Source organism: Glutamicibacter sp. NPDC088483 (genome assembly GCF_044753145.1).
Lineage (GTDB): Bacteria > Actinomycetota > Actinomycetes > Actinomycetales > Micrococcaceae > Glutamicibacter.
The window spans coordinates 1-223895 of the sequence record NZ_JBIVMP010000003.1; the positions used below are offsets into that span (position 1 = coordinate 1).

Genomic DNA, 223895 nt, shown 5'->3' on the forward strand with positions numbered 1-223895 from the left:
CGAGGCCCGGAAAGGGCCCGTCGCGCTATGCCGCTGCGGGGGCTCTGCCATCAAGCCTTTTTGCGATGGCACGCACAAGCTCATGAAGTTCGAGCGCCCGAAGTAGGGCACTGGATCCTGAAATGGGCTATTGCGCATCCGGGACCTGCAGCGTTTGATGCCGTTCGCCGAGCTGCCTGCGCGGACGCGGGAATGCGGCTAGTTGGTGGATCCCGGGTGGCGTGATCCCAGCCGCCTGGAATGCAGTTGCGGCAAGCCTGTCTAGGGTTTGGCCGCCAAGCTGGCGCCCAGGGATTCCAAAGCGCCAGGGACGACGGAGTAGTACGCCCACACCCCGCGCTTTTCGCGGTGCAGGATTCCGGCCTCCACCAGGATTTTCAGGTGGTGCGAGACCGTCGGCTGCTTGAGGCCCAATGGTTCGGGCAGGTCGCAGACGCACGTCTCGGCCGATTCGCTGGCGGAGACGATGGACAGGATGCGCAGGCGGTTGGGATCGCCCAGGGCCTTGAAGCGCAGTGCCAGCGCTTCGGCCTGCCCGGCGTTGAGGATTGCCTCGCCTTGGGATGGCGTGCAGCAGGCGTCGGCTGCCGGTGCTGGGGAAGTTCCTCCGGCAGGATTCACGGTGGCTGTGCTCACGGACCTTGGCTCTTTTCTTGGCTGGCGCCAGAGATTGACAAACGTCGATATGTTTCATCATACTCAAAACATCGACAATCGTCGATGCCTATTCTTGGAGTGATGAATCAGTGGCACCCGCGCCTGCGCTAGACGCTGCCCCCGTGGCGGCAAAACTTTCCTTCCTGGACCGCTACCTGGCCCTGTGGATCCTGCTGGCCATGGGCGTCGGCTTGGGTCTGGGCCGCATCTTCCCTCAGCTGGGCGAGCTGCTGGACCGCTTCACCGTGGCCGGGGTCTCGGTACCCATCGCCATCGGCCTGCTGGTCATGATGTATCCGGTGCTGGCCAAGGTCCGCTACAACGAAACCGGCCGCGTGCTGGCCGACAAGAAGCTGATGATCACCTCGCTGGCGATCAATTGGGTCCTGGCCCCGGCGTTCATGTTCGTCCTGGCCTGGGTATTCCTGGCAGACCTGCCCGAATACCGCACCGGCCTGATCATTGTGGGCCTGGCCCGCTGCATCGCCATGGTGTTCATCTGGAATGATCTGGCCTGCGGGGACCGGGAAGCGGCCGCGGTGCTGGTAGCTATCAACTCCGTCTTCCAGGTCATCGCCTTCGGTGCTCTGGGCTGGTTCTACCTGCAGCTGCTGCCATCGTGGCTGGGGCTGGAAACCACCAGCGCCGAGTTCTCCATTGCCGCCATCACCGCCTCGGTGCTGGTCTTCCTGGGCATCCCGCTGGTGGCCGGCTACCTGACCCGTACCCTGGGCGAAAAGGCCAAGGGCCGCGACTGGTACGAGGGAAAATTCCTGCCGAGAATCGGGCCGTGGGCACTGTACGGGCTGCTGTTCACCATCGTGCTGCTCTTCGCATTGCAGGGCGATAACATCATCTCCAGGCCCCTGGATGTGCTGCGCATGGCGATCCCGCTGCTGACCTACTTCGTGGTGGTCTTCGGTGCCGGAATGCTCATCGGCCACTGGCTGAAGCTGGGCTACCCGCGCACCACCACCTTGGCGTTCACCGCCGCCGGCAACAACTTCGAGCTGGCCATCGCGGTAGCCATCGCCACCTTCGGCGCCACCAGCGGCCAGGCCCTGGCCGGCGTGGTCGGCCCGCTGATCGAGGTGCCGATCCTGGTTGCCCTGGTCTACGTGGCCCTGTGGTCCCGGAAATTCTTCCCAGCTGCCAAGGCTCCCGCTACTTCTGCCTAAGGAAAAAACTCATGACTGCTATCGAAAAGCCTTCGGTTCTCTTTGTCTGCGTGCACAACGCAGGGCGTTCCCAGATGGCCGCCGCCTTCCTCGCCCACCTCTCCGGAGGGCGCATTGAGGTCCGCTCGGCCGGTTCCGCCCCAGCCGATTCGGTCAACCCGGCCGCCGTTGAAGCCATGAAAGAAGTCGGCATCGACATGTCCGCGGAAATCCCCAAGGTGCTGACCACCGAAGCCGTGCAGGACTCCGATGTGGTGATCACTATGGGCTGCGGAGATGCCTGCCCATTCTTCCCGGGCAAGCGCTACGAAGACTGGAAGCTGGAAGACCCCGCAGGCCAGGGCGTGCACGGCGTGCGCCCAATCCGCGATGAAATCCGTGCCCGGATCGAGAACCTCATCGCAGAATTGCTGCCAGCCAGCTAGGCGCAGACCGTCTCCAGAATTCCAGCAGCCAAGGAGAAGCCCATGAGTGAGCACCTTCCAGTCATCGTCATCGGCGCCGGCCCCATCGGCCTAGCCACCGCCGCCCACCTGCGCGAACGTGGGCAGGAGGTGCTCGTCCTGGAAGCAGGAGCCAGCGCAGGCGCCGCGATTTCGCGATGGGCCCACATCAAGCTCTTCTCCCCATGGCGCTTCAATATCGATGCCGCCGCCCGCCGGCTGCTGGAAACCCCCAGCGAGGGATACGCCGGAGGCTGGGAAGCGCCGCGGATCACCAAGCTTCCCACCGGCGCGGAGTTGGTCAGCGAATATCTCCAGCCGCTGGCTGCCCACCCGGACCTGTCACCGCGCATCCGCTACGGCCACCGCGTGGCGAAGATCAGCCGTGTGCTGGCCGACGGCCGCGGTGCCGACAAGGCACGCACCGCGCACCGCGATGAAGCCCCGTTCCTGGTGCGCACCGAGACTCCTGGCGGCCCGGTGGATCTTCTCGGCCGTGCCGTGGTTGATGCCAGTGGCACCTGGAACCAGCCAAGCCCGGTAGGCCGGGCCGGAATCGAAGCCATCGGTGAAGCGCAGGCGCGCGAGCGCGGCTTCATCATCTGCGGGCTTCCTGATCCGCTGGGCGCCGATGAGCAGGAGCTCGCGGGCAAGAAATTGCTGGTGCTTGGCGCCGGGCATTCGGCGGCGAATACCGTCATTGCCCTGGGCCGGTTGCAGAAGAAGTTCCCGGACACCCGGATCCTCTGGGGCCTGCGCGGGGCGGCCAACCCGATCCGGCTCTACGGCGGCGGAGCTGCTGACCAGCTCCCAGCCCGGGGCCAGCTGGGCACGTCGCTGCGCCGGCTGGTGGAGAACGGCAACGTGGAGCTGCTGGAAAATGTCTCCGTCGCTTCGATGAGCGCCGGCGAGCAGCTATCCGTGTCACTGGCTGACGGGCGCGAGCTGGCCGTTGACCGCATTATCGCTGCCACTGGTTTCCGCCCGGATCTGCAGATGCTCTCCGAACTGCGTCTGGACCTGGATGAATGCGTTGAAGCCCCGCGCCAGCTCGGGCCATTGATCGACCCGGAATTCCACAGCTGCGGAACGGTCAGTGCACATGGCGAAAAGCAGTTGGCGCACCCGGAAAAGAACTTCTACATCGTTGGAATGAAGAGCTATGGACGGGCTCCGACGTTCCTGATGGCTACCGGCTACGAGCAGGTGCGCTCCATTGCCGCTGCCTTGTCCGGCGATGCCGACGGGGCGGTCCGGGTTGAACTGGATCTGCCGGAAACCGGGGTCTGCTCCACGGATCTGGGCGGTCCCTGCGATGCCCCCGCGGCCAGCGACACCGCCTGCGGAACCGAGCCCGCCGAAGCTGCCAGCTGCTGCACCTCTCCGCAGCCGGGGAGCCTGGGATTGGCCACGGGAACACTGCACGGCAACAGCGAAGTGGCCGCCCAGTAAGCCAGCTTGGGCAAGGGGCGATCGCCACGGAAACTCGATGGAGCCAAGGGGCAACGCGGCATAAGTCGCGCTGCCCCTTGGCTCCATTTTCCCTCCAGGTCCGGGATAGGACCGCGTATCAGCTCACCGGGACCGGTGTGTTCCTGGCCGCCGGATCCTGCTGGGCTGCCGTGCCTCGGGTACCGGCACGCTGCGGGGCCGGGATTCCGGCGAGCGCCACCGCGCACACGGAAGTGAGCACCAGTGCGGTAGCTGAGGCGATGGCAGTCCACGGAGCCCGCTCGACGTAGCCGATGCCTTCGGCCAGCAGCAGGCCCCACTCCGGGGTGGGCGGCTGCGCGCCGAGCCCGAGGAAGCCGAGGGCGGCCAAGGCCAGTGCCACCCCGGGCAGCCGCAGCATCCCGTGCCTCAGCAGGGCCGGAAGCACCGCGGGCAGCAGATGCTGGACCCAGATCCGGCCGCGCGGCACCCCGGAGAGCGGAAGCCAGCGGATATGCGGCATGGCCCGGGCTTCGTCGAGCAGCGAGGCAGCATGCGTGGCCAGCGGAGGCCAGCTCACCCAGAGCACGGCCAGCGCCGCACCGCCGACCGAGGGGCCCAGCAGGGCCGCGATGACCACCCCGGCCAGAATCGGCGGAGTCGCGTTGGCGATTACCGCCGGCCCGCGCGAGATCTCGCCTGCTGCCGCTAGCAGCAGGCCGATCAGGATTGCGCAGGCCACGATTCCCAGCGCCGGGCCTACCGTGCCCAGGGTTCCGTGGGCCACGCGGGCCAGCAGATCCCGTCCGCTGGAATCGGCGCCGAATGGCAAACCGGCCCCCGGGGCTTGCAGCCTCTGGAAGGCAAGGGTGTAGGGGTCGCGCGGCAGTCCGAAAGCCAAGATGGCCAGCAGCGCGGTGCAGGTGATCGCCGCAGTCCAGCGCTGGATCCTGCCGTTGCCGCGCGCCTCGGGCGGGGCCGGCAGCGACCCGGCGGGCAGGGCGCCGCCGCGCAGCGCGCGCCGGGCCGCTGCGGTGAGCATTCCGATCAGCAGCGCCGATCCCGCCATCAGCAGCAGCCCGGCCTGCAAGGCGGGAATATCCTGCGCATTGGCCGCCCCGAGCAGGTAGCGGCCAAGTCCGGGCACCGCGAAGACCTGCTCCACGGCCACCGCGCCGCCGAGCAAGCCGATGAACACCAGGCCGAGCTGGTCGATGACTGCCGCGGCGGCCCGGCGCAGCACCCCGGAGAGGATGGCAGGGGCCGGAGCTCCGGCCAGGTGCCAGATCCCGGCCCAGCGTTCGGCGGCCACCGAGGCGATGGCATCGGCCAGCAGCCGGCCCAGCAATCCGCCGGCCGGGATGCCCAGGGCCAGCGCGGGCAGGATCGCGGTGTCCAGCCCGGTCCACCCGTAGGGCGGAAGCCATTGCAGCTGCACCGCCACCAGTACCAGCAGCAAGCTGGCCAGCAGGAATTCGGGCAAGGCGGTCAGCGCCACGCCCAGCGGCCCGGAACCTGAATGCTGCCGGTTGCGCAGCACGCGCAGCGCGGCGGGCAGCACCAGGGCGAAGGCCACGGCGAGCGCGATGATGGTGGCGAAGGCGGTGAGCGTGGCGGAGACCGACAGGGCCCGCCAGGCGCCGGGAGCGATTTCTGCCCCGCTGACCCAGGAGTTGCCCAGATCCCCGTGCAGCACCCCGGACCACCAGTGCAGGCTGGTGGCCAGCGGGCCCTGGTCCAGGCCCAGCTGCGCGCGCACGGAGGCCAACGCCTGCTCGGTGGGTTCCAGTTCGGCATAGCGTGCGCGCAGCACCGCGGCGGCCGGGTCCGTGCGCGAAAGCCAGGGCAGCGCGCCGGCTACCAGCAGCAGGGCCAGCGCGCTGAGCAGGCAGGATGCGAAGGACGGCCAGGAGAGGCGCCGCGCCTTCAGGGCGAACCAGTTCATCAGCGTTGCGGCTCCTGCTCGCTGTCCAGGCGGGTCTGCGCAGTGATCAGCTCGCGTTCGCGCGGATCCTGCGCGGCGTCGCGCACGGCGGGGCCCTCGCCCTGGATCACGCGTTCGTGCAGCAGCGCGATGGCCGCGTCGGTGCCCAGGATCCGGGCTTCGGCCAGCATGATCTGCTGCTGGCGCTGCTCCCCGGCTTCGGTTTCCGAGGCCCGGGCGATCGCCTGGTCCACGTCCTTGTCGCAGAGCTGGGCGATGGCGAAGCCTCCTTCGCAGGTGAAGTCGGAGGCGAAGTACGCAACCGGGTCCCCGGAATCAAGCACGGTGGCGCGCGAGAGGATGAAGGCATCGAAGGCGCCTTCCAGTGCGTCGGCCTCGATGTACTGGTATTCGCGCACATCCTGCTTCACGATGAATCCGGCCGCTTCCAGCTGCTGCTCCAGGATCACCGCGACTTCTGGCAGTTCGGCGCGGTCGGTGAAGGTGCCCAGGGTGATTTCCACGTCCTTGACCTTGGCTGGTTCGGCACGCTGGGCCAGCAGCTGCCGGTATTCTCCAGAATCGCGCAGTCCGGCGGCGTAGGGCAGGGCCGGGCCGAGCAGGCCCTCGGCTATATCGGCGCGGTTCTCATACACCGACTCCACGATGGCCGCCCGGTCGATGGCTTCGCGGGCCGCGGCGCGCACCGCCGGGTCGGCGAACGGGCCCTTCTCGGTGTTCAGGTACAGCGTGTTGGTGCGCGGCATCGGCACTTCGGTGAGCAGCTCCTGGTCCACCGTAGCGGCCTGCCCGGCGGGGATCGCCTCGATGACATCTGCTTCCGAGGTGCGCAGCGCGGCGGCGCGGGCGGTGCCATCGGGCACGAACTTCACGTCGATGCCCGAGGCTGCGGCCTTTTCGCCCCAGTAGCCCTCGTACCGGTCCAGGGTGGCCCCGGAAATCCCGTCTACGTCCACGATCTGGAAGGGGCCGGTGCCGTGGCCGGCCGGATCCACCCCGTTGGCGGTGTAGGCTTCGGCGGCGAAGATGGCCAGCTGCGGGCTGGAGAGCCGCTGGGGCAGCAGCGGGTCGGGGTCCGCGGTGGTGATCCGCAGTCCGTGCTCCCCGCGCACCGCGACCTTCAATGCGGTTCCGTTCAGGATGCGCGGCACCGGGGTGGAGTCGATGGCCCGCTGCAAGGAGTTCGCCACCGTTTGGGCGGTCAGTGGCTGCCCGTTGTGGAAGCTGACGCCTTCGCGGATCTCGAAGTCCCAGGCAAGCTCGCCGCTGCGTTCCCAGCTGGTAGCCAATGCCGGCTGGGCGTCCCCGGACGCATCGAGATTGACCAGGGTTTCGGCGGCGGACCAGCGCGAGAGCTTGAACGCGTCGTCGCTGAGCGGGCTGAGCCCGGAGCGGGGCGGCTGCATGTGGGCTACGGAGATGCGATCGGTGCTGCCGGCCTGCTCGGCGGCCGCGGAGAAGCAGCCGCTGAGGGCAAGTGCTCCGGCCAGCGGGATGGTGAGCAAGGCCAGGGTCTTGGGGCGGGGTCGATTCATGGGTGCGAGGTCCTTGGATGATGGGTGATGGGTGATCAGTTGGAGGGCGGGTTATCGGGACGGTGGGCGGATGGCGATGGTGCGCGAGCATTGCGCGGCCAGTTGCGGGTCGTGGGTGATCAGCAGCAAGGCAATGCCCGAGTTGGCGGCGGTGGAGAGCAGCTGGCCGGCGACTGCCTGGGCGGTGTCCGGATCCAGGGCGCTGGTCGGCTCGTCCGCCACCAGCACCGAGGGGTTCACTGCCACGGCGCGGGCCAGCGCGGCCCGCTGCAACTGTCCTCCGGAGAGCTGGTGCGGGCGCCGATCCAGCAGTGCCGTGTCGAATTGCGCCAGCTCGGCAGCCCGGTCGATGCCCGTTCCGGGGCCGGCTGGGGGAGCCAGCCGGTGGATGGCCTGCTGCAGCGAGGTGCGGATGCTCCAGCGCGGCACGAAGGCGGCGGCAGGATCCTGGGGCACGCCCTGGACCAGCCGGCGGCGTGCTGGCGCGTGGCTGCGCTTCGGTGCGCTCCAGTGCTGGCCCAGCACGCGGATTTCTCCGGAGTCCGGCAGTTCCAGGCCCAGCACGATGTCGGCCAGGGTGGATTTGCCGGCGCCGGATGGCCCGGTGACGGCCACCGATTCGCCCGGGGCCAGCGTGAAGCCAAGGGGCTCCAGGACCAGGCGGCGGGCTGCGCCGTGCCCGCGCAGTGCGCTGAGCGCGGATACTTCCAACGCGGGGATGCTCAAGCCGGTACCCGTTCCAGCCGGGGTGCGGTGGTGCTGGCGATCTTCCCGGAGTCCAGGACCAGGTGCCGGGTGGCCAGCGCTTTGGCGACTGCCGCATCGTGGGTGACCAGCACCAGGGCCTGCTGCTGGCCCAGCAGGGTGCCCAGCAGTTCCAGGATGAGATCCCGGGCGGTGTGGTCCAGGGCGCTGGTCGGTTCATCGGCAAGGATCACCGGGGCCTGGCTGAGCACGGCCAGGGCTATGGCGGCGCGCTGTGCTTGCCCTCCGGAGAGCTCTGCGGGACGTCGTGCGAGCAGCTGCGGATCGCCCAGCCCAGCGCCTTGCAGAATGCCGCGGACTTGCTGCGCGCTGGCGCCGGTGGCCTTGCGCAGTTGCCGTCCCAGCGGCAGCAGCGGATGCAGGGCGTCCTGGCCGCGCTGCGGGATGTAGCCGATGCGCGTTGAGCCGGGAGTGCGGGTTCCGGTGAATTCCAGTCCGGGCGCCCAGTTCCCGGTGATCATCGACAGCAGCAGCGACTTTCCTGCGCCGGACGGGCCGGTGATGACCACGCGCTCGCCGGGAAGAAGCGTGAACTCCTCAACGTCGAGCAGCGGGCTGGTGGCACTGGGCAGTCCCAGGCGTGCATTGCGCAGGAACAAGGCCGGGCTGGGCGGCAGCGGGGCGCGGGGCTGGCGGGCGAGCCCGGGCTCTTCAAGAGTCATAATGAGAATCATTATCACTTAAGTTTTCTCGGCAGCGCAAATCAGCCTCCGGGATCGGCAAGGCGGCCGCGGCGGGCCGCGGCCGCTGGCCAAGCTGGGTGAATTCGCCTAATTTTCCGTTGCCGTACCGAACCTCGGTGCTTGTGCATACCGTGGAATCAGGGTGCGGCAGCACACGGAGCAAGAGGAGAAAGCGATGATGGAGTCGTTATGGCAGGCGAAGCGTCCTTCCGGTGGCGCCGACCCATTCCAGCCGGGCGCAACCTATGACGCCATCGTCGTGGGCGCGGGGCTGACCGGGCTGGCCACCGCCGTGCTGCTGAGCCGGGCCGGATTGAGCGTCACGGTGCTCGAAGCCAGGTTCGCCGGGGCCGGAACAACAGGAGCGAGCACCGCGAAGCTCAGCTTGCTGCAGGGCACGGTGCTCTCCGGGATCCGGGAGCATTGTTCCCAGGAGGTCGTGGACGCCTATGTCCAGGGGAATCTCGAAGGGCAGTCGTGGTTGCTGCGCTATCTGGAGGAGCGGGATGTCCCCGTGCAGCGGCGGGATGCCTACACGTACACCGAAGCCGAATCCGGACGTGCCAGGCTGGAGAAGGAAGCCGAGGCAGCCCGCAGCGCCGGGGTGGAGGCCAGCTGGTGCGGCCCGGACATCGGATTGCCGTTTCCCGTCGCCGCGGCGCTGGCCTTGCCTGGCCAGGCGCAATTCAACCCCATGGAGGTTATCGAGGCCTTGGCCAGCGACCTGCGCTCGCGCGGGGGCAGGATCGTCGAGGGCGTCAGAGTGCGCGATGCCAGTGCCGGGGCCTTGGCCACGGTGCATACCAGCCAAGGCGAGAACCGTGCCCAGCAGGTCATCCTGGCCACGGGAATCCCCATCCTGGATCGGGGACTGTATTTCGCCAAAGTCGAACCATCGCGCTCCTACGTGGTTGCGCATCGCATTGATGCAGGCACAGGTGCGCTGCCCCAGGGAATGTACCTGTCCATCGACCAGCCAGCACGTTCGCTGCGGACGGTTCCTCTCGACGGGCAGGAGCTGCTGCTGGTGGGCGGCAACGGCCATCCGGTGGGCCAGCAGCTCTCCGAGCTCGGCCAGCTCAAGGACCTGGATATCTGGACCAGAAGGCATTTCCCCGGGGCCGAACTCGCCGGGCAATGGTCGGCGCAGGACTACAGATCGGCCAATATGGTTCCGTTCGTTGGCCAATTGCCCCGCGGGGGAGGGAACATCCATGTGGCCACGGGCTACAACAAGTGGGGGATGGCCAATGCAATTGCCGCCGCCCTCCAGCTCAGCGCGAACATCCTCGGCGGAAATATCGCCTGGACGCAGGCGTTGTCGCAGCGCGCGACCACCCCGGCCGACCTGGTCGCCGGGGCGAAGATCAACTCCCGGGTTGCTGGAAAACTCGTAGAGGGATGGAAACGCTCGCTGCTTGGCGAAGCAGGCAAGGGCGCCGCGCAGGATGCAGGCGGCGTGTTTGGCGAGGAGCGGACTCCGCCCGCCGAGGGCCAAGGTCTGGTGCTGCGCGAGGGCCTGCGCCCGGTCGCCGTGTCCACAATCGGCGGGGCCACCTGCCGGGTGTCCGGGATCTGCACTCATCTAGGTGGCGTGCTGTCGTGGAATGACGCGGAGAAATCCTGGGATTGCCCGCTGCACGGGTCCAGGTTCAGTCCGGCCGGGGAAGTATTGGAGGGGCCGGCGACGCAGGACCTCGCTGCTATCGACTCGGCAACTGGCACCGGCGGGGATTAGGAGACTGGGAAACACAGTTCAACGCCCGCGGGCCCGCCGAGTATTCATCTGCTGTGGCCAGGGAATGATTTCGGAAAGTGCAGGGATGATGATTCACTGGAATTTCAAGTACACCCGCCGTTCACCTTGGACCCCAGGAGAAGTTTTGCGAACCACCGGACCTGCCCGGCCACCTCTGCCTCGAACCGCCGCTTTCACCGCGATTGCCAGCATGGGCCTGGTCCTGCTGCTTTCGGGCTGCGGGTCGGACTACCCGCTGGGAGAAGAGCAGCGCAAGGCCGCTGAATCGAATAGCTCTAGCCTTCAAGGCACGCTGACCGGCGGCGGATCCACCGCGCAGAATTCCGCCATGAACGCCTGGACCACCGAATTCTCCACCATGCACCCCCAGGTCCAGGTGCAGTACGCCTCGGTGGGCTCCGGCGCCGGACGCGCCGGGCTCCTGGCAGGCGGCACCGAATTCGCCGGATCCGACGCTTACCTGAAGGAAGAGGAAGTCCAGCGCTCCATCGAGACCTGCGGCCCGCAGGGCGCGATCAATATCCCGGCGTATATTTCCCCGATCAGCATTGCCTTCAACCTGCCGGGCATCAAGGAATTGAACATGGATGCCCCAACGATCGCCAGGATCTTCTCCGGTGAGATCCGCTCCTGGCAGGACCCGGCCATCGCCCAGCTGAACCCGCAGGTCCAGCTGCCCGACCTGCCGATCACCGGGGTGGCGCGCGCCGACGATTCGGGCACGACCGAGAACTTCACCGAGTACCTGCATGCGGTTGCTCCCGAAGCTTGGCCGCACGAGCCGGATGGCGGCTGGCCGGATGCCACCGGCCTGGAGAAGGCCCAGGGCAATGCCGGTGTGGTGACCACCGTGACCCGCGCCGTGGGCGCGGTTACCTATGCCGATGATTCCCTGGTGGATAAGTCGCTGGGCAAGGTGAAGCTGAAGGTCGGCGAGGAATTCGTGGCAGTCAGCGGGGAATCAGCGGCCAAGGCCGTGGCCGAATCAGAACGGGTCCACGGCCGCGGTGAGCACGATATCGCCCTGGAGCTGGACCGCAAGACCACCGCCGCCGGCGCGTACCCGATGGTGCTGGTCTCCTACCTGCTGTTCTGCAGCGGCTACGAGGATCCGCAGACCGTGGAACTGGCCAAGACCTTCGGGCAGTACGTCGTCAGCGACCAGGGGCAGAAGACCGCAGCCGACTCGGCCAAGAGCGCGCCGATGCCGCAGCAGCTGGCCGAAGATGCCCGCGAAGCCATCGATTCGATCACCGCGCGTTCCTGATTCGGGCGAACAGCCCTGCTGCATCCATCCGCAGGAAGGATGCAGCAGGGCTAGCTATGCAGCAGTCTTGGCCGCCGCGCGGTACGCGCGATTTCGCGACCCGAGCAGCGCCGCGCCGATGACCGCGGCCAGCAGCGAACCGCACAGCACCCCGACCTTCACGTACTGCGCTTCCTCGCCGCCCTGGCCGAAGGCCAGCTCGCCGACCAGCAGGGAGACGGTGAAGCCGATGCCTGCCACGAAGGACAGCCCCAGCACATCAGGCCATTTGATGCTGCCATCCAGCTTGATTCCCGGAAGCCTGGTGACCAGGAAGGTGGCGGCGGTGATGCCCATCGACTTGCCCAGCACCAGGCCGGCAATGATGCCCAGTGCCACCGGGCTGGCCAGCGCTTCGCCCAGTCCGGACAGGCCGCCGACCGGAACACCGGCAGCGAAGAAGGCGAACACCGGAATGGCGATGATGGATGAGGGAATGGACCACCGGTCCGCGAAGTGGGCGGCCAGGCCTTCGTGGATCGCTTCGCCCTGCTCGGTGCTCCCGGTGCGCACATGCGCCCGCTGGGTGGCAATCACCGGAACCATGAAGCCCAGCAGCACGCCGGCCACCGTGGCGTGGATCCCCGAGGCATGCACCAATGCCCAGACGGTGGCGCCGAGCGGGATCAGGACCCACCAGGCGCGGACCCCGCGCTGCACTGCCAGCGCGAATGCCGCCAGCGGCAGCAGCGCGAGGAGCAGCGGCAGCCAGGCCAGGTCATCGGTGTAAAAAATGGCGATGATGGAAATGGCCAGCAGGTCATCGACCACCGCCAGCGTGAGCAGGAAGGTGCGCAGGGCAGGGGGCAGGAACTTGCCCACTACTGCGATCACGGCGATCGCGAAGGCGATATCAGTGGCTGCGGGGATTGCCCAGCCGTTGATGGCGGAGCTTCCCGATGCGGAGATGACAAGGACGTAGAACAGTGCCGGCAGCGCCACGCCGCCCACGGCTGCGGCCACCGGAACGATCGCCGTGCGCGGATTGCGCAATTTGCCGACAACGAATTCTTCCTTGAGTTCCAAGCCGACAACGAAGAAGAAGATGGCGAGCAGGCCGTCAGCGGCCCAGGCTCCGACCGAGAGATTCAAGTGCAGGGACTCGGGGCCGAAACGGAAGTCGCGCAACCCCTCGTACCATGGGGCTGCAAGGGAATTGGCCAGGACCAAGGCGGCGAGGGTGGCGCAGAGAAGCAGCAGCCCGCCCATCGAGTCCTGCTTGAGGGTTTGGCGGATTCCACGCCACATGGCGTGGGGTGCTTGGCGTGATACGCCAGTTGAGGGGTATGGCAAAGTAACGGGTCTTTCTGGGATCCGGGAAAAGGGCACGAGGGTGCGCGGAATCCACCGGAGAAAAACCAGGAGTCGGGACCGCGCAACTAGTGGCGCGGTGGCGGGCAGCCGGCGATCTCGCCGTGGGCGTTGGTTCCCCAGGAACTCAACCACCCGTTGGTGCCGCTGGCTAGCTTGGTCAGCAGTTTCCCCTTGGGGAAAACGGCAGCGAGAAGCCGCTGCGCATGCGTTGAGACGACCAGAGCCATGCTTCCAGCGTACAGACCAGTGAGGCATTGGCCTAACCCGTGACGGCCCTGCCGCCTTGGGCCTGCCGCTAGTGCATCAGGCTGGCGAACATCTTCAAGCGCAGCGCCTTGGCGGTGGCCATATGGGCCTGGATGAGTCCGCAGGCCTTGGCGCTGTCGCGCTCGCGGATGTTCTCCACGATGCGCTGGTGCTCCTCCAGCGCTTCGGTCCACCGCGAGCCGACCGAGAGCGTGGATGTCGGGGCATGGATCTGGTGGGTGGCCAGGCGCTCCAGCAGATCTTCCAGCACCGGGTTATGCGCAGCGCGCCAGAGCGCGCGGTGGAACTCGATGTTGGTGGCCAAGCGGGTGGCGTCATCTGGTTCGGACAGTGCCCGGTCCCGGTCAACCAGGGCCTGCAGCCGCATCAGGTCCACTTCGGTGCGCACCGAAGCGGCTTCCTGGGCGGCCTGGCCTTCGAGCAGGATGCGCAGGTCGTAGACCTGCATGATCTGCTCGGGGTCGATTTCCTTGACGAAAAGACCGCGGGCGCGGCGCTCCAGCAACCCTTCATGCAGCAGGCGGGTCAGGGCTTCGCGTACCGGGGTGCGGGAAACTCCAAAGCGTTCTGCCAGGGCGACCTCGCGCAGGGCATCCCCGGGCTGGAATGCGCCTTGCAGCAAGTCGTCCTTGAGCTGGGCATGGATTGAATCCGAATCGAGCTTGGCCATGATCCCCATTCTCGTCTAAGGCTGGATGGCGGGTAAAACCATTGTTCCGCCAGTACAGGCGTACTGGCGGAACAATGGGATTTAGTACTTAGGCAAGGTTACCGGCACGCCGGCCGAAGACCACACCGGCTGCCAGGCCGGAACCGCCCGGGTAGTTGGCCGAGAACAGGCCGCCGAGCATTTCGCCGCAGACGTACAGGCCTTCGATGATCTCGCCGTTCTCGTCCAGCACCTGGCCGTCGGTGTTGCCCTTCAGGCCGCCGAAGGTGAAGGTGATGCCACAGGTGACCGGGTAGGCGTAGAACGGGCCGGTCTGAAGCGGGTTGGCCCAGTTGCTCTTAGGGGGAGTTACCTTCGCGGCGCGCCCATCGAGCACGTTCGGGTCGTAGGCGATGGAGGTGTCGATGGAAGCATTGAATTCCGAGACGGTCTTGGACAGCGCCGCTGGATCCACGCCGATCTTCTGCGCCAATTCCTCAACGGTGTCGGCGATGACCTCGGAGATCTCCGGCATCTCGTACTCTTCGGCGCGCAGCATCGGACGCAGCGACGCGTCGAAGACCTGGTAGGCGATGGAGTCCGGCTGCTGCAAGATGACCTTGCCGTACTTGGCGTAGGTCAGGTTGCGGAAGTCCGCGCCCTCATCCAGGAAGCGCTCGCCGCGGTTGTTCACAATGATTCCCAGCGGGTAGGACTGGCGGGTCAGGCGATTGGTCAGCTCGCGGTTGGATTCGTTCTTCGGGGTCAGCGCGTCCCATTGGACCGAGTGGCAGGTGCTCCAGTCCCCGCCCTTGGCGGCGCCGATTTCCAGGCCGGCGGCCAGCATCTCGCCATTGTTGAAGGGGGTGCCGCGGACCTTGGCGTTCTGCCAGCCTTCGCCCAGGTGCTCCTGGCGCCATTGCGGGCTGGATTCGAAGCCGCCGGCGCCGAGGATGACCGACTCGGCGCGCAATTCCTGCTCTTCGCCGTTGGCGCGGACCTTGACGCCCACCACCTTGCCCTCTTCCACGATCAGGCCGTAGACGTCCTGCTCGAAACGGACTTCGGTGCCCAGCTTCCGGGCTACTTCCAGGTGGTCCTTCATCAGGCCTTCGCCGCCGTCGACGTTGCCCACGTGCAGGCCGCCCCAGAACAGGTAGCCGCCCTCCGGGGTCTTGTAGGCCTGGCGTTCGTACATCAAGCGGTACTTCAGGCCCAGGGACTTGAGCCAGCGCAGGCCGGGAGCTGCTTCCTTGACCAGGACCTCGGTCATTTCCTTGTCGTTGCGGCCCTCGGTCACCTTGGCGATGTCGCCGGCGTAGTCGGCCTCGGAGTAGGGCGGGACTTCGGAGACCGGGTGGCGCTCATCGAATTCCACCAGATCCTGCAGGTCTTCCAGGCCGTTGTGCGCAATGCGGGTAGCGCCTGCGGTGTAGTAGCTGTTGCCGCCGAACTGGTCGCGCGGAGCCTTTTCCAGGAGCAGAACCTTGCGGCCGCGGGTCACTGCCGCGTGCGCTGCGGTGAAGGCCGCGTTGCCGCCGCCGACCACAATGACGTCTGCGGCGTTGGCAGCGGTTTCCTGAGCATGGGTTGTCATGAGATGGCCTTTCGGAAATGAAGACGTGGGAAAACGTGGATCCGAAATTAGTGTATACACTAATGTGCATTAAAAGCCAGTGTGATGCAGGAAATTCAGCTGACCCACGAATACCGGTGCTCGGGACGGCCTGCCGAACCGTAGCGCGGACGCAGCTGGGCCTTGCCCGCCGTGACCAAAAAGTCCAGGTAGCGCCGGGCACTGACCCGGGAGATCCCGCAAATTTCGGCAACCTCCAAGGAAGACAGGGTGCCATCCGGATGGCCCGGTGCGCTGCGCAAGGCTTCTCCGACCAGTGCCATGGTGGGCGCGGTGAAGCCCTTGGGCAGCCGCTCGGTCTGCGCGCCGGTAACGGCCCCGGGTGCCAGTTCGAGGACTTCGGGGATCCGGGCATCCCCTCGTCCACTGGCGGCCTGGAGCAGCTGGTCGATCTCGGCCTGGCCCAGCTCGTCGATCTGCTCCTCTGGCTGCGCCACCGCTCCGGGCTGCTCCGAAACGCGCTGGGCATAGAGCGCCAGGCGCTGCTTGAACTCGTCCACGGTGAAGGGCTTGACCAGGTAATCTTCGACGCCGTGGCCCACTGCTTGGCGCACCGCATCGCGTTCATTGTTGGCGGTAATCATGATGACGTGCGCGTCGGATCCAGCTGCGCGCAGCTGGGCCAAGACTTCCAGCCCGGTCAGATCCGGCAGGTGCACATCGAGCAAGACCAGATCCACCTGCCCGGATTGCACAAAGGGAACCACGCCTGAACCGCGCTCCAGCACGCCGACCACTTCAAAATGCTCCATGCCCTGCAGGTAGCGGCGGTGCAGCCCGGCCACTGCGAAGTCGTCATCGACCACGAGTGTCTTAATCATTGAAGTAATCTCCTTGCACGGGAATGGGAATGCTCTGCTTAACCATAGGTGGCTTCGACGGAGGCCAGGCGGCGATGACCTCGGCGCCGCCCAGATCACTGGAACCGAACTTCAGCACGCCACCGCGCCGGGTCCGGATGCGGTCAACCAGGGCCAGGCCGATGCCCCGTCCGTGGACTGCTCCCGGCGCCCCGGTTTTGCTGCTGTAGCCAAGCTGCACCAGGCGGGCCGCGTCGCCTTCCTTGATGCCCGGGCCGGAATCGCTGACCGCGATGCGCATGCCGGTGGGCCCGGCGTTCAAGTGCAATGACACCACGCCGCCATCGCCGGCGGCCTCGATGGCGTTGGCCAGCAGGTTCGAGGCGACGGTGATGGCATCGTCGTCAATCGCGGTTCCGGGCACCACCGCGGAGTAGGGATGCAGTTCCAGCCGGACCCCGGCTTCGCTGGCCACGGCCTGCTTGGCAACGAAGAGCGCTGACAGGGTGGGGTCGCCCAGGTGCGTTTCCGGATGCTCGCCGCGGGCGCCGGAGAAGCGCTGTATATGCTCCTTGGCTTCTTCGTATTCGCCGATGGACATCAGCCCCGAGAGCAGGTGCAAGCGGTTGGTGAATTCGTGGGCCTGGGCACGCAGCGTATCGGCCAAGGACCTCTGGCCGCGCAACTCGCGCAAGGTCTCTTCCAGCTCGGTGTGGTCGGTCAAGGTCAGGGTGCGTCCATAGTGCTTGGGTCCCAGCATCGCCTCGCGGCGGGTGGCGATCAGCACGCGCTCTCCGGAAAGCACGTTCTGCACCGATTCGGCCTCGGGGGAGTCGCTGCGCAGCAGGTCCACCAGGCTCTGGTCCAGGACCTCTTCGGCTTGCTGGCCCACAGTGTCTTCGGGGAGATCCAGCAGCCGGCGCGCTTCGCCATTGACCAGGGTGAGCCGGCCATTGCCGTCCACGCCCAGTACGCCATCGCTGACTCCGTAGAGCACCGCCTGCTGCGCCTGCTTCAGCGAATCCACTTCTTCGGGGTCAACCCGGTAGATCCTGCGAATGGCCCGTTCCACCAGCGCGGCCGCCAGGGAGCCGATGGCCACGGCCAGGATAATCCACGGCGCGAATGCCCAGACGATATCAACCAGGCTGGCGCGCACCTTGCTTTGCAGGATGCCCACGGAGATGGTGCCAACGATCTTCCCCTCATTGAAGACCGGTTGCTTCACGCGCAGGGTGATGCCCAGGGGTCCTTCCTCCACGCCCCTGAAGGTTTCGCCGTTGCGGATGGATTCATGATCCGAGGAAACCGGCTGGCCGATGGACCCGGGATCGGGGTGGGCCACGCGGATGCCGTTCAAATCGGCAATGGCCACATAGTCCACTCCGGATGCCGATTCGGCCAGGTGGGCCAGCGGGGCGACGACTTCGGCTGCGTTTTCGGGATCCTCGGCCAGCGCGTGGCCAATCGGGGCCAGCTGGGCCGTTTCCTCGGCCACCAGGGCGACGCGGCTGAAAGCGCTGTCCTCCACCCGGTTGATCTCGAAGCGCATTACGATCACCGAAACTGCCAGCAGCGTGATCAGCACGGTGGCTAATTGCAGGAACAGGATGCGAACCCGGAAGCGCTGGCTGTTCTTTATCCATTGCATGGTGGACCGCTTGCTCCCGTTGTTTTTATTTTCTTAATTGCCCGTTATGACCAGAACCGCATTCCCGGTGTGTTTCGGCTCACTTTGACTGCACACTGGGAAAGGCCGCACCGGGAATCGGTGAGGTGAATCACTAACAATGAGGTTACGGAAAATGGTGAGCAAACGCATCTTGAGCCGGTCCCTGTACGGCGTTGTCGTCGTGGCGGTAGCGGGACTCGCATTCACCAACGCGGCAGCGTCGGGCGGAGAGTCCTCGGCGCGGAACAAGTTGGTCATCATGGCCCCTGCCTCGCCCGGCGGCGGCTGGGACGGCTTCGCCCGTGAAGCCCAGCAGGCACTGAAGTCCATCGGCGCAGTGAACAACGTGCAGGTCACGAACATCCCGGGAGCTGGCGGCACCATCGGCTTGAGCCAATTCGTGCAGATGACCGGGCGCCACGACATGCTCATGGCCACCGGCGGGGTGATGATCGGCGCAATCGAGCTGGCCGATTCCGAGGCCACCATGAAGGACGTGGAGCTGGTCGCGCGCATGTCTGATGACTACGCGGTGCTGGTAGTACCGGCCAAGTCCGAGATCAAGACCCTGGACGAGTTCATCGCGGCCTGGAAGAAGGACCCGGGGAAAACCTCGATTGCCGGCGGTTCGCTGGGTTCGATCGACCACCTGCTCACCGGTGCGGTGGCCCAGGAGGTGGGCATCGACCCGTCCAAGGCCAACTACATCGCGTACTCCGGCGGCGGCGAGGCACTGACCTCGATGCTGGCAGGCACCACCGTTGGCGGCATGTCCGGCTACAACGAAGTAGCTGACCAGATCGAAGCCGGAAACCTGCGGGCGCTGGCCATCTCCTCGGAAGAACGGCTGCCGGGGGTCGACGTCCCGACTTTCAAGGAACAGGGAGTTGACGCGGTCATGGCCAACTGGCGCGGCTTCGTCGGTGCCCCAGGCATCACCGAAGAGGACAAGCAGGTCTTCGTGGACATGGTCCACGAAATCCATGAATCCGAGCAGTGGAAAGATGCGCTGGAGCGCAACAACTGGACCGACAGCTTCATGATCGGCAAGGAATTCGAAGAGTACGTGGACAGCGAAATCGAAGTCACGGAACAAATCGTCAAGGGACTGGGACTATGAGCATTCAAGCACCCCAAGCAACAGAGGGCAACGGCACCGGCACCCGCCGCAACGCCGCCCCTGCCCAGAGCTTCTTCAGCGGGCGCAGCGAACTGGTCGTCCCGGCTCTGATGCTGGCCCTGGCGCTCTTCCTGACTTGGCAGACCGCCACCATGGAAGTACTGGGCAAGTCGGTCCCCGGCCCGCAGTTCTTCCCGACCATCGTGTGCGTGCTGCTCTACGGCGTGGTCATCGCCCACACCATCCAGATTTTCCGCTCCCCGCGCGGCGGCGCAGCCGCGCCGGCCGCGGAAGAAAAGCAGTACAAGACCCAGTCGGACTGGAAGACCATGGGCATGGTGGTGGCCGGCGTCATCGGCTTCATCCTGATCCTGCCCTACGCCGGCTGGATCCTCAGCGCGGCAGGCCTGTTCTGGGTCGTTGCCCGCGCACTGGGCAGCAAGAAGGCGTTATTCGACGTGAGCATTGCACTGCTCTTCTCCTGCGTGATCCAGTTGGCTTTCAACGCCGGACTGGGATTGAACCTGCCTGCGGGATTCCTGGAAGGACTGCTCTAGATGGAACAGCTCAATCTGCTGCTTGAGGGATTCTCAAACGCACTGACCCCAATGAACTTGCTGTGGGTGCTGCTTGGTGCCCTGCTGGGCACCGCCGTAGGCGTGCTGCCCGGCCTGGGCTCGGCGATGGCCGTGGCGCTGCTGCTGCCTATTACCTTCTCGCTGGATCCCACCGCCGCGTTCATCATGTTCGCCGGCGTCTACTACGGCGGGCTGTTCGGCGACTCCACCTCCGGCATCCTGCTCAATACGCCGGGCAATTCCTCGGCGATCGCCTCGACCTTCGAAGGCCACCGGATGGCCCGCAACGGCCTGGCCGCCAAGGCCCTGGCAACTGCGGCCATGGGCGCCTTCATAGGCGGCCTGCTGGCCACCACCGTCGTGGTGTTCTTCGCCCCGACCCTGGTCAAGCTGGCCACCGCTTTCGGTCCGGCTGAATACTTCGCGCTGGCAGTCTTCGCCTTCCTTGCAATCTCCTCGGTGGTTTCCGACTCGATCGTCAAGGGCCTGGTGGCCCTGGGCATCGGATTGGTCTTGGCCATGGTCGGGGTGGATGGGCCTTCGGGAACCATCCGCTACACCCTGGGCCTGCCACAGCTCTTTGACGGCATCTCCATTGTGGTGATCACCGTGGGCCTGCTGGCCCTGGGCGAAGTGCTGCATATTGCCTCGCGCATCCACCGCGACCCGGAAGCCGTGAAGATCAAGCCGAGCGGCCGTCCGCGCCTGCACCGCCACGACATCAAGAAGGCCCTGCCGGCATGGCTGCGCGGTACCGCTTTCGGCCTGCCTTTCGGCATCATCCCTGCTGGCGGTTCCGAGGTGCCGACCTTCCTGGCCTACGGCACCGAAAAGCGCCTGGCCAAGCGCCGCGGCGATATCGAATTCGGCCAGATCGGTTCCATCCGAGGCGTGGCTGCTCCGGAAGCCGCTGGCAATGCCACCGCCGGCACCGCCATGGGAGCCTTGCTGGCCCTGGGCCTGCCCACCAGCGCTACCGCGGCCATCATGATCGCCGCCTTCCAGCAGTACGGCATGCAACCAGGCCCGCTGCTGTTCGAACGCAGCGGCCCCATGGTGTGGACCCTGCTGGCCTCGCTGTTCATTGGACTGGTGATCCTGCTGGTCATGAACATGCAGTTCGCGGTGCTGTGGGCCAAGCTGCTGCTGGTCCCGCGCCACTACCTGTACGCAGGCATTACCGTGCTCTCGGTCCTCGGCGTCTACGCCATCAGCGCCGCGCTGCTGGATCTGTGGATCCTGCTGGGTGTGGGACTGGTTGGATTCGTGATGCGTCGCTACGAGATCCCCTTGGCTCCGGTACTGATTGCAGTGATCCTCGGCCCGCTGGCCGAAACCGAGCTGCGCCGTGCACTGACCGTCTCGGAAGGCGATGCGAGCATCCTGGTTTCCAGCGGAATCACGATTACCTTGTACTCGATCCTCGCATTGACGCTGGCATTCACCGCCTACAAGCACGTGCGTGCTAGCAAGAAGGCCAAGGAAGATGCCCAGCTGATCAACGCCTGATCATCTCCTTTACAGCAAAGCACAGCACAGCACAGCAGGCCTTGCCGCTTCTACCGCGGCAAGGCCTGCCGTGCGCGTTCAAGGCGCATGGCAGCACGGCGAAAGCCCGGTCCGAAGCCGGCGGCTGGATGCTTCCTGACTGCGGCTTGCCTGCGGTAGCTGCCCAGAGCACAGTGGGCTGTGGACGATGAAAGGAGCATGAATATGCCAGACGTAGCAGGCAAGAAAGTTCTTGCCGCAGTTTCCAACCGCGGAGTCGAGCAGGATGAGCTGAAGAAGCCAGTGGAGCACTTGCGCCAAGCCGGTGCGGAAGTGGTGATCGCGGCCCCGGAGGCCGGCCAGGTCAAGTCGCTGGTCGGCGATTGGGATCTGGGGGAGGTCTTCGAAGCCAGCGAAACGCTGGCGGCAGTGAACGAACAGGATTTCGACCTGCTGCTGATCCCCGGCGGGACACTGAATGCCGACAATCTCCGCTTGGATGCCGATGCCCAGCGCATTGCCAAGTCCTTTGCAGGTTCGGGCCGGCCGATCGCTTCCATCTGCCATGGGCCATGGCTGCTGGTGGAAACCGGATTGGCCAAGGGCAAGACCTTGACCTCATACACCTCGATCAGGACCGATGTCGTCAATGCCGGCGGCACCTGGAAGGACGAACGGGTTTTCCGCTGCCCGGCAAACGGCTTCGTGCTGATTACCTCGCGCAATCCAGGTGACCTCGATGCGTTCAACAGCGCCATTGCCGCGGAGCTCGGCTCCTAGCAATTGGCGGCCAGCCGGCCAAGCCGCCGTCGAAGCCAGCCTTCTGGACGGCGGCTTCGCTGCGCTGGGACCAAAGCACGCCATCCAGGGCTTTGGCGATCGAAGCGCACGCCACCACGCTGTGGTTGTCGCGTATTTTCCCACCTGTGGAGGCAGGAACATGGCTGCAGATTATGACGAGGTTCGTCCGGATTTCGCCGCGGCGTCCGAGAAGACGCTCAAGGACGTGCAACAAGCCGATGCCCCCGACGCGAAGAGCGTTGTGGCCGAGCTTGAAGAAACCGACCTTTCCGATGGCGTGGAGCTCCCTGGCGCCATCGTCGAGGAAGAGCTGAGCGTTGAAGTCCTCCCGCAAGCAGCGGACGAGTTCCACTGCGCCAGTTGCTTCACTATCCGCCATCGCAGCCAAGCCGTGCAGAAGACTGGCCTAGGCGTCATCTGCCGCGACTGCGCCAGCGAACTCGCCTAGATTCCTGGGATTCCCAGAATCCCGGCGTTCGGCGTTCGTCGTTCCAAGGCGTTGGGTATGGCGATGACGCTGAGGACTTTGCCATGGCTGCATGGAAAAGCGGGCACCCCGTCATGCCGGGGTGCCCGCTTCAGCAATTCAGCATCTGGTCAAGCCGTGTGCGGGTCCCGATGCTGTCCGGTCGCCTTGCGGGAGAGGAGCAATCCCAAGACGATCATGAGCGCACCGAGCCCCAGATGCAGCCAGTTATCGGCATCGTTCAGCGGGATGAAGTTGGCGGCGCTGTCGAAATCAATGACCAGCCCGTAGACCCACAGGGCCAGGTAGATGATTCCGCCGCCAATGAGGTAGCTGCGGGCAGCAGGCACGGTTCGCGCCATCAGGTAGCCGGCAACACCGAAGAGCAGATGCACGGCATTGTGCAGGTACGAGACCTGGAAAATTCCCAGCAGCTTGGCTTCAGAGTGGTGGCCGGCACCAGAGAGCGATTCGTAGTTGGTGGTGATTCCCGGAATGAATCCGAGGACGCCGACCAGGAAGAACACGATGCCGACCGCTAATGCGGCCTTTTGCACCAGCGGACGTGTTGCTATGACAGGATCTTTTGGATGTTCCATGATCTTGCTCCTTCATTCTGGCTGTTGCGATCGGAAGGAAACGTTGGCCAGGCATGCTGGCCGCCGTCATGCAAGCCACGCTAGGGGATTGCCGACTGGATGGCACGGGAATCTTCCAGTACCTAGGGAACGTCCAGAATCGGTGGTGCGCAGATCACTGGTGCCGCGGTGCGTGATCCATGCGCTTCGCTTCGTCTTGCGTCTGGAGGAAGAACGCGCCGAGTGAGCCTGCCAAGGTAGCGAACACCACCACGGAGTAGCTCGCCAAGATCAGCTGCAGGGCTTTGGAGAACGTATCCGTGCTGGTGATCCCGGAGCCGGTAATCGTTGCCATGGCGGTCTCGTACAGTGCCGAAGAATAGTCGCTGGTCGATTCCATCGCGTAGAGCAGTTGGCTGGAGGCGAGGATGACCACGGCGGTCACCGCAGCCAGCCAGCCGATGCGGCCGCTGAGCAACCTGCCTGCGGAGCGCGAACCGCGGACCCCTGCCGAGAGGATGCCGCTCACCCGGGCGACACGGCCAACCCGCAGCAGGCGGGAGGCCTGGAAAGCGCGCAGAAAACGCAAGAAAGGGAACAGCAGAAACAGCACCTGCCACCAGTTGCGGCGCCAGAAATCAGCTTGGGACCTGGCGATGATCGCCCGCAAGGAGAATTCTGCGGCGAAGATTGCCCAGAAAATCCATCCTGCGATGGCCAGCGTCCGGGTCCAGAACGGGTCGGTCACCAGCAACTGCCCGAGAACCACAAAGAGGAAGATCACGCCGAGCATCCCCATGGGACGGTCCAGGCGCGTGGCTAGCAGCTCGGCCTGTTCCCACCGGTAGATCCGGTGTCCTTTTTGCTTCGCCATGGTGCTTGCCTCCTTGGATCCCGAATCTAACCGGGTGCGGCAAGGGATTCGAGGGCAACGGCGGATACCCAGCATGCTTCCGGAAAACGGATCGGGGCGGAACCCGGCACCCGCCTGATTCCACCCCGATCACCGCTGCGTGCAGGTTCAGCTCCTGCGCTAAGCCAGCGCGCAGGCGCTAGCGGGTTTGCCGGCCGCCTTCCCAGCCCTCGGCCTGCACCTGTTCCTTGCGCAACTGCGCTTCGAGGCGCTCTTCCTCGATGACTGTTTCCTTTTCCAGGCTGACCCGCTCAACTGGCTCAACAGTCTTCTCCACGACGGGACGCTCCTCATGCAAGGTCACCTCCTGCTCATCTTCAGCCAGTTCTCCGCTGGTGCCAGCGGCTTCGGCATCCGTGATGGGCTCGCGCTCAAGCCGCACTTCCTCATGGCTCACCGGCACCGTGGTGGCCACATCCTCGGTGACCACGTGCTTGCGCAGGCGCACCTTGCCGGTTTCCACGCTTTCGGTTCCCACATGCAGCCGCTCCTCGGAACGGATGGCAGATGCCGGGGAGGTGCCGTCCACCGGATCACGCACGTCTTCCCGCGAATACTCGGCGCGGGCATCGGTCTCCGGGATGCCGGGCTGCACGGCGGCCTGGTCAGCTTCCTGGTAGGACAGGCTGTAGTAGTGGTAGAGCTCCTGCTCCTGCTCTGGGGCGAGCTGGCCCTCCGGATCGATGTTCGGGGCGTCCTTGACGGTCTGCTTGTCATAGGGCACCGAGAGCGTATCGCCGGCGACCGTTGCCTGGCTGAGCGGAACGAAGCTCTCGGAGAGGCCGAAGAGGCCCGTGCGGACGGTCGCCCATTCCGGCTGCCCGCTGCGGTCGTCAAGGAAAATCTGGCCGAATTTGCCGATCTTCTGGCCGTCGGGGCCAATGACGGTGCCGCCAATTGCGCTGAGTTCCTGAAGCTGTTCTGTGCTGATCATGGGTCTGTCCTCCTGCTGCGTTCGACTTCGGATCAATCCGGTAATTCCAGTCCGGCTGGCCAGTGGCCGGCCGGCTGAAGCTGCGCCTCCAAGTGGGCGTGACGGCCCGCAGCTTGGCTTCTTGCGGTGCTTTGCCGAGCCGCGGTGATTAGAGCGTGGCACACTTTGCAAGCCCTTGCGCCGGGGCTTGTGCTTGCATGGCCGCAAGCTCAGTAGCAGCTGTGAAAAGCGATCAGCAGGTGCCCGGGGCAGCTAGCGGGCGTAGGGCGAGGCGGGTGCACGGGTGGCTGCGGACAGCCGCGTCCGCAACTGCGGCGAAGCTGGAAAATCGCTGGGTTTCCTGCCGGGAACGGCCGTCGGGGCCAGGCGCCGTCTAATGTTCAGTTCGTATTGCTGCCCAGGGAAGGCGAACCAGCATCCATGACCAGGACCTTTGGGATCGAAGAGGAATTCTTCCTCGTGGATCCGGAAACTGCCGCCCCGGTGCCGATGGCCGATGAGCTCAGCGCCCAGCTGCTTGGCCTCGAACTGCCGGGCACCACGGTCCACCGCGAACTTCTGGCCAGCCAGCTGGAAATCGTCACCGGAATCTGCACCTCGGCGCAAGAAGCCGTGGAAGCGCTGGTGCGGCGGCGCGCCGCCATTGAGCGGATATGCCGCGAATACCAGGTGCTCCCCTTTGCTTCGGGAACGGCGCTGGGGCTTCCGAGCACTACGGAGTTCACCAAGGGCCAGCGCTACGCAACCATCCACGAGTTCGTCCCGGGGATCGCCCGCGAGCATTTCATCAACGGACTGCACATCCACGTGCATGTCCCGGATGCCGCCGCCGGAGTCCGGGCGCTGAATGCCTTGCGCGGCTGGCTGCCGCTGATTGCGGGAATGGGCGCGAACTCTCCCATCTGGAACGGGGAGCCAACCGGCTTCGCCTCGTGGCGGACGGTGCACTACCGCAGATGGTCTGCGGCAGGCATCCCGCCGGCTTTTGCGACAGCGCAGGAATACCAGCAGCGCATTGAGGACATGATTGCCTCCGGGGCGCTGCTTGATCCGGGGCATATCGGCTGGTTCGCCCGCTTGTCGGTGAACCATCCGACCATTGAAGTCCGGGCGGCGGACACGCAGATGGCAGCCGGCGAATCCGTGGCCTTGGCTTTGCTCATCCGGGCCATTGTGGATACCGCTTCGGAAACGGACAGCCCTGCCACCACGGCAGCGTCCGAAGTTCTCGACCTGGGCCTGTGGCAAGCGGCGAAGTCGGGAGTGGAAGGCACCTATTTCGATAGCGAATCCAGGACTCCCGTGCCTGCCAAGGCCATGATCCAGCGGGTGCTCGATTACGCGGGCCGTCAATTGCAGTGCAATGGCGATGAACAATTCGTGGCCGATTACCTGGACTCGCTCGCGAATTTCGGCAATGGTGCCACGCGCCAACTTGAGAGCTGGAACCAGGGCGGAGCGAAGCAGGTCGTGGCTGATGCCGCCAAGCTGTTCGCGCAAGCCTGACAGGTTTTTGCAGGAGCAGCGCGAACAACCAGGGGAGCGGCGCGCATGGAGAAATACCGCGGGTTCGGCAGAGGCCTACTATCAAGGCAGGGAGTCGATCCTGCATGAACGGCCAGCACTGGGGTGCTGGGGCGGAGGAAAGTGATTCCTGCATACTCGCAACATCGAGGGGGAATCATGAGCACTCCAGCTGCAGTACCCGAGCGCATGACCAAGGAGCAGAAACGCGTCGCGGGAGCGACCATGGTGGGCACCACCGTGGAGTGGTACGACTACTTCATCTACGCCAATGCAGCGGCCCTGGTCCTGGCCCCGCAATTCTTCACTCCCGCCGAAGCGTCGCTGGGCTCCATCATCGCTTTCGCCACCGTCGGCATCAGCTTCCTCTTCCGCCCGTTGGGCGCGATCGTGATGGGCCGGGTGGGCGACAAATACGGCCGCCGAGCGGTGCTGATCATCACCCTGGTCCTGATGGGCGTCGGCACCACATTGGTGGGCTTGCTGCCCACTTATGCGAGCATCGGCATCTGGGCTCCGATTCTCCTGATCTTCCTGCGCATCGTCCAGGGCTTCTCCGCCGGTGGCGAGTGGGGAGGCGCGGCACTGATGGCAGTGGAGCACGCACCGGATCATGCCCGCGGCAAATTCGGCGCCTTCCCGCAGCTCGGCGTCCCGGCGGGCATGCTGCTGGCTTCCGCGGTCAGCGCCATCATCGCCGCCGTTCTCTCCCCGGAGCAGTTCATGGCCTGGGGCTGGCGCATCCCATTCCTGCTCAGCTTCGTGCTGATCCTCATCGGCTACTACATCCGCCAGCGCGTGGAGGAATCCCCGGTCTTCGAGGAAATGGCCCGGACCAAGCAGACCGAGTCGGCCCCGCTGTCCACGCTATTCAGCAAGCATCCCAAGAAAGTCATCCAGGCGACGCTGGTATTCATGGGCAACAACACTGCCGGGTACATGCTCACCGGCGGCTTCATCCTGGGCTATGCAACGAACAAGCTGGAACTGCAGGCTGGCGACATCCTGAACATCATCACCATCGGCTCGCTGGCCTGGCTGATCTCCACCTGGATCGGCGGCGTGGTCTCGGACCGCATTGGCCGCAAGAAGATGTTCATCATCGGCTGGGTGCTGCTGCTGGCCTGGCTCTTCCCGCTGTTCCTGCTGATCGAAACCCGGAATCTGGCCTGGGTCACCGTGTCCCTGGTGGTCTTCGGCGCTTTCATGGGCTTCTCCTACGGTCCGTTGCCGGCGCTGTATGCCGAGCTGTTCCCGGGCCGCATCCGCCTGAGCGGTTCCTCGATCAGCTACGCCCTGGGCTCGGTGATCGGTGGCGCGTTCGCCCCGACCATTGCCGCGGCGCTGGTGGGCCAGTTCAATACCACTGTGGCGGTCTCGACCTATCTGTTCATCTGGGTGGGCGCTTCGCTGATCGCAACGCTGACCTTGAAGGATCGCACCGGAGCTGATCTATATCCGCAGGAGGGCGCAACCGGGGAATTGGGAGGCCACACAGAAGAAGCGGGCCCCGAGCATTTGTGAGCAGTGGCGGCGAGCGGGCAACTAGCTGCCCGTAACATTTGCGATACAAACTGCTGATAACTTGTCGCTCATGACGTTGTCCATCGAACCCGCAAACTTCGAGGATCCCTCCCTGCGAGCTTTCCTTGAAGCCCACCTTGCTGACATGGCGCCGCAGTCGCCGCTGGAGTCCCAGCATGCATTGGACTTGGCTGCGCTACGCCAGCCAACCGTCCGGCTCTGGACAGCGCAGAAGGATCATCGCATAGTGGGAACTTGCGCGTTGGCGGTACTGGAGCCGGGCCACGAGGAGCTCAAGAGCATGCGGACGGACCCGGACTTCCGCGGGCAAGGCGTCGCTTCCCGGTTGCTGTTCCATGCTCTGGAGGATGCCGCGCAGCGCAAGCTATCGCGCATATCCCTTGAAACGGGAGCTATGGAGTTCTTTGCACCTGCACGCTCGCTGTACCGAAAGCACGGCTTCAAGCAGTGCCATTCTTTCGGTTCCTATCAGGAGGACCCCAACAGCATCTACATGACCCGGATCCTTGAACTGAACTAGCTCTTGGGCATGGCGATGCCAGGAATTCTTGCGCCCATCGCGGCAAAGGCCATGAAGGACACCAAATTCGGTCGTTTCCGGGCAAGGCTGGAGCGCTGGCGAGGACTGGCTGAATCTAACTTGCTTGCCGACCCGCCAAGAGCCCGCCACTGGCCGATAGCTCTTGGCCATGGCGGGCTGATTGGCTGATTGATAATTCGCACCGGAGCGGAGTTGTATCCGCATGACCGGGCAGGCATCGGCGAGTCGGGCGAGGAAGCAGAGCCGAAGCACCTGTGACTTTTCTGGTGGTACAAGTCAAACCCGAGTGGCACAACTGAATCGTTGAGGAGAGGCCCGGCTGCCGGGCTCAGGACCAGATGCGGAATAGGATGGGCTGATGAATCCATCCCCGTATCTGCAAACCCGCCGCCGCCTCGTTGCCGCCGCGCCTTCAGAGATCTTCGAACTGCTCAGGGATCCGGCCATGCACCCGGTCATCGACGGCTCAGGAACGGTGCGGGCCTCGAATGCGCAGGGCAGCAAGCTCAGCCTGGGCAGCGAGTTCGGCATGCAGATGCGTCTGGGTGTCCCGTACCGGATCAGCAATACCGTGGTGGAATTCGAGCAGGACCGGCAGATCGCTTGGCGGCACTTCAGCGGGCATCGGTGGCGCTACGAGCTGGAAGCTATAGGGTCCGGGACCATGGTCAGCGAAACCTGGGATGCGAGCCGGTTACGGCACAAGTGGGTGTTACGGATCCTAGGATTCACTCGGAGTACCGGGCCCAATATGGAACGCACCCTGGAACGGCTGGCCGCGCAGTTCCCCGGCGCCACCGAGTGAGGGACTTTGCTCTGAGCAGCTCGTCGAAGACGAGGTAAAACACCGCGCCCAGCCGCAGCGACGCATGCTTGCGCAAGTTCATCGAGCTCATCGGCGATCTGATGCGAATACACAGCAATTCAGGGCGGATCGACCCGGGCTTCCTCACCATCGAGCGAGTGTTGATGCTCCTCAACGTGGTGGTAGCACTGGTGGCCGTCGCTTTCAAGAACGCCTACACATGAACCTTGCTGTTCGGACTGGACCGCGCTCTTCGACGCTTGCAGGTTCGCCGAGAACGCGTCCGCCACCAAGGGAAGCGAATTCGACTGGGCGCTGGCATTCTTCGATCTGAACTTCTTGTAGGTGGCGGTCCGGATCGTTGGGTGCAGGCTCTGAGATGCGGCGATGGTGGTGCTAACCCCCGGGATCATCCAGGCGGCGACGAATAACTGGTACATGAGCGAGGTGGCGTTCCTGGCCGGGGTGCTTGTCGGCCGGACGCCACAAGAAAGGTCTTCACGGGCTCTTAACAGTTAAGCGTGGTGCAGAGTGCTCGGCAGGGCCGCAACCCTGCCGTGTATAACAATATCCGAAGCCGATAATGCCCATGATTCCTATAACCCCGACCAATCCGTTTCAGGTTCTTCGCTGTCAGATTCGCTTCCTCTTTCCTGGCGTTCGTCAGCCTCGTTCGGCTGAACACCAAAAACTCACTCCTCCACGCAGCGAATGTGCGGTACATCGACTTCACCTCAACCATTTTGTTGTTATCAGGGATTTCTCCTGCACCGCCCATCTGGATTGGAATTCATGGGTATCCGCGGCTTTCAACAGTTGCCACACGCGCTCCTTGTTCGCATGAATCACCCCGAATTCCGCGTCAGTTCCATGATCACCTTCAACCGTTCAACCTGCTCGATCGACAGGTTCTCCTAGTTGCAGCTCAGCAGCTGCCGGTACTTGTAAGGCCGGATCAGCCGCCCGGCCGCGACGCTCGTGCACTTCGTGGGAGCTGCGCCGGCGGACCTGCATGATCATCAGAATTGCCCGCTGAATCACGTGGAAATGATCCACGCTGACCTTAGCCTTCGGCAGATTATCTCGCACCGCCTTGCAGAATTCCGATGACTTGTAGATTGCGACGTACTGCACACTTTGATACCAATTCCGTTGCCGGGATTTCTACCATCGTTTCACTGCGGTGCCACGGCGACCGTCCATGGTATCCAAGTTCTTTCCGTTATCCAGATCAGTAACCACGATCGACCAGGGCTCAATCCGCACGACTTTCCTAGTCCTGTCCCAAGCGTGGCGTACTTCGCGGAATCGGTGCTTGTCGATGTCGAATAGGCGGAGGGACATCCGGTCCACATCTAGGTATGGACTGCCGTTTCGCGCTCTAAATGCGAAGCGTCCTAGAAGGTCTTGCCCGAGTAGCCCAACTTGCGCGAAATTTGCGTGGCGGTAGATCCCATCACGGACTTGAGCGCTTTCATCCGCTCGTCAGGCATGTAGGGATTAGTGGCAGACATGCTGATGGCGGCGATGATCTGGCCACTGCCGTCGCGGATCGGTGCGGCGACGCATCGGATGCCAGGCTCATTGTCTTCCAGATCCAAGGCGATGCCTTCTTTTGCGTAGGCTTTCATCCTGGACAGGAACGCCTCCTTGGTTTGATGCGAGGCCTGTTCTACAGGCGACTCGGAATCAAAGGTGGATTCCCAGCGCAGGGGAGTATCAAGCAGGAGCGCTTTGCCGATGCCGGTGCGGCTTAGAGGCATGCGTTGTCCGACTCGTGAGCGCATTTGTGCGCCGCGAGTTCCAGGGACTTTGTCGACATAAAGCACCTGCGCTTCGTCTTCCACCGCTAGATGCACCGTGTCCTGGTACTTGCGGGCGAGCTCTTCCAAAATGGGTTTCGCAATAACAGGGACCGGGCTTTGATAGAGGGCATGGAAACCCAGCTCGATCAGTGCCGGGCCCAGGCTGAAATCGGTGCCATGGGTGCTGCGCAGGAATCCGCGCTGCACCAGGAGCTTCACCATGCGTTGCGCAGCGCTCTTTCCGATATTGGCTGCGGCTGCCACTTCATTCAGATTCGTCGCACCGCGGCCAACAGCGCGCAGAATCTCCAGTCCGCGAGCAAGTGTGAGCGTGCCCGGAGGAGGAGCGTCAATTGAATCGTCTGTGGTGGGTTCGGGATTCATGGCCATGACGTGTTCCTTGGTATGAAAAGATCAAAGTATTTCATCCCACTATATACAACACCTTTTGAACTATTGGGATACCTCCGACACTATTCAGATGTGAAGGGGAGCACAGCTGAACGATCTTGTGCAGTCCATGAAATGAAAACAGGAGTTATGACAAACATCGCCGAACCCCAGTTGATCGCCTTGGACTGGGGAACTACGTCCGCACGCGCCTACCTCATGGGCGCCGATGGCCACATCGTGGCGGAACGCAGTGCAGCTCTTGGCATCATGCAAGTGGCCTCGAAGGCGCAAGCCGAGACCCAGTCCCTCGATGAGGCCTTCAAGGCGACGCTGACCGAACTGTGCGGCGATTGGCTGGATAACTTCGAGAATGTCCCCGTGATCGCCTGCGGAATGGTTGGCAGCCAGCAGGGCTGGACCGAAGCGGCCTACCGACCAGTTCCAGCCAATTTGGCTGATCCAGAATTCGAGTTGGCATCAGTGGAGATCGCTCCGGGCCGAACGATGCAGATCATCCCCGGCGTCTTGGACCTCAAAGAACTTCCAGACGTCATGCGCGGTGAAGAAACTCAAATCCTCGGTGCCATTGATCTTGCCGCCCTGAACGCAGATGACTCCGAAGAGCAACTGTTCCTGCTCCCGGGGACGCACTCCAAATGGGTCAAGGTCTCCGGACGCACGATTACCGAATTCTGCACTTCCATGACAGGTGAAACGTTTGCACTGCTCAGCACCCGGTCCATCCTCTCCAAGCTCATCGAGCCAGCATCATCGGCGAATTGGTCGGCCTTTGATCGAGGCGTGAAGGTATCGCAATCGGGCGAGGGCGCTGCGGATCTGATGCTCACGGCCTTCTCCGCGAGAACCTTGGTTCTGACCGAGCGTTTGGAAAAAAACGAAGTCAGTAACTATCTCTCTGGGCTGATGATCGGTGCTGAAATCCGTTCCGTTCTTGGCAAGCAAGCCACCAACGACGCCCTGTCGCTGACCATCTGCGGCAATAAGGAACTCAGCTCCAGGTACACCAGGGCGCTGAATATTTTCGGAATTGATCAGGTGCGCGAACTGCAAGGCACAGCCCCTCGGGGAATCTGGGCCGTTGCAAGCGCACAAGGCCTCCTGCAGACCCCCTCGGTCTGAGCCACCAACTTGCCACACGATTTATCAAGAAAGGTTTTGCCGTGAATGAACTGACGACAACTTTGAAGGCTGCCGGACTCGTAGCCATTTTGCGAGGTCTTCATCCTTCGGAAGCTCAAGGCGTTGGCGAAGCGCTCTATGCCAGCGGTTTTCGGTCTTTGGAGGTACCGCTGAATTCCCCGGAGCCATTGAAGAGCATCGAAATTTTACGCGGTGCGCTACCTGAAGACGCAGTAGTTGGTGCAGGAACTGTGCTCACCGTAGACCAAGTTCGCTCGTGCCACGAGGCGGGCTCCCAAATCATCGTTTCGCCAAACACCAACGTGCGGGTTATCCAAGAAACGGTGGCGCTGGGCATGGATTCGTTCCCAGGTGCTGCTACTCCGAGCAACGCCTTTGATGCCATTGAAGCCGGAGCGAAGAACGTCAAGATTTTCCCTGCCGAGCAAGTAGGCCTGGCGGGATTCAAGGCGTGGACCGCTGTGATTCCCTCCGGCATTGGCCTGATCCCTGTCGGGGGCATCAACGAGGAGAACATGGCGCAATGGCTGGAAGCCGGAGCCACAGGTTTTGGCATTGGCTCCTCCCTTTACAAGTCCGGACGAAGCCTTGAAGACCTGAAAACGAGGGCAGGCAATCTTGTCTCTGCCTACCAAACGATTCATGAGATGAGGAAGTCTGCATGAAAATTACAAAACTGACCACGTACATGGTGCCACCTCGCTGGTTGTTCCTGAAGATCGAAACCGACGAGGGAATTGTCGGTTGGGGCGAGCCAGTACTCGAAGGCCGCGCATCTACTGTTGCCGCAGCAGTTGAGGAACTTTCGGATTACCTCATCGGCCAGGATCCGCGAAACATCGAGGACCTGTGGACGGTAATGTACCGCGGCGGCTTCTACCGCGGTGGCGGCATCATGATGAGCGCCCTGGCCGGCATCGACCAGGCGCTGTGGGACATCAAGGGCAAAGCCCTTGGGGTTCCTGCCTACGAGCTACTCGGTGGCAAGGTGCGCGACAAGATCCGCGTGTACTCATGGATTGGCGGCGACCGCCCGTCGGATACCGCAGCCGCCGCGAAGGCCGCTGTTGAACGTGGCTTCACTGCAGTGAAAATGAACGGCACCGAAGAACTCCAGTACATCGATACCTGGGACAAGGTTCAGGGGTGCTTGGAGAACGTTCAGGCTGTCCGCGACGCAGTAGGCGAGAACGTAGGCATCGGCGTTGACTTCCATGGTCGAGTGCACAAGCCAATGGCCAAAGTCCTGCTCAAGGAACTAGAGCCCTTCAAGTTGATGTTCATTGAAGAACCGGTACTCAGTGAAAACGTGAACTCCATGCTGGAGCCATTGCGCAATTCCAGTACTCCGATTGCCTTGGGCGAGCGGCTGTTCTCCCGTTGGGACTTCAAGGATGTCTTGGCCAGCGGAGCGGTGGACATCATTCAGCCGGATCCCTCGCACTGTGGCGGCATCACCGAAGCCCGCAAGATTGCGGCGATGGCTGAAGCCTATGACGTTGCAGTCGCCTTGCACTGCCCACTGGGCCCAATCGCTCTAGCCGCGAACCTGCAGATCGATGCCGGTGCATACAACGCCTTTATCCAGGAGCAATCCCTGGGAATCCACTACAACAAATCCAACGATCTCCTTGACTACGTCAATGATCCGTCGGTCTTCGCCTACGAGGATGGCATGGTTGCCATCCCTGAAGGTCCGGGTCTGGGCATTGATGTAAATGAAGAGTACGTCATTGAACGCGCAGCTGAAGGTCATCGCTGGCGCAACCCAATTTGGCGTCACAAGGACGGATCCTTCGCAGAATGGTAAATCGTATGTCTCAGTCGACACTGTCGTCAGCTGCAACACTCAAGAGCGCTGGCAAAGCTACAAAGACGCGCTACGCCGTAGCCTTCATGTTGTTCCTCACCGTAGTAATCAACTACATGGATCGTTCAAACCTCTCGGTTGCAGCGCCGTTGATCTCCGAGGAATTCGGCCTGGACACAGCGCAGCAAGGCCTGTTGCTCTCTGCCTTTGGCTGGACCTACGCGGCCATGCAGCTACCGGGCGGTTGGTTGGTAGACCGAGTTCAGCCTCGTCTGCTGTACCCAATTTGCCTGGTGCTGTGGTCGGTGGCCACAATCTTCATGGGCATGGCCGGAAGCTTTATTGCTTTGATCGTGTTGCGAATGGCTGTCGGTGGCTTCGAAGCCCCTGCGTACCCAATCAACAACAAGGTGGTCACTGCCTGGTTCCCTGAACGTGAGCGCGCCACCGCTATTGGCTTCTACACCTCTGGCCAGTTCATAGGTCTCGCGCTGCTGACCCCCGTCCTGCTGTGGCTTCAGCATGCATTGACCTGGCACTGGGTCTTCGTGGTCACCGGTGCGGTAGGCGTCGTATGGGGCCTGATCTGGTTCATCATGTACCGGAATCCGGTGGATTCCAAGAGAGCCAATGCCGCTGAAATCGAGTACATCCGCGAGGGTGGCGGACTTGTTGACCTTGGCAGCAAGAAGGCCAAGACGGTTGCACCGAAGCTGAGCAAGGCTGACTTTGCCTTGGTTTTGGGACGCAAGAAGCTGTGGGGAATCTATATTGGCCAGTTCTGCCTGACCTCCACGCTGTGGTTCTTCCTGACCTGGTTCCCAACCTACTTGGTGACCTACCGCCAGATGGACTACATCAAGACGGGATTTCTGACGTCGCTTCCATTCATCGCGGCGTTGGCCGGTGTATTGATCAGTGGTGTTCTCTCTGACCTCATGCTCAAGCGTGGGGTGAGCCTGGGTACTTCCCGGAAGCTGCCAATCATCACCGGGCTGTTGCTCTCCATGAGCATGATTGGTGCAATCTTCACGGACAGCACCGCACTGGTCATCACCTTCATGTCTATTGCCTTCTTCGGCAATGGCCTGGCTTCGATTACCTGGTCCTTGGTATCTGCACTGGCACCGTCTCGCCTGATTGGTTTGACCGGTGGCATGTTCAACTTCATCGGCAACCTGTCCTCGATTGCCACTCCAATCGTGATTGGCTTGCTGGTCTCGGCGACCGATTTCGGCCCAGCCTTCATTTACATGACGGTCATTGCCGCGGTTGGCATCCTCTCCTACGTGTTCCTGGTCGGCAAGGTTAAACGCGTCGAGGGCTAATCAACGCGAACTACAGATAAGGGGCCAGTTTCAGAACTCAGAATTGAAACGGGCCCCTTATTTCGCATTTCGAGGACTAATCTCGGCTAAGCGAATGCTTAGTGGGCTGATCATTACGTGCGTTGATTGCCTAATCGCCCACACTCAATGGTGGGTAGGCAGTAAAATCTGCTTTGCTCTCCACCTACTGAGAATCTCCCGGAACAGCAACAAATCCGGGTATTTTCCGGGCTGTGAGACCTCAATTGCTTGCCTACCCAAGATGAGTCGAACATTGCCGCAGGGATTCGGAACTGCAAAGAGGTCCGCTACTTGTTGTGCTGGTCGGATGTAGGTCGGTTCGCATCAGCGAAATAATGTCTGACCTGCGGATTGATCTTGTTTTCATCTGGCTTGCGACGAAGTTACAGCGGGTCCTGGCAAAGCCGACCTCGACTACGGCTACCAGAGGCGCAAGCGTTGGTGTTAATCGCCGTATGAGCGCGACCAGCCTATCGCCGCAGTTGCAGTTGTGTCCGGTGCAGCCACTCATGAAATTTGCCGTGAGCGTGGACTATGTACCGGGTGCTAGGCCGTTTGAGCTAGGAGAAACTTGTCGTAGGTGACTTTGAGTAGCTCTCGGTCTGGCCGCTCTTTGGCAGTGCGAGGAAGCATCATCAGCTTTTGCTTGTGTCGTTGTTTTAGTCCGTGTTCGAGCATGGGTCCGTCGACTTCGTCGAGCAGATCGGGTCGAATCTCGACAGTGTAGTCCGGGGTGATGCCCAGGATATGCGAATCGAAAGCTGCATGATGGATTTTGCAAAGTGTGAGGCCGTTAGTTACAGCTGCGATACCGTCTTCGTCCGCATCGGGAATGATATGTGCGGCGTCAAGGAGCTGTGCGTGCCCCAGGTTGCAAACGGCGCAACGCACTTGGTAAGCGCGGATCACCGAAGCTCTGAACACTGGCTGGTGAAGTCGGGCTTTAGTCTCACGGACTAAATACTTTTTGACGATCGTGTCTGGACCGTCGGGTGCTGTGAGTTCAGCAAGGGACAAGCCCTTTTCGGCAGCGATGCTCAGAACGAACTGCTCTTGATCGGCTTCTTCGCCCACGATCTTGACAGGACAGAGAACATGGAACCGCATTGGTGAGCCGCCTACTCCGATAAACCAAATAAGCGGTAGATCCCGCTCTTTAGCAAGACGAAGACCAGCGTTCGTGTTCTTGTGGGGATCGCTGCCCTCCCATTTATATCTCGGCATACCATCAGGTCCGACTTCGTCGGCGTACGGGCGTTCTTCGCCAGGTTTCCGGAAGGAGGTCATGATGCTCAGTGCGGTGTCGAGCACCTGAGGCTTTCTGATCCCCTTCATGGGATCGATAAGTTTGAACGGTTCACCGTCGAAGAAAAAGTCGTTGATCTCTTCACGAGTGAGTGAGTATTTACCGTCATCTGTGCGTACACGAAGCCATTCGATCGCTTCAAGGCGCAATCGCAAATCGTCAAGTTGAGACCATTTGCGTGGCATTGAGTGATTCTCCTTCAGTGACAATATGATTGAACAATAGCAGCATGAGTAGGCAAATTACGAGTAAATGCATCCGATTTATGCTCGTGATTAATTGAGATCCACTGTCAAAAGCGCCGCGTTGACGCCGAGTCAATTGAGACACGTCCAAGAAGCGAAGCGATGCGCTCACAGGACATATGATGCATTCTAAAAGTAATCAAAATATGGGGTAATCCAAAATGGAAACTGCAATGAATGGGACCTTGTCCAGATCGGAAATTTTCAAGTCAAGTGAGACCAATGAGTGTTAACCAGCTTGCATTTCTTGTCCTTCCAACCGCTTCACCGGCTCATTGATCCACGCCGCTTCGGGCATCTGAAGCTTCTTCGGCAACCTGCGCCGCCCAAAACGCTCAGGATGCTCATCCCAAGCCTTCTGCAATGCAGCCAACCTCTGGTCATCAACATGCCCAGTCATCCCGAAATGAACATCAGCAGGCGTATGGAACCCAATCCCCGAATGGCGATGGTGCCCGTTATACGACTGAACAAACCGGTCCATGAAAGCCCGGGCATCAACAAGTGATCCAAACCGCTGCGGGAATGTCGGAAGATACTTCAAGGTCTTGAACCACGCCTCACTGAACGGGTTGTCATTGCTGACCTTCGGCCGCGAATGCGATTTGAGCACGTCCAAGTCCGCCAACAAAGCCGCCACGGGTTTCGAGGTCATCGAGGTGACGCGGGCGGCATGCACAACTTTCGGCACCTGGTCTTTGGCGAACACCCCGGCAATGAAATCACGCGCCAGCTCCCCGGATTCACGAGTATGTACCTGGCAACCGACGATATAGCGCGAATAGATGTCAATCATCACGTACGCGTCGAAATACACGCCCTTCGTCGGGCCGGCCAGCTTAGTGATATCCCAAGTGAACACCTCTCCAGGCTGATCCGCGACCAGCTCGGGGACCTTTCGTGCTGGATGACGGGCCTGTCGACGGCGTTCAGCCACTTGCTTCGCCCTCCGCAGCAACCGATACATGCTCGATACCGAGCACAGATGTGTCCCTTCAGGCAGCAGCGTGGCGTGGATCTGCTCTGGGGCTTGGTCCACGAACCGTTCGGTGTTCAGCGTTGCCAGAATCGTGGTTTCTTCCTGCGCGGTGAGCTTGTTCGCTGGTGCCGGGCGAGGAGCGGTAGCCCGCAGTGCTCGCCCTGCGCGGGCAGCGTTTTGGCGGCGGTTCATCGTCGCCCTACTGACCCCGGCCAGCGAGCTGGCCTGACGTGTTGATACCCCGCCGGTGACCAGTTGTTCATAAACGTGGGACAGGAGGTCCTGGGCTGCTATTTGGAATCCGCGCTCTTCGAGATTTGTTCCAAGAGCGCGTGTGCTTTTCCCATGATCTCTAACGCGGTTTGGGTGGTTGCAAGCTTCTGCTCGTTGGCAGCTAGCTGCTTTTTCAGTCGGGCGATTTCCGCTTGTTCCTTGCTCAGCCGGCTACTGGACCGGGCCGGGAAGCTGTTGCTGGTTGAATCTCCGAGGACTCCGGCGTCGCGTAGCCTGCGCCATTCAACGATCTGCGAGGAATACAAGGCGTTGGCGCGCAGGTAGCCTCGGCCCTCGCCGGTTTGGATCGCTTGTTCGCAGCCGTCGAGGTAAGCCAGTTTCTGGGCTGGGCTGATGCTCCTGCGGCGGGGCTGTTCTGGGCGCGAATCGATGGAGTCAATAGTTCCATTCTCCGGCATGTTCCCCGGGGTGGGGTGGATGGAATCGATGCTCATGATGGCGGTTGTACCTGTTCTCGCCCTGTCTGAGGGGAGGTTTACTTGCTATGAATCAGTGGTCTCACTCCAGCCTGACAGACAGGGGACGACGTTCGGCTCAGATTCAAAGGCATGGGTTGCCCCTTGGCTACCCCAACGAGAGTTATCCACGTAGCCCCCTAACTCTAGAATTCTGATACTGCTATCTAAGCACGTCAGACCTACAGAATGGAGCTCTTGGTAAGTGTGCGAAGCAGCCGAACACTATTGGGTTTTTGGTACATGAAATCGGCGGTAGATGAGGGTCGTGGTGGACATGCCCATATTATCGTTGGCGGCTTGGTTCTTTGGATCTTCAGCTTGAATCAGACCGGCTGCAGATCGGGGATGTAGAATCCGGCGGAGGTGGGGGCTGCGGCCTCCGGAGTCGCCGCTGGCAGTGCTGCGTATGGCCACGGAGTTATTAGTTCTTTCCCGCTCGGTTTTGAGTTTCGTTTGGGCGAGGTCTGTCACGATGGCGAAGGCCAGGGCCGTTGTGTTTCGGTGTCCGCAATGCCGTCGAGATCCAGGACCCGAAACTCGATATCGCGTTCGAGTAGGTTCTCGGTGAGTTCGAGCATTTTCTGGTTGGAGCGCCGGCGCCCGTCCAGGGCGGAAATCATGAGGATTCGTAACCAGGATCGTTGAGCTAACTATAGATAGCATTCGTCCGAAGTAAAATGAATTGTTTCTTGTTCAGGTTCAAGCGCTCTAATGAATATTATTTCTGGTCGAATAGATTTTCGAGGCGGCAACTGATGCGATAGAAAAGCAATCAAGTTAGGATCCGGCTTACTGCCTGTCTTTGAGGTCAGTCGAGAGGTATCTCGGGGCACAATGAAATATGGCAAGTTTCAGGAGGTAGTTCATGAATCGCATACGTCTACTGGCCGACTGCGACACTGGTATCGACGATGCCCTGGCCTTGGTGTATCTGTGCTCGCTCGATCACGTGCAGATCGAGGCAGCCACCAGCACCCCGGGCAACGTCGATGTCGAGCAAGTCGCCGCGAATAACCGCGCTCTGCTCAAGTTCTGCGGAAAGCAAGACGTCCCGGTGCTCGTCGGTGCGCGGGAGCCACTTGAAATTCAGCTCGTGACCACTCCGGAGACCCACGGGCCTCAGGGGGTTGGCTACGCAACGCTTCCCGATCCTGGCTCAGGCTCAGCTACAGACAATGACGCCGTTGACTATTGGATTCATGCAGCACGCGCCAACCCAGGAGAGCTTACAGTGCTCCTGACTGCGCCGCTGACAAACTTCGCTCTGGCACTTCGACGCGAACCACGTCTTCCTTGGTTGCTGCGCAAGGTAGTGATCATGGGCGGCGCCTTCTACTACCAAGGCAACACCACGCCTACCGCTGAGTGGAACACTCACGTGGACCCGCATGCGGCAAAGGAAGTTTTTGCTGCCTACACTGCTGCCGTGGAACAAGGATTGGATTCCTCGAAGTTGCCGATTATCTGCTCTCTGGACACCACGGAGCGCTTCGAAATGCAGCCCGACTTCCTGGCGAAGCTTTCCATTGAAGCCGGATGCGCTGAATCAGAAATCGTTCAGGCTAGCGGCCCGGAGGGGACCCTGAGCAAGTCATCTAATCCACTGGTGCGCTATCTCTCCGACGCCCTGCGGTTCTACTTCGAATTCCACAGGCACTACGACCAGGGCTACATCGCCCACGTGCACGACTACTTTGCCGCTGGCGTTGCCGCGGGAACCCTCGATTATGAAACACGTCCAGCAACAATTGACGTTGAGACAGAATCGCAATTGCTCTTCGGTACCACGGTGGCCGATTTCCGCGGGCTGTGGGGCAAGCCGGCGAACGCCCAGGTGGTTGTGGCAAACGACCCTGAGGCAGGGTTTGCCGAGCTGGTCCAGCGTGTCGGTGCGCTGGCAAGGAAACTCAACGAAAATTCCTGAGCGCAGGCAGGTGGGCTAGAATCGTCTACCGGGTCGAGGTGACATAGACTCGCCATTCGCGCGTTGCGGGAGCAATCCTGCGCGCAGCCAAACTCGTATCCCCAGGATTGCCTCATCATGTCACCGAACCTTCTTTTGCCCGAAGCATCAGCGACCCAGCTCCTGCGCCGCAGGGTGCTCGGCGCAGCTGGAACCCTGTTGCTCGTTGGAACCTACCTGTTCCTGGTCATCACCCAACCCGCGGGAATCGTCGAGGGCTTGGGCCAAGGAGTTGCCTTGGCAACTTTCGCCGCCTACCTGATTGCAGCCGTCCTGCTGCTGCTCGCTGTGCTGCCGGATCTGCCGGTCTCCGCCCTAACGCTGATCCCGGTCGCGCTGGCACTGAACATCATCCTGGGCCAATTCGTCGGGTCCGTCATGGTCCCGCTCTACCTGGATTCCATCGGTACTGTTCTCGTGGGCTTCTTGGCCGGCCGCCGTGCCGGTGCCGCTACTGGTGTGCTCAGCACGCTGATCTGGTCACTGTTTGCCCCCACCGTCTTGCCGTTCGCTGCAGGAGCCGCACTGGTCGGTTTCCTTGCGGGAACCGCCGCCCGCTACGGCGCCCTGCGCCGGCCATACCTTGCCCCAATCGCAGGCCTGGTTTCCGGTGTACTGGTTGGCGTAGTCTCATCCCCGGTGGCTGCCTTCGTCTATGGCGGCACCTCGGGTGTCGGCACCGGCGCAGTAGTTGCGGCCTTCCGCTCCATGGGGGATTCGCTGCTCTCCGCCGTCACCAAGCAGGCCCTGATCTCTGACCCGGGAGACAAGGCAATTGTCTTCCTCATCGCGGCGTTGCTGGTCTTCGCCTTGCCGAAGCGCTTGAGCGGTTCTTTTGAATTCATCCGCCGCTACAAGGTGCTGGGCAAGAGCGGAAACAAGTAGGCAACCTATGAAGCGCCGCATCGCTGAGTTGCATCCTTTTACCGTGCTTTGCCTAGCCGTGCTCACCGTTTCGGTGGCCACGGCTGCCAGCCGCTGGTGGCTGAGCTGTGCGGTAATAGTGCTTTGCCTGGCTATTGGCGCAGTTGCGGGCAAGGCCCGCAAACTCGCGGCGCTCAGCGGTGCCATCATGCTCCCGACCCTCCTGTCCTTGCTGATGATCCATGGGCTGGCTTCACAGGATTCTTCGGCGGTGATCGCGGCATGGGGGCCAGCCAGCCTGACGCTTGGGGGAGTGGAGATCGCCATGACCCTGGCCTTGCGCACCGCCGTGCTGGTGGTGGCTGGTTTGCTTTGCGGTTTGCTGATCGACAAGCACCAGCTGGTGGCAGCTATCGACTTGTCTCCGGCTCCGCCGCAGGCGGGATACCTGTTGGCATCCACGCTGTTCCTTCTTCCGCAGATGATGGAAAGGCAGCATGCCATTGGCCAAGCCCAGGCCTTGCGGAAAGCAGGAACCGGCCGGGGCTTGGCCGGCTGGCTGCAGCGCCTGAGACTGCGAGCAGTACCCCTGGTGCTCTCCTCGGTGCAAGATGCCCATGACCGTTCGGTGCATCTGGCCGCGCGCGGTTTCCCCGCCCGCGGTGAGCACAGCAGGTTGCGCCACGTCGCAGACTCGCAGATCCAAAGGGGCGTCCGCTGGGTTGCCCTGCTTTGTTCGGTACTGGCGCCGGTAGCGATTCTGGTGCCACTCGGGGGAGCCTCATGATGGACATGGATCACCGTGCACCTGCAGGAACCACGGCGGCGCTGCACCTCAGGCTGGGAAGCTTCCGCTACTCCGAGGCGCAGTCCGAGACCTTGCGCGAGATCGAGATGGAATTCTCCCCGGGTTCCCTGACTGTCATTGCCGGCGACTCTGGATCCGGGAAGTCCACGCTGGGCGGAGTACTAGCTGGCATGCTCCCGCGGCCAGGAGCGGACCAGTGCGAGGGAACGGTCACCCTGGCGGGGCAACGGATCGATTTTTCTCCGGAGCATTCGCCGCGAATCGACGTCGCAGGCTGGGCCAGGCACGTAGGACTGCTGCCCCAGGATGCCGGGCTCTACCTCTCGGGGATCCGCCAGACGGTTGCAGAAGAGCTGGTCTTCGCGCGGGAGAACGAGGGAATGCCCCGTGAAGAGATGGCGGGGCTCATCGCCGAGCTATCCACGCGGCTGTCCCTGGAACCTCTGCTGGAACGCGATCCCGCCAAGCTTTCAGGAGGCCAAGAACGCCTGGTCGCACTGGCCGCGTTGTCCGCAGCCAAACCGTCCATCATTGTGCTCGATGAACCGTTGGCCGGTTTGGATTCCAAGGCAACTCAGGCAGTGACCTCGATGATCACCAGGTTGCGTGCCGAAGGCACTGCACTTGTGGTGCTGAGCCGGACGGCAGAAGCATGGGAAGCCGAAGCGGATTCACTGTGGAACATCGCGGACGGAGCTTTGCAGCGGGCAACTGCAGGCGCTGCAGCCGCTGCGTTGCCTTCCAAATCAAAAAGATCATCTGTCCCCGCCGCATCCGCAAAGCCTTTGCTGGACTTTGCCGGCGTGCAACTCGGTTACAAAGACGGCAGCGCACCGGTCCTCTCCAATCTTGACCTGGAAGTCCGTGCCGGAGAATGCGTGGGGCTGGCCGGCGCCAACGGAACGGGCAAGACGACACTGCTCAAAGCCGCCGCAGGGCTAATCAAGCCAACTGCAGGAAAAATGCGGGTGGCAGGTGATGCGGGGATGCTCCTGCAGAACCCTTCGGACCAGCTCTTCGAGCGTACCGTAGCCCGGGAGGTCGCCTTTGGCCTTCCCAAGAAGAGCAGCCAACGTGCCCGCGTGCCGCTGGTGCTTGAACAGCTGGGCTTGGAATCCTATGCGCAGACCCATCCTTATGAGCTGCCGGCTTCGGCCCGCCGGCTCGTTGCCCTGGCCACCGTGCTGGTGCGCGAACCGCAGTTGCTCCTCCTTGACGAACCAACCGAGGCGTTGGACTCGGCTGGGCTTCATTGCCTGCACGGGGCCATCGATTCGATTCTCGAACGCGGGGGAGCGGTGCTGTTCTCCTCCCACGATGAGCGATTCATGTCGTCCACCGCGCACAGGGTGCACCGCATGCGGAGCAGTGACTGAGCTCACCGACCTTTGATTGACACGTCATCGACTTTCGGGATGGTTCGGAGTAGCGTCCAAGGTATGAGGCCAACGGAAATCCCGTGACCATCTTGAAACGGAAAGTGGGTCCATCATGGCTCAGTATGATGTAGCAGATCGTTCGGCAGTAGTCACCGGCGCCGGTTCGGGCATTGGACAGGCTATCGCCATCCTCTTAGCCGCTAATGGAACCAAGGTGGTGGTCCAGGACCTCAATGCGCAGGCCGCTGGCGCTACCGTGGAAACCATCAAGGCCGCAGGCGGAGAAGCCGTAGCTGTTGCAGGAGATGCCAGCTCTTCGGCTGTCATAGACGAAACCATCAAGGCGGCCAACGCCATGGCTCCATTGAAGATCGGCGTCAACAACGCAGGCATCGGCGGCCGCGCCGCCAAGGTGGGCGAGCTGACCGACGAGGACTGGGACAAGGTCATCTCGGTGAACCTCAACGCCGTCTTCCGCGGAACCCGTGCCCAGGCGAACGCCATGAGCGAGAACGGGGGAGGGTCCATCGTGAACATGGCCTCGATCCTCGGCTCGGTGGGCTTCGCCGGCAGCTCCGCCTACGTTTCCACGAAGCATGCCGTGGTGGGTCTGAGCAAGACCGCCGCCGTCGAATATGCCACCTCAGGGGTACGCGTGAACAGCGTAGCCCCGGGCTTCATCGAAACCCCGTTGCTGCAGCAAATGCCCAAGAAGGCCTATGATGCGCTGGTCGACAAGCACCCGATTGCCCGCTTGGGCAAGCCGGAAGAAGTGGCGGCGCTCGTGGCCTTCCTGGCCAGCGATGCCGCGTCCTTCGTGACCGGCAGCTACCATCTGGTTGACGGCGGCTACACCGCCGTATAGCCCATCGGATCAAGCGGATGCGGTGCGGAGTTGTGCCGCATCCGCTGGTTTATTGCTCCTGGCGAACCCTCGAATCCAAGCAATGAGCGTCAGGCGATTCCAATGCTCTGGAGCCGTTAGCCAGCTCATGTTCTTAGCCGAAGCGGAATAAGTTGCTTGCGGCGATAGTTACGCTGTGCAACTACAATTTCCAATTCAGGAGTCCCGCCCCATGGATCTGTTTTCCCCTCTCGCCCTCGGCGACCTCAAGCTGTCCAACCGCCTGGTCATGGCACCGCTCACCCGCTCGCGTTCGGGCAAGGACGGCGTGCCCAACGCAGACGTAGTCGAGTACTACCGCCAGCGCGCGTCCCTGGGCCTGATCGTCAGCGAGGGCACCTACCCGAGCTTTGCCGGCCAGGGCTTCGTCCGCCAGCCGGGCCTGGTCACCGAGGAGCAGATTGCCGGCTGGAAGAAGGTCACCGACGCGGTGCACGCCGAAGGCGGCCTCATCGTGGCCCAGGTCATGCACGCCGGCCGGGTCACCCACCCGGAAACCACCGGTGCAAACTACGTCGAGGCACCAAGCGCCATCGCGGTTGAAGGCGAGTCGCGCACCTACACCGGAAAGCACGCGTACCCGGTTCCGCATGCTCTGGGCACCGAAGAACTCCCAAGGATCATCGAGGAATTCGTTGCCGCTTCGCGCAATGCCATCGCCGCCGGATTCGACGGCGTGGAGCTTCACGGGGCCAACGGCTACCTGCTGCACGAGTTCCTGGCGCCTTCGGCCAACACCCGCACCGACAACTACGGTGGCTCCCCGGAGAACCGGGCCCGCTTCGTCATCGAGGTAGTTACCGCTGTCGCTGAAGCAATTGGCGCCGGCAAGACCGGCCTGCGCATTTCGCCGGAACACAATGTCCAGGGCGCGGTAGAAAATGATCGTGCGGATGTGCTGGCTACCTACACCGCGCTGGTCCAGGGCATCGCGCCGCTGGAGCTGGCCAACCTGAGCATCCTGCACCATGACCCAGCCGGCGAGCTGGTCCAGTCGCTGCGCAAGGCCTTTGGCGGACCGGTGCTGCTGAACACCGGCTTCGCGGAGATCACCACCTATGAGGAAGCCGCACGCGTGGCTGCCGAAGGCTGGGGAGAAGCCGTAGTCGTGGGCCGCCCTGCGATAGCCAACCCGGATCTGGTGCGCCGCTGGAAGGAACAGCTACCGCTGAACGAACCAGATTTCGCGACCTTCTACACCGAAGGCCCCAAGGGCTACATCGACTACCCCTTCTGGGAGAACTGATAGCGCCAACCGAATAGCGATGCCAGCGGCCTCGTCCAATCAGCATTGGGCGGGGCCGCTGGCCTATTGTCATGTTCTGGCGGCGGTCATCCGAACCAGGGCTTCTCGGCAGCCGCCAACGTCCCGTCATTCTTGGCCATGTTCAGCCACTGGTTCACGTACTCCTGGAACTCGTCATCGCCCAGCGGCAGCAGGTACGCCTTCTGGGAGAAATTGAATGGCTGATCCGGGTGCACCGCGCACAGCTCGGGGTGCTCGTTGGCCACCCACCGGGTTTCGGAGGCATCGGTGGTCATCACATCGGCACGCCCGGCAATGATCTCATCGAAGATCTTGTTGTTGTCCTCGAAACGGATGATTTCCCCTTCGGGGTAATTCGCGTCGGCGAACTTCTCGTTGGTCCCGCCAATCGGGGTGATGGAACGGACCCCGGGCTGGTTGATTTCCTTGACCGTGTCGTACTTCTCCACGTTCTCGCACAAGGTGATGGGCGTCTTGCCCTCGTCCAGGGTGGCTTCGCTGTAGTAGGCCTGCTGGGCGCGTTCCATGGAAATGGATACCCCGCCCACGGCGATATCGCATTCGGAGAGGAAGTCCGGCATCAAGTCCTTCCAGGAGGTCTGGATGAACTCGGGCTCTGCGCCCATCGACTCGGCAAGATTCTTGGCCATCGTGATGTCGATTCCCGACCATTCCCCGGTGTCCGGGTCAAGATAGGTGAACGGCCGGTAGTCCCCGGTGGTGCAGACCTTCAGCGTTCCGGCTTCAGCTACGCTGGCCAGCCGAGTGCTCTCGGAAACTGGCTCCTGGGCGTCGCCGGAATCCGGGGCTGGAGCCGAACAGCCTGCAAGGAACAAGGCTGCGCATAAGGCCAGCAATGGCAACCGGCGGGTAATGGACGGATTCTTCTGCGAACTGTCGGTCATAGTCCATCAATCTATAAGCGCTCCAAGTCAGGGCACAAGAGTTCCGGGTTTTCTTACGCGAGCAGAAATCAGCCGGCAGCAGGAACCGCTGCGGTGAGGTCCAGCGCGGCCACGAGATCCTTGCTGTGCTGATGTTCCGCATTGCCCAGGAAATCGTTGAGCGGCCGATGCTCCACCAGCTCGCCCTCGTAGAACACGGCTACGTCGTCACTCACATAGCGGATCACGTCCATGTCGTGGGAGATGACCACCAGGCTCAGCCCCATGTGCTCGCGCAATTCAAGCAGCAGGTCGAGGATATGGCGCTGGGCTACCGAATCCAGTGCCGAGGTGGACTCATCGCAAATCAATACCTGGGGGTCGGTCAGCAGCGCCCGCGCGATGGCCAGGCGCTGGAGCTGGCCGCCGGAGCACTGGCCGGGCCTGCGATCGAGCAATTGCTCGGCCAATCCCACCTGGGCCATGGCTTGCGCCATGCGCTCGCCGGCCTGGATTGCCGGCAGCCGGTGCACCGCCGCGCTCATCGACGTGCGGAGGGAAAGCCGGGGATCGAAGGACGAGTACGGTTCCTGGGCAATGACCTGCACTCGCGTTGCTTCGCCGTTGCGGCGCGTATCGATGATCCGTCCGGTCGTTGGCTCTTCCAACCCGGCCAGCAGCCGGGCGAAGGTGCTCTTGCCCGAACCGGAGCGGCCCACCACTCCCAGGACCTGGCCGCCGTGCAGGCGCAAGCTTGTGGGCTTCAATGCTGCCGGTCCCTTCGCGCGGCGCGTGTAGTTCTTGCTCGCATCCACCGCTTCCAGCAAGCATGCGGAATCCATAACGCGTGGCGTGCGCAGGGGAGGCATGCTGGCTTCCACCAGCTCGCGTGTCTTGGCGTGACGGTCCCTGGAAAAAATCTGCGCGGTGGGGCACTGGTCCACAATTTGCCCGTCGCTGACTACTACGACGCGGTCTGCGATGTGCTGGATGCTGGCGATGTCGTGGGTGATGAACAGGACACCCACGCCACGTTCCTGCTGCTTGCGGCGCAACAATTGCAGCACTTCGGCCTTGAGAATCGAGTCCAAGGATGACGTTGGTTCATCAGCCAAAATGAACTCCGGGTCAGCGGCCAAGGCGATGGCCAGCATGGCGCGTTGGGCCATCCCGCCGGAAAGCTGGTCCGGGCGCTGGCCGGCAATCTGCTGGGCAGGGGACAGGCCTACTTCTTCGAGCAAGGACAGCACCTGCTGCTCGTGCTGGCGGGCTTTGCCCCAGCCGTGGGCTCCCAGGGCTTCAAGCAGATGCGCGCGGATGGTCAGCCGCGGGTTCATCACGCGCTTGGGCTGCTGGAACAGCATGCTGATACGCCGTCCGCGCACCGAGTCCATGGCCTTCTCGCCCAGCTGGTCAAGGCGCTGGCCGTCAAGCAGGATCTGCCCCTCGGCACGCAGCTGCTGGGGCAGCAGGCCGATGATCGCCTTGGTGAGCAGCGTCTTGCCGGAACCGGAACGCCCGACAACCGCCACCAATTCGCCGGCTCGCAGGGCGCCGCGTGCCTCGGAAAGCAATCGCTGATCGCCGGAGCTGACCGAAAGGTCAATGAATTCAAGTTCTCTAGTCATGGGCTTCCGCCTTGGCCTCGGTGGCAAGCACGTCCTGCCCGCCCAGCACGTGGGTGATGCGATTGCCCAGCAGGGTGACGCAGAAGCTGACCAGGAAGATGGCTGCGCCCGGCGCGATCAGGCCCCAAGGGGAGCGGATGGCATGGGGCTGGGCTTCGGCGAGCATTGAACCCCAGTCGGACTGCGGCGGCTGGACGCCGATGCCCAGATAGGACAAGGAGCCGAGCAATACCAGCAGCAGCCCGAAGCGCAATGCCGACTGGGCCAGCACCGGACCAGCCACGAAGGGCAGGACATGGTGGCGCAGGATGAACCAGCGCGAAGCGCCGACATGCCTGGAGGCTTCGACGTGGTGGGTGGATAAGGCCTGGGCCGCCATGGAACGCACCAACCGTGCGGTGGGGGTCCATGCCACGACGCCCACGGAAAGCACCATGGTGAAGAATCCGGGACCCATGACCGCGATGATCAGCAGTGCAATCACGATTTCGGGCAGTGCGAGCAGCAAGTCGTTCACGCGCAGGAAGAGCTCGTCCAGCCATCCGCCGCGCACCGCGCTGAGCAGGCCCAGTGCGGTGCCAACCAGCAGCGCGAACAGCGTGGTGATCAGTGCTACCGATAGCGAGAACCGGCCACCGTGCAGCACCCTGCTCAAGGTGTCGCGGCCCAGGGCATCGGTGCCCAGCAGATGGGACAGGCTGGGACCTTGCAACCGGTCCGCCAGGTTCTGGGCGTCGGGGTTGTAGGGGGAAATCCACGGGGCGGCGATGGTCAGGATGACCACCGCCAGCACGATGAACGCGGGAGGGGAAAACAGGATTTCCCTGGAATGATTCCTAGCCATGTCGTACACCAATCCTCACATTGGGATCGCTGATCCTGTGCACCAGGTCAACGATTCCGGTCACCAGTACGGCACAGGTGACGACCACCACCACGCCACCCTGGGCGACCGGGATATCGGCATCGACGATGGAGTCGAAGATCAGCCGGCCCATTCCGGGAATGGCAAAGATGACTTCCACGATGACCGACCCGCCCAGCAGCCCGGCAAACCAGACACCCACCATGGTCCACAAAGGCAGCAAGCCGTGGGGAACCACATGGCGAACCAGCCCCTGGGTGCTGCTCAGCCCGCGGGCGCGGGCGGCCAGCACATGCTCGGAGTCCAATGCCTGGCGCACCCCCGAGCGCACCGCGACGGTGAAGAAGCTGATGGGGCGCAAGGCCAGAATGAAGACCGGCAGCACCATCGAGGCCGGGGAATCGAAACCGGCCGAGGGAAGCAGCGAGAAGCGCACCGCGAAGAGCAGGACCAGCAGCGGAGCCAGCGCGTATTCGGGGATGGCAATCAGCGCGTGGGTCGCGGAGGTGATCAGCTTATCGGGCCATTTCCCGGCACGGGTGGCCGCCAGCACTCCCAGCACAATGGACACGGCGATGGCCACCACCAGCGCACTGCCGGCCAAGGACAGGGTGACGCCGATGGCCGGCAGCACCTGGTCGGCTACCGGGGTGCCGCTGATATGCGAGATGCCCATGTCTCCAGTGGCGAATCGGCCCAGCCACCGTCCGAACTGCACCAGCATCGGGTCGTGCAGGCCGAATTGCTGTGCGTAGGCCTGCACCGTTGCCTCGTCGGCGGCCCCGATGTCCATGCGGGCGCGCAGCAAGGACCGCACGGGGTCCCCGGGGGAAACGAAGGGGACCAGGAATACCGCGAAGGATGAAAGCAGAACTGCTGCGCCGAGTCCAATAGCCCGGCGCAGCATGGTGGCTAGAGGTGACACGCTAGCTGGTCTTCGCCAGATCCTTGGTCAGCACGTAGCGGGTCAGCGGGTCCTGGACGTAGCCCTGGACCTTGGCTCCCACGCCGTCGATAGCCTGCTCGTTGACCAGCCAGACGTTCGCGGCGTCGTCGGCGAGCAGATCCCCTGCCTGGCGGTACAGGTCGTGGCGCTGGGCCTCGTCCTTCTCTGCCAGTGCCTGGCCGATCAGCTGGTCGTAGTCCTTGTTGCAGTAGTGGCTCAGGTTGTAGCCGCCCTCGCAGGTGTAGTCGGACTGCAGGAAGCCGATCGGATCGGCAATGTCGATCATCCGGTTGCGCTGGCTGAGGATCATGTCGTAGTTGCCGGCCAGCACATCGGGTTCTGCGGCGCCGTAGGATTTGGTCACCACGTTTGCCTGCAAGCCGATCTGCTTGAACTGCTCCTGGATGATGGCGCCTACCCCGGCGAACTCCGCGCGTTCGGTGATCGCAATGATTTCCAGCGGCTTGTCCTGCTGGTATCCGGAAGCTTCCACCAGCTTCTTGGCTTCTTCGATATTCACCTGCGGCACGGCCAGATCCGGGTTGGCCCAAGGCTCGCTCGGGGCGAAAGGACCGGTGGCAGGCTGCGCGGCGCCTTCGTAGATGCTGGCGGCCATGGCCGGCAGATCCAGGGCCATGGTGGCGGCCTTGCGCAGCTCCCGGTTCTCGAATGGAGCGCGCGAGTTGTTCAGGTACAGGGTCGAGGTGCGAGGCGAGTCGGCCTTGAGCACGCTGATCTTGCTATCGGCTTCCAGAGCCGCCAGGCTGGTGGCCGGGATGGACATGGAAATGTCCGCTTCTCCGGTCTGGACCTGGGTGGCGCGGGTGGCGCCTTCGGTGATGTAGCGGATTTCGCCGCCGGCCAGCTTCACCTCTCCGTCCCAGTAATTCGCGTTGCGGTCCAAGGTCAGGGACTGCCCGGCTTTTTCGGAGACCGGGGCGAAAGGTCCGGTGCAGTGATTCATCGGATCGATGCCCTTGCCGGTGTACGCTGCAGGCGAGAGCACGCCGGCGTTCACGCTGGCCATGCGGTAGGGCAGCAGCGGATCCGCGGCGGGGGTGGTGACGCGCACGGTATCAGCGTCCAGGGCCTGGACTTTCTTGATGGTCTTGGGGTTCACCGCACGCGCTGGGGCGGTGGCCTTGAGCACGTGGTTCAGCGAGCCGGCAACGGCCTTGGCATCCATGGCGGTGCCATCCTGGAACAGTACGTTCTTGCGCAGCTCGAAATCCCATTCGGTATCCGAGGATTGCTTCCAGGAAGCAGCGAGCATCGGTTCAACGGTTTTGGTGCTCTGGTTGTATTTGGCCAGGGTTTCCAGGCAACCGGCGATGGAGAGCACATAGGCGTCGTCGCTTTCCAGCGCCCAGTTGGATACCGGGGCGCGGAAATTGGCCACGACCACGCGGGCTTCCGAGTCCGCGGCTTGTTCCGGGGCGGAGCTCGCAGGGGTGGAGCTGCAGGCGGTCAGCGCCAGGGCAATGGCCGCAAAACCTGCGGCAGCGCTCAATCGTCCAAGTTTCATGGAAATCCTTCGGTATTACGTGATGGATTGGCATCTAATGCAATAGAGCCTCGGTAAGCGTACCCTAATTAGTTGCCTCGTTTTGATGATTATGGCCCGGCAGGGAAAGCGGAGGAAAAGCCCCCGCAGAGAGCCTGGGAAGAGTGGAAGCTGAGTAGTGCAAACTTGGGATGCCCCGTGGAAATTCTGCGAGGGCAGCGCGTCATGTGTCGCAGTTCACGCACCCGGGGTCTGCAGGCCTGAACGCCTCACGAGCGATGCGCCAAGCCAAGAAGCAACGACCAGCGGAATGATGAGAACCAGCCACGGCAGGAATCCGGGGACGTGGCCCTGGCCGGCCTGGGACAAGAGCCAGCCCACCAGCAAATTCCCCAGTAGCACCGCCAGGCCGCCGCAACTGGACAGCAAGCCGAAGTAGGATCCGGTACCCCGGTGCCCGGCGAATCCGGGAACCAGCGAAAGAGCTGCAGGGTGCACGCTCATATGCCCCAAGGCCAGCAGGGTGACCGCGCACAAGATGCGTACCGCCGCGGTATTCTCGCCAAATGCCGTGGCGGGGAGAAAGGCGAGTACGCCGAACCCCAAGGCGCTGGAGAAATATCCGCAACGCAGGGTCGCCGCCAAGCCGATCCGTGCGGCGAGCCATGCGATGGGCAATTGCAAGCCCAGAGTTAGCACGGAGATCCACGCGAAAACCAGTCCCAGCCACTGGGTGGGCAGGCCCGTGCGTTCCAATTCCAGGGGAATGGCCAAATAGAGCTGGTTGTATGCCAGCAGGTCCGAGGCATGCAAGGCGCAGAAGGCCACGAATTTCCGGTCCGCCAGGCAACGGCGCAGGCTGCCAGGCTGGGCCGGCCGCTTGGCCCGGGATCCAGCATGATCCAGCGAAGTGACTTCCGGAGCGTAGCGGCGCAATGCCGCAGCCAGGAACAGTCCGATGGCGATGAAGAAGATTGCCCCGAAACCTGCAACGGCCGCGAACCCCCAGTCCCACAGTGCCGCTCCCACCAACGGTCCGGTCACCGCGCCGATTTCTCCGGTGACGCTCAGCCAGGCAAAGAGCGTGGCCCGCTTGGCTCCCGTGGGTTGGCCCCTGTCGCGCGCGCTCTGGGCAGCGCCCACCAGAATGCTCAGGCCCGGAGAGAAAAGCGCCCCGCCGAATCCGGTGAGCAATGTACCAAGGATGAACAACCAGAGCTTCGGGTCGCCCAAGGACAGCGAGGCGGCCAGCGTGAGGAACCCGGCGGCGCGCACTGCGCAGCCAATAAGGATCATGCGCCGGGCACCGAAGCGATCGGCCAGGCTGCCTCCGGCAAGGAAGAGGCCCTGCTGGGCGAAGGTCCGGATGCCCAGGATCAGGCCCACCGCGGCGCCTGCCAGCAGGAAGTCGTTGGCCAGCACTACGGCAAGAAAGGGGACCACGGCGTAGAAGCCGATATTGAACAGCGTCTGGGTTCCCAGCAGTACCGGGACTTCGAAGCGGGACGTGCTGGTTTTCATGGACCTCGGGGAACGGGTAGGCGCTGCGGGCAGATCGGGCGGACTCTTTGATCTTAGCCAACCCCGGTGCTCTGGGACTGGTCCTGCCCGGTGGAGCCGCGCGGCAGGACCCGTGCCGGTCCGAGGAAACTTGCCGCCCTGTCCAAGACTCCATCCATCGCCTTCAGCTCGCATTCCCAGAGCGTCAGCGATTCCCAGCCAAGGGCCGCCAGGCTATCGCGATTGCGCTGGTCCCGGGCGATGTTGGCATCCAGCTTGGGGTTCCAGTACCCGGTATTGGATGCGGGGCGCCGCTGGCCCACCGGGCAGTCGTGGCCGTGCCAGAAGCAGCCGTTGACGAAGATGGCCTTGCGCCGGGCGCTGAAGACCAGATCCGGGGATCCGGGAAGCTTTCCGCCTCGCAGCGGGATGCCGGGATGCGCAGAACGCAGCTGAGCAACTTGCCGTGCGGGCAGGACGCCGTGCACGCCGTAGCGGTACCCGGCGGCATGCAGCAACCGGCGCAGGACCAGTTCCGGTCCGGTGTTCTTGCTGGAAATGCGAGACATGAGCGCCGAACGCTGCGCCGCCGACATGATGTCCATAGTCCATTGTGCGCCGCGAACAGGCCGCGCACTGCTGGCTGGGTTTTGGCTGGATGGCTTGCTGGAGCCATCGGATGAAACCTCTTGCAACGGTTCCCAAACCTTGGCTGCCGCAGTAGCTTGGAGCTGAAATGGCCGGCCGGGATCGGGCCGGTCACCGACAGGCAGAAGAATCGAGGGGGAGCCATGCGCGCAGCACGGTATTACGACCAGAAGGACATCCGGATCGAGGACATCGATGAGCCGCAGCTGAAACCGGGAACAGTGGCCATCGACGTGGCCTGGTGCGGCATTTGCGGCACCGATCTGCACGAATACCTGGAGGGCCCGATCTTCATCCCGCCGGCCGGGCATCCGCACCCGATCTCCGGGGAGAGCGCTCCGGTGACCATGGGCCACGAATTCTCCGGAACCATTACCGCCCTGGGCGAAGGCGTCACCGGCCTTGAAATCGGCGAGAACGTCGTGGTGGAACCGTACATCATCCATGAGGATGTGGACACCGGCGAAGGCCAGCAGTACCAGCTCTCCCAGGACATGAACTTCATCGGCCTGGGCGGCCGCGGCGGAGGGCTATCGGAGAAAATCGTCGTGGAACGCCGCTGGGTGCATCCCATCGGCAAGATCCCCCTGGATGAGGCCGCGCTGATCGAGCCGCTGTCGGTGGCCCACCACGCCTTCGTCCGCTCCGGGGCGAAGGCCGGGCAGGTGGCGATCGTGGGAGGTGCCGGCCCGATCGGCCTGCTGACCGCAGCGGTGCTCAAGGCCAAGGGGCTGACGGTCTACATCTCGGAACTCTCCGAGGCCCGCAAGGCCAAGGCGCGAGAAACCGGAATTGCCGACGGGATTTTCGATCCCAGGGAAGGGGACGTGGCCGAACGGGTGCGCGAAGCGACCGGCGGCCGGGGTGCGGATACCGGATTCGAGTGTTCCTCGGTCCCGGTGGTGCTGGATATGCTCCTGGACGCGGTGGCTCCCGGCGGGGTGATCGTCAACGTTTCGATTTGGGGGCATAAGCCGCAAGTGGACATGCCCAAGCTGGTCTTGAAGGAAATCGACCTGCGCGGCACCATCGGCTACGCCAATGACCATCCGGACACCATTGCCCTGGTGCAAAGCGGCAAACTGGACCTGGCCCCGTTCATCACCGGGCGCATCGGGCTCGACGAGCTGGTTTCCGAAGGGTTCGACCAGCTGATCAACAACAATGAGGAACACGTGAAGATCATTGTTGATCCGCGGGCCTAGCCTGCAGCTATCGGGGCCAGTTGGATCACTGGCACTGGCCCCCTGGCTGCGGCTAGTGGTGGTGTTCTGCCTGTTTCATCTTGCCAATGATTCCCGGGTCGATGTCTCCCGAACGATGAGCGCCGTGCTCGGAATGCGGTACCGCGAGTTCTCCAGCGGACGAAGCTGCCAACCCCAAACTGGCAACCGCCGCAACCGCAACCGAACCGGCAAACATGCTCCCGAGGACAACTAGGCTGCTGGAACGCACTGCCTGGTGCGGATAGTTCTTCCGCCGCTTGCGCTGCCACAGGAATACCGCCAGCACCGACAGCTCAAGCAGCAGCAAGGAAGCAATCGTGAGATCCAGATTCTTCGTTCCCTCCGGGAACCCCCAAAGGCCGGCAACAATGCTGGCTAAATGCACGGAGGAGACGAGCGCCAGGCAGGGGACCGCAAGCTTCACGGCAGGGGCCGCTGCCTTCAGCAGGCTGGCAACGGCGTACACCAGCGCCACCCCAGCCCAGGCTGCGGATGCTATCGCGCCGAGCCACGCCCACCACGGTGCCGGGGCGGACCCGACCCCGAATGCCGATGCCAAGCTGGCGGAGGAGGCCGCGGCCAGCGCCGCAACTCCCAGACCAGCGATCCCGGCATATAGGCCGCCGAAGGCGACGGATCCCGCAACTGCACCTCGCCCTTGAGTGGCAGGTTCGGTGGCAGCCGCCGTCGCCTCATGGGAATTCATGACCGTGCAGTATGGGCTGCTGGCGTCCGGTCCTGGGACAGGCCTACCGACAGCAGGACAAGCGCGCTGGCTAGGTGCAGGACGTTATCCGCACCATTCAGGGCAATGATGTTCAGCGCTGTTGAGGCCAAGAAGAGGCCGAGGATGCCAACCAGGAGGTAGACGGCGCCCACTGTGGTGTTGGCGAGCTTGGAAGCACGCACGGATCCGAGCCCAGCGATGAGCAGTGCTGCGCCGATGGCCAGGTGGATGACGTTGTGAAGTGGATTGACCTCGAAAATGATCAGCTTCCCGCCCTCTGTTGCGAAGAAGTCCACGCCGGCAGTGACAAGGAACCCGAGCAGGCCGACAAGGAGGTACACGGCCCCGAAAATCGTTGCGAGCAAGCGGTTAGGCGATGTGCGCATGGCAATCAGTCCTTCCTGGGACACGGATTCTAGTCCGTGTCGAGTTTTGCGGGCTCCGGAAGGAACCCTGTAGAGGTTCTTCGGAGAAGGGCGGAAGGCGGATTGGTCTTGATTGGACTTATTTGCGGTTATCGGGCGTACCCAAGGATGCGGGTATGCGTATAAGCTCCGGCACTCGGTGGAGAATGCTCTGGACCCTCCGGCAAGGAAGCTGATGCACTGAGACAGGGAGCCGAAGAGGCATCGGGCTGAAACAGCGAAGAGCATGTGAAGATCTTCGTGGATCCGCGGCTTCATTTTCCCGCTGCCCGATGCTTCGCGACTATGAGATGAGCTTCATCTGCTCATAGGCATCCAATGCAGCCCGCCGCGATTGCTTCAGATCCACAATGGGTTCGGTAGCCAGCGGGGCGTACTGTGCGACGTAGCTTCCCTGAGGGTCGAATTTCTTGGCCTGCAATTCCGGGTTGAAGACCCGGAAATATGGGGAAGCGTCGGCTCCGCTGCCGGCGACCCATTGCCAATTGGCAGTATTGCTGGCGAGATCCGCATCAACCAAGGTGTCCCAGAACCAGCGCTCGCCGGCTTTCCAATGCACTTGCAGGTTCTTGACCAGCAGGCTGGCTGCCACCATGCGCACCCGGTTGTGCATCCATCCGGTCTGCCAGAGCTGCTGCATGCCGGCGTCCACTAGACCGAAACCGGTGCGTCCTTGTTGCCAACAGCTCATATATTCCGCGGCCTGCGGGTCTGCCTCAGGCCAGGCCCAGTCGAAATGATCGAACTGCGCACGCAGATTCCGCTCCGGAAGCTGCGGGTGATGGTAGTACAGGTGCCAGCAGAAATCCCGCCAGACGAGCTGGCGGCGCATCGCGGTGGCACCGTCGGAAGCCTCGGGATTTACGGCGGCCAGACGGCCCAGCGCCTCCCACATCTGGCTTGCGCTGACATGCCCCCAGCGCAAGGCGGGGGAGAGGGCAGACGTTCCGTCCAGATCGGGGCGGTCATGGTGCTCCGGGTAGTCTTCGGCGATCGATTCCAGCACCTGCTCCAGGCGCTGGCGCGCAGGCGCTTCTCCGGGTTCCCATTGCGCGGCGAGCCCGTCAATCCAGTCCAAAGCCGGCAATAATCCCAAGCTCTCCAACTCGTCGCTGGCGGGAAGATTAGTGTCCGGGAGGGGTTCTTGTGCCTGTGGCGCGGGCAACGGAGGCCGGATCTCGCTGTCGCGCAACGCGTTGTAGAAGGGCGTGAAGACCTTGTAGCAGGTGTTGTTCTTGGTCAGCAGCTCCCAGGGCTCATGCAAGAGCGTCCCGCTGTAGCTGCGGGCATGGACGCCTCGCGCGTCGAGGTCCTGCTTGATCTGCATGTCGACGGCGCGTTCAGCGTGGCCGTAGCGGCGGTTCCAGTGCACGGTCTGCACGTTGCCTTCGTGCACGAGTTCGCTGATGATCCCGGCGGCCGGGCCTTGGCGCAGGATGAGCGGGATTTCCAGTTTTTCCAGCGATCGGCGAAGGTCCTCCAGCGCCTGATGCAGCCACCATTTGGCCGCGCCACCCAGCGGGCGGATGCCGGCAGATGCCTGGTCCAGGACATATACCGCGATCACCGGACCGGAAGAAAGCGCGGCATCCAACGCTGGGTGATCGCTGGTGCGCAGATCATCGCGGAACCATACCAGCTGGGTAAGCAAAGCAGGCTGAGTCATTTGGAGTTCTCCATGGACTCATCCTAGTGGTTATTTAGCTTAGCTAGCTAAATTCTGGTGGATGCCCCGCCTAGCTCGGCGGCTACCGGGCATAGCAAGAGGCTGGTGGTTCCAATCAGTGATTGCACGCACCAGCCTCTTGCCGCGCCTAGGGATCAGGAGCCGTTACCCATATCCTTGGCCGTGTCCTTTGCTTCGCTGTGCAGATGCTCGGCTTCGGAGTTGGCTTCGGATTTGACGGTTTGCACGGATTCCTGGGCGGAATCCCGCAGGTCCTCTGCGGCCTGCCGCGCAGGCTCCCGCAGGTCCTCTGCGGCCTGCCGCGCAGGCTCCCGCAGGTCTTCGGCAATCTGTTTCGCCGCATCTTTGGCCTCTTCGGCCAGCGGTTCTGCCTTGTCCTTGACCCGCTGGACCAGCTCGGCTTCTTTCTGGGTCCCCGGAAGCAGCGACGAGGCCAGCAGTCCTGCCCCGAAGGCGATGATTCCGGCGGCCAGCGGATTGCCCTTGGTCTGCTCCACCACCCTGTGCGGTGCGTCCCTGACGGCTTCCGCGGCGTCTTCACCGTAGTGGTGCAGCTGGTCACTCGTTGATTCACCGGTTCCCATGACGGAGTCCTTCACCTTCCTGAATGAGTCCTTGACCTTTTCGGATTGTCGGTGGGCAATATGGCTGGGACTGACCCTGTCGGCAATCGCATCCACATCCTGTTGCATGTCGCCTCGTGTCTGGGCGATTTCCGCGCGGAGTTCTTCTGAATTCTTGCTCATGGTGCATCATCCTTCGGAGTAAAAGCTGATGGAATCCTCTTGACTGTCTCGGCCGTATTAGGCAGTCCCTTGATCTCTTGCATCTTCTTCTTGGCTGCGCTTGCCAAGACCAGACCGATCACCGCCCAGAGGGCGGCGACCACCAAGGCCGAGAAGCCGTAGCCAATCCAGAGCGACAATCCGAAGAAAGCCGCAACGGAAAGGAACAGCAAGACGAAGTGGCCGGCTACACCGGCACCGGCGTACATGCCCGCACCCTTGCCGGCGGAGCTGGCCGACTCCTTCAACTCCGTCTTTGCCAGCTCGATCTCTTGGCGAACCAGCAGCGATACATTCTGGGTCAGGTCATTGAACAGGGCGCCGAGGGAACTGCGTTCATGTTCTGCAGAATCGGGATCTGGCGTCGTGTGAGTCATCGAATGCTCCTAGCGGTAGTCGGTGCTGCGCGGATCCCCAGGAGGGTAGGAGCGCAGCGGGTCAACGTCCACCGAATCGGCATGCAGCGGGTTGCCTGCCGAATCCACGCGGGTGGTTCCTTGGAAAGACGGGTCAACCCGCACCGGACCTGGCCCGTCAACGGCCGCGGCGTTCGGTGCGCTGGTGGTGCCGGGGCGCGGTTCCTGGTCGCGGTGCCCTGTGCCTTCCTTCGGCTCGCTGGCATTTCGGGTCATGCGTCCTGCCAGCAGGCCGGCGCCCAGCGCCAGCCCCAAGAAGGCCGCAGGGCGTTTGCGTGCAAAGCTCTTGACCTCATCCAGCAAGTCGTGCGGCTCGCGCTGTTCGAGCCAATCGGCGGCCTGGCCGCTGTGATGCGAAGCCTGGTCGACCAGCATGGAGGCGGTCCCGCTCGCACTGGACTGGTCGAGCATGGCGCGGAACTCATCGCTGATGTCGCGCAGGTTGGCCGCGACCTTCCGTTGCTGCGCGGAGGTCTGCTCCTTCAGGTCGGAGCCGAGTTCATCCCATAGGTGGGTGGCCTGGTCCTTGGCCTGCTCAGCGAGCATCGAGGCTTCCTGCTTGGCGCTGTCAAGCACGTGGGTGGCGGATTCCTGGCCCTCGCGCGCCAGATCCTGGGCTGCCTGCGCTTTACCCGAGGTATTGCCGCTTCCTGCGGACTGCAGGTCATCGGAATCATGCGTGTCGGCCGGTACCGGTTCGACAGTGCCCGACGGGAACAGGTCGGTTTGCGGCTCGGTCAACGGATCCGGATCGTTCAGGCCGTGGCGGACGGTTCCGGGTTGCGGGGTGCTGCGCGGGTCATCGGGGAATGGATTCGAACTGGTGTGATCGTTGGTGCTCATGTCTTCCCTTCCTCTGCTGCTGTCGTCAGCTGCGGGTGGCGCGGCAGGTGGCCGCGCATCCGGCTCCGCAGTCCGTGCGGAGCGCTGCTGGTTGCCTACGACGCTAGGCAAGAGCGCGCCGCAGGTCACGGATCGCGGCCAATCCGCAGGAAGCATTCAGGTTCGATGGCGACAGCTCGGAGCTTCCAGGAAAACAGGAGGCAAGCGAGTAGGATCGAGCCGGATCCCGAGCGTCCAGCGCACCACCCGGCGCAGCAGCGAGGAGTCCAGCAGCACTGCAATCCCTGCTGCGGCCCAGTCCGTGGCTTTGGAGGAACAGCGGCAGTTTCCGTGGCGAACACGCCAATACCCGAACAGTCCGGGGCATTGGCGACGAGAGCTGGAAGACTGGGCGCTAAGTGTCCAACAAGCGAATCTTCGAAGGAGCACCATGTCCACTTATGCCGTGACCAATCCCGCCACCGGCGTAGTCGAAGCAACCTACCCGACTGCCACCGATGCGCAGATCCAGGATGCCATCGCCGAGGCGCACAACGCCTACACCCAGTGGTCGGTCTCCGCGCTTCAGGAACGCGTCGCCCTGCTGGAGCGCGTGGCAGACATCTACGAGGCACGCGCCGAAGAGCTGGCCGCGATCATCACCCGCGAAATGGGCAAACCCATCAAGCAATCTCTGGGGGAAATCGGCATCGTGGCGGCGATCTACCGCTACTACGCCAAGAACGGCCCGAAGTACCTGGAAGACGAAGAGCTGGAAATCGCTTCGGGCGGCAAGGCGCTGGTGCGCAAGGAAGCGGTCGGCGCGCTGCTGGGCATCATGCCGTGGAATTTCCCGTACTACCAGGTGGCACGCTTCGCCGGGCCGAACCTGATGAACGGCAACACCATCCTGCTCAAGCACGCGCCGCAGTGCCCGGAATCGGCGCTGGCCATGGAAGAGATCTTCAAGGAAGCAGGAGCCCCGCAGGGCGCGTATGTGAACATCTTCGCCACCAATGACCAGGTCGCGGACATCATCGCCGACCGCCGGGTGCAGGGAGTATCCCTGACCGGTTCCGAGCGCGCCGGAGCGGCCGTGGCAGAAATTGCCGGGCGCAACTTGAAGAAGGTGGTGCTGGAGCTGGGCGGCTCGGATCCATTCGTGGTCTTCGACGACGCGGACGTGGCGCGCACCGCCAAGCTGGGCATGCGCGCCCGCTTCGGGAACACCGGCCAGGCCTGCAACGCGGCCAAGCGCTTCATTATCGATTCCTCGGTTTACGAGGACTTCTCCCAGGCGCTGGTGGAGCAGGTGGCCGGAATCAAGGTGGGCGACCCGGCCCAGCCGGAGAACTTCCTCGGCCCGCTGTCTTCGGCCGCTGCCCGCGACGGCTTGGCCGCACAGGTGCAGGATGCCATCGATAAGGGTGCCCAGGTCTTGGCCGGCGGCAAGCCGATCCAGGGCGAGGGCGCATTCTACGAGCCGACGATCCTTGCCGGGGTGACCCCCGAGATGCGCGCCTTCTCCGAGGAGCTCTTCGGCCCGGTCGCCGTGCTCTACAAGGTGGATGGCGAAGAAGAAGCAGTGGCCCTGGCCAACAACACCGAGTACGGGCTGGGAGCTTCCATCCACACTCGGGACATGGAACGCGCAGAGCGCGTTTCCGTGCAGCTGCAAAGCGGCATGGTCGCCGTCAACGAGCCTTCGGCTTCCTACCCTGAGCTGCCCTTTGGCGGCGTGAAGCGCTCGGGCATCGGCCGCGAGCTGGGTAAGTACGGCATGGACGAATTCATCAACCACAAGTTGGTGAAGATCGCCGGGCGCTGAGCCAGGGGATTGCGGCAACGGTCCTGGCTTTCCCGGAAAATTCCGGGAAAGCCAGGACCGTCAGTCGAAAATGGCCTATATGCGGTTAGCAACGAGTCGTTGAATCAGCAGCACCTGGGCGGGAACCTCCAGCCACCCGGCAGCTAGACGCGCGTCATTGCCATCGGCCGCTGTTCTTCCGGAGTGAAGACCGGCAGGGCGTTGGCAATTGCCGTGTGGGTCCAGTACCGAACCCGGAAGGCCAGCATTCCTTTTTCCTCCGCCTGCTCGAAGAGAGTGCAGATCCGGGTTTTCGCAGGAGTCTCATCGACGATCTGAAGAGCACCGTTGGGAGGCGAGACATGGATGAAACGAAGCTGCTCGCTCTGGTTGTCCAGTATCGCCACGAGTACAGCGCAATTGTGAACGGAAGCGAGGCCCATGACGTCGTCTACCGGCTCGTTGAGTTGTGCAATGATCACGGGCATTCCTTGGATCCACCCGTACTCGCTCAGATGGGAGCGACCTTCGCGCGATCCCAGGAGTTCGGCGACGCGTTCAGCAGTCTTGGACCTGACTATACGTCCTGGCATTAGTACTACCTCCACTTTGTTCGTAACTCTCGAGTGCACCCCATAAGTCACGCCACTTCGCAGATTGCCGACGAGCCTGCCAGTGGGCAAGGATCGCCGTCGTTGGGAAGCGGAGTGTGTTTCAAACCTATGCCACTTCGTCTGCGACCGGGAGGGGTGGCCTGGGGCTCACAGCTTATTGACAGGCTCAGAGGAGAGCTTTTTGAACTTATTTCCTGGCCTAGTCAGTAGTTTGTTTGGCCTGCCGCGGACTGTCCGCCGCTAGGCTCCGTATGTACGCCCGAACAGACCGCATTTCCAAGCTCCACAGCCTGACCCGAGCTTGCTGTTGCCCGCAGCTGCGGGCAGATTGTTGCCGCTTCCAGAGCTAGTTCGGATTTCATGTCCGATTCATTCTGAGTTGATGGGAAAACCATGAGAATCCATCGGGCAAGCAGATGCAGCCAGGCTACGGGATCTACTGTTTCAGAATCCGCTTTCGCGGAACGCAAGCCGCCGAGGCGGATGAAGCTGCGGCCATCCGGAAATTCGCAGCCTAGCTGAAGGGGAATTGATCATGCGGTATTCAGTTCCGCGCAAGAAGAATGTTGAGCAGTTCCCCGCTAGTTCGCATCAGGCAGACCAGGTTAGCCAGCAGTAAGTCCACACAGACCGGTTGCTGGTCCGACGCCCTAGCAACCATATTCCGGGAGGCACGAAATGAGCACCTTTGGCATTGAAGAAGAATTCTTCATGTTCGACGCAGAAACAGGGTTGCCGGCCAGCACGGATAAAGAAGCGTTACGGCAAGCGCTGGATTCGCAACGCGATGGCGAAGTGCAGAACGAACTGCTTGCTTGCCAAATAGAACATGCCAGTGCCATCTGCGAAGACCGGGATCAGGCCCTGCATGAGCTGGGAAGTTTCCGCAGGGCTCTGGCAGGCGAAGCGGCCTCCCGCGGTCTGCTGGTCGCGGGTTTGGGGGCGGCGCCGATGATTGCCCAGCAGGCTCCGGAGCTGACCGATAATGCAAGGTACCGGGAAATCGGCAATTTCGTTTCCGGAATAGCGACAGAGCATTACATGTGCGGTTTGCATGTCCATGTGTCCATCCCTGATTCCGAAGCGGGAATTCGTGCGCTCAACTTCTTGCGCGGATGGCTGCCATTTCTTTGCGCCCTGGGCGCCAATTCTCCGTATTGGAGAGGGGTCGACAGCAACTTTTCATCGTGGAGAACCATTCATTACCGAAAGTGGTCCGTCCAGGGAATTCCGCCGTACTTCAAGGATTCGAAAGACTATGGGATTCGGCTTGCGCGAATCAATGGAACCGATGCGGTTCCCGACCCTGGCCACATCGGATGGTCCGCCCGGTTGTCGGAGAAGTACCCGACACTCGAAATTCGGGTCGCGGACTCGCAGTTGAGAGCGCAGGATTCGGTATTGCTGGCCGTGCTCATGCGAGGGTTGGTCGAGACTGCGGTGGCCGGCGAATTCGATGCGCTCGAGTATCTGCCCGAAGTCCTGGACCTGTCCCTGTGGCAAGCGGCCAAGAACGGAATCACCGGAGTGCACGTGGACACGCGAACCGGAGAGCCGGTCGCTGTGGAGGAGCTGGCCCGCAGAATGCTCCGACTCATTGAGGGCGCACTGAAGGATCATGGAGATTACGACTATGCCGTGATTTCACTCAGGAACATGCTGGAGACAGGCAACGGCGCGGTCCGCCAGCGGGCTGCATTCGAGCGCGGTGCTTTCACGCATCTGTTGGCCAATGCCCATTCCGAGATGCAGATGTAGCTTGCCGTCCAGGATCCTCAACGCAGACTGCAGGGTGTGGCCGGGGCCGGTGAAAGCTGGCCCCGGCTCGAAGCATCCGGGCTGGCACCGGAAAGATCCGGGTGCGGAATCCTCTAGGCTCCGAGGGAATCGCGAAGTCGCGCCACATGCCCCTGGGCATCCACGGAATATTCAATTTGGCGGATGCTGCCGTCTTCATCGATGACTGCGGTGGAGCGCAGGGTGCCCACGACGGTTTTCCCGCCGATGTTCTTTTCACCGTAGGAGCCGTAGGCTTTGGCAACTTCGTTGCCCGGGTCGGAAAGCAGCGGGAAATTCAGCGATTCATCGCTAGCGAAGGCAGCCAGCTCTTCCGGAGCGTCCGGGGAAATGCCCAGAACGGAGAATCCTGCCGTCTGCAGCGAATTGAGGTTGTCGCGGAAATCGCAGGCCTCGGTGGTGCAACCGGGAGTCGCGGCCTTGGGGTAGAAATACACGATCACTTTCTGCCCTGAATAATCCGAAAGCGAGATGGTCTCTCCCTTGGCATCTTGCAGGGAGAAGGCTGGCGCTGGCTGGCCGGCGGTGAGCGGAGAAGAATGGGCAGTCATCGATTCAACTTTCATATAGTGATATTTTATTTTCATTCTAATTCAGTGGATGCACTCAATGCCAGAGACTTCTGGGATATATTTCCAACGACTTCTGGAAGGCAATAACCTCGCCATGGACCATGATGCGCGCTTCCAAGGCATCAAGGAAGACTCGGTTGCTGCAAAAGCCTGCGATCCCGTTGGCAGTTCTGCCTGCTGGAGAAGCTGTCGACCGGCCAAATAATCGCCATGCGATTCCCGCAGGCCTTCAGCCACCGCGATGCACCAGGTCAATGGACACCGGGCAGAAAGCTGCCCGGCACCAACGAAAACACCGAGCCGTGCAACTGGGCAACAGCTGCGCGACCCGGTGCATCCGGGTAGCGGCCAGAACGCGGCCTGCTAGCGGTTGGCGGCCTTGGCTTCGAGGGAACGCGTCCACCGTTTGGCCATAGCCTGGATGGCAGAAGCGCTTGCCCCCGAAATCACGGCGAACGCCAGCACCTTGCCTACGGCGGCTTGTTGCTGCTTTTCGGGGTTGGCCAGCGATGGCGGTTCTTCCCCCATGGCTTTATGCCAGACCCCGGAGACGAGCTTGGCTCCGAGCCAGCCTGCACCGAGCGAAATCAGGGTTCCGAAGATCTTTATCAGCAATTTCATGTTCTGCTCCTCTGTTAGCGGTTAGTTGGAGTTTGGATCCCGGCCGGATCCGCCGGTTCCCAGCGGACCTCATCCGGTTGCTTCTCATCGCGCCAGCCGCGCCACACCGGGTGGCGCAGAAGGCGGTCCGAGGTCAGTTCGCTGTATCGGACTTCTGCCACGTATTTCGGGCTCACCCAGTGCGCATCGCTTTGATGCGCTGCCGGGATGTTCTTGGCCGGGGGAGTCTTGCGTTCGATCTTTTCAAGCCGCTCGCGGATTTCGGCCAGTTGCGCGTCGCTGAATCCGGTGCCCACCCGGCCGGCGTATTCCAAGCCGCCATTTCCCGGAATGGCCAGCAGCAGCGAGGCCAGGCTGCGGCTGCGCGACCCCTGTCCAGACCGCCAGCCAATCACCACAGCTTCCTGGTGCCGCTGGTGCTTGAGCTTCACCCAGCTGGTGCTGCGCCGGCCCAGCTCGTAGACGGAGTCGCGTTCCTTGGCCACCACGCCTTCCAGGCTCAGCGCACGGCTGGTCTCGATGGCCTGCTCCAAGGTCCCGGTGTGGGCCGGCGGCACCTGCACGTACTGGTGGTCGAGATCCAGGCCCGCAAGCCGCTGGCGGCGTTGCTCGTAGGGCAGGGCAGTCAGATCCACCAGTCCTGCATCCTTGTCATATGGCAATTGCAGCACGTCGAAGACCATGTACTGGATCCTGATGGCCGAGGCCTGCTTCGTGCGTTTCTTCCGCTGGTGGGACACCCGTTGCTGGAGCAGCGAGAAGTCAGGGCGGCCCGAAGAATCCAGGGCGACGATTTCCCCGTCCACCACGGCGCGCTCCGGCAGCAGCGAACCGAGGATTTCGAGTTCCGGGAAGTCTCCGGTCAGGTCGTGGCCGTTGCGGCTGATCAGCTTGGTTTTGGCGCCATCGACTACTGCCAACGCGCGGTAGCCGTCCCATTTCATTTCAAAGCTCCAACCCGGCTCGCCGGAGATCTCCCGAGCAGTGCCGGCAGTGGCCAGCATGGGGCGCAACGCTTGGCCCGACAGATCAGCCACGGCCTGCTTGGCGCTAGGCTCGCGAGCAGCCTCCGGTTCTCCGTCACCGGAATCAGCGGACGTTCCCGCATCGGCTCCTACCGGCTGTTCCTTGGCCAGCTGCAGCAACCAATTGTCCTTGCCGCCCATCCCTGCGGCCTGGATCAGCACGAACCGCCGGTCCACTCCGCCCAGCCCGCCCTCGCGGGAGCCGGTGAGCACTGCGATGACTTCTTTGCCTTCGCGCCACTTCTCGATGGTGCAACTGCCCGAATCCCAGATCGATACTTCCCCGGCACCGTATTGGCCCTTGGGGATGCTGCCTTCGAAGCTTGCGTAGGAGAGCGGATGGTCTTCGGTCATGACCGCCAAGCGCTGGATTCCTGGTTCCAGGGGTGGGCCTTTGGGCACCGCCCAGGAGACCAGCACTCCGTCGTGCTCCAGGCGGAAATCCCAATGCAGCGCGCGGGCGTGGTGTTCCTGGATAACAAAGGAGAAGCCGGTGCCGTCCTTTCCGCCCGGCTGCACGGACTGGGAATTCCCGGATTGCTCCGGCACCGGTTCAGGTGTCAGCGCCGCATCGCGCTTGGAGCGATAGACCGCTAGGCGATCGGGGTCCTGCTGTTGTCCCGAGGTCAGCTGCGCCAGCGGATCGATTCCATCAGCAATGCGGTCCAGCACCTCGTGGAAGTCCAGCTGCTCCAAACCCGGCGCTTCGATTTCTTCCCAGGTCCGCGGGGCCGCGACAGTGGGCCGTGCCCGGCCGCGCAGCGAATACGGACAGACGGTAGTCTTCGAGGCGTTATTCTGGCTCCAGTCCACGAACACCTTGTTCTCGCGCAGCGAGCGCTTCATGCTGGCGAGAACCAGTTGCGGATGCTCCTTCTGCAAGGTGGAGGCCAATTCCTTGGCCACCTCGTTGACTTGCTCCGAGGTGTATTTGCCATCCAGTCCGGCATAGAGGTGGATGCCCTTGGAACCCGAGGTCACTGGAAAGCTGGGCAGGTCCATGCCGTCGAGAATCTCCCGGCAGATCAAGGCGACTTCAGCGCACTGCTCCAAGCCGGCGCCCGGACCGGGATCCAGATCCAGCACCAGCCGGTCCGGATTGGCAGGTTCCAGCGAGGAATCGAAGCGCCACTGGGGAACATGGATTTCCAGCGCAGCCACCTGGGCCATCCAGGCCAGCACCGCCTCGTTGTTGACCAGCGGATAGATATTGGAGTGGGTCTTGTGCTGCAACTTGGCCGAGGGAATCCAGCCTGGGGCAGAGTCCTCGAGATCCTTGCGGAAAAACACCTTGCCCGGTTCTTCGGGGGTCCCCACGCCGTCCACCCAGCGCTTGCGGGTGGCCGGGCGCCACGCGGCATGCGGAATCAGCACCGGGGCCACCTGCTGGAAGTAGTCCATGACTTCGCCCTTGGTGGTCCCGGTCTGCGGGTACAGGACCTTATCCAGATTGCTGACCTTCAGCGTGTGCCCCGCGACGGTGACGGTTTGCTCCCTGCGTGCCATGCGCTGTCCTTTGCTTTACCTTGTGGGGACCAATCTTCCCGAGCGGCGCCGGGGAATCCAGCGTTCCAAGCAAGCTTTGCGTTTCGCGCTGCCGAACCTCAGCGCTGCCTGCCAGAATCACTAGGGCAGTGACACACTGGCTAGAAAGATGCTTCACTATGCCCATGCGAGCTATCTGGACTGGATCAATTGCCTTCGGCCTGGTGAACGTGCCGGTCAAGGCCTACGGCGCCACCGAGGACCACGACATCGACCTGCACCAGGTCCATGACAAGGACGGCGGACGGATCCGCTACGAGCGCCGATGCGAAGTGTGCGGGAAGAAAATCGCCTACAAGGATCTGGACAAGGCCTATGAGGACGGAGAACGGACCATTGTGCTCACCGATGAGGACATGGACGCGTTGCCTGCGGAGAAGAGCCGCGAAATCGAGGTGGTCCAGTTCGTCCCGGCCAGCCAAGTAGATCCCCTGATGCTGGAGAAGAGCTACTATCTCCAGGCGGACTCCAAATCGCCCAAGGCCTACGAGCTATTGCGCCGAACGCTTCAGGACACCGAGAAGCTGGCAGTGGTGCGCTTCGCCCTGCGCCAGAAGACCCGGCTGGGCATCTTGCGTGTCCGATCCAAGGTGATGGTGCTGCAAGCGGTCATGTGGGCGGACGAGCTGCGCGATGCCGAGGCAGTGGCACCGGAGAAATCACCGCGGATCAGCGAGCAGGAACTGAAGATGTCTGCCGCCCTGGTAGACCAGTACAGCAGTGATTTCACCCCGGACGAGTTCCAGGATGACTACCAGGTCCAGCTGCAGGCGCTGATCGAAGCGAAAATCGAGCAGGGCGAGGACCTGGATACCGAGGCGACCTTCGGTTCCCCGGACCAGGGCAGCGAGTCCGGGGAGGTCATCGATCTGATGGAGGCGCTCAAGCGCAGCATCGACGGGCGCAATGCCAAGGCCCCGGCCAAGGCAGCCAAGGATGGGAAGGCCTCTGCGGCGAAGAAGCCAGCGGCGAAGAAACCTGCGAAGAAAGCGGCGGCAGCCAAGAAACCAGCCACGAAGAAGGCAACGGCAAAGGAGGCCTCCTCCTCGCCACACAAGAAGAAGGCCTCCGGTTCCGGGAAGAAAAGCGCCTAGCCGCTAGGGCTTGAGCACCACCTTGATGCACGCATCCTGCTTCTTCTGGAAGGTCTCGTACATCTGCGGGCCGTTCGAGAGCGGCTGCTCGTGCGTGACCAAGTCGTCCAGGCCCAGCGGGTCGGCTGCATCCTCGGCCAGCGGCAGCAGCTTCTGGGTCCATGAGCGCACATTGCATTGGCCCTGGCGGATCTGGATCTGCTTGTCGAACAGCTTCACCATCGGCATCGGGGTGGCGGCCCCGGCATAGACGCCGCTGATCGACAGGGTGCCGCCGCGGCGCACGGCATCGATGGCCGAATCCAGCACGCTGGTGCGGTCCGCGGAGACGTTCTCCATGGCCAGCTGCGCGGCCTTGTCCGGCAGCAACCCGGTGGCTTGCTGGAACATCGAGGAGACCGGGGAACCATGGGCTTCCATGCCCACCGCATCGAGCACGGCATCGGGGCCGCGACCGGTGCGCCCGCGCAATTCGCCCACGGTGTCCTTGGTGAAGTCCAGGGTCTGGATGCCGTGGCGCTCGGCCATGGCGCGGCGTTCTGCCACCGGGTCGATGCCCAGCACCTCATAGCCCAGGTGCCGGCCGATGCGCGCGGCGAGCTGGCCCACCGGCCCGAGGCCGTAGACCGCGAGGGTTCCGCCGTCGGGGACATTGGCGTAGTGCACGCCCTGCCACGCAGTGGGCAGGATATCGGAGAGGAAAAGGTAGCGGTGGTCGGGCAGCTGGTCGCCTACTTTCACCGCACCGTAATCGGCATGGGGCACGCGCAGGTATTCGGCCTGGCCGCCGGGCACCTGTCCGTAGAGTTCGGAGTACCCGAAGAATTGGGCGCCCTTGCCGTGCTTGCGCACCTGGGTGGTCTCGCACTGCGACTGCAGGTCGTGCTGGCACATCCAGCAGTGGCCGCAGGAGATGTTGAACGGGATGACCACCCGGTCGCCTACCGACAGCTTGGTAATGCCGCTGCCAACTTCCTGGACGATGCCCATGGTTTCGTGGCCGAGTACGTCGCCCGCATGCATGTAGGGGCCCAGCAACTCATAGAGATGCAAGTCCGAACCGCAGATCGCGGTGGAAGTGACCTTGATGATGACGTCTCCGGGGTCCTGGATCACCGGATCCGGGACATCGCTGAAACCGATCTTTCGCTTACCTTGCCATGTCAATGCTTTCAAGAGGTTATCTCCTAGTCATATCGTCGCCGGGGGAACACAAGCGCGGATCAGTCGGTATTGAACTGGTCGGTATCCACCTGGTCCGGGTCCTGCTCCTCGGCTGGCTGCTCGAACGCGTCTTCGTGGTCCCCGACAGAATTCTGTTTTTCCTCCGCGGGCTCATCGGGAGTTGGAGTGGTCCCCGGGTGCCGCTCTTCTTCTGGCTGGTTGGATTCCATGGACTGTCCTTTCTTCATCAGAGGGGCGATGGCACCGACCATTCCACACCGGGCAGCAGGGAACAAGGCAAGTTTGATGGGCATTGCCTGTGAGTCGGGGATCCCCGGAATTCCGGGGATCAAGCGTGCACTGCCGGTGCCGGTTCCTGCAAGGTTGCTGAACGGCACTGCAGGCCCGGGCGCGACTTCCTAGTGTGTGCTGTGGGAGCGGGCCAAGCTGCTGCCCTGAGAGCTGCGAGGTGCTGATGAGCGTGCAAGAGCCCGAGAAGCGCACGGTGGGATTAATTGCCGACCCTGGCATAGCCGACGCGATGGCCAATCGGATCGCTGCCCGGCTGGAAGGGGTCATGGAGAAGCTGCAGGAGCACGAGCAGCAATGGGACGTGCAGGTAGCTCCCTTTTCCCTGCCCTTGGGGGAGAGCGGACGGGTCGCGCTGAGCGACAAGGTGCCCAGGCTGCGGGAGAAGCATGGCTGGGACTTCATCATCTACCTGACCGATGCACCGCACTATGTGCAGAACCGGCCGGTGCGTTCGGTGATTTCCGTCGAGGATGCCTCGGCCGTGCTTTCCATGCCCAGCCTCGGGTTGGCCCGGCCGCGCACCGTGGCACGGGAACTGGCCGAACTGGTCAGGGAATTGGCTACCGGCAAGCAGCCGGCTCCGCCTCCGACCCCGCTGGGACGGGCGATGAGCGTGCACGCCAGCCGGCAGGACGGGCAGAACGAGCAGAACCGCATCTCGAGCATCGAGGGTTTGCGTGGGCGGTTGCTGCTGATTGCCGGGATGGTGCGCAGCAACCAGCCGTGGAAACTGGTGCCGCGGCTTTCCTCCGCGATGGCAGGTGCGGTGGCCACCGGTGCCTTCGGCGTGTTCTACACGAGCATTTGGTCCATGGCCGACTACCTGCCTGTCGGGCGGCTTTCGCTGATCACGGTCTCAAGCATCCTGATCCTCACGCTCTGGCTGCTGCTGCACAACCGGTTGTGGGAGAGGCCCAAGGGCAACCGCCGCCGTGAGCGGATGGTCGTCTACAACGCGGCCACCGTGCTGACGGTCGGGTTTGCCGCGACGGCCATGTACTTGCTCTTGTTCCTTGCCCTGCTGGCAGGCTCGCTGATTGTCATTGACCAGGAATACCTCGCCTACCAGCTGCGCCATGATGTCACGATGGCCGAATACATCAATCTTGCATGGCTGGCATCCTCGCTGGGAACCATGGGCGGGGCCATCGGCTCCAGCTTTGACGAGGTCAAGGAAGTCCAGCGCGCTACCTTCAGCCAGCGCGAATACGAGCGGAGGAACATGGAATTCACCATCAGCAAGGATGACGTGGATTGATCCCCGGGCGCTATCGCCCGGGGACCGGTTCACGGCCCTACGGCTGATTCTTGCCGCCGTTCACATGCACCGTGGAACCGACCACGTATGAAGCTTCATCGCTGGCCAGGAACACATAGGCCGGGGCCACTTCCACCGGCTGGCCGGCCCGGCCAAGCCAGGTATCGTGGCCGAACTCAGGCAGCGCCTCGATCGGCTGGCCATCCGAAGGCTGCAACGGAGTCCAGATAGGGCCGGGAGCCACGGCATTGACCCTGATGCCCTTCTTCGCGGCCTGGGAAGCCAGCGACTTGGTGAAGTTGCTGATCGCGCCCTTGGTGGCGGCATAGTCCATCAGGTGATCCGAGGGATCGAAGGCCTGGATGGAGGTGGTGTTGATGATGGAGCCGCCTTCGGGAAGCACCTGCAGGGCTGCGCGGCTCAAGGCGAACATCGCGAAAATGTTCACATCGAAGGTGGCTTCGACCTGCTCGTCGCTCAGCTCTTCCAGGGACTCGACGCTGATCTGCTTGCCGGCGTTGTTCACCAGGATGTCCAAGCCATCCAGCGCGGTCACCGCCTCGTCGATCAATGAATCGCGGTAATTGCGGTCCCGCAGGTCCCCGGGCAGCAGGTGGACTTCGACTCCCGCATCTTCCAGGACCCCGGCGATGGCGTCGGCGTCAGGCTGTTCGGCGGGCAGATAGGCCAAGGCGACCTTGGCCCCCTCGCGGGCAAAGGCGATGGCCACCGCCGCGCCGATGCCGGAGTCGCCGCCGGTGATCAAAGCGCGCTTTCCAGACAGCCGGTCCCGGCCCTTGTAGCTGCGCTCGCCGTGATCCGCCTTGGGCTTCAGATCCCGGTCCAGGCCGGGTTCCTCCTGGCGCTGTTCGGGCGGGCTGATCTTTTCCTTGCCGGCGCGGTCTTCGCTTTCGGTACTAAGCGGCTCAGAGCGGTTCTGGGGATTCTTCTCGGGCATGGGATTTCCTCCTGCTGTTGCGGCAGGACGCCGGCGCGGTGCGCTCAGCGGCGTCCGGGTTCACATCCAGTGTGCTCCGGGCCTTCCGCTGCGCCAGGATCACCTCCACCTTCGGCGGCAACAGCCAGACTTTTTTCTGCGAAGATCCAGTTTCGCACCCCGCTGCATGAATTGTGCTACCGCTGAAGTCTGGGATTCAGCGCAAAGTCCGGCAGGGGCACTGTCCCCTGATCAGCGAAGTGGCTAGCGTGGAACGCACAGTGCTGGCACTGCAAAAGGGCCAGCTGGCGAAGCGTACGAGGGAGGAAACCCATGGCAGGCAAGAGCCGGATCAAGGATGAAGAACTCTACGAGGAGCTGCGCGAGGAGGGGAACTCCAAGCAGAAGTCGGCGCGCATCGCCAATGCCGCCGCCCGCGACGGCCGGTCAGCAGTCGGCAAGCGCGGAGGCAAAGCCGGGGACTACGAGGACTGGACGGTCGGGGAGCTGCAGGACCGGGCCAAGGAAATCGGCATTGATGGCCGTTCGAAAATGCGCAAGGCCGAACTCATCGAAGCCCTGCGCAATTCATAGCAGACCGCCACGGAAGGAGACACAATGAGTGAACGCGAGAAGCCCGAGAATCCGGCTCGCACCACCCAACCGGATGAGGATGCCCAGCCAGGGGACGAGCGCGTGGTTCGCCGCGGCAGCATCAACGAGAACACCGAAGATGAATCCGAGGAAAGGGAAGAACGCTATGACGCGGGCTGAACTTTCCCTCCAGCGAAGGGAAAAGCCATGACGGGCAAAGCAGCGGACAGCCCCCGCAAACATCGCGCTGGCCTGTGGCTGGCGATAGTCGGCGGGCTCGTGGCCGTAGGATTCGCCATCTATGCGCTGCTCGCAGCGCCTGACAGCACCTCAGGGCCGCTATGGATCGTGGCCGGCTGGGGCGCATTGGTCTTCATCTACGGCCTGTACCGCGTGATCCGGGGACCGAGCTCCTTGGACGATCCGCGGGGAGGCACAGACGCCAACGGACGGTGACGGCGTTCCCGCCAGGAGAATCGCATGAGAACAAGGGCAGAGCGTCCGGGAAAACCATGGTTTTCCCGGACGCTCTGCGTTGCGGTCCGGCTGGGCTGGGAGATCCTAGTCCTGGGAAATCCCTTCGACCAGGTTGCCGGTGCTCTGCTCGTCGTAGTAGCGGGCGACGTCTGCTTGGGCGAGCATGCCGACTAGCGAATGCCCGTCGATGACCGGAAGCCTGCGCACCTGGTGTTCCTGCATGGTGCGGATGGCTTCTTCGACCGAGTCGTCTGCTCCGATGGTGACCGGCTTGCCCTGGGCGTAATCGGCCACCTTGGTGCTGGAAGTCACGACGCCGTCAGCAACGCAGTTGATGACAATGTCGCGGTCGGTGATCGTGCCGGCCAGGCGGTTGTCTTTGCCGCAGATCGGCAGCATGCCGACCCCGAGGTCCTTCATCATCTGGGCGGCGACTTGAATCGAGTCCTGCTCCTTGACGCATTTGGCAGGCGAGGTCATTAGTTCCTTGACTGCAACCATGATCGTGCTCCTTTCGCGTATTCCTGTGGGACACCCTCCACGCTCCAGCACAACAAGCAGGTCTTCAACCATTGCCAGCGAGCTTGCAGATGTGCCCCTCGACTCTGGCAACAGCCGATTAATCATGTACTTATGCCGCCAATAGCTGGTAGTTGGTAGAGAACCGGGAAACGCAACGTGAGGAGAATGACCATGGGATTCATCGACAAAGCCAAAGATGCCATTTCGCATGCTGCCGACAGATTCAAGGATCCCGACAAGGACCTGGTTGAGAATCTCTGGCCGCTGGGGCAACCCGACGACGAACACCTGCCAGCCGACTCCGGGCAACCATCAGAAGAGGACCTGGAGCAGCCCGGGAATCACCTGCCTCCTGTCCAAGGAGCTGACCCCGACCTCGACGATTCCCCGGAAGACCAGTATTCCGAAGGCGAAGGGGACCGCTAGCTGTTCCATGGCCAATCCGAGTTCAGGAGGCAATCCATGCAGACCTGCGATATCTGCGGCAATGCAAGCGAAATGGTGTTCATGCTCAGCCGGAACGGGCGCTCTGGCCGCTTCGACAGTTTCGAATGCGCCATCCACGCCATGGCCGAAAGGTGTGCGCACTGCGGTTGCGCCATTCTGGGCCACGCCGTCCACCACGGCCCGAAGGCGTACTGCTGCCAGCACTGCGCCGAACATGCTGAGCCATGAGCGCGACAAGCGACTTCAGCCACCCCGCGCTGCTGCTCATTGACCTGCAAGAAGGATTCTTCGAGGATCCGGCTCTGGCACTGGCCCGCCAGGATCTGGCAGCCCGCTGCAACCAGTTGGCCGTAGCGGCGAGGGCCTGCGGATACCCGGTGATCAGCGTGCGCACCGTGCACAAGGAAGACAAATCCACCTGGACGCTGAAGATGCTCGAAGACGACCAGGGCTACCTGTTCGAAGGAACGGGGCAGGCCGCGTACCTGGCGGAGTTGGAACTGGACGGGGCCATCGAGGTGGTCAAGCGCAGGGACAGCGCTTTCTGGAATACGGCGCTCAAGGACCTGCTGCTGCAGCGCCGCGCCAGTTCGCTGGTGCTCGCCGGGGTCTCCTCCGAGACGTGCATCTCCGCCACCGCGGCCGATGCCTTCGCTGCGAACTTGCCGGTGGCGGTGGCCACCGATGCCACCGCATCGGCCGACCCGGATTTCGAAGGGACTACCTTGGAATTCATGCGCAAGCAGCATCGGCAGAAGCTGAAGACCACCTTGGAAATCATTACCGATTGGAAACACGAGAAGGAGCTGGAATGTCATTGAATAATTCTGAATTCGACGACGTGCGCAAGGACTCGGACACGGACGAGCCGTTGGATGGGCGCGATAGCCAGCCGGCGGCTGGGTCATCGGATGCACCCCAGGCCCAGGACGCCGAGGATCCATTGCGCGGAGCAGACCGGGTGCTGGAGGAAAACGACGGCGATCCCTTGGCGCTCAATCCCGAAACGCTGCTACCCGAACCGATTGACGGGCAGCGTCCGGTCGACGATACGCTGCTGGACTACCCCGACCAGGATGACGAGCAAGGCCTGGACGCCGAGCGGACCGCCAACCTGCCGGACCAGCGCGAAACACCCGATCAGCAGTAGCGCACCGGCGGGCTGAGAACCGCAGAAGGGGCATCCCGTGCAGGGATGCCCCTTCTTCCAATTGCATTATATGGTCACGGACGGGATTCGGCTTCCTGGGTGAAGAAGGAAATCTTGCCGCTGGCTTCCAGAATCGCCAGCCGGATGCTGCTGTAGTTCTCGATGCCAGCCTGGCGGGCGAGCATGCTCAATTCGTCCAGCCCAATGCGCTCGTTGTGCAGGGCCTTGCGGTCCAGGACCCCGTCGCGGACCAGCACAATCGGGCGGCCCTGCATCAGCTTGCCCAGCTTGGGCCAGCGCATATTGGCGAAGTTCAGCGCAGCGGCCAGGACCACCATGGTGAATACTGCCAGCAGGCTTCCGGTGAGCGAACGGTCCTCCATGGTGATGCCCTGCTGCACCAGGTCGCCCAGGACGACGAACAGCACCAGCTCGAAGGAACTGAGCTCGCCCAGGGTCGATCTGCCGGCGGCGCGCGTGACCAGCCACAGGATGATGAAGGCGGTGGCTGCGCGGATGACTATTTCCATCAGGGGATCCTCCAAGTTCTGATCTTCAGGTCGGTGCTTTCGCCGTTGGCAGTAATTCCGAGCACGCCCTTGGCGCTCGGCGACCATTCGTCCGAAGCCCGACCCGTGAGGGTGGCAACCATGTGCCGCGACCCCGGTGCCGGGGCCACCTCGAATTCAATGGTTCCGTCAGCTCGGCTCGACTCGGACTCCGGTTCGGGAAAGGCCGAGAAGTCCTCGAAGAGCATGAGATAGTCCTCGCTCAGGTCCAGCGTGATGGTCTCGGGCAAAGGGTCGGCAGAGCTGATCCCAACCCTCAGCTGGATTTCATTGCCGGCACGGACCACCGCGGGAAACTGCAGCTGGACCGCGAAGCCGTCGGCCTGTTGTTCGATGTTCTTCTTCTGGTCGAATGCGCCGAGCAGAGCCGCCAGCACGACGGCTGCAATCACGAGCAGGGCGTCGAGGCTCAGCAGCCGGCGCCTGCGATTGCTGTCCTCCGAGGTGATGTCATCCAGCGTCGAGTCGCTGATCTTGGCCTGGAAGATATTCAGCATGGGATGGGGCCCTCCTTGCGCTCTTGCTATCGAGGCTAAGCCGATTCGCCTGCGCCAGGACCAGCCGAGTTCCGGTTCACAGGCGGCATCCAGTTCGCAGCAGCTGGCGCTGGCGCCAACCTGTGCGTTGCGGCCGACCGCTTGAGCCGGCCCGGAAGTGGTGCCACAGTTGCACCAGGAGGAGGAGATCATGACCGTAAACGACCGCATTGAAAGCACCGAATTGGCCTCTCGGCTGGAGGCTCTGCCGTAGTGGCGCAAGCTGGCCGGGAAGCTCTGCACCGTGTACGAGACCAAGAGCTCGGCAGAAGCCATCGAATTGTTCAGCGACATCGCTGCCGCAGCGCAGATGGCCAACCACCATCCTGATGTGGACTGGCGCTACAACCTCTTGTTCGTTTCGACCGTGTCCCACGACGCCGGTGGCGACATCACCGAAAGGGACCTCGCGCTGGCCTCGGAAATCACGCAGCGGGCCGCCGCCTTGCATGCCAAAGCGCGCCTGGATTTGATCAAGGTGGTGGAAATCGGCATCGACACCGACGACGCCCAAGCCATAACCGGGGATTGGGCCGCCGGCCTGGGCTACCGCGAGCAACCCGACGGCAGCCTCGCCGATCCAGCGGGCAGGTTGCCGGCCATCTGGTTCCAGCACACCCCGACGCCTCATCCCTCACGGCTGCATCTGGATGTGTGGGTTCCCCACACCGAAAGCGCAGCCGTGCTTTCGCAGCTGGAAAGCCAGGGTGCGGTGCTCGATGAGCGCAGCGCTCCGGGTTTCACCATAGCCAGCGACCACCAGGGCAACCGCTTCTGCATCTGCACCGAGCAGGACCGCTAGCGGCCTTGGCCTGAGCCGGCCATTGCTCCCGGTGCAATCGGCCGGATTCTGGACTGTCCTGCCGGCCAGGGGATAGATTGACAGCGGATAAGCCAGCGGGGCCTCTGGGGCTCAGATGCTGGGCGCGATGGAAGGAAGCCAATGAGCAGCACCGCACAGGAAATCACCGCCTCGATCTCGCAGCAGCTGCCCTGGCAGGCCGAGCTCTATAAGCATTTCCACCGGCATCCGGAACTGGGCCTGGCCGAGCACGAGACCTCGGCGCGAATCTGCGAGGAACTGGAGGATCTGGGCTATGAAACCTGCCTGATCGGCGGTACCGGAATCGTCGGAATCCTGCGCAATGGCGAGGGGCCGGTGGTACTGGCCCGGGCCGACATGGATGCCCTGCCGGTCGCCGAGAACACCGGGCTGGAATATTCCTCCACGGTCCCCGGGGCCATGCACGCCTGCGGCCATGACATGCACATGGCCACCTTGCTGGGAGCGGCCAGGTTCCTGGCCGGGAACCGCGAGCGCTGGTCCGGCACCTATCTGGCGTTGTTCCAGCCAGCCGAGGAAACCGCCGCAGGGGCCAAGGCCATGGTGGCCGACGGGCTGGTGGAGAGGATCCCGAAGCCCGATGTGGCGCTGGCCCAGCACGTGATGCCCGTCGAAGCGGGGAGGATCGGCACCACCGCGGGACCGATCCTTTCCGCCGGCGACAGCCTGCGCATCACCGTCTACGGGCGCGGTGCGCACGGCTCGATGCCGCATAATTCGGTGGACCCGGTAGTCCTGGCCTCGTCCATCGTGCTCAAGCTGCAGACCATTGTTTCGCGTGAAACCCGACCCGGGCAGTTCGCAGTATTGACCGTCGGCGCGTTGAATGCCGGCAGCGCCGCGAACATCATCCCGGACCGGGCCCAGCTGCTGCTGAACATTCGCACCTATGATCTCCAGCTGCGCCAGCGCGTCATCGACTCCATCGAACGCATCGTTCGCGGCGAATGCGCCGCGGCCGGCTCGCCCAAGGAACCGGACTTCGCGTTCTACGACCAGTTCCCGCTGACCAGCAACGACGCGGTGGCCAACGACCGGATCACCAAGGCCTTCGAAGCCCACTTCGACCGGGGCCAGGTCTACCAGGCCGAACCGGCCACCGCCTCGGAGGATTTCAGCATCATCCCCGAGGCTTTCGGCATCCCGTACGCCTACTGGACGGTGGGCTGCACGGAACCGGACACCTACCGGGCGGCGGTCGCCGAGGGCACCGTTGCCTCGAAGATCCCGGCGAACCACTCGCCATTCTTCGCGCCGGTGATCCATCCGACCCTGGAAACCGGAACCCGCGCCCAGGTGGTGGCCGCCTTGGCCTATCTGGGCCACGGGGCACAGGACTCGGCAGAACGATGATGTCCACCGCAAGAGGAGCTGGTGGCAAGTAACCGGCACCTGTCCTGCCGGTAAATACACGGTTTATGATTAACGCCACCATGCCCGGGATCCTGCGGGAATGCGGATGCCTGACAGTGATTGATAAAAATCAATCGCAAGGATGATTCAAAGTGTCCAAGGCGAGCGCTAGACTGGCAATCGCTCTTCAATCACGCTGCCCTTAATCCGAAGGTCCAGCATGCCGGAGAGCTTGATGCCAGCGAGGATTTTCCACATGCTTCTCAAGCTCATCTTAAAACACTCCAAGCCGTATACGGGGTGGATCATTGCTGTAGTCATTTTGCAGCTGGCCACCACCGTGGCCACTCTTTATCTCCCTAGCCTGAACGCCAGGATCATCGACGTCGGCGTGGTCGAAGCCGATATCGACTACATCTGGCGCACCGGCGGACTGATGCTGGTGGTGGCCCTCATCCAGGTAGCCACCGCGGTGGCAGCCGTCTATTTCGGGGCCAAGACCTCCATGAGCGTGGGCCGCGACATCCGCCAGTCGGTCTTCGAGAAGGTCTCGACCTTCTCGGCCCAGGACGTCAACAAATTCGGCGCCGCCACCTTGATCACGCGCGGCACCAACGACGTGCAGCAGATCCAGATGCTCACCTTGATGGCGTTGAACTTCATGATCACCGCGCCGATCATGTCCATCGGCGGCGTGATCATGGCGATCCGCGAAGATCCCGGACTGTCCTGGCTCGTTTGGGTTTCGGTACCGCTGGTGCTCATTGTCGTGGGCCTGCTGGTCATCAAGCTCATGCCGCTGTTCCGCGATATGCAGACCCGCATCGACGGGATCAACGGCGTGCTGCGCGAGCAGATCACCGGCATCCGCGTGGTGCGCGCCTTCGTGCGCGAAGAGCATGAGACGCAGCGCTATGCCGATGCCAACCAGAAGCTGACCGACCTCGGTGTCAAGGTCGGCAACCTGTTCGTGCTGATGTTCCCGGCGATCACCATGATCCTGCACCTGTCCACCGCCGCCGTGCTGTGGTTCGGCGGGCACCGGGTGGATAACAACCAGGTGGAGGTCGGCGCGCTGACCGCCTTCCTGCAGTACCTGCTGCAGATCCTGATGGCGGTCATGATGGGTACCTTCATGGCCATGATGATTCCCCGTGCCATGGTCTCGGCCGACCGCATCTCCGAGGTGCTCGACAGCGAGCCGAGCATGCTCGACGCCGCCGAACGGCAGGTCGCGCTGCCCACCCCGGGCACCGTGGAATTCAAGAACGTCAGCTTCGGATACCCCGGCGCCGAGGCGCCGGTGCTCAACGATATCTCCTTCACCGCCAAGCCGGGGCAGACCACTGCCATCATCGGCTCCACCGGTGCCGGCAAGACCACTTTGCTGAACCTGATCCCGCGGCTCTACGACGCCACCGAAGGCGAAATCCTGATCGGCGGGGTGCCGCTGAGGGAACTGGGACGCGACACCATTTCGCGGAACATCTCCGCGGTGCCGCAGCGCCCCTACCTGTTCTCCGGGACCATCGCCAGCAACCTGCGCTTCGGCGCCCAGGACGCTACCGAGGATGACCTGTGGGATGCGCTGAAGGTGGCCCAGGCCGACGGCTTCGTCGCCGAACGCGAAGGCCAGCTGGATTCGAAGATCTCCCAGGGCGGCACCAACGTGTCCGGCGGCCAGCGCCAGCGCCTGTGCATTGCCAGGGCCCTGGCCGCGAAGCCGAACACTTACCTGTTCGATGATTCGTTCTCGGCACTGGATGTGAACACCGATGCCAGGCTGCGTGCGGCCCTGGCCGAACCGACCAAGGACGCCGCGGTGATCATCGTGGCCCAGCGCGTATCGACCATTACCGGTGCGGACCAGATCCTGGTCCTGGACCATGGCGAAATCGTGGCCCGGGGTACCCACGAGCAACTGCTCGAAACCTCGGAAACCTATCAGGAAATCGTGGCATCCCAGCTGAGCGTGGAGGAGGTGGCCTAAATGGCGAAGAAGCAGAAGAATATCGATCCGGAACAGCTCGAAAGCGAGCTTGCGGACGTCAATGAATTCGATGCCGCGGCGGGAGCCGACGACTGGAGCGGTGGCGCCCCGGTACGCAAGGCCGAGCATTTCTGGCCATCGGCCAAGCGCCTGGTCGGGCTGATGTCCCCGTACAAGCTGGGCATGGTCCTGGTGTTCGCGCTGATCACCGTGTACGTGGTGCTCTCGGTGATCGCACCGCGGATCCTGGGCAAGGCCATGGACGTGATCTTCGCCGGGCTGATCGGCAAGAACATCCCGGCCGGCACGCCCGCGGAGCTGGTGATCCAGCAGCTGCGCGACTCCGGGCAGGGCACCCAGGCCGACATGCTCTCCAAGGTGGACTTCGTCCCCGGGCAGGGCATCGACTTCACCCAGCTTTCGCAGTACATCCTGATCGTGCTCTCCATGTACTTCGTCGCCTCGCTCTTCTCGTGGGCCTCGGGCTGGCTGCTGAACAAGCTGGTCATGCGCGTGGTCTACAACCTGCGCAAGGACGTCGAGGACAAGATCAACAAGCTGCCGCTGAACTACTTCGACACGCGCCAGCGCGGCGATCTGCTCTCGCGCGTGACCAACGACGTGGACAACATCCAGAATGCGCTGCAGCAGGCGCTGAGCCAGCTGGTCTCCTCGGCCATGACCGTTATCGGCATCGTGATCATGATGTTCGTGGTCTCCTGGCAGATGGCGCTGATCGCGCTGGTGGCCCTGCCGCTTTCGGCAGCTGCCGCGGGCATTATCGGCACCCGGGCGCAGAAGCTGTTCACCGCGCAGTGGAAGAACACCGGGGCGCTGAACGGGCAGATCGAGGAATCCTTCTCCGGCCACGAGCTGATGAAGGTCTTCGGCCGCGAAGCGGACATGGTGGACCGCTTCACCGCGCGCAACGAGGAACTGTACAAGGCCAGCTTCGGCGCCCAGTTCGTCTCGGGCATGATCATGCCGGTGATGAACTTCGTGTCCTATCTGGCCTACGTGGGCATCGCCGTGGTGGGCGGGCTGCGCGTGGCTTCGGGCACGATGAGCCTGGGCGACGCGACCGCGTTCATCCAGTACAGCCGCGAGTTCACCCAGCCGCTGGGCCAGATTGCCGGCGTGGCGAACATGCTGCAGTCCGGCGTGGCTTCGGCTGAACGCACCTTCGAGCTGCTGGACGCGGAGGAACAGGAACCGGACGACGCGCAGGACAGCCTTCCTGCCCGCGCCGACGGGCATGTCTCCTTCAAGAATGTGTCCTTCTCCTACTCCCCGGACAAGCCGCTGATTGAGGACCTGTCCTTCGATGCGGATCCGGGGCACACGGTGGCGATTGTCGGGCCGACCGGCGCGGGCAAGACCACGCTGGTGAACCTGGTGATGCGCTTCTACGAGCTGAACTCCGGGAAGATCATGCTCGATAACCGCGATATCACCGATCTTTCCCGCGCCGACCTGCGCTCGAAGGTTGGCATGGTGCTGCAGGACGCATGGCTCTTCGGCGGAAGCATCATGGAGAACATCCGCTACGGCCGGCTGGATGCGACCGATGAGGAAGTGATCGCGGCCGCGAAGGCGACCTTCGTGGACCGTTTCGTGCGCGCGCTGCCCGATGGCTACGACACCATCATCGACGAGGAAGGCACCAACGTGTCGGCCGGCGAGAAGCAGCTGATCACCATTGCCCGCGCGTTCGTGGCCAACCCGTCGCTGCTGATCCTGGACGAGGCGACCAGCTCGGTGGATACCCGTACCGAATTGCTGGTGCAGCAGGCGATGGCCGCGCTGCGCAGCGACCGCACCAGCTTCGTGATTGCCCACCGGCTGTCCACGATCCGCGACGCGGACACCATCTTGGTGATGGAGTCCGGCCGGATCGTGGAGCAGGGCAACCACGAGCACCTGCTGGGGACCCAGGGAGCCTACTACCGGCTGTACCAGTCGCAGTTCGCTGGCCCGGCCGAGGACGTGGATGCGAATCCGGATACGGCTGCGGTGCCCGCGGTAACCGGCGGAATTCCGCTGGCTGAGACGCCGGTTCCCGGATCGGAGCCGAACCTCGATTCCTAGGAACTAGGGATACCTGGTAAGCAGTGATGCGACAGCCGTGGCTGGGATGGGCACAACCCGTCCCAGCCACGGCTTTTCCATGCCCGTTTTCCATGCCGGGGCGAATGAAGCTGGAAGGTTGCACGCTCGCATAGGGGAAACCAGCAACCCCAGCGATTTCGGTAAGCTTTGGAGCGATGATTCCTGCGAAACCCGCCGGAGCGCACAGCCCGTTTTCGCGTACCTTCACGTCGAGCGGTCCACGGAAAATCGACCTTGCCGCGGCCCCTTGAATTCTCGCGAATGTCAAGCAGTTTTTCTTCCGAAAAGGTGTTGCCTAGGTAACAAACTTAAACTAGAGTCTAGTTTCAGTTATTGAATATAAGTAACCCCGGTCACATTCTGGACGGGGAGCGAAGTTCCCTGATTGGAGCACTGGACATGGCATTGTCGTTGACCGAGGAACAAAATGATCTCGCGTCGGCCGTGGTCGATTTCACCCGCCGAAGCGTAGACACGTTGATCACTCGGGACGAGCACGAGCAGCTGGCCACCGGTGCACTTCCAAGCTTCTGGAACGAACTGCTGGAGACCGGCCTGCATGCCCTGCACATCCCGGAGCAGCTCGGCGGCCAAGGCGGAACGCTGGTGGAGACCGCCATCGTCATCGAGGAATTCGGCCATCGCTACGTCGGAGGCCCCTTCCTGCCGACCGTGCTGGCCAGCGCAGCGGTCACCCTGGCCGAACCGAACGCCTACAACCAGCCGATCGTCGCGGACTTCGCCGAAGGCGCCACCGGAGCCCTGGTACTGGCCACCGGCCAGCTCAAGGTCGTGCAGATCTCCGAAGGCTGGGCCGTTGCCGGCCAGCTGCAGGTCATCGGCGCACTGGCCGCCAAGTACCTGGTGCTGGGCTTCACCGTTGCGGATACCGTCCGCTACGCGGTCATCGAAGCGCAGGCCGCCGGGGTCTCAATGGTCCCGGCCGAAGGCACCGACCTGGGCCGCGACGCGGCCACCCTGGTCCTGGACAATGTCGTCATTCTCGCCGACGCGGTGCTGGGCAACGCCACTGCCAGCAAGATCGCCGCGCTGCACGCAGGATTCACCGGTTCGGAAGCCGCCGGCATCATGCGTTGGGCCAGCGAGGAAAGCACCGGCTACGCCAAGATCCGCGAACAGTTCAACACCCCGATCGGCTCCTTCCAGGCCATCAAGCACAAATGCGCCAACCTGGCGATCGCGGCCGAAATGGCCACCTCCGCAGCCTGGTCCGCCGTCGTCTCCGTCGGCCAGGACGAAGCCCAGCAGCACCTGGCCGCCGCCGGCGCGCTTGAAGCAGCGATTGTCCCATCCATTGAAGCAGTCACCGAAGCGATCACCATCCTCGGCGGCATCGGCTTCACCTGGGAGCACGACGCCCACCTGTACTGGCGCCGGGCCATCAGCCTGAACGCGCTGAACGCCGCCCTGAGCGGCGAACTGGAGGCAGCCGGCGAAGCCGCACTGCACACCGAACGCAAGATCGAGGTAGAGCTGGACGAGCAGGACTCCGCGTTCCGCAGCCGCATCGCCGCGCTGCTGGACACCGCAGCCGAACTGCGCAACGAGCACGAAGCCGGACGCTGGTACTCGCGCGGCTCGCGCCGCAGCTTCCTCGCCGAAAACGGCCTGGCCGCCCCGCACTGGCCAGCCCCCTACGGGCTGGGCGCCAGCCCGGCCGAACAAGTCATCATCTCCCAGGAATACGCCCGCCGCGACATGCTGCAGCCATCCTCGGTCATCGGGGAGTGGGCCATGCCGACGATCCTCGCTTTCGGTTCCGAAGCGGTTAAGGAACAGTTCGCGCTGCCCACGCTGAAGGGCGAACTGATCTGGTGCCAGCTGTTCTCCGAGCCCGGAGCCGGCAGCGACCTGGCAGGCCTGTCCACCCGAGCCGTCAAGGTGGACGGCGGCTGGAAACTGAGCGGCCAGAAGGTCTGGACCTCCGGGGCCCACGAAGCGCACTGGGGCATCTGCCTGGCCCGCACCGATGCCGAGGTCGCCAAGCACAAGGGCCTGAGCTACTTCCTCGTGGACATGTCGGCTCCCGGACTGGACGTGCGCCCGCTGCGCCAGTCCACCGGCGAAGCCGAATTCAACGAGGTCTTCCTGGATGACGTGTTCGTCGCGGACGACTACCTGCTGGGCGAGCCGGGCCAGGGCTGGCGGATTACCGCCACCACCTTGCAGAACGAGCGCACCCAGATTTCCTCCGGTGTCTCCATGGGCACCGAGGACGGATTGCGCGAATTGATCTTGGGGGAGAACTTCGCCGGAACCCGGCGGAACGCGCTGGAGGTGCTGGGCCGCGCCGCCGCGATCAGCACCGCCATCGGGGCGATGAACCTGCGCGAAACCCTGCGCCAGGTCAACGGCCTGCAGCCGGGCACCGGCTCCTCGCTGGCCAAGGTGGCCCACGGCCGCCTGGCCCGGCAGGCGGCCGGGGACCTGCTGAAGCTTGCCGGACCCGCAGCGCTCTTCGCCCACGCACCGGCCGACGCCGTCAACTCCCAGCTCTCGGTTCCATCGGCGCTGATCGGCGGAGGCACCATCGAAATCCAGCTCAACGTGATTGCCGAGCGGATCCTGGGGCTGCCGCGCAGCTAGGCGCAGCCCACCCGCACCCCTGAACCGCAAGCCCGAGACTCCAGTAATCCCCAGCATTCTTTCGGGCCGTAGCCCGAAATGCGCCCGCCGACGACGACGGAGCGCGCCGTGAAAGGACACCCAAGGCATGACCGCTGCGACCAATGAACTCCGCACCAACGAAACCCTCTCGCCCCAGCGCCTGCGCGAGCTGCTTGAACCGCGTTCCATAGCGATTATCGGTGCGAACACCAACTCCACCTGGTCCCACTTCGCCCACTCCAATCTCCGGGCCGCCGGATTCACCGGGGATTTGTACCTGGTCAACCGCCGCGGGGAACAATGCCACGGGCAGGGGTCCTACGCCAGCATTGCGCAGCTTCCCGAAGCCCCTGAACTGGCCATCGTGCTCACCGGCACGAACTCGCTGCCCGAGATCCAGGAACAGTGCATCGACCGCGGCATCCGCAACCTGATCGTGCTGGCCTCCGGCCTGGGCGAAGCGGGGCCGGAAGGGCAGGCGCTGCAGCAGCAGCTGGTGGACCGCGCCCGCGAAGCCGACCAGCTGATCCTGGGCCCGAACAACCTGGGCTTCATCAATGCGCATGCCAAGGTAGCAGCCTTCGCCCACATGACGGAGCTGCCGCTGGTGGCCGGCGGAGTCGGCGTGGCCAGCCAGTCCGGCGCGCTGGCCATCTACCTGCTGCCGTATATGGCAAGCCGCGGGGTTGGCACCTCGATTTCCGTGACCGTGGGCAACGAGGCCATGATTTCGGCCATCGACGTCATGTCGATGCTCGTGGATGACGAGAACACCAAGGTCATCGCCTCCTACCTGGAGCAGGTCACCGACACCGCACAGTTCCTGGACGTGGCCCGCCGCGCCCGCGAAGCCGGCAAGCCGATCGTGATCTTCAAAGCTGGCGCCTCCGAGGCTTCGGCCAAGGCCGCCGCCGCCCACACCGGGTCGCTGGCCGGGGATGACAAGATCTTCGACGCGGTGTGCAAGCAGTTCGGCGTGATCCGCGTGGCGAACATCGAGAACCTGGTCGCCACCGCCGGGATCCTTGAATCCTACGGCGCGCTGCCCGGCCCGCGCTTCGGCGTGGTCACCGGCTCCGGCGCAATGTGCGCGCTGGTCGCCGACAAGGCCGAGGCATCCGGCCTGCAGCTGCCCACCCCGGCCGAATCCACGGTGCGCCAGCTGCGCGCGGACGGCCTGCCGGAATTCGCCGCGGTGAACAACCCGATGGACACCACCGGCTACATCTCGGTGGATCCTTCGATCCTCACCAAGGCCGGCGACGCATTCATCAATGATGAGAACTTCGACTTCGTCGTGCTGAACACCTCCTGGCCGAACAACCAGTTCATGGTGGATTTGGGCAAGCCCACCCAGGAAGGATTGCACCGCCAGCTCAAGAATTCGGCCAAGCCGGTTGTGGCCATGAGTTTCCTGCCCACCGAGGTCAACGAATTCGCGCGCGGCTTCGCCGCCGAGCACGGCCTGCCGCACGCCTCGGACTCCTTTGACCGCGGCATCGAAGCCGCCGGGCACAGCGTCTGGTGGGGACAGCGCACCGCGCAGCTGGCCGCCGAACCGCAGCTGGAGGCTCCGGCCGCTATTGCCAAGCCCGAAGGCGCCGAGCAGTGGAGCGAAATCCAGACCGGCGACTTCCTGCGCGCGCACGGCGTGCCCTATGTGCCGGGCCGTGTGGTCAATAGCGCTGCGGAAGCAGTCGCAACGGCCGAGGAGATCGGCTACCCGGTTGTGCTGAAGGTCGCCAGCGAAGACATCGCCCACAAAACCGAGGTCGGGGGCGTACGCCTGATGCTGAAAGACGCCGCAGAGGTGACCGAGGCCTATGGCTTCATCGTCACTTCGGTGGCCAGGCTGGCTCCGGACGCGAAAATCCAAGGTGTGACGGTCTCCCCGATGCGCCCTGCCGGCAACGAGCTGCTGGTCGGCATCATCACCGATCCGCAGTGGGGCAAGGTGCTGGCAGTCGGTTTCGGCGGCGTTTTGGTGGAGATCCTCAAGGACACCGCGCTGCGCCTGCTGCCGGTCAGCCTGGCGGAGATCCGCCGCATGCTCGAATCGCTGCGCGGCATCGAGCTGCTCAAGGGCTTCCGCGGCAGCGAGGCCACCGATCTGGACGAGCTCGCGCGGGTGATCTTCCAGATCACCCAGGTTGCGCAGTCGCTGGGCGAGGACTTGGAAGAACTTGAAATCAATCCGCTACGGGTTGCCGGTCAGCAGATCGAGGCGCTGGACGCCCTGATCCGCTGGAAGGACCGGTAATGATTACTGGTGGCAGGCAATTCGCCCAAAACTTGGTGATACCGTTGGAATCCACGGCACACACCACTTACGAGGCACATCATGGCGGGAACAATTTCCATGGAGCAGGCAGAGCTTCCGGCCTACCAGGTCGTCAGGCGCCAGCGCATCATCGACGCGGGCAAGGACCTGTTGCGGGCGCAGGACTACGACTCGATCCAGATCCGCGACGTGGCCTCCGCGGCGAACGTCGCGCTGGGGACTCTGTACCGGTACTTCAATTCCAAGGAGCACCTGTACGCGAACGTGGTCTACGACTGGGCGTTGCCCTTCGCCCAGCGGTCGGGGGCTTCGGAGACCGGGCTGTCCACCACGGAAGCGATCTCGCTGCGGCTGCGCAATGCCTTGAGCAGCTTCGAGAAGCACCCGTACTTCTACAAGGCGATCCTGCAGCTGCGCAGCAGCACCGCGGCGGACGTCGTCCCGGTCATGGCTCGCCTCGGAGAGGCGCTGGAAGCGCCGATCCGCGCGGAAATGAGCGTGCTGGACGATGCCGAAGCCGCGGACATCACCGTGATGGTGTGGGCGGTGCTGCTGGACGTGGTCTCGCGGGTGCTGCTGCAGGACAAGAACATGGAACAGGCCTATGGGGTGCTCGACCGCTTCGTGGCGCTGATCCAGCACCGGCTGGAGCAAACCGAAGCCTAGGGCCTGGCCCTTTCCCCTCAATTCCTGTCTCCCGGTCCGGGGGTGCCTCATGAGCGCCCATGAACTGGACCATGTTGCTTTCGCCGTGCCTTCCTGGCAGTCCGCCGGGCCCAGCGTGCACCGCACGCTCGGCGCCCGCTGGGTCTCCGGCTTCCACCAGGGCTCCTTCAGCCCCTGCCAGCTGGAACTGGCCGAGGGCATGCGCCTGGAACTGCTGCAACCGCCTGCTGGCGGCGGCGGGTTCGTTGCCGAGCACCTGGCCCGTACCGGGGGCGCAGCCAACCCGCACCACATCACCTTCAAGGTCTCGGACATCCATGCCTCCATGGAGCTCGCCCGCGCCGCCGGGGTGCGAACCATCCTGCAAAACCTTGACAACCAATGGTGGAAGGAACTGTTCCTGCATCCCAAGGACACCGGACTGGGATTCCTGGTGCAACTGGTGCAGACCGAGCTGGCTCTGGACGGCAACGACGGCATCACCGCACCCGGTGCAGCCCCTTGCCCCTGGGAAGAGCAGCCCTCGGCGCAGAATCCTCCGGAGCGGCTGGACTTCATTGCCGGCAGCATCCGCGACGCGGCCCAGGCCCGGCTGGTGCTGGGCGCGGTGCTCGGGGCCCGGGTCACGAGCCTGGAATTCGACCCGGCCTCCCAGCTGTTCTCCTGGCCGCAGGGCTCCAGACTGGTGCTGCGGGTTGACGAGAATGCCCCACCGGGGCTGCAGTCGCTGTCCTTCACCGACTCATCAGCACCCGCACCGGACCTGGATGCAGGGCTGCTGCAGGCGCTGCGCGGTGCCGGAAGCAGATTCCAGGCCCTGGGCCTGGACATCCTCACCGGCCAGCGTGCGCACGCCGCCTGAGACACGAACTTCACTATCAAAGAATTAGCACTAAGGAGACACCTCATGGGACTGAGAGGCGAAGCAGCCATCCTCGGCTATTGCGAACTTCCACCGCAGCGAAAGCTCACCCGCGAACCCTCGTTCAACCTGGAACAGTGGGCCCGGCTGTCCAAGGCCGCGCTGGACGACGCAGGACTGTCCGCCACGGATGTGAACGGCGTAGTCACCCCGATGATCGGCGAAGCGGACATGTTCGTGCCGTCCACTGTCACCGAATACCTCGGCATCGACGCGAACTTCGCGGAGATCGTGGACCTGGGCGGCGCGGGATCCGCCGCCGGCATCTGGCGCGCCGCGGCCGCCGTGGAGCTGGGCTTGTGCGACGCGGTGCTGGTGACCTTCCCGGGCACCCACCACTTCCCGATGGACGACCGCAAGCCGTTCGTGATGGATGACAAGATGCACTTCGGCGCATCCTCCAACGCCTTCGGCTCCCCGCAGGCAGAATTCGAAATCCCCTACGGCAACCTCGGGCAGAACGGCCCCTACGGGCAGATCGCCAAGCGCTACGGCTACGAGTTCGGCTACGACGAGCGGGCCATGGCCAAGATCGCCGTGGACCAGCGCACCAACGCCTGCGCCACCCCGGAGGCGGTCTTCCACGGCCAGCCGATCACCGTGGCTGATGTGCTGAACTCTCCGATGATTGCCGACCCGCTGCACATGCTTGAAATCGTCATGCCGTGCCAGGGCGGCGCAGCCGTGGTGGTGGGCAACGCGGATTTGGCCAAGAAGTCCAAGAACCGTCCGGTATGGATTACCGGCTTCGGCGAACGCGTGCCGTACAAGACCCCCACCTACGCCCGCGACTTGATGACCTCCCCGATGGTGCACGCCGCCGAGCAAGCCTTCTCCATGGCAGGCATCACCCGCTCGGAGGTGGACATGGTCTCCATCTACGACTGCTACTCCATCACGGTGCTGATGAGCCTGGAAGACGCGGGCTTCGCGCCCAAGGGCAAGGGCATGGATTTCGTATCCAACCACGACTTGACCTTCCGCGGGGACTTCCCGATGAACACCGCCGGCGGGCAGCTGTCCTTCGGCCAGGCCGGCGTGGCCGGCGGCATGCACCACGTCATCGACGGGGCACGCCAGATCATGGGCCGCGCCAACGCCGCCCAGGTGTCCGACTGCAACCGCGCGTTCGTCAGCGGCAACGGCGGCATCATGAGCGAGCAGACCGCGCTGATCCTGCAGGGCGACTAGAAAGGCAAGACACAGAAAATGACCACCTACACCCCGGAAACCCTGTCCCGGCCGCTGCCGGTTCCGACCCCGCTGACCCGGCCATTCTGGGATGCACTTGCCGAGCGCAAGATCCGCATCCAGTACTCGCCGTCGCTGGACGAATACATCTTCTACCCGCGTCCGCTGGCCCCACGCACCCTGGCCGATGACCTCGAATGGCGCGAAATTTCCGGCGCCGGAACGCTGTACTCCTACACTGTGGCCACCCGTCCGCCGGCGGCGCACTTCGCCTCGGCAAAGGAAATGATACTGGCCATCGTCCAGTGGGACGAGGGACCAAAGTTCTCCACCGAAATCATCAACGCCGACCCGGAACAGCTCGAGATCGGCATGCAGGTCCGCCCAGTCTTCTGCGACCACCCCGAGGGAGACATCACCATGCTGCGCTACGAACCGGAGACTGGATCATGAGCATCGAGACCGGCATCCAGCTGCCAGCCCCTTCCCTGCGCATCGGCGCGCAGGTGATCATGGAAAGCGAAACCACCCACGAGCACATCGATCCGGCCACCGGAAAGGTCAACGGCCTGGTGCCCATGGCCTCAACCGGGCAGATCGACCAAGCCGTGCAGGCCGCCCATGCAGCGTTCCTCGAATGGCGTGCCCTGCCTGCCGGGCAGCGTTCGCGCAAGCTGATGAAGCTCGCCGAGCTCATGGAGGAGAACACCGAGCTGCTGGCCGCCGCCGGCATGGCCGATAACGGGGCCCCGCGCATCACCGCCCGGAACATGGTTGCCGCCGCAGTGGAGTGGACCCGCTACTACGCAGGCTGGGCGGACAAGCTGCCGCTGGGCCGGATCACCAGCAATGGCGGAGCTGGCGGCTCCTTCGGCCACACCTTGCGTCAGCCCTACGGCGTCATCGGCGCCATCATCACCTGGAACGCGCCGCTGATGTCGCTGGCCATGAAGGTCCCGGCCGCGCTGGCCGCGGGCAACACCATAGTCATCAAGCCCAGCGAGCTGACACCGTTCACCCCGACTGCCTTCGCGGACCTGGCCCGCGAGGCGGGGATCCCGGACGGAGCGATCAACATCGTTCCCGGCGGCCCCTCCGCCGGCGCCGCGCTGGTCGAGCACCGCCTGGTCAAGAAGATCACCTTCACCGGCGGACCGGCGACCGCACAGGCGATCGCCGCCTCCTGCGCCAAGACCTTCAAGCCGATGATCCTGGAGCTGGGCGGCAAGTCGGCCAACCTGGTCTTCGAGGACGCGGACCTGGACAAGGCCGCCGGGCACGCCGCGTTCTTCGCTTTCGGCATGATGAGCGGCCAGGCCTGCGCGCTGCCGACCCGCCTGCTGGTGCAGGAATCGGTGTACGAGCAATTCATCGGCAAGGTCGTGCAGGCGGCGGAGCAGTTCCCCATCGGGGATCCCGCCGGCGAATACACCATGTGCGGACCGGTCATCAACCAGGACGCCATCGACCGCATGGACTCGATGCTCGGCCAGGCACTGGAAGAAGGCGGCCGCCTGGTCACCGGCGGGCAACGCCTGGGCGGGGAACTCGCCCAGGGCTTCTACTACCCGCCAACCATCGTGGCTGACGTGGACCCTGACGGGTCGCTGGCGCAGAATGAGGTGTTCGGGCCGGTGCTGGCGGTGATCCCGTTCCGCGACGAGGAGCACGCGCTCCAGATCGCCAACGGCACGGATTACGGGCTTTCGGGGTACATCTGGACCGCCGATCTGGGAAGGGGGCTGCGCCTGGCCGAGTCGATGGAGACCGGCGAGATCGCAGTCAACGGCGCCTTCAACGCCACGGCCGAACGCCCCTTCGGCGGCATCGGCCACTCCGGCATCGGAAACGAAGGCGGACTTGAAGGTCTGGAAGAGTTCTTCTGGACCAAGTCAGTGGGTATCGCAACCCGCTAAGCAGCTGCCCGCTCGGGCAAGAACATCACCGCATGGCCTTGCCCGGGCGTCCTGTCCGGAGGGTGCCTAGGTGACCCCTCAAAGCGCCGTTCCGGCGCGGATAAGGCAGGACAAAGATGTCTCAAGCTAGGCCCCCAAAGCTGAGTGCGACGCGTGCATCGGCTCCGGGATTCGTGGCGGTAGTCGCGGTCTTGGTGCTGACCGAGATTGTTTCAGCGTTCGAGCTCTCAATGATGTACGTAACCCTCCCGACGCTCATGGCCGACTTCCACGTGGATGCGAATGCCGTAGCCTGGGTCGTGACCATCTACCTTCTGGTGTCCGCATCGGCGGCGCTGCTCGGCGGGCGCTTCGGCGACCTGTACGGCCGGCGCCGGGTGATGGTGGTGGTGCTGGCTCTGGCCGCCATCGGCTCGCTGATCTCGCTGGTCGGCAGCAGCCTTGAAATGATCATCCTCGGCCGCGGCATCCAGGGTGCGGCCGGTGCCGTCATGGGGCTGGCCTTCGGCCTGGCTCGCGAGCACCTCCAAGAGAAGAAACTGCCCGTGGGCGTGTCCATGATCGGCGCCTCCGCGCTGATCGCCGGCGCCGGCGGGGCGCTGATTGCCGGCCTGATGATCGACACCTTCTCCTGGCACGGAATCTTCCTGTTCGCCGGCCTGCTGGCGGTGCTGGCGGTCATCGCGGTGCTCGTGGTGCTCCCGAAGGACAAGCCGCGCGAAACCACCTCGGGCCGGCTGGATATCGCCGGGGCGCTGCTGCTGCCGGTGGGTGCTTCGGGCATCCTGCTTGGCCTGTCCAACAGTTCCAAGGCCGGATGGGCCTCGCTTGGCGGCGGCGGGCTGTTGCTCGCTGGCCTGGCGGTCGTCGCAATGTGGGTCTGGTGGGAACTGCGTTGCCAGCGCCCGATCGTGAACCTGCAGATGTTCAAAAACCGCCAGATCGCCCTGGCCATGGCTGCCACCTTCCTGGCAGCGGTTGGACCGATCGGCGGCATGGCGGTGCCGAGCCAGTACGTGCTGCAGTACCCCGCGGAAATGGGCTTCGGCCTGGGCTTCTCCGCCACCACAGCGGGCCTGTTCAGCGGCGGCACCGCATTGCTGGGCTACTTCTTCTCCCCGCTGGGCGGCAAGCTCGCCCAGGCGTTCAACGCCCGCTTCGTGTTCATCACCGGCCTGCTGCTGATGCTGGCCGCTGTCACCGCGATCATGTTCACCCTGGGCAGCCTGCTGGCGTTCCTGGTGGCCATGTCCGTCAACTCGGTGGGCATCGCCCTGACCTTTGGTGCCCTGCCCAACGTGCTGATCGAGGCGGTTCCAGAGACGCATACCTCGGAGAGCGCCGGAACCAACACCATGGTGCGCAACATTGGCCAGTCCGTGGCTACCGCCGTCGGCGCCTACCTGCTGGCCCGCCACCAGGATCCGGTTACCACCGCGGTGGGGGAGCAAGGGGTCTTCCAGGCCTTCGGCTTCGTGGCAGTTTTCGGGCTCGCGGCGCTGTTGATCGCGTTCATGCTCAGCCGCACTCCGAAAGTCTGGGTGCCTCAAGATGCCGCCATGCAGCTGCCGAAGCAGGCGCAACCAGCTGATGATCTGGTCTAGCCGCCGGTAGCACCGCCCCAACGCCGAACAAGACCGGCCCAGCTCTGTTTCGCAACGGAGCTGGGCCGGTCTTCGCTGTGCGCGCAGGCAACCGGGGTTGGCGGGGCGCGGACTGGTGCTGCCCTACCGAACTCCCGGCCTCGGCGCGATCCTACTTAAGTATGAGGGTGTAGAAGAAAATACGGTTGAAATGCTCTGGATTAAGCTAAATAAGTTAGATACGTTGGAAATGCGGGCGCATCCAGGAATGGAGCAGGACCTCGATGGTTGCCCCGCAGGCTCAAAGTGATCGGTTGTGCAGGAGGAGGAACGATGGGTATGTCGGTGATGATGAGGATCGCGATGGCGGCGGTCTTGGCCGTCGGTGCGGTGGCACTGGGCGCCTTCGGGGCAGGTGTCGCATCATGGATAGCTGCCGGCGCTGCGGTAGCTATCGGTACCGTGGCGACCGCGCGGGTGAGCCGTGGGCCGAACTCAGCTGGGTTCTTCGTGGGTATCGTGGCCTGCACTGCGACCTTGATCGCGGTGCTGGCCGTGTCTACCGCGGCCATGCCAGTTCCGGCGCTCGTTGCGGCGCAATTTGCAGCGCTCCTCGTGGTGTTGTGGGTGGCGTTGGCGATCGTGCATAGCAGGAACCGCCGAACCGACGCGCTAGGCTGAGGCCTATGCTCGCGGCGCCCAGGCCGCGGCTTCTGCTCGATGTCCTAGTTGCGCGACGGCAGGCGGAGTCCTGGGGATTGGCTTCGTCGGTTCGTGCGCGGCCAAGGCCCGAATTCCCTTCAAGCCATAGACGAAAACTAGAATCCAGTTATAGTCTTGATGGAATGAGTGACTCGCGTCATAGATGAACGGGCTGGAGAGGCAAGAGCATGGCAATTTTTACAGAGAATATCGGCAAGGTCAGCGTAGGGGAAACCGTCACCTGGGACCGCGATTCGGCGCTGCTATATGCGTTAAGTATCGGAGCCGGGCGTCCCGACGCAACCAAGGAAATCGAATACACGACGGAGAACTCCTTCGGCGTCCAGCAGAAGGTCTTCCCGACCTTCGCTGTCGTCCTCGGCGGCAGCGGCGGTTCGATGGACCATCTCGGGGACTTCAAGCTGCAACAGATCCTGCATGGCGGGCAGTCGCTGGTCCTGCATCGAGAACTACCTTCGGAGGGTAGCGTTACCCCGCGCAGTTTCATGAGTGCCGTATATGACCAGGGCAAAAACGCCATCATCGAATTGACCACCGAACTGTTGGACCACGAGGGGCAACTGGTTGCCACCACCGTAACCTCCATGGTCATCCGCGGCGAAACCGGCTACGGCCCGCGCCCGGAAGGCACCGGCGGCTGGGCAGAGCCGGGGACCGAACCCGACGAGGTTATCGAGCAGGCGACCAGCGTGGACCAGGCCCTGCTCTACCGCCTGAACGGCGACCGCAACCCGCTGCACTCCGATCCGGTGTTGGCAAGCAGGGTAGGCTTCCCCCGGCCGGTGTTGCATGGCCTGTGCACCTACGGCGTGGCGGCCCTCGCGCTGGTGCGCAACTCGACGCTGCTGGCCGAGCGCGGCCTGGGCTCGATCACTGCACGCTTCGCCGCCCCGGTCTTCCCGGGGCAGAAGCTGGAAACGCTCATATGGAACACCCCTGACGGCGCGTTGTTCCAGGTGCTCGCCGACGGGAAGATCGTACTGGACCGTGGAGTCGCCACCGCTGCCGCCGCGATAGCGCAGGATGCCGTCGAACTCCAGGATGCCGCCGCGAACTAACCGGCAGTTCCTGGATCTTCAGCCGCCCCCGGCCGCCGATGACGGCCGGCCGGGGGCGGTGAATTATTCCGCAGGAAATCGACGGCTCAGTAGCACTGCGCGTACCCGATATGATCGGGTGGAGAATCCATAGCATAGGAACCAAGAACGTGAAGACTGAGCAACGCACCACGAAGCCGTCTGGCGAAAAGCAGGGCAGTCGCGAAAAGATCCTGGCAATAGCCACCGACTTGTTTCTCGAGCATGGCTATGCGGGAACCCCGCTCAGCGCCATCGCAGCGCAACTGGATTTCACCAAAGCCGCACTGTACTACCACTTCAAGAGCAAGGCCGATATCCTCTCCGGGATCCTCTCTCCACTGCTGGACGCCATTGACGACCTGCTGGAGCAGGCGCCCGAGCAGTTCCCCGATGCGCAGCGGCGCTGGGAATTCCTCTACAGCTATTCGCAGGTTCTGCTCTCGCATTCCCGCGCCGTAGCGGTGCTGGCCAGCAGCAGCAACAACACCTGGCTGCCCGACGAGATCAAGGAGCGGATTGAGTACCATCGCCTCCGCACCATGGAGCTGGCCATGCTCCCGGACATGAGCGACGAAGACCAGGTGAAGGCCATCCTGGTCATGGACATGCTGCATCGGGAGATGGTCTTCACAGATGACCGCATGGTGGTCCCCGGGATGAAGTCCGCGCGGCGACGCGAGATCGTCTACGGCTTCATCCGCGAAGCACTCGACTCCACTACCACCCACTGACTCTTCGGCCAGACAAGCTGGCACGCTGGGGTGCCTGGTGAAATGAGACTGCCGAACCGCTAGCCGGCGTTCGTCAGAGGACCAATGCCGACCACCTTCCGAAGGCCCGAACTAGCGGGTTTATTACGAGCAAATCCCTCGTTGATCGCGTAGCTTCGGCAGTTTTATGCCACCGATCTTCCCCCGGAAAAATTTCCGGGGGATTTTTCGTCTCAATAACCGGGACTGCAGGATTCCCATGGGATCCGTTTGCCATATTCCGCCGAGTTTTCGGGCAGTCTCGGCGCTGGAAGATTCTCGATTCTTCAGCTTCGGCAACGCTTTCCGCCCGCGGTCTCCAGCGCGGCCCGCAGCGGTCCAAGTCCTGACTCAAGGGTCGCCGCAAGGGGCGCCGCCCATGGCCGATCAGGACTGGGGATGCCGACCAAATGGCAACTGAACTGCAATAAGGTTCTAGTTTCTATTCTGCAGATGCTCCGCTGCTCCTTCGCGACTGGCTGCATCTGCCGTGGATCCGGCTTGCGGGATCAATATCGCAGGGCTTGGGCCTGCAGAAAGAATCGCCGTTCTTCTCATCTGCCGTCCGGATTCCCCACGGCAAAGCCGCTGCGGAAAGAAATATTTTCCCTCTGGGATTCCTCCGGGACTAGCTCAAGAATCTGCTGTGCGCAAGATATTGATTACTTGTCGGCCGGTAAGTAATCTGGATCACATTCCACCGTTACTTACGGTAATCGCCTAGTCAAAGACGAAAGGCAACGTAATGCATTTACGTTCTTCCACGGAGATACGGTCACTCCGCGAGGAGCTTCGCTCCTATTTCGCCGCGCTCCTCACCGACGAGGTGCGCGCGGGCTTGAAGCAAGAAGGTGAGGCCGGGGGACCGGTCCACTCCGCAGTGCAACGGCAGATGGGCCAGGACGGATGGCTTGGCATCGGATGGCCCGTCGAGTATGGAGGCCAGGGCCGCGGCCCGGCCGCGCAGTTCGTCTTCTATGACGAGGCCTACCGCGCCGACGCCCCGATCCCGATGATCACCATGACTACCGTGGGCCCGACCCTGATGAGCCATGGCAGCCAAGAGCAGAAGGACTATTTCCTGCCCAAGATCCTCGCCGGCGAGCTGGTGGTGTCCATCGGCTACACCGAACCGGAGGCTGGCACCGATCTGGCCTCGCTCACCACCCGCGCCGTGCGCGACGGCGACGAGTACGTCATCAACGGCTCCAAGGTCTTCACTTCCGGCGGCGACGGCGCCGACTGGATCTGGCTGGCCGCCCGCACCGATCCCGATGCCCCGAAGCACAAGGGCATCTCGCTGATCCTGGTGCCGACCAGCGACCCGGGCTTCTCCGCCACCCCGATCCATACCGTGGGCGGCTTCAGCACCACCGCCACCTACTACGACAACATCCGGGTTCCGCTCACCAACGTCGTGGGCAAGGAAAACGAAGGCTGGAAACTGATCACCACCCAGCTGAACCACGAGCGCGTGGGCCTGGCCGCCTTCAGCGGCATCTGCGAAGGACAGCTGGACGAGGTTCGCACATGGCTCAAGGACCAGGTCACCGCCGACGGCACCCCGCTGGGCGATGAGCCCTGGGTCCGCTCGCTGCTGGCCACCTCAACCGCCCGGCTGCGCGCCATGCGCTTGATGAACTGGAAACTCGTGGAGACCACCGCGCAGGGATCGCTGGATCCGGGCTCGGCCTCCGCGGCCAAGGTCTTCGCCACCGAAACCGTGATCGACGTGTACCGGTCGTTGCTGGAGATCGTGGGTGGCACCGCCACCCGCATCTCCGATGCCCCGTGGAACTTCGACACCGGACGCCTGGCACTGATGAACCTCGGCGCGCAGATCAATACCTTCGGCGGGGGAGTCGCCGAAATCCAGCGCGAAATCGTCGCCTGGACCACCCTCGGCATGGCAAGGAGCGCACGTTGAGCACCGCGAGCATGAACAACACCATTGAGGCCCCGAGCATGGAGTTCGCCCTGGACGAGGACCAGCAGGGCCTGGCCGACCTCGCCGCGCAGATCTTCTCCTCGCTGGGCACCGACGAACTCAACGCCGCCGGCGAAAAGGCAAGAGCCGCCTACGATGCGGCCCTGTGGAGCCAAATCGCCGAGTCCGGGCTGATCGACGCGCTGCTGCCCATGGGCGAGGACGAACCGGGACTGGGTATGGCCGGGCTGGCGCTCGTCGCCCGCGAACAGGGACGCACCCTGGGCCGCGTCCCCTTCATCACCACCGCCGTCGCGGCCCTGGCCATCGCCGAATTCGGAGGCCACGAGCAGCTGCTCGAAGGCATTGGCGCCGGCTCGGTGCGCATCGCCGCGCTGCAACCCGAGGTGCGCCGCCGTGTCAACGGCACCGCTTCCGGCGAGGGCTGGGTGCTGGACGGGGCCATCGAGCTGGGATACCTGGTTCCGTCGGCCACCCACCTAATGGTGCAGTTCCACACCGAGGCCGGTGAGCTGACCGCGCTGATCGAGGCGAACCGCGCGGGCATCACCCTGGACGAGTACCACGGGCTGTCCCGCCAGCAGCACGCCGAGCTGGCCTTTGCCGGCGTCCAGGTGCAGGCCTCGGACCTGATCGGGGCCAACCGCGGCACCGGGCAGGCGGCCGCGTGGATCCGTTTGCGCCTGCTCACCGCGGCGGCCGCACTCATGTCCGGCGTGGGCGCCGAGGCACTGCGCCGCACCGCCGCGTACACCAACGAGCGCAAGCAGTTCGGGCGCGCCATCGCCACCAACCAGGGGGTGGCCCTGCGTGCGGCGGACGCGTTCATCGACACCGAAACCACCTGGCTGTCCACCATCGACGCCGCCTGGCAGCTGGACCACGATGGCGACGGGGCCGAAGCCGCCCTGGGCGCATCCTGGCTGGCCCGCGAGGCCGGATTCCGCGTGGTGCACACCACCCAGCACCTGCACGGCGGCATGGGCGCCGACCTGGACAACCACATCCACCGCTTCTTCCTGTGGATGCGCGAACTGGACGTGCTCTGGGGCACCGCAGGACAGGTCAGCGAAGAACTCGCAGCAGTCATCCTGGACGGAGGGAAAGCATGAGTGCGCCGGGGACCGCGGGCAAGGCCCGCACCCACGCCGGGCAGAGCGTGGCCGCAGTGCTGGCGATCCTGGTGATCGCCGAGGTCGTCGCGGCCTTCGAGACGTCCATGGCGGTGCAGCTGCTGTACACCCCGGGCGAGTTCTTCACCGCAGACCTCTCCCAGCTGGTCTGGGTGGTCACCTCCTACTCGCTGGTCGCGGCGCTGGCCACCAGCTTCGTCGGACGCCTCGGCGACCAGTTCGGCCGGCACAAGATCCTGGTCTGGGTGCTGCTGCTCTCCGCCCTGGGCTCGATCATCAGCGCCATCGCCCCCACCTTCGGCGTCCTCGTCGCCGGCCGCGCCTTGCAGGGCGTCTCCGGCGCAGTGCTGCCGCTGGCCATCGGCATGGTCCGCTCCACCTTCCCGGAGCACAAGATCGGCACCGGCATCGCGGTGGTCTCCACCTCCGCGCTAATCGCCGGAGCCGGCGGCATGCTCGGCGGAGGGTTGTTCCTGGACTACGCCACCTGGCACTGGATCTTCTGGACCGCGGCAATCTTCGCCTGCGTGGCAGCCGTGCTGGTGCACTTCGGCATCACCCGCGAACCGAAGTCATCGCTGGCCTCCGCGGTGCAAGTGGACTGGGCGGGCGGGCTGACGTTCGGCATCGGCATCGCCGGCGCGCTGTACGCCCTGACCCTGAGCAAGGAACTGGGCTTCGCCAACCCGCAGGTGCTGCTCTTCTTGATCGGCGGCCTAGTGCTGCTGGCGCTGTGGGTCCGCTGGGAGCTGCGCACCCGCGAACCGATGATCGACGTGCGGATGTTCACCCAGCGCAAGTTCGCCCTGGGCATGCTGGCCACCGCGCTGATCGCCGTCGGCCCGATCGGCACCACGAATATCCTCACCGTCACCCTGTACCGCAACCCGAACAGCATCCCGCTGGCGGACGGCAGCGTCATGGAACTGCCGGTGGGCCTGGGGCTGAGCGCCACCATGACCGGCCTGCTCGGCTTCATCACCGCCGCCGCGGCCTTCGCGATCTCGCCGCTGATCGGCCGGATCTCCAGCCGCTTCGGCGCGCGCATGGGCCTGATGATCGGCTCGCTGCTGACCATCATCGGCCTGCTGATCGTGTGCATCGACCCAACCAGCATCGCGGTGGTCGTCACCGGCATGGTCGTGGTGATCTTCGGAACCGGCTTCCTCTACTCGGGCATGCCGACCGTGATCGTCGAATGCGTGCTGCCCGAGCAGACCAGTACCGCCACGGGCGTGAATGCAGTGACCCGTACGGCCTTCCAGGCCGTGGCCGCCTCGGTCGTGGGCCTGTTGCTCGTGTTCTCGCCTGTTGCAGCAGGCGAGAACACGTTCGTCTCGATGACCGGCTTCCTGCTGGTCGTGGGCGTACTCATCGCCACCTGCCTGCTGACCATCGTCGTGGTCCTTTTCATTCCAGCGACGAAGCAGCCGGGCGCGGACGGCGGCAAGCCTCAGGTCTCCAACCTCACCCTTAAGGATTAGCAATGAACACCGTTCTCGAAACGAAGCTTCAAACTACCAGAGATCTGCTTGACCTGCGAGCCGAGGACCACCACCCCGGCCTGCTCTTCGAAGGCCGCATCTGGACCTGGGCCGAAGTCGTGGCCGAATGCAAGCTGCGCGCCCACCTGATGCTCTCGCTGCACGACGAAGGCAAGCCCTTCCACGTGGGCGTGATGCTGGAAAACGACCCGGAATACCTCTTCGCCATCGGCGGCGCGGCCTACGCCGGCGCCACCGTGGTGGGCATCAACCTCACCCGCCGCGGCGAGGAACTGGCCCGCGACATCGCCTACACCGACGTGGAGATCCTGCTGACCACCCGCGAGCTGGAAGGCTACTTCAACTCGGTGGATTCCGGAGTGCCCGCCGCCCGGACCCGCTATGTCGATTCCGCCGGCTACGCCCGCGAACTCGATGCCCTGCGCCACCTGCCAAGCCCTGACGCTCCGGCCGCCGCGGACCCGGACACCACGCTGCTGCTGCTGTTCACCTCCGGCTCCACTGGGGATCCGAAGGCGGTCATCTGCAGCACCGGGCGGCTGTTCCGCACCGCGGAATTCCAGCACATGGGCCTGGGCCGGCAGGATGTCAGCTACAACTCCATGCCGCTGTTCCACGGCAACGGCATCTTCGCCTGCTGGGCCAACCCGCTGTACACCGGCGGCACCTTCGCCTTGGCCCGCAAGTTTTCCGCCTCCGGGTTCCTGCCGGACTTGATGCGCTACAAAGCCACCTACTTCAACTACGTGGGACGCTCGCTGTCCTACCTGCTGGCCCAGCCGGAAAAGGCCGCCGAAGCCGAGACCTACCTGCGCTCCTGCTTCGGCACCGAAGCCAGCGAATTCGACCTGGCCGAATTCCACCGCCGCTTCGGCGTCTGGCCGACCGAAAGCTACGGCGCCTCTGAGGGCGGGCTGACCATGAAGCGCACCGACGACTGCCCGGCCGGCGCGCTGGGCGTCGCCCCGGAAGGCATGGACGCCGCGGTGGTCAACCCGGACACCATGGTACCGTGCCCGCCGGCGATCTTCTCCGAGAACGGACGCATTCTGAACGCGGAACAGGCCATCGGCGAACTGGTGAACCTCACCGGCGCTGCCCTGTTCGAGGGCTACTACAAGAACCCCGAAGCCGTGGCCGAACGCGTGCGCGGCACCGCGTTCCTCACCGGGGATCTGGCCTACCGCGACGAGGCAGGCTACTTCTATTTCGCCGGACGCACCTCGGACCGGCTGCGCGTGGACAGCGAGAACTTCTCCGCCGCCCCGGTGGAACGCGTGCTCTCGCGCTACCCGGGCGTCACGCTGGCCGCCGTCTACCCGGTGCCCGACGCCCGCACCGGCGACCAGGTGATGGCCACGCTGCAGGTCGAGGACCCGGAATCCTTCGACCCGGCGGACTTCGCCGCCTTCCTGGAAGCCCAGCCGGATCTGGGTACCAAGTGGGCCCCGCGCTTCCTGTCGGTGGTCCGTGATGTGCCGGTGACCGCCACCCAGAAGATCAACAAGCCCAGCCTGCGCCGCGACGCCTGGCTGGTGAATGAGAACGTCTTCCACCGCCCCGGAAGGGACATCGCCTTCGAGGTGCTGGATGAGAACGCCCTGGCGCAGCTGGAGGCCCTGTTCGAGGAGAACGGCCGCGCCCACCTGCTGCCGCTGAAACCAGCCGAAACCACCATTAAGGAGAGAGTATGAGCCAGGATCCCAATGTCCTGATCGGTGAGATGATCGCCGCCGGCAACGAGAGGATCAGTGTCGCCCGCGACGAGGTCAACCGGCCCATGATCCACCACCTGTGCGACGCAATGGAGGAAACCAACCCGATCTACCTGGACCCGGAAGCCGCCCGCGCCGCCGGGCACCCGGACGTGGTGGCCCCGCCCTCGGCGCTGCAGGTCTGGAACATGATCAATCCCTCGGACCCGGAGATCGAATCCGACGTGGACCGCGCCTATGCCCACCTGGCCGACTGCGGCTACCCGAAGGTCGTGGCGGTGAACTGCGACCAGGAATACGACCGCTATCTGGTCCCCGGCGACCTGCTGACCGCCAGCGAGAAGGTCGAGTCCTTCGCGGGCCCCAAGCAGACCGGCCTGGGCGAGGGCTACTTCATCACCACCCTGACCACCTACACCGACCAGCAAGGCGAACGCGTGGGCACCATGCGTTTCCGCACCCTGTGGTACAACCCTGAAAAGAGGAACTCGTAATGAGCGAAACGCTGACCGAGACCGTCGCCACGGCCAAGAGCCAGGCCCTGCGTCCCCGCCCGGCCATCAACCTGGACAACGCCTTCTTCTTCGAGTCCCTGAACGAGCGCGGCGAACTGTCCATCCAGCATTGCGACGACTGCAACGAGCTGCGCCACCCGCCGGTACCGATGTGCCCTCAGTGCAACTCGCTGCACTGGTCCCCGAAGACCATGTCCGGCCGCGGCATCCTGCACAGCTACGTGGTCATGTACCACCCGATCGTCCCGCCGTTCGAGCCGGGCTACATCGTGGCAGTGGTGGAACTGGAAGAGGGCGTCCGCGTGGTGATGAACCTGGAGGGTGTGGCCCGCGAGGACGTGCAGATCGGCATGCCGGTGCACATCACCGCCGAGCGCATGGACGCCGACCTGGTCCTTCCGGTCGCCCGTCCGGCAGGAGGAGCGGCATGAGCACCGTAGATACCGCCGCCCGCACCGGCATCGAAGCCGGCACCCAGCTTCCCGAGCTGCGCATCCCGATCACCGCCACGCTGATCGTCACCGGGGCGATTGCCACCCGCGACTTCCAGAAGGTGCACCACGACAAGGATGTCGCCGAAGCGGCCGGCACCCCGAATGTCTTCATGAACATCTTGACCACCAACGCGCTGGTCAACCGCTACGTGGGCGAATGGGCCGGACCGGCCGCCCGCGTCGGCCGGATCAACATCCGCCTGGGCGCTACCAACTTCCCGGGCGACGAAATGCTCTTCACCGGCACCGTCGAGTCCGTTGACGGCGAAAACGTCGTGGTGAAGGTCATCGGCACCAACTCCCTGGGCCCGCATGTGACGGGCACCGTCAACCTCGTGATCCCATCGAAAGGGGAATCGGCATGAGCAACCTGCTGAACAAGGCAGTGATCGTAGGCATTGGCGCCACCGAGTTCTCCAAGAACTCCGGCCGCTCCGAGCTGCAGCTGGCCCAGGAGGCCGCACTGGCCGCCTGCCGCGACGCCGGGGTGAACCCGCAGGACGTGGATGGCATGGTCACCTACTCCATGGACACCAACCCGGCCATCGAGGTGGCCCGCGGCCTGGGCTGCAAGGAGCTGAACTTCTTCAGCCACGTGGACTACGGGGGAGGCGCCGCCGCCGGCACCATCCTGCACGCGGCGATGGCGGTGGCCACCGGCGTAGCCAAGACCGTGGTCTGCTACCGCGCGTTCAATGAGCGCTCCGGCGCCCGCTTCGGCGCGGCCATGAGCACCGAGGGCATGGCCCCGGATGCCCGCGCCGCCGCCTACGCCTGGACCCTGCCCTTCGGGCTGATGACGCCGGCCTCCTGGGTGGGCATGTTCGCCCAGCGCTACATGCACCTGTCCGGCGCCACCTCCGAGGACTTCGGCCGGGTGGCCGTGGCTGACCGCAAGCACGCGGCCACCAACCCGAAGGCCTGGTTCTACGAGAAGCCGATCACCCTGGAAGACCACCAGAACTCGCGCTGGATCGCCGACCCGCTGCACCTGCTGGACTGCTGCCAGGAATCCGACGGCGGCCAGGCCTTCGTCATCACCACCCCGGAACGGGCCAAGGACCTGCCGGGCAAGGCAGTGACCATCCGCGCCGCCGCCCAGGGCGCGGCCTACGACCAGCACACCATGGTCAGCTACTACCGCAAGGACGGCGACCGCGCACTGCCGGAAATGGGCAACGTGGCACGCCAGCTGTGGAACGACACCGGGCTGCGCCCGGAGGACATCGACACCGCGGTGCTCTACGACCACTTCACCCCGTTCGTGCTGGCGCAGCTGGAGGAATTCGGCTTCTGCGGCCGCGGCGAGGCGAAGGACTTCATCAAGAACGGTGCCATCGAGCTGGGTGGGCGGCTGCCGATCAACACCAACGGCGGCCAGCTGGGCGAAGCCTACATCCACGGCATGAACGGCATCGCCGAGGGCGTTCGCCAGTTGCGCGGCACCGCGGTGAACCAGGTGGACAACGTCCGCAACGTGCTGGTCACCGCCGGCACCGGCGTGCCGACGAGCGCATTGATCCTGGGCAATGACTAGGCAGGTGGCCCTGCCGGACGGCGGAAGGCAGGTTCGGGCCGCTGGCGGGGAGAAGCTGCTGGACGCCGCCGGGCAGGTGCGCGAGCTGCTCGATGCGATGGTCCGGCTTCCGGTGGGCACCGAGGTGGCCCAGGAGCTGGGCGAACGACTGGAGGGCGTTCTTGAACTGCTGCGTGGCGCCGTCGCCGAGGAGCAGGAGATGGTCGTGGACCCGTTTGGCGAGCGCGGTAGCGAATACATGGACCGCTCGCCGGTGTCCGGGGTGCTGAACCCGATGGCCCCGCCGGTGTCGATGCGCATGGACGGGCAGAGCGGCGTGCGCACCACCACCCGGCTGGGCCTGCCCTACCAGGGCCCTCCGGGCCGGGTGCACGGCGGATGGGTGGCCACGCTGCTTGACCACCTGATGGGCTTCGCCGCCGGCACCGTGGCCCAGTGGATCTTCACGCGTTCGCTGACCGTGGACTACGACCACGCGGTGCCGCTGTTCGAAGAGCTGGAGCTTTCTGCGTGGGTGGAGGAAATCGATGGCCGCAAGATTTGGGTCAGGGGCCAGATCGAGGCCGGCGGCCAGGTGGTGGCCCAGGCCCGCGGGCTGTGGGTGCCGCCGCGCGAGAGCCAGCCGGAGCAAAGCTGAGCAAGCCGACCAGGGCTGGGCAAGCCCGTCGGGGCGGGGTGCTCAGGCGGCGTCAACGCGGTCCGTGCCCCGCCCTAGACAAAAACTAGAATCTAGTTATAGTATTTCAGAAACGTGACCCGCGCCACGCGGCTGCGCCGGGTGTGGAATCGAACCGAGAAAAGAGCAAACCATGAAGATTGCAGTGCTGATCAAGCAGGTGCCGGACACCGAAGAAGGCCGCCACCTCACCTCCGATGGTTGGGCAGACCGTGCCGCCAGCGACCGCGTGATCGATGAGATCACCGAACGCGCGCTGGAAGCCGCGCTGAAGCAGAAGGACGCGGACAAGTCGGTGGAAATCACCGTGGTGACCATGGGCCCGGCCGCCGCCAACGAAGCGCTGCGCAAGGCCCTGAGCATGGGTGCCGACAAGGCGGTGCACGTGCAGGACGACGCACTGGCAGGCTCCGATGCGCTGGCCACCGCCCGGGCCCTGGCCCAGGCGCTCTCCGCGCTCGATGCCGATTTGATCGTGGCCGGCAACGAGTCCACGGACGGCCGTGGCGGCGTGGTCCCGGCGATGATCGCCGAACTGCTCAACCTTCCGTTCCTCGGCCCGCTGGGCACCCTGGAGATCTCCGGCGGCACCGTGCGCGGCACCCGCTCCGATGCTTCGGGCACCACCGCGCTGCGCGCGGCCACCCCGGCGGTCATCTCCGTGGCCGAGGGCATGGGCGAGGCCCGCTTCCCGAAGTTCAAGGGCATCCTGGCCGCCAAGCGCAAGCCGGTCACCGTGCAGGGCACCGCCGAGCTGGGCCTGAGCGCGCCGGAGCATGCAGCAGGCAACCTGATGCTCTCCTCCGCCGCCCGCCCGGCGCGCACCGCCGGCGTGAAAATCATCGACGAGGGACAGGGCGCGCAGGAACTTGCCGCCTACCTGGCCGCCGAGAAGCTGATCTAAGGAACCAACGACATGACGAACATCCTGGTACACATCGAACTGGCCGAGAACGGCACCCCGACCGCCAGCGGCGCGCACCTGCTGGCCCTGGCATCCCAGCTGGGCACCCCGGTGGCCGTGGCCGCCTCCGCTGACCGCGACGGCACCGCCGCCGCCCTCGCCGCGCAGGGCGCCGCGCAGGTCTTCATCGGCGAAACCCAGCAGGCTGCTGACCACCCGGCAGCCAGCGCCGTCGCCGCCCTGCAGGCTGCCATCGAGGCCTACGCCCCGGCCGCCGTGCTCGCCTCGACCAGCGCCGTGGCCCGCGAGGTCATCGGCCGGCTCTCGGTGCGCACCGGCAACCCGGTAGTGCTCGAAGCGGTCGAGCTGGCGCAGCGCGATGGCCGCATCGCCGCCACGCACTCGGTCTTCGGCGGCACCTACGTCACCGAATCCACTGCAGGTTCCGGCATCCCGCTGATCACCGTGGCTTCCAGCGGCGCCGAGCCGCTGCCGGCCGCCACCGCCCAGGTGGATTCCGCCGCCATCGAGGTGGCCACCGCCGCCTCGGCAGAAATCGAATCCGTGACCCCGCTGGCCGCCGCCTCTTCCCGCCCGGAGCTGCGCGCCGCCAAGATCGTGGTCTCCGGTGGCCGCGGCGTGGCCTCGAAGGAGAACTTCGCGCTCATCGAAGCGCTCGCCGACTCGCTGGGTGCAGGACTGGGCGCATCGCGTGCCGCCGTGGACTCCGGCTACATCCCGCAGAGCCACCAGGTCGGGCAGACCGGTGTCAGCGTCTCGCCGGACCTCTACGTGGCAGTGGGCATCTCCGGGGCCATCCAGCATCTGGCCGGCATGCAGACCGCCAAGCGCATCGTGGCCATCAACAAGGACGAGGACGCACCGATCTTCGACATTGCCGATTTAGGCATCGTGGGCGACCTCTTCGAGATCCTCCCGCAGCTCACCGCGCTGCTGGAGTCCAAGCAGCCGGCCAACGCCGGCTAGACCAAGGAGAATCGTTTCCATGTCGCTGACAACCAAGGAGGGCGCCCGCACCGCCACGACGGCGGGCAACCCGGCGCTGAAGAAGATCTGGATCGCCGCCGCAGTGGTGGTTGTCCTGGCCCTGCTGGTGCTGGCCGCCCGCTGGTGGCGTGGAACCGGAGCAGGGGAGCAATTTATTGCCGCCTATCCGGGGCATTCGGCGCTGCCGGAGAACGCCCCCACCGGCATCCCCGCCTGGCTGGGCTGGCAGCATTTCCTGAATGCTTTCTTCCTGGTGCTGATCATCCGCTCCGGCTGGCTGATCCGCACCACGGCTAGGCCGAAGGCCTACTGGACCCGGAATAACACCGGCCTGTTCAAGACCAAAACCAAGCCTAAGAAGATCAGCCTGGAAATCTGGCTGCACCTGAGCCTGGATGTGCTGTGGATCGTCAATGGCGTGGTGTTCATTGTGCTGCTGTTCGCCACCGGCGCGTGGATGCGCATCGTGCCGACCAGCTGGGACATCTTCCCGAATGCGATCAGCGCCGGCGTGCAGTATCTGTCGCTGGACTGGCCAAGCGAAAACGGCTGGCTGAACTACAACGCGCTGCAGGTCTTGGCCTACTTCTCGATCGTGTTCCTGGCCGCCCCGGTCTCCGCCATCACCGGGCTGCGCATGTCCCCGGCCTGGCCGGCCAAACTGGATAAGGCATTCCCCATGGAAGCCGCCCGCAAGGTGCACTTCCCGGCCATGCTGTTCTTCGTCGGCTTCCTGGTGATGCATGTGCTGCTGGTGCTGCTCACTGGTGCGCGGGCGAACCTGAACCACATGTTCGCCGCCCGCAGCGACGACGGCTGGATGGGTGTCATCATGTTCCTGCTGGCCGTTGCAGTGACCGCCGGAGCCTGGTTCGCCTGCAAGCCGGTGGTCATCCGGGCCCTGGCCGGGATGTCGGGCAAGATCTCCAAGTAGCGGCTCGCCCGCGGGCAACGCACTGAAACGCCGAAACCGGCGCTGGGCAGGAAAAAATCCTGCACAGCGCCGGTTTTTGCCTGCCCGTGACCGGTGGCCTGTGGCGGTGTTCCCGATTCGCTGTGGCTGTTGCATTATTAATGATGTCTGGCGCCGAATCGGCAACCTCGCTCGCACCGAGAACGGCTTTGCGCAGGACACCAGCCAAGCCCGCGCCTTTCGGAAGACTCCACCGCCGTGAAAACACTCTTCAGTTCCCCTCGACAATTCGCCGTGTCCACCGCTGGCGTGTTGCTGGCCGGTGCGCTGGCCTTCGGCGGCCTGATGCCAGCCAGTGCCGCGCAGGCAATCCCAGCCGCCCAGCCATCCACGCAACTTGCAGCGCCAGCAACCCTGCAGGTGCACGCCGCCAAACGGGTGGTGCAGGTCAAGACCACGAGCAATCTGAATATGCGCTCCGGTTCCAGCACCAAGTACCGCGTTGTCCTGACCATCCCGAAGAACAAGACCGTCACCGTCAAGTCCCAAGCGTCCAACGGCTGGTACCAAGTCACCTACAACAAGAAGACCGGGTGGATCTCCAACAAATACACCAAGGTCACCAAGACCTCCGGCACCGGCAAAACCTCGCCGCGGGCGAAAAGCGTGAAGCTGTGGATCACGCCGAAATCGACGATGAATATCCGCAAGGGGGCGGGAACCGGACACTCAGTCGTCGGCAAGATCAGCAAGGGACAGCCCGCCTACGCGACGTCCAAGGCAACCAACGGCTGGTACAAGATTTCCACCCAGGGCAAGAACGGATGGATCTCCGGTGCCTACGTCACCACCTGCTCCCAGGGCTGCGCCATCGACGCCGGCCCGTACACCACCAACCGGGCTGGGCTGTCGGACCGCTACTTCACCAAGTCTTCCGGCGCAGACCTGTTCGCTTCGGTCAAGGGCAAGAAGCGCATCGGTGATATCCCGAAGAACTCGATCGTCTATCGGGATAAGGTCTGGGAAAGGAAAGCTGGCCAGGTCTCCGGCTGGTACTACGTGCGCACCCAGGGGGCCGATGGCTGGATGAAAGTTTCAGCGCTGAAGCCCAGCACCAACGCCAAAACCAGCAACACCTCAAAAATCACTCGCGCCATGGTACTGAAGCAAGCCAACGGGAAGCTGCCCGCGTCGATGCTGGTGGCCCTGCACTGGGACAAGGAGAAAACGCTCGTCGCCGCCCCGGCCGCTGCGGACCTGGGCCGGCTGAACTCGGCCTTCAAGAAGAAATTCGGGAAGAATCTGGATATTGATCTGGCCTACCGCACCCTGGATACGCAGAAATTCCTTTACCAGGAGCTCGGCCACTACATCGCGGCCAAACCGGGCACCTCGAACCATGGTTGGGGACTGGCCATCGACGTCCCGGAGACCTACAGCTATTCGTTCAAGGGCAAGTACTACAAGTGGCTGAAAGCCAACACCAAGAAATACAACTGGATCCACCGGAAAAATCTGGAAGAATTCCGCGCTAACGGAAGCAGGAATCCATACGCCGAAGCATGGCACTTCGAATATGTCGGCAAATAATTCCCATGTCATGGCCGGCCACAAACCATTGTCGAAAATGAACGTCGCAGATCCTCCAATAGAGAATTCTTCCAGTAGCCTTAGGTTACAGCTCTTGCTGTCATGGAACTCGCGTCACCTTTTGAGGAACGGAACAAGACATGTCAGATACATCCGCGCCGACGACCGGCGCAAAACTTTCGGCCGAGTTCTTGGGCACATTCGTGCTGGTCTTCGGCGGCTGTGGTTCAGCGATCTTCGCGGCCAAGGTCATTGCAGATGAAACCGTGAACATGGGCATCGGATTCCTGGGCGTAGCTCTGGCTTTCGGTTTCACTGTGCTGATCATGGCGTACGCAGTAGGGCATATCTCCGGCGGCCATTTCAACCCTGCCGTCACCCTGGGCACGGCCTTTGCCGGGCGCACCCCGTGGAAGGATGTCCTCCCGTACATCGTCACGCAGATCGTCGCTGCTTCGGTGGCGGGTGCCGTGCTGTTCTGGATCGCTTCGGGCAAGGACGGATTCAACGCAGTCGAATCCGGTTTCGCTTCCAATGGCTATGGGGAGCGATCACCAGATGGCTATTCGCTGGTTGCGGCACTGGTCGCAGAGATCGTTTTGACTGCGATCTTCCTGTACGTGATCCTCGGCTCCACCGACAAGCGCGCGCCGCAGGGTTTCGCGCCGATCGCTATCGGCCTGTCATTGACCCTGATCCACCTGGTGTCCATTCCCATCACCAATACCTCGGTCAACCCGGCACGTTCCCTGGGCGTCGCATGGTTCGCCGGCCCGGAAGCCTTGGGCCAGGTATGGCTGTTTATCCTGGCGCCGGTTATCGGTGCGGCCATTGCCGGTGTCAGCTACAAGGTGCTCTTCCCGGCCTTCGTGGACAAGGGTCGCGAAGGTTTCGACAAGAACTAGCAGATGATGGGAGCTCGCGGTTACCGCAGCTCGCTGAACCCAGTCCAGCAGACTTCGACGTCGGCTGGACTGGGTTCGTCCTTTCACGTGGAACGATGAACTTGGGAAATCCACATGGAAGGCGATTAGGCTTGTCATATGCAACAACGGCCAGAGTACATGAACCCCTATTCGGCTCCGCGGCCCAAGCAACGCGTCTTCAACGCCGGGCAATTCACCAAGGGCGACTTCTGGACAGTTCTTGCCTACCTCGTCTTCTTTGTCTGGGGCGCAGCAGGCCTCATCGGCTTGATCCCTGGCTACATGGGCGCCTTCTCCACCCAGGAACAGGCGCTGTTCGGGATCAACCTGATCCTGTATGTCACCTTCTTCATTCTCGCGATGATCCAGTGCGGTCCGCAGTTCTTCGAGTCGTTCAAGACCATGCGCTACCACCCCTGGGCCAAATGGCTGATGCTGCCCGGTGGCTGGTTCCTGACCATCATGGCCAACGGAATCATCGCCGCATTGACGGGCCAAGCGGCCACCAGCGAGAACCAGGCGGCCCTGGAATCCATGGCCGGAACGGTGCCGCTGCCGGTCATGCTGGTCGTCACTGCGCTCTTCGGCCCATTCGTCGAGGAATACCTGTTCCGCCATCTGCTCATTGGCAAGCTTTCACGCAAGCTCAACGTCTGGATTTGCGCACTGATCTCCACGGTGCTGTTCGCCAGCATCCACTTCATTGGCGCGGGCATCGGCTCTTGGCTGGAAGTCGTGCCGTACTTCATGCTGGGCGTCATGATGGGTGTTGCCTACATCCTCAGCGGCAAGTCGCTGGCCTACTCCTACATGCTGCATGTCATTAACAATGCAGTAGCGTTGCTGGTGGTGTACCTGATCTACCCGCTGCTTCCTGTGGGAGCCTAGGCAGTGGCATTTACCGGACTCGAACCGAACACCCCCGCCTATCGGGGCATGCTGCTGGCGCTTTTTGCCGGCGGCGTTGCCACGTTCTCCCAGCTCTATGCGGTGCAGGGGCTGCTGCCGGTGATCGCCGGCTATTTCCACATCACCTCTTCGCACACGGCACTTGCCGTTTCATCAGCGACCCTGGGGCTGGCGTTGGCCGTGACTCCATGGGCCATCATTTCCGACCGCGTCGGGCGCCGCAAGGTCATCAGCATCGCCCTGATCTCTTCGGTCGCCCTGGGACTGCTCAGCTGCCTGTCGCCAAGCTTCGAGTTCCTGGTGGCGATCCGGTTCTTCGAGGGAATTGCCTTGGCAGGTGTTCCCGGCTCTGCACTGGCCTTCCTCGTTGACGAGGTCAATCCGCGAGCCGTTGCCGTGGCCAGCGGCACCTATATCTCCGGCACCACCCTTGGCGGGCTGGCCGGACGCTTGGTCGCCAGCTTTGTCGCAGACCCCGCCGGCTGGCGCTGGGGGGTCGCGGCAGTGAGCATCATGGCCGGCCTGGCGACGCTCTTCTTCCTGTTCAAGGCGCCCAGCGCCCAGGGCTTCGACCCCATCCACGGCCAGAACCTGCGCAGCATCGCCAAGAAGTTCGCACATGCATTGCACGGCAAAATGGCACTGGTCTATGCCCAGGGATTCTTGCTCATGGGCGGATTCGTGGCCGTCTACAACTACCTGGCTTTCCGGCTGGAAGCACCGCCCTACCTGATTCCGGCTTCGTGGGCGGCACTGGTCTTCTTGGCCTACCTTTCTGGAACCTACACCTCGGTGGCCAGCAGCAAACTCGTCGCCAAGGCTGGACGGCGAAATACCCTGCGCATCAGCATTCTCACCAGCGCCCTGGGCTTGCTGCTGACCCTGGCCGGGAACCTGGTCGTGATCATCAGCGGGTTGCTGATCTTCACCGCTGGCTTCTTCGCGGCCCACGCGGTCGCCAGCGGGTGGGTGCCGGTGCTGGCCACCGAAGCCAGGGCACAGGCCTCCAGCCTGTACAACTTGTTCTACTACGTGGGCTCGTCACTGCTTGGCTGGCTCATCGGCATCCCCTTCATGCACTACGGCTGGGCCAGCGTCGTGCTCTGTGTTGGCGCGTTGCAGGTGGTTGCCCTGATCATGGCTTCCTTGCTCTCCAAAAGGGACCCATCCCTTCGCGGATAATTCATATTCCGCATTCGGAATACTCAACTTTGCGCGAAATATCAGGTCAGATCGTCGAATTCTCCTGATACCCACCTGGCATAGCGTTCCGCAGAGAACTGGACCACCCGGTGGGCATCGGCCTGGATGCAGGCGGCGAAGTTGTTGTAGAGGCGGTCGAACTTCACCGGCTCCAGATCCTTGGCCATGCGCCGCACCACGGCAGCCGAGAGCGGGATGCGGTTGGGGTAGCTGCGCAAGAAGGTCGCATTGCCATCGGCCACGGGGAAAATCGCGTCGCCAGCCAGCAGGACTCCGCGGCCATCGGCCCCTGCTTCCCAAACAGCCGCAGTGCTGCCCGGGAAGTGGCCGCCGAGCTGCATCAGCCTGATCCCGGGCAGCACCTCAAAAGGCTGGGACCAGGTCCTGACGGCGGCTGAGGAATACTGGACCCACTGCGCATCTTTCTCGGCGACGAGGATCGGCGCATCACCCAGCGCCTGGCTGTATTGCTGCTGCACCCCGTACATGTGCGGATGGCTCGCCACAATGGCCGCCAGCTTTCCGCGGCTATCCAGCCAATCAATGATTTCTCCTGTAATCAGCCCGGGCACGTCGAAGAGCAGGTTGCCCGCGGTGGTCTCCACGAGCAAGGAGCTTTGGCCTATGCCGATTTCGGGAGAAGCAATCGCATTCAGTCCCGGCTCCAGCGAAGTGATCGTCAGCTGGTGGCCGGCTGCTGCCAGGTCTTCGGTGCGCACCCAACGCTGGATTCCGCCCGGAATGTACTGGCGTTCATCGGCGCAGATGGGGCAGGTGCCGGTGGGTTGCGGGCCCGGCGGGAACTCCACGGCGCAACCCGCGCATTGCCAATGGCCAATCTGTTCTTGTCCCATGGGAAACCTGTTTTCTGGTGGCGGTGCTGGCTGTGCCCTGCTTGCTTCCAAACCTAGTACTCGCTCCGGACGCAGGAAAGAGGACTGCACCGGGAATCCTCCTGCGCGCAAGCAAATGGTGAAAGTCCACTCTGCTTCGTAGAGTTGAGGTTGTGAATCCTTCAACCCCCACCGAATCCCCGCGGAGCTTGGCCCGGCAGATCCTTGCCTTGGCAGTTCCCGCCTTGGGTGCTTTGATCGCCGAGCCGCTGTTCTTGATGGCCGATTCGGCCATCGTGGGCCACCTTGGTGTGGCCGAGCTGGCCGGCGCCGCACTGGGCACCACGGTGCTGCACACTGCGGTGGGGTTGATGATCTTCTTGGCCTATGCCACCACGCCAGCTGTAGCCAGGGCCCTGGGCGCAGGCAACCCCGGCAAGGCCATGGCGGCGGGGCGTGATGGCATGTGGTTTGCCATAGTCCTCGGGGTGGTGCTGTCGCTGCTCGGATACTTCAGTGCCGATCGGCTTGTGGGCTTGATGGGCGGCGAAGGGGAAACCGCTGGATTCGCCGTCGATTACATCCGCTACTCGATGCCTGGCCTGACCGCGATGCTGCTGGTCCTGGCAGCCACCGGCGTGCTGCGTGGCATGCAGGACACGAAAACACCGTTGATCGTGGCCACCGCTGGCTTCGGATTGAATATCGTCCTGAACTTCGTGCTGGTCTACTGGGCCGATATGTCCGTAGCCGGTGCCGCGCTTGGCACATCGATCGCCCAGTGGATGATGGCGGTGGTGTATTTGTGGATGATCTTGCCAAGAATCCGCAAGCAAGGAATTTCCATGGCGCCGAGCTGGTCCGGGTTCATTTCCACCGGGCAAGTCGGTTCCTGGTTGATGCTGCGCAACCTGAGCATGCGCGCGGCGTTGCTCCTCACGGTTCTTGTCGCCACCAACGCCGGCACCCAGACACTGGCAGCGCACCAGCTGGTCTTCACGATCTTCAGTTTCCTGGCCTTTGCACTGGATGCGTTGGCTATTGCGGCCCAGGCCATGATTGGCCAGGAGCTGGGCCGCGGGGATGCAGAGCAGGTCCGCAAGCTCACCGGGATCATGAGCCGCTGGGGCATCTGCTTCGGCGTGGTAACCGGGATCCTGCTGCTTGCCACCTCGCGGGTATTCCCGATGATCTTCACCCCGGATGAGCAGATCCGCCAGCTGACCACCGTTGGGCTATGGGTGCTGGCATTGTCCCAGCCGTTGTGCGGTTTGGTGTTCGTGCTGGACGGCGTGCTCATCGGTGCGGGGGATGCCCGCTATCTCGGGTTGGTAGGTGTAGCGAACCTTGTTCTCTACGTGCCGATGCTCTGGGCGGTTCAGGTCTTTGCCAAGGATTCCACGTCAGCGATTTTGTGGATCTGGGTTGCTTTCGCCATCGGCTACATGGCAGCTCGCGGCGTGAGCCTGTCCCTGCGTGCCAGGAACAGCGCTTGGATGCGGTTGGGCAGCTGAACCCAGGCCACCGGGCCGCTCGCCACCGATTACTCCTGGAGCTCCATTGCCTGGGCGGCAATCTCATGGGTGACCGCATGGTCCAGTGAGCTGGTGGTGCCCTGGCACCCGGATCCGGGCTGGGCAACGAGCTGTTGCGCTGGGCTGGTCAGGTGCTTGGCGCTACCGGTTTGCGCGAGCTCCAATGCGTATTCGAGGGCGTGGCCGATACCGGTACAGGACGCTACCGTTTTCCGGATGACGGCGTTCGATGCCTTCGAAGATGTTCTCGCGGACCACGAAGAAGTCCACGTCCCCTGGCTGGCGGAATTGCAGCAGGCTGCCCACGGCGCAGGAGAAGAGCGAGTCATGCACGCCAAGCCGCTCAATCCGGTTATCGGGCATCATCTGCCTGTGCTTGGCGTTGGATCCAGCTTGAACCAGAAAATCGTCAGCGGACTCGTTCAGTGAGCGCAGGCCTTCTGGCATGGCATCGGTGCTGACGCCAGCGCCGGCAAGCACGGCGATGCTGCGTGCCTTGCCCATGATGCACCAGTGGTTGGCCGCTAGTGATGTCCCAGCATGGCTCGGCGGATGGATTCCAGATGCAGCGTCATGGCCTCGGCGGCCGCTGAAGGATCTGAATTCTGTATGGCGGCAAAGATCGACTGGTGCTCGGCCAGCTCGTCCGATTGGGACATGTATGGCTGCATGGAAGGCAAGACGTAGTGGGCTCGGGCGGTTTGCGTGAAGCAGTTCTCCAGGCTGTCCACAATGCGGGAGTTGCGCGATGCCGCGGCCAGTTCGCTATGGAAGCACTGGGCGGCATGCATGGAGGCAATGGGGTCGGAGACCGCCAGCTTTTGCTGGGCTTCAAGGTGCCCGGCCAGGGAAACTACAAGCGCTGCCGAATGCATGCTGGCTACCTGCCCCGCCACATGCGATTCGAGCAAGCTGCGCAGTTCCAGGACTTCATAGACATCATTCATCGAGATGGCGCGAACCAGATAGCCCTTCTTGGGCAGCACCTGCAGCAGGCCCTCGCTGGTGAGCTGGCGCAGGGACTCGCGCACCGGGGTCTTGGAGACCTCGAACTCCTGGGCCAGTGCGGGTTCGATGATCAGGCTTCCCGGGGCAAGTTCCCCGCGGTTGATGCGTTCGCGCAAGGTGAGCGTGAGCTGTTCGGAGAGCGAGCTGGCCATGGTTTTCCGATTCCTAAGGGGCGTAACTTGGCGACCTGATCTAGCTATCGCTCTGGGCAACACTCTAGTCTGGGATGAAATATATTTCAGGTATCTTACGGAACACCACTTTATCGCAAGGACTACGACTGTGCCGATCACCCAGAACTCTGCCAGCACGCAGCAAGCGCGCAACCGGCGCCGGGCCCTGTTCGCCTCTGTCTTCGGCACGGCCATTGAATGGTACGACTACGCGCTGTATGGCGCGGCCGCATCGGTGGTGATCGGTCCGCTGTTCTTCGCCGGGGCTGGAGAATCGGCGGCCTCGATCGCGTCCTTTGCGACCTTCGCGGTGGGCTTCGTGGCCCGCCCGCTGGGCGGTGTGCTCATCGGCCACCTGGGGGACCGGTTCGGGCGCCGCCCGGCCATGCTGCTCTCGGTCATCCTGATGGGCATCGCCACCGTGGGCATCGGCCTGCTGCCGACCGCGCAGACCTGGGGCGTGTGGTCCGTGGGCCTGCTGGTGCTGCTGCGCCTGATCCAGGGATTCGGCGCTGGCGCGGAACTGACCGGTGCCATGACGCTGGTGGCCGAATACGTGGAGCCGAGAAAACGCGGGTTCTACACCTCGCTGGTGCTCTCCACCCCGCCGCTGGGCATCGCCCTGGCCACCGTGTGCTTCTTCCTGGTCTCGCTGGCCGGTGACGAGGTACTGCTCGGGTGGGCCTGGCGCATCCCATTCCTGGTCTCGGCACTGCTGTTCGTCGTGGCCATCTACATCCGCAACAAGCTGGAAGAGACCCCTGACTATGCCGCCGCCATGGCCTCGGCCCGTGCCGAGCAGCAGCAGGCCAAGCTCCCCATCGTGCAGGTTCTCGCCGCGCACTGGCGCCGCGTCGCCCTGGGCTTCCTGGCCATCACCGGGCACAACGCGGTGAACTACATCCTTGCGGTCTTCGCGCTGAGCCTGATGGTCACCAGCGGCATGGAACGCAGCCATGCGTTGCTGGCGGTCACCCTGGGCTCCTTGGTCTCCGTACTGCTCACGCCGGTGGGCGGCTGGCTGGCCGATCGGTTCGGCGCTTCCAAGGTGCTGGCGGCAGGAAATATCTCAGGCTTGGTCCTGGCTTTCCCGATCTTCGCCCTGATCTCCACCGGCGAGTTCACCTTCGGATTCCTGGGCATCGCCGCCGGCTACGCGCTGGTGATCCCGTGCACTTCCGGTGCCCAAGGGGCCTTCCTCACCGAGCTGTTCCCCGTCTCGGTGCGCTTCTCCGGGATTGCCATCGCGCGCGAACTGAACGGCGCCATCGTCGCTGGGCTCTCGCCGCTGATTGCCGCCGCGCTCTTGCAAGCGGGCAACGGTTCCATCGCGATGCCAGCGGGATACCTGGCGCTGTGCTGCCTGTCCTCGGCCATTGCAATCTTCATCGGCACCCGCGCAAGCTCGCGCACCCTGTACTAGACCGGCAATTTCTACCGAAGTAAAGGAACAATCCATGGGTAATCTCAATCGCCAACTGCCCGACGTGGCCGAACTGGTCAGCCTGATGAAGTTCAAGCTCCCCTCCACTAGCCCTCGCGCCGCCCGCCTGGCCGGTGCCGCCGACATCTGGGATCTGCGCAAGATCGCCAAGCGTCGCACGCCCGCCGCGGCCTTCGACTATGTAGATGGCGCTGCCGGGCGAGAAATCACCGCGACCCGCGCCCGAGCGGTGTTCGACAACGTTGAGCTGTTGCCGCGAATCCTGCACGGAACCGCGCAGTCGGATCTTTCCACCACCATTGCCGGTGCCCCATCGGCATTGCCCTTCGGCATCGCCCCCACCGGTTTCACCCGCTTCATGCACTCCGAGGGCGAAATCGGCGGCTCGCGGGCTGCCCAGAAAGCAGGGATTCCCTTCAGCCTGTCCACCATGGGCACCCGATCCATCGAGGAGGTCGCCGAGGCGGCACCCGAGGGCCGCAAATGGTTCCAGCTCTATCTGTGGAAGGACCGGGAAAAGTCCAGGGCGCTGGTGGAACGTGCTGCTGCAGCGGGCTATGACACCTTGCTGGTCACCGTGGACACCCCGGTAGCCGGCCAGCGCCACCGCGATACCCGCAACGGCATGAAGATCCCGCCGGAATTGACCGTGAAGACCGTGCTCGATGCGTCGTACCGACCCGAATGGTGGTACAACTTCCTGACCACCGATTCGCTGAAGTTCGCATCGCTGTCGGATACGTCGGCAGACCTGCCAACGATCATCAACTCCATGTTCGATTCCTCCTTGGACTTCGAGGATCTGAAATGGATCCGCGAGCTGTGGAAGGGCCAGCTTTTCGTCAAGGGCGTGCTCACCAGCGAAGACGCTGCCAAGGCACAGGCCGCCGGTGCTGACGGACTGGTGGTCTCCAATCACGGCGGACGGCAGCTGGACCGCGCGCCGATCGCCTTCGAGGCCTTGGGCGAAGTGCGTGCCGAAGTCGGTGAGGACATGGAAATCATCATGGATTCGGGCATCATGTCCGGCGCGGACATTGTCGCCGCGCTGTGTGCCGGAGCGGACTTCGTGCTGATTGGCCGCGCCTACCTCTACGGCCTGATGGCTGGGGGAGAGGAAGGCGTCAGCCGTGCCATCGAATTGCTGGCCAAGGAAGTGGAAGTGACTATGCAGCTGATGGGCGCGGCGAGCATCGGGGATCTGGACCAGTCGCTGATTCGCCGCCGTGGCTGATGTGATTAACCCCGGGCGAAGTGGCGGTTAGTTCTATGAGCGGTAGAATAGAAATTGTGCCTGCACCAAAAACCACCCCAGTTCAAGCTTCAGATGTTTTCCGCCCGGTCTTCCTGCGCGGCCTGACGGCCCTGGCCTATGCCCTGATGTCGATTTTCTGGATCGGCGCAGATGACAAGGTTGTCACCTACTCGACGGCAGCGTTCCTCGTTGTCACTGGCGTGTTCATGTGGCAGTACGTATCTGTGGAAAGCGCGCCGGAGAAGTCGCGCGCCCCCTACGCGCTGGGTGCGGGACTGATGCTTCTGGCTGGTATTGCCACCATCTTCGTCAGCTCGATTGCCTGGGTCGGCTATGTGGGTGCCTTTGCATTCCTGGCCGGAGGCATTGCCGAGCTCATCGTCTTTGCCAAGCATCGCGAGGCCTTCCCGCCGTTCAGGAACCAGCTGGTTACCGGCGCGGTGGGCGTGATCTTGGCCATTTCGCTGTGCTTCAGCGGTGGCATGGATGCGCACGCATTGTTCGGCCTGATTGGCGGCGGAACTATCGTTCTGGCCGTTTTCGCGCTGATTGCCGCCTTCGGCCATCGCCATGAAATGAAGGCAGCCGCCCCGACCACGATCAATTCGCCGGACCAGGAAAGCAACTAGTCTTTAGGTCTGCAGTAAAAGTAGAAACGGAGTTCCTGGTGGGAAACAACAAGAAGAAGCAACCGTGGAGCCAGTCAATCAAGGGCCCACTGAGCTTCTCGCTGATCCTGGCCATCGTCGCCGGCGTGGTCGGCCTGGTTAGCTCCACCGGCGGATCGCAGAATCCCTTGCGCTTCGATATCGGTTTGGCCTGTTTCGGCATCGCCTTTGTCGCAAGCCTGCTGGTCATCTCGGTGATGACCATGGCCGCCAAGGACAATGATCCTGACCTGGGAAAGGGGACCGGGGTAAACCGATCCTCATCCAACCCGGACAAGAAGTTTGAAGACTGATAATAAAGCTTAGCCACGCGGCATGACGCGCTGGGACTGTCCATCCACAGATAGTCCCAGCGCGTTGTCGTTTGCCGGGCCAATTGATCGAGGCAGGACGCCTCAAGCACGCACCAAGGATTTCAAGTGAGTAGCACGAGTATCTCTGAGCAGCATGGCCGCACCCCACTGGGCAAGCAGCTGCGACGGCGCAAGTCCATCCAGGCGATGGCCAACGACGCCGCGAACAACGCCGGGCTCGGGACGCTCAAGCGCTCGCTGGGCGTCACCCAGCTGGTCATGATCTCCGTCGGAGCCACCCTGGGTACCGGCATCCTGGTGATCCTCGGATCTGCCGTTCCGGTCGCCGGCCCGGCGATCTGGATCGCCTTCGTGCTGGCCGGCATCACCGCGCTGCTTTCGGCGGTCTCCTATGCCGAAATGGCGGGCATGGTCCCGGTCTCCGGCTCCAGCTATTCCTATTCCTACGCCACGCTGGGCGAAGGCATGGCCTGGGTGTGCGGCTGGTGCCTGGTGCTGGAATACGCAGTTTCCGCGGCAGCGGTGGCGGTGGGTGCCGGCGCCTACGTGAACCAGACGCTGGAGATCTTCGGCCTGGCTTTGCCCCAGGCCCTGGCCGCCGGTCCGGGCGACGGCGGTGTCATCAACCTCTCGGCATTGATCGTGGTCATCTTGGCGACCCTGCTGCTGGTTCGCGGTGCCCGCGAATCGGCCCTGGCCAACACCGTCATGGTGATCGTGAAGATCGCCATCCTCGTCTTCTTCGTGGTGGTCGCCTTCACCGCTTTCAATGCCGGGAACTTCGCTCCGCTGCTGCCCATGGGCGCCGCGGGCGTGACCGGGGCAGCGTCCATGGTCTTCTTCTCCTACATCGGCTTCGACGCGGCCTCGACCGCCGGCGAGGAAGCCAAGAATCCGCAGAAGGACCTGCCGCGGGCAATCATGATCGCCATGGTGCTGGTAACCACCATTTACGTGCTGGTTGCTGTAGCCGCCATTGGCGCCCGGGAGTGGAACTGGTTCGCCGAATCGGAAGCCGCCCTGGTGCAGATCGTTTCCGAGATCACCGGACAGAAGTGGATGGTCTTGGCCTTCGCCCTGGCTTCGGTGATCGCGATCGTCTCGGTGGTGCTGACCACCCTGTACGGGCAGACGCGCATCCTGCTCTCCATGGGCCGCGACGGCCTGATCCCGCGCTTCTTCGCCAAGGTTTCGCCCAGCACCCGCACCCCGGTCATCGGCACCTACGTCACCGGCGCGGTCGTGGCCATTGCCGCCTCGCTGATTCCTCTGGGCCAGTTGGCCGAAGCGACCAGCATCGGCACCCTGTTCGCCTTCTCGTTGGTAGGTGTCTCGGTAATGTACCTGCGCAAAACCCAGCCGGATACCCCGCGGACCTTCCGCGTCCCGCTGTATCCGGTGACCCCGATTCTGGGCATCGCTGCCTGCCTGTTCCTGATGTTCAACCTGGCTGGCATCACCTGGCTGGTCTTCGCCATCTGGATGGCTGTGGGAGCTGCGATCTATCTGGGCTTCGGCCGCCGCAATTCGCGCCTCGGCGCCTTGGACGCCAAGGCCTATGAAGCGGAACTGAATCTCTGACACTTTCGTCATGCGCTGGGGTTGCTGGCACTGCGGGCTAAGCTGTGTGGTGGACCACTATCGCAGCTCATGAAGGAAACACCATGCACCAGGAACCGATCAGCACCGCCGACCTCTACGACCAGCATGGGGATGCACTGCAGTCCGTCTCGGCTCAATTCCAGGACTTCGGCGGGCGGCTGTCCTTCCACGGGCCGGCACGTACCGTGAAGTGCCATGAGGACAACGGCCTGGTCAAGGAGATCCTGAGCTTCCCGGGCAATGGCGCAGTGCTCGTGGTCGATGGGGGAGCATCCCTGCGTTACGCCCTGATGGGTGACATGATTGCCGCGAATGCCGAAGCCAATGGCTGGGCCGGGGTCATCATCAGCGGCGCCGTACGCGACCGTGCGGCACTGGCTGAGATGGAACTCGGGATCAAGGCACTGGGCAGCAACCCGCGCAAAACCGTCAAGCGCTCGCACGGTTCGGTGGATGAAGTGATCAGCATCGGGGATGTGAAGGTCCGACCGGGCGCGATGGTGTATGCGGATATCGACGGGATTCTTGTCGAAAACTAGCCGCTAGCCCATCCAGCTAGGGCTTGTCGCCTGCGCCTTCCCATTCCGCTTTGAACTCCTCGGTGCCCAAGGCCTCCAAATCCGCGCGGATCTGGACGATCAGCCGCTCAGCTTCTTCGAGGCTGGAGGTTGTCATGCGCAGAAGCACCGAATCATCTTGGCGGGAATGCACGACTACCTGGGGCTCGTTCGCTTCGTACTCTGCATCGCCCAGCGTGGCAGAAGCCAGAGCTACAACCCAACGGGCAGCGGCTTTCAATGGTCCGCTCTCAGCTGCTTCTATCCGTGCCTCGTAATCATCCGAAGCGTGGGTTTCCTGAGTCATGACCTGCCCCTTCCACTACTGCAACTGCCGGTATCCCGGTTGTGTGTTCATCATATGGCCCGGGCAAGGTAAAAGGCGAGGGGCATCGCCCAACGCCATTTTGGCCACGTGCTGGCCCCCATGCAGGAAACCTGATGGCCATGACAGGCGCTCCGCGCTGGTCACGGGCATGGGCGGTGGGCCCGAGGCCACAGCGAGCTACTCGGCCACGTTGCGGCGATGAAGTGCGCAGGGGCGCTGGCCGATCACGGACGAAACTAGACTTGGTGTGCTCAGTGTCGGGGTTCTGGCTAGTCGATACGTTTTCCGGCTTTGCGCGCACGGTAGGCGCGCACGTGCTCGCGGTTGGCGCAGTTGCCGGTATCGCAGTACAGCTTGGAGCGGTTGCGCGACAGATCCAGCAGGGCCGCCTCGCAGTCCTCCGAGCCGCAGATCCGCAGACGCTGCAATCCGCCGGAGCGGATCACTTCCGCCAGTGCCATCGCGGCGTCCACGGCCATGCGGTCGTAGAGCGGGGTGCTGTTGGTGGTGGCGTGCAGGTGGTATCCCAGCGATTCGCTCTTGATCAATTGAGGCTGGGCGTTGGCGTTGCGCAGGATCGCATTGACCCGGAAGACGGATTCTTCTTCGGTACCTATCCAGATGTTCTTCAGCTGGGAACGCAACTGGCGAATGGAGCGAAGCTCTGCCTGGTTGTGCGCGCGGGAGCCTTCGAAATTCTCGGCATCAAGGAACTCATCGAGATCAGCAACGGTGGAGAGCATATCCACGATTTGCACCTCGGTATTCAGAAGGTTCACCACGGACTTCAATGAAGCTTCGATATCTGGGGCAAAGGTCATAATTCGTTCCTGGAAGCTGGGTAGATTGACTGCCACTCAAGCCTAACCGTATCGTCATGCTCATACCCCCATTTGCCCCTGAACGGCGGCATGAAATTCTCCGCGAAAGACTTCAAAGATCCTCATGAGCGACCTGTCTGATTCCGGCCTTCCGGCCGCCACTGCCGGCAGTCCAGTACTGCGTCAAAGCCAGTCCCGGGGGATCTGGATTGCGCTGGCATCCTCCGCGGCCTTCGGGATTTCCGGCTCCTTCGCCAAGGGGCTTTTCGAAGCAGGGTGGAGTCCCACTGCGGCCGTGGCCGCACGCATGGCCGGCGCCGCGCTGGTCCTGGCGATCCCTGCGGTCCTGGCGATGCGCGGCCGCTGGACGTTGCTGCGCACCAACTGGGTGTCGATTGTGCTCTTCGGATTGTTTGGAGTGGGAGCCTGCCAGCTGTGCTATTTCTTGGCGGTGCAGCGCTTGGATGTCGGGGTGGCTTTGCTGCTGGAGTATCTGGCTCCGGTGCTCATCGTGCTGGTGCTCTGGGCCAAGCACCAGAAGCGCCCGTCGGCGGCAACGATCGCTGGCACCCTATTGTCATTGGCGGGCCTGGTGGCGGTGCTGGATCTGACCGGCGCCACGCGGATTGATCCTATCGGCGTGCTCTGGGGCTTGGGGGCAGCGGTGGGCCTGACGGTCTACTTCTTCATTAGCGCCAAGGTCGATGGCGCGCTGCCACCCATCATGCTGTCGGCCGGTGGCATGGCCGTTGGCGCGCTAACCATGCTGCTGGTTGGCGGCTTGGGAATCCTTCCAATGCAGTGGGCCGCCGGCAGCGGATCATTTGCTGGATATGAAACGCCGTGGTGGTTGGCCTTGACCGGGCTGATCCTGATCGCCACCGTGTTCTCCTACACCACCGGGGTGATGGCCGCCCGGGAACTGGGGTCCAAGGTGGCCAGCTTCATCTCGTTGACCGAGGTGCTTTTCGCGGTGCTGTGGGCTTGGCTGCTGCTCTCCGAGCTGCCGGGTGCGGTGCAGCTGTTCGGCGGCCTGCTGATTGTGTGCGGCGTGGTGCTGGTGCGTGTCGATGAACTGCGTGCGGCACGCAAGGGGATCTAAGCGGCCCGTTGGGTAAAAACGCGCACGCGATGCCAATTGTTGTGCGCCGGATGCCAAGGGAAAGCCCGCTGGCCTGTACAGGCTGGGAGAAACAAGTTTCGCAGGCATCCTAGCTGGAGGAAAACCCATGGGCAGCAAGTCGGTCATAGTCGTAGGCGCAGGTTCGGCTGGCTCGGTGGTCGCGCGCCGGCTCGTGGATGCCGGGGCGCTGGTGACCTTGTTCGAAGCTGGCTCCGAGGACACCAACCCTGCCATCCACGACCTCTCGCGCATGGGCGAGCTGTGGCATAGCAAGGACGACTGGGATTACCACACCGTCCCGATGGCCGGGGCAGCGAACAAGCCGATGCACCTGCCACGGGGCAAGGTGCTCGGCGGTTCCCACGCGCTGAATGCGACCATCTGGGTGCGCTGCGCCCCGCAGGATTTCGATGACTGGGCCAAGGACTGCGGCGAGCAGTGGGCCTGGAAGAATGTGCTGCCGATCTACAAGGAAATCGAGAACTTCTCTGGCGGCGCCAGCGAATTCCACGGCAGCGATGGGCTGGTGCCGGTGGACAACGACTACGAGCTGGATGAGATCCACCAGTCGATTATCGACGCCGCGGTGCAGTCCGGAATCCGGTTCAATCCCGACTACAACGGCGAGCAGCTGGAAGGCGTTTCCAAGGAGCAGATCAACGTTGCTGGCGGTCAACGCATCAACACCTGGAAGGCTTATCTGAAGCCGGTGCGCGAGCGCATGGAAATCATCACAGATGCCGAAGTGCATTCGGTGATCCTCGAATCCGGATCCGCTGTAGGCGTGCGCTATCGGATCGGCGGGCAGCTGCAGGAGCTGCGCGCGGATGAGGTGGTGCTCAGCGCCGGTGCCCTGGGATCCCCGCAAATCCTGTTGCGCTCAGGCATCGGCCCGGTGGCCGAGCTCGAAGCCGCGGGCGTCATGCCGCTGCATGAGCTGGATCAGGTCGGAAAGAACCTGCATGACCACCTGCTGGCACCGGTGATTGCCGAAACCACCACCCGCGCGATACCCGCCCCGCGTGCCGGGGTCTCCGTCTCGCAATCGCACATGTTCACCCGATCCCGCGAGGGCCTGGATCGCCCGGACACCCAGCCGATCTTCTTCGCCGTGCCCATGTACTCCCCGGGCATGGAACCGGTCGACGGCACTGCCTTCACCTTGCACTCCGGGATCGTCACCCCGCACAGCCGCGGCGAAATCACCCTGGGCGGGCCCGGCTTGGATGACCTGGTGAACATCGATTTGAATGCGCTGGATGATCCGCGGGATATGCAGGCATTCCTGGTATCGATGAAGCAATGCCGCGCGATGGTGGAGCAAGATGCCTTGGCCGGGGACTGGGGAGCGAGGGAAATTTACCCGGGCGAAGAAATACGCGGCGATGAGCAGCTGGAGGATTACATTCGGAACAACGTCGTGACCTACCACCACCAGGTGGGTACCTGCCGCATGGGCACGGATGCGCAGGCCGTGGTGGATCCGCAGCTGCGGGTACGCGGCTTGGAAGGGCTGCGCGTCATCGATGCCTCGATCATGCCCAAGATCACCACCGGCAACACCAATGCCCCGGCCATCCTCATCGGCGAACTGGGCGCCAAATTCCTCTTGGCTGATCTTCGGCTCTGACAGGCGGCGCACTATGGCGGCGGCCAAGGAGAACAAGCCCTCACATTCCAAGAGACGATGATTCCGTGGACCGCAGCTGGCGATGGAACGCGCGCCAGCTGCGTGTGAGATTCATCGGATAAACTGCTTCATGGCGAAATCGTTTCAAGCCGAAATGATATTTTGAAGGGATGAACGAATACCGGATTCCGCAGTTCCAATGGAACTCGCTGAGCTATCTCACCGCCCGAGCCGGCCGCATCGGCACCCAGGAGCTCACCGAGCTGATGGAATCCGAGTCCTTATCCCGGCATCATTTCACCATCATCTGCGCGCTGGAGGAGTTCGGCGGCCTCTTCCAGAAAGACTTGGCAGATCGCTCGAATGTGAACCGCGGCCATCTGGTGGCCTACCTCGATCAGCTGTCGAGCCGTGGGATCCTGGAACGCGAAGTTGATCCGGAAGACCGCCGCCGCAACGTCATCACGCTGACTCCCGAGGGCCGGAAATTCGCTGCCCGGGCAATGGAGGCTGCCTCGCATAACGAAGCTAAGGTCTTCGGCGCATTGGATGAGCCGCAGCGGGAGCAGCTGCGCGCCTTGCTGCAGCTGGTCGCTACGCAAGACGGCGAGGCACGCCAGTGAAGCGCCACCTGGAAGAAATAGTGCAGCGCAGCGTCGTCGTGGCCCCGCACCGCCCGTCGCTCATCCCGGCAGCCAAGGCGACGATCAGCCTGGCCGCGCCGCTGATCCTGTTAGCCGGCCTTGGCCGCCTTGACTGGGCAATGTATGCAGCGTTCGGCGCCTTCTGCGCGGTCTTCGGCCGTTTCGACGCGTACGCGCCGCGTTTCTGGCAGCAGTTCTCGGCAGGCATCGTGCAGCTGGCCGCAATGCTGCTGGGCACCTGTTTTTCGCTTATCGAGGCACCGTTCCCGGTACGTGTGCTAGTGCTGGCATTCATTGGTTTTGGCGCCAACTACGTCTCCCATGCCGCGCGCTGGATGCCGCCGGGACCGGTCTTCGCGGTCTTCGCCGGCGGCGCCTGCCTGGGCATCCCGGCCAGTTCGCAAAGCTTCACCGGGGTGCTGCTGGCCGGCGGCGGAACAATGGCCTTCAGCATGCTGCTGATGCTTGGCCTGTCGATGCGCAAGGCCAACCTGCTCCATACCCTGCGCTCCGGATATGCCTGGGCGCCCTCGCCCATGGCCATGGCCCAGTCGCTTCAAATGGGCTCGGGCGTGCTGCTGGCGGGCATCGCAGGGCATCTGCTCAGCGACGGCCACTGGTACTGGGCCAGTCTCGGCGCGATCGCCGCGGTCACCGGCGCTGATGCCTATGCGCGGGTAGCCCGCGGGCTGCAGCGCTGCGCAGGCAACTGCATTGGCGTAGCGCTGACCGCAATAGTTTTCGCCTTCGATTCCCCGGTCTGGGTGATCCTGGCCGCTGCGCTGGCCTCGCAGTTCGTCATCGAGCTGGTGATCCTGCGCAACTATGCGGTGGGGATGGTCTTCATGACGGTCACCGCACTGCTCATGGTCCACCTGGTCAGCCCTGAACCGGCCGCGTCCCTGCTCATCGACCGCATCTCCATGACGGCGCTGGGCGCCTTGGTGGGTGCGGTGCAGAGCATCGCCATCTCGCTGCTGGTAGCCCGCCGGCGCCAAGGCCGAACGCCGGGGGCTACCAGTGCTCGGTGACCACCTGCGCTTCGAGCTTGCCGGCCTCGATGGAGATATGGCGGGCTAATTCCAGATCCAGTGCTCCCAGATGCTCGGGCTGGTTATGCGCTAGGCGCAGCTCGACGATGGAAACCCGCCACTCCAGGTGCGGATGCCGGTTGTCCTGCTCGGCGCGCAGGCCTACCTGGACAATGAACTGCAAGGCCGTGCTCGCGCAATCGAAACGGTAAGCGGCCCGCAAACCCAAGTCATCACGCTTCCAATCAGGCAAGGCACCCAGCCTCTGATCGAATTCGAAGCGCGGTAACGGACCGGTTGATGCCATGGTTCTCTCCTCCAAGCGGCAGCGGGTCGGACTGTGCAAGTGGTTGCTGCCTGCCGCCATGATCGCATCGACCCCGGCGATCGCGGTAGCGATCCCAGCGACTATGCAGTTTGGCCCCGGCATCTGGTGATGCCGGGGCCTGATCGAGAGACCTGTCAGGTGCTCGGGCTACTGGTGGATATCCTCGGAAACCTGCTCCGCGGTTTGCGCTTCAAGCTTGGAGAAGGACTTCGCATCGCGGTAGGCGGCGGCCTCATAGCGTTCGTGCGCCACCTTCGCCAGGTGCGCGGCGCGCAGTGCCTGGTGCTGGGGGTTGCGGCGGATGTACAGGTAGCCTGCGCCCAGGATCAGGAACCATGCCGGGGTGATCAGCAGGGCGCTGAAGGTATCGGCCTGGGTGGTTAGTGCCCACAGGATGAAGCCGAAGAAGCCGAGTACCACGTAGGGCATGACAACCCCGCCGGGCACCTTGAACTTCGAAGCATCATGAAGATGCGGGCGGCGTGCGCGGAAGACCAGGTAGCTGAGCAGGATGATGGTCCACACGAACATGAAGCACAGGGCCGAGACGGTGGTGACCAGGGTGAAGGCACCCATCACCGAGTCGCCGCTGTAGAGCAATGCGACGCCTGCCAGCAGGAACATGCAGGAGAACATCAGTGCGTTCTTCGGCACCTTGCGGTTGGAAAGCTTGGCGAAGCCCTGGGGCGCATCGCCTTCCATGGACAGGCCGCGCAGCATGCGCGAGGTCGAATAGATCCCCGAGTTGGCGCTGGAGGTCGCGGAGGTGAGCACCACGAAGTTGATGATGCCTGCCGCACCGGCCAGGCCGGCCAGGGCGAACATGCCCACGAACGGGGACTGCTCGGCGGAGAACAGGTTCCACGGTTCCACGGTCATCAAGATGATCAAGGCTCCGACGTAGAAGAAGAGGATGCGGATGGGGATCGAATTGATCGCCTTGGGCAGCGTCTTTTCGGGGTCCTTGGTTTCCGCCGCGGTCGTGCCAACCAGCTCGATGCCCACGAACGCGAACACCGCAATCTGGAAGCCGGCGACGAAGCCCATGAAGCCGGTGGGGAACATGCCGCCTTCGGTCCACAGGTTGGAGAAGGAAGCGGTGGCCGAGTCGTGCTCGAAGCCGGTGATGACCATGACCAAGCCGACCACGATCAGCGCGCCGATGGCCACGATCTTGATCAGCGCGAACCAGAATTCGGTTTCGCCGAAGGCCTTCACGGTGGCCAGGTTCAGCACCAGCAGCAGTGTGATGCAGCCCAGCGCCGGGATCCACAGCGGAAGGTCGCCCCACCAGAAGGCGACGTAGTGGGCGATGGCCACCACGTCGGCAATGCCGGTGACTACCCAGCAGAACCAGTAGGTCCAGCCGGTGAAGAACGCCGCCCACGGGCCCAGCAGGTCCCCGGCGAAGTCGGCGAAGGTCTTGTATTCGAGGTTGCTCAGCAGCAGCTCGCCCATGGCGCGCATGACGAAGAAGAGCATGAAGCCGATGATCATGTAAACGAAGATGACCGACGGGCCGGCGACCGAAATGGTCTTGCCCGAGCCCATGAACAGGCCGGTGCCGATAGCGCCGCCAATGGCGATCAGCTGGATGTGACGATTGGAGAGCCCGCGCTCGAGAGTGGGATCAGAACTGGTGGTACTCATGCTGGTTGCCTTCCAGGAGTGTGGCGTGACGCCCCGAAGGTGTCCTGCCTCCAAGCCTTCATGGCTTGGAGCACAGGGACTCGCTTCGATGAGCACATCCGATAGGGAGGGGGCCAGCTGGCGTGCCTAGCAAGCTGCGCAGGGAGCAGGAGCCAGGTAAGCCACGGGGGGTACCTCGAAACCGGTGCGCTCGGTGCGGCACTGTTCTTGGTCCCTCCCCAATCTGTATTACAACCTGAGAGTTTTCACTTCCACCCGAATACTGGGTGAAGCTTGCTCCTTCGGTGAGCCCGGACGAACCTGGGCTGCTTTCCAGAGGTGCCTGTTCGTAGCGGTACAGGTGCCTGAGAGTTTCCCGGGGAGGAAATTGCTCCTACGGCGCCCGCCCATGGTGTGAGCGGATCTCTCCCGCCACGCATCAACGGCATATGTGGTGATTGCCATCACAGTATGCGCAGAAAAATGAACGTGGTGCAAGTCGCAATTTCACACTTCGGGCCCCGGATAACCGCTTGGCCACGCCAATCGTGGAAAGTGGCTGGCGAAATGGGGGATTCTCCGCTTCGTAATGATTCGGGAAGCAAGGGCATGGATGCGGCAAAGCGGGGCATCGGTTCAACCGATGCCCCGCGTGGGGAGGTACGGAGGGCTACTTCCCGAACCGTCGCAGCCGCAGCGAGTTCAGTACCACCAGCACCGAGCTGGCTGCCATGGCCGCTCCGGCGATCATCGGGTTCAGCAAGCCCAGGGCCGCAATCGGAATGCCGGCAGTGTTGTAGGCGAAAGCCCAGAACAGGTTCATCTTGATGGTGGACAGGGTTCGGGCCGACAGGTCGATGGCCTGCGTGACCTGATGCAGGTCGTTACCCATCAGGGTGATGTCCGCGGCTTCGATGGCCACATCGGTGCCCGAGCCCATGGCGATGCCGAGGTCGGCCTGCGCCAGTGCTGGCGCGTCATTCACGCCATCGCCCACCATGGCCACGACCTTGCCCTGCTCTTGCAATGAGGTGATCGCCTGGGCCTTGCCGGCAGGGAAGACCCCGGCGAATACGTCCTCGGCCTTGATGCCTACCTGGGCGGCAACCTCGGTAGCCACCGACTGGTTGTCGCCGGTCAGCAGCACCACGCGCAGGCCGCGCTCCTGGAGTTCGGAAATAGCTTTTGCGGAGCTGTCCTTGATCTTGTCCGCCACCGAGATCACTGCCTGGAACTGCTGGTCCACCGCGACCAGGATGGCGGTCGCGCCGGCCTGCTCGGCTTCCGCGAGCATGGCCTTGGCGGAGTCATCCAAGGACGCGCCCTGGGCTTCGAGCCAGCTGAAGCGGCCTACGGCAACGCGATGCCCGTTGACCGTGCCGACCACGCCGCCGCCCGGATCGGAATCGAAGTCGCTGGCTTCGGGCAGCGGGCCCAAGTCGACTGCGGCCTTGGCGATGGCCTGGGCGATCGGATGCTCGGAATGGTGTTCCACGGCACCGGCCAAGGCCAGGACCTCATCGGGATCGACTCCGTCGATGGCCTCGATGCCCTGATGGGCCATGACCCCGGTGGTCACGGTGCCGGTCTTGTCCAGCACGATGGTGTCCAGCTTGCGGGTATCTTCCAGGACCTGCGGGCCGCGGATCAGGATGCCCAGCTGCGCGCCGCGGCCGGTACCGACCAGCAAGCCGATCGGGGTCGCCAGGCCCAATGCGCAGGGGCAGGCGATGACCAGCACGGCGACCGCAGCGGTGAACGCCTGGTAGGGATCGCCGCTGGCAAAGAACCAGATCACGAACGTGAGCAGCGCAATGGCCAGTACGATCGGTACGAAGACGGAGGAAATCCGGTCAGCCAGGCGGGCAATGGGCGCCTTGCCCGACTGGGCTTCGGAGACCAGCTTGCCCATCTGGGCCAAGGTGGTGTCCGCGCCAACGCGGGTAGCTTCGATCACCAGCCGGCCCGAGGCATTCAAGGTCGCGCCGGTGACTTCATCGCCGGGCCCGGCCTTCTGCGGGACCGATTCGCCGGTAAGCAGCGAGGTGTCTACCGCGCTGGCGCCGTCAATGACCACGCCGTCAGTAGCGATCTTCTCGCCGGGGCGCACCACGAAATGGTCTCCGACCTGCACCTGCCCGGCAGGGATCTTCACTTCCGCGCCGTCGCGAAGCACCACTGCATCCTTGGCGCCCAGGTTCAGCAAGGACTTCAGCGCATCGGATGCCGAGGACTTGGCGCGGTGCTCCAGGAAACGGCCCAGCAGCAGCAAAGTGGCCACGACGCCGGCAGTTTCAAAGTAGAGCGCATGCTCGGACATGGACATGCCGATATGGGCGGTCAGCTGCGGATCGAGGATCAGCTGCACTGCAGAGAAGAAGTAGGCCGCGAGCACACCGAGGGAAACCAGAGTGTCCATGGTCGAGGCCAGGTGCCGTGCGTTGACGGCCGCTGCCTTGTGGAAAGGCCAGGCGCCGTAGAAGACCACGGGAGTGGCCAGCGCGAAGGCGACCCAACCCCAATGCGGGAACTGCGCTGCGGGAATCATGGAAATGATGAACAGCGGAATGGTGAAGATCGCGGAGACCAGCAGGCGGCGCAGCAGGTGGTTGGGCACCAGGTGCTCGTGCCCGCCGTGATCATGCTCCCCGTGTCCCTGGTGATCCGAACTGGCGGGTTTGGGTGGGCGCTTGAGGGAAGCGGTATAGCCGGCGGCGTGCACCGTATCGATCAGTGCTTCATCGGTGACATCGGCTGGGACCTGGACCTTGGCGGTTTCCAGGGGCAGGTTCACCGTCGCGCTGACACCGGGCAGCTTGCCGAGTTTGCGTTCCACCCGATTCACGCACGAGGCGCAGGTCATTCCCTGGATGTCCAGATCGACGGTGCGCAATTCGGGGATTGTTTCATGCGGGGCATGGGAAGTCATGATTTACGACCTTGCACTTTCTTGCCGTTGTGGCTTGGTGCCTGGCTTTTTTGCGGCTAGGCGTTAATTGCTTCGACGGTGTAACCAGCCTCGTCGATGGCATTGCGAATGCTCTCTTCGCTTACGGTTGCGCTGGTGGTGACGTTGGCGGTGGACACGCCCTTCGCATCGAGGAACACTTCCACCTCTTGCACCCCATCAAGCTCCTTGAGCTCCTCGGTGACAGAGGATACGCAGTGGCCGCAGGTCATGCCGGAGATCTTGATTTCCATATGGCTAGTCAGCGGGGTGCTCTGCTCGCGGGGAATGATCTGCAGGCCCTGGTTGGAGTTCTTTTCCGAGGAGCATCCGCAATTGCAGTTGTGGCTCATGATCTTGCTCTCTTTCGATGAATTCTGTGTGAATTGGAAATGGGTGCGTTGGGGCGCGCTCAGCGCACCAAACGGGAGATGGCGGCCGTGGCCTCGGCGATTTTGTCTTGCACGATGGATGGATCACCCGTCTCGATGGATGACTTGGCCGCATCAACCACGCAATGGCCGATATGGTCATCGATCAGCTGCACGCTGACCTTGTGCAATGCCGCGTTGATAGCGGAGATCTGGGTCAGGATGTCGATGCAGTACTTGTCTTCATCGACCATCTTGGCCACTCCGCGCACCTGGCCTTCAATGCGCTTCAGGCGTCGTTCCAACGCGCTTTTATCCGCGTGATAGCCGTGGTGCTCAGCTGTTTCATGTGGCGTGTGGTTGGTATCCATATTTCGATCATACCCCCTAGGGGTATTAAGTCAAGTACCCCCTAGGGGTATCCAGCATCCCCCAGCCGGAGAGGGAAGCACGGTAGGATTTCACCCGTGAGCCACAACGAACTTCATGTGCGTCCGATTTCCGGCACCGAGCACTCAGCATTCCTTGAGACCGCCCAAGACGTCAGCTTCCTGCAGCGTCCCGAATGGGCTCAGGTCAAGGGCGGCTGGCGCGGTGAATCCCTCGGCTGGTTCGAGGAAGACGAGCTGGTGGGCGCGGCACTGGTGCTGCATCGTGCAGCCCCGGTCATCAAGAAGACCCTCGCCTACATCCCCGATGGCCCGGTCATCGACTTCGGCACCTATGCTCCGGGACAGGTAATCCAGCCGCTGGCCGCCTACCTGAAGAATCGTGGCGCATTCCAGCTGAAGATGGGCCCCGGACTGGCCGTGCGCACCTGGGGTGCCGCCGCGGTGCGCAAGAACCTGGGCAAGGAAGGGTTCACCCAGCTCGCTGACCTTGAAACCCAGAGCACCTCAGGCACCGCGCTAGCGCTGAATGACGCCTTGCTGGAAATGGGCTTCTCCAAAGAAGATGTGGGACTGGACTTCGCTGCGGGCCAGCCGGAATTCGTGGCCCGCGTGGCGTTGCAAGATGATGACGGCAACCAGCTGGACGTGGACCAGGTCATGGCCAGCTACTCGGCGACCACCCGCAACGAGACCCGCAAGGCGCTGAAGAGCACCCTGGAAATCGAAGTCGGCCAGACCAAGGACATGGCCCGCTTCCATGCCCTGTACAACCACACCGCGGACCGCCAGGACTTCACCGGCCGCCCGCTGGGCTACTTCGAGAAGATGCACACCGTGCTCAACGAAGCGGTGCCGGGCTCCTGCACCCTGTACATCGCCAGCAACGAAGGCGTGGACCTGGCCGCATCCATTGTCATCCGTTCCTCGAACCTGGCCTGGTACCTGTACGGCGCTTCCTCCTCGGAGCAGCGCAAGCTGTTCGCGCCGAAGGCGATCATGCAGCACATGGTCATCGATTCCATCGAGGCAGGTTGCCGCTATCTGGACCAGGGCGGCGTGAGCGCGACCCTGGACAAGGAGCACCACCTCTCGGGGCTGACCAAGTTCAAGACCAACACCGGCTGCGACATCGTGCAGACCAACGGCGAGTGGGACCTGGCGCTGAACAAGCCCCTGGCGTGGGCCTTCGAAAAATACATGAACTGGCGCAAGAAGTAGGGAAAACACCACTTTGGCAATCGATCCAACCCAGCCATTTGTCCCGGTCATCCTCGGCGGGGACATCGGCACCTACACCTTGGCGCGCGAATTCTACGAGGCCTACGGGGTGCGCTCGGTGGTTCTGCCGGCTGCCGGCAACGGCGTCATAGAGCACTCGGTAGCCATCGAACTGCGCCCCATCGGCTCCATGGCCGACCAGGGACGCGTAGTCGCGGCCCTGGTCGAGCTGGCCGATGAGCTGAAGGCCGCGGCGGATCGGCCGCTGATGCTTTTCGGCTCCCTGGACTTCCACATCATGCTGATCGCCAAGAACCGTGAGCAGCTTGAGGAACAGTACGTCATCCCGTACCCCCAGCTGGAAACCATCGAGGGTGCGGCACTGAAAGAGAACTTCTACGCGCTCGCCGAAAAATTGGGCATCGCCCACCCGCGCACCGCCGTGTATTACCCGGGAACCCCGCTGGATTCGCTGGTTGGTTCCTTCGACTACCCGGTCATCGGCAAGCCATCGAGCTCCGCGGATTGGATCGCCGCCAAGTTCGAGGGCAAGCAGAAGATCCACACCATCGACAGCCGCGCCGACCTCGAAGCCCTGGTTTCCAGAATCGATGGCAGCGGCTACGACTCGGGCTATATCTTCCAGGAGTACATTCCGGGTGGAGATGACGCGATGCGCCTGTGCACCTACTTCGCCACCCAGGAAGAAAAGGTCATCTTCGCCGGCTACGGCGAAGTGGTGATCGAGGAGCATGCCCCGCTGGTGCTGGGCAATTCGGCCGCCATTGTCAGCGGTCGCAACGATGCGATGGCCGCCGATGGCGCGCGCATGCTCGAAGAACTGGGCTGGCGCGGAATTGCCATGATCGATGCCAAATACGATCACCGCGATGGCCAGATCAAATTCTTCGAGATCAACCCGCGCCTGGGCCGCAACCACTTCTACCTGACCGCAGCCGGGGTGAACCCGGCCCGTTTCTATGTCACCGAGTTCCTCGGCGCGCAGTTCGATCACTCGAACCCGGAAACCGACGCGGTGGTGGACACCGGGACAGGTGTCTTGCAGCTGTCGCGCCAGCGGCTATTCACCGTGCTGCCGCACCACTTGCTGCGCCGCTTCCTGGACAGCGGAACCGGCCGCAAGGCAGAAGCACTGCTCAAGGCAGGCAAGGTCTCGAACCCGTTGAAGTTCGCAGCCGAGAAGAACCCTCGCCGCAAGCTCTATCTGCTGTTGAATGCGGCCAACCACTACCGCAAGTTCAAGGCGTTCCCGCCGCGCACCCAGTAGGCTTGCCCAGGCCTAGGGCCTAGGAGTGGCCGGTGGTTGCGGTTTGAAGGCGTCTCCAGGAATTGCCCACCCGTCGCGCGCCTGGACCCAGGGGCTTTGGGCGACCTGCGCCCCGTCCAGGATGTCAAGGGACGTCGGCTGGCCATCGTATTGGGGTGCGAGCTGGACCGGTTTCATCCCCTTGGCTGCGGCGATGACCAGGGCAACGGTTTCATCCGGATCCTGGGACGTTGACATGGCATTCCAATCCAGCGTCGAAATCACCGCTTCGCCGGAAGGGATGGCAACGCGTTCAAGGAGGATATCCGGTTCGGGCTGCAGCTCGATATCCGGCTGGGCATCGCCGGCCTCGTTGAGGAAATCGATCTGCGGGTAGGACTGCAACGCGCACGAGCGAGCAGAAATGTTCTTGGCGTAGACCGCCATGTACCGTGAACCGGCAGCTGCATCGGGTGCGCCGAGGGCTATTTCCAAGTCCCCCTCTGCGCACAACGGAGCTGACTGATTCGCTGGCCAGCTTTTGACCTTGTCGGGAAGAACCACAGGCTTGGGAATCAGCCATTGTGGTTTCTTGTTTCCAACCCAGCCTTCAGCAAGGACCTCGTATCGAGGCGATGCCAGCTTGTAGGGCATCGGCTCGCCAAAGGGACCATGCCGCTCCAGCCATAAGCGGGTTTCCTTTTCCGCCTCTGCTGGCGCCTCGTTGCCGAGGACCAGGTTCAATCCGGAATGATCAATGCTGGCGCTCTCGAAGACACCTCGCTTGGCCGCCTCGATAAGAAGCTGGAGCTCGGGAATATCAGTGCGATTCGCGGGCGAATAGCGCACGGATCGGTCTGCTAGTGCCAAATCGGTAGGATGCTTGGCCCGTGCAGCGAATTTTCCCAGCGCCAGCAGCTGCTCCAAGCTAAGCGCCGTGGCCGAGTAGTTAGCCGCACTTGCCGCGCCCAGCTCGCGTAGGCGGAATGCGAATGAAGCCCTCTCACCGAGAAGACCAGGCTTCGCTTGCTCTTCGCCTCCAAAGTGCGAAAGATTGTCGGAGACTTCCAGAGGGTAGGTTTTCGTTTTTGAGCCTGGGACATTTTGGGGTTCACCGGCGACAAAGGCCAGATCGATGTCCCGCAAGTTCAGGGCATGGGCCCCAGCCTGGATCTGTTGTGCCATCTCCCGCACGATTTCTTCCGCTTGCACAGGATCGAGCTGATCCGAGAGCACGAATTGCAGGTCAACTGACAGATCCGGTGCGGCCAAGGCATCGTGATCCATGACCTCGGAGGACATCTGGACGCCAAGGACCCCGTCCCGGTCCTCGACGGCTGCAACGAAATCGCAAACTTCATCGGGCGCGTCGCAGGAATTCCATGGCTGCCAGATCACCAGGATGGCTGCGATAAGAGCCAGTGCGATGACGCTAGCTCCAGCGCGCAGTGAATTCATCTGGCTACTGTATCAAATGTGACCTCATGCTTGACCGCTGGTACTCCGGAAAACGGTAACGGGATAATGCGAGTAAAATTTCAAGCACACGTATTGAAAGCGAGTTCCCATGAGTTTGAAAGATCGCCTGCGCGATGACAGCATCGCCCATCTGAAGGCCGGCAACGAGCTGGAGAAGACGACCCTGCGCAATATCCTCAGTGCCATCGGCACCAAGGAAAAGTCCGGAAAGAACCCCAGCGAGCTCAACGACCAGGATGTCGAGAACCTGCTTCGCAAGGAAGTCGGCAACCGCGAGGAAACTGCTGGCCTGGCCGCCAAGGACGGCCGCACCAAATTGGCTGAACGCGAATTGGCCGAAGCCGCCTTCATCTCCACGTACCTGCCCAAGATGCTTGACGAAGCGCAAGCCCAGGACATTGTCGAGAGGATCATGGCCGAACTTGCAGCCGATCACGACCTGACCATGAAGGACATGGGCCAGGCCATGAAGCTGGTCGGCGCCGAAATCGCTGGCCGCTTCGATGGCAAGGCTGTCTCCCAGATGGTGCGCGCCAAACTGGGCTAGCCAACACTGGACTTTTCATTCGGCACGGGCCGTCCCACTTTTGGGGCGGCCCGTTGCCGTAGTCCAGGCAACGGGGATGGGATCCGGGTTTTGAAGCAGATAGTCTGTGGATACCATGCCTGACTTCCCGAAAAACCGCGCCACCCTGTCCAAGGGCTCTGGCGCACTGCTGATCCTTGCCATCATCCTGGCCTCGCTGAACCTGCGTCCTGCCGTCACCTCCTTGGGGTCCCTGCTTGATCTGGTGATTGGCGACCTGCAGATGAATGGCTTCGTGGCCGGAATGATCACCGGCATCCCTCCACTGTGCTTCGCGCTGCTGGGTCCCTTGGCGCCGCGGCTGGCCGGGAAGCGCGGACCGGAACTAGTGGTGGCCTCAGCCATGGGTGCTGTCCTGTTGGGCATTGCCCTGCGCGCGGTGGCTCCGGGGACCGGATTCTTCCTGCTGTGCACCGCATTGGCCCTTGCGGGCATCGCGGTGGGCAACATTCTCATGCCGGTACTGGTCAAGCGCTGGTTCCCGGGAAAGATCGGGATTGTCACCGGCGCCTACACTACGGCGGTTGCCTTGGGTGCTTCCGGAGTTGCGGGGGTCGCCGTGCCGGTGAATCAGATGCTCGGCGGAAACTGGCGCGTGGGCTTGGGATTCTGGGCAATTCTGGCCTTGCTGGCGCTGGTGCTGTGGCTTTTGGTGTACTTCGGGATGCGCAACCAAATCGCAGCCCAGCAGCAGCATCTTGCCAGTAACTCAAATGATGCGGCCGGCATCGGGCCGATGAGCAAGAACGCCACCGCATGGTGGGTGGCGTTGTTCTTCGGCGGGCAGTCCGCCGTGGCTTATATCTTCATGGGGTGGCTGCCCAAGATCTTCATCGACTTGGGAGTCTCGCCGGCATTCGCTGGATCCCTGCTGGCGATCCTGCTGGGTGTGGGCGTGCCTTTGTCCTTCGTGATGCCGGCGCTCGCTGCCAAATTCTCGAACCAGGCGCCACTGGTGATCTTCAAAGGTGCCGTGGGCATCATCGCGATCATCGGCATGCTGCTTGCTCCGGTCCAGGGAGCGGTGCTGTGGGCGGTGCTGCTGGGCATTTGCGGGTCGAACTTCCCGCTGGCCTTGACCATGATCGGCTTGAAGGCCCGCACCGCCGCGGGTGTCTCGAAGCTCTCCACCTTCGGCCAGTCTGCGGGCTATCTGCTGGCGTTCCCCGGTCCGTTCCTGGTCGGGGTGCTGCACGAAACTTCGGGTTCATGGGTTGCGCCAATGTGGCTTATTGCCGGCTTGATCGTTTTCCAGACCCTGGTCGGCATCATGGCCGGGCGTCCGCGCTACATCGAGGACACGCAACTAGAGCAAGTGCGCTAGCTGGCGACTTCGCCGGTCGCGGCTGAGTCGACGTGCTTGTCGAAACCGAGATCTGCCTGGCTTCCTGCGACCCGTCCGGCCAATGAGGCATTGGCGCTTCCGGCTGCGGCGCGGTTCCTGCTGCGGCGCAGGAACGGATATTGGTTGCTGACGAATTCGTCGACCTGTTCCTTGCGGCTAGCCAGGACCAGTTCGGTCCCGCTGCCGCTGTGCACGCTTTCTTCCTGGTAGAGGATGGCGATGCGCGAAGCGACTTGCAGGTAGAAGCTGCGCTGGAATTCGCGGCGTTCAATGGTTTTCTCGGAATCGGTGTACCAATTCGCGTAGAGCTTGCCCTCCTGTGCCCACCAGTGGGCCATGGCAGCAGTCGCCTGGACAACCAAGGAGGCGAAGAGATTCTTGACGGTAGCTACATCCGATTCATGGCCGATGATGTACAGCCTGCACGAGGTCGAGTAGTTGCTTTGCAGCATGGACACCGTGCGGAAGGCCCGGCCCACAGCGGACAGGCCATCGCGCTGTCCCAGGCGGTAGACGCCGCGCATATCGAAGTGCTCCTCGATAATGGCTTCCTTCTTCTTGCCCCGGTGGGCCGAGTCGGCATCCAGTTCCGCACGGCCGATGCCATAGCGCACCATGAGCCGTTCGGCATGTTCCTGGAAGGCCTGCGCTTCGTGCGGAAAAGTGGTGTTCTCGGCCTTGTTCAGCAATAGGGCAATGCGTTCTTTCAAGCGTTGCAGCTTTTGCTCAGAGGTGCTCATGGCTTCTTCCTTGCTAGCGGTCCGGCGGTGGCGAAGCGGTCATATCCGGTTCTCTGCATTAGTTTGCCACGAGGTGCAGAGCCCTGCTTGAGGGGCTGTGGGTAACTGCCGCCAGTGGACCCTAGCCGGTTGTGCAAACCGCGCGTAGAGTGAAGGCACCAAGCAGGTCCAGCAGGCCCGCGAACTTCGCTTCGCGGCTGGTCATCGGAGGTTGTGATGGGTGATTTTCGTGCATACACCATGGAAGAGCGGGCCACGTACCTGGCTCCTTCATGCGATCGCTGCGGGCAGCACCGCCACATAGTGTGGGAGAAGGTTGAAGGAACCCAGACCTACCGTCCGCGTGATGCGGGGTGCTCCAATGAGGCCTGCACCGCCTAGCTAGCGCAGCGTGCGGGCAGGTACCGCTCACGAGCGGATGCCCAGGCTTGCCGAGATGCGTGCCGAGGCGGCCGTAAGCACGGCTGCAATGTGGTTGCGATCGCGTTCCAGTGGCGGGTAGATGACGGCGATGGCCGCGGGCTTGCCCTGCGGGAGCACCAGCGGAACGGCAATCGAGGTTAGTCCCGGGATCACTTCGTCATGGCTGAATTCGAAGTTCTTGGCCGGGTGCTCCTGGGGATTGAGCATGGAACGGATGACCCGTCCCGGTGCGCCGTTGTCGATCGGATGGCGGGTGCCCGGGCGCTGGGCCACGGTGGCATCGGCGAGCCGGGGTTCTGCGGTGCTCAGGGTAACGGCTGCCTCGCCATCGAAGACGACAAGCAGCGCCGTCATCTGCAGCTCATCGGAGACGGTGGCCAGATGCGGTGCGGCCGCGGCCTGCAGGGACTTGGCGACGTTGCGCGCCAGCGCGCCCAGGCGGGCTCCCAATTCGAGCTCGCCTGCCGGATTGCGTTCCACGAATCCGTACTGCTCGAAGGTCTTGACCAGCCGGTAGGCCATGGAGCGGTGCACGCCTAGCAGTCCGGCGAGTTCCGAGACGCTCAGCGGCGTCGCGGATTCCCCGATCAGGGTCAGTGCCTCTAGCCCGCGGCCCAGGGTCTGCGAACCGCCTTCGGTGGTTTTGCTCATGTTCCAATCATTCCATCTGGCCTGCGCAGATGCCTGCCGCGCTGTTCCCGGTGTGATCCACGTCTTGCCTACAGCCTACGTGAAAGCTACGATTGTTTCTATAGTTAGGACAGTGTCGCAATTATAGAGACAATGAAGTTCAGCGGCACAGCGATAGGGGAGCCACATTATGCAGATTCACCACAGGGGATACGTTTCCGGGGATCCACGGGTCAAGGAAGCGGCCGGCTACGGCATCGACCGCGCCGAGCAAATTCCCGATGAAATGGATGTGCTGATCGTTGGAACCGGTCCGGCGGCCGCCGTGGTGACCGCGCAGCTCTCGCGCTTCCCGAGCATCAACGCCCGCGCCATCGAGATGCGCCCGGGCCGGCTCGACGTCGGCCAGGCCGACGGCATCCAGGCCCGCTCGGTGGAAACCTTCCAGGCTTTCGGCTTCGCCAACGAGGTTGTCGAAGAGGCCTACCGCAATGTCGAAATGTGCTTCTGGACCCCGGACCCCGAGAACCCGGCGAACATCAAGCGCCATTCGCGTGCTGCCGACGACTCCACCGGAATGAGCGAGTTCCCGCACATCTACGTGAACCAGTCGCGCATCCTGGACTACTTCCTGCGTGACGCCGAACGCGCGCCGGGCAAAATCACCCCGGACTACGGCGTGGAATACCTCGGCTGCGAGATCGACCCGGACGCCGAATACCCGGTGTCCGCGCGCATCAAGTACGTGGCGGGGCCGCGTACTGGCGAAGAGCGCACCGTGAAGGCCAAGTACCTGGTTGGCGGCGACGGCGCGCGCAGCCAGGTGCGCCGCTCGCTGGGCCACAAGCTGCACGGCGATGCGGCCCTGCATGCCTGGGGCGTCATGGACGTCATGGTCAACACCGACTTCCCGGACATCCAGGTCAAATGCTCCATCCAGTCCCATGACGCGGGCAATATCCTGCTTATCCCGCGCGAGGGCGGCTATCTGGTCCGCTTCTACGTGGACCTGGGCGAGCTGACCGCCGAGGATGCCGGGGCCATCCGCAACACCCCGGTCGAGGAAATCGTGGCCACGGCCAACCGCATCATCCACCCGTACACGATGGACGTGAAGAACGTCGCCTGGTTCTCGGTCTACGAGGTGGCCCACCGCATCACCGACGGCTTCGACGACGTCTCCGATGAGGAGCGCGGCACCCGCTGCGCGCGCGCCTTCATCATGGGCGATGCCTGCCACACCCACTCGGCCAAGGCCGGGCAGGGCATGAACGTGTCCATCCAGGACGGCTTCAACCTGGGCTGGAAGCTGGCCGCCGTGCTCGAAGGCCGCGCCCCGGATGCGCTGCTGGATACCTACGCCGGGGAACGCAAGGTCATCGCGCAGAACCTGATTGACTTCGACAAGGAATGGTCCACCCTGATGGCCAAGTCCGTGGACGATTGGGAAGACCCTGACGAGCTGGAGAAGTACTACACCAAGACCCAGGAATTCCCTGCCGGGTTCATGACGCAGTACACCCAATCGCTGATCACCGCCGGCCTGGAGCACCAGGATCTGGCCCCGGGCTTCCCGGTGGGCAAGCGCTTCAAGTCCGCCGAGGTCATCCGCCGTTCGGATAACCGCTGGCGCCACCTGGGCCACTTCCACGAGGCTGACGGACGCTGGCGCATCTACGCCTTCGCCGATGCGGCTGCACCGGCACTGGAGGGCACCGCAATGGCCGACTTCGCCGCTTGGTGGAGCGCCGATCCGGCATCGCCGCGCAACCTGTACACCCCGGCAGGCGGGGACGAGGATGCCGTTTTCGATACCAAGGCCATCTACCAGCAGGACTATACGCAGGTCGAGCTGCATGATGTGCCCAAGGCCTTCCAGCCGCTGAAGGTCCCGTACGGCCTGCACGACATCAACCAGGTATTCGCAGCCGGCCACGGCCGCGACATCTTCCGCGACCGCGAAATCAGCAAGAACGGCGCCATCGTGGTGGTTCGCCCGGATCAGTACGTCGCCGGGATCTTCCCGCTGGATGCGCGTGAGGAGATCGCCGCGTTCTTCGCCGGGAACATGCTTCCGGTCAACGGCTAGGAAACCCTATTGGCTCTTTTGGCCGCACCCTGCTGAACCATGGGTGCGGCCAAGGGGCCAAGCCTGCATAACTGCCGCCAAGCTGTCGCGCGCTGCTGGTAGCCTCGGGTGCATGAGCGCACTTTTCGACACGCTGCCGGTTCGCCGCATCACCGAACATCCCAAGGCACCCATGGATCGTTCCGACTGGGCCGCCCAGATCCCGGCGGTGCAGCAACTGCTTGACGAGGGCCTTGAACTGGGCCAGCTGACTGTGCTGGTGGGGGAGAACGGCGCGGGAAAATCAACGCTCGTCGAGGCGATTGCAGCGGCCTTTGGGCTGAATGCCGAGGGCGGAACCCGCAACAGCATGCACCAGACCCAACCCACCGAATCCGGGTTGTCCTCGCACCTGCAATTGGAACGCGGAGCCGGTGCGTCCAAGGCCGGCGTGTTCTTGCGCGCGGAAACCATGCACGGGCACTTCGCCTATCTGGGCTCCATCGGCTCGCGCGGAAAGCACAATTTCCAGAGCCATGGCGAATCCTTCGTCGAGTTCTTCACCGAGCGCTCGTATGTCAATGGGTTGTGGGTTTTCGACGAAGCCGAGTCAGCGCTGTCCTTCAATGGCTGCCTCATGCTGCTCTCGCATATTGCAGATCTGCTGCGTTCCGGTTCCCAGGTAATTCTCTCCACCCACTCGCCAATTCTTGCTTCCTTGCCGGAGGCGCGGATCTATGAAATCGGGGAGTGGGGCATCCGCGAATCGGACTACGACGAGTTGGACATGGTGCGGAACTGGCGGCTTTTCCTGGATGCCCCGGGACGGTACCTGCGCCATTTCAATGACTAGATTGCCGACGCAGCGTGGTCTTCGGTTAGAGCGGCGCTGCTAATTCCCCTAAGCTTTAAGCAACGGAAGACGAAGGGACGCACTATGGCCAAGAAGCGCTCAATTTGGGCTCGAATGTTCGGTATCGGCAAGGCTAACGCCAACGCCGCTTTGGATGCTCTGGAGGATCCGAAGAAGATGCTGGACCAGTCGGTTCGCGAATACACCAACAACATTGCCCAGGCCGAGCAGGCGGTTGCCCAGACCATCGGCAACCTGCGCATGGCCGAGGACGACCACGCCAAGTTCCAGCAGGAAGCCAAGGACTGGGGCAACAAGGCGCTGGCCGCGTCGAACAAGGCTGACGAATATTCTGCCGCCGGTGACAGCACCAACCAGCAGAAGTTCAACCAGCTGGCTACGGTGGCCATCCAGCGCCAGATGGATGCCGAGAAGCGCGCCAAGAACCTGGGATCCACGATCACCACCCAGCGTGATGTCGTGGCCAAGCTGAAGACCGGTCTGAACACCATGCAGGCCAAGCGCCAGGAACTGGTGGCCAAGCGCGATGAGCTGGTGGCCCGCGCGCGCAATGCCAAGACCCAGAACCAGATGATGGACACCCTCAAGGCCCTGGACATCAACGACCCGACCAGCGAGATCAGCCGCTTCGAGCAGCAGATCCGCCAGGACGAAGCCAAGGTCCGCGGTGCGCAGGAACTGGCGGCCTCTTCCCTGGATGCGCAGTTCGCGCAGCTGGAAGACCTCGGTGCCGAGACCGAAGTCGATGCGCGCTTGGCAGCCTTGAAGGCCAGCAACGCACCGCAGGACATCCTCGAGGAAGCCGACGGCGCAGCGCAGATCGAAGCCGGCGCACCGCAGGTTTCCGAGATCGAAGCACGCCTGGCTGCCTTGAAGAAGAACCAGGCCTAGGTCCTAGCCACAAGCGCCAAAGCGTCCCTTCCCGGATCACTACTGATCCGGGAAGGGACGCTTTGCCTTTTTCGTGGGAACCGGGTCTAGCGGCCAACCGATTCCTGGGCGGTGCCTGCTGGATGCAAGGTGGCACTGCCTGCGGAGACATCGATCGTGATCTTGTTAGGGGAGTTAGGATCGGTGGCGAGCAGGTTCTCGACGGATCCGGCGGCCGTATTCTGCCGCAGGTCGTAGGTGGCCTCGGGCAGTTCCAGCTCCAGCGAGCCGGCGCTGACACTGCCCTCGATGCTCTTGGGCGCCGTGCCCGAGAGTTCGCCAATGAGTTCGCCGGCCGAGATATCAAACCGGGCGCTTCGGACATTGTCCAGGCGCACCGTTGCTTCCCCTGCGCCCAAGTCGATATCGGCGGTGTGCGCGCTGCCGGTGAGGTTCAGCTCCCCGGCACCGACTTCAACCACCAGGTCCTTGTAGGCGCCGACTGCGTTGAAGGATCCGGCGGACAGCTCGAAGTCCGCATCCAGCCTTCCGTTGTCCATGGATTGCGGAAGCACCAGCGTTGCCTCGTTGTCGTCGAATCCGCAGCCGAAGAAGCAGAAGTTGTCCCAGGCATTCGGGGCTTCGACGATGAGCCGATCGCGCTCCCGATGCAGCTTCCAGCTCGCGGCCTTGGCGCTTTTGACTTCAAGTGTTGCCTTGTCGGTGTCCGCAAAGACCAGATCGAAGCGTCCCGAGCTCGCCGAAACTTCCAAGGCGGTCACCCCGGAGACCTCTGCTTCGTGGACCGAATGCTCCCGGGAGACCGAAGCAAAGGCGCTGCGTGCCGTGGCGATGACCAAGGTGAGAATGACCAGCCCGCCGAGCACCGCGAGGATGATATTCAGCGGCTTGCCGTTGTTGGGTGGCGCCGGTGGGTTTGGCGGTAGCGGCATGGTTTGCGTGGTAGTCATGATCCTGTCCTGTCTGTGCGGTTGGTGCCCAGGGTTTCAATATGAGCCAGGGCTGCCAGCACGCGCCGGTTGCCCGTTCCGTCGGCTTCCAAGCCGAGTTTCTGGAAGATGGAAGTGATGTACTTTTCTACGCTGGCCTCCGAGAGGAAGAGCAGCGCGGCGATCGCCTGGTTGGATTTTCCTTCGGCCAGTGCGGCCAGGACTGTGCGTTCCCGGTCGGTCAGCTTCTGCATGCGGTCATCGTGATTGCGTCGAGTCAACAGCTGTGCCACCACTTCCTGGTCCAAGACGGTTCCACCACCTGCAATCTGCTCCAGCGAAGCAATGAACTCGCTGACATCCGCAACACGGTCCTTGAGCAGGTAGCCGATCGCTCCGGACTGGGTGGAAATCAGTTCCGAGGCGTAGCGCTCCTCGACGTACTGGGAGAGCACCAGCACCGGCAGATCCGGATACTTCTTGCGCAGTTCCAACGCCGCACGGATGCCTTCATCCGTGTAGGTCGGCGGGAGACGGACATCCAGGATGCAGATCTGCGGGAAATCATCGGCGGACGAGTTGTCCAGGAAATCCATCAGCCCGCTGGTTTCGGGCAAATCCGCGACAACATGGTGGCCGCTGTGGGCCAGCAACCTGACCAGCCCTTCACGCAGCAGGACCGAATCCTCGCAAATCAGTACGCGCATGGCACGTTCACCTCCACTGCAGTTGGCCCGCCCTGGGGGCTGTCCAGGCTAAAGGTGCCGCCGGCGGCGAGCACCCGATTATTGATTCCATCCAGGCCGCCGCCGGGGGTGATGCGCGCCCCGCCGGTGCCGTTGTCCTCGATGCGGGCCCACAGGCTCTGCCGGCCCTCATGCTCCCGGACCCTCACGGTGATCTGGCAGCGCTGGGCCCGCGAATGCTTGGCAGCATTGGTCAGCGCCTCGGCAATGGCGAAGTACACCGCCGCTTCGGCCACGCGCGGATAGCGCCCATTGAGCTGGATATCCAGGCCAACCGGGATATGCGAGCGGCCTGCGATAGCCGAGAGCGCCGCATCCAGTCCGCGGTCATCGAGCACCGACGCGTAGATTCCGCGGGTGAGCTGGCGCAGTTCGGTAATCGCGGACTTGGTTGAAGCGTGGGCTTCGGCCACCAGTTCCTTGGCCTGGCGCGGATCGCTGTCGATCTGTTGGTGCGCAAGCCCCAAGGTCATGGCCACGGAGACCAGCCGGGGCTGGACCCCATCGTGCAGGTCGCGTTCGATGCGGGTGCGCTCCACCTCTGCGGCGCGCACCGCTCCTTCACGCTGCACCGCGGTCGTGCGCACGCGTTCGACCAGTGCACTCTCGCGGGCAATAGAGCCGACGATTCCCACGGTGACCATCCGGTGCAAGAAAACCAAGCCGATAACCACTGCTATTCCCAGCAGCGCCGCCAGCACCAGCCAAGGTGCCTGGCTTACCGGGGTCTGGAAGCCCCACAGCCCGGGAACGGTTCCCAGCGGGTCGGCACTATCTGCCTGCAAGACCGGGGCGAAGGCAACGATGGACGAACGCACGGCCATTTGCAGGGCAGTGAGCATCAGCGAGCCGGCCAGGCAGGAGAAGAGCAAGCTTCCCAGCAGCGCCCACATGCGTCCGTTGGACACATTGCGTCCGAGCGAACGGACGTATTCGCCAAAGCCTTCACGGCGGCGTGGCCGCCAGGTCAGCGGAGCGACGTCCATGTCGTAGAGGTTGCTGATTCGAGTCAGCTCGAAGCGGGCCAGGCCGAAGAGCGCATAGACCAATCCGGCCAAGACGACCAGGCCCAAACCGAGGATCGGGGTCAGCGCGACGCCTACCGAGAGCCAGGCCAGCAGCAGCGAGAACAGGATCAGGCCGGCAGACCCGAACAATGCCATATGCAGCAGTGTCATGCCCAATCTCAGTGGGGGACGGGCAGGTGCGGTGCCCGGTAGAACCTTAGGTGTCGAAGTCATACCTCAACACTAGAGCGCGCAGGTCAGCGCCAACACCGAGGGAACCGGAGTTCTTCATTATGGAAAACCCGAAGAATTTGCCTCCCAGGGTGCCCTTTTGGCTTTTCGGAGCGCAGGATGGACAGATGGACACGAACCAGGATCCGCAGGCGGCAGGAACAGCGCCCATCGAGATCAGGCCCCTGGCCGAAGAACGCATGGATGACTTCGCGACGGTAGTGAATCCGAGCCGGAGGAAGAATCATTGCTGGTGCTTGTCGCACCGGATCGGTGCCGCCGAGATCAGGGAACGAGGTGCAGGGGACCGGTTCGCCGCCATGCGCTCGCTGAGCACCGAGCCGATTGCCCCGGGAGTGATCGCCTATCGCGCAGGGGAACCGGTGGGCTGGTGCAGCATCGCTCCGCGATCGAGGATCCCACTGCTGGAAAAGTCCAAGCTCATCAGGCCCGTCGATGATCTGGAGGCTTGGAGCATCACCTGTATGGTGGTGCGCAGCGGCTACCGCCGCCAGGGCGTGAATCGGGAAATGGTCCAAGGCGCAGTGCAGTATGCGCGGGACCTCGGGGCGCCAGCGGTCGAAGCCTACCCCGTGGATCCGGCAGGGCGGATGGACCTGACTATGGCCTTCGTCGGAACCAGGAAGATGTTCGAGCAGGCCGGGTTCGAGGTCGTCGGGGTCAGCGACGCCCAAGCCAGCAGGATGCCCCGGCTGATCATGCGCATGGTTTTCTGAACCGCCAGGGTTTACCAGAAATTCAACCGCAAGCTTCATGCTATGCACTTTCGGCTTCTAGCGTCGGTAGCATGGGACGGCTGTTTATGGCGATCGGGGATTCCTTTACCGAAGGTGTGGGGGACTGGGAACCCAGGCTGCCCAACGGTGTACGCGGATGGGCCGATCGCGTGGCCAAGCAGTTATCCAAAGCGGATCCCGAGTGGCAGTACGTGAACCTGGGAATACGCAGCCGACGACTCCAGTCGATTATCGACGAGCAGATCCCCATAGCCCTGGAACTCAGGCCGGAGGTGATCACCTTTTATGCCGGCGGCAACGACATCCTGGAATTCCGCAAGGACATGAAGGAATTCCTTGCCCGATACTCGCAGGCTGTCGAAGCCCTGGTTTCCACGGGTGCCAAGGTCCTGCTGTTCACCGGGTTCGATATCCCCGTGCACCCGGTGCTCGCCCCGTTCAAGCGGCGCAACTGGCGCTTCAATGATCACGTGCGCCGGCTCGCTGAACGCTATCCGGACTCAGTAGTGCTCGTTGACTACTGGAATTGGGAGGCGTACCGGGATAAGCGCATGTGGGATATCGACAAGCTGCACATGAATCGTGCCGGCCATCGCTACATGGCCATCAGGATCCTGGAGATCCTCGGGTATCCACACCAGCTGGTTTTCGATCCCTTTGGCGCCGCGGACCGGGTCGGATTCTGGCAGGGCACGCAGCGCGACGTGGAGTGGCTGAGGCAGTGGGTGCTGCCGATGTTCGGGCGGCGCATGCGCGGCATTACCCTGGGGGACCAGCTGCGTCCCCGCTGGCCGGAGCCGATGCATCCGGCCAAGGGGATGAAGAAGCAGTTCCGCAAGCGCCGCAAAGCAGAAGAGCTGCGGCACCTGCGGATTTCCGAGGTCGGCTAGTTGCTTAGCTGCCTAGCTGCCTGGGTTTTCCATTGCTTCTGGACTCATCCACGCGATTTCCCAGACGTGGCCATCCGGGTCCTGGACGGCTGCCTGGTACATGCCCGGGAATGGCTCATCTGCCGGGCGGTAGATGCTGCCGCCACCGGCCTCGGCCCGTGCGACGAAGTCGTCGACGCCTTCGCGGGTTTCTGCCGAGAGGGCATTGAGGGTTTCGCGCAGGCCGCTTCCGAGCGCCGGCTTATCGCCGTTGACCAGGAAGCTTGCGAAGAACTCCTGGCGCAGCACCATCACGAGAATATTCTCGGCGATGATCCATGAGGTGGCATTTTCATCGGAGAACGTCGTGTTCTTGGTGAAGCCCATGGCCTCGTAGAACTTGTCGGCTCTGGCTAGATCGGCGGTCGGTAGGTTGACGAAAATCATCTGGCCCATGGGTTTCTCGCTTCTGCGTCGGGGGAATTCCTCAGTGCAAAAACAACTTTGCTGGACGCATGAACCGAGCGCAAGAGCTATGCGGGATTAACCTTGAAATGAAACAAGGCCCCGCTAGGACACGCAGTTAAGCGCGGCCGTGCGGGGCCTTGAACCAAACCCTTGAATTCTTGAGGGCTTCGGGCATTCAAACGGGGACTAGATCAGTGCCTTGGTGATTTCCAGCGGGATGCGATCGCGGGTGTAGGTGATGTGGTCGTAGCCGTGCGGCGCCGGCTTGCCATCTTCGCCGATGTTCACGAAGACGATCTTCTCGATGGTCAGGATCGATTCCTGGGTGAAGATGTTGCGCACCTCAGCGCGCAGGGTGACCGAAGTCCGGCCGAAGTCGATAGCGGTCAGGCCCATCTCGATCAGGTCGCCTTCCTTTGCGGAGGCGATGAAGTTGATCTCGGACATGAACTTGGTGACAACGTGCTTGTTGCCCAGCTGGATGATCGAGTAGATCGCAGCTTCTTCGTCGATCCAGCGCAGCAGGCTGCCGCCGAACAGCGTGCCGTTTGCGTTCAAGTCTTCTGGGCGAACCCACTTGCGCGTATGAAAAGTAATACCCTTAGCCATACACAAAATGCTAAGTCAGATCGGGTGCATTGCGCTGTAAGGTGCTCCACAATGTAGGGGAAAACACATGCGATTCATGCATTGAATACCAAGTGGACGCGTGATTGGGGCGGGTGCCGGGAGAACTGGCCCAATGCTTCTTGCCTGCTGATGGCTGTATCCAAGGTGCTAAGCGGCAATGCTGTTGATAAGGTCAAATCAAGCAGCATGAATCAACGGACCCAGGACTAAAAGGCAGGTGAAGATGACCTATCCTTCGGAAGGGAACAACGAAACTATTCCCACCGATTTCGACGACGTCGTTCAGCAAGTTTCTACCGGTGAGCTGGAACATGATCGCATCGATTCCCTGCTCAAGGAAGCCCATGAGCGATACGCGGATGCAGACGACGGGCTCCTTGCCCACTACATTCCGATCCTGGGCCAAGCGGACCCCAATCTCTTTGGCATCGCCATGTCCCACGTCGGCGGCTCTGTCCACATGGTTGGCGATTGCGATCACCTGTTCTCGATCCAGTCGATCTCCAAGATGTTCGTCTACGCGCTGGTGGTGCAGGAGCATGGGCGCGAGGTCGTTCGCGAACGCATCGGCGTGAACAATACGGGCATGTCTTTCAACTCTGTGATGGCCGTCGAATTGAACAACGGCTTGCCGATGAACCCCATGGTCAATGCCGGCGCCATCGCCACGACAGCAATGATGCCCGGCAAGACCGCTGCCAAGAAGTGGGAGAACGTCCGGGAAGGGCTCTCCGCCTTTGCTGGCCGGGCGCTGAGCCTGGATGACGAGGTCTACCACTCCGAATCGCTGGCCAACGAGCGCAACAAGGCCCTGGGTCATTTGCTCAAGAGCTACGGGCGGCTGGAGAACGAACCTGCGGATGCCGTTGATGTGTACACCAAGCAGTGCTCGCTGAATATCAGCGCGCATGATCTTGCCGTCATGGGCGCGACGCTGGCCGATGGCGGAGTGAACCCGGTGACCGGAAAGCGCGTCGTCGATGCAGACGTTTGCCGCGATACCCTGGCGACCGTGGCCTCCAACGGCTTGTACGAGCGTTCTGGCGAGTGGCTGTTCGAGATCGGGATTCCGGCTAAGTCCGGGGTTTCTGGCGGCATTGTCGCGGTAGCTCCGGGCAAGGGCGCCATTGGCGCGTTCTCGCCGCCCTTGGACATGGCCGGGAACTCGGTGCGCGCGCAGCTGGCCATCGGGCAGCTTTCGCGTGCCATGGGCCTGAATCTGTTTGCGTCGGCGCCAGATCGGGAAAGCTGATCCCGGGCGTTTCACGCATTATCCAAAAGGCGGATTGATTCGCTAACTAGCTAGACTTTTATGGACAGGTGGATGGCCTTTGCCGTCCATCTTTCGCCATTCGGCGCCGGATCGTTTCGAGAGTTGAAATCCTCGCGCAAAGGAGCTGGTCAGCTGCTGGTTAGCAAGAATTTTCGATGCCATGAGAATACGTTTTCACGGCGGTTGTCTTGTTTCCTTTAGCGGTGCAGACCGGCGGCAGCGACATGTGACGTCCGGGGGTTGTAAAACCTACTAAACAAGCTTTACTTAAAGTGTGTGTCACTGGGGGCACCTGAAACTTTGAGGATGCGTAATTCATGAAGAAAGTAACCAAGGCAACCATTGCTGCTGTTGCAGCCGGAGCGCTGTTGCTCGGCGGCGCTGGAACGATCGCGCGCTGGCAGGCGCAGCAGACTATTGACGCGGGCACCGTGGAAACCGGCCACCTGAACTTGACGACCAACGGGGAGGGCAGCTGGCAGGACATCAGCAATCCGGAAGCGCCCGAGCCGTTCGACCCGGCAACCCAGCAGCTCGTTCCCGGGGACGTTGTTGCGTTCAGCCAGACCGCCACCATCGATGCCGAAGGCAAGAACATTGCTGGATCGCTGAGCGTCGACCAGGCGGCTACGGCGCTGGGAGCGTTGGAAGGATACGTGACCGTCGCTCTGCAGGTCGATGCATCGGCGCCGGGGATTACGGAGGAAGCTGACGGCACACTGAGCTTTGCCGATCCGGGCACCTATTCAGTTCCATTCCTGATCACCGTCACCTTTGCCGAAGGAGCGGTGGGGGACACCCCGCCGTCGACCTACGACCAGCCGCTGGATCTTGAAGCGCTGACGCTGACCTTGGACCAAGTCCGCGCTTAGTCATGGAACGTGGATTGGCTGGTGCATGCCCAAACCCTTGAAGTTCGCCATAGTCGCGGTTGTGCTCTTGCTGCTGGGTATCAGCGCGCAAGGCACGGCCGCAACTTGGCGCGCCGAAAGCACGGTGGATCCGCCAGCCTTGAAAACCGGTTCGCTGGCATTGCTGGCCGGTGGCGAAACCGAGCACCAGTTCGCGAAGCTGTCCGGCAGCGAGCTGATCCCCGGGGCGTTTACGCAAGCACCACTGGTGATCAGCAATGCTGGCACTGTGGACTTGACCTATCAGCTGGATGGGGCGGTCAATGCGACCGCTTCGCCGACTGCCGCTGATCGTGCCCTGTCCAGCGTTTTGCAACTGAGCATCTATTCCGGCATGGACCAAGCGGCCTGCGAAGCCGACCAGCCGTTGGCCGGGGAACGGCTGTATGCCGGGCCGCTGGGATCCACCGCCTCCTTCGCAGCTGCCAGGGTGCTGCGCGCCGCGCCGGCGATGGCGAATGAGGCCTTGTGCATTCGTGTTTCGGTTCCCTCCGGGGCACCTCAAACGGCTTCCGGTGGGAAAGTAGCGCTCAAGCTGGGGTTCGCGGGGCAGCAACGATGACAATTGGGAATCGCGTCCGGCGCAGGGAACAGCAGGAACGCACAGGGATCCGGTGGTGGTGCGGTCAGGTGCTTTCCTGGCTCGTGCTGTTCATCGTCCTTGCCCTGATTGCCGTCATGATCCTGGTTCCGAAATTGGGCGGGGCGACGGCGTATACCGTGCTCACCGGATCCATGCGGCCGCATTTGCCGCCCGGTACTTTGGTGGTGGTGAAGCCGATTGACCCACAGCACCTTCGCATTGGCGAGGTTGCCACCTACCAGCTGGAATCAGGTGAGCCTGAAGTCGTTACGCACCGTGTTTCCGCTATCGGCGCGAGCCTGGGCGGGGAAGAACAATTCATTTTCCGCGGGGATGCAAACAATGCCGATGACGAGCCGGTGCAACCCGAACAGATCCGGGGCAAGCTCTGGTATTCCGTGCCGCTCCTGGGATACGTGAACAGCGCTCTGTCACTCCAGCAGAGAACGTGGCTGACCTGGATCGCAACGAGCGGATTGATCGTGTATTCGCTGGTGATGTTCGGCGGGGCATGGCGTGAACGGCAGGGGAAAGGGCATCGATGAAGCTCCGTTTTCTTGCAGCCAGTGCGGCCCTGACGGCCGTGATTCCCTGCGCGGCACTCGGCCTGGCACTGCCCGCATCAGCCGCGGAAACTGACCAGGGCCTAAGCTACAGCTTGGACGGCCGGGTCTATTCCGATGCCCCACCGCAGGTATTTGGAGGAGCCCCGGTCTTGGCGCCGGGCGTTGAATCCACAGGATCCTTGTGGATTCGCAATGACCGGGAGTCGGATATCGAAGTCCGCATCCGGACGATCGAGCCCGCTGCGTCAACCAGGATCTATTTCGAAACAGCCGGAGCCACGGTAGTCCGGTTGGAACCGGACAAAGCCGCGGAATTCGGACTGAGGGTCGGACTGCCCTGGTCGGCGAAAAATGAGTCGGAGGACCAGCAGGTGCCTTCGTTGCAGGTGCGCATCGACGCCGTCGAATTAGCAGGCGGAGATGGGCAAGCTCCGGATTCTTCGCGGCCGCCTGACGAAGGGGATTCGCCCGACAGTGATGCGCCGAGAGAAGAGCTGCCCCAATCGGATCCTCCCGAGCAGCATGATGGGCTCGGAGATACCGGGTTCCGCGGTGCGGCGCTGCTTGCGGCGGCAGGCATCGCGGGTATCGGGGGATTATCGTTGCTTGCTGCGCAACGCAGGAAACAAAAGGAACTTGAAACGGACGGAGTGGAAGAATGAGCGACCGTTCAATGCGCATCAAGGCAATTCTGTCCTTGGGCATCCTCGTAGGATTCGGCACCGTCTCGACGCTGGCCTCATGGACCGGACAAGCGACAGCTACCTCGAACGTCAGCACGGCCACCGTTGCCCTGGGAGTTGGAGCTACTGCGACCAGCGCAACCTCGGCCAGCTACCAGATGCCCATCAGCGGCAATAACCTGTTTCCGGGCTCGACATCGGCATCCGTCGTGACAGTAAAGAACACCGGTTCCATCTCGGCGCCCTATGTTTTCGGCGGAAGAATCACCGAATCGGGCAACGCTGCGCTGGGGGCGGCACTCAATATCGTTGTAAAAACAGGCGCCACGGTCAGCGGCACCGGCTCCAGCGTTACTTGCTCGGGCGGAACCACGCTGCTGTCGAAGAACGCTGGATCCCAGTTCGGCAGTGCCTCGGCCGCCAGGCCCTTGGCCGCCGGCAGCAGCGAAACCCTGTGCGTGCAGTACTCGCTGCCAGTAACCGCGGCCAATACCCTGCAGGGCGCCACGACGGCAATCACCCTGGACTTCACCTCGACGGTGGGTTCATGAGATGAAGTTGAATCGAACTGGACCCCGCACAGGATCTTCGCTGACGCTGTTCCAGCGCCTCGTGCTAAACGCCTGCGCCGCGGCCGGGACCCTGTGCCTGGTCATGGCGGTGCTGGCGTTGGCTTTCGGGATCAAGCCCCTGGTTTTCGCCTCGGGATCAATGGGACCGGGCATCCCCACTGGTTCGCTGGGTCTGGCTGTTCCGACCGCGGTAGAGGACGCCGCCATAGGCGACGTGGTTTCGGTGGTGATCAGTGACGAAGTGCGGGTGACGCACCGGGTTGTCGAAAAGACGGACGCGGGGCTGATCCTCAAGGGTGATGCCAATCCCGTCGCGGACCTGCAACCGTATGCGGTGGACAGCGTCGACAAGCTGCTGGCCAGTGTACCGGTCCTGGGCTACGTCGTATCGTGGCTGTCCCAGCCATGGGCCTATTCTCTCGGCGGACTGCTGTGCGCCTACCTGCTCTATGTCGCGTTCATCAAGAGGGATGGTGGAAGCGGCCGACTTTCATCCGGGCAGGGCGTGAATGAGGCCGAAATGGACCCAGGCCCTTTTGCTGGTCGCGAGCATCAAGCCACTGAATTTCGGGTATCCGGAGCTAGTCGGGAATCCATGTCGCAACGATCTCGGCGACGGACCCTGATTCAGATGGCTGGCATGTTTTCAATGCTCACGTTGTGCCTTTTGCCGATTCAAATCGAACAAACCCAGGCAGCTTTCTCCAGCCAAGCGGCGGCTTCCGCCACGGCTACTGCGCTCACGGCTCTGCCCCCAGCCAACGCTAAATGCACAGGCAATGTCGGGGACCAGCAAACCATCCGATTCGATTGGTCAGTTTCCGGACCAGAACCAACGTCCTATACCATCACCGGACAACTCAATGGCAGCTCGACGGTAAAGACAGAGTCGCTTGCTGGCAACACGCGAAGCTACACGACATCCCTGTCTTCGAGCCAGGGTCTACTGGGTGCCCTGCTGGATTTGCTCGTAGGCTTCGACAGAAAATTCACGGTGGCGATCAGGGCGAATTACGGATCATGGAGTTCAGCCCCCGTGAGCTTTACTCAAATTCATGGCAGCGCCGGACTTCTGGGCATCAACAAGCGTTTAACCTGCCAACCGCACTAGTCTGGCAGCGAATATAGACCATTGATAATCAGATCAAGGCCCACCGCAAAGGTCTTTGACGCCCGGTCCTCGTCGCCCAGGGCAGTGGCCAGTGACTCGCTGAAAGCGCGTGTCGACTCTCCGTCGATTTCCCATACATTCTCGGGTGCCGCCGCGTCCAAGGCGGATCCGAGCACAAAGGAGTCGACGATCGTGATGGCCTGCAGCCGCCGCTTCGGTTCGAACCCGGCCATAGCGAAGGCCTCGGCCAGTGCATCGTAGACGCGCAGCGTGGTGTTGTCGCGGACTGTGTGGCTGGTGAGCAGCGGGAGCAGCCGTGGGTGCCTTGAATACGACTCCCAGTAGGACGTGGAAATTTGCCGTACGATCTCCTGCCAGTCGCTGGAAGCATTATCTGGCAGGCTGATCGCCGACATGGCCCGGCCTCTCATCAGCTCGATGATCTCATCCTTGCCGGACACGTGGTTGTACAGGGACGAAGCGGAGACCGAGAGGGCCTTGGCCAATTGCGGAAGCGTGAACTCGCCATGGGCGTCGACGAGCTTGAGTGCGGCATCGGCGATCGCGGCGGTGCTGAGCTTCGGCTTGGAAGGCCTGGCCATGAATTCTCCCGTTGTTGAAGGTTCTGGGTAGAGCTTACACAAATAAACGAAAGTCATTCGTTAAATCTCTTGCGTCGAGGGCTTTGCTGGACCTAATCTGTAAACGAATACCATTCGTTTAATATCTGAAGGGGAGCCCAATGCAAGAGATCCTGGCCCTTGAACCACCCGTTTCCCCAGCGCGTGCCGAAGCCAAGTCGCGCGGCGAGATCACCATTGCGCTGGTGCAGCACCGCTGGCGTGAAGACCCGCGGGAACTGCGCGGGGAACTGAAGGACGGCATTGCCCGCGCGGCCAAGCATGGCGCGCGCATCGTCTTCCTCCCGGAATTGACCCTGGGCAAATATCCGGCCTTCGAGATCCCGGACGCCGACGCCGCGGACGAGACCGCCGAGGATCTGGAGAACGGGCCGACCGTGGCCTTCGCCCGCGAGATGGCCGCGAAGTACAACCTGCACGTGCACATCTCGCTGTTCCGCAAGGCTCCGGCCGCCGACGGGTTGGGATTGAACACCGCAGTGGTTCTTTCCCCGCAGGGCCGGATCGTCGCGCTGACCAACAAGCTGCATATTCCGCGGACCGCAGGCTACTACGAGGACAAATACTTCCGCGAAGGGCCCAATGACGAGCCCTATCCGGTGCACCGCATCGCGGCGCTCGGGGACCTGGCCATGGGCCTGCCCACCTGCTGGGATGAATGGTTCAGCGAGCCGCCGCGCATCTATTCGCTGGCCGGAGCGGACCTGCTGGCCTATCCCACCGCAATCGGTTCCGAGCCGGACCACCCGGACTTCGACACCGAGCCGCTGTGGCGCCAGACCATCATCGGCAACGGCATTGCCAACGGGCTGTTCATGGTTGTCCCCAACCGGTGGGGCGACGAGGGAGCACTGGACTTCTACGGTTCGTCATTCATCTCGGACCCCTACGGCCGCATCCTGGCCCGCGCCCCGCGCGATGCCTCAGCGGTGCTCGTGGCCACCTTGGACCTGGACGCCCGGCGCGACTGGCTGGCGCTCTTCCCATTCCTGCGCACCCGCCGTCCCGATACCTACGCGGCGCTGGCGGCGCCGCGCGAAAACGCCCAGCTGGGAGAACGGACGCAGACCCATGCCTGAGTTGCGCATGCCGGCAGAAACCGAAGCCCATGAGCGCATCTTCATGGCATTTCCCTCCGGCGGCTACACGCTGGGAGAAACCGAAGCGCAGGCCGAAGCGGCCCGCGCCGCCTGGAGCGCCGTGGCCCGGGCGGTCAGCGCTTTCACCCCGGTCACGATGGTGGTGGACCCGGCCAGCGAAGCCGCAGCCCGGCGCCATCTGGGCGATGCGGTCGCCTACTGCCTGCACCCGCTGGACGATGCCTGGATGCGCGATTCCGGCCCGAGCTTCGTGCGCACCGCACAAGGCCAGCTCAAGGCGGTGAACTGGAACTTCAACGGCTGGGGCGCGCAGAGCTGGGCATCCTGGGACAAGGACCGACTGGTGGCGGGCCATGTCGCGCGCCTTGCCGGGGCAGAGGAGATCCGGGCGTCGATCACCAATGAGGGCGGCGGGATCCACGTGGACGGCGAGGGAACGGTGCTGGCCACGCGCAGCGTCCAGCTGGATCCGGGGCGCAACCCGGGCAAGACCGAGAAGGACATCGAGGACGAGTTCGCCCGGCTGCTCGGAACCCGGAAGACCGTTTGGCTCGATCGCGGGCTGAGCCGCGACAACGAGGAATTCGGCACGCGCGGCCACGTGGACATCGTCGCCTGCTTCGCCCGGCCCGGTGTGGTGCTCTACCACGACCAGCAGGATCCTCGGCACCCGGACTACGCGATTTCGCAGGCGGTGCGCGAACGGCTTGAGCAATCAACCGACGCGCAGGGACGGGCGCTGGAGCTCATTGCCGTGCCGGCACCGACGGTGCTGCGCGATGCCGAAGGCTGGGTGGACTATTCCTACATCAACCACCTGGTGACCAACGGCGGGGTCATCGCCTGCAGCTTCGATGATCCCAACGACCACCAGGCCGCGAGCATCCTGGCTGCGGCCTATCCCGGACGGGAAGTGACCAGCGTGGATGCGCGCGAGCTGTTCGCCCGCGGCGGCGGCATCCACTGCATCACCCAGCAGCTGCCCGCCACCGAACGGGGATAGGCGCCTAGCCCAGGCCGACCGCGCGGCGGCGTTCCAGGAAGACCGGTTTCGCCGCCGTGCGGGTTGCGGAGAACAAGGGTTCGGCCGCACGCCGGCCCAGGGCCAGGTCGGCCAGGTATTCGCCGATGGCGGGCACGAATTTGAAGCCGTGCCCGCTGAATCCCGCGCCGACGGTGACCGGCCCCAGCGAATCGAGGATGAAGTGCTCGTCCTCGGTGTTGGCGTAGGTGCAGGACACCGTTTCGTAGCGCGAGGGATCCGCTCCCGGAAGCCAGCGTGCCGCGTAGTCCTGCAGTCCGCGCAGCTGTTCGTCGCTGGCCTGGTGCGGCCGGTGCTCCGGATCGATGATCCGTCCGGAACCATGCCAGCCCACCTTGATGCCTTCCCCCGGGGTGCGCATGCCGTAGATGGGACCGAAGACGCGTGATCCGATATTCCGCGCCGGATCCAGGGTGTGGTTGAACCCCGGCCAGTGCGCCGGCAGGTCCTTCTGCGCGAAATGCACCGGGTGCTCTTCGGTGACGTGGATGGCAGGAAGCTTGAGCGCATCGCCCAGCAGCAGCCCGGTCCAAGCCCCCGCGGCGACGATGGCATGGCGGGCACGGATGGCCGACATGGTGCCCTGGTGCTGGACTTGCACTTCGACACGGTCATCGGCAAGCACCTCCAATCCGGTCACCCGGTGCCCGTATTCCATGGCAGCCCCGTGCGCGACGGCCAGCTTCTGCAGCGAAGCTACCGCAAGATCGGCATTGATCTGGCCGCCGGCGGGGATATGCAGGACTTCGGTCTCGAACTTCATTCCCGCGAAACGCTCTTCGGCCGCAGCGATGCTCAGCAGCTCGCTGCCGAATCCTGCTTGGGCGAGGCTCTGGTGCATTGCCCGTTGTTCGGCAACGATTCCGTGATTGACCAATCCGGTGCGCTCCAGCAGCGGAGTGCCGGCTTGCTCGGAAAGCGAATCCCACAAAGCATCGGAACGCTGCAACAGGCGAAGATACTCCGGTTCGGTGTAAGCAGGATTGAAGTTGCGGGTTGCTCCGTGCGAGGCGCCCTCCATATGGCCCGGGGCAAAGCGTTCCAGCAGGAGGACCTCGTGCCCGGCAGATGCCAGGGACCACGCGGCCGCCGAGCCCATCGCGCCGCCGCCGATAATCAGGAAATCTACGTCATTGCTCACCTCTACAGCGTAAAACTCCAAATGAAGCGGGCTCCATTCAATTGACTCATTGGCCGTGGACTAACGTAATAGAGGATGGGAATCGGGAAAGCGGAGGCAGCGTGCAACTAGTGGCGGTAATCGGCTTGGCAGCCGCGGTATTCGTGGGCGCCTCCACGCAACGAATCTCCGGAATGGGGTTCGCACTGGTCTCCTCGCCCTTCCTGGTCATGGTCTTGGGACCCCATGATGGAGTCATGCTGGTCAACCTGCTCGGCGCCTGCAGCAGTTTGCTGATCTTTGCGCAGGTCTTCCGTCAGGTCGAGTACCGGAAGGTCGCCTTCATGCTCATACCGGCCATGCTCATGACCGTTCCCGGAGCTTGGCTGGCGAACTCGCTGGAGGGTCCATGGCTTTCCATCGGCATATCGTTCATGGTGATCCTGGCACTGGTTTCGAGTTTCATGATTCGAAATCTAGCGCTGGCCCAAAGCAAGGGATTGGCCATCGGCGCCGGGGCAGTTTCCGGATTCATGTCGGTGACCGCCGGTGTTTCCGGCCCGGCCATCGCGGGATACGCTGTGGCCAGCCGCTGGCCGCAGGCGCAATTCGCCATCTCCGTGCAGCTCTACTTCCTGGTGCTGTCGCTGACGTCCCTGGCCGCCAAGGGCGGCATGCCTCAACTGGATTGGCAGCAGTGGGGTGCCTGTCTTGGTGCGATGGTGCTGGGCATCTTGCTGGGCAATTACCTGGCTCCGAGGATCCCGCAAAAATTCAGTCGCGCATTCGTGATACTGATTGCCTTCGGCGGTGCCGTGAGCCTGATGGCCAGCGGCTTGGTCGACTTGGCCTCCCACTAGCGCAGTGCGCTGCTGCGCGGTGTGCGGCGGCGCCGCGGGCGGTACACGTTTTTCAATGAAAATGAGAGAATGTACTCCGTGCATTCCCAATATCCCGATGTAACTCTCAGCAAACGAGTCAGCGAGCTAGACATTGAGCGCCGTGCCCTGTGGGCCGGCCTGTTCTGTTCCCTATTCGGGTTGGTTGTGGGGCTCATTATCTTCGCCGGCGAGCGTCCGCCGCTCTTTGGCGATCTGTCCGTGGGCATCGTCTCCGCCGTTTGCGGTGCAGTCTCGGCCGGAACCAGCAGCGCCTATGCTTTCCGTTCGATGCTGAGGGCACGGGAACCGTGGCTGAAGAAGATTCCCAAATGGCGCCAGATCGTCACAGCCCTGGGTCTCGTATTGGTGCACGTAGCCAGTTCTGTCATGATCCTGCTGGTGGTCTTCCACTTGTTCCAGCAGGCCTTCTACGGGTTGCATTTGGATGTGCTTGCAGGCGCGTTGGCAGTCAGCGTCGCCACGGGCATCTCCGCCTACCTGTCCTTGGAAGCAACCGCGCGCATCAACGCGGAATCACTTTCCGTGGTGCTGGGCATCTTCATGGGCGCCGGGGTGCTGATCAGCATGCTGCTGGCCGAAGACCAGGGCTGGTGGCAGAGCATGTTCTCTTCGCTGGGAACCACGCAGGCCGGCATGGGCTCGTTCTGGACCTTCAACCTCACGCTGGTGATTTCCGGCTTGGTGCTGGCGGCCTTCACCGAGTTCCTGACCCGCGACCTGGTCCGCCTGGCCCAGTCCTACCGTTGCCGCCCGGCGCTGGAAAGGTACAGGATTGCACGAATGGTGCGTCCCCGGCCGCGGCTCGTGCGCTGGTGCCTGCTGATTGTTTCGGTGGGCATTATCGGCATTGGCCTGGTCCCCTTCGATCTGTCCATGGAAGTGCATTCGGCCTTCGTGCAGCTGGTCTTGGCGGCCATGATCTTCTTGCTGCTGGGCACCATCGTGCTGCTGCCTGGCTACCCTGCGGTATTCCATATGCTCTCCTACGCAGCCATTGGTGCGATCTGGGCGGCCTTCCAGCTGTGGACCGAATGGTCGTACTACAACCTGACCGGTTTCGAGCTTTCGGTCGTGGCCATCATGTTCAGCTGGATCTCGGTATTCATCCGCACCACGTCGGCGATGACCCAGGACCGTTCCGAACCCCGCACCACCCATTCGCCGTCCGAAGTTGCCAAGGCGAAGAAGTCCGCGGCCTAGGGCGGCCGAGCCTGAATATCCGTCGGAAGGCTGAAGAATTTCGCCTCCGCAGGCCGGTAGCCTGAAAATATGTTGATTGCGGAAAAGCTCTACTTGCTAATGGCCGATGACTCCGAAAAGCCGGAGACAGTTGTATCAGCTACGGGATACGGCATGAATGCTGCCATCATCACCGACTTGATGATCGCTGGGCGTGTGGCATTGAGCGAGGATCAGCATCGGCAGATCCAACTCATCGGTGCCGGCCCTTGCCCGGATCCAGTTCTCGCCGCGCCATTGGAAAAGCTGGAAAAGAGAGGCAATCTGAGCCTCGACGAAGCGGTGAAGATCAATTCTTTGTGCGATGCCCGCTCGCTGACCGATTCCTTGGCCAAGGGCGGGATTATCGAATACGGTGAACGCACACTGCTGGGCTTGGGCAAACAGCGGGTCCGCATCATCAACCAACAGATCCAGCGCCAGATCCGGACCGATTTGCAGGGCGCCCTGCACGGGCAGAAGATCCCGGGAACCAGCGACACCACCGTGCTCGCGATCTTGCAGGCGATAGGCCTGGTGAACGATGTGCTGGAAGAAGAGCTCGCACCCATGACGGGAAGCCAAGCGCAGTCCCGGATTGCGGAACTCGCACAGGATTCACCAGCAGCCGACTCCGCGCAACGGGCAGTAGCAGCGATGAACGCCGCCATCGTTACCCAGCGCGTCATTCCGCCCGCGCCTGGCAAGAAATAGCTGGACGGCGCTCGAAAGGAAAGACTACTGCGCGATGATTCAGCGCAGGGTGCTCAATCCCGCATCCATGACCACCTGGATAGTGGAACGGTAATGGCTATTGAGCAGTTCACCGAGCAGGGCTGCATTACGATCCAAGGCGGCATCCAGGATTTCCTGGTGCTCCTTTTCAACGTTGCGCTTGCCTGCGGCCTTCGACGGGGCAGCCCAGCGGCGGTACAGCTCGGTGAAGTTCGAAAGGTCGGCAGAGAGCTTGAGCATCGGCTGGCAATCGCACGGTACCAGCAGTGCATGGTGGAATTCGCGGTGCGCCTCGGACCATGCGGGGTTGACGGTGCCGGGTTCCTCCGGCAAACGCCGCGGGGTGCGCGAAAGCTTGTGGTGGGCTGCGATCAAGTTCGATTCCCACGCGACATCTCCGCGCTCCACCGCCAAGCGGGCGGCCAGTGCCTCGGTGGAACACCGCAGTTCGGTGATATCCGCCAGTTCGCGCAGGTTCAGATCCGGCACGAAGAAACCGCGGTTTGGACGGATGACCACCAGGTTTTCCCCCGCTAGCCGGGTCAGCGATTCGCGGATCACGGTGGTGCTGGTCTCGAACTGCTCTGCCAAAGTGGTTGGTTGAAGGCGGTCGCCGGGGGACCAGAAGCCATCAAGGATGGTTCGGCGGATACCCTCCAGGGAATGAACTGATGCCTTTGCCAAGATGACCTCTTCATGCGTGATCGATTAAATCTGATGTTAATAACAATAATCATATTCTTCGCAGGGGATAGATAATCCACGCGCACGGCGGAACAGAATACCCGGGCTATTGCTGGTAATTCGCCAAAGTTGTTTACCTTCCGCCGCATCGGTCCTAGGCTCGGGTCATGTCAGTGAAGATCCGCACGATTCAAACCGCAGTTCCCGCGACGACCCTGGCCCAGGAAGAGATCCGCGATGTCTTCGCCAGCCAGCCGAACCTGAGCCGGCTGGGTGAAAGGCTCATCGCCACCTCGTTCAACTCCGCCGCGATCAGCACCAGGTACAGCTGCGTCGATGAATTCGACCTCTCCCTGCCCGAACCCGAAACTCCGCTGTTCTACGACCGGGTTGAAGGCCGGTTGCTCTCCCCGAGCACCGCCGAACGCAACGGCATCTATGCGAAGCAGGCCAGCGCGCTGTTCACGAACGCCGCGAAAAAGGCCCTCGACGCCTGCCCGGACCTTGCCCCGGAAGATATCACCCACGTCATAACCGTCTCCTGCACCGGGTTCTACAACCCGGGCCCGGACTACCAGATCGTGCGGGCGCTGGGGCTGGCACCGAGCACCGTGCGCCACCACCTTGGTTTCATGGGATGCTACGCGGCGTTCCCCGCCCTGCGCGCGGCCCGCGACTTCTGCCTGGCCGATCCTCAAGCCACCGTGCTGGTGGTCTGCGCCGAGCTGTGCACGTTGCATGTGCACAGCTCCAATGACCCGGACACCATCATGGGTTCGGCCATCTTCGCCGACGGGGCCGCGGCGGTGATCGTCTCGGCGCAGGGCAGCGGGCTGCTGCAAATGGACGGCTTCGAAACCGTGCTCACCCCGGTGGGCGAGGAGGCCATGGCCTGGAATATCGGCGACCACGGATTCGAGATGGTGCTGGGCACCTACGTTCCGCACATCATCGACGAGCACATCACCGGGGCGCTGCAGCCGCTCTTGGCCAAGGACGCCGACCCGGAACTCTCTGTGGACCGGATCCAGCATTGGGGTCTGCACCCCGGGGGCCGGGCCATCCTGGACCGGGTGCAAAACCGGCTGGGCCTGGATGACCAGCAGCTGGTGCCAGCCCGCGCGATCCTGGATCGCTACGGGAACATGTCCAGCGCCACGGTGCTATTCGTGCTCAAGGAAATCCTGGAAGCGGCCGCTGCGGACGAGGGCGAAAGGGTCTGCTCCATGGCATTCGGTCCGGGGCTGACGGTGGAATCCGGGCTGTTCACCATATGCCGGCAAGGATAATGCTCCGGCTGGCGCGGGCAGCGGAAGCCATCGAGGAAATGGACCGCCCGGATTGCGACCCGGTGCTGCTGCGCCGCACCTACGCGCAGTTCCCTCTGGTGAACCGGGTAGTAGCCGGCTGGCGGGGCAATTACGTGCAGTACATCCGCCCGTTGCTGGCGCGCCGGGTCCGGGCCAGGATACTGGACGTGGGCTGCGGGGGAGGAGACATTGCGGCGAATCTGGCGCGCTGGGCGCTCGCCGACGGGTTCGAGGTGGCAGTGTGCGGTATCGACCCGGATCCCCGGGCCATCTCCTACGCCCGGCAAGCGCTGCAACGCTGCAAGCTGCCGCGCGGGGTGCTGGAATTCCGGGAAACGACCAGCACCCGGCTAGCGGCCGACGGCGAGCAGTTCGACCTGGTGCTCTCCAACCACCTGCTGCACCATCTGGGTACGGACCAGCTGCGCCAGTTGCAGGACGAGACCGAGCAATTGTGCACCGGGATCGGGTTGCACAGCGATATCAGGCGCTCCCCGGTGGCGCTGGGGCTGTTCGGGCTGGCGACCTTGCCGTTGGCAGGCAGTTCGCTGATCCGGCGCGATGGCCTGACCTCCATTCGGCGCAGCTTCGTGCCGGGGGAACTGAGGCCATTGCTCCGCCCTGGTTGGGAGGTGCGCACGCAGCGGCCCTACCGCAACCTGCTGCTCTGGGAAGCTGGCGGCCGTGGATGACGCCGCGATCATCGGGGCCGGACCGGTAGGACTGGCCCTGGCCATAGAGCTCGCCCAAAGCGGGCGTACCGTTCGGGTCTTCGAGCAGCGCAGCGCACCGGTAGCCCACTCGCGCGCGATCGGCCTGCACCCTCCAGCGCAAGAAGTCCTGGCGCGACTCGGCGTGGGACCGGCGGCGCAGCGCGGCGGGGTGCAGATCCGCGGCGGACTGGGAATCTCGCGCGGGCGGAGCATCGCTTCGATGGATTTCTCCACTATTGGCGGCCAGTATCCCTATGTGCTGTCCTTGCCGCAGCAGGACACCGAGCAATTGCTGCGCGAGCGCTTGGAACAGCTGGCACCGGGGTCATTGATGATGGACTGCGCTTTCGAGCAGGTTCTTAAGCAGTCAGAGCAGGCGGTGGAATTTGCCGCTGGCGGCGTGGTTCACCGGGCCCGGTGGCTGGCCGGAGCCGACGGGGTCCGTTCCGCGGTCCGCAGGGATCTCGGCGTGGGCTTTGCCGGAAGGGACCATCGGGACCGCTACCTGATGGGGGACTTCCCGGAGACCACTGGACTGGCGCACACTGCCGCGCTTTTCCTGCATCAGCAGGGGATTGTCGAATCCTTCCCGCTGCCCGCTGCGCGGCGGCGCTGGGTGGTGCGCGTCGAGCAAACGCAGGTCGATGATTCGCCGGGCATGCTGGCCGAGACCATCTTGGACCGCACCGGATACCTTCTTGACGCCGAGGCCTGCACGATGACCAGCAATTTCGGCACTGCCACCCGGATGGTGCCCTCGATGGTCCATGGGCGCGTGGTGCTGCTGGGCGATGCGGCCCACCAGATCAGCCCGATCGGTGGGCAGGGGCTGAGCTTGGGGCTGGCTGATGCGCAGGCGGTGGCGCAGCTCATTGCTGCCAGAGCACCCATGGGAGCACTGGATGATCGCCGGCTCGGGGCAGCGCGCAGTGCGGCCCGGCGTGCGCAGGTGAACATGCTGTTGGGCCGTGCCCTGCCGCGCTGGGCTGTCCCGCTGCGGGATTCGGCGATGTCCCGGCTGGCCTCCAGTGCCTGGCTGCATGAGAAGGTGGCGCGCGACTTCACGATGACCGGTCCCGGACAGCGTTCGGTTCCCGTCGTATGACGAAATGGCAACGTTTCGAAGACTGATTGCGAATGGAGCATCTATCCGGATGGCGCCCAGTGGCGCAGGAAGTGCACATCGACAAGCAGCTCGCCAACGGCTCGGTCAGCGGAGAAGTCAGGGTTTACCTGGGTGAAACCGACCATGGCGAGTCCATCTGGGGCGAAACCTTCCAGCTGGAGGCGGTCATGGCTGGCACCGGTGATGCGGTGGCCACCCGCGAGCATCAAGATGGATTCCGGCACTGGAGCAAAGACCGACCGGCCTCTGCTACCAGCGGGCATCTGGGGGACATGGACCTTGCCGGTGCCGTGGGCAACCTCGGCCACCTGAAGGAATCCTTCAAGTACTGAACACCCGAATGCAGCAGTGCCGCGCCGCCGGTAGATTGGCGGAGCGGCACTGTTTTTGCGTGCCCAAACTCACCGCCAAATACTCGCGGATACATGAAACAATAGGTAGCAATGACTTCCATCGATTCCACCCCACTTTCCGCTGAAGAACGCAAGGCACTGCGCAATGAGCAGGCCGCGGCCCAGCGCGCCCAGCAGATGCGCATCTCCAAGTCCCGAGCCGAAGCCGAAGGCCGCGCCCAGGTCGTTCCAACCGCCGAAGGCTGGAAGCAGGAGATGGGTGCCGATGGTCGTCCAGAGCTGCAGTTCGCCACCAAGCGCCGTGTCTCCCAGCCGCCAACGCACCTGGCTGACCTGTCCCTGGCCGAGCGCCAGGCCAAGCTGAAGGAACTGGGACTGCCGGCCTTCCGCGCCAAGCAGCTCTCCGTGCACTACTTCCAGCACTACACCACCGACCCGGAGAAGATGAGCGATCTTCCCAAGGAGCGCCGTGCGGAACTGGCCGAGGCCATGTTCCCGAAGCTGCTCACCGAGGTCAAGCGCCTGGAAACCGATGATGGCAAGACCATCAAGTTCCTCTGGCGCCTGTTTGACGGCTCGCTGGTCGAGTCCGTGCTGATGCGCTACCCGGGCCGCATCACCCTGTGCATTTCCTCGCAGTGCGGCTGCGGCATGAACTGCCCGTTCTGCGCCACCGGCCAGGCGGGTTTGACCCGCAATATGTCCACCGCTGAAATCCTGGACCAGATCGTCCAGGCCAACCGCGTCATCGCCGAAGGCGGACTGGGCGGACGCCAGCACCCCGAGGAACGCGTGGGCAACATCGTGTTCATGGGCATGGGCGAGCCGCTGGCCAACTACAAGCGCGTGATGAACGCCGTGCACCGCATGGTCGCCGATGCCCCTGAAGGCTTGGGCATGGCCGCCCGCGGCATCACCGTCTCCACCGTTGGCCTGGTTCCGGCGATCCGCAAGCTGACCGAGGAGAATGTCCAGGTCACCTTCGCGCTGTCGCTGCATGCGCCGGATGACGAGCTGCGCGACGAGCTGATCCCGGTCAACTCGCGCTGGAAGGTCGACGAGGCACTGGATGCCGCGTACGACTACTACGTGAAGACCGGTCGCCGAGTTTCCATCGAGTACGCGCTGATTAAGGACATGAACGATCACGAATGGCGTGCAGAAATGCTGGCCAAGAAGCTGAACGCGCGTGGCCGCGGCTGGGTGCACGTGAACCCGATTCCGCTGAACCCGGTGCCGGGCTCCATTTGGACCCGCAGCGAACCGGATATCACCTCCAAGTTCGTTCGCCGCCTCGATGAGCTCGGCGTGCCAACCACGCTGCGCGATACCCGAGGCAAGGAAATCGACGGCGCCTGCGGCCAGCTCGCAGCCGACGGCGACAAGTAGCATTTACCGTGGAGACCAGCTTTCGCTGGTCTCCACGGTGCGTTAACGACCCCTCTTCGTGCAGGAGGTCTACGACTGCATGTATGGTTCTGATATGGCCGTTTCAGACCCGCTTTTCCTTGATAAGACCAATCCAGAGCTATGGAACTCGATTGGCAGATTTTCCAAAGATGTCGCCAAGTCCTACCGCGCAGCCGGAATCAGCGACCGCACCGCCGAGCTGGTGAACCTGCGCGTCTCGCAGATCAATGGATGTGCCTACTGCCTGGACCTGCATGCCCGCAAGGCACTGGACGCAGGGGAGAGCCTGCAACGCATCAACCTGCTGAGCACATGGGATGAATGCGGCGGCCTGTTTAGCGAAGAAGAATGCGCAGCACTAGCCATCGCTGAAGCCGCTACCGACCTGCCCAAGCCAGAAGAGCGTATCGCCGCGGTGGCATCGGCCCGTCTGGTGCTCAGCGTGGAGCAAGTGGCAGCCATCCAATGGATTGCCGCCGCCATGAACGCCTTCAACCGGATTTCGATCCTTTCCCGTCACCCGGTCAAGGAACGCGAACTGGAAAAGACGGGCAAATAGCAAAAGGCCGCCGTTTGCCCGGGTAGGGGAAACGGCGGCCAATACCAACTCAGGCGTTGGCTTTGCGCACGGCTTCGGTGTAGCGGCGTTCGAATTCTTCGGCGCTGACCACTTCTCGTTCCACGCGGAAGGAAGACTCGTCAATCCCCAGAACCGCAGCGATCAGTGAGCGGGTGTAAAGGGCGATCTTGCGTGATTTCCGGGTGGACGTCACATGGTCCAATTCCGGAACCCAGATGTTCCACCAGCCGCCTTCCTTGCCGACTACTGCCTTGAAAACGCGTTGCTCACTCATCTGCTGCCTTACTCTCTACGATGCTCTGACCAGCGTCTTGCCGTCTGCTTCAATACTCCACTACGTGCAGCCGTGGCGACAAGTCGTCGCTGCCGTGGGCACTACTTCGCCAGCGGCACGCCATCCTTGCCTACCGCGAAGCTCACGACGTCGTCATAGGCGCGTCGCTCGGTCTTTCCCAACTGGTATTCCGAATCCTGCTGGGGGAAAATGTGAACCGGGGTCAAGGTCAGTTCTGCGCCTTTCGCGGTATTGGCGATATCGATCTGCAGGTGCCCGTAGTGCAGTCCGCCGGAGACCAGCTGCGGAACGCCGTCCTCATCCTTGGCCCAGGTCTCTGGCTCGTCGGCAGGAGCTGACCACTGCGAGTGCGAGTTGAAACGCAGCGGCTCGTACTTGCCTTCGGCATTCTGCACCAGCTTCTCGCCGCGCAAGCCATCGGCGGCTACACCGACATCATACGAGTGGAAGCCGCGGCCATCCCCATCCTCGTCCACCCAGGAACGCTCGAACATTTCATCGTGGCCGGAGATGACCGCTGCCACGCCATGCTCCTCGAACATCGGAGTGTAGGCGCGCATCGCGGTGCCCGACTAATTGTCAGGGTGCTCGTGGTTCGGTGGGGTGCCGTGCACGCCGTTGGAGTAGGCCGAGTGGTGGAACTGGACCAGCACAATCTGGCCGTTGGCGCGGGCGTCGGCTAGTTGTTTTTCGGCCCAATTCCACTGCGCAGAGGCGGCATCCATGTTGGGAAGGTCAAAGTCTTGCGCGGTAGCGCCGGGGAACAGGTCCTTGAATCCCTGGACATAGGATTCGAAGGTGAACTCGCCCTGGGTGTCGGTGGACAGATTCCCTGCGGCCATATTCGTATCATCGCCAGAGAACTTCTCTCCGGAGAGCTGTCCGGTCCTGGTGTCCTCGTCCGGACGGCCGTTGGTGGAATCCAGAGTCAGCACGGTCACCGGTCCATGATCTACCCGGTAGTACGAGCCCTTGTACTCGGGGTGCTCGGGGTCCTGCGGCAAGGAGAAGTAATCCAGGAAGCGGTTGCGTGAGATGACCGCGGGGGTGCGGTCGGTTTCCGTGCCGTAGCCGCCGTTCAGCGCCGCATAGGTTTCCCAATTGCCCAAAGCTGGATGCAGCGGAACGCTGGAGGCCAAGTCCGAATGCTCGCCGGCCACATGGCCGAAGAACTCATCCCACGCCGGCTGGTATCCCGAACCCTGGGTGAGATCGCCTGCCATCATGACCAGGTCCGGATCGGCAGCTTCGATGTGCTTGAGGTTCTCGTTGAATGCGGTGGACTGGTCCAGCGGGTAGCGCAGGGTCGGTTCGCCGTTGCGGGTGGTCATGCCGAACTGCTGGTCCCATTTGGACCCCGCGCCCGGACGCTGGATGGAATCTGCGGTGTAGCCGTTGACCGGGGAGAGCTCCCACTCGCGGTGTTCGGTGCGTCCGCGTGGTTCGGTTTCAGAATCTGAGAACGCAATGATGCGCACGTTTTTCCACGCCCCGCCCTTGGGAGCTGTTTTGAAAGCCGCGCTGTGGGTTTCTCCTGATTGGGTCACGGTGTAGTTGTAGGACTTTCCGGGCAGCAGGCCCTGGAAGGTCACCGAGTGCTTGTAGTTCGAATTCGACTTCAACCACGAGCCCTGTTCCAAGCCCTCGATCTGCTGATCAAGTTCGGCCCGGGTGTATTCCATGAGATCCAGGTACTGTGGTGCGCTGCTCTGCTTCCCGGACTTTCCCAGTCCCGGTCCCGAGAGGCTTATCGTGCCCGGCTCATCGGTTTCGCTGATCCAGTTGATGGTCATCGACGTGGCAGCAGGAGCTTGGAGGTAGGGCAGTACGCGGAAACCCGGTTCTGGGGACTAGGCCGTTACCGCTGGAAGCGCGGAAGCAGCGGTTCCTGGCAGAGCAGCGGCGCTGGCTGCCGGCGCCAAGACCAACGGGATCAATACAGCGGCGGCAAGTGCGGCCGAGAGGGGCTTGTTGTTCATAGTGCGTTCTCCTGTGCGAGGTGTCGCCTGCAAAAGGCGGGTACCTTGAGGATGCCCGGGGCGCGTGCCCCAAGGGTGGATATGAGGCAAACGAAGGGTGAACTGGGTCGGTGAGCCTGCTCACCGGCTGTCTCGCGCACTAATACCAAGCTGGAGCCGATAGCCTTGAAGCAGATAGCTGAGAAGACCAAAGCGAGGGCGCTTCGGTTTTCCACGCCTGCGAAAAGAAGGACAAACAGTGCAAGCCTCCCAGCGTTCCAAGGTAGCTCCCTTTGAAGTGATGCAAATTGTTGATCAGGTCGCCACGATGCGGACCTCCGGCCACGACGTGATCTCGTTGTGCGTGGGAGAACCTGGCGGCGGTGCTCCAGCGGCCGTGAATGACCTGGCCGCGAAGCTGCATGCCGAGCATGCCGACTTCGGGTACACCTCAACTGCGGGACTGCTCGAAACCCGACAGGCCTTATCGAAGCACTACCTCGATACCTATGGCTTACAGATCCCCGCAAAGAACTTCGTGATGACCACAGGTTCCTCCGGTGCATTCCAGCTTTCGTTCTTGGCAGCCTTCGATGCTGGAGACGTGGTGGCGCTGGCCCGTCCCGGCTACCCGGCCTACGCCAATATTCTGGGTGCCCTGGGGCTGGAAGTTGTCGACCTGCCCACCGGTGCAGCGCAGCGTTACCAGCCCACCGTGCAGCTGCTTGAGGCGGCCAAGAAGGAGCATGGACGCCTCGATGGGCTGGTTGTTGCGTCGCCGAATAATCCCACCGGAACCATGTTCAGCGCAGGCGAGCTCTCGGACTTGGCCACCTGGTGCGAAGCAAATGATGTGCGGCTGGTTAGCGATGAAATCTATCACGGCATTGAATTCGTCCCAGACCGCAAGGCACATACCTCGTGGGAGTTCTCCCGCTCGTCCATCGTTGTCTCCTCCTTCTCCAAATACTGGGGGATGACCGGCTGGCGCCTGGGCTGGATGATCGTGCCCGATGAGCTAGTGCCAACGGTGGACGCACTGGCTTCGAACCTCGCCTTGTGCGCTCCAGCGACAGCACAGCGCGCGGTGGTAGCTGCCTTTGAACAGCGGAGCCTCGATGAAGCCAATGAGCGCGTGGACGAGTTCGCCCGCACCCGAGCCCACGTGTTGGAGCACTTCAGCAGCTTGGGCATCAGCGAGGCAGCTCCCGCCGATGGGGCTTTCTACCTCTACGGCCGGTTGGCCCCCGAAGTCTTGGAGCATTTCGGTTCTGCGGGCAAGTACTGCCAAGCGGTTTTGGAGCATGCGCATGTTGCGCTGACCCCTGGCGGCGACTTTGATCCGTTCGAAGGCCACCTGTTTATCCGCTTGTCCTTCGCGGCCGGATATGAGCGTGTGGCAGAAGCCCTGGAACGCGTTGCGGCTTTCCTACGGCAGAGCTTGGCAGGAAGCTAGTTTTCCACATTGGGTGAGCAATGCGCTGCGCGCGGCGCTTCAAAATGGACAGTGGATGGCAGTAACGCTTCGTTACTGCCATCCACTGTTTCAAGGAGCCACCAATGCCTGCAGTACTCGAACCTGTCGAACATGAATGCCTAGCGTGCTATTTGTATCGTGCGGTCTGCGCGCAAGGATGCGACGGGACCCATCTCTTCCTCTTGTCTTATCGCGATGCGAGCGCTCCGCGAGCTACCGCGATTGACCGGAAAATGCAGCTGCTGGGCGGATTCTGCGACTGCGAAGTGCTGGCCAATGCCATCCGCCCGATCACGCGTGAAGCGATTCAAGCCGTGGACAATGACGAAAATCTTGTCTGTAAAGGAGTACGCCGCGGCACAATCCAACCATGTGGACATTGGTTGATGCGCCGCGGCGTACAGTGGGGCGGCGGTCAGTTCCGCCGCCGAAGTGCTTGAAGATCAGTTTTCGGGGGTCTTGCTCTTCGGCTTGCGGGCCTTGAGCAGTTCAACACCAATAGGGATCACCGAGATGAGGACGATCAGGATGAAGATCAGGTCGATGTTCTCTTCGATCCAGGTGAATTGGCCCAGCCAATAACCCAGCAATGTGACGCCGATACCCCACAGGGCGGCACCGATCAGGTTGTAGAGGATGAAGGTCTTGTGGTTCATCTTCGCTACGCCAGCGATTACCGGGACGAAGGTGCGGACCACTGGAACGAAGCGTGCCAGGATCACAGCGCGGCCGCCGAACTTCTCGAAGAACTCGTGGGCCCGCTCAACGTTCTTCTGCGAGAAGAAGCGGGAATCCGGTTTCTTGAAGATGGCAGGTCCGGATTTCTTGCCAATGATGTAGCCGGTCTGGTCACCTGCGAAGGCGCAGACAAAGATCGCGGCGGCGAAGAGCCACAACGGAATTTGGATGGTGCCGGTGGCAATGAGCATGCCAACGGTGAAGAGCATCGAGTCGCCTGGCAGAAAGAAGCCCACCAGCAAGCCGGTCTCGGCGAAGACAATGGCGCAAACCAGCAGCAAGACCCATGGGCCAAGCGCGGGGTTGTTCAGGAAGACGACTGGGTTCAACCAGTCGGGCAGGAAAGCCGCGCCCATGGTTGGAGCCGCATAATCGGTCACAAGGGAAAGAAACGAAGAATGATCTAGCACAGCAAAAATCCTACGTGAGTACGCTGTGAGTTTCCCAGAGTGCCATCCGTAATCTCTGATGGGGGACAACCCGGCCACAAGGGCGAAAATCTCCAAGTTGTTCGTTGACCCGTAGTGATCATGGCTTTTCACGGGGCCAGCAACGAGAGCCGAGGGAGCATTGGGAAGCGGCAAGTTGCCAAGCTCACAGCGGGATTCGACGTAAAAGTCGGCGAGGTTGCATCGAGCCACCTGGATTCGGTCCATGACAACGGTCATGGGCAACGCATGACTTTCTGCTCTTCTGCACACCCGGCAAAGGGGGAAGACTAAGAAGCATGGAAACGCTGATTAGAACGAATGCAGTTTCGCTCAGCGGCTTGAAGAAGACCTTCTCAACGCCGCGCAGCAAAGTTGAAGCAGTCAAGGGCATTGACCTGCAGATCCAGACCGGACAGATCGTGGCCTTCCTAGGACCCAACGGAGCTGGCAAGACGACAACCGTGGACATGATCCTGGGCCTGACCCAACCCACAGGAGGGTCGGTGGAAATCCTCGGCTTGGATCCGCGCCAAGCCATCTCCGCTGGAAGGGTCTCTGCCGTCTTGCAAACCGGTGGGTTGCTGCGCGATATGACCGTCAAGGAGACAGTGTCAGTCATCGCCCACATGCATGAGCAAGCAGATCGCATTGGGCCGGTCATGGAACGCACGGGGCTGGATAAAATCGCCAAGCGGCGCGTGGGCAAATGCTCTGGCGGCGAGCAGCAGCGCATCAAGTTCGCTTTGGCTCTGCTGCCCGACCCGGATGTACTGATCCTCGATGAGCCAACTGCCGGAATGGACGTGATGGCCCGCCGGGATTTCTGGGCCACGATGCGAGAAGAAGCTACCGAAGGGCGCACCGTCATTTTCGCCACGCACTATCTGGAAGAAGCCCAGAACTTCGCAGAACGCACCGTGCTGATGAGCCAAGGCCGCATTGTCGCCGACGGCGCCACCGAAGAGCTGCGCAAGCTCATCTCCGGACGCACCGTCAGCGCTTCCTTCCCCTCGGCGGAGCATGCCGAACGAGCCGGAGCTTTTGATAATTCGGTGCAGGTAGCCGAACGCAACGGATTGCGCTTCGCTTTCCACAGCGTCGATTCGGACCGCTTCGCGGCCGCCCTGCTCGCCGACTACCAGGGCTACGACCTGGAAATTTCCTCGCCGAGCCTGGAAGAGGCCTTCATCCAGCTGACCAAGGACGCATCATGATGAGCACCTACATCCGCGTGGAATTCGCACGGCACTTCCGCGATGGGTACAACCTGATCTTCGCCCTGCTGCTGCCCGCCGCCATGTACATCCTGTTCGGCAACATCCCCAGCTACACCGAGTTCGAGCTGGGCGCAGGCAACGTGAAGTTCTATCTGATGATTTCCATGGCAGCCTACGGGGCGGCGGTCAGCACTGTGGCAATCGCCGGGACCGTGGCCACCGAAACCATGCAGGGATGGGGCAGGCAAATAGCCTTGACCAAAATGCCGCCGGCCATGTTCGTCAGCAGCAAGATGATCGTCGCGGCCACCGTAGCCGGTGCCTCGGCAGCAGTAGTCTTCGCCCTGGGCGCCGCGACTGGAGCCGAAGTGCAAGAAGGCTGGATCTGGGGAGCGAGCTACCTGATCATCCTGCTCGGCGCCATGGTCTTCGCCTGCTACGGCATCGGGGTGGGCATGGTGTTCAAATCCGAATCGGCCCTGGGCCTGGCCTCAGGCCTGATGGTGTTCTTCGCCTTCTTCGGCAATGTCTTCATGCCCCTGGAAGGAGGCATGCTCGACGCGGCCCGCTTCACCCCGATGTACGGCTATGTAGCCCTGGCCCGCTACCCGTTGCTCAAGGACATGCCCGCCGGAGTAGAAATGGCCCCGGACGCGTTGTGGATCCCAACCGCTAACCTAGTGGCATGGGCACTCATCTTCGTTCTCTTCGCGGTACTCGCCACCAGGAAGGCCAAGGCACGCCAGTGAGCCGCAAACTGCCCAGCACCGCGCCAGCGGACGATCCGCTCTGCGAGATCGACGAGGACCAGAAATTCTGGGATCGCCGAGGTTGGCTGGTCGCCGGCGTCTGGGTGATTTTCCTGGTCTTCCCGGTGCTGGACCTGGTTATCGAAGACTACGCGCTGCCCACCCGGATCATCGGCTTGGCGCTGATCGCCCTCTTCGCCGCCGTTTACCTGCAGTCCTACGCCAGGTTCTCCCAGAAGATCGGGCAGGGCGGAACCAGCGCTCGCCGGGCGCATGCGAACTTCCTGGTCCTCTGCGCGATTATCGCCCTGGGCATTCCGGTCATCGGGTTGACCGCCATGGGGCTCTTCCCCTTCATCACCTCCTTCGCGATCTTCTTGCTGAACAGGAAATGGGCCATCGCGGCCTATGCCGCGGTGCTGGTGCTCAGTTTCGCGCTGCCCATCATCTTCGGGCAGTTCATGGACGCGATCTTCCTGATCGGCCTGAACCTCGTGCTGATGGTGGTGTACGCGATTACCGTGGCCGCCATTCGGCGCTCGGCCGCAGCAGAAAAGATCCGCAGCGACTACCTGCTGGTCGCCGAGCAGGAGCGCGTGGCCAGGGACGTGCATGATGGCATCGGGCATTCGCTGACCGCATTGAATTTGAAGGCGCAGCTGGCCCTGCGCCTGATGGACCAGGAACAGTACGCCCAGGCCCGCGGAGAACTGGAACAACTCAGCGCCCTGGCCGTGGACGCGCTGGACTCCGTGCGCACGACGGTGCAGGGGCTCAGCCGCCAGGACCTGGCCGGGGAGCTGGCCGAGCTGCAGCAGGCGTGCGACGACAACAACCTCGAATTCACGGTGGCAGGAACCGCCGAGCAAGTCCCGATGCAGCTGCGTTCGCATGTGGCATGGATCCTGCGCGAAGCGGTCACCAATGTGCTGCGCCACGCGCACGCCAGCACCATCGTGCTGCATCTGGAACCCGGAAAAGTCAGCGTCGATGACGACGGGGATGGCCTGCAAGCCAGCACGCCAGGCCACGGCATCCGGGGAATGCAGGAACGCGCCAAGCAATTCGGTGCCAGTTGTACAGTAGGGGCATCGCGGCTGGGCGGAACCAGCGTGCAAGTGGCCTTCGAGGCAGAGGGGAGTGCAGCGTGATCCGGATACTCATCGCCGATGACCAGCACCTGGTCCGGGGCGCGCTGGCAGCCTTGCTGAACCTCGAAGAAGACATCCACGTCGTTGCGCAATGCGCCGATGGTGACGAGGTCGCCGCCGCACTGGACGCGCACCCTGCCGACATCGCGTTGCTGGATGTGCAGATGCCACGGCACGACGGGCTGCGCACCGCAGCAGAACTCAAGGCCAGCCACGCCGAGGTGAAGGTGCTGATCCTGACCACCTTTGACCGTCCCGGATATTTCCGCCAGGCCTTCGAAGCTGGAGCGCACGGCTTCCTGGTCAAGGATTCTCCGCCGGCCGAGCTGATTGCCGCCATCCGCAGGGTCTATTGCGGGGACAAGGTAGTGGATCCGCAGCGTGCCATGCTCAGCGTGGAGAGCCGCAGCAACCCGCTAACCGGGCGTGAGCGCGAGATCCTTTCACTGGCCGCCTCCGGCTCGCCGGTATCGCAGATTGCCTCGGCGGTGCACCTCTCGGTGGGAACTGTGCGCAACCACCTGTCCAATGCGATCGGCAAAACCAGCACTGCCAACCGCATCGAGGCCGCGCGCTACGCCCGCGAGATGGGCTGGATCTAGCGCGTGACGAAGTGGGTAACCAGGCCGATGACCCAAATGGAGGAGGCCAGCAGCACGCAGCCGAATTCCACGACGATGCCCAGGCCCATGGCCTTCAACGCAGCCCAGGATGAGCCGAGTGCGCCGGAGACTTCGCGCCGGCGCACGCTTTCACCGGCGAATAGGCCCACTGCGAAACCGACGAACATGCCGATCACGGGAATGAGGAAAGCACCGGCGATGGCACCCACGACCGCAAAGAGAATGGAACCCTTGGGGATTTGATGTTCCTTGAGTTTCTTGCCGGTCAGGATCGCAGAGGCAGACCAGCCCAGCAAGGCGATCGCCATGCCCAGGCCGGCCGCCCACCAGGAAGCACCGGAACCCAGCAGCCAGCCCCAGCCCAAAAGCGTGCCGATCGTCAGCAACGAGCCGGGCAGCACCGGGAAGATGGTGCCCAATGCCGATACGACTAGCAGCAGCCCGGCGATGATCGTGTAAATAATTTGTGCATCCACATGCCCAGTTTCGCACACTGCATCCTTACATGAGGCGCACCGTCAAGCAGGACAAGAATTCAGGGATATTTGTGCCGAATTGCCCAGCTGACGAACAAACAATTGATTAAATCCGGATAATTTCCCTCCTCTCATTGATTCCTTTTTACCTAGTCGGATATCGATTTAGATTGAAAACCGTCACCCGTTGGCAATGGAAAAAGAAATCAAAAGCCGGAAGGCTCTTCACACCCTAAATTGTTAGCGCTAACATTGTGACCATCGACACATTGTTCTGGTGCCGGAGACCATTCACTCCACCATTATCCGGCGGGGACCCACGAGGAGGAACTCACGATGAAACGACAGACCTTTTTGCGCACTGGCTTGGCAACGCTCAGCATCGCAGCTATGGCAGCCATGAGCGCATGCGCCGGCTCGGATTCCAGTGGCAGCGAAGGAGGAGGTTCGGGTTCTGAGACCATTACCATCGGTTTCTCGCAGGTTGGCGCCGAGTCCGGGTGGCGCGCGGCAAATACCAAGGACATCCAAGACACCCTGACCGAAGAAAACGGCTTCAAGCTCAGCTTCTCTGATGCCCAGCAGAAGCAGGAGAACCAGATCCAGGCTCTGCGTTCGTACATCGCGCAAGGCGTTGACGTCCTGGCCTTTTCCCCAGTGGTAGAAACGGGCTGGGATGCTGTGCTGCAAGAAGCCAAGAGCGCCAACATCCCCGTGATCCTCACCGACCGCGCCGTTGACACCACCGATGACACGCTCTTTGCCTCGTTCATCGGCTCCGACTTCATTGAAGAAGGACAGCGGGCCGGAGATTGGGTTGTGGAGAATCTGGACAAGGACCTGAAAGTTGTCGAACTGCAGGGAACCACCGGCTCAGCACCGGCCATCGACCGCAAGGAAGGCTTCGGGAAGGCCATTGAGGGCACGGACATCGAGATTATCGACTCGCAGACCGGTGACTTCACCCGTGCAGGCGGCAAGCAGGTCATGGAAGGTTTCCTGAACTCCCATGACGATATCGATTTGGTCTTCGCCCATAACGACGACATGGGCTTGGGCGCCATTGAAGCCATCGAGGCAGCCGGCAAGAAGCCAGGCGAGGACATCAAGATTGTCACCATTGATGCGGTCAAGGACGGCATGCAGGCATTGGTTGACGGCAAGATCAACTACATCGTCGAATGCAACCCGCTGCTAGGTGAGGATTTGGCAGAAATCGCCAAGAAGGTAGTAGCCGGCGAATCTGTAGAGAAGCGCATCGTCGTTGAAGACGCCGCCTTCACCCAGGATGAAGCGGCCGAGGTCCTGGCCGATCGCACCTACTAGGGACGCAGGCAAGAGCACGAGCCGGCGGGCCACAGGCTGGCCCGCCGGTTCACCACCAGGTGGCAGGACAAGCAACTCGCAGAGGCAAGTTAATGATTGATTCAACACCCATGTCACGGACTGAGGAAATCACCGTGCAGCATTCCCCTACAACGAAGCCCATCGTTCAAATGGCTGGAATTTCCGTGGAGTTCCCCGGGGTCAAAGCACTGGACAACGTTGGCTTCCGGCTTTTTCCCGGTGAAGTCCACGCCTTGATGGGGGAGAACGGCGCTGGAAAGTCGACCCTGATCAAAGCCCTGACTGGCGTGAATCCGATCGCTTCCGGAACCATCACGGTTAACGGCGACGACACCCGCTTCACCGGCCCCGCCGATGCCCGCGAACGCGGCATCTCCACGGTGTACCAAGAGGTGAATCTCTGCACCAATCTCACCGTGGCCGAAAACATCATGCTCGGCAGCGAGCCTCGCCGTTTCGGTGGTCTTGACTGGCGAACCATGCGGCGCCAGGCCAAAACCTATCTGGAGCGGATGGGGCTGAAGATAGACCCGGCCAGCTCGCTGGGGTCCCATTCACTGGCAGTCCAGCAGCTGGTGGCCATCAGCCGCGCCATGGTGGTCGACGCCAAGGTACTGATTCTCGATGAACCGACCTCGAGCCTGGATACCGACGAGGTGGCCCAGCTCTTCGAGGTCATGCGGAAGTTGCGTGATGACGGTGTGGCGATCCTCTTCGTGTCGCACTTCCTGGACCAGATCTACGCCATTGCCGACCGCATCACCGTGCTGCGCAACGGGCAATTGGTAGAAGAACGAAGGAAGGACCAGCTGCCGCAACGTGAACTGGTCTCGCTGATGATCGCTGGCACCTCCGATGCCCAAGTGGGCGGCGCCAATGAACGCACCGCCGCAACCGAACGCGCGGCCGACGCCGAACCGTTGCTGCAGGCAGTGGGACTCGGGCGCAAGGGAGCGGTGCAGCCTTTCGATCTGGACCTCTATCCCGGGGAAGTCATCGGCTTGGCCGGCCTGCTGGGCTCAGGCCGTACCGAACTCGCACGCCTGCTTTACGGAGCGGACAAGGCAGATGACGGGGTGATCAAGCTGGGCGGGAAACCGGTGAAGCTGCGAACTCCCCGGCAGGCCCTGGGCCGCAAAATCGCCTACACATCCGAAGACCGCAAGGGTGAAGGGGTTGTGGGGGAGCTGACCGTGGCCGAGAACATCATCCTCGGCCTGCAGGCAGCGCGCGGATGGATCCGCCCGCTGCCCAAGACCAAAGCCACCCAAATCGTGGACGCCTATATCAAGGCACTGGGCGTCCGTCCGGCCAATCCGAACGCCCTGCTCAAGAACCTCTCGGGCGGGAATCAGCAGAAAGTTCTGCTGGCCCGCTGGCTCGCCACCGCTCCGAAGCTGTTGCTCCTCGATGAGCCCACCCGCGGAATCGACATCGGCGCGAAGACCGAAATCATGAACCTGGTCTCCGAACTAGCTGAACAGGGCATGTCGGTGGTCTTCATCTCCGCTGAGCTAGAAGAAGTCCTGCGCCTCTCGGATCGCATCGTTGTGATGCGCGATCACGCCAAGGTTGCCGAAATTCCAAGCACTCCAGATGTGGATGTGCCACGCCTGATCGAAATCATCGCCACCGGGGAAGAAAACAAATGACCCGTATTTACAAGCATCGCCTGTTTTGGCCAGCGATTGCGCTGCTCGCGCTGCTGCTAGCCTGCACCATCAAGCGCCCGGACATCCTGGGCATCAGCGTGCTGGACGGGCACCTGTTCGGCGCCCCCATAGACATCCTGCGCAATAGCTCGCCGCTGCTGCTGGTCGCCCTGGGCATGACTCTGGTGATCGCCACCCGCGGCATCGACCTGTCAGTGGGTGCCACCGTCGCGATCTCCGGAGCCGTGGCGCTGACGTTCATCGCCAGCTCGGCAAATCCGGGATCCGCAGGTACAGCCGTCGGCGCCGTCATCGTGGCATTGGGGTTGTGCCTGATCCTCGGCGCATTCAACGGCGTGCTGGTGGCGAACTTCGGCATCCAGCCGATCGTCGCCACGCTGATCCTGATGACCGCCGGCCGCGGTGTGGCCATGCTGATCACCAACGGCCAGATCACCACGGTCAATAGCGCACCTTTCAGCAAACTGGCCTCGGGCTATGTGCTGGGCCTGCCGGTGGCCGCGCTCATCGCTTACGGCGTGTTTGCGGTGGTGGCCCTCGTGGTACGGCGTACTGCACTGGGCATGCTGCTCGAAGCGGTAGGCATCAACCCGGAAGCCAGCCGGCTCTCAGGGGTGAAATCAAAAACTCTGGTATTCACCGTCTATGTGTTGTGCGGCCTGCTATCGGGCCTGGCTGGACTGATCTTCGCCGGCAACACCATGGCCGCTGATGCCAACAATGCAGGACTGTTCATAGAGCTGGATGCCATTCTCGCCGTGGTTATTGGCGGCACGTCCCTGGCCGGCGGCAAGTTCAACCTCGCGGGCACCATGATTGGCGTGCTGATCATTACCACCCTGAGCCTGGCCGTGACCGTCCTGGGCGTTTCACCGCTGGTCACTTCGCTATTCAAAGCCATCGTGGTCATTGCCGTGACCTTGATGATGTCAACCCGGCTGCGCGCCATGCTCGGTTCCTTGCGCGAACGCCGCCGCTACCAGGAGGTGGGAGCATGAGCATCCTCAGTGTTCCGCGCAAGTCCATATCCAAATTGAATGTGGACCGGCGCTACCTGCCGGTTCTGGGCACTGTGGTCGTCTTTGGGCTGATGCTCGTCATCGGCGGAGTGCGCTACGAGAATTTCCTTTCGCCCGCTGTACTGTCCAACCTGTTCATCAACAATGCCCACCTGATCGTGCTGGCAGCAGGAATGACGTTCGTGATTCTCACCGGCGGCATCGACCTGTCCGTCGGTGCGGTGCTGGCGCTGTCCTCGGTCATCACCGCAACCATGCTCAATGCAGGGATCCCGTTGTCCCTGGTGCTGCCTATCGCGATTCTCAGCGGATCGATCATCGGCCTGGGCATGGGAGTGATGATCCAGTACTTCGAGGTGCAGCCCTTCGTGGCTACCCTGGCCGGCATGTTCTTGGCCCGCGGCCTGTGCTTCATCTTCGCCCCGGAATCCGTGCCGATCCGCAATGAGGGTTTCGTGGCGCTGTCGAGCTGGGGCGTTTCTGCGGGGCGCTGGCGGTTGACCGCCGCCGTGGTCATCGCCGTGCTGGTGATTGCCGGGTCCTGGTGGGTGCTGCACCGCACCCGTTTCGGCCGCACCGTTTACGCGGTGGGCGGCGGAGAGCAATCAGCCACCTTGATGGGATTGCGTGTGGCACGCACCAAGGTGGTTGTCTACGTCATCTCCGGCACCTGTGCGGCGCTGGGCGGAATCCTCTTCGCCATGTTCTCGCGCTCGGGCTATGCGCTGACCGGTGTGGGCATGGAACTCGACGCGATCGCCGCAGTGGTTATCGGTGGAACACTGCTTGTCGGCGGCATGGGCTTCATTCTCGGCTCGGTGGTTGGCGTGATGGTGCTGGGACTGATCCAAACCATCATCACTTTCGAGGGAACCTTGAGTTCCTGGTGGACCAAGATCGTGATCGGCGGTTTGCTGCTGATCTTCGTGGTCTTGCAACGAATTCTTACCTTGCGGCGAAATTAAGCCCGGAAGGGAAGGGCCCAGGGCCCGGTATTAGCGTACCGGGCCCTGGGCCGTATCCAGCCACCTAGCTCCAATTCGCGTACAACGAACCGGGAAGTAATAATTTCCAGCCTGGACAACAGCTTGCCCCCATTTCGCGATAGATTGCGAAGTGGGGGCATTGCTATTGCCCCTCGAACTTCTGCAGCTTGCACGCGACTGGGAGGAACCTGATGGGCAAGGACAATGAAGCACGGGTCAGCGTAGAAACAGCCGGGTCCACTGCCGTAGTGCTGCTGGATAACCCGGGCCAACTCAACGCGCTCACCAAGGACATGTGCCTGCAGCTGGTGGGCGCCTTTGCCGGCCTTTCGACCAACGACGAGGTCAGTTCCATTGTGGTTCGCGGCGCGGCGGGGAACTTCTGCGCTGGAATTGCCATCGACGAGATGGACCAGGTGCTCTTCGACCGGGACGCGGACGGGGAGCTGATCAACCATTTCGACCTGCTCGACAAGATCATCGTGGGCTGCCCGAAAACCACCATCGCGGTGGTGGAAGGCCATTGCTTTGGCGGGGCCTGGCAGCTGGCCTCGGCCTGCGATATCCAGTTGGCCTCGGATAACGTGCGCCTGGCGATCACCCCAGCAAGAATCGGATTGGTTTTCCCGCGCCCGGGCATCGAACGGCTGGTGCGTACCGTGGGGGAGCACCGGGCCAAGTACCTGCTGTTTTCCGGCGCGGAGATTTCCATTGCCGAGGCGGAACGCTGGGGCATGTTCACCCGGCTGATTGCCCAGGGGCAGCTCGAAGAAGAGCTGGCCGCATTGCTGGGCAAGCTGGCGGCGAACTCGCCGTATTCCATTGCGCGCACCAATGAGGCAATCAACTTGGTGCGCCAGGGAGAAGCCACCGAGGGCTGGTGGGAAGCGATGTGGGAAGAGAACGGGGCGAACGCGGACCTGGCCGAAGGCAGATCCGCGTTCTACTCACGCCGCACACCGGATTACGGTGGACTGCCCCAGTAGTGTTCGCTAGTCCTGCTCGGCAGTGAACTGCGCAACCAGTTCGCGCTTGAGGATCTTCCCGCTGGGACCCAGCGGGAATTCCTGGACGATCTCGATCAGCCGCGGATACTTGTACGCGGCCATCTGCTTGCTGGCCCACACCACCAGCTCCTGCGCGCCCAGCGTGGAGCCGGCCTCCAAGGTCACCGAGGCGGCAATCTCCTGTCCGTGGGTTTCGTGCGGCACCCCGTACACGGCGGCATTGGAAATCTCCGGATGGGAAACCAGTACCTCTTCGATTTCGCGCGGGTACACGTTGTAGCCGTTGCGCAGGATCATGTCCTTGGTCCGGTCCAGGATGCGCAGGTAGCCATCTTCGTCCTTGGTTCCCAGATCCCCGGTGCGGAACCAGCCATCGACCACCGCTTCGGCCGTGGCCTCGGGCCGGTTCAGGTAGCCGGAGAACAAGTTGTGCCCGCGCACCACCAGCTCGCCCAGCTCCCCGCGCGGCAGCAGCCGGATTTCATCGGGGCGGGCAGGGTCGGCGATTTCCACATCCACGCCCCAGACCGGGGTGCCCACGGTCCCGGGCCGCGGGTCGACGCCCACATGGTTGAAGCAAGCCACCGGCGAGGTCTCGGTCAGCCCGTAGCCCTCGTGGATCCGCGCGCCGAAGCGCTGCTCGAAGGCGGTGAGGATGGATACCGGAAGCGAGGCCCCTCCGGAAATGGCGTAGCGCAGTTTTTCCGGCATCCCTTCGCGCTGCTTGCCCGCTTCGAGCAGGGCCACATACATCGTGGGCACCCCGAAGAAGACGTCGATGCCAGCCTCCAGCAACAGTTCCAGGGCCCCTTCGGCGGTGAATTTGGGTAACAGCATGACCTCGGCCCCCACCCGCAGCCCGGTATTGAGCACGCAGGTCTGGCCGAAGGTGTGGAACAGCGGCAACCCGCCGAAGAGCTTGTCGCCGCGGCGCAATTCCATGGTGTTCAGCAACGTGGTGTGGGTCTGCTCGATCAACGCCAGATGCGTGCCCAGCGCACCCTTGGGCTTGCCGGTGGTGCCCGAGGTGTACAGGATCGTGGCCAGGTCTTCGGGGCGGCGCGGCAGGTAGGTGCCAATCGGCGCGGCGTTCCGGGCCAGGTCTTCCAACCGGATGGCGCCCGATTCTTCCGGAGCCAGCACGCTGAGCACCGGCACCCCGGAAGCGGCGGCCCCCGCTGCTCCTTCTGCGAGCAGCGGTGCGGCGCAGATCATCAGCTTGGCTTCGGAATCCTCCAGGATGTAGGAGATCTCGCGCGCCTTGAGCAGCGCGTGGACCGGTACCGCTACGGCGCCCAGGGCCAGAACCGCGTAGTAGGCGCGGGCGAAGTCCGTGACGTTGGGAATGAGCAAGGCCACCCGGTCGCCCGCCTCGATGCCTTGGGCTTGCAGGGCTCCGGCGTATTGCCGGGCCTGCTCCCACAGCTGCTCATAGGTGGTGCTGCGGCCATCGACGGTGATGGCGTTCAGCTCGCCGTAGCGGGCAGCCCCTTCTGCGAGGATGGCCGCCACTGAAACAGTGAGATTGGATGTGGGAACGCTCATGGTGAACTCCTCGGGTCGCCCAGCAGTGCATTGTGTGTTGTGTCACATTAAACCATATTGGAACTGCGGTTCAGTACGAGGTATTGAGTTTCGAAATATCTTGAACAATGGAAAATTTCCGTTGCTGATCTGGGTAAAAAGGACATAGACTCAGCCCAAACGAGCTGGATGAATTGTGGAATGGGGAAGCGATGCCGGCACCAAGGGATCCTCGAGCCGAGCCGTGCTGGGTCGATTTGCTCACCAGCGACATGGAGGGCTCCACGCAGTTCTACGGGCAGCTTTTCGGTTGGGAAGTCCGCCATGACGAGGAAACCCGCGACGAGGGATATGCCGAGGTCTACCTCAACGGGGAAATGGCCACCGGCTTCATTGCCAATGACCCGGATTCCGAGGTGCAAGATGCCTGGACCACCTACCTGAATGTGACCGATGTGCACGCCGCCGCCTATGCCACCAAAATGCACGGCGGCAAGGTCTATCTCAAGCCCATCGACATTCCCGGCCAGGGAACCATGGCCATCATCGGGGACCCAGCGGGAACCGGCGTTGGACTCTTCCAGGCATTCCAATCAGCAGACACAACCGCCAGCCGCGCACCGGGCACCCGCATCTGGAACGAGCTGCACACCAGGCACTTCGAGGCGGTGGCCCGCTTCTACCGTGTAGCACTGGGCTGGTGCCTGTCCCCGGTCTCGGACACGGACGAATTCCGGTACCACACCTACGGCCAAGGTTCCGAGGCGGTGGCCGGAATCTTCGACATCTCCAGCTATCCGGATTCCAAGGCCGGTTGGCGCGCCTACTTCGCGGTGGCGGATGCCGAACAGACCGTGGCGCTCGCCGAGAAGCTCGGCGGCACGATCATCCATGAGCCCCATGATTCCTACTTTGGCCGCATGGCCGTGCTCAGCGACGTCACCGGCGCAGAGTTCGCGATCATCGCTCCGTCGCGCAAACAGGAATCTGAAGCCTGACGGCAAAGGCCGCCGGCACCGAAAAATCGGATGCACGGCGGCCTCGGTTCGGGCTGGTCCTTCGCAGCCTACTTCACAAAATTCGGCACAACTTCGTCAATGAACAACTTCAGCGAGCGTTTCTTTTCCTCGTGGCTCAGGGCGTTGTCGCTCCAGAAGCTGTATTCGCTGACGCCCAGATCTTCGTAGCGGCGCAGGCGCTCAACAACCACGTCCGGCGTGCCGATCATTGCGGTGCGGTGCAGGGACTCAGGCGTGAACTCCTCGCGTTCAGAGAACTTCTCCTCCGGGCTGGGATCGATGAATCCGTTGACCGGCTCCACCTTGTTGCCGAAGACCGCATCGAAGGTGCGGTAGAACTTGTTGATGCCTTCGGCAGCAGGGCGCCAGGCCTCTGGCTCGTTGGCGGAGTGCAGATAAGTGTGGCGAAGCACCATGATGTCAGGGCGCTGTTTCACCTCCGGGTGGGCAGCGATGGCGGCTTCGTACTTCTGGACTAATGATTCGACTTCTTCGTCGCCCTTCATCAGCGGAGTCACCATGACATGGCACCCGTTGGCCACAGCATACTCGTGCGACTCGGGGCTGCGGGCGGCAACCCAGACAGGGATCTGCTTTTGTGTTGGCTTGGGCACCGAGGTGGACGTCGGGAACTGCCAGACTTCACCGTCGTGGGCGTAATCTCCCTCCCACAGCTTCTTGACTGCGGGGATGAGCTCCTGCATGGAGGCACCGCCGTCGGTGGCCTTCATGCCATCGGTCATGCGATCGAATTCGAATTGGTAGGCACCGCGTGCCACGCCTAATTCGGCACGGCCATTGCTGATGACATCGAGCAGCGCGAGTTCGCCGGCTGCTCGGATCGGGTTCCAGAATGGTGCGATGATGGTGCCGGCTCCGAGCCGGATCGTGGAGGTCCGAGCCGCGAGGTAAGCAAGCTGCGGGATCGGGTTCGGGGAGACGGTGTATTCCATCGAGTGGTGTTCGCCGATCCAGACTGTGGAGAAGCCACCGGCTTCGGCCATTTGAGTCAGTTCGACGAGGTTCTCGAAATGCTGTGCGTGGCTGATCGAGTCGTCATAGCGTTCCATGTGGATGAACAGTGAAAAGCGCATATCTGTCCTTCTTTCGTTGCTCTGCTGCCCTTAGGCAGTTGCCTGGGTGCTGTTGCGTTCGGCGATGGTTTGATTGGTCCGGGACCAATGCTCATGATCGACTTCGCGCACGATGACCGTGATGTTTTCGGGGGCCGCATCAACGGTTTCTTCGGCGGCCCGGTGCAAGGCGTCGATCAGGGCGCGCAGCTGCTGGGAACTGCGGCCCTTGGCAATGGATACATCGATCAGTGGCATGGGGCTCCCTTTCCTTAGCCGCGCATCACAAACGGATCTGCGACGGGGGACTCGTCCGTGTTGATCCATACGCTCTTGAGGCGGGTGTATTCGTTCATGGATTCGAGGCCGTGCTCGATGCCGACGCCCGAGTTCTTGAAGCCTTGGCGAGGGGACATCGGGGACATCGCGCGGTAGGTGTTCACCCAGATCGTGCCGGCCTCCAGCCTCCGGGCCATGCGATGGGCGCGGGCAAGGTTCTGCGTCCACACGCCGGCGGCCAGCCCGTACTCGGTGTCATTGGCCATGGACAGCAGCTCGTCTTCGTGCTCGAAGGGCATGATCGCAGCCACCGGGCCGAAGATCTCCTCGCGGACCACGCGCATGTCGTTATTGACGTCGGTGAGCACAGTGGGGGAGAAATAGTAGCCCGGCAGGTCCAGGCCTTCGGGGCGGGTGCCGCCGGCCAGTACTTTGGCGCCCTCGTCTGAGCCGATCTTCACATAGGAAGCGACCTTTTCCAATTGGTCGGCGAACGCCAGCGGGCCTAGCTCGGTGGCATCCAAGAGCGGGTCTCCGATGACAATGGACTTGGCACGTTCGGTAACCCGTTCCAGCAGCTCGTCGTAGACAGACCTGTGGGCGAAGACCCGGCTGCCGGCAATGCAGGTCTGGCCGGCCGCGGCGTAGATGCCGGCGACCACGCCCATAGCCGCGTTGGCGACGTTGGCGTCGTCGAAGACGATGTTGGGGCTCTTGCCACCCAGCTCCAAGGTGCAGCCGATGAAGCGGCCGGCCGCCTCGGCGGCGATCTTCGAGCCGGTGGCCGTAGAACCAGTGAAGGAGATCTTGGCCAGCAGTGGGTGGCTGACTAGCGCCGCGCCGGCCTCGGCCCCGAACCCGGTGACCACGTTGATGACGCCCGGAGGGAATCCGGCCTGCTCAGCCAGCTCAGCCAGCAGCAGCACCGTGCGCGAGGTGTATTCGCTGGGCTTGATCACCACAGTGTTCCCGGCAGCCAGCGCAGGGGCGATCTTCGAAGTGGTCAAAGTCAGAGGCGAGTTCCACGGGGTGATAGCCCCGACCACGCCGAGCGCTTCGCGCTGGGTGTAGTTTAGAATCGCCGGATTCATGCTTGGGATCTGGGAACCCTGCACTTTGTCGGCCAGCCCGGCATAGTAGTAGAGGTACTCCGGCAGGGTGGCCAGCTGGCCCCGCATTTCGCGCAGCAGCTTGCCGTTGTCCAAGGATTCGTAGCGGGCCAACTTCTCGGCATTCTCACCGATTAGATCGCCTAGGCGGCGCAGCAGATGTCCACGGGCGGTGGCGCTCAGGGCGCTCCACGAGGGCGCGGAGAATGCCTTATGGGCGGCTTTGACAGCACGGTCCACATCTTCAGCATTGCCGCGCGCGGCCTCGTAAAGATCTTCGAGGGTTGCCGGGTTGGAGCTGGTGAAGAAACGGTCTTCGCTGGGAGCGATGTGCTCTCCGTTGATGAAATGCATGTAACGCTCGCTCATGCCTGTTTCCCTTCGTTATCGCTGAAAAAACTGTTCAATTCCGCGGCCAAGGCCAGCGGATTCTCGACCGGAAGCATATGCCGTGCTCCGGGGATGATGCGCAGCCGCCCCTGCGGCACAGCGGCAACCAGCCGGCGGGACATTTCCGGGGTCGATCCGGGATCCAGCTCGCCGGTGATGGCCAGTGTCGGCTGCTTGATCGCATCGAGTTCGGCGGCAATCTCCTGGTCACCGCGGGCGAAAACCGCGTAGGCGTGCAGATAGGATTCGAGATCGTTGCCCGTCATAGTTTGGCGCGTAGCCTCGATGAGCTGCGCGTCCACCGTGGTGGCCGCGGCCGGGAACCAGCGTTCGATGGCGCGGTCCACTCCCTGGGAGAAGTTCGTGCCGGCGGTAGCCAGGCGCTCTTCCACCGCGGTCGACTCTTCGGCGGTGCGCCGGCATACGGAGTTCACCGCCGACAAGGTCAGCACGCGCCCGGGAGCGAAGCGCGCAAGGTACTGGGCAACCAAGGCCCCGAGCGAGAATCCCACAAGATGCACAGGCTCGCGAGTTTCCATGCGTTCGAGCACATCGGCGGCCAAGCTCGCCAGATTCTGCTCGCTGCGCAGGGGCGGGCGTAACCCGTGCCCAGGCAGGTCCAGGGCCACTGATTCGTGCGCCAGCTGCTCGCGCAGCGGCTTCCACATGGTCCGGTCCAATCCGACTCCATGCAGGAGGACAACCAATGGCTGCTTCGTGCTTGTCATGCGTGCTTCGCTCCGTTCCGGCTGATGCGCTCTGCTACTGTTCGGTGGACAGCGGGGCCAGGCGTTCCTGCGGCCGGCCACGGGTTGCGCCGGCCAGGGCGATCAGGATTTCGCCAGGATGCGGGGCATCGGCGATCCTGGCCTCGACGCTCTGGTGGTGCGAGCGGATCGTGGCATCGGTGAAATGCTTGAGCGGGATGTCGAACTGCACTCCGGCCTGTCCGCGCTTTTCCACGGCCGGCAGCAAGGTGGTGGCCTTGGCTGCGTCGCGGAAGTGGTTGCCGAATTTCAGGGTGTGGATCAGGGCTGAGCCGTGCTCGACTTCACCGTCAAGGCCGACGATTGCAGCCTTGCCATAGGCCTGGAGCGGGGCGCCCAGCGCTTCGATGACCCGCGGTGCCAGCAGCGCTCCGAGGTCCGAGGCGACCGAGTCGATTCCCGGGTTCAAGTCCTCGACGAATCCTTGCCCTGCCCACGGGTTGTCGAATACGGCGGCGACAATGACCACGCGGGCTACCGGATCCACCGGGCGTCCGCCCTCTGTGGCAATTTCCTCGACGATGGTTACCAGTTTGCGGTAGTTCATAGTTGTATTCCCTTCAGTATTTCGGAAGTGACCGTTCGGTCGGTGGTTCGATCGCCGATGCGTGCATGTGGCCGGGGGCCGCTTGATGCCGCGGCAATGACCGCGATCTCGCCAGCATGCGGGGCATCGGGCAAGGACAGCTCCAGGGTTTGGTAGTGGGTTCGGGTGGCAGCTGCGGTCTTATGCCACATCGGTACTCGCAGGGATTCACCAGGAACGCCGCGGCCGTCGACAAAGCAGATGATCGAGGTGCCGCCGAGGGCTTCGCGCAGCAGGTTGCCGAAGAACGGGGTGTGGATCAGCGCTCCGGCATGCTCCAATTCGCCATCGCTGCCAACCAATGCGGCCTTGCCGAAAGCTTCAACTTGTTCGGCTCCGCCCAGGGCATTGAGCAGGCGATCCGACAGCAGCTTGGCGAGCAATGGGGCGATGGCCTCGGTCCGCTCGGATAAATCTTGCGACGTTCCAGTGCCGAGCCAAGGATTGGGGATGACTGCGGTGGCGGTCGCGCGGGTGATGCTGCCTAATTCGTGGTGGGGAACTTCTTCCACCGTGCACGAGATTTTGCGCAAACCAATGGCCTGGGCCAAATCCTGGTAGTCTTCGAGCGTTGATCGGGTGCTCAAATCAATGAGCTGAGGAGGCTGGGCCAGTGGAGAATTCATCTGGTATTCCTTTGCATGGCTATTTTGGGGCTAACCCGGTTGTTCTTCGTCTTCTTCTTTCATTGCGGCCAGGGCCGCCGACTGGCTTGATGCGGCAACATGCCTGCGCATCACAAGTTCTGCGGCCAACGGATCTTTGGAGCTGATGGCGTCGATGATTGCCTGGTGCTCGTCCTTCGAATTCTGCAAGCGCCCGGGCAAGCTCAGGGTCTGCGAAACGATGCGATGGTAGGCCAGCTGGTTCATCAACAGGTCATAGTGCTCGGTGAGCTTCCTGTTGTCAGCCCCGGCAACCAACGTGCTGTGGAATTCATGGACCAGTTGCGAATAGAGTTCCGCGTCGCCGCGCTCGACGGCCCGTTGGCTGCGTGCAACGTTTTCCTTGAGCTGCTCCAATTCAGGTACGGCTCCACGTCTGGCCAGCAGGCCAGCGGCTAGTCCCTCGAAGGCCTCCTTCAGGGAAAACATCTCGTGAATTTCGCGCTGGGTGGGCTTCCTGACGAATGTTCCAACCCGCGAACGCACCTCAACTAGGCCCTCGCGCTCCAGCTGCTTCAATGCTTCTCGAATTGGAGTACGGCTGACCTCGAAGTCTTGCGCCAGGGCTGTCTCTGCCAATAGATCTCCGGGTTGAACAACTCCAGTGACGATCATTTGACGGAGCCGGCCCAGCAACGGCGTCTCCGGGGTGCTCCTGGTTTTTGATTCCACGCTTGAACTCTCTTGCATACAAGAACTCTATCCACAGATTCTCTTGTATGCAACAGAAATTCAAGGAATTGCCTTGAATCCGCTAAATTTAAGAGAATTTCCTGAAACGTGTTGACTCAGTCACAACCTTTGCTAGCATTTCTTGCATGCAACAAATTGTAAATTCACTCCAGCCTGTCAAAGAATCACTCGTCAACGCCTGGGAAGCGGCATGGGATCGGGGCCAGGTCGATGCACTGGACGAGATCTTCCACGCGGACTTCCGGCGAATCAGCAAGAAATCCAAAAACGTCACCACCATCCGAGAGCTGAAGCAAGAGATTTTGTCCGTGCGGGAGGCCTTCCCTGATCTGGTGACAAAAATCGACCATCTGCTCGTGGATGCGCAGGAGCAGTCCATCGCGATTTTCTGGCACACCACCGGAACGTTCACCAACGATCTGCAGGGTGTGCCGGCCACGGGCAACACCGTGGAAACCCGCGGTTCCAACCTGATGGAAATCCAGGACGGGAAAATCATCTCGGAGCAGGTGACTTGGGACCAGAGCGAGCTGCTCGAAGACGTGGGGGTCCCATCGCTCAAGTCCGCCTTCGAGTCCACGGATGATGGCGTGGTAGTGGACGATTTGAGCGGCGTGCCGAATCTCGATGCGCTCAAGGGGTTCAACCGCCAATTCGTTACCGGCGTGACTGTCGTGACCACCATGGATGAACATGGCAAGCCTCGCGGGCTAGCCGCAAATTCATACGTGTCAGTTTCGCTCGAGCCGCCTCTGGTGCTGGTGTGCGTGCAGAAGACCACCAGCACCTATGCATCGCTGTTCAAGTCCACCCATCTGGGCATCAACATCATGAGCAACGGGCAGCGCGACACCGTGGGCACCTTCGCTTCCAAGGGTGATGACAAGTTCGCCGAGCTCGAATGGCATCAGGGGCCGAACGGCAGCCCGCTGATCGATGGCTCGGCCGCTTCCATCGAAGCAGAAATCAAGGAGCGCTTCCAAGCCAAGACCCATACCGTGTTCATCGCCAAGGTAAAGCATTCCGAAGTCGCCCAGCTTGAGCCGATGGTCTACAAGGCCGGCCGGTTCTACGACGGCGCCGAACTGACCGCGCTATAGCCCGGCGTCGGCAGATTCCTCCAATACAACGAAGTGTGAGAGCCATGAAAACCGAAACCAACGAAAAGCAGGGCAAGGGGCCACGCGGAGGGCCCACGCTCACCGGCGGCAAATTGCGCCGGGCCGCGGACAAGAACGAATCGAAACAGGTCTACAAGCAACTCCAGCGTCCGGGCAGTGTCCTTTTCGTTTCGCTGGCGCTGGTCGTGGTGTTCGTGCTCTGGGCGGCTATTGCACCGGGCCGGCTCAATGAACTGATGTCCGGGGCATCCACCTGGTCAGCGCAGTACATTGGCTGGAGCTACCTGTTGGTGACTCTCGGCTGCATCGTGCTGATGCTGTTCCTGGCCTTTTCGCGCTACGGAGGCATCAGGCTGGGCAAGGACGCGGACCGACCCGAGTTCTCCACATGGGCCTGGATCGCGATGATTCTCGGTGCCGTGATGGGCATCGGGTTGATCAGCTATGGCGCGGCCGAACCCATGAGCCACTTCATGGTCCCTCCGCACGGACGGGCGGAGCCGGAAAGCATGGATGCAGCAGTGCTGGCCTTGCAGTTCTCGTACTTCGACTGGGGTCCGAACGCCTGGGCCTTGTTCGGCGTGTTCGGCCTGGCCATTGCCTACTCGACGCACCGCCGGGGCAACTCGGGACTCGTCTCGGTGATGCTCAGGCCAGTTCTTGGAAAATCCATGGACGGATGGCTCGGGAAGACCATTGACGTGTTCACCGTGCTGGCCACCCTCTTCGGCACGACCACTTCCCTGGGCTTGGGCGCTTCGCAAATCGCCGAGGGGCTGAACAGCCTGTTCGGGATTCCCACGGATCTGTTCGTCAAGATCGTGATCATTGCAGGCGTTACCATCGTATTCACTCTCTCGGCGCTTTCCGGCGTTGGCAAGGGCATCAAATGGCTCAGCCAGGGCACCATGATCGGTGCCGCCGCCATCGGGGTTTTCGTCCTGGTTTCCGGTCCCACCGGATTTATTTCCAACATCTATTTCCGTTCCATGGGGCAGTTCCTGGGCGAGTTCCCGGCCGTGGCGCTGCTGACTCCCTCTGGAGCCGAAGACTTGCAGTGGATGCAATGGTGGACGTACTTCATGATGGCCTGGTGGTTGAGCTGGGGCGCCTTCGTCGGCATCTTCCTGGCGCGGATTTCCAAGGGCCGGACCATTCGCGAATTCGTTCTTGCGGTGATGGGTGTCCCGTCTCTGGTCTTCAGCATCTGGTTCAGCATTTTCGGTGGCACCTCGATCCACCAGGAGATGACCGGCAGCTCTGGGATCGGCCAGGCAACGTTGGAAGACACCAACAGCACCTTCTTCGCGATGCTGGCCGAACTGCCGATACCGGAAGTGACCTCGGCATTCACAGTAATTCTCGTGGTGCTGTTCTTCATTACCGGCGCGGATTCCAATACCTATGTTCTGGGCACGCTGACCTCCGGCGGAAATATGTACCCCAAGAGGCCGGTCCTAGTGGTCTGGGGACTTCTCACCGGCGTCTGCGCGATCGTGTTGCTGCTGGTGGGCGGGCTCGAGGCCCTGCAACAGGCAGCCATCCTCTCGGCGGTGCCGTTCACGGTGATTGTGACGCTGCTGGGGATGTCGCTTATGAGGGAGCTGCGCTGCGACACGCGCCTGCAGGCACCTTTGCTGGAAGCTGCAGCGCCGAGTGGAGACGGCAACGAAGCAGGCTAGGCAGCACCGCGAAATAGTTGGGCCCAGCGAATTGCGGCCCCGGTGGAGCCTTGGATTTGCCTCAATCCAGCATGGGGGTTGGCCGAGCCGGGGTCTGTAAACGTAGAGTGTCCTCTAGCAGTATGCGGCAAGCGGCGGAAGCCGCAAGATGTAGCACAAGGAGCGTTTAAATGGGTCGCAAGATCGTGCGCCGCCGCGTGGTCAGGGCAACGCTGGAGGGCTCCCGCGTCCGCGAGGAGAAGCTGGCTGGCGAGGAGCCGCTGGAGATCCGCTTCGGCCATACCTCCTACACCACCTCCATGCGCACCCCGGGCGACGACTTCGACATGGTCACCGGATTCCTGGTGGGCGAGGGAATCATTTCCGCGCCCGAGCATCTGGCCTCCCTGCGCTACTGCGCCGGCACCGATGAAGCAGGCAACCAGACCTATAACGTCATCGAGGTGCAGCTGGGCGCGGGGGCGAAGCATCCTGATCTCCTGGCTGCCCGCAATGTGGTCACCAGTTCAGCCTGCGGGATCTGCGGCACCAACTCCATTGACGAAGTGCGCAAGAAAGCCGCCTTCGCACCCTCCCCTGAATCGGGGCGGGTTGGGCTGGAAACGCTGCTGGGCCTGCCTGACACCTTGCGCGAATCGCAGCAGCTGTTCTCCGCTACCGGGGGAGTGCACGCGGCCGGGTTGTTCTCCACCGCCGGGGAATTGCTGATCCTGCGCGAAGACGTCGGGCGTCATAATGCGGTGGACAAGGTCATCGGAGCGGCCCTGCGCGACGGGTTGCTGCCGCTGGGCGACACCGTCCTGCAGGTCTCCGGACGCGCCTCCTTCGAGCTGGTGCAGAAGGCCGCGATGGCTGGAATTCCGGTGCTCGCAGCGGTCAGTGCGCCCTCGTCGCTGGCCGCTGACCTGGCCGAGGAATCGGGTCTGACGCTGGCCGCTTTTTCCCGCAGGCACAGCGTGAACATTTATACACATGCGGATCGGGTGATCAGGGCGTAGCCTTGTAATATGTGAGCTGGATATCAGTACCGGCCGCGCTACCAATAGGAGGGTCTCATGCATCGTTCGGCACCCAAAAAGGACATCAACGAAGATGAACTGAAGGTCAGCGAACCCAAGCACGCCGCCGCCGGCCTCAAGGCCGTGATGGTATCCATGGAGCGCGGCTTCGCCGAAGCCGGCCCGTCGCGTACGCTGCGTTCGATGCTGCGCGTCAACCAGCACGACGGCTTCGACTGCCCGGGCTGCGCGTGGCCTGAATCCATCACCGGCAAGCGCAAGCCCGCCGAGTTCTGCGAGAACGGCGCCAAGGCCATCGCCGAGGAAGCCAGCGCCCGCACCGTCACCCCGGAGTGGTTTGCGCAGCACTCCATCGAGGACCTGCGCGACAAGACCGAATACTGGCTGGGCTCGCAGGGCCGGATCACCGCTCCGATGATCATTCGCGAGGGGGAGACCCATTACTCCCCGATCAGCTGGGCGCAGGCCTTCTCGACCATCGCCGAGCACGTGAACGCGACCACCCCGGACAAGTGCGTGTTCTACACCTCCGGGCGCACCGCGAACGAGACCGCGTTCATGTATCAGCTGCTCGCCCGCTCGCTGGGCACCAACAACCTGCCCGACTGCTCGAACATGTGCCACGAATCCTCGGGCAGCGCGCTGAACCCGACCATCGGCATCGGCAAGGGCACCGTGTCATTGGAAGACTTCGATCATGCGGACCTGATCTTCGTGGTGGGCCAGAACCCCGGCACCAACCATCCGCGCATGCTCTCCGCGCTGGCCGATGCGCGCAAGCGCGGCGCCCGCATCGTTGCCGTGAACCCGCTGCCGGAGGCAGGCTTCTTCGGGTTCAAGGACCCGCAGACCGTGGGCGGCATGCTGGGCAAGGCCGACCCGATTTCCAGCGACTTCCTGCAGATCAAGGTCGGCGGCGACCTGGCCCTGTTCCAGGCCTTCGGCCACCTGCTGCTCGAAGAAGAGAAGAAGCATCCGGGCACCGTGGTGGACCACGAGTTCATCGCCGGGGTCACCGACGGGTTCGAGGCCTACCAAGCCGCGCGCGCCACCTTGGATTGGGAAGCTACCGAGGAAGCCACCGGCCTGACCCGCACCCAGATCACCGAGATCGCGATGCTGCTGGCCAAGTCCAAGGCCACCATCATCTGCTGGGCGCTGGGCTTGACCCAGCAGCCGCACTCGGTGCCGACGCTGAAGGAAATCATCAACCTGCTGCTTTTGCAGGGCAACTTCGGCAAGCCAGGCGCTGGCGCCTGCCCGGTGCGCGGGCACTCCAATGTGCAGGGCGATCGCACCATGGGCATCTGGGAGAAGCCCGGCGAGCAGCTGCTCGAAGCGCTGGATGCCGAATTCGGCATCGAATCTCCGCGCGCCCACGGCTACGATTCCACCGAGGCCCTGCATGCCTTCGAGAAGGACGAAGTGGACGTGTTCGTCTCCATGGGCGGCAACTTCGCCCTGGCCAACTCGGACACCGAAGCGCTGGAGGCGGGCATGCAGCGTGCCAAGCTGACCGTGCACATCTCCACCAAGCCCAACCGCTCGCATGTGGTGCACGGCAAGACCTCGCTGATCCTGCCGACCCTGGGCCGCACCGACAAGGACGACAAGCACCCCACCGGTGCGCAGTTCCTTTCGGTGGAGGACTCCATGTCGGTGATCAAGTCCACCCGCGGCCGGCTCACCCCGGTCTCCGAGCACCTGCTGGCCGAGCCGGTCATCGTTGCCCGCATGGCCCAGGCCATCCTGGGCGATGGGCACCCGGTCAACTGGCGTGCCATGGCCGAGGACTACGACGTGATCCGCGACCACATCGAGAAGGTGCTGCCCGGCTTCGAGGACTTCAACACCCGGGTGCGGGAGAAGAACGGCTTCGTGCTGCCCAATCCGCCGCGCGATACCCGCTCCTTCGCCACGGACATCGGCAAAGGCCGCTTCACCGTGTCGGACTTCGAGGCGCTGGAAGCTCCCGAAGGCCACCTGATCCTGCAGACCATGCGCAGCCACGACCAGTACAACACCACCTTCTACGGGCTCGATGACCGCTACCGCGGGATCAAGGACGGCCGCCGGGTCATCCTGATCAACCCGGAGGACCTGGCCGAGACCGGGTACAGCGACCGGGACCTGGTGGACGTGATCTCCACCTTCGCCGGCTCCGAGCGCCGTGCCAACCGTTTCCGCCTGGTGTCCTACCCGACGGCCAAGGGCTGCGTGGCGGCCTACTACCCGGAGGCCAACGCGCTGGTACACCGCGATCTGGTGGCCCGCGAGTCCAATACGCCGGGTTTCAAGGCGATGATGGTGCGTTTCGTCGAGCACACCCAGCAGCCCGGACGCACGCTGGATAGCTGACCTGGAGCAGTGCTAAGCGCTTGACGTAATGCACCTCGCAGCCATTTGCGCTTCACCAGCTGTCAACCTGACAGGCTTGTGCGGGAGAATTGACGGCGGGGCGCATCCCGAACGCATGGGGTGCGCCAATCCGCAGTCCACCGAAGAGGAAATTCCCCATGAGTGCTGCCCGCAGCCAATCCGCTGAGAGCATCAGACCCGAAGACGAACGCCTGCCCGCGCCGAAAACCGTGGCCTACGGTTTCCAGCATGTGCTGACCATGTACGGCGGCATCATCGCTCCGCCGCTGGTGATGGGCGGGGCTGCGGGAATGGACACGGCCGAAATGGGCGTGCTCGTCGCCAGCTGCCTGTTCATCGGCGGCCTGGCCACCATCCTGCAAACCCTGGGCGTGCCATTCTTCGGCGCCCAGCTGCCGCTGGTCCAGGGCACGTCCTTCTCCGGGGTGGCCACCATGATCGCCATCCTCAACGGCGGGGGAGGCATGCCGGCAGTCTTCGGCGCGGTGCTCGCCTCGGGCGCCATAGGCATCGTCATTGCCCCGTTCTTCGCCAAGCTGCTGCGCTTCTTCCCGCCGGTGGTCACCGGCGTGGTGATTACGATTATCGGCGTCTCGCTCTTCCCGGTCACCGCCGACTGGGCCATGGGCGGGGCGGGCGCAGGGGATTCCTATGGCTCGATCAAGAACATCGCCCTGGCCGCCATTACCCTGCTGATCCTGCTGGCGCTGTCCAAGTCCGGCATCCCTGCGCTCTCGCGGCTGTCCATCCTGCTGTCCATTGCGCTGGGCACCTTGGTGGCAGTGTTCATGGGCATGGCCGATTTCTCGCAGGTGCTCACCGGCGACATTTTCGCGGTTCCCACTCCGTTCGCCTTCGGCGCCCCGGTCTTCGAGATCGGCGCCATCATCTCGATGATGATCGTCATCCTGGTGACCTATACCGAAACCACCGCAGACATGCTCGCCGTGGCCGAGGTGACCGGATCCAAGGTGGATTCGCGGCGCATCGCCAACGGCCTTCGCGCCGACATGCTCTCCTCCACCGTCGCCCCGATCTTCAACACCTTCACCCAGTCGGCCTTCGCGCAGAACGTCGGGCTGGTGGCCATTACCGGTGTGAAGAGCCGCTTCGTGGTGGCCGCCGGTGGCGGCATCCTGGTGGTCCTCGGCCTGCTGCCAGTGCTTGGCCGCGTGGTCGCCTCCATCCCCTCCCCGGTACTGGGCGGCGCCGGCGTGGTGCTGTTCGGCTCGGTAGCGGCCGCAGGCATCCGCACCTTGGCCAAGGCCAAGGATGACAACATGAACATGCTGATCATCGCGACCTCGCTGGCCTTCGGCTGCATTCCCATGGTCAAGCCCGACTTCTACGCCGAATTTCCTGCCTGGGTTGGCACCATCTTCCAGTCCAGCATCTCCTCGGCCACCATCATGGCGGTGCTGCTGAACATCATCTTCAACGAGCTGAACTGGGGCAAGAAGGAAACGTCGCTGCGCACCGTCTACAAGTACCAGCTGGCCGGCCTTGAAGACGGCGACCGCCTGATCGATGGCAAGCTGTACGACTCGAAGGGCCTGGAAATCCAGGTCATCTCGGAGCAGCCAGGCCACGCCGGTGACCGTCCGATGCCGCAGGGCTAGCTCCGCGGAAGTATTCGTCTACCGAGCCCAATCTGAATCGAGGATTGAGCGCATGGCCGTTCATCTTGACCTTGAGTATGAACAGTTTTCAAGCCGTTCATCGGTCGGATTCTGGTAGATTCTGAGGGTTTCAGACGCGTTGGCGCTCGCCTAGAATGTGGGATATTTCAGCCACGTTTAAAATTCGACAAGAACATGACTTTAATCAAAGATAAATCGCGTGCGGTCATCGCGATTGGCCGGCGCAGAATCCCGGTAGCATTAGCTCAAATGATGATACGTAAGATCTATTCAGGTTGTCTTGCTTTAGCAACTATTTGTGCCCTTTCCGCTTGCGGCGGGGTTCAAGCCACGCAGACTGGGGCATTGGACCTAGGCGCTCCTGAAGGCGACGTCGAAAACACTTTGTGCGGAATATTTCACGAGCAGAACTTCGTCGGGGATGTAGCATCCAGCACCTCAGGGGATCCGCTATGGATCACCGACGTGCAAGCTGTAGAGGCCACGGGCTGGGAATCAAAGCGATCCGTGGCAGCACTGCTACCCGAAGGTGAGACTAGCTTGTTGGCGTGGACTAATGAGAGCCTCAAAGAGGCAGAATTCAAAGAAATCGCTGAGAGATTAGCACCTTTAGAAAGTCCCATCGAAGTCCCTGCCGGGGAAAATGTGCAGGTAGGTCTCGAGGGTGCCGTGAAGAATGGTGTGGAAAACGCTGAAGTTTCACAGCTTCGGGTCATCTATAAGACAGATTTGAAATCGTCGAAAAGCTTTTCTGCTGTCGGAAATATCCGCTACGAATGGCGAGCTCAAAGCTGCGAGTGACCGTTGTGTGACCAAGGTTTCTTGGGCCATCACGTGGTTGAGAACAACAGAATCCCCCAGCCAATACGGTTAGGGGTTCTGTTGCTCCTATTGGAAGCTGACTAGATCAGTGCAGTATTTGTGTAGTCAAATTCGAAGCGCGCCCGCACGCTTATTGACCTTTCAGTTTCAGATGCGAACACATAGGAGTCACGCCGATTTTCGGCGTCGTAGAAACTTGGCGCTGGGGCGTGCTCAAATTCATTGACCTCATCGGCTGCCACCTGCTCCGGCGTGCGGAGAGCAGGTCTTCCTCCAGATCAAATACTGTGTTCTCCTATGGTGCAGTCTTGATGATCCCTTTCAGCGCTTTCACTCGAGATGGATCTGAACCATGCCTGCACTCGCGCGAAGCCAGTCAGATGAACTGTGTAGGACTTCCAACCAATTGATAGAAAGAGACTCGGAAAAACACGACATGACCTTCTAAGACGAGCCGGCTGAACAGCCAGTGGAAAACGCCTCAGACATCGCCGACAGGTTCGCGGCTTGAGAGTATTTAGGGATCATCAACGACTCTGTTTCAGAAACTTGACCCGCTCATCTCATTAGCAAGTAGCGATTCATAAAACTTTTCCCCACGAGTCACCCCGTAAACACCAGCGCAACGAAGTTCATTAGTGCAGGTCCAAAGTTAAGCTAGTCATCGCCCCTGTCCTGTGGACGGGGGCGATGACCAAAGGGGGACTATTTGCTGTCTTTGTCGCCAGTCATCGTAATGGGCTGGACCCCGGAATTCGGGAAGCAGCCGATAGGGCTCTGGCCGGACTCCGCGACAATGTCCAGGCACTTGGACGTCAAGGTTTCTGGGGTCAGCGAGCGTTCCAGGATCTTGTTGGCTTCTGCTTCAGCGGTGCTGGTCTGCTTGCGTTGCTGGGCCACGCGGGTCTTGGCGGTTTCCGCCTGCAGCTCGTTGATGCGGTTCTGCGTCGGCTCGTCGAAGTTGATGATCGGCAAGGTAACCGAGCGGATCTCGATCTGGGTCTTGACCTTGGCCTGCATCTTTTCCTGGACAGACTTCGCCAGGCCTTCCAGGTCCTGGCCGCCGCTGGCCGGTTCGCCGTATTCCAGCGGATCATAGGTGGCCATGACCTCGTTCAAAGCGGCGCGGAAGTTGCGGTCGACGAGGTTGGACTGGATGCCCTCGAAGGTGCGGTAATCCAGGAACACGTCCATTGCATCGTCGGTCTTCAGCTGCCACTGGATCGAGGCGTCAACGTCGGCTCGGCCGTTGTTGCCCAGGCGAACCGGGATGGCGCTGCTGGCGGAGTAGACGTCGTTCTGCACCGAGCCATCCAGCTTCTCGACCTTTTCCCATGGCCACTTCAGGTGGAAGCCGTTGCTCACCACGGAGGTCGGCTTGCCCAGCGCGACCTTCACGCCTACAGTGCGTGGCTGCACGATGGTGGTGGACATGATGGCCAGCACGATCAGCGAGACGATGAAGATGCTGATTCCGGTGAAGCGCGTGGAAGAGCGGTTCTTGTTTTCTGGCTTCATGGATTTGCTGGCAAGCATGACGAGCAATCCTACGACGGCGCAAATGACCGCAAGAATAGTGGGGAACATGATCTCCTCGATGGTGTGACGGTAATTTATATTCTATCGTTTAGATAATTGAGAACAAATTCAGACACCGCAACACAGCAGAATGATCTGCCATCGACCGGAAATAGGCACTTCGGGCACTAGACTCGGAGGCATGCAAAAACGAGAACTTGGACGTACCCACCGCAACGTGTCGGCCATTGGCCTGGGCACCTGGCAACTAGGCGCTGACTGGGGCTCGGTAGACGAGACCGACGCTCTAGCCGTACTCGATGCCGCCTACGAAGCCGGGGTGAACTTCTTCGACACCGCCGATGTCTACGGCGATGGCCGCAGCGAGCAGCTGATCGGCACTTGGCTGAAGGCCAACCCGGATGCCGGGGTCACCGTGGCCACCAAAATGGGCCGCCGTGTCGAGCAGCTGCCGGAGAACTACAACCTGGATGCCTTCCGCGCGTGGAATGACCGCTCCCGCAAGAACCTGGGCGTGGACACCCTGGACCTGGTCCAGCTGCACTGCCCGCCAACCCCTGTGTACTCCACCGATGCGATCTACGATGCGCTGGACACCATGGTGGATGAAGGCCGGATGGCCAACTACGGCGTTTCGGTGGAAACCGTGGACGAGGCGCTGGCGGCTATTGCCCGCCCGAACATTGCCACCGTGCAGATCATCATCAACGCCTTCCGCCACAAGCCGCTGGAAACCGTGCTTCCGGCAGCCCGAGAGGCAGGGGTGGGGATCATCGCCCGGGTGCCGCTGGCCAGCGGATTGCTGACCAACCGCTACACCCTGCAGACCGAGTTCGCCAAGGATGACCACCGCAACTTCAACCGCGATGGCTCCTCCTTCGACGTGGGGGAGACCTTTTCCGGCGTGGACTACGCCACCGGTCTTCAAGCCGCTGGCGAGTTCGCCAAGCTGGCTGCCGCCGAGGCGCCCGAAGCCACCAGTGCCCAGGTGGCTTTGGCTTGGCTGGCCGCCCAGGACGGGGTGAGCACCATCATCCCCGGAGCCCGCAATGCGCAGCAGGCCCGCGCCAACGCGGCAGCCGGTTCGCTGCAGATTTCCGAGGGATTCAACGCCTCGGTCCGCGATCTCTACGACGCCAAGCTGCGCGAACAGATCCACCCGCGCTGGTAGCAGCACGGGTGGGATGCCGTTCCTAGCCTTGCGGCGCCCCGACCGGGATGCTGGCACCTAGTGCCACCGGCTCGGCGGGGCGCTGCTGTCCCCGCTCGGAAACATATTCCAGCTCGGTATCCGGTGCGGCGGTGTTCACGAAGGAACGGAAGCGCTTGAGCTTCACCGGGTCGGCCAAGGTAGCGGCCCACTCGTCCTCGTAGTTGGCCACGTGGGTTTCCATGGCCGCTTCCAACTCTTCGGCCAGGCCCAGCGAATCCTCGATCACCACCTGCTTGGCCCGTTCCAATCCGCCATCCAGGTCCTGCAGCCAATGCGCGGTGCGCTGCAGCTTGTCCGCGGTGCGGATGTAGTACATCAGGTAGCGGTCGATGTATTTGAACAGCGTTTGATCATCCAGCCCGCCGGCCAGCAGTTGGGCATGGGCCGGGTTGGCGCCGCCGTTGCCGCCCACATACAGGTTCCAGCCATCGGTGGTGGCGATCACGCCGATGTCCTTGGCCCGGGCTTCGGCGCACTCGCGGGCACAGCCCGAAACGCCCATCTTCAGCTTGTGCGGTGCGCGCAGGCCACGGTAGCGCAGCTCCATTTCGATGCCCAGCGCGGTGGAATCGAGCATGCCGTATCGGCACCAGGATGAACCGACGCAGGTCTTCACATTGCGCAGCGACTTGCCGTAGGCCTGGCCCGATTCGAAGCCGGCGTCCACCAGCTCACGCCAGATCTCGGGCAGCTGCTCCAAGCGGGCGCCGAACATGTCGATGCGCAGGCCGCCGGTGAGCTTGGTGTACAGGCCGTATTTCTGCGCCACCGCGGCAATCACGCCGAGCTTCTCGGGGGTGATCTCCCCGCCCGGGATGCGCGGCACCACCGAATAGGTGCCGTCCTTCTGCATATTGGCCAGCACGCGGTCGTTGGTGTCCTGGGCGCCGGCAAGACCTGCATCCATCGGGTGGGCGCTGGTCTGCGAGGAGAGGATATTGGCGATCACCGGCTTGCAGATATCGCAGCCCTGGCCGGTGCCGAAGCGTTCCATCACCTCGCCGAAGGCCTGCAACCCGGCCACGCGGATGGCTTCGTAGAGCTCCGGACGGGAGAAGGAAATATGCTCGCACAGGGCGGTGGAAACTTCCGCGCCGTCCTTGAGCATCTGCGCTTCCATGAGCTTCTTGAGCATCGGCACGCAGGACCCGCACTGGGTGCCGGCACGGGTGCACCCCTTCAGCCCGGAGACGGTGGTGACCGGCGCTTCGCCCTCGAAGCAGCCGCAACCCGAGACGGCATCGCGGATGGTGCCGGCGGTGACCGAATTGCAGGAGCACAGCACCGCATCATCGGGCAGTTCGCCTTCTGGCGCCTCGCCGCCCAGGGCGCTGAGGTACGCTCCCGGCTCGCCGGGCAGTTCCCGGCCGAGCAGCGGGCGCAACGACTGGTACGGGGTGGCATCGCCAACGAAAATGCCGCCGAGCAGTGTCTTGGCATCGGAGGAAACCACGAGCTTCTGGTACAGGCCACGCGGGGCATCGGCATAGACCACTTCCAGCGCCCCCTCGGCGCGGGCGAAGCCATCGCCGAAGCTGGCCACGTCCACACCGGAGAGCTTGAGCTTGGTGGCGGTGTCGAAGCCGGCGAATTCGGCTTCGCCCCCGGCCAGCTGTTCGGCCACGATTTCCGCCATGGCGTTGGCCGGAGCGACCAGGCCGATGCAGAAACCGTCGTAGTTCGCGACCTCGCCGATAGCCCAGATGTGCTCGATATCGGTGGCGCAATGCGCGTCGATGACCACGCCGCCGCGGGGGCCCATGCCGAAACGGGGTGCCGGGCTGCCTGCTTCGTCAAGGGCCGCGTTGTAATTGCGGATCAGCTCATCGCGGGGACGAACACCGATCGAAACGACCACCATATCCGCATCGATGGTGCGTTCATCAGCCATCAGCACGCCGGTGACAGCCGTGCTGCCAGACTCCTGGCTGGTCAGGATTTCTTGCGGGAAAACGCCGTTGTGGACGGTGAATCCGGTTTGCTCGATGAGCCGGCCCATGGCCTGGCCAGCGCCTTCATCCAGCTGGGTGCCCATCAGCCATTTGCCGCCATCAATGACTACTGCCTCCGCACCCAGTGCTTGGGCACCCGCGGCAGCTTCCAAACCGAGCAGCCCGCCACCGATGGTAGCTACCACCGGGGTGCGGCCCAGGGAAGCTGAAAGTTCCTTGACCTTCTGCGCGATGGACCAGACATCTTCCAGCGTGCGGTACACAAAGGTGTGCTCGTTGCCGGCAATGGGCAACGTGGCCGCGTTGGAACCGGTGGCCAGCACCAATTCGTCGTAGCTGAAGATGCGTCCGTCTTCCGTGGTGACCGTGCGCTTGGTGCTGTCGATAGCGATGGCCTTGGCGTTGGTTTCCAAGGTGACATGCTCGGCTTCCCAGAGCTTCGGATCGCCGAGGGTGAGATCGACTCCGGGGTTGGTTAACGCCTGGGAGAGCGCCACGCGATCATAGGGAAGGTGGGTTTCTTCGGTCAATACCGTGATGCTCAGATCCTGCGGTGCGCGGCTGGCCAGGGCTTCGGTGAAGCGGTGGGCTGCGGGACCGCCGCCGATAACCAGGATGTGGCGTGCATTGTGTGGAGTACCCATGATCAATTTCGACTTTCGCTGGGAAACGGTGAGTTTCAGGCTGATGAGTCCACTGTAGAAAGCATGCTTTGCGCCGCAATTACCCTTGTGTTTCGGCCGGAGCAATTCTCTCCACCATCAGACGAAAGCCGGGTGAAGCGGCTGAAACATATTCGAATCATTCGCAATGGGCAATCGCTGTGCAAAGGGAAAAGGACAGGATAAACCAGCGGATTTCCGGGAGAATCCAGGATTCACGGTGCCCATTTTTGCTGTTAGGCATGCTTTACGGACTGGCAACGGCTGGAAGCATCGGGCGAAACATGCGGCTTCTAAGCTCGGTATGTCAGCAGATGCCAACCACGAAGGGCTTACGTTCATGAGCACGCAAATTGCAGAAGACACCCGTGAAGCTACTTTGAGCTTGGCTCCGCTTTGCCGCAGTGCAGAGCTGGAGCGTGGGTGGGGAGAAGCGCTGTGGCTTGAGGCCACACAGCTGGCCCTGTTCCGTACCGAAGAAGATGCCTTCTACGCAACCTCGCATCACTGCCCGAACAGCGGCGCGAAGGTCATGGCCCGCGGCATTCTGGGCGACACCATGGTCGAAGGAACCAGCGTGGCCACCGTTGCCTGCCCGCTGCACAAGGAAGTGTACCGACTGGATACCGGCGAATGCCTGAACGCCGATTCGCTGCCGCTGCCAGTGCAGCGGCTCATGGAAATCGAGGGACAGCTATGGATGGAGCAGAGCAAATGAGTATCAAATCAGATCGCAGCCTGAACGTAGAGCATTCGGCCTGGCAAGGCTGGTACGAACTGAACGACGAGACGGATTCGCTTGCAACCAATTAGCTCCGGCTATCGCGTTTTCCAGCGGTGGCGTGCAAGAATAAGGCAACTCGCATCATCATCCAAACGCAGGGACGAAAGCTCATGGCTTTCGTCCCTGCGTCTTTGCGTTCCGGCCGGACATAGGCAAAGGCGGCCAGCTCGCTGGGAGCCGACCGCCCATTGGAGTCATTGCGCCAGAGCAGGCGCCTTGGCCAGCAACTCTTCGATCTTCGCTTTGCACCCGCCGCATCCGGTGCCCGCACGGCAGTTCTCGCCGACCTCGGCGACGGTGGTGCAACCAGCGCCTACAGCATGGGCTACCTGGCCGTAGGTAGCGCCCGAGCAGCGGCACAGCTGATCATCATCGCTGGGGATAGCAGCGATTTGATCCGTTGCCGGATCATCCAGCCGCAACAGGTTGGAGCGGTCTTCAGGCAAGGCGGTGGCCCGTTCATACGCCAGCACGAGTTCGGCACTGGTTTGCGGCAATCCCATGGCCAGGAATCCGGTGACCGTATCCTGCCGGGTGACGATCTTCAGATAGCGTCCGCGCGCAGGGTCCGCATAGATTGTTGCCTGCAGATCGGTATCGTCCCAATAACCGGCGCTGATATCGCCGGCGGCGGTCAGCTCGATGCCTTGCCCCTTGAGCATCAATACATCAGAAGCAGAGAAGTCCGGGGCAACAAACGGTTCGGAGCCAGTGGAACCAATCAGCCGCAACAATTGCTGGGACAACCATGCGGCTTGGGCCCAGCCCGGGGCCAGCAATCCGACCGGTGGCTGTCCTGCAACTTCGGCACAGTCACCGACGGCGAAAATTCGCTGCTCGGTATCGGCGCAAAGGAATTCATCAGTCTTAATACCGCGGCCCACCGGTAATCCGCAGCCCGAGGCCAGCTCTGTTCTGGCTCTCACACCCGTGGAAATGAGCAGGGCATCAGCCTGGATCAGTCCGTGGGTGGAAGTCATCAGGCCGGTGAAACCCTGTGCATCCTTCTGAATGCCACTGGCCTTCGCACCGGGGATCACCTCGACACCTGCTTCACGCAGATTACGTGTCAGCAGCGCCCCTCCATCCGCATCCACGACGCGTCCCAAGGGAGCCGGACCATGATGCACCAGCACCGGTTGCGCGCCGGTGCGCGCAATGGCCAAGGCCGCCTCGATACCCAGAACTCCGCCGCCGAGAATCAAAATGCGCTGGCCAAGATCGATTGATTTGCGCAGCTGGTGGGCGTCATCCACCGTGCGCAGGGCGAAGACTCCGGCTGGCAGTGAAGCATCAGCGTGCGGATCGAAATTCAGGCCGTTGAGCGTGGGGATCACCGCCCGGGCGCCGGTGGCGAACACAAGCCGGTCGTAGGACACATAGTCATTGCCGCCCAGATGGATCCGGCGCCGTGAGCGATCGATGCCGGTAGCCTGCACGCCCAAGCGCACGTCGACTCCGGCATCGGCCAAGCGCTGCGGATCCACCATGCCCAGGTGTTCGAACTCGGCGGCTCCGGCTGCCAGTTCAGCGAGCAGCACACGGTTGTAGGCCAGGTGGTCTTCGGCGCTGATGATGGTGATGGCGCAGTGGCCGGCCGCCGTTGCCGGGAGCAGCCCTTCGACAAGGGACGCGGCGACGGGGCCGAAGCCAATGATGATAATGCGTTGAGGGCGTTGCTCGTTCATTGTTCCTCTTTCACAGCGCTCAGCGAAACATGGGCGTGCTTGAATTCCGGCATCTTGCTGTGCGGGTCGACCTTCGCCTCGGTCAGCAGGTTTGCGGTACCGGAATCCGGGTAGTGGAAGGGCAGGAAGACCGTGTCCAGCCGGGCATCGGAGCTCAGCAGTGCGCGGGCGGTGACTTCCCCGCGTTCATTGCGGATCACGACCTTTTGTCCTTGGACAATCTGGTGGGCTAGGGCTGTGGCTGGATGGATTTCCAGCAGCGGTTCCGGGGCGGCCTGGGCCAGCTCGGGAACACGGCGGGTCTGGGCGCCAGACTGGTAGTGCTCCAGCAGCCGGCCGGTCACCAGGGACACGGCCGCGTTGTTCTTCCGGGGTTCCGGTTGGAAAGCAACTGGCACCAGCACTGCACGCCGATCCGCATGCGCAAAACCGTCAAGGAATAGCCGAGGGGTTCCATTGCGGATGCCGCGCTCGGCCTTCACTTCGGTGCCTGCAGGGCACGGCCAGTAGATGACCGCCCCGGCATCGAGGTCATCCCAGCTCACCCCCGAGTAGTCCGCCAGGCCACCGGCTGACGCTTCTTTGAGTTCTTCGAAAACTTCCCCCGGATCGGGGGAGAAGTGGCCGGGAGCATCCAGCCGCTGGGCGAGCTGGGCGAGGATCCACAGTTCGCCGCGCGCATGTTCCGGTGCCGCCAAGGCAGCGCGGCGGCGCAGGATCCGCCCCTCCAAGTTGGTCATGCTGCCTTCTTCTTCAGCCCATTGCAGCACCGGCAAGACCAGGTCCGCTCGGGCTGCAGTCTCCGAGAGGAAGAAGTCGCAGACCACCAGGAAATCCAGCCTGGACAGTGCGTGGATCACGAGCGACGCATCGGGTGCGGAGATCACCGGGTTGGCCCCGTGGACCATCAGCATGCGCGGACCGGTGGGGGTACCTAGCGCGTCAAGGAGTTCAACGGCGGGAAGCCCGGGACCGGGAATGGTTTCCGGGGCAACGCCCCAGACGCGGGCAACCTGTGCACGGTGTTCCGGGTCGGTGATCTTGCGGTAGCCGGGAAGCTGGTCGCACTTTTGCCCGTGTTCCCGACCGCCCTGCCCGTTGCCCTGGCCGGTGATGGTGCCGTAGCCGCCGGCCAGGGTTCCGGGCAAGCCGAGCAGCAGCGCGAGGTTGATCGCGACGGTGACCGTATCGGTGCCGTTGGAATGCTGCTCGATGCCGCGGCCGGTGAGGATGTAGACGGGCTTGCCGCCGGCCTTCGCTTCGCTGGCCGCCTGGGCCAGGGCCCGGGCGGTGTGCCGGATCTGCTCGGCAGGAACGCCGGTGACCTGGGCGGTGCGTTCTGGCCACCAGCTGGCCAAGGAGGCTTTCACTGCATCGAAACCGTTGGTGCGGGCGGCCAAGTAGCTGGTGTCGGCCAGGTACTCGGCCACCAGCACGTGGGCCAAGCCCAGCAGCAGCGGTAGGTCGGTGGCCGGGGTCGGCTGCAGGTGCCAGCCAGCATTATCGGCGCAGAGCTTGGCTGTAGCTGAACGGCGAGGATCAACCACGATCAGCCCGCCGTTCTCACGGGCTCCGGCCAGATGCCGGACAAAGGGCGGCATCGTATCGGCCACGTTGGAACCGAGCATCAGGATCATCCCGGCCGAATCCAGATCAGCCAGCGGGAAAGGCAATCCCCGGTCCAAGCCGAAGGCGCGGTTGGTGCCGGCGGCTGCCGAGGACATGCAGAACCGTCCGTTGTAGTCGATCCGCGAGGTACCTAGGGCCAGCCGCGCGAACTTGCCCAGCTGGTAGGCCTTTTCATTGGTCAGCGAACCGGAACCGAAGACCGCGAGTGCGTCGGCTCCGGATTCGGCCCGGATGCCCAGCGCCTTTTCGGCAACCAGATCCAGCGCATGCTCCCAGCTAACCGGGGCAAAGCTTCCATCGGGCTGACGGAGCAGGGGTGATTGCAGGCGTTCTGGGTGATCGAGCAGCGTGGCGGCGCTATAGCCTTTGCGGCACAGCGCCCCGCCATTGGTCTCGAAGTCCCGTCCCTTCAGGCTCACCGGTTCGGTGCCGTGATCCTGCTGGTTGGGTTCCAAGGTGATGCCGCACTGCAGGGCGCAATAGGGGCAATGAGTGTCGGTCATCCTAGACTCCGTGCTGGGCGAAACGGGTGCCTGAGCGTGCATAGGCGAACCATACGGTGGCCATGAGCAGCAGGTAGACCGCGATGAAGATGATGAACGCCGTGGTGTAGGCGCCGGTGCTGGATACGGACAGGCCCAAGGCCTGGGGAATCAGGAAGCCGCCGTAGGCGCCAATGGCCGAGATCAAACCGAGGGCTGCGGCCGCCTTGCGCGAAGAATCCACCTGGCTTGCCTGTTTTCCCTCGTCGCTCAGGGCAAAGACTGCCGGGATCATGCGGTAGGTCGAGCCATTGCCGATGCCGCTTGCGGTGAAGAGCAGCAAGAACAGGAATAGAAACATCCAGAAGTTGGCCCGTGGCAGGCTGAGCACCAGCGCAGCGGTAATCAAGGCCATGGCTCCGAAGGTCGCCACGGTGATGCGTGCGCCGCCGAGCCTGTCAGCGATCTTGCCGCCGTATGGACGGGCCAGGGACGCGACCAGCGGGCCGAGGAAAGCCAAGGTGATGGTTGCGGTGCCCAACGGCAAGGCCGCGTATTCGGGGAAGGTGTCAACGATCAGCTTGGGGAAAACTGCCGAGAATCCAATGAAGGAGCCGAAGGTTCCCACATACAGTGCGGAGATGATCCACAGGTGCTTTACCTTCAGGCAGGCAATGGCGCCGCGGATATCTGAGCGGGCCGACGACAGGTTGTGCATGTATTTCCAGGCACCCCATGCGGAGAGCAGAATCAACGGGATCCAGAGCATCCCTGCCAGCGGTAGCTGCAACGCCCCGGCGGCGAAGACCGTGACAATGACCGGTACAAGCAGCTGGGCGACCGCCGCGCCGAGGTTGCCGCCGGCGGCGTTGAGGCCCAACGCCCATCCCTTGCGGGAAGCGGGGTAGAAATAGGTGATATTAGCCATCGAGGAAGCGAAGTTTCCGCCGCCGAAGCCGGTCAGCGCCGCAAGGCTGAGCATGACCCAGAATGGCGTGGACGGATCAGCCAGGGCCAGGGAAATGCCGCCGGCCGGAATCAGCAGGAGCAGCGCGGAAATGACCGTCCAGTTGCGCCCGCCGAAACGGGCCACCATGAACGTGTAGGGGATGCGCAGTGTGGCACCGACGAGGCTCGGGATGGAGATCAGCCAGAACAGCTGCGTGGTGCTGTAGCTGAATCCCGCTACTGGAAGATAGACCACGACAATGGCGAAAAGCTGCCAAACGCTGAATCCGAGGAACTCGGCGAAGATGGACCACTTGAGGTTTTGGCTGGCTACCGCAGATCCGGTGCGCTTCCAGAATTCTGGATCCTCCGGGGTCCAATTGCTGACCCAGCGTCCCGGTTGCACTTGCAGTGCCTGCGATGTGTCAGATGCTTCTAGCTGTGCGCTCACGTTATCCGATCCCTTCTCTAGCACTTGATGCATCTGAGCTTCTCAAAGAGGTATTTCGCCTAGGTGCTCAGGTTGTTGCGCCGAAGGGAACTTAAATTCACCCGCCGGATCGGTGCGCCGATAGGCGGCTGTAATGTGTTGGAAACCCGAGCCCCGGGGCAACGATCCAGCTTCGGGATTCGCGGTGCTGGAGGGAGGGCCAGTCCCGTCGGATCGCTGCAAGTGGGAGAGGGGATGAGCGGCAAGACGGCAAGTTTTTGTTCATGATGCGAAAAAGAGATTTCAAAAGAAGTGTTGCGTGCGTCACAATCCGCTGATAATCTCGTAGCTGTCTATGGCGGGCACCCACCTGATGGGTCGCTATCTACCGGGCATGCAACTGATCGATTTCAGGTGACAAGCGCAACCGGTAGCTAGCGCCAAGCAGCGCGCTGCGGTTCTCTTGTCCAAAGCATGAGGAGCCACGCGATGAGCGTTACTACCACTGGCCAAGACTATCTTTCGATGGCCATCGATATTGCCACCACAAATGTCCACAACGCCGGCGGGCCTTTCGGCGCCGTCGTGGTCGCCCCCGACGGCCAGGTCTTCGAAGGGGTCAACCGCGTCACGGCCAACAATGATCCATCGGCGCACGCCGAAGTGGTGGCCATCCGCACCGCGGCCGCCGCCTTGGGGACCTTCGACTTGAGCGGCTGCGTGCTCTACAGCAGCTGCGAACCCTGCCCGATGTGCCTGGCCACCTCGCTGTGGGCCCGCATCGGCAAGGTCTTCTTCGCGGCCAACAGGCATGATGCGGCTGTCGCCGGATTCGACGACGCGGTGTTCTACGACTATTTCGAAGCAAAATCCAACCGCTCGCTGATGCCGGTGAACTGCTTCCAGTCCGAAGGCGGCGAGCACCTGTTGCCGTTCAAGGCATGGGATTCGCAAGAATCCCGGACCGACTACTAAAGGTCCAGGACCATGACCACGACAAGTCGCTTGCCAGCTGGCCCCCAGGGCGCGCAGCGCGGCAGCAAGCCGCGCCGGCCGGGCGGGCCGGGCGGCATCCTGGACGCGTTCTTCAGCATCACCGAACGCGGGTCCACGCTGGCGCGGGAATTGCGCGGCGGGATCGTCACCTTCTTCACGATGGCCTACATCGTGATCCTCAACCCGCTGATCCTCGGCGGATTCAGCGCCGAGGCCGCACCCGTGGATGTGGCCGGCAACTGGCTTCCGGCCGCGCAGGTCGGGGCCATGACCTCGCTGACCGCCGGGGCCATGACCATCCTGTTCGGGCTGATCGCCAACCTGCCCTTCGGCCTGGCCGCCGGGCTGGGCATCAACTCCTTCCTGGCCGTCTCGGTGATCCAGGACGTCACCTGGCCCGAGGCCATGGGACTGGTGGTGGTCAACGGCGTGCTGATCGTCCTGTTCGGGATGACCGGGGTGCGCACCGCGATCTTCCGGGCCATCCCCAAGGACCTGAAGGCCGCCATTACGGTGGGCATCGGGCTATTCATCACCTTCATCGGGTTCGTGGACTCCGGCTTCGTCACCCGTACCGCCGCCGGGCCTCCGGTCCAGCTGGGCGATGGCGGGTCGATCGTCTCGATCCCGACCATGGTCTTCGTGGTGGGGTTGCTGATCATGGGCGCGCTGGTGGCCCGCGGGGTGCAGGGCGCGATCCTGATCGGCATCGTGATCTCCACGGTGCTGGCGATGATCGCCGAGCTGGTGTTCAGGATCGGGCCAGCCGGCGCGGATAACCCGCATGGCTGGCACCTGAACATGCCGGTGCTGCAGGGAAATATCGTTTCGTTGCCGGATTTGTCGCTGGCCGGGGAGTTCGACCTGTTCGGCTCCTTCGGGCGGATCGGCGCGCTGGCGGCGACGATGCTGGTGTTCACCTTGGTGTTCACGAACTTCTTCGACGCCATGGGCACCATGACCGGACTGGCCAAGAATGCCGGTCTGGCGCGCAAGGACGGCACCTTCCCGCGGCTGAAGGCCGCGTTCGTAGTCGAGGGCCTGGGCGCGGTGGCCGGAGGCATGGGCTCGTCCTCCTCGAATACCGTCTACGTGGATTCGGCGGCCGGCATCGGGGAAGGGGCGCGCACCGGGCTGGCTTCGGTCATCACCGGGGTGCTGTTCCTGGGTTCGATGTTCTTCACGCCGCTGACCTCGGTGGTTCCCATTGAGGTGGCGGCCGCGGCACTGGTTCTGGTGGGCACCTTGATGTGCGCGCAGATCCGCGAGATCAACTTCAAGCGGTTCTCCAGCGCCATGCCGGCGTTCCTCACCCTGATCACCATGCCGCTGACCTACTCCATTGCCAATGGCATTGGCGCAGGGTTCATCGCCTGGGTGGTGGTGAACACCGCGGCCGGGCGGTACGCCAAGATCCACCCGCTGCTGTGGGTGGTGGCGCTGGGCTTCCTGGTGTACTTCGCACGGGGCCCGATCACGGCCCTACTGGCCTGAGCTGATACGGGCTATAGTAAGGATCCACTGAGGTGAGGTGGCTCACCTTGATGGTTTGCATGGATGTGAATGATCCGAATTCTGGAGGGTAATCATGGGCGGATGCCTCGCCTGGTCCAAGGGCCAGATAGCGCACGGAAACTGATCCCGCCGCAGCACGCGGCGGCGCCCTGGACGAGCCTGGAACTTCCGGCAGGGCGCCAGATCCCACCCATTATCCAATTCATTCATGGTGCGCCGGGCGATACCCGGGCGCAGGAGGTGTCAACGGCATGAGCGCCGAGGCAACGCAAGAGACAAAATGCCAGGTTACGGTCAACGGAAAGGTCCGGGAATTCGACGGGCCGCCGCATACCAACGCGCTGGATTTCCTGCGCGGGCAGCAATTGATCGGATGCAAGGAAGGCTGTGCCGAGGGCGAGTGCGGCGCCTGCTCGATCCTGGTGGCCCGCAGCGATGGGGAAGGCAGCAGGTGGACGGCGGTCAACGCCTGCCTGCTGCCGGCCGCGGCGCTCGACGGCCAGGAAATCATCACCTCCGAAGGGCTGGGCAGCGTCGCGGCGCTGCATCCGGTGCAGGAAGAGATGGCCAACCGCGGCGGATCCCAGTGCGGTTATTGCACCCCCGGATTCGTCTGCTCCATGGCCGCCGAATACTACCGCCCCGAGCGGACCGCCAATCCCGCAGTCAGCGCGGGTGATGGCGGGGAGCACGAGTGCGGACCGAATGGATTCGACCTGCACGCGCTGTCGGGCAATCTCTGCCGCTGCACCGGATACCGCCCGATCCGCGACGCCGCCTACGCGCTGGGCGAGCCTGAGCCGGATGACCCGCTGACTGCCCGGACCCAGCACCGGGCCCCGGCACCGGTGGCCACCGACATCCAGCGCGCCGATACCCCTACCGGGGACCTGGGCCGCTTCCGCCGGCCGGCGGACCTGGACCAGGCACTGCAGATCCTGTCAACCGAACCGCAGACCGTACTGGTGTCCGGTGCCACCGACTGGGGCGTGGAGGTCAACATCAAGGGCGCCCGCGCCCGCTCGGTGCTGGCCATCGACCGGCTGCCCGAGCTGCGCCAGATCCACTGGAACGAGCAGTACCTTGAATTGGGTGCAGGCTGCACCCTGAGCGAACTGGAACGCAAGCTCGCCGGGCAGGTTCCGCTGCTCTCCCAGCTCTTCGGGCAGTTCGCGTCAAAGCTGATCCGCAATAGCGCAACCATCGGCGGCAATCTGGGGACCGGATCGCCCATTGGCGACACCCCGCCGGCGCTGCTGGCGCTGGAGGCCGAGCTGGTGCTTTCCAGCATCCGCGGCAACCGGATGGTGGCGCTTTCGGGCTACTTCACCGGCTACCGGCAGACCGTGCGCGAGCCGGGGGAGATGATCACCGCGATCCGCATCCCGCTGCCGCTGGCACCGCTGACCAGCTTCCAGAAGATTTCCAAGCGGCGCTTCGATGACATTTCCTCGGTAGCCATCGGCTATGCGCTCACGGTGTCGGACGGCATGATTACCACGGCGAGGATCGGGCTGGGCGGCGTGGCCGCCACCCCGCTGCGCGCCGTGGCCACCGAAGCCGAGCTGGAAGGCCAGCCGTGGAACCTGGAAACCATCCGGGCCGCCGCGCGCACCATGGGCACCGAAGGAACCCCGATGGATGACCATCGGGCCAGCGCCAACTACCGCAAGGCCATGCTGGCCTCCTCGCTTGAACGGTTCTATGCCCAGCAGCTTGAACGCCGCTTTGAAGCAGGACAGGAGCAGAACTCATGAGCCAGCTATCCCAACGCCCCGACGCTCCGGTAGTCGGCCAGCGCCACCGCCACGAATCGGCGGCCGCGCACGTCACCGGCACCGCGCTGTATACCGACGACCTAGCTGCGCGCCTGGCCGGGGTCCTGCATGCCTACCCGGTGCAGTCCACCTGCGCCCATGGAAAAATCCTGGGCCTGGATGCCAGCGCGGCGCAGCAGGTACCCGGGGTGGTCCGGGTCATCACCGTGAAAGACATCCCCGGGGTCAATGACCAGGGCGCCAAGCACGACGAGCCGTTGCTCCCGGTCCACGAGGTCATGTTCTTCGGCCAGCCGGTGGCGTGGGTCCTGGGTGAAGACCTGGAAGCTGCCAAGGCCGGGGCCAAGGCGGTGCGCGTGGAGTACGAACCGCTGGACTCGCTGGTCACCATCAAGGACGCGATCGGGGCCAACAGCTTCCACGGCATCCAGCCCGAGATCTCCAAGGGAGATCCGGAGGCAGCCTTCGCGCAGGCGGCCCATGTTTTCGAGGGCGATTTCGAGTTCGCCGGCCAGGAGCACTTTTATCTGGAAACGCAGAACTCGCTGGCCATGGTGGATGAGAGCGGGCAGATCATGATCCACTGCTCCACCCAGCATCCCACCGAAACCCAGGACATCGTCTCGCATGTGCTGGGCATTGGTGCCCACGAGGTCACCGTGCAGGTATTGCGCATGGGAGGAGGCTTCGGCGGCAAGGAAATGCAGCCCCATGGCTATGCCGCGGTGGCGGCCCTCGGTGCGGTGCTCACCGGACGGCCGGTGCGGGTGCGGCTGGACCGCACCCTGGACATGACCATGACCGGCAAGCGCCACGGATTCCATGCAACCTGGAAAATCGGCTTCGACGATCAGGGCAAGATCCTGGCCCTGCAGGCCCAGCTGACCGCTGACGGCGGGTGGAGCCTGGATCTGTCCGAACCGGTGCTGACCCGCGCGATGTGCCATATCGACAATTCCTATTGGATCCCGAATATCAGGGTTAACGGGCGCATCGCCAAATGCCATAAGACCTCGCAGACCGCGTTCCGCGGCTTCGGCGGTCCGCAGGGCATGCTGGTCATGGAAGACATCCTGGGCCGGGTGGCCCCGCAGCTGGGATTGGACGCCCGGGAACTGCGCCGCCGCAATTTCTACACCCAGGGACAGGACACCCCGTACTACCAGCCGGTCCGGCATCCCGAGCGCTTGGAGGCTGCTTGGACCCAGCTGCTCGGCTCGGCAGATATCGCCGCGCGCGAGGAGCAGATCGCAGAATTCAATGCCGGGCACGAGCACGCCAAAAGGGCGCTGGCGATGACGCCGGTGAAATTCGGCATCTCCTTCAACCTCACCGCCTTCAACCAGGGCGGCGCGTTGGTGCTGGTCTACAAGGACGGTTCGGTGCTGGTCAACCACGGCGGCACCGAAATGGGACAGGGCCTGCATACCAAGATGCTGCAGGTGGCCGCCACCGCCTTGGGCGTGCCGCTATCCAAGGTGCGCATTGCCCCTACGCGCACCGACAAGGTGCCCAATACCTCGGCCACCGCAGCCAGTTCGGGCAGCGACCTGAATGGCGGCGCGGTCAAGGATGCGTGCGAGCAGATCCGCGGCCGGCTCGCGCAGGTGGCCGCCGGAAAATTGGGGGTTCCGGCGCAAGACCTGCGCTTCAGCGGCGGCAGGGTCACCGCGCTGGGCAAGAGCGAATCGCTGGGGTGGGAAGACGTGGTCAACGCCGCGTACTTCCAGCGGGTCCAGCTTTCGGCCGCCGGCTTCTACCGGACCGAAGGGCTGCATTGGGACCTGTCGCGGATGACGGGCAGCCCGTTCAAGTACTTCTCCTACGGGGTGGCGGCCAGCGAGGTGGAAGTCAGCGGCTTTGACGGCTCCTATGTGCTGCGCCGCGTGGATATCGTCCATGATGTGGGCGATTCCCTCTCGCCGCTGGTGGATCTGGGGCAGATCGAGGGAGGGTTCGTGCAGGGGGCTGGCTGGCTGACCCTGGAGGATTTGCGCTGGGACACCTCCGATGGCCCGGGCCGCGGACGGGTGGCCACCCAAGCCGCGAGCACCTACAAGATCCCGAGCTTCTCCGAGATGCCCGACGTCTTCAACGTCAGCTTGCTGGACAAGGCGCATGAGGAAGGCGCGGTCTACGGATCCAAGGCCGTGGGAGAACCGCCGCTGATGCTCGCCTTCTCGGTGCGCGAGGCACTGCGTCAGGCCATTGCCTCCTTCGGCCGCTCCGGGCGTTCGGTGCCGCTGGCGTCCCCGGCGACTCCGGAAGCGGTGTTCTGGGCGATCGAAGCGGCGCGGGAGGAGAGGTAGCCATGCTGTCGTGGATTGAAGCTGTCACCGCGCTGCGCAATGAACGGCGTCCCGCGGTGCTGGCCACCATCACCGCGGTGCGCGGGCATGCCCCGCGCGAGGCCGGCGCGAAAATGGTGATTGCCAGCCAGGAGATCTTCGGAACCATCGGCGGGGGCAACCTGGAGATGGCGGCCATGGAACGGGCCCGGCAGATGATCAGCGCGGGCGGGAACCAGCCGCAGAGCATCACCATGAAGCTCAGCGACAAGGCCCCGGCCAAGTACGGCAGGCAATGCTGCGGCGGCGAGATCACGGTGCTGCTAGAGCCCTTGCCGGTTCCTGCCACGGTGGCGATCTTCGGGGTGGGAAATGTGGGCATGGAATTGGCCCGCATTCTCGCCCGCCATGACCTGGAGCTGCATCTGGTTGATTCGCGCCCGGAATTCCTGGAGGACCTGCCGGTCCTAGAACCGAGCGTGGCGCGGATCCATTCGGCGGTGGCGGTGCTCGGGGAGCAGGTGCTCAGCTGCCTGCCGGAGGGAACGCATGTGCTGATCATGACGCACGATCATGCCGAGGATTTCCACCTGTGCGATGCCGCGTTGCGCCACCCGGGTTTGGGATCGATTGGATTGATCGGGTCGAGTGCCAAGTGGGCCCGCTTCCAGAAGAATCTGCGTGCCAGCGGCTTCAGCGACGAACAGATCGCGGCCATCCAGTGCCCCATTGGGATCGAGCAGGTGCGGGGCAAGCAGCCGGCGGTGATTGCGGTGTCCGTGGCTGCCGACTTGCTGGCGAGGATCACGTCCGGGGCAAAGCAGCCGGTGCGCAGCGCCTAGATGCGGGGCCGACGGGCGATTATGAGAATTGTCTAACGTGGGGAACAAGGAGCAATGCCGGGGAGTTTAAACAGGGGAGAGCGGTGCTTCGTGCACCGCGCCCGCAACGTCTAGGAGGCCAATTCCATGTCCATGTTCGACAAGCTGCTGCGCAAGGGCAAGCAAATGGCCGGCGAGTACGTCCGGGAACAGCTCAACCAGCGCGGCTCCAATAGCAATCAGCGCGGCTCCAATAACCAGCAACGCGGCTACCAGCAGAATCCCGGCGGCTACCAGCAGCAGAACTACGGCGAGCGCGGCTACGGCAACCAGCCGGCCTCGGCACCGTCGCGCGAGGATCAGGCCGCGATCGAGAAGTACCGCTACATGCTCCGTACCGCTCCGCCGCAGGATATGGAACGCGCCCACGCCGAGGCTTTCGCCCGGCTGACCCCGCAGCAACGCGAACTGCTGCATCATGAACTCTCCGAGCAGTTGCCGCCGGCAGAACGCCCGATGAGCCAGGACCCAAGGGACCTGGCCCGTTCGGCAACCCGCGCGGAGATGTCGCGTCCCGGGTTCATGGACAAGATCTTGGGTTCCGGCGGCAAGGGACGGGGCTTGGGCATGGCTGCCGGCGCGGCCGGCGGCTTGGGTGTTGGCCTGCTCGGCGGCGTGGCAGGTGCGTTCATCGGCACCGCCATTGCTGGACCGCTGCTTGATGGTTTCGCCGGCATCGGCGAAGAGTTCGGTTCCATGGCCGAGGGCCTGGGCGATACCGTATCCGGTGCCGGGGAACAGCTCTCCGCGGCCGGTGAAGGCCTGGGCGGCCAGGCCGAAGGCATGTTCGGGGACTTCCTCGGCGGTGCCGGTGGGGACTTCGGCGACTTCGAGTTCTAGTAACTGGTCTCAAGCTGGCAGCAACTGCGTGTTGCTGCCGGCTTTTTCGCGCACTGTCCAGGGCTACGGACAAGCCGCTGGCTCAGCGGAAGCCGAAGTGCCTGGAAGGGCTTTAGCCGAGCTGGACGGCTTCGCGGACCCGGGTGATCTGTCCCGGGGTGACCTGGCAGCAACCGCCGATCAGGCGAGCGCCTGCGGCCACGAGTTCGGGAACCGCTCCGGGCAAATCATTGCCTTCAGTTCCTGGGACCCACACACGAGCTTCGTGGTCCCAAATTTCTCCGCTATTCGGGTAGGCCGACAGCGGCAAGCCGGTTTCTTCTCCCAGAATCTGCAACGCGGCCACCGCTTGGGGTACCGGGCAGCAGTTCACGCCGACTGCGTCCCACACGCCGGATTCCTGAACGATTCCGGCTACGACTCGAAGATCGGTGCCATCGCCCAGAACCACTCGGCCTTGGTCATCGGCGCGCACCGCAAGGCTGAGCAACGCCGGCAGCTGCAGCTCCCGAGCCAATACGGTCAATGCTTCTGCTTCTGCCAGGCTGGGCACGGTTTCAAAGATGACCAGATCGGCACCGGCGTCAGCCAGGATTTCCAAGCGCTTGCGGTGCCAGTTGGCCAGCTCGGAGGCCGTCTTGCGATAGGCGCCGTCGTATTCGGTCCCGGCGCCCGGTCCGGCACCGTAGGGACCCACCGAGGCGGCCACCCAGCGTGCTGCGTCCGCGCTCCCAACGCTGGAGGCTTCTCGCGCCAGGCGCACGCTGGTGCGCAGCATTTGTTCCATCTTCTGCTCGGAGCCCACCTGAGCCAGGCCGTCATAGCTGACCTGGTAGGAGCAGGTCGTGGCAACTTGGGCACCGGCAGCGAAAAAGTCCTGGTGCGCCGCGCGGACCTCTTCGGGGCGGTCCATGAGGATCTGCGCTGACCACAGGTGCCCGGTCACGTCATTGCCGCGATCGGCCAGATGGGTGCCGAGACCGCCGTCGAGGATGATTGGCGGGCTGCCTTCGGCGCGCAATGCGTCACGGAAATTGCTGGGGTGGTTTGGGATATGCACGTCATCGAGGGTACACGCCGAGTGCTTGGATGACCGACCTTGACGCCGTGTGACCACAGATGACATGCCCGTCCGGGACTGCCGTCCAAGCTCGATATCCTGCAAGCGCATTCATTCCACAAGGAGCCGCATGACCGAGAGCATCGTCAGCACCAACGAGACTGCACCAGCCGATTCCGGGCTGCTAAGAACCATGACCTCGCGTCATCTGGTGATGATCGCTTTGGGCGGGGTGATCGGCTCGGGCCTGTTCGTTTCCTCCGGATACACCATTGCCCAAGCCGGACCGCTGGGCGCAGTGCTGGCCTATGCAGTCGGAGCCTTGGTGGCCTACATGGTGATGAGCGGGCTGGGAGAGCTGTCGGCGCGGCATCCGGTGGCAGGAGGATTCCATGCACACGCCACCCGTGATCTTGGACCAGCGTGGGGTTTTGCCAC

217 protein-coding genes, 1 pseudogene and 1 riboswitch (1 of these 219 running past the window's edge) are annotated in these 223895 nt (G+C 63.0%); of the genes and pseudogenes, 133 read left to right on the plus strand and 85 right to left on the minus strand.

The genetic code is table 11. The features are described from left to right. On the plus strand, nt 1-106 hold a 106-nt coding region (locus ACIP6G_RS06755; protein WP_365945440.1), incomplete at its 5' end, for a CDGSH iron-sulfur domain-containing protein. Nucleotides 107-261: 155 nt separating this feature from the next. Here the strand turns inward: ACIP6G_RS06755 and ACIP6G_RS06760 are convergent. Beyond that, entirely contained in the window at nt 262-636 is a 375-nt protein-coding gene (locus ACIP6G_RS06760) for a helix-turn-helix transcriptional regulator (protein WP_105662145.1), read from the minus strand. A 143-nt stretch (nt 637-779) separates the two neighbouring features. Here ACIP6G_RS06760 and arsB point away from each other — a divergent pair, with 143 nt between their 5' ends. From arsB to ACIP6G_RS06775, 3 genes are read left to right on the plus strand one after another with little or no spacing between them, the layout of a single operon-like run. Then, the gene (gene arsB / locus ACIP6G_RS06765; protein WP_365945438.1) at nt 780-1835 is read left to right on the plus strand and encodes an ACR3 family arsenite efflux transporter; all 1056 of its coding nucleotides are present in this window, start codon (nt 780-782) and stop codon (nt 1833-1835) included. A gap of 11 nt (nt 1836-1846) precedes the next feature. Beyond that, nucleotides 1847-2260: an arsenate reductase ArsC gene (locus ACIP6G_RS06770; RefSeq protein WP_365945437.1), complete on the plus strand. Its 414-nt coding sequence runs from the start codon at nt 1847-1849 to the stop codon at nt 2258-2260. Nucleotides 2261-2302: 42 nt separating this feature from the next. Further along, entirely contained in the window at nt 2303-3730 is a 1428-nt protein-coding gene (locus tag ACIP6G_RS06775; RefSeq protein WP_365945435.1) for an FAD-dependent oxidoreductase, read from the plus strand. 118 nt (nt 3731-3848) lie between these two features. Here the strand turns inward: ACIP6G_RS06775 and ACIP6G_RS06780 are convergent, their stop codons facing one another. From ACIP6G_RS06780 to ACIP6G_RS06795, 4 genes are read right to left on the minus strand one after another with little or no spacing between them, the layout of a single operon-like run. Continuing rightward, complete coding sequence (locus ACIP6G_RS06780; protein WP_365945434.1) at nt 3849-5654, minus strand: ABC transporter permease subunit; 1806 nt, start codon at nt 5652-5654, stop codon at nt 3849-3851. Then, complete coding sequence (locus tag ACIP6G_RS06785) at nt 5654-7189, minus strand: ABC transporter substrate-binding protein (protein WP_365945433.1); 1536 nt, start codon at nt 7187-7189, stop codon at nt 5654-5656. Before ACIP6G_RS06785 ends, ACIP6G_RS06780 begins: the two co-directional genes overlap by 1 nt. 51 nt (nt 7190-7240) lie before the next feature. Continuing rightward, nucleotides 7241-7915, minus strand: coding sequence for an ATP-binding cassette domain-containing protein (locus ACIP6G_RS06790; RefSeq protein ID WP_105658744.1), 675 nt, complete (start codon nt 7913-7915; stop codon nt 7241-7243). Further along, complete coding sequence (locus tag ACIP6G_RS06795) at nt 7912-8616, minus strand: ATP-binding cassette domain-containing protein (protein ID WP_365945432.1); 705 nt, start codon at nt 8614-8616, stop codon at nt 7912-7914. The genes ACIP6G_RS06790 and ACIP6G_RS06795 overlap by 4 nt, the downstream gene beginning before the upstream one ends. Before the next feature lie 196 nt (nt 8617-8812). Between ACIP6G_RS06795 and ACIP6G_RS06800 the strand changes: the two genes are divergently transcribed. Then, entirely contained in the window at nt 8813-10375 is a 1563-nt protein-coding gene (locus ACIP6G_RS06800; RefSeq protein ID WP_400289362.1) for an FAD-dependent oxidoreductase, read from the plus strand. A 211-nt stretch (nt 10376-10586) separates the two neighbouring features. Further along, nucleotides 10587-11663 carry a phosphate ABC transporter substrate-binding protein PstS gene (pstS, locus tag ACIP6G_RS06805; protein WP_365945430.1) on the plus strand — a complete coding sequence of 359 codons (1077 nt, stop codon included), beginning with the start codon at nt 10587-10589 and terminating at the stop codon, nt 11661-11663. 54 nt (nt 11664-11717) lie between these two features. On the opposite strand, the gene nhaA is transcribed toward pstS, so the two are convergent. The 6 genes from nhaA to ACIP6G_RS06835 form a co-directional block, all read right to left on the minus strand. Further along, on the minus strand, nt 11718-12950 hold the full coding sequence (gene nhaA, locus ACIP6G_RS06810) for a Na+/H+ antiporter NhaA (RefSeq protein WP_365945429.1): 1233 nt from the start codon (nt 12948-12950) through the stop codon (nt 11718-11720). 131 nt (nt 12951-13081) lie between these two features. Then, entirely contained in the window at nt 13082-13243 is a 162-nt protein-coding gene (locus ACIP6G_RS06815; RefSeq protein ID WP_166650850.1) for a hypothetical protein, read from the minus strand. A gap of 68 nt (nt 13244-13311) precedes the next feature. Beyond that, entirely contained in the window at nt 13312-13953 is a 642-nt protein-coding gene (locus tag ACIP6G_RS06820; RefSeq protein ID WP_365945428.1) for a GntR family transcriptional regulator, read from the minus strand. A gap of 88 nt (nt 13954-14041) precedes the next feature. Further along, entirely contained in the window at nt 14042-15529 is a 1488-nt protein-coding gene (gene tcuA, locus ACIP6G_RS06825; protein WP_365945427.1) for an FAD-dependent tricarballylate dehydrogenase TcuA, read from the minus strand. Nucleotides 15530-15624: 95 nt separating this feature from the next. Next, nucleotides 15625-16389 carry a response regulator gene (locus ACIP6G_RS06830; protein WP_332595332.1) on the minus strand — a complete coding sequence of 255 codons (765 nt, stop codon included), beginning with the start codon at nt 16387-16389 and terminating at the stop codon, nt 15625-15627. After that, nucleotides 16382-18019: an ATP-binding protein gene (locus ACIP6G_RS06835; RefSeq protein WP_365945426.1), complete on the minus strand. Its 1638-nt coding sequence runs from the start codon at nt 18017-18019 to the stop codon at nt 16382-16384. The genes ACIP6G_RS06830 and ACIP6G_RS06835 overlap by 8 nt, the downstream gene beginning before the upstream one ends. 154 nt (nt 18020-18173) lie before the next feature. On the opposite strand from ACIP6G_RS06835, the gene ACIP6G_RS06840 reads away from it, so the two are divergent. The 5 genes from ACIP6G_RS06840 (at nt 18174) to ACIP6G_RS06860 (ending at nt 22475) form a co-directional block, all read left to right on the plus strand. Continuing rightward, nucleotides 18174-19160, plus strand: coding sequence for a tripartite tricarboxylate transporter substrate-binding protein (locus ACIP6G_RS06840; protein WP_365945425.1), 987 nt, complete (start codon nt 18174-18176; stop codon nt 19158-19160). After that, nucleotides 19157-19717, plus strand: a complete 561-nt coding sequence (locus ACIP6G_RS06845; RefSeq protein WP_365945424.1) for a tripartite tricarboxylate transporter TctB family protein — start codon at nt 19157-19159, stop codon at nt 19715-19717. Before ACIP6G_RS06840 ends, ACIP6G_RS06845 begins: the two co-directional genes overlap by 4 nt. Next, the gene (locus ACIP6G_RS06850; RefSeq protein WP_365945423.1) at nt 19718-21247 is read left to right on the plus strand and encodes a tripartite tricarboxylate transporter permease; all 1530 of its coding nucleotides are present in this window, start codon (nt 19718-19720) and stop codon (nt 21245-21247) included. A gap of 204 nt (nt 21248-21451) precedes the next feature. Then, nucleotides 21452-22006, plus strand: a complete 555-nt coding sequence (locus ACIP6G_RS06855) for a type 1 glutamine amidotransferase domain-containing protein (RefSeq protein ID WP_400289366.1) — start codon at nt 21452-21454, stop codon at nt 22004-22006. 160 nt (nt 22007-22166) lie between these two features. Beyond that, entirely contained in the window at nt 22167-22475 is a 309-nt protein-coding gene (locus ACIP6G_RS06860; protein WP_365945421.1) for a DUF4193 family protein, read from the plus strand. 149 nt (nt 22476-22624) lie between these two features. Here the strand turns inward: ACIP6G_RS06860 and ACIP6G_RS06865 are convergent, their stop codons facing one another. The 3 genes from ACIP6G_RS06865 to ACIP6G_RS06875 all read right to left on the minus strand — a co-directional run bounded on the left by ACIP6G_RS06865 (nt 22625) and on the right by ACIP6G_RS06875 (nt 24918). Further along, the gene (locus ACIP6G_RS06865) at nt 22625-23092 is read right to left on the minus strand and encodes a DUF4383 domain-containing protein (RefSeq protein ID WP_365945420.1); all 468 of its coding nucleotides are present in this window, start codon (nt 23090-23092) and stop codon (nt 22625-22627) included. A gap of 154 nt (nt 23093-23246) precedes the next feature. Beyond that, on the minus strand, nt 23247-23945 hold the full coding sequence (locus tag ACIP6G_RS06870; RefSeq protein ID WP_365945419.1) for a hypothetical protein: 699 nt from the start codon (nt 23943-23945) through the stop codon (nt 23247-23249). Nucleotides 23946-24123: 178 nt separating this feature from the next. Next, on the minus strand, nt 24124-24918 hold the full coding sequence (locus tag ACIP6G_RS06875; RefSeq protein ID WP_365945417.1) for a YsnF/AvaK domain-containing protein: 795 nt from the start codon (nt 24916-24918) through the stop codon (nt 24124-24126). A gap of 420 nt (nt 24919-25338) precedes the next feature. Here ACIP6G_RS06875 and ACIP6G_RS06880 point away from each other — a divergent pair, with 420 nt between their 5' ends. From ACIP6G_RS06880 to ACIP6G_RS06895, 4 genes are all read left to right on the plus strand, one after another. Further along, nucleotides 25339-26424: a YbdK family carboxylate-amine ligase gene (locus tag ACIP6G_RS06880; protein WP_365945416.1), complete on the plus strand. Its 1086-nt coding sequence runs from the start codon at nt 25339-25341 to the stop codon at nt 26422-26424. A gap of 177 nt (nt 26425-26601) precedes the next feature. After that, nucleotides 26602-27966 carry an MFS transporter gene (locus ACIP6G_RS06885; protein WP_365945415.1) on the plus strand — a complete coding sequence of 455 codons (1365 nt, stop codon included), beginning with the start codon at nt 26602-26604 and terminating at the stop codon, nt 27964-27966. A gap of 70 nt (nt 27967-28036) precedes the next feature. Beyond that, nucleotides 28037-28507 (plus strand): GNAT family N-acetyltransferase, encoded by a 471-nt coding sequence (locus ACIP6G_RS06890; protein ID WP_365945414.1) that lies wholly within the window; start codon nt 28037-28039, stop codon nt 28505-28507. A 379-nt stretch (nt 28508-28886) separates the two neighbouring features. Then, entirely contained in the window at nt 28887-29333 is a 447-nt protein-coding gene (locus ACIP6G_RS06895) for an SRPBCC family protein (RefSeq protein WP_105662126.1), read from the plus strand. 119 nt (nt 29334-29452) lie between these two features. On the opposite strand, the gene ACIP6G_RS06900 is transcribed toward ACIP6G_RS06895, so the two are convergent. The 3 genes and pseudogenes from ACIP6G_RS06900 to ACIP6G_RS06910 form a co-directional block, all read right to left on the minus strand. Continuing rightward, complete coding sequence (locus ACIP6G_RS06900) at nt 29453-29773, minus strand: hypothetical protein (RefSeq protein ID WP_365945413.1); 321 nt, start codon at nt 29771-29773, stop codon at nt 29453-29455. A gap of 68 nt (nt 29774-29841) precedes the next feature. After that, a pseudogene (locus ACIP6G_RS06905) lies at nt 29842-30689 on the minus strand (transposase); the annotation flags it as partial. Nucleotides 30690-30730: 41 nt separating this feature from the next. Then, entirely contained in the window at nt 30731-31528 is a 798-nt protein-coding gene (locus ACIP6G_RS06910; protein ID WP_365945412.1) for an IclR family transcriptional regulator, read from the minus strand. Nucleotides 31529-31678: 150 nt separating this feature from the next. Here ACIP6G_RS06910 and ACIP6G_RS06915 point away from each other — a divergent pair, with 150 nt between their 5' ends. The 4 genes from ACIP6G_RS06915 to ACIP6G_RS06930 are packed head-to-tail and all read left to right on the plus strand — an operon-like array spanning nt 31679 to nt 35830. Then, a complete protein-coding gene (locus ACIP6G_RS06915; RefSeq protein ID WP_365945411.1) occupies nt 31679-32671 on the plus strand; it encodes a 2-dehydro-3-deoxygalactonokinase in 993 nt (330 codons plus the stop codon). A 41-nt stretch (nt 32672-32712) separates the two neighbouring features. Further along, nucleotides 32713-33357: a 2-dehydro-3-deoxy-6-phosphogalactonate aldolase gene (locus ACIP6G_RS06920; RefSeq protein WP_365945410.1), complete on the plus strand. Its 645-nt coding sequence runs from the start codon at nt 32713-32715 to the stop codon at nt 33355-33357. Next, nucleotides 33354-34502, plus strand: a complete 1149-nt coding sequence (gene dgoD / locus ACIP6G_RS06925) for a galactonate dehydratase (protein ID WP_013350471.1) — start codon at nt 33354-33356, stop codon at nt 34500-34502. Before ACIP6G_RS06920 ends, dgoD begins: the two co-directional genes overlap by 4 nt. 5 nt (nt 34503-34507) lie before the next feature. Further along, the gene (locus ACIP6G_RS06930; RefSeq protein WP_365945409.1) at nt 34508-35830 is read left to right on the plus strand and encodes an MFS transporter; all 1323 of its coding nucleotides are present in this window, start codon (nt 34508-34510) and stop codon (nt 35828-35830) included. Nucleotides 35831-36397: 567 nt separating this feature from the next. On the opposite strand, the gene ACIP6G_RS06935 is transcribed toward ACIP6G_RS06930, so the two are convergent. The 3 genes from ACIP6G_RS06935 to ACIP6G_RS06945 form a co-directional block, all read right to left on the minus strand. After that, nucleotides 36398-37342 carry an HNH endonuclease gene (locus ACIP6G_RS06935; protein ID WP_365945408.1) on the minus strand — a complete coding sequence of 315 codons (945 nt, stop codon included), beginning with the start codon at nt 37340-37342 and terminating at the stop codon, nt 36398-36400. 289 nt (nt 37343-37631) lie between these two features. Next, nucleotides 37632-39109, minus strand: a protein-coding gene (locus ACIP6G_RS06940) for an IS3-like element ISAar44 family transposase (protein ID WP_400289372.1) whose coding sequence is annotated in 2 segments (ribosomal slippage) — nt 37632-38719 and nt 38719-39109 — 1479 coding nt in all. Because the reading frame shifts where the segments join, the coding sequence is not laid out codon by codon here. A gap of 491 nt (nt 39110-39600) precedes the next feature. Then, on the minus strand, nt 39601-39753 hold the full coding sequence (locus ACIP6G_RS06945; protein WP_365946108.1) for a hypothetical protein: 153 nt from the start codon (nt 39751-39753) through the stop codon (nt 39601-39603). Between the two features lie 245 nt (nt 39754-39998). Here ACIP6G_RS06945 and ACIP6G_RS06950 point away from each other — a divergent pair, with 245 nt between their 5' ends. The 6 genes from ACIP6G_RS06950 (at nt 39999) to ACIP6G_RS06975 (ending at nt 46297) form a co-directional block, all read left to right on the plus strand. After that, the gene (locus ACIP6G_RS06950; protein ID WP_365946107.1) at nt 39999-41057 is read left to right on the plus strand and encodes a nucleoside hydrolase; all 1059 of its coding nucleotides are present in this window, start codon (nt 39999-40001) and stop codon (nt 41055-41057) included. Nucleotides 41058-41174: 117 nt separating this feature from the next. After that, on the plus strand, nt 41175-41981 hold the full coding sequence (locus tag ACIP6G_RS06955; protein WP_105659162.1) for a glycosyl transferase family 9: 807 nt from the start codon (nt 41175-41177) through the stop codon (nt 41979-41981). 7 nt (nt 41982-41988) lie between these two features. Continuing rightward, nucleotides 41989-42747 carry an energy-coupling factor transporter transmembrane component T gene (locus ACIP6G_RS06960; protein ID WP_365946106.1) on the plus strand — a complete coding sequence of 253 codons (759 nt, stop codon included), beginning with the start codon at nt 41989-41991 and terminating at the stop codon, nt 42745-42747. Further along, nucleotides 42744-44144 carry an ABC transporter ATP-binding protein gene (locus ACIP6G_RS06965; RefSeq protein WP_365946105.1) on the plus strand — a complete coding sequence of 467 codons (1401 nt, stop codon included), beginning with the start codon at nt 42744-42746 and terminating at the stop codon, nt 44142-44144. The genes ACIP6G_RS06960 and ACIP6G_RS06965 overlap by 4 nt, the downstream gene beginning before the upstream one ends. 115 nt (nt 44145-44259) lie before the next feature. Next, entirely contained in the window at nt 44260-45012 is a 753-nt protein-coding gene (locus ACIP6G_RS06970; RefSeq protein ID WP_365946104.1) for an SDR family oxidoreductase, read from the plus strand. 211 nt (nt 45013-45223) lie between these two features. Further along, the gene (locus tag ACIP6G_RS06975) at nt 45224-46297 is read left to right on the plus strand and encodes an alkene reductase (RefSeq protein ID WP_365946103.1); all 1074 of its coding nucleotides are present in this window, start codon (nt 45224-45226) and stop codon (nt 46295-46297) included. A gap of 86 nt (nt 46298-46383) precedes the next feature. Here the strand turns inward: ACIP6G_RS06975 and ACIP6G_RS06980 are convergent, their stop codons facing one another. From ACIP6G_RS06980 to ACIP6G_RS07010, 7 genes are all read right to left on the minus strand, one after another. Next, nucleotides 46384-47223, minus strand: a complete 840-nt coding sequence (locus tag ACIP6G_RS06980; protein WP_365946102.1) for a transporter substrate-binding domain-containing protein — start codon at nt 47221-47223, stop codon at nt 46384-46386. A 68-nt stretch (nt 47224-47291) separates the two neighbouring features. Further along, the gene (locus tag ACIP6G_RS06985; RefSeq protein WP_365946101.1) at nt 47292-48830 is read right to left on the minus strand and encodes an ABC transporter ATP-binding protein; all 1539 of its coding nucleotides are present in this window, start codon (nt 48828-48830) and stop codon (nt 47292-47294) included. Next, on the minus strand, nt 48823-49674 hold the full coding sequence (locus tag ACIP6G_RS06990) for an ABC transporter permease (RefSeq protein ID WP_365946109.1): 852 nt from the start codon (nt 49672-49674) through the stop codon (nt 48823-48825). The genes ACIP6G_RS06985 and ACIP6G_RS06990 overlap by 8 nt, the downstream gene beginning before the upstream one ends. Further along, nucleotides 49667-50620 (minus strand): ABC transporter permease, encoded by a 954-nt coding sequence (locus tag ACIP6G_RS06995; protein WP_400289376.1) that lies wholly within the window; start codon nt 50618-50620, stop codon nt 49667-49669. Before ACIP6G_RS06995 ends, ACIP6G_RS06990 begins: the two co-directional genes overlap by 8 nt. Nucleotide 50621: 1 nt before the next feature. Next, nucleotides 50622-52166, minus strand: coding sequence for an ABC transporter substrate-binding protein (locus ACIP6G_RS07000; protein ID WP_365946099.1), 1545 nt, complete (start codon nt 52164-52166; stop codon nt 50622-50624). 216 nt (nt 52167-52382) lie between these two features. Next, entirely contained in the window at nt 52383-53666 is a 1284-nt protein-coding gene (locus tag ACIP6G_RS07005) for an MFS transporter (RefSeq protein ID WP_365946098.1), read from the minus strand. A gap of 53 nt (nt 53667-53719) precedes the next feature. Continuing rightward, complete coding sequence (locus ACIP6G_RS07010) at nt 53720-54250, minus strand: very short patch repair endonuclease (RefSeq protein ID WP_365946097.1); 531 nt, start codon at nt 54248-54250, stop codon at nt 53720-53722. A gap of 186 nt (nt 54251-54436) precedes the next feature. Between ACIP6G_RS07010 and ACIP6G_RS07015 the strand changes: the two genes are divergently transcribed. Then, nucleotides 54437-55498 (plus strand): 2,3-butanediol dehydrogenase, encoded by a 1062-nt coding sequence (locus ACIP6G_RS07015; RefSeq protein ID WP_365946096.1) that lies wholly within the window; start codon nt 54437-54439, stop codon nt 55496-55498. A 52-nt stretch (nt 55499-55550) separates the two neighbouring features. Here ACIP6G_RS07015 and ACIP6G_RS07020 read toward each other — a convergent pair whose 3' ends face one another. The 6 genes from ACIP6G_RS07020 to ACIP6G_RS07045 all read right to left on the minus strand — a co-directional run bounded on the left by ACIP6G_RS07020 (nt 55551) and on the right by ACIP6G_RS07045 (nt 60402). Further along, entirely contained in the window at nt 55551-56225 is a 675-nt protein-coding gene (locus tag ACIP6G_RS07020) for a hypothetical protein (RefSeq protein ID WP_400289378.1), read from the minus strand. Next, the gene (locus ACIP6G_RS07025; protein ID WP_332489345.1) at nt 56222-56632 is read right to left on the minus strand and encodes a DUF4383 domain-containing protein; all 411 of its coding nucleotides are present in this window, start codon (nt 56630-56632) and stop codon (nt 56222-56224) included. Before ACIP6G_RS07025 ends, ACIP6G_RS07020 begins: the two co-directional genes overlap by 4 nt. 322 nt (nt 56633-56954) lie before the next feature. After that, nucleotides 56955-58337 carry a deoxyribodipyrimidine photo-lyase gene (locus tag ACIP6G_RS07030; RefSeq protein WP_365946094.1) on the minus strand — a complete coding sequence of 461 codons (1383 nt, stop codon included), beginning with the start codon at nt 58335-58337 and terminating at the stop codon, nt 56955-56957. A 155-nt stretch (nt 58338-58492) separates the two neighbouring features. Then, on the minus strand, nt 58493-59104 hold the full coding sequence (locus ACIP6G_RS07035; protein WP_365946093.1) for a DUF3618 domain-containing protein: 612 nt from the start codon (nt 59102-59104) through the stop codon (nt 58493-58495). Beyond that, nucleotides 59101-59520 carry a phage holin family protein gene (locus ACIP6G_RS07040; protein ID WP_066142299.1) on the minus strand — a complete coding sequence of 140 codons (420 nt, stop codon included), beginning with the start codon at nt 59518-59520 and terminating at the stop codon, nt 59101-59103. Before ACIP6G_RS07040 ends, ACIP6G_RS07035 begins: the two co-directional genes overlap by 4 nt. A 9-nt stretch (nt 59521-59529) precedes the next feature. Then, on the minus strand, nt 59530-60402 hold the full coding sequence (locus tag ACIP6G_RS07045) for a hypothetical protein (RefSeq protein WP_365946092.1): 873 nt from the start codon (nt 60400-60402) through the stop codon (nt 59530-59532). Nucleotides 60403-60832: 430 nt separating this feature from the next. Here ACIP6G_RS07045 and ACIP6G_RS07050 point away from each other — a divergent pair, with 430 nt between their 5' ends. After that, the gene (locus ACIP6G_RS07050) at nt 60833-62209 is read left to right on the plus strand and encodes an NAD-dependent succinate-semialdehyde dehydrogenase (protein WP_365946091.1); all 1377 of its coding nucleotides are present in this window, start codon (nt 60833-60835) and stop codon (nt 62207-62209) included. 143 nt (nt 62210-62352) lie between these two features. Here ACIP6G_RS07050 and ACIP6G_RS07055 read toward each other — a convergent pair whose 3' ends face one another. Beyond that, nucleotides 62353-62670, minus strand: a complete 318-nt coding sequence (locus ACIP6G_RS07055; protein WP_365942840.1) for a hypothetical protein — start codon at nt 62668-62670, stop codon at nt 62353-62355. Nucleotides 62671-63480: 810 nt separating this feature from the next. Between ACIP6G_RS07055 and ACIP6G_RS07060 the strand changes: the two genes are divergently transcribed. Next, complete coding sequence (locus ACIP6G_RS07060; RefSeq protein WP_365942839.1) at nt 63481-64560, plus strand: YbdK family carboxylate-amine ligase; 1080 nt, start codon at nt 63481-63483, stop codon at nt 64558-64560. 113 nt (nt 64561-64673) lie between these two features. On the opposite strand, the gene bcp is transcribed toward ACIP6G_RS07060, so the two are convergent. From bcp to ACIP6G_RS07075, 3 genes are all read right to left on the minus strand, one after another. After that, nucleotides 64674-65150: a thioredoxin-dependent thiol peroxidase gene (gene bcp, locus ACIP6G_RS07065; RefSeq protein WP_400289382.1), complete on the minus strand. Its 477-nt coding sequence runs from the start codon at nt 65148-65150 to the stop codon at nt 64674-64676. A gap of 384 nt (nt 65151-65534) precedes the next feature. Then, entirely contained in the window at nt 65535-65792 is a 258-nt protein-coding gene (locus tag ACIP6G_RS07070; RefSeq protein ID WP_365942837.1) for a DUF4235 domain-containing protein, read from the minus strand. 14 nt (nt 65793-65806) lie between these two features. Beyond that, nucleotides 65807-68323 carry an ATP-dependent DNA ligase gene (locus ACIP6G_RS07075; RefSeq protein WP_365942836.1) on the minus strand — a complete coding sequence of 839 codons (2517 nt, stop codon included), beginning with the start codon at nt 68321-68323 and terminating at the stop codon, nt 65807-65809. Nucleotides 68324-68487: 164 nt separating this feature from the next. Between ACIP6G_RS07075 and ACIP6G_RS07080 the strand changes: the two genes are divergently transcribed. Then, nucleotides 68488-69456 (plus strand): Ku protein, encoded by a 969-nt coding sequence (locus ACIP6G_RS07080; protein WP_365942835.1) that lies wholly within the window; start codon nt 68488-68490, stop codon nt 69454-69456. 3 nt (nt 69457-69459) lie between these two features. Here the strand turns inward: ACIP6G_RS07080 and ACIP6G_RS07085 are convergent, their stop codons facing one another. Then, nucleotides 69460-70632, minus strand: coding sequence for an alcohol dehydrogenase catalytic domain-containing protein (locus tag ACIP6G_RS07085; RefSeq protein WP_365942834.1), 1173 nt, complete (start codon nt 70630-70632; stop codon nt 69460-69462). Between the two features lie 47 nt (nt 70633-70679). Next, a complete protein-coding gene (locus tag ACIP6G_RS07090; RefSeq protein ID WP_365942833.1) occupies nt 70680-70850 on the minus strand; it encodes a hypothetical protein in 171 nt (56 codons plus the stop codon). Nucleotides 70851-71095: 245 nt separating this feature from the next. On the opposite strand from ACIP6G_RS07090, the gene ACIP6G_RS07095 reads away from it, so the two are divergent. Further along, nucleotides 71096-72190, plus strand: coding sequence for a hypothetical protein (locus tag ACIP6G_RS07095; RefSeq protein WP_365942832.1), 1095 nt, complete (start codon nt 71096-71098; stop codon nt 72188-72190). Between the two features lie 37 nt (nt 72191-72227). Here the strand turns inward: ACIP6G_RS07095 and ACIP6G_RS07100 are convergent, their stop codons facing one another. Then, nucleotides 72228-73148: an SDR family oxidoreductase gene (locus ACIP6G_RS07100; protein WP_365942831.1), complete on the minus strand. Its 921-nt coding sequence runs from the start codon at nt 73146-73148 to the stop codon at nt 72228-72230. A 312-nt stretch (nt 73149-73460) separates the two neighbouring features. Here ACIP6G_RS07100 and ACIP6G_RS07105 point away from each other — a divergent pair, with 312 nt between their 5' ends. Genes ACIP6G_RS07105 through ACIP6G_RS07115 form a run of 3 tightly spaced genes read left to right on the plus strand, consistent with a single transcriptional unit; the run spans nt 73461 to nt 74177 of the window. Continuing rightward, complete coding sequence (locus ACIP6G_RS07105; RefSeq protein ID WP_332499151.1) at nt 73461-73721, plus strand: Rho termination factor N-terminal domain-containing protein; 261 nt, start codon at nt 73461-73463, stop codon at nt 73719-73721. Nucleotides 73722-73745: 24 nt separating this feature from the next. Continuing rightward, nucleotides 73746-73901, plus strand: coding sequence for a hypothetical protein (locus ACIP6G_RS07110; protein WP_181149051.1), 156 nt, complete (start codon nt 73746-73748; stop codon nt 73899-73901). Between the two features lie 27 nt (nt 73902-73928). Further along, a complete protein-coding gene (locus ACIP6G_RS07115; protein WP_105656078.1) occupies nt 73929-74177 on the plus strand; it encodes a hypothetical protein in 249 nt (82 codons plus the stop codon). A 105-nt stretch (nt 74178-74282) separates the two neighbouring features. Here the strand turns inward: ACIP6G_RS07115 and ACIP6G_RS07120 are convergent, their stop codons facing one another. Then, complete coding sequence (locus tag ACIP6G_RS07120; protein ID WP_133834808.1) at nt 74283-74699, minus strand: CBS domain-containing protein; 417 nt, start codon at nt 74697-74699, stop codon at nt 74283-74285. Nucleotides 74700-74891: 192 nt separating this feature from the next. Here ACIP6G_RS07120 and ACIP6G_RS07125 point away from each other — a divergent pair, with 192 nt between their 5' ends. Genes ACIP6G_RS07125 through ACIP6G_RS07140 form a run of 4 tightly spaced genes read left to right on the plus strand, consistent with a single transcriptional unit; the run spans nt 74892 to nt 76317 of the window. Continuing rightward, nucleotides 74892-75146, plus strand: coding sequence for a hypothetical protein (locus ACIP6G_RS07125; RefSeq protein ID WP_133834809.1), 255 nt, complete (start codon nt 74892-74894; stop codon nt 75144-75146). A gap of 36 nt (nt 75147-75182) precedes the next feature. After that, nucleotides 75183-75395 (plus strand): hypothetical protein, encoded by a 213-nt coding sequence (locus ACIP6G_RS07130; RefSeq protein WP_365942830.1) that lies wholly within the window; start codon nt 75183-75185, stop codon nt 75393-75395. Further along, nucleotides 75392-75988 carry a cysteine hydrolase gene (locus tag ACIP6G_RS07135; protein WP_365942829.1) on the plus strand — a complete coding sequence of 199 codons (597 nt, stop codon included), beginning with the start codon at nt 75392-75394 and terminating at the stop codon, nt 75986-75988. The genes ACIP6G_RS07130 and ACIP6G_RS07135 overlap by 4 nt, the downstream gene beginning before the upstream one ends. Continuing rightward, complete coding sequence (locus tag ACIP6G_RS07140) at nt 75979-76317, plus strand: hypothetical protein (protein WP_105656083.1); 339 nt, start codon at nt 75979-75981, stop codon at nt 76315-76317. Before ACIP6G_RS07135 ends, ACIP6G_RS07140 begins: the two co-directional genes overlap by 10 nt. A 74-nt stretch (nt 76318-76391) precedes the next feature. Here the strand turns inward: ACIP6G_RS07140 and ACIP6G_RS07145 are convergent, their stop codons facing one another. Both ACIP6G_RS07145 and ACIP6G_RS07150 read right to left on the minus strand, forming a co-directional pair. Continuing rightward, nucleotides 76392-76847: a DUF421 domain-containing protein gene (locus tag ACIP6G_RS07145; protein WP_105656084.1), complete on the minus strand. Its 456-nt coding sequence runs from the start codon at nt 76845-76847 to the stop codon at nt 76392-76394. Further along, nucleotides 76847-77383 carry a hypothetical protein gene (locus ACIP6G_RS07150; RefSeq protein ID WP_365942828.1) on the minus strand — a complete coding sequence of 179 codons (537 nt, stop codon included), beginning with the start codon at nt 77381-77383 and terminating at the stop codon, nt 76847-76849. Before ACIP6G_RS07150 ends, ACIP6G_RS07145 begins: the two co-directional genes overlap by 1 nt. A gap of 262 nt (nt 77384-77645) precedes the next feature. Between ACIP6G_RS07150 and ACIP6G_RS07155 the strand changes: the two genes are divergently transcribed. The 31 genes from ACIP6G_RS07155 (at nt 77646) to ACIP6G_RS07305 (ending at nt 114411) form a co-directional block, all read left to right on the plus strand. Then, nucleotides 77646-78224, plus strand: a complete 579-nt coding sequence (locus tag ACIP6G_RS07155) for a 4a-hydroxytetrahydrobiopterin dehydratase (RefSeq protein WP_365942843.1) — start codon at nt 77646-77648, stop codon at nt 78222-78224. Nucleotides 78225-78365: 141 nt separating this feature from the next. Then, a complete protein-coding gene (locus ACIP6G_RS07160; protein WP_365942827.1) occupies nt 78366-79619 on the plus strand; it encodes a M20 family metallopeptidase in 1254 nt (417 codons plus the stop codon). A gap of 256 nt (nt 79620-79875) precedes the next feature. Further along, the gene (locus tag ACIP6G_RS07165; RefSeq protein WP_365942826.1) at nt 79876-81609 is read left to right on the plus strand and encodes an ABC transporter ATP-binding protein; all 1734 of its coding nucleotides are present in this window, start codon (nt 79876-79878) and stop codon (nt 81607-81609) included. Then, complete coding sequence (locus ACIP6G_RS07170) at nt 81610-83697, plus strand: ABC transporter ATP-binding protein (RefSeq protein WP_365942825.1); 2088 nt, start codon at nt 81610-81612, stop codon at nt 83695-83697. 420 nt (nt 83698-84117) lie between these two features. Continuing rightward, entirely contained in the window at nt 84118-86325 is a 2208-nt protein-coding gene (locus ACIP6G_RS07175) for an acyl-CoA dehydrogenase (protein WP_365942824.1), read from the plus strand. A 127-nt stretch (nt 86326-86452) separates the two neighbouring features. After that, nucleotides 86453-88606 carry an acetate--CoA ligase family protein gene (locus ACIP6G_RS07180; protein ID WP_365942823.1) on the plus strand — a complete coding sequence of 718 codons (2154 nt, stop codon included), beginning with the start codon at nt 86453-86455 and terminating at the stop codon, nt 88604-88606. A gap of 81 nt (nt 88607-88687) precedes the next feature. Then, nucleotides 88688-89293 carry a TetR/AcrR family transcriptional regulator gene (locus tag ACIP6G_RS07185; RefSeq protein WP_400289390.1) on the plus strand — a complete coding sequence of 202 codons (606 nt, stop codon included), beginning with the start codon at nt 88688-88690 and terminating at the stop codon, nt 89291-89293. A gap of 49 nt (nt 89294-89342) precedes the next feature. Next, nucleotides 89343-90155, plus strand: a complete 813-nt coding sequence (locus tag ACIP6G_RS07190) for a VOC family protein (protein WP_365942821.1) — start codon at nt 89343-89345, stop codon at nt 90153-90155. Between the two features lie 45 nt (nt 90156-90200). Then, nucleotides 90201-91406, plus strand: a complete 1206-nt coding sequence (locus ACIP6G_RS07195) for a thiolase family protein (RefSeq protein ID WP_365942820.1) — start codon at nt 90201-90203, stop codon at nt 91404-91406. An 18-nt stretch (nt 91407-91424) separates the two neighbouring features. Next, nucleotides 91425-91859: an OB-fold domain-containing protein gene (locus tag ACIP6G_RS07200; protein ID WP_365942819.1), complete on the plus strand. Its 435-nt coding sequence runs from the start codon at nt 91425-91427 to the stop codon at nt 91857-91859. Next, nucleotides 91856-93322, plus strand: a complete 1467-nt coding sequence (locus tag ACIP6G_RS07205; protein WP_365942818.1) for an aldehyde dehydrogenase family protein — start codon at nt 91856-91858, stop codon at nt 93320-93322. Before ACIP6G_RS07200 ends, ACIP6G_RS07205 begins: the two co-directional genes overlap by 4 nt. 116 nt (nt 93323-93438) lie before the next feature. Beyond that, complete coding sequence (locus tag ACIP6G_RS07210; RefSeq protein WP_365942817.1) at nt 93439-94926, plus strand: MFS transporter; 1488 nt, start codon at nt 93439-93441, stop codon at nt 94924-94926. A 312-nt stretch (nt 94927-95238) separates the two neighbouring features. After that, nucleotides 95239-95586 (plus strand): hypothetical protein, encoded by a 348-nt coding sequence (locus ACIP6G_RS07215; RefSeq protein ID WP_365942816.1) that lies wholly within the window; start codon nt 95239-95241, stop codon nt 95584-95586. 209 nt (nt 95587-95795) lie between these two features. Beyond that, nucleotides 95796-96686, plus strand: a complete 891-nt coding sequence (locus tag ACIP6G_RS07220) for a MaoC/PaaZ C-terminal domain-containing protein (protein WP_365942815.1) — start codon at nt 95796-95798, stop codon at nt 96684-96686. A gap of 149 nt (nt 96687-96835) precedes the next feature. After that, nucleotides 96836-97438 carry a TetR/AcrR family transcriptional regulator gene (locus ACIP6G_RS07225; RefSeq protein WP_365942813.1) on the plus strand — a complete coding sequence of 201 codons (603 nt, stop codon included), beginning with the start codon at nt 96836-96838 and terminating at the stop codon, nt 97436-97438. A gap of 763 nt (nt 97439-98201) precedes the next feature. Next, nucleotides 98202-99383 (plus strand): acyl-CoA dehydrogenase family protein, encoded by a 1182-nt coding sequence (locus ACIP6G_RS07230; RefSeq protein ID WP_365942812.1) that lies wholly within the window; start codon nt 98202-98204, stop codon nt 99381-99383. Next, on the plus strand, nt 99380-100516 hold the full coding sequence (locus ACIP6G_RS07235) for an acyl-CoA dehydrogenase family protein (RefSeq protein ID WP_365942811.1): 1137 nt from the start codon (nt 99380-99382) through the stop codon (nt 100514-100516). Before ACIP6G_RS07230 ends, ACIP6G_RS07235 begins: the two co-directional genes overlap by 4 nt. After that, a complete protein-coding gene (locus ACIP6G_RS07240) occupies nt 100513-102021 on the plus strand; it encodes an MFS transporter (RefSeq protein WP_365942810.1) in 1509 nt (502 codons plus the stop codon). Before ACIP6G_RS07235 ends, ACIP6G_RS07240 begins: the two co-directional genes overlap by 4 nt. A 2-nt stretch (nt 102022-102023) precedes the next feature. Continuing rightward, entirely contained in the window at nt 102024-103736 is a 1713-nt protein-coding gene (locus ACIP6G_RS07245) for an AMP-binding protein (RefSeq protein ID WP_365942808.1), read from the plus strand. After that, nucleotides 103733-104251 carry a MaoC family dehydratase N-terminal domain-containing protein gene (locus tag ACIP6G_RS07250; protein WP_365942807.1) on the plus strand — a complete coding sequence of 173 codons (519 nt, stop codon included), beginning with the start codon at nt 103733-103735 and terminating at the stop codon, nt 104249-104251. The genes ACIP6G_RS07245 and ACIP6G_RS07250 overlap by 4 nt, the downstream gene beginning before the upstream one ends. Then, complete coding sequence (locus tag ACIP6G_RS07255; protein WP_365942806.1) at nt 104251-104703, plus strand: OB-fold domain-containing protein; 453 nt, start codon at nt 104251-104253, stop codon at nt 104701-104703. The genes ACIP6G_RS07250 and ACIP6G_RS07255 overlap by 1 nt, the downstream gene beginning before the upstream one ends. After that, nucleotides 104700-105131 carry a MaoC/PaaZ C-terminal domain-containing protein gene (locus ACIP6G_RS07260; RefSeq protein ID WP_134779290.1) on the plus strand — a complete coding sequence of 144 codons (432 nt, stop codon included), beginning with the start codon at nt 104700-104702 and terminating at the stop codon, nt 105129-105131. The genes ACIP6G_RS07255 and ACIP6G_RS07260 overlap by 4 nt, the downstream gene beginning before the upstream one ends. Next, nucleotides 105128-106303 carry a lipid-transfer protein gene (locus ACIP6G_RS07265; RefSeq protein WP_365942805.1) on the plus strand — a complete coding sequence of 392 codons (1176 nt, stop codon included), beginning with the start codon at nt 105128-105130 and terminating at the stop codon, nt 106301-106303. The genes ACIP6G_RS07260 and ACIP6G_RS07265 overlap by 4 nt, the downstream gene beginning before the upstream one ends. Further along, nucleotides 106296-106940, plus strand: a complete 645-nt coding sequence (locus ACIP6G_RS07270) for a PaaI family thioesterase (RefSeq protein ID WP_400289396.1) — start codon at nt 106296-106298, stop codon at nt 106938-106940. Before ACIP6G_RS07265 ends, ACIP6G_RS07270 begins: the two co-directional genes overlap by 8 nt. Nucleotides 106941-107112: 172 nt before the next feature. After that, a complete protein-coding gene (locus tag ACIP6G_RS07275) occupies nt 107113-107883 on the plus strand; it encodes an electron transfer flavoprotein subunit beta/FixA family protein (RefSeq protein WP_365942803.1) in 771 nt (256 codons plus the stop codon). 12 nt (nt 107884-107895) lie between these two features. Then, a complete protein-coding gene (locus ACIP6G_RS07280) occupies nt 107896-108870 on the plus strand; it encodes an electron transfer flavoprotein subunit alpha/FixB family protein (protein ID WP_365942802.1) in 975 nt (324 codons plus the stop codon). 19 nt (nt 108871-108889) lie between these two features. After that, complete coding sequence (locus ACIP6G_RS07285; RefSeq protein WP_365942801.1) at nt 108890-109825, plus strand: cytochrome b/b6 domain-containing protein; 936 nt, start codon at nt 108890-108892, stop codon at nt 109823-109825. 237 nt (nt 109826-110062) lie between these two features. Beyond that, entirely contained in the window at nt 110063-111394 is a 1332-nt protein-coding gene (locus tag ACIP6G_RS07290) for an SH3 domain-containing protein (protein ID WP_365942800.1), read from the plus strand. A gap of 140 nt (nt 111395-111534) precedes the next feature. After that, the gene (gene aqpZ / locus ACIP6G_RS07295; protein WP_365942799.1) at nt 111535-112299 is read left to right on the plus strand and encodes an aquaporin Z; all 765 of its coding nucleotides are present in this window, start codon (nt 111535-111537) and stop codon (nt 112297-112299) included. Nucleotides 112300-112437: 138 nt separating this feature from the next. Further along, entirely contained in the window at nt 112438-113208 is a 771-nt protein-coding gene (locus tag ACIP6G_RS07300; protein WP_365942798.1) for a type II CAAX endopeptidase family protein, read from the plus strand. A gap of 3 nt (nt 113209-113211) precedes the next feature. Beyond that, entirely contained in the window at nt 113212-114411 is a 1200-nt protein-coding gene (locus ACIP6G_RS07305) for an MFS transporter (RefSeq protein WP_105656093.1), read from the plus strand. Between the two features lie 41 nt (nt 114412-114452). Here ACIP6G_RS07305 and ACIP6G_RS07310 read toward each other — a convergent pair whose 3' ends face one another. Continuing rightward, nucleotides 114453-115286, minus strand: coding sequence for a hypothetical protein (locus ACIP6G_RS07310; protein ID WP_365942797.1), 834 nt, complete (start codon nt 115284-115286; stop codon nt 114453-114455). A 152-nt stretch (nt 115287-115438) separates the two neighbouring features. Between ACIP6G_RS07310 and ACIP6G_RS07315 the strand changes: the two genes are divergently transcribed. Next, nucleotides 115439-116779, plus strand: coding sequence for an MATE family efflux transporter (locus tag ACIP6G_RS07315; RefSeq protein ID WP_365942796.1), 1341 nt, complete (start codon nt 115439-115441; stop codon nt 116777-116779). Between the two features lie 29 nt (nt 116780-116808). On the opposite strand, the gene ACIP6G_RS07320 is transcribed toward ACIP6G_RS07315, so the two are convergent. From ACIP6G_RS07320 to ACIP6G_RS07330, 3 genes are read right to left on the minus strand one after another with little or no spacing between them, the layout of a single operon-like run. Next, nucleotides 116809-116964 carry a hypothetical protein gene (locus ACIP6G_RS07320; protein ID WP_400289400.1) on the minus strand — a complete coding sequence of 52 codons (156 nt, stop codon included), beginning with the start codon at nt 116962-116964 and terminating at the stop codon, nt 116809-116811. Then, nucleotides 116942-117304, minus strand: a complete 363-nt coding sequence (locus ACIP6G_RS07325; RefSeq protein ID WP_365942795.1) for a hypothetical protein — start codon at nt 117302-117304, stop codon at nt 116942-116944. The genes ACIP6G_RS07320 and ACIP6G_RS07325 overlap by 23 nt, the downstream gene beginning before the upstream one ends. 20 nt (nt 117305-117324) lie before the next feature. After that, nucleotides 117325-117960, minus strand: a complete 636-nt coding sequence (locus ACIP6G_RS07330; protein ID WP_365942794.1) for a GntR family transcriptional regulator — start codon at nt 117958-117960, stop codon at nt 117325-117327. Between the two features lie 130 nt (nt 117961-118090). Between ACIP6G_RS07330 and ACIP6G_RS07335 the strand changes: the two genes are divergently transcribed. From ACIP6G_RS07335 to rraA, 6 genes are all read left to right on the plus strand, one after another. Next, nucleotides 118091-119404, plus strand: a complete 1314-nt coding sequence (locus ACIP6G_RS07335) for an MFS transporter (protein WP_365942793.1) — start codon at nt 118091-118093, stop codon at nt 119402-119404. 34 nt (nt 119405-119438) lie between these two features. Then, nucleotides 119439-120659: an alpha-hydroxy acid oxidase gene (locus ACIP6G_RS07340; protein ID WP_365942792.1), complete on the plus strand. Its 1221-nt coding sequence runs from the start codon at nt 119439-119441 to the stop codon at nt 120657-120659. A gap of 56 nt (nt 120660-120715) precedes the next feature. Next, nucleotides 120716-121309, plus strand: coding sequence for a DUF308 domain-containing protein (locus tag ACIP6G_RS07345; RefSeq protein WP_166650860.1), 594 nt, complete (start codon nt 120716-120718; stop codon nt 121307-121309). 38 nt (nt 121310-121347) lie between these two features. Next, nucleotides 121348-121641 carry a hypothetical protein gene (locus ACIP6G_RS07350; RefSeq protein ID WP_286134039.1) on the plus strand — a complete coding sequence of 98 codons (294 nt, stop codon included), beginning with the start codon at nt 121348-121350 and terminating at the stop codon, nt 121639-121641. Nucleotides 121642-121848: 207 nt separating this feature from the next. Continuing rightward, complete coding sequence (locus ACIP6G_RS07355) at nt 121849-123243, plus strand: amino acid permease (protein WP_286134064.1); 1395 nt, start codon at nt 121849-121851, stop codon at nt 123241-123243. An 83-nt stretch (nt 123244-123326) separates the two neighbouring features. Next, the gene (rraA, locus tag ACIP6G_RS07360) at nt 123327-123803 is read left to right on the plus strand and encodes a ribonuclease E activity regulator RraA (protein WP_105656102.1); all 477 of its coding nucleotides are present in this window, start codon (nt 123327-123329) and stop codon (nt 123801-123803) included. 16 nt (nt 123804-123819) lie between these two features. Here the strand turns inward: rraA and ACIP6G_RS07365 are convergent, their stop codons facing one another. Next, complete coding sequence (locus ACIP6G_RS07365; RefSeq protein WP_105656103.1) at nt 123820-124128, minus strand: hypothetical protein; 309 nt, start codon at nt 124126-124128, stop codon at nt 123820-123822. 290 nt (nt 124129-124418) lie between these two features. Continuing rightward, nucleotides 124419-124970 (minus strand): CGNR zinc finger domain-containing protein, encoded by a 552-nt coding sequence (locus tag ACIP6G_RS07370; RefSeq protein ID WP_365942790.1) that lies wholly within the window; start codon nt 124968-124970, stop codon nt 124419-124421. A 124-nt stretch (nt 124971-125094) separates the two neighbouring features. On the opposite strand from ACIP6G_RS07370, the gene ACIP6G_RS07375 reads away from it, so the two are divergent. The 4 genes from ACIP6G_RS07375 to ACIP6G_RS07390 all read left to right on the plus strand — a co-directional run bounded on the left by ACIP6G_RS07375 (nt 125095) and on the right by ACIP6G_RS07390 (nt 129398). Next, nucleotides 125095-126072, plus strand: coding sequence for an EamA family transporter (locus tag ACIP6G_RS07375; RefSeq protein WP_332595217.1), 978 nt, complete (start codon nt 125095-125097; stop codon nt 126070-126072). 127 nt (nt 126073-126199) lie between these two features. Then, a complete protein-coding gene (locus ACIP6G_RS07380; protein WP_365942789.1) occupies nt 126200-127723 on the plus strand; it encodes a GMC family oxidoreductase N-terminal domain-containing protein in 1524 nt (507 codons plus the stop codon). A gap of 170 nt (nt 127724-127893) precedes the next feature. After that, a complete protein-coding gene (locus ACIP6G_RS07385; RefSeq protein ID WP_365942788.1) occupies nt 127894-128346 on the plus strand; it encodes a MarR family transcriptional regulator in 453 nt (150 codons plus the stop codon). After that, nucleotides 128343-129398: an FUSC family protein gene (locus tag ACIP6G_RS07390; RefSeq protein ID WP_365942787.1), complete on the plus strand. Its 1056-nt coding sequence runs from the start codon at nt 128343-128345 to the stop codon at nt 129396-129398. Before ACIP6G_RS07385 ends, ACIP6G_RS07390 begins: the two co-directional genes overlap by 4 nt. On the opposite strand, the gene ACIP6G_RS07395 is transcribed toward ACIP6G_RS07390, so the two are convergent. The 5 genes from ACIP6G_RS07395 to ACIP6G_RS07415 all read right to left on the minus strand — a co-directional run bounded on the left by ACIP6G_RS07395 (nt 129382) and on the right by ACIP6G_RS07415 (nt 135044). Then, the gene (locus tag ACIP6G_RS07395; RefSeq protein ID WP_365942785.1) at nt 129382-129705 is read right to left on the minus strand and encodes a 4a-hydroxytetrahydrobiopterin dehydratase; all 324 of its coding nucleotides are present in this window, start codon (nt 129703-129705) and stop codon (nt 129382-129384) included. The two genes, ACIP6G_RS07390 and ACIP6G_RS07395, sit on opposite strands and share 17 nt — an antisense overlap. Before the next feature lie 168 nt (nt 129706-129873). Beyond that, nucleotides 129874-131376: a D-serine/D-alanine/glycine transporter gene (gene cycA, locus ACIP6G_RS07400; RefSeq protein ID WP_365942784.1), complete on the minus strand. Its 1503-nt coding sequence runs from the start codon at nt 131374-131376 to the stop codon at nt 129874-129876. A gap of 322 nt (nt 131377-131698) precedes the next feature. Next, nucleotides 131699-131797, minus strand: a riboswitch (glycine riboswitch). Nucleotides 131798-132025: 228 nt separating this feature from the next. Further along, the gene (locus ACIP6G_RS07405; protein ID WP_365942783.1) at nt 132026-134284 is read right to left on the minus strand and encodes a heavy metal translocating P-type ATPase; all 2259 of its coding nucleotides are present in this window, start codon (nt 134282-134284) and stop codon (nt 132026-132028) included. A 56-nt stretch (nt 134285-134340) separates the two neighbouring features. Then, nucleotides 134341-134655, minus strand: coding sequence for a heavy-metal-associated domain-containing protein (locus ACIP6G_RS07410; RefSeq protein WP_365942782.1), 315 nt, complete (start codon nt 134653-134655; stop codon nt 134341-134343). A gap of 59 nt (nt 134656-134714) precedes the next feature. Further along, the gene (locus tag ACIP6G_RS07415; RefSeq protein ID WP_105656113.1) at nt 134715-135044 is read right to left on the minus strand and encodes a metal-sensitive transcriptional regulator; all 330 of its coding nucleotides are present in this window, start codon (nt 135042-135044) and stop codon (nt 134715-134717) included. Nucleotides 135045-135140: 96 nt separating this feature from the next. Here ACIP6G_RS07415 and ACIP6G_RS07420 point away from each other — a divergent pair, with 96 nt between their 5' ends. Then, the gene (locus ACIP6G_RS07420; RefSeq protein ID WP_133834168.1) at nt 135141-136283 is read left to right on the plus strand and encodes a peptidoglycan bridge formation glycyltransferase FemA/FemB family protein; all 1143 of its coding nucleotides are present in this window, start codon (nt 135141-135143) and stop codon (nt 136281-136283) included. 13 nt (nt 136284-136296) lie between these two features. Then, entirely contained in the window at nt 136297-137571 is a 1275-nt protein-coding gene (locus tag ACIP6G_RS07425; protein WP_365942781.1) for a hypothetical protein, read from the plus strand. A 12-nt stretch (nt 137572-137583) separates the two neighbouring features. Here ACIP6G_RS07425 and ACIP6G_RS07430 read toward each other — a convergent pair whose 3' ends face one another. After that, entirely contained in the window at nt 137584-139008 is a 1425-nt protein-coding gene (locus ACIP6G_RS07430) for a DUF4232 domain-containing protein (RefSeq protein ID WP_365942780.1), read from the minus strand. Nucleotides 139009-139117: 109 nt separating this feature from the next. Between ACIP6G_RS07430 and ACIP6G_RS07435 the strand changes: the two genes are divergently transcribed. Then, entirely contained in the window at nt 139118-139576 is a 459-nt protein-coding gene (locus ACIP6G_RS07435) for a GatB/YqeY domain-containing protein (protein ID WP_365942778.1), read from the plus strand. Between the two features lie 115 nt (nt 139577-139691). After that, a complete protein-coding gene (locus ACIP6G_RS07440; protein WP_365942776.1) occupies nt 139692-140939 on the plus strand; it encodes an MFS transporter in 1248 nt (415 codons plus the stop codon). On the opposite strand, the gene ACIP6G_RS07445 is transcribed toward ACIP6G_RS07440, so the two are convergent. Together ACIP6G_RS07445 and ACIP6G_RS07450 are read right to left on the minus strand one after the other, a co-directional pair. Then, a complete protein-coding gene (locus tag ACIP6G_RS07445; protein ID WP_105662055.1) occupies nt 140936-141700 on the minus strand; it encodes a DUF2786 domain-containing protein in 765 nt (254 codons plus the stop codon). The two genes, ACIP6G_RS07440 and ACIP6G_RS07445, sit on opposite strands and share 4 nt — an antisense overlap. Nucleotides 141701-142108: 408 nt before the next feature. Next, nucleotides 142109-142774, minus strand: a complete 666-nt coding sequence (locus ACIP6G_RS07450; RefSeq protein WP_365942775.1) for a helix-turn-helix domain-containing protein — start codon at nt 142772-142774, stop codon at nt 142109-142111. 169 nt (nt 142775-142943) lie between these two features. On the opposite strand from ACIP6G_RS07450, the gene ACIP6G_RS07455 reads away from it, so the two are divergent. The 3 genes from ACIP6G_RS07455 to ACIP6G_RS07465 all read left to right on the plus strand — a co-directional run bounded on the left by ACIP6G_RS07455 (nt 142944) and on the right by ACIP6G_RS07465 (nt 146586). Continuing rightward, nucleotides 142944-144842 carry an FAD-dependent monooxygenase gene (locus tag ACIP6G_RS07455; RefSeq protein ID WP_365942774.1) on the plus strand — a complete coding sequence of 633 codons (1899 nt, stop codon included), beginning with the start codon at nt 142944-142946 and terminating at the stop codon, nt 144840-144842. 112 nt (nt 144843-144954) lie between these two features. Next, nucleotides 144955-145674: an AAA family ATPase gene (locus ACIP6G_RS07460; RefSeq protein ID WP_102599184.1), complete on the plus strand. Its 720-nt coding sequence runs from the start codon at nt 144955-144957 to the stop codon at nt 145672-145674. Nucleotides 145675-145758: 84 nt separating this feature from the next. Further along, on the plus strand, nt 145759-146586 hold the full coding sequence (locus ACIP6G_RS07465; RefSeq protein ID WP_365942773.1) for a PspA/IM30 family protein: 828 nt from the start codon (nt 145759-145761) through the stop codon (nt 146584-146586). An 86-nt stretch (nt 146587-146672) separates the two neighbouring features. Here the strand turns inward: ACIP6G_RS07465 and ACIP6G_RS07470 are convergent, their stop codons facing one another. Genes ACIP6G_RS07470 through ACIP6G_RS07480 form a run of 3 tightly spaced genes read right to left on the minus strand, consistent with a single transcriptional unit; the run spans nt 146673 to nt 149502 of the window. Continuing rightward, entirely contained in the window at nt 146673-147536 is an 864-nt protein-coding gene (locus tag ACIP6G_RS07470; RefSeq protein WP_105656124.1) for a hypothetical protein, read from the minus strand. Further along, nucleotides 147533-148222, minus strand: coding sequence for a response regulator transcription factor (locus ACIP6G_RS07475; RefSeq protein WP_332727922.1), 690 nt, complete (start codon nt 148220-148222; stop codon nt 147533-147535). The genes ACIP6G_RS07470 and ACIP6G_RS07475 overlap by 4 nt, the downstream gene beginning before the upstream one ends. Beyond that, complete coding sequence (locus ACIP6G_RS07480; RefSeq protein WP_400289409.1) at nt 148210-149502, minus strand: sensor histidine kinase; 1293 nt, start codon at nt 149500-149502, stop codon at nt 148210-148212. The genes ACIP6G_RS07475 and ACIP6G_RS07480 overlap by 13 nt, the downstream gene beginning before the upstream one ends. A gap of 125 nt (nt 149503-149627) precedes the next feature. Between ACIP6G_RS07480 and ACIP6G_RS07485 the strand changes: the two genes are divergently transcribed. After that, nucleotides 149628-150236 carry a GNAT family N-acetyltransferase gene (locus ACIP6G_RS07485; protein ID WP_365942771.1) on the plus strand — a complete coding sequence of 203 codons (609 nt, stop codon included), beginning with the start codon at nt 149628-149630 and terminating at the stop codon, nt 150234-150236. Nucleotides 150237-150307: 71 nt separating this feature from the next. Then, nucleotides 150308-151147 carry an SGNH/GDSL hydrolase family protein gene (locus ACIP6G_RS07490; RefSeq protein ID WP_365942770.1) on the plus strand — a complete coding sequence of 280 codons (840 nt, stop codon included), beginning with the start codon at nt 150308-150310 and terminating at the stop codon, nt 151145-151147. Between the two features lie 12 nt (nt 151148-151159). On the opposite strand, the gene ACIP6G_RS07495 is transcribed toward ACIP6G_RS07490, so the two are convergent. Next, nucleotides 151160-151582 (minus strand): VOC family protein, encoded by a 423-nt coding sequence (locus ACIP6G_RS07495; RefSeq protein ID WP_105656139.1) that lies wholly within the window; start codon nt 151580-151582, stop codon nt 151160-151162. A 198-nt stretch (nt 151583-151780) separates the two neighbouring features. Continuing rightward, nucleotides 151781-152203, minus strand: a complete 423-nt coding sequence (locus ACIP6G_RS07500) for an acyl-CoA thioesterase (RefSeq protein ID WP_105656140.1) — start codon at nt 152201-152203, stop codon at nt 151781-151783. A 244-nt stretch (nt 152204-152447) separates the two neighbouring features. Here ACIP6G_RS07500 and glsA point away from each other — a divergent pair, with 244 nt between their 5' ends. From glsA to ACIP6G_RS07535, 7 genes are all read left to right on the plus strand, one after another. Further along, on the plus strand, nt 152448-153476 hold the full coding sequence (gene glsA / locus ACIP6G_RS07505; protein ID WP_105656141.1) for a glutaminase A: 1029 nt from the start codon (nt 152448-152450) through the stop codon (nt 153474-153476). 338 nt (nt 153477-153814) lie between these two features. Continuing rightward, the gene (locus ACIP6G_RS07510; RefSeq protein ID WP_332489206.1) at nt 153815-154369 is read left to right on the plus strand and encodes an alternate-type signal peptide domain-containing protein; all 555 of its coding nucleotides are present in this window, start codon (nt 153815-153817) and stop codon (nt 154367-154369) included. 25 nt (nt 154370-154394) lie between these two features. Further along, the gene (locus tag ACIP6G_RS07515; RefSeq protein ID WP_365942769.1) at nt 154395-154970 is read left to right on the plus strand and encodes a hypothetical protein; all 576 of its coding nucleotides are present in this window, start codon (nt 154395-154397) and stop codon (nt 154968-154970) included. Then, nucleotides 154967-155536, plus strand: coding sequence for a signal peptidase I (locus ACIP6G_RS07520; RefSeq protein ID WP_400289412.1), 570 nt, complete (start codon nt 154967-154969; stop codon nt 155534-155536). Before ACIP6G_RS07515 ends, ACIP6G_RS07520 begins: the two co-directional genes overlap by 4 nt. Next, nucleotides 155533-156219 carry a hypothetical protein gene (locus ACIP6G_RS07525; protein ID WP_365942767.1) on the plus strand — a complete coding sequence of 229 codons (687 nt, stop codon included), beginning with the start codon at nt 155533-155535 and terminating at the stop codon, nt 156217-156219. Before ACIP6G_RS07520 ends, ACIP6G_RS07525 begins: the two co-directional genes overlap by 4 nt. Continuing rightward, complete coding sequence (locus tag ACIP6G_RS07530) at nt 156216-156791, plus strand: hypothetical protein (protein ID WP_332489202.1); 576 nt, start codon at nt 156216-156218, stop codon at nt 156789-156791. Before ACIP6G_RS07525 ends, ACIP6G_RS07530 begins: the two co-directional genes overlap by 4 nt. 1 nt (nt 156792) lies before the next feature. After that, nucleotides 156793-157923, plus strand: a complete 1131-nt coding sequence (locus ACIP6G_RS07535; protein WP_365942766.1) for a signal peptidase I — start codon at nt 156793-156795, stop codon at nt 157921-157923. Here the strand turns inward: ACIP6G_RS07535 and ACIP6G_RS07540 are convergent. After that, nucleotides 157920-158525, minus strand: a complete 606-nt coding sequence (locus tag ACIP6G_RS07540) for a TetR/AcrR family transcriptional regulator (RefSeq protein ID WP_365942765.1) — start codon at nt 158523-158525, stop codon at nt 157920-157922. The genes ACIP6G_RS07535 and ACIP6G_RS07540 overlap by 4 nt on opposite strands. 140 nt (nt 158526-158665) lie before the next feature. Between ACIP6G_RS07540 and ACIP6G_RS07545 the strand changes: the two genes are divergently transcribed. Together ACIP6G_RS07545 and ACIP6G_RS07550 are read left to right on the plus strand one after the other, a co-directional pair. Beyond that, nucleotides 158666-159643, plus strand: a complete 978-nt coding sequence (locus tag ACIP6G_RS07545; protein ID WP_365942764.1) for a nitrilase-related carbon-nitrogen hydrolase — start codon at nt 158666-158668, stop codon at nt 159641-159643. Then, the gene (locus tag ACIP6G_RS07550; protein WP_365942763.1) at nt 159636-160667 is read left to right on the plus strand and encodes an agmatine deiminase family protein; all 1032 of its coding nucleotides are present in this window, start codon (nt 159636-159638) and stop codon (nt 160665-160667) included. Before ACIP6G_RS07545 ends, ACIP6G_RS07550 begins: the two co-directional genes overlap by 8 nt. Nucleotides 160668-160671: 4 nt before the next feature. Here the strand turns inward: ACIP6G_RS07550 and ACIP6G_RS07555 are convergent, their stop codons facing one another. Then, on the minus strand, nt 160672-161847 hold the full coding sequence (locus tag ACIP6G_RS07555; protein ID WP_365942762.1) for an FAD-dependent oxidoreductase: 1176 nt from the start codon (nt 161845-161847) through the stop codon (nt 160672-160674). Nucleotides 161848-161948: 101 nt separating this feature from the next. Here ACIP6G_RS07555 and ACIP6G_RS07560 point away from each other — a divergent pair, with 101 nt between their 5' ends. The 3 genes from ACIP6G_RS07560 to ACIP6G_RS07570 all read left to right on the plus strand — a co-directional run bounded on the left by ACIP6G_RS07560 (nt 161949) and on the right by ACIP6G_RS07570 (nt 164660). After that, nucleotides 161949-162686 (plus strand): sulfite exporter TauE/SafE family protein, encoded by a 738-nt coding sequence (locus tag ACIP6G_RS07560; protein WP_365942761.1) that lies wholly within the window; start codon nt 161949-161951, stop codon nt 162684-162686. A gap of 78 nt (nt 162687-162764) precedes the next feature. Next, entirely contained in the window at nt 162765-163928 is a 1164-nt protein-coding gene (locus ACIP6G_RS07565) for a hypothetical protein (protein ID WP_365942760.1), read from the plus strand. 69 nt (nt 163929-163997) lie between these two features. Then, on the plus strand, nt 163998-164660 hold the full coding sequence (locus ACIP6G_RS07570; protein WP_365942759.1) for a GPP34 family phosphoprotein: 663 nt from the start codon (nt 163998-164000) through the stop codon (nt 164658-164660). Nucleotides 164661-164699: 39 nt separating this feature from the next. Here ACIP6G_RS07570 and ACIP6G_RS07575 read toward each other — a convergent pair whose 3' ends face one another. After that, nucleotides 164700-165365: a GntR family transcriptional regulator gene (locus tag ACIP6G_RS07575; protein ID WP_105656154.1), complete on the minus strand. Its 666-nt coding sequence runs from the start codon at nt 165363-165365 to the stop codon at nt 164700-164702. A gap of 167 nt (nt 165366-165532) precedes the next feature. Between ACIP6G_RS07575 and ACIP6G_RS07580 the strand changes: the two genes are divergently transcribed. The 6 genes from ACIP6G_RS07580 to ACIP6G_RS07605 all read left to right on the plus strand — a co-directional run bounded on the left by ACIP6G_RS07580 (nt 165533) and on the right by ACIP6G_RS07605 (nt 170836). Next, a complete protein-coding gene (locus ACIP6G_RS07580) occupies nt 165533-166654 on the plus strand; it encodes a type III polyketide synthase (RefSeq protein WP_365942758.1) in 1122 nt (373 codons plus the stop codon). Further along, on the plus strand, nt 166639-167367 hold the full coding sequence (locus tag ACIP6G_RS07585) for a methyltransferase domain-containing protein (RefSeq protein ID WP_400289417.1): 729 nt from the start codon (nt 166639-166641) through the stop codon (nt 167365-167367). Before ACIP6G_RS07580 ends, ACIP6G_RS07585 begins: the two co-directional genes overlap by 16 nt. Beyond that, a complete protein-coding gene (locus ACIP6G_RS07590) occupies nt 167360-168493 on the plus strand; it encodes an NAD(P)/FAD-dependent oxidoreductase (protein WP_365942756.1) in 1134 nt (377 codons plus the stop codon). Before ACIP6G_RS07585 ends, ACIP6G_RS07590 begins: the two co-directional genes overlap by 8 nt. 32 nt (nt 168494-168525) lie before the next feature. Then, nucleotides 168526-168846: a hypothetical protein gene (locus tag ACIP6G_RS07595; protein WP_400289419.1), complete on the plus strand. Its 321-nt coding sequence runs from the start codon at nt 168526-168528 to the stop codon at nt 168844-168846. Between the two features lie 198 nt (nt 168847-169044). Beyond that, the gene (gene rlmN / locus ACIP6G_RS07600) at nt 169045-170256 is read left to right on the plus strand and encodes a 23S rRNA (adenine(2503)-C(2))-methyltransferase RlmN (protein ID WP_166650787.1); all 1212 of its coding nucleotides are present in this window, start codon (nt 169045-169047) and stop codon (nt 170254-170256) included. A gap of 94 nt (nt 170257-170350) precedes the next feature. Further along, nucleotides 170351-170836, plus strand: a complete 486-nt coding sequence (locus ACIP6G_RS07605) for a carboxymuconolactone decarboxylase family protein (protein ID WP_365942754.1) — start codon at nt 170351-170353, stop codon at nt 170834-170836. 49 nt (nt 170837-170885) lie between these two features. Here the strand turns inward: ACIP6G_RS07605 and ACIP6G_RS07610 are convergent, their stop codons facing one another. The 4 genes from ACIP6G_RS07610 to ACIP6G_RS07625 all read right to left on the minus strand — a co-directional run bounded on the left by ACIP6G_RS07610 (nt 170886) and on the right by ACIP6G_RS07625 (nt 173131). Beyond that, nucleotides 170886-171131 (minus strand): hypothetical protein, encoded by a 246-nt coding sequence (locus ACIP6G_RS07610; protein WP_105656161.1) that lies wholly within the window; start codon nt 171129-171131, stop codon nt 170886-170888. A gap of 101 nt (nt 171132-171232) precedes the next feature. Then, nucleotides 171233-171712 carry a hypothetical protein gene (locus ACIP6G_RS07615; RefSeq protein WP_400289421.1) on the minus strand — a complete coding sequence of 160 codons (480 nt, stop codon included), beginning with the start codon at nt 171710-171712 and terminating at the stop codon, nt 171233-171235. 12 nt (nt 171713-171724) lie between these two features. Next, nucleotides 171725-172978: a metallophosphoesterase family protein gene (locus ACIP6G_RS07620; RefSeq protein ID WP_365942842.1), complete on the minus strand. Its 1254-nt coding sequence runs from the start codon at nt 172976-172978 to the stop codon at nt 171725-171727. 24 nt (nt 172979-173002) lie between these two features. Continuing rightward, nucleotides 173003-173131, minus strand: coding sequence for a hypothetical protein (locus ACIP6G_RS07625; protein WP_286134044.1), 129 nt, complete (start codon nt 173129-173131; stop codon nt 173003-173005). 238 nt (nt 173132-173369) lie between these two features. On the opposite strand from ACIP6G_RS07625, the gene ACIP6G_RS07630 reads away from it, so the two are divergent. Together ACIP6G_RS07630 and ACIP6G_RS07635 are read left to right on the plus strand one after the other, a co-directional pair. After that, complete coding sequence (locus ACIP6G_RS07630) at nt 173370-174566, plus strand: aminotransferase class I/II-fold pyridoxal phosphate-dependent enzyme (protein ID WP_365942752.1); 1197 nt, start codon at nt 173370-173372, stop codon at nt 174564-174566. Nucleotides 174567-174670: 104 nt separating this feature from the next. Next, complete coding sequence (locus tag ACIP6G_RS07635; protein ID WP_365942751.1) at nt 174671-175027, plus strand: DUF2695 domain-containing protein; 357 nt, start codon at nt 174671-174673, stop codon at nt 175025-175027. A 3-nt stretch (nt 175028-175030) separates the two neighbouring features. Here the strand turns inward: ACIP6G_RS07635 and ACIP6G_RS07640 are convergent, their stop codons facing one another. Further along, nucleotides 175031-175705, minus strand: a complete 675-nt coding sequence (locus ACIP6G_RS07640) for a VTT domain-containing protein (protein ID WP_365942750.1) — start codon at nt 175703-175705, stop codon at nt 175031-175033. Between the two features lie 347 nt (nt 175706-176052). Here ACIP6G_RS07640 and ACIP6G_RS07645 point away from each other — a divergent pair, with 347 nt between their 5' ends. From ACIP6G_RS07645 to ACIP6G_RS07660, 4 genes are read left to right on the plus strand one after another with little or no spacing between them, the layout of a single operon-like run. Then, nucleotides 176053-176970: an ABC transporter ATP-binding protein gene (locus ACIP6G_RS07645; protein ID WP_105656166.1), complete on the plus strand. Its 918-nt coding sequence runs from the start codon at nt 176053-176055 to the stop codon at nt 176968-176970. Continuing rightward, on the plus strand, nt 176967-177722 hold the full coding sequence (locus tag ACIP6G_RS07650; protein WP_105656167.1) for an ABC transporter permease: 756 nt from the start codon (nt 176967-176969) through the stop codon (nt 177720-177722). Before ACIP6G_RS07645 ends, ACIP6G_RS07650 begins: the two co-directional genes overlap by 4 nt. Beyond that, nucleotides 177719-178873 carry a histidine kinase gene (locus tag ACIP6G_RS07655; RefSeq protein ID WP_365942749.1) on the plus strand — a complete coding sequence of 385 codons (1155 nt, stop codon included), beginning with the start codon at nt 177719-177721 and terminating at the stop codon, nt 178871-178873. The genes ACIP6G_RS07650 and ACIP6G_RS07655 overlap by 4 nt, the downstream gene beginning before the upstream one ends. Next, nucleotides 178870-179475 carry a response regulator transcription factor gene (locus ACIP6G_RS07660; protein ID WP_105656169.1) on the plus strand — a complete coding sequence of 202 codons (606 nt, stop codon included), beginning with the start codon at nt 178870-178872 and terminating at the stop codon, nt 179473-179475. Before ACIP6G_RS07655 ends, ACIP6G_RS07660 begins: the two co-directional genes overlap by 4 nt. Here the strand turns inward: ACIP6G_RS07660 and ACIP6G_RS07665 are convergent. Next, nucleotides 179472-179972: a DUF456 domain-containing protein gene (locus tag ACIP6G_RS07665; RefSeq protein ID WP_365942748.1), complete on the minus strand. Its 501-nt coding sequence runs from the start codon at nt 179970-179972 to the stop codon at nt 179472-179474. The two genes, ACIP6G_RS07660 and ACIP6G_RS07665, sit on opposite strands and share 4 nt — an antisense overlap. Before the next feature lie 336 nt (nt 179973-180308). On the opposite strand from ACIP6G_RS07665, the gene ACIP6G_RS07670 reads away from it, so the two are divergent. The 5 genes from ACIP6G_RS07670 (at nt 180309) to ACIP6G_RS07690 (ending at nt 185983) form a co-directional block, all read left to right on the plus strand. Then, nucleotides 180309-181298 carry an ABC transporter substrate-binding protein gene (locus tag ACIP6G_RS07670; protein ID WP_105656171.1) on the plus strand — a complete coding sequence of 330 codons (990 nt, stop codon included), beginning with the start codon at nt 180309-180311 and terminating at the stop codon, nt 181296-181298. Between the two features lie 110 nt (nt 181299-181408). Further along, nucleotides 181409-182971, plus strand: a complete 1563-nt coding sequence (locus tag ACIP6G_RS07675) for a sugar ABC transporter ATP-binding protein (protein ID WP_400289427.1) — start codon at nt 181409-181411, stop codon at nt 182969-182971. Then, nucleotides 182968-183990, plus strand: a complete 1023-nt coding sequence (locus tag ACIP6G_RS07680) for an ABC transporter permease (RefSeq protein WP_332499296.1) — start codon at nt 182968-182970, stop codon at nt 183988-183990. Before ACIP6G_RS07675 ends, ACIP6G_RS07680 begins: the two co-directional genes overlap by 4 nt. Continuing rightward, nucleotides 183987-184976 carry a galactofuranose ABC transporter, permease protein YjfF gene (gene yjfF / locus ACIP6G_RS07685; RefSeq protein WP_332489088.1) on the plus strand — a complete coding sequence of 330 codons (990 nt, stop codon included), beginning with the start codon at nt 183987-183989 and terminating at the stop codon, nt 184974-184976. The genes ACIP6G_RS07680 and yjfF overlap by 4 nt, the downstream gene beginning before the upstream one ends. 212 nt (nt 184977-185188) lie before the next feature. Further along, the gene (locus ACIP6G_RS07690; protein ID WP_365942747.1) at nt 185189-185983 is read left to right on the plus strand and encodes an enoyl-CoA hydratase/isomerase family protein; all 795 of its coding nucleotides are present in this window, start codon (nt 185189-185191) and stop codon (nt 185981-185983) included. Nucleotides 185984-185989: 6 nt separating this feature from the next. Here ACIP6G_RS07690 and ACIP6G_RS07695 read toward each other — a convergent pair whose 3' ends face one another. Beyond that, nucleotides 185990-187549: a long-chain fatty acid--CoA ligase gene (locus ACIP6G_RS07695; protein ID WP_365942746.1), complete on the minus strand. Its 1560-nt coding sequence runs from the start codon at nt 187547-187549 to the stop codon at nt 185990-185992. A 191-nt stretch (nt 187550-187740) separates the two neighbouring features. Here ACIP6G_RS07695 and ACIP6G_RS07700 point away from each other — a divergent pair, with 191 nt between their 5' ends. Beyond that, nucleotides 187741-188526 (plus strand): VOC family protein, encoded by a 786-nt coding sequence (locus tag ACIP6G_RS07700; RefSeq protein WP_400289431.1) that lies wholly within the window; start codon nt 187741-187743, stop codon nt 188524-188526. A gap of 68 nt (nt 188527-188594) precedes the next feature. Here ACIP6G_RS07700 and ACIP6G_RS07705 read toward each other — a convergent pair whose 3' ends face one another. From ACIP6G_RS07705 to ACIP6G_RS07735, 7 genes are read right to left on the minus strand one after another with little or no spacing between them, the layout of a single operon-like run. Further along, complete coding sequence (locus ACIP6G_RS07705) at nt 188595-189641, minus strand: LLM class flavin-dependent oxidoreductase (protein WP_133834120.1); 1047 nt, start codon at nt 189639-189641, stop codon at nt 188595-188597. 30 nt (nt 189642-189671) lie between these two features. Continuing rightward, nucleotides 189672-189878 carry a tautomerase family protein gene (locus tag ACIP6G_RS07710; RefSeq protein ID WP_286172207.1) on the minus strand — a complete coding sequence of 69 codons (207 nt, stop codon included), beginning with the start codon at nt 189876-189878 and terminating at the stop codon, nt 189672-189674. Between the two features lie 14 nt (nt 189879-189892). Beyond that, on the minus strand, nt 189893-191377 hold the full coding sequence (locus ACIP6G_RS07715) for an aldehyde dehydrogenase (protein WP_365942744.1): 1485 nt from the start codon (nt 191375-191377) through the stop codon (nt 189893-189895). Beyond that, nucleotides 191374-192126, minus strand: coding sequence for an alpha/beta fold hydrolase (locus ACIP6G_RS07720; RefSeq protein WP_365942743.1), 753 nt, complete (start codon nt 192124-192126; stop codon nt 191374-191376). The genes ACIP6G_RS07715 and ACIP6G_RS07720 overlap by 4 nt, the downstream gene beginning before the upstream one ends. Nucleotides 192127-192160: 34 nt before the next feature. Next, nucleotides 192161-192712 (minus strand): amino acid synthesis family protein, encoded by a 552-nt coding sequence (locus ACIP6G_RS07725; RefSeq protein ID WP_133834116.1) that lies wholly within the window; start codon nt 192710-192712, stop codon nt 192161-192163. Then, nucleotides 192709-193377, minus strand: coding sequence for an amino acid synthesis family protein (locus tag ACIP6G_RS07730; RefSeq protein WP_105656183.1), 669 nt, complete (start codon nt 193375-193377; stop codon nt 192709-192711). The genes ACIP6G_RS07725 and ACIP6G_RS07730 overlap by 4 nt, the downstream gene beginning before the upstream one ends. Nucleotides 193378-193407: 30 nt before the next feature. Next, a complete protein-coding gene (locus ACIP6G_RS07735; RefSeq protein WP_105656184.1) occupies nt 193408-194106 on the minus strand; it encodes a GntR family transcriptional regulator in 699 nt (232 codons plus the stop codon). 128 nt (nt 194107-194234) lie between these two features. On the opposite strand from ACIP6G_RS07735, the gene ACIP6G_RS07740 reads away from it, so the two are divergent. From ACIP6G_RS07740 to ACIP6G_RS07765, 6 genes are all read left to right on the plus strand, one after another. After that, nucleotides 194235-195209, plus strand: coding sequence for a flavin reductase (locus tag ACIP6G_RS07740; protein ID WP_365942742.1), 975 nt, complete (start codon nt 194235-194237; stop codon nt 195207-195209). Between the two features lie 44 nt (nt 195210-195253). After that, nucleotides 195254-196912 carry a BCCT family transporter gene (locus ACIP6G_RS07745; RefSeq protein ID WP_365942741.1) on the plus strand — a complete coding sequence of 553 codons (1659 nt, stop codon included), beginning with the start codon at nt 195254-195256 and terminating at the stop codon, nt 196910-196912. A gap of 170 nt (nt 196913-197082) precedes the next feature. Next, a complete protein-coding gene (gene fdhD, locus ACIP6G_RS07750; protein WP_105656187.1) occupies nt 197083-197910 on the plus strand; it encodes a formate dehydrogenase accessory sulfurtransferase FdhD in 828 nt (275 codons plus the stop codon). 57 nt (nt 197911-197967) lie between these two features. Beyond that, the gene (locus tag ACIP6G_RS07755; RefSeq protein WP_365942740.1) at nt 197968-200289 is read left to right on the plus strand and encodes an FdhF/YdeP family oxidoreductase; all 2322 of its coding nucleotides are present in this window, start codon (nt 197968-197970) and stop codon (nt 200287-200289) included. A 158-nt stretch (nt 200290-200447) separates the two neighbouring features. Continuing rightward, entirely contained in the window at nt 200448-201929 is a 1482-nt protein-coding gene (locus ACIP6G_RS07760) for a nucleobase:cation symporter-2 family protein (RefSeq protein WP_105656189.1), read from the plus strand. A gap of 195 nt (nt 201930-202124) precedes the next feature. Further along, nucleotides 202125-202751 (plus strand): hypothetical protein, encoded by a 627-nt coding sequence (locus ACIP6G_RS07765; RefSeq protein WP_365942739.1) that lies wholly within the window; start codon nt 202125-202127, stop codon nt 202749-202751. Nucleotides 202752-203477: 726 nt separating this feature from the next. Here the strand turns inward: ACIP6G_RS07765 and ACIP6G_RS07770 are convergent. Further along, nucleotides 203478-204359 (minus strand): SPFH domain-containing protein, encoded by an 882-nt coding sequence (locus ACIP6G_RS07770; protein ID WP_400289437.1) that lies wholly within the window; start codon nt 204357-204359, stop codon nt 203478-203480. A 133-nt stretch (nt 204360-204492) separates the two neighbouring features. Between ACIP6G_RS07770 and ACIP6G_RS07775 the strand changes: the two genes are divergently transcribed. Then, on the plus strand, nt 204493-205482 hold the full coding sequence (locus ACIP6G_RS07775) for an aldo/keto reductase (RefSeq protein WP_332595089.1): 990 nt from the start codon (nt 204493-204495) through the stop codon (nt 205480-205482). A 22-nt stretch (nt 205483-205504) separates the two neighbouring features. Here ACIP6G_RS07775 and nirB read toward each other — a convergent pair whose 3' ends face one another. Continuing rightward, entirely contained in the window at nt 205505-208120 is a 2616-nt protein-coding gene (gene nirB / locus ACIP6G_RS07780) for a nitrite reductase large subunit NirB (RefSeq protein WP_400289439.1), read from the minus strand. A gap of 358 nt (nt 208121-208478) precedes the next feature. Between nirB and nirD the strand changes: the two genes are divergently transcribed. Further along, nucleotides 208479-208856, plus strand: a complete 378-nt coding sequence (nirD, locus tag ACIP6G_RS07785) for a nitrite reductase small subunit NirD (RefSeq protein WP_105662151.1) — start codon at nt 208479-208481, stop codon at nt 208854-208856. Nucleotides 208857-209116: 260 nt separating this feature from the next. Here nirD and ACIP6G_RS07790 read toward each other — a convergent pair whose 3' ends face one another. From ACIP6G_RS07790 to ACIP6G_RS07800, 3 genes are read right to left on the minus strand one after another with little or no spacing between them, the layout of a single operon-like run. Then, nucleotides 209117-210610: an FAD-dependent oxidoreductase gene (locus tag ACIP6G_RS07790; protein ID WP_365942736.1), complete on the minus strand. Its 1494-nt coding sequence runs from the start codon at nt 210608-210610 to the stop codon at nt 209117-209119. Continuing rightward, nucleotides 210607-212742 (minus strand): molybdopterin oxidoreductase family protein, encoded by a 2136-nt coding sequence (locus tag ACIP6G_RS07795; protein WP_365942735.1) that lies wholly within the window; start codon nt 212740-212742, stop codon nt 210607-210609. Before ACIP6G_RS07795 ends, ACIP6G_RS07790 begins: the two co-directional genes overlap by 4 nt. Nucleotide 212743: 1 nt before the next feature. Further along, nucleotides 212744-214153, minus strand: a complete 1410-nt coding sequence (locus ACIP6G_RS07800; protein ID WP_400289442.1) for an MFS transporter — start codon at nt 214151-214153, stop codon at nt 212744-212746. A gap of 435 nt (nt 214154-214588) precedes the next feature. Between ACIP6G_RS07800 and ACIP6G_RS07805 the strand changes: the two genes are divergently transcribed. The 6 genes from ACIP6G_RS07805 to ACIP6G_RS07830 all read left to right on the plus strand — a co-directional run bounded on the left by ACIP6G_RS07805 (nt 214589) and on the right by ACIP6G_RS07830 (nt 222397). Further along, the gene (locus ACIP6G_RS07805; protein WP_400289445.1) at nt 214589-215074 is read left to right on the plus strand and encodes a nucleoside deaminase; all 486 of its coding nucleotides are present in this window, start codon (nt 214589-214591) and stop codon (nt 215072-215074) included. 12 nt (nt 215075-215086) lie between these two features. Next, a complete protein-coding gene (locus tag ACIP6G_RS07810) occupies nt 215087-216589 on the plus strand; it encodes an NCS2 family permease (protein ID WP_105662034.1) in 1503 nt (500 codons plus the stop codon). A gap of 272 nt (nt 216590-216861) precedes the next feature. Continuing rightward, nucleotides 216862-218367 (plus strand): FAD binding domain-containing protein, encoded by a 1506-nt coding sequence (locus ACIP6G_RS07815; protein ID WP_365942732.1) that lies wholly within the window; start codon nt 216862-216864, stop codon nt 218365-218367. Further along, complete coding sequence (gene xdhB / locus ACIP6G_RS07820; protein ID WP_365942731.1) at nt 218364-220697, plus strand: xanthine dehydrogenase molybdopterin binding subunit; 2334 nt, start codon at nt 218364-218366, stop codon at nt 220695-220697. The genes ACIP6G_RS07815 and xdhB overlap by 4 nt, the downstream gene beginning before the upstream one ends. Before the next feature lie 2 nt (nt 220698-220699). Continuing rightward, the gene (gene xdhC / locus ACIP6G_RS07825) at nt 220700-221518 is read left to right on the plus strand and encodes a xanthine dehydrogenase accessory protein XdhC (RefSeq protein WP_365942730.1); all 819 of its coding nucleotides are present in this window, start codon (nt 220700-220702) and stop codon (nt 221516-221518) included. Between the two features lie 126 nt (nt 221519-221644). Next, entirely contained in the window at nt 221645-222397 is a 753-nt protein-coding gene (locus ACIP6G_RS07830; protein ID WP_365942729.1) for a hypothetical protein, read from the plus strand. A gap of 112 nt (nt 222398-222509) precedes the next feature. On the opposite strand, the gene mmuM is transcribed toward ACIP6G_RS07830, so the two are convergent. After that, entirely contained in the window at nt 222510-223457 is a 948-nt protein-coding gene (gene mmuM, locus ACIP6G_RS07835; protein WP_365942728.1) for a homocysteine S-methyltransferase, read from the minus strand. 130 nt (nt 223458-223587) lie between these two features. Between mmuM and ACIP6G_RS07840 the strand changes: the two genes are divergently transcribed. Then, nucleotides 223588-223895, plus strand: partial view of an amino acid permease gene (locus ACIP6G_RS07840; protein ID WP_365942727.1) — the beginning only. Its footprint extends 1141 nt past the window's final position; 308 of the gene's 1449 nt are visible here — the first part of the coding sequence; it begins with the start codon at nt 223588-223590; the stop codon falls past the right edge of the window.

Bases quoted from the DNA above. Each gene is read 5' to 3' on its own strand.
- ACIP6G_RS06770 (WP_365945437.1), top strand. From the start codon at position 1,847: ATGACTGCTATCGAAAAGCCTTCGGTTCTCTTTGTCTGCGTGCACAAC.
- ACIP6G_RS06775 (WP_365945435.1), top strand. From the start codon at position 2,303: ATGAGTGAGCACCTTCCAGTCATCGTCATCGGCGCCGGCCCCATCGGC.
- ACIP6G_RS06780 (WP_365945434.1), bottom strand. From the start codon at position 5,654: ATGAACTGGTTCGCCCTGAAGGCGCGGCGCCTCTCCTGGCCGTCCTTC.
- ACIP6G_RS06785 (WP_365945433.1), bottom strand. From the start codon at position 7,189: ATGAATCGACCCCGCCCCAAGACCCTGGCCTTGCTCACCATCCCGCTG.
- ACIP6G_RS06795 (WP_365945432.1), bottom strand. From the start codon at position 8,616: ATGACTCTTGAAGAGCCCGGGCTCGCCCGCCAGCCCCGCGCCCCGCTG.
- ACIP6G_RS06800 (WP_400289362.1), top strand. From the start codon at position 8,813: ATGATGGAGTCGTTATGGCAGGCGAAGCGTCCTTCCGGTGGCGCCGAC.
- pstS (WP_365945430.1), top strand. From the start codon at position 10,587: ATGGGCCTGGTCCTGCTGCTTTCGGGCTGCGGGTCGGACTACCCGCTG.
- nhaA (WP_365945429.1), bottom strand. From the start codon at position 12,950: ATGTGGCGTGGAATCCGCCAAACCCTCAAGCAGGACTCGATGGGCGGG.
- ACIP6G_RS06815 (WP_166650850.1), bottom strand. From the start codon at position 13,243: ATGGCTCTGGTCGTCTCAACGCATGCGCAGCGGCTTCTCGCTGCCGTT.
- ACIP6G_RS06820 (WP_365945428.1), bottom strand. From the start codon at position 13,953: ATGGCCAAGCTCGATTCGGATTCAATCCATGCCCAGCTCAAGGACGAC.
- tcuA (WP_365945427.1), bottom strand. From the start codon at position 15,529: ATGACAACCCATGCTCAGGAAACCGCTGCCAACGCCGCAGACGTCATT.
- ACIP6G_RS06830 (WP_332595332.1), bottom strand. From the start codon at position 16,389: ATGATTAAGACACTCGTGGTCGATGACGACTTCGCAGTGGCCGGGCTG.
- ACIP6G_RS06835 (WP_365945426.1), bottom strand. From the start codon at position 18,019: ATGCAATGGATAAAGAACAGCCAGCGCTTCCGGGTTCGCATCCTGTTC.
- ACIP6G_RS06840 (WP_365945425.1), top strand. From the start codon at position 18,174: ATGGTGAGCAAACGCATCTTGAGCCGGTCCCTGTACGGCGTTGTCGTC.
- ACIP6G_RS06845 (WP_365945424.1), top strand. From the start codon at position 19,157: ATGAGCATTCAAGCACCCCAAGCAACAGAGGGCAACGGCACCGGCACC.
- ACIP6G_RS06850 (WP_365945423.1), top strand. From the start codon at position 19,718: ATGGAACAGCTCAATCTGCTGCTTGAGGGATTCTCAAACGCACTGACC.
- ACIP6G_RS06855 (WP_400289366.1), top strand. From the start codon at position 21,452: ATGCCAGACGTAGCAGGCAAGAAAGTTCTTGCCGCAGTTTCCAACCGC.
- ACIP6G_RS06860 (WP_365945421.1), top strand. From the start codon at position 22,167: ATGGCTGCAGATTATGACGAGGTTCGTCCGGATTTCGCCGCGGCGTCC.
- ACIP6G_RS06865 (WP_365945420.1), bottom strand. From the start codon at position 23,092: ATGGAACATCCAAAAGATCCTGTCATAGCAACACGTCCGCTGGTGCAA.
- ACIP6G_RS06870 (WP_365945419.1), bottom strand. From the start codon at position 23,945: ATGGCGAAGCAAAAAGGACACCGGATCTACCGGTGGGAACAGGCCGAG.
- ACIP6G_RS06875 (WP_365945417.1), bottom strand. From the start codon at position 24,918: ATGATCAGCACAGAACAGCTTCAGGAACTCAGCGCAATTGGCGGCACC.
- ACIP6G_RS06880 (WP_365945416.1), top strand. From the start codon at position 25,339: ATGACCAGGACCTTTGGGATCGAAGAGGAATTCTTCCTCGTGGATCCG.
- ACIP6G_RS06885 (WP_365945415.1), top strand. From the start codon at position 26,602: ATGAGCACTCCAGCTGCAGTACCCGAGCGCATGACCAAGGAGCAGAAA.
- ACIP6G_RS06890 (WP_365945414.1), top strand. From the start codon at position 28,037: ATGACGTTGTCCATCGAACCCGCAAACTTCGAGGATCCCTCCCTGCGA.
- ACIP6G_RS06895 (WP_105662126.1), top strand. From the start codon at position 28,887: ATGAATCCATCCCCGTATCTGCAAACCCGCCGCCGCCTCGTTGCCGCC.
- ACIP6G_RS06900 (WP_365945413.1), bottom strand. From the start codon at position 29,773: ATGTACCAGTTATTCGTCGCCGCCTGGATGATCCCGGGGGTTAGCACC.
- ACIP6G_RS06910 (WP_365945412.1), bottom strand. From the start codon at position 31,528: ATGGCCATGAATCCCGAACCCACCACAGACGATTCAATTGACGCTCCT.
- ACIP6G_RS06915 (WP_365945411.1), top strand. From the start codon at position 31,679: ATGACAAACATCGCCGAACCCCAGTTGATCGCCTTGGACTGGGGAACT.
- dgoD (WP_013350471.1), top strand. From the start codon at position 33,354: ATGAAAATTACAAAACTGACCACGTACATGGTGCCACCTCGCTGGTTG.
- ACIP6G_RS06930 (WP_365945409.1), top strand. From the start codon at position 34,508: ATGTCTCAGTCGACACTGTCGTCAGCTGCAACACTCAAGAGCGCTGGC.
- ACIP6G_RS06935 (WP_365945408.1), bottom strand. From the start codon at position 37,342: ATGCCACGCAAATGGTCTCAACTTGACGATTTGCGATTGCGCCTTGAA.
- ACIP6G_RS06945 (WP_365946108.1), bottom strand. From the start codon at position 39,753: ATGATTTCCGCCCTGGACGGGCGCCGGCGCTCCAACCAGAAAATGCTC.
- ACIP6G_RS06950 (WP_365946107.1), top strand. From the start codon at position 39,999: ATGAATCGCATACGTCTACTGGCCGACTGCGACACTGGTATCGACGAT.
- ACIP6G_RS06955 (WP_105659162.1), top strand. From the start codon at position 41,175: ATGTCACCGAACCTTCTTTTGCCCGAAGCATCAGCGACCCAGCTCCTG.
- ACIP6G_RS06960 (WP_365946106.1), top strand. From the start codon at position 41,989: ATGAAGCGCCGCATCGCTGAGTTGCATCCTTTTACCGTGCTTTGCCTA.
- ACIP6G_RS06965 (WP_365946105.1), top strand. From the start codon at position 42,744: ATGATGGACATGGATCACCGTGCACCTGCAGGAACCACGGCGGCGCTG.
- ACIP6G_RS06970 (WP_365946104.1), top strand. From the start codon at position 44,260: ATGGCTCAGTATGATGTAGCAGATCGTTCGGCAGTAGTCACCGGCGCC.
- ACIP6G_RS06975 (WP_365946103.1), top strand. From the start codon at position 45,224: ATGGATCTGTTTTCCCCTCTCGCCCTCGGCGACCTCAAGCTGTCCAAC.
- ACIP6G_RS06980 (WP_365946102.1), bottom strand. From the start codon at position 47,223: ATGACCGACAGTTCGCAGAAGAATCCGTCCATTACCCGCCGGTTGCCA.
- ACIP6G_RS06985 (WP_365946101.1), bottom strand. From the start codon at position 48,830: ATGACTAGAGAACTTGAATTCATTGACCTTTCGGTCAGCTCCGGCGAT.
- ACIP6G_RS06990 (WP_365946109.1), bottom strand. From the start codon at position 49,674: ATGGCTAGGAATCATTCCAGGGAAATCCTGTTTTCCCCTCCCGCGTTC.
- ACIP6G_RS07000 (WP_365946099.1), bottom strand. From the start codon at position 52,166: ATGAAACTTGGACGATTGAGCGCTGCCGCAGGTTTTGCGGCCATTGCC.
- ACIP6G_RS07005 (WP_365946098.1), bottom strand. From the start codon at position 53,666: ATGAAAACCAGCACGTCCCGCTTCGAAGTCCCGGTACTGCTGGGAACC.
- ACIP6G_RS07010 (WP_365946097.1), bottom strand. From the start codon at position 54,250: ATGGACATCATGTCGGCGGCGCAGCGTTCGGCGCTCATGTCTCGCATT.
- ACIP6G_RS07015 (WP_365946096.1), top strand. From the start codon at position 54,437: ATGCGCGCAGCACGGTATTACGACCAGAAGGACATCCGGATCGAGGAC.
- ACIP6G_RS07020 (WP_400289378.1), bottom strand. From the start codon at position 56,225: ATGAATTCCCATGAGGCGACGGCGGCTGCCACCGAACCTGCCACTCAA.
- ACIP6G_RS07025 (WP_332489345.1), bottom strand. From the start codon at position 56,632: ATGCGCACATCGCCTAACCGCTTGCTCGCAACGATTTTCGGGGCCGTG.
- ACIP6G_RS07030 (WP_365946094.1), bottom strand. From the start codon at position 58,337: ATGACTCAGCCTGCTTTGCTTACCCAGCTGGTATGGTTCCGCGATGAT.
- ACIP6G_RS07035 (WP_365946093.1), bottom strand. From the start codon at position 59,104: ATGAGCAAGAATTCAGAAGAACTCCGCGCGGAAATCGCCCAGACACGA.
- ACIP6G_RS07040 (WP_066142299.1), bottom strand. From the start codon at position 59,520: ATGACTCACACGACGCCAGATCCCGATTCTGCAGAACATGAACGCAGT.
- ACIP6G_RS07045 (WP_365946092.1), bottom strand. From the start codon at position 60,402: ATGAGCACCAACGATCACACCAGTTCGAATCCATTCCCCGATGACCCG.
- ACIP6G_RS07050 (WP_365946091.1), top strand. From the start codon at position 60,833: ATGTCCACTTATGCCGTGACCAATCCCGCCACCGGCGTAGTCGAAGCA.
- ACIP6G_RS07060 (WP_365942839.1), top strand. From the start codon at position 63,481: ATGAGCACCTTTGGCATTGAAGAAGAATTCTTCATGTTCGACGCAGAA.
- bcp (WP_400289382.1), bottom strand. From the start codon at position 65,150: ATGACTGCCCATTCTTCTCCGCTCACCGCCGGCCAGCCAGCGCCAGCC.
- ACIP6G_RS07070 (WP_365942837.1), bottom strand. From the start codon at position 65,792: ATGAAATTGCTGATAAAGATCTTCGGAACCCTGATTTCGCTCGGTGCA.
- ACIP6G_RS07075 (WP_365942836.1), bottom strand. From the start codon at position 68,323: ATGGCACGCAGGGAGCAAACCGTCACCGTCGCGGGGCACACGCTGAAG.
- ACIP6G_RS07080 (WP_365942835.1), top strand. From the start codon at position 68,488: ATGCGAGCTATCTGGACTGGATCAATTGCCTTCGGCCTGGTGAACGTG.
- ACIP6G_RS07090 (WP_365942833.1), bottom strand. From the start codon at position 70,850: ATGGAATCCAACCAGCCAGAAGAAGAGCGGCACCCGGGGACCACTCCA.
- ACIP6G_RS07095 (WP_365942832.1), top strand. From the start codon at position 71,096: ATGAGCGTGCAAGAGCCCGAGAAGCGCACGGTGGGATTAATTGCCGAC.
- ACIP6G_RS07100 (WP_365942831.1), bottom strand. From the start codon at position 73,148: ATGCCCGAGAAGAATCCCCAGAACCGCTCTGAGCCGCTTAGTACCGAA.
- ACIP6G_RS07105 (WP_332499151.1), top strand. From the start codon at position 73,461: ATGGCAGGCAAGAGCCGGATCAAGGATGAAGAACTCTACGAGGAGCTG.
- ACIP6G_RS07110 (WP_181149051.1), top strand. From the start codon at position 73,746: ATGAGTGAACGCGAGAAGCCCGAGAATCCGGCTCGCACCACCCAACCG.
- ACIP6G_RS07115 (WP_105656078.1), top strand. From the start codon at position 73,929: ATGACGGGCAAAGCAGCGGACAGCCCCCGCAAACATCGCGCTGGCCTG.
- ACIP6G_RS07120 (WP_133834808.1), bottom strand. From the start codon at position 74,699: ATGGTTGCAGTCAAGGAACTAATGACCTCGCCTGCCAAATGCGTCAAG.
- ACIP6G_RS07125 (WP_133834809.1), top strand. From the start codon at position 74,892: ATGGGATTCATCGACAAAGCCAAAGATGCCATTTCGCATGCTGCCGAC.
- ACIP6G_RS07130 (WP_365942830.1), top strand. From the start codon at position 75,183: ATGCAGACCTGCGATATCTGCGGCAATGCAAGCGAAATGGTGTTCATG.
- ACIP6G_RS07135 (WP_365942829.1), top strand. From the start codon at position 75,392: ATGAGCGCGACAAGCGACTTCAGCCACCCCGCGCTGCTGCTCATTGAC.
- ACIP6G_RS07140 (WP_105656083.1), top strand. From the start codon at position 75,979: ATGTCATTGAATAATTCTGAATTCGACGACGTGCGCAAGGACTCGGAC.
- ACIP6G_RS07145 (WP_105656084.1), bottom strand. From the start codon at position 76,847: ATGGAAATAGTCATCCGCGCAGCCACCGCCTTCATCATCCTGTGGCTG.
- ACIP6G_RS07150 (WP_365942828.1), bottom strand. From the start codon at position 77,383: ATGCTGAATATCTTCCAGGCCAAGATCAGCGACTCGACGCTGGATGAC.
- ACIP6G_RS07160 (WP_365942827.1), top strand. From the start codon at position 78,366: ATGAGCAGCACCGCACAGGAAATCACCGCCTCGATCTCGCAGCAGCTG.
- ACIP6G_RS07165 (WP_365942826.1), top strand. From the start codon at position 79,876: ATGCTTCTCAAGCTCATCTTAAAACACTCCAAGCCGTATACGGGGTGG.
- ACIP6G_RS07170 (WP_365942825.1), top strand. From the start codon at position 81,610: ATGGCGAAGAAGCAGAAGAATATCGATCCGGAACAGCTCGAAAGCGAG.
- ACIP6G_RS07175 (WP_365942824.1), top strand. From the start codon at position 84,118: ATGGCATTGTCGTTGACCGAGGAACAAAATGATCTCGCGTCGGCCGTG.
- ACIP6G_RS07180 (WP_365942823.1), top strand. From the start codon at position 86,453: ATGACCGCTGCGACCAATGAACTCCGCACCAACGAAACCCTCTCGCCC.
- ACIP6G_RS07185 (WP_400289390.1), top strand. From the start codon at position 88,688: ATGGCGGGAACAATTTCCATGGAGCAGGCAGAGCTTCCGGCCTACCAG.
- ACIP6G_RS07190 (WP_365942821.1), top strand. From the start codon at position 89,343: ATGAGCGCCCATGAACTGGACCATGTTGCTTTCGCCGTGCCTTCCTGG.
- ACIP6G_RS07195 (WP_365942820.1), top strand. From the start codon at position 90,201: ATGGGACTGAGAGGCGAAGCAGCCATCCTCGGCTATTGCGAACTTCCA.
- ACIP6G_RS07200 (WP_365942819.1), top strand. From the start codon at position 91,425: ATGACCACCTACACCCCGGAAACCCTGTCCCGGCCGCTGCCGGTTCCG.
- ACIP6G_RS07205 (WP_365942818.1), top strand. From the start codon at position 91,856: ATGAGCATCGAGACCGGCATCCAGCTGCCAGCCCCTTCCCTGCGCATC.
- ACIP6G_RS07210 (WP_365942817.1), top strand. From the start codon at position 93,439: ATGTCTCAAGCTAGGCCCCCAAAGCTGAGTGCGACGCGTGCATCGGCT.
- ACIP6G_RS07215 (WP_365942816.1), top strand. From the start codon at position 95,239: ATGGGTATGTCGGTGATGATGAGGATCGCGATGGCGGCGGTCTTGGCC.
- ACIP6G_RS07220 (WP_365942815.1), top strand. From the start codon at position 95,796: ATGGCAATTTTTACAGAGAATATCGGCAAGGTCAGCGTAGGGGAAACC.
- ACIP6G_RS07230 (WP_365942812.1), top strand. From the start codon at position 98,202: ATGCATTTACGTTCTTCCACGGAGATACGGTCACTCCGCGAGGAGCTT.
- ACIP6G_RS07240 (WP_365942810.1), top strand. From the start codon at position 100,513: ATGAGTGCGCCGGGGACCGCGGGCAAGGCCCGCACCCACGCCGGGCAG.
- ACIP6G_RS07245 (WP_365942808.1), top strand. From the start codon at position 102,024: ATGAACACCGTTCTCGAAACGAAGCTTCAAACTACCAGAGATCTGCTT.
- ACIP6G_RS07250 (WP_365942807.1), top strand. From the start codon at position 103,733: ATGAGCCAGGATCCCAATGTCCTGATCGGTGAGATGATCGCCGCCGGC.
- ACIP6G_RS07255 (WP_365942806.1), top strand. From the start codon at position 104,251: ATGAGCGAAACGCTGACCGAGACCGTCGCCACGGCCAAGAGCCAGGCC.
- ACIP6G_RS07260 (WP_134779290.1), top strand. From the start codon at position 104,700: ATGAGCACCGTAGATACCGCCGCCCGCACCGGCATCGAAGCCGGCACC.
- ACIP6G_RS07265 (WP_365942805.1), top strand. From the start codon at position 105,128: ATGAGCAACCTGCTGAACAAGGCAGTGATCGTAGGCATTGGCGCCACC.
- ACIP6G_RS07270 (WP_400289396.1), top strand. From the start codon at position 106,296: ATGACTAGGCAGGTGGCCCTGCCGGACGGCGGAAGGCAGGTTCGGGCC.
- ACIP6G_RS07275 (WP_365942803.1), top strand. From the start codon at position 107,113: ATGAAGATTGCAGTGCTGATCAAGCAGGTGCCGGACACCGAAGAAGGC.
- ACIP6G_RS07280 (WP_365942802.1), top strand. From the start codon at position 107,896: ATGACGAACATCCTGGTACACATCGAACTGGCCGAGAACGGCACCCCG.
- ACIP6G_RS07285 (WP_365942801.1), top strand. From the start codon at position 108,890: ATGTCGCTGACAACCAAGGAGGGCGCCCGCACCGCCACGACGGCGGGC.
- aqpZ (WP_365942799.1), top strand. From the start codon at position 111,535: ATGTCAGATACATCCGCGCCGACGACCGGCGCAAAACTTTCGGCCGAG.
- ACIP6G_RS07300 (WP_365942798.1), top strand. From the start codon at position 112,438: ATGCAACAACGGCCAGAGTACATGAACCCCTATTCGGCTCCGCGGCCC.
- ACIP6G_RS07310 (WP_365942797.1), bottom strand. From the start codon at position 115,286: ATGGGACAAGAACAGATTGGCCATTGGCAATGCGCGGGTTGCGCCGTG.
- ACIP6G_RS07325 (WP_365942795.1), bottom strand. From the start codon at position 117,304: ATGGGCAAGGCACGCAGCATCGCCGTGCTTGCCGGCGCTGGCGTCAGC.
- ACIP6G_RS07330 (WP_365942794.1), bottom strand. From the start codon at position 117,960: ATGGCCAGCTCGCTCTCCGAACAGCTCACGCTCACCTTGCGCGAACGC.
- ACIP6G_RS07340 (WP_365942792.1), top strand. From the start codon at position 119,439: ATGGGTAATCTCAATCGCCAACTGCCCGACGTGGCCGAACTGGTCAGC.
- ACIP6G_RS07355 (WP_286134064.1), top strand. From the start codon at position 121,849: ATGGCCAACGACGCCGCGAACAACGCCGGGCTCGGGACGCTCAAGCGC.
- rraA (WP_105656102.1), top strand. From the start codon at position 123,327: ATGCACCAGGAACCGATCAGCACCGCCGACCTCTACGACCAGCATGGG.
- ACIP6G_RS07365 (WP_105656103.1), bottom strand. From the start codon at position 124,128: ATGACTCAGGAAACCCACGCTTCGGATGATTACGAGGCACGGATAGAA.
- ACIP6G_RS07370 (WP_365942790.1), bottom strand. From the start codon at position 124,970: ATGACCTTTGCCCCAGATATCGAAGCTTCATTGAAGTCCGTGGTGAAC.
- ACIP6G_RS07375 (WP_332595217.1), top strand. From the start codon at position 125,095: ATGAGCGACCTGTCTGATTCCGGCCTTCCGGCCGCCACTGCCGGCAGT.
- ACIP6G_RS07380 (WP_365942789.1), top strand. From the start codon at position 126,200: ATGGGCAGCAAGTCGGTCATAGTCGTAGGCGCAGGTTCGGCTGGCTCG.
- ACIP6G_RS07385 (WP_365942788.1), top strand. From the start codon at position 127,894: ATGAACGAATACCGGATTCCGCAGTTCCAATGGAACTCGCTGAGCTAT.
- ACIP6G_RS07395 (WP_365942785.1), bottom strand. From the start codon at position 129,705: ATGGCATCAACCGGTCCGTTACCGCGCTTCGAATTCGATCAGAGGCTG.
- cycA (WP_365942784.1), bottom strand. From the start codon at position 131,376: ATGAGTACCACCAGTTCTGATCCCACTCTCGAGCGCGGGCTCTCCAAT.
- ACIP6G_RS07405 (WP_365942783.1), bottom strand. From the start codon at position 134,284: ATGACTTCCCATGCCCCGCATGAAACAATCCCCGAATTGCGCACCGTC.
- ACIP6G_RS07410 (WP_365942782.1), bottom strand. From the start codon at position 134,655: ATGAGCCACAACTGCAATTGCGGATGCTCCTCGGAAAAGAACTCCAAC.
- ACIP6G_RS07415 (WP_105656113.1), bottom strand. From the start codon at position 135,044: ATGGATACCAACCACACGCCACATGAAACAGCTGAGCACCACGGCTAT.
- ACIP6G_RS07430 (WP_365942780.1), bottom strand. From the start codon at position 139,008: ATGAATTCACTGCGCGCTGGAGCTAGCGTCATCGCACTGGCTCTTATC.
- ACIP6G_RS07435 (WP_365942778.1), top strand. From the start codon at position 139,118: ATGAGTTTGAAAGATCGCCTGCGCGATGACAGCATCGCCCATCTGAAG.
- ACIP6G_RS07440 (WP_365942776.1), top strand. From the start codon at position 139,692: ATGCCTGACTTCCCGAAAAACCGCGCCACCCTGTCCAAGGGCTCTGGC.
- ACIP6G_RS07445 (WP_105662055.1), bottom strand. From the start codon at position 141,700: ATGAGCACCTCTGAGCAAAAGCTGCAACGCTTGAAAGAACGCATTGCC.
- ACIP6G_RS07450 (WP_365942775.1), bottom strand. From the start codon at position 142,774: ATGAGCAAAACCACCGAAGGCGGTTCGCAGACCCTGGGCCGCGGGCTA.
- ACIP6G_RS07455 (WP_365942774.1), top strand. From the start codon at position 142,944: ATGCAGATTCACCACAGGGGATACGTTTCCGGGGATCCACGGGTCAAG.
- ACIP6G_RS07460 (WP_102599184.1), top strand. From the start codon at position 144,955: ATGAGCGCACTTTTCGACACGCTGCCGGTTCGCCGCATCACCGAACAT.
- ACIP6G_RS07465 (WP_365942773.1), top strand. From the start codon at position 145,759: ATGGCCAAGAAGCGCTCAATTTGGGCTCGAATGTTCGGTATCGGCAAG.
- ACIP6G_RS07470 (WP_105656124.1), bottom strand. From the start codon at position 147,536: ATGACTACCACGCAAACCATGCCGCTACCGCCAAACCCACCGGCGCCA.
- ACIP6G_RS07475 (WP_332727922.1), bottom strand. From the start codon at position 148,222: ATGCGCGTACTGATTTGCGAGGATTCGGTCCTGCTGCGTGAAGGGCTG.
- ACIP6G_RS07480 (WP_400289409.1), bottom strand. From the start codon at position 149,502: ATGACTTCGACACCTAAGGTTCTACCGGGCACCGCACCTGCCCGTCCC.
- ACIP6G_RS07485 (WP_365942771.1), top strand. From the start codon at position 149,628: ATGGACACGAACCAGGATCCGCAGGCGGCAGGAACAGCGCCCATCGAG.
- ACIP6G_RS07490 (WP_365942770.1), top strand. From the start codon at position 150,308: ATGGGACGGCTGTTTATGGCGATCGGGGATTCCTTTACCGAAGGTGTG.
- ACIP6G_RS07495 (WP_105656139.1), bottom strand. From the start codon at position 151,582: ATGGGCCAGATGATTTTCGTCAACCTACCGACCGCCGATCTAGCCAGA.
- ACIP6G_RS07500 (WP_105656140.1), bottom strand. From the start codon at position 152,203: ATGGCTAAGGGTATTACTTTTCATACGCGCAAGTGGGTTCGCCCAGAA.
- glsA (WP_105656141.1), top strand. From the start codon at position 152,448: ATGACCTATCCTTCGGAAGGGAACAACGAAACTATTCCCACCGATTTC.
- ACIP6G_RS07510 (WP_332489206.1), top strand. From the start codon at position 153,815: ATGAAGAAAGTAACCAAGGCAACCATTGCTGCTGTTGCAGCCGGAGCG.
- ACIP6G_RS07515 (WP_365942769.1), top strand. From the start codon at position 154,395: ATGCCCAAACCCTTGAAGTTCGCCATAGTCGCGGTTGTGCTCTTGCTG.
- ACIP6G_RS07520 (WP_400289412.1), top strand. From the start codon at position 154,967: ATGACAATTGGGAATCGCGTCCGGCGCAGGGAACAGCAGGAACGCACA.
- ACIP6G_RS07525 (WP_365942767.1), top strand. From the start codon at position 155,533: ATGAAGCTCCGTTTTCTTGCAGCCAGTGCGGCCCTGACGGCCGTGATT.
- ACIP6G_RS07530 (WP_332489202.1), top strand. From the start codon at position 156,216: ATGAGCGACCGTTCAATGCGCATCAAGGCAATTCTGTCCTTGGGCATC.
- ACIP6G_RS07535 (WP_365942766.1), top strand. From the start codon at position 156,793: ATGAAGTTGAATCGAACTGGACCCCGCACAGGATCTTCGCTGACGCTG.
- ACIP6G_RS07540 (WP_365942765.1), bottom strand. From the start codon at position 158,525: ATGGCCAGGCCTTCCAAGCCGAAGCTCAGCACCGCCGCGATCGCCGAT.
- ACIP6G_RS07545 (WP_365942764.1), top strand. From the start codon at position 158,666: ATGCAAGAGATCCTGGCCCTTGAACCACCCGTTTCCCCAGCGCGTGCC.
- ACIP6G_RS07550 (WP_365942763.1), top strand. From the start codon at position 159,636: ATGCCTGAGTTGCGCATGCCGGCAGAAACCGAAGCCCATGAGCGCATC.
- ACIP6G_RS07570 (WP_365942759.1), top strand. From the start codon at position 163,998: ATGTTGATTGCGGAAAAGCTCTACTTGCTAATGGCCGATGACTCCGAA.
- ACIP6G_RS07580 (WP_365942758.1), top strand. From the start codon at position 165,533: ATGTCAGTGAAGATCCGCACGATTCAAACCGCAGTTCCCGCGACGACC.
- ACIP6G_RS07585 (WP_400289417.1), top strand. From the start codon at position 166,639: ATGCCGGCAAGGATAATGCTCCGGCTGGCGCGGGCAGCGGAAGCCATC.
- ACIP6G_RS07595 (WP_400289419.1), top strand. From the start codon at position 168,526: ATGGAGCATCTATCCGGATGGCGCCCAGTGGCGCAGGAAGTGCACATC.
- rlmN (WP_166650787.1), top strand. From the start codon at position 169,045: ATGCGCATCTCCAAGTCCCGAGCCGAAGCCGAAGGCCGCGCCCAGGTC.
- ACIP6G_RS07605 (WP_365942754.1), top strand. From the start codon at position 170,351: ATGGCCGTTTCAGACCCGCTTTTCCTTGATAAGACCAATCCAGAGCTA.
- ACIP6G_RS07610 (WP_105656161.1), bottom strand. From the start codon at position 171,131: ATGAGTGAGCAACGCGTTTTCAAGGCAGTAGTCGGCAAGGAAGGCGGC.
- ACIP6G_RS07615 (WP_400289421.1), bottom strand. From the start codon at position 171,712: ATGCGCGCCTACACTCCGATGTTCGAGGAGCATGGCGTGGCAGCGGTC.
- ACIP6G_RS07625 (WP_286134044.1), bottom strand. From the start codon at position 173,131: ATGAACAACAAGCCCCTCTCGGCCGCACTTGCCGCCGCTGTATTGATC.
- ACIP6G_RS07635 (WP_365942751.1), top strand. From the start codon at position 174,671: ATGCCTGCAGTACTCGAACCTGTCGAACATGAATGCCTAGCGTGCTAT.
- ACIP6G_RS07645 (WP_105656166.1), top strand. From the start codon at position 176,053: ATGGAAACGCTGATTAGAACGAATGCAGTTTCGCTCAGCGGCTTGAAG.
- ACIP6G_RS07650 (WP_105656167.1), top strand. From the start codon at position 176,967: ATGATGAGCACCTACATCCGCGTGGAATTCGCACGGCACTTCCGCGAT.
- ACIP6G_RS07670 (WP_105656171.1), top strand. From the start codon at position 180,309: ATGAAACGACAGACCTTTTTGCGCACTGGCTTGGCAACGCTCAGCATC.
- ACIP6G_RS07675 (WP_400289427.1), top strand. From the start codon at position 181,409: ATGTCACGGACTGAGGAAATCACCGTGCAGCATTCCCCTACAACGAAG.
- ACIP6G_RS07680 (WP_332499296.1), top strand. From the start codon at position 182,968: ATGACCCGTATTTACAAGCATCGCCTGTTTTGGCCAGCGATTGCGCTG.
- yjfF (WP_332489088.1), top strand. From the start codon at position 183,987: ATGAGCATCCTCAGTGTTCCGCGCAAGTCCATATCCAAATTGAATGTG.
- ACIP6G_RS07690 (WP_365942747.1), top strand. From the start codon at position 185,189: ATGGGCAAGGACAATGAAGCACGGGTCAGCGTAGAAACAGCCGGGTCC.
- ACIP6G_RS07695 (WP_365942746.1), bottom strand. From the start codon at position 187,549: ATGAGCGTTCCCACATCCAATCTCACTGTTTCAGTGGCGGCCATCCTC.
- ACIP6G_RS07700 (WP_400289431.1), top strand. From the start codon at position 187,741: ATGCCGGCACCAAGGGATCCTCGAGCCGAGCCGTGCTGGGTCGATTTG.
- ACIP6G_RS07705 (WP_133834120.1), bottom strand. From the start codon at position 189,641: ATGCGCTTTTCACTGTTCATCCACATGGAACGCTATGACGACTCGATC.
- ACIP6G_RS07710 (WP_286172207.1), bottom strand. From the start codon at position 189,878: ATGCCACTGATCGATGTATCCATTGCCAAGGGCCGCAGTTCCCAGCAG.
- ACIP6G_RS07715 (WP_365942744.1), bottom strand. From the start codon at position 191,377: ATGAGCGAGCGTTACATGCATTTCATCAACGGAGAGCACATCGCTCCC.
- ACIP6G_RS07720 (WP_365942743.1), bottom strand. From the start codon at position 192,126: ATGACAAGCACGAAGCAGCCATTGGTTGTCCTCCTGCATGGAGTCGGA.
- ACIP6G_RS07725 (WP_133834116.1), bottom strand. From the start codon at position 192,712: ATGAACTACCGCAAACTGGTAACCATCGTCGAGGAAATTGCCACAGAG.
- ACIP6G_RS07730 (WP_105656183.1), bottom strand. From the start codon at position 193,377: ATGAATTCTCCACTGGCCCAGCCTCCTCAGCTCATTGATTTGAGCACC.
- ACIP6G_RS07735 (WP_105656184.1), bottom strand. From the start codon at position 194,106: ATGCAAGAGAGTTCAAGCGTGGAATCAAAAACCAGGAGCACCCCGGAG.
- ACIP6G_RS07740 (WP_365942742.1), top strand. From the start codon at position 194,235: ATGCAACAAATTGTAAATTCACTCCAGCCTGTCAAAGAATCACTCGTC.
- ACIP6G_RS07745 (WP_365942741.1), top strand. From the start codon at position 195,254: ATGAAAACCGAAACCAACGAAAAGCAGGGCAAGGGGCCACGCGGAGGG.
- fdhD (WP_105656187.1), top strand. From the start codon at position 197,083: ATGGGTCGCAAGATCGTGCGCCGCCGCGTGGTCAGGGCAACGCTGGAG.
- ACIP6G_RS07755 (WP_365942740.1), top strand. From the start codon at position 197,968: ATGCATCGTTCGGCACCCAAAAAGGACATCAACGAAGATGAACTGAAG.
- ACIP6G_RS07760 (WP_105656189.1), top strand. From the start codon at position 200,448: ATGAGTGCTGCCCGCAGCCAATCCGCTGAGAGCATCAGACCCGAAGAC.
- ACIP6G_RS07765 (WP_365942739.1), top strand. From the start codon at position 202,125: ATGACTTTAATCAAAGATAAATCGCGTGCGGTCATCGCGATTGGCCGG.
- ACIP6G_RS07770 (WP_400289437.1), bottom strand. From the start codon at position 204,359: ATGTTCCCCACTATTCTTGCGGTCATTTGCGCCGTCGTAGGATTGCTC.
- ACIP6G_RS07775 (WP_332595089.1), top strand. From the start codon at position 204,493: ATGCAAAAACGAGAACTTGGACGTACCCACCGCAACGTGTCGGCCATT.
- nirB (WP_400289439.1), bottom strand. From the start codon at position 208,120: ATGGGTACTCCACACAATGCACGCCACATCCTGGTTATCGGCGGCGGT.
- nirD (WP_105662151.1), top strand. From the start codon at position 208,479: ATGAGCACGCAAATTGCAGAAGACACCCGTGAAGCTACTTTGAGCTTG.
- ACIP6G_RS07790 (WP_365942736.1), bottom strand. From the start codon at position 210,610: ATGAACGAGCAACGCCCTCAACGCATTATCATCATTGGCTTCGGCCCC.
- ACIP6G_RS07795 (WP_365942735.1), bottom strand. From the start codon at position 212,742: ATGACCGACACTCATTGCCCCTATTGCGCCCTGCAGTGCGGCATCACC.
- ACIP6G_RS07800 (WP_400289442.1), bottom strand. From the start codon at position 214,153: ATGCATCAAGTGCTAGAGAAGGGATCGGATAACGTGAGCGCACAGCTA.
- ACIP6G_RS07805 (WP_400289445.1), top strand. From the start codon at position 214,589: ATGAGCGTTACTACCACTGGCCAAGACTATCTTTCGATGGCCATCGAT.
- ACIP6G_RS07810 (WP_105662034.1), top strand. From the start codon at position 215,087: ATGACCACGACAAGTCGCTTGCCAGCTGGCCCCCAGGGCGCGCAGCGC.
- ACIP6G_RS07815 (WP_365942732.1), top strand. From the start codon at position 216,862: ATGAGCGCCGAGGCAACGCAAGAGACAAAATGCCAGGTTACGGTCAAC.
- xdhB (WP_365942731.1), top strand. From the start codon at position 218,364: ATGAGCCAGCTATCCCAACGCCCCGACGCTCCGGTAGTCGGCCAGCGC.
- xdhC (WP_365942730.1), top strand. From the start codon at position 220,700: ATGCTGTCGTGGATTGAAGCTGTCACCGCGCTGCGCAATGAACGGCGT.
- ACIP6G_RS07830 (WP_365942729.1), top strand. From the start codon at position 221,645: ATGTCCATGTTCGACAAGCTGCTGCGCAAGGGCAAGCAAATGGCCGGC.